179 protein-coding genes, 6 tRNA genes, 3 pseudogenes and 1 CRISPR repeat array are annotated in these 219,338 nt (G+C 72.7%); of the genes and pseudogenes, 101 read left to right on the top strand and 87 right to left on the bottom strand.

The window, feature by feature from the left end:
* Positions 1-1,134, bottom strand: a 1,134-nt coding sequence (locus IE286_RS10980; protein ID WP_189796449.1) for an ALF repeat-containing protein, incomplete at its 3' end; no start/stop codon positions are given.
* Positions 1,135-1,530: 396 nt separating this feature from the next.
* Between IE286_RS10980 and galE the strand changes: the two genes are divergently transcribed.
* The 6 genes from galE (at position 1,531) to IE286_RS10950 (ending at position 8,282) form a co-directional block, all read left to right on the top strand.
* Positions 1,531-2,502 (top strand): UDP-glucose 4-epimerase GalE, encoded by a 972-nt coding sequence (galE, locus tag IE286_RS10975; protein WP_189796448.1) that lies wholly within the window; start codon positions 1,531-1,533, stop codon positions 2,500-2,502.
* 562 nt (positions 2,503-3,064) lie between these two features.
* Positions 3,065-4,171: a glutamate 5-kinase gene (proB, locus tag IE286_RS10970; RefSeq protein ID WP_372462501.1), complete on the top strand. Its 1,107-nt coding sequence runs from the start codon at positions 3,065-3,067 to the stop codon at positions 4,169-4,171.
* 159 nt (positions 4,172-4,330) lie between these two features.
* On the top strand, positions 4,331-4,864 hold the full coding sequence (locus IE286_RS10965) for a DUF8830 family protein (protein ID WP_189796447.1): 534 nt from the start codon (positions 4,331-4,333) through the stop codon (positions 4,862-4,864).
* Between the two features lie 261 nt (positions 4,865-5,125).
* Positions 5,126-6,412 carry a glutamate-5-semialdehyde dehydrogenase gene (locus IE286_RS10960; RefSeq protein WP_189796446.1) on the top strand — a complete coding sequence of 429 codons (1,287 nt, stop codon included), beginning with the start codon at positions 5,126-5,128 and terminating at the stop codon, positions 6,410-6,412.
* A 111-nt stretch (positions 6,413-6,523) separates the two neighbouring features.
* Entirely contained in the window at positions 6,524-7,090 is a 567-nt protein-coding gene (locus IE286_RS10955) for an SCO2584 family spore wall biosynthesis protein (RefSeq protein ID WP_443743029.1), read from the top strand.
* A gap of 124 nt (positions 7,091-7,214) precedes the next feature.
* Positions 7,215-8,282, top strand: coding sequence for an SCO2583 family membrane protein (locus IE286_RS10950; RefSeq protein ID WP_189796444.1), 1,068 nt, complete (start codon positions 7,215-7,217; stop codon positions 8,280-8,282).
* A gap of 129 nt (positions 8,283-8,411) precedes the next feature.
* On the opposite strand, the gene IE286_RS10945 is transcribed toward IE286_RS10950, so the two are convergent.
* Complete coding sequence (locus IE286_RS10945; protein ID WP_189796443.1) at positions 8,412-9,545, bottom strand: M48 family metallopeptidase; 1,134 nt, start codon at positions 9,543-9,545, stop codon at positions 8,412-8,414.
* Between the two features lie 99 nt (positions 9,546-9,644).
* Here IE286_RS10945 and IE286_RS10940 point away from each other — a divergent pair, with 99 nt between their 5' ends.
* From IE286_RS10940 to holA, 16 genes are all read left to right on the top strand, one after another.
* Positions 9,645-9,809, top strand: coding sequence for a hypothetical protein (locus tag IE286_RS10940; protein WP_189796442.1), 165 nt, complete (start codon positions 9,645-9,647; stop codon positions 9,807-9,809).
* Between the two features lie 196 nt (positions 9,810-10,005).
* Positions 10,006-10,161 carry a hypothetical protein gene (locus IE286_RS10935; protein ID WP_189796441.1) on the top strand — a complete coding sequence of 52 codons (156 nt, stop codon included), beginning with the start codon at positions 10,006-10,008 and terminating at the stop codon, positions 10,159-10,161.
* 101 nt (positions 10,162-10,262) lie between these two features.
* Positions 10,263-10,943 carry a nicotinate-nucleotide adenylyltransferase gene (gene nadD / locus IE286_RS10930; RefSeq protein WP_189796440.1) on the top strand — a complete coding sequence of 227 codons (681 nt, stop codon included), beginning with the start codon at positions 10,263-10,265 and terminating at the stop codon, positions 10,941-10,943.
* Positions 10,944-10,959: 16 nt separating this feature from the next.
* Positions 10,960-12,735 carry an LCP family protein gene (locus tag IE286_RS10925; protein WP_189796439.1) on the top strand — a complete coding sequence of 592 codons (1,776 nt, stop codon included), beginning with the start codon at positions 10,960-10,962 and terminating at the stop codon, positions 12,733-12,735.
* 78 nt (positions 12,736-12,813) lie between these two features.
* Positions 12,814-13,260: a ribosome silencing factor gene (rsfS, locus tag IE286_RS10920; RefSeq protein ID WP_189796438.1), complete on the top strand. Its 447-nt coding sequence runs from the start codon at positions 12,814-12,816 to the stop codon at positions 13,258-13,260.
* Entirely contained in the window at positions 13,251-13,928 is a 678-nt protein-coding gene (locus IE286_RS10915; RefSeq protein WP_189796437.1) for a histidine phosphatase family protein, read from the top strand. The genes rsfS and IE286_RS10915 overlap by 10 nt, the downstream gene beginning before the upstream one ends.
* Before the next feature lie 142 nt (positions 13,929-14,070).
* A tRNA-Ala gene (locus IE286_RS10910) sits at positions 14,071-14,143 on the top strand.
* A 519-nt stretch (positions 14,144-14,662) separates the two neighbouring features.
* Complete coding sequence (locus IE286_RS10905; protein WP_125498379.1) at positions 14,663-14,896, top strand: hypothetical protein; 234 nt, start codon at positions 14,663-14,665, stop codon at positions 14,894-14,896.
* A gap of 179 nt (positions 14,897-15,075) precedes the next feature.
* Positions 15,076-15,148: transfer RNA gene (locus IE286_RS10900), tRNA-Ala, on the top strand.
* Positions 15,149-15,607: 459 nt separating this feature from the next.
* Entirely contained in the window at positions 15,608-18,490 is a 2,883-nt protein-coding gene (gene leuS, locus IE286_RS10895; RefSeq protein WP_189796436.1) for a leucine--tRNA ligase, read from the top strand.
* A gap of 145 nt (positions 18,491-18,635) precedes the next feature.
* Positions 18,636-19,394 carry a hypothetical protein gene (locus IE286_RS10890; protein ID WP_189796435.1) on the top strand — a complete coding sequence of 253 codons (759 nt, stop codon included), beginning with the start codon at positions 18,636-18,638 and terminating at the stop codon, positions 19,392-19,394.
* Between the two features lie 71 nt (positions 19,395-19,465).
* The gene (locus IE286_RS10885; RefSeq protein WP_189796434.1) at positions 19,466-20,311 is read left to right on the top strand and encodes a DegV family protein; all 846 of its coding nucleotides are present in this window, start codon (positions 19,466-19,468) and stop codon (positions 20,309-20,311) included.
* 319 nt (positions 20,312-20,630) lie between these two features.
* Positions 20,631-22,103 (top strand): ComEA family DNA-binding protein, encoded by a 1,473-nt coding sequence (locus IE286_RS27880; RefSeq protein ID WP_372462498.1) that lies wholly within the window; start codon positions 20,631-20,633, stop codon positions 22,101-22,103.
* A gap of 206 nt (positions 22,104-22,309) precedes the next feature.
* Positions 22,310-25,003 carry a ComEC/Rec2 family competence protein gene (locus IE286_RS10875; RefSeq protein ID WP_229862281.1) on the top strand — a complete coding sequence of 898 codons (2,694 nt, stop codon included), beginning with the start codon at positions 22,310-22,312 and terminating at the stop codon, positions 25,001-25,003.
* Between the two features lie 485 nt (positions 25,004-25,488).
* A complete protein-coding gene (locus IE286_RS10870; RefSeq protein WP_189796433.1) occupies positions 25,489-25,734 on the top strand; it encodes a hypothetical protein in 246 nt (81 codons plus the stop codon).
* A 54-nt stretch (positions 25,735-25,788) separates the two neighbouring features.
* Positions 25,789-26,778 (top strand): DNA polymerase III subunit delta, encoded by a 990-nt coding sequence (gene holA, locus IE286_RS10865; RefSeq protein ID WP_189796432.1) that lies wholly within the window; start codon positions 25,789-25,791, stop codon positions 26,776-26,778.
* Positions 26,779-27,254: 476 nt separating this feature from the next.
* Here the strand turns inward: holA and rpsT are convergent, their stop codons facing one another.
* The gene (rpsT, locus tag IE286_RS10860; RefSeq protein ID WP_189796431.1) at positions 27,255-27,521 is read right to left on the bottom strand and encodes a 30S ribosomal protein S20; all 267 of its coding nucleotides are present in this window, start codon (positions 27,519-27,521) and stop codon (positions 27,255-27,257) included.
* Between the two features lie 234 nt (positions 27,522-27,755).
* Between rpsT and lepA the strand changes: the two genes are divergently transcribed.
* The 4 genes from lepA to hemW all read left to right on the top strand — a co-directional run bounded on the left by lepA (position 27,756) and on the right by hemW (position 35,221).
* A complete protein-coding gene (lepA, locus tag IE286_RS10855) occupies positions 27,756-29,624 on the top strand; it encodes a translation elongation factor 4 (RefSeq protein ID WP_189796430.1) in 1,869 nt (622 codons plus the stop codon).
* Between the two features lie 332 nt (positions 29,625-29,956).
* Positions 29,957-31,831, top strand: a complete 1,875-nt coding sequence (locus tag IE286_RS10850; RefSeq protein WP_189796429.1) for an AMP-dependent synthetase/ligase — start codon at positions 29,957-29,959, stop codon at positions 31,829-31,831.
* A gap of 235 nt (positions 31,832-32,066) precedes the next feature.
* Positions 32,067-33,941: an ATP-binding SpoIIE family protein phosphatase gene (locus tag IE286_RS10845; protein WP_189796428.1), complete on the top strand. Its 1,875-nt coding sequence runs from the start codon at positions 32,067-32,069 to the stop codon at positions 33,939-33,941.
* 47 nt (positions 33,942-33,988) lie between these two features.
* Positions 33,989-35,221, top strand: coding sequence for a radical SAM family heme chaperone HemW (gene hemW, locus IE286_RS10840; RefSeq protein WP_189796427.1), 1,233 nt, complete (start codon positions 33,989-33,991; stop codon positions 35,219-35,221).
* A gap of 55 nt (positions 35,222-35,276) precedes the next feature.
* Here the strand turns inward: hemW and IE286_RS10835 are convergent, their stop codons facing one another.
* The gene (locus tag IE286_RS10835; protein WP_189796426.1) at positions 35,277-36,077 is read right to left on the bottom strand and encodes a DUF3097 domain-containing protein; all 801 of its coding nucleotides are present in this window, start codon (positions 36,075-36,077) and stop codon (positions 35,277-35,279) included.
* A 31-nt stretch (positions 36,078-36,108) separates the two neighbouring features.
* Positions 36,109-36,846 (bottom strand): MBL fold metallo-hydrolase, encoded by a 738-nt coding sequence (locus tag IE286_RS10830; protein ID WP_189796425.1) that lies wholly within the window; start codon positions 36,844-36,846, stop codon positions 36,109-36,111.
* Positions 36,847-36,988: 142 nt separating this feature from the next.
* Between IE286_RS10830 and hrcA the strand changes: the two genes are divergently transcribed.
* The 9 genes from hrcA to IE286_RS10785 all read left to right on the top strand — a co-directional run bounded on the left by hrcA (position 36,989) and on the right by IE286_RS10785 (position 47,624).
* On the top strand, positions 36,989-38,005 hold the full coding sequence (gene hrcA, locus IE286_RS10825; protein WP_125497943.1) for a heat-inducible transcriptional repressor HrcA: 1,017 nt from the start codon (positions 36,989-36,991) through the stop codon (positions 38,003-38,005).
* Positions 38,006-39,142, top strand: coding sequence for a molecular chaperone DnaJ (gene dnaJ / locus IE286_RS10820; RefSeq protein WP_125497944.1), 1,137 nt, complete (start codon positions 38,006-38,008; stop codon positions 39,140-39,142).
* Positions 39,143-39,267: 125 nt separating this feature from the next.
* Complete coding sequence (locus tag IE286_RS10815) at positions 39,268-40,359, top strand: nitronate monooxygenase (RefSeq protein WP_189796424.1); 1,092 nt, start codon at positions 39,268-39,270, stop codon at positions 40,357-40,359.
* Positions 40,356-41,096 (top strand): 16S rRNA (uracil(1498)-N(3))-methyltransferase, encoded by a 741-nt coding sequence (locus IE286_RS10810; protein ID WP_189796423.1) that lies wholly within the window; start codon positions 40,356-40,358, stop codon positions 41,094-41,096. The genes IE286_RS10815 and IE286_RS10810 overlap by 4 nt, the downstream gene beginning before the upstream one ends.
* A 207-nt stretch (positions 41,097-41,303) precedes the next feature.
* Positions 41,304-41,855: a hypothetical protein gene (locus IE286_RS10805; RefSeq protein WP_189796422.1), complete on the top strand. Its 552-nt coding sequence runs from the start codon at positions 41,304-41,306 to the stop codon at positions 41,853-41,855.
* A 125-nt stretch (positions 41,856-41,980) separates the two neighbouring features.
* Entirely contained in the window at positions 41,981-45,223 is a 3,243-nt protein-coding gene (locus tag IE286_RS10800) for a S41 family peptidase (protein WP_505014445.1), read from the top strand.
* A 106-nt stretch (positions 45,224-45,329) separates the two neighbouring features.
* Positions 45,330-45,683: a histidine triad nucleotide-binding protein gene (locus tag IE286_RS10795; RefSeq protein WP_189796421.1), complete on the top strand. Its 354-nt coding sequence runs from the start codon at positions 45,330-45,332 to the stop codon at positions 45,681-45,683.
* A 22-nt stretch (positions 45,684-45,705) separates the two neighbouring features.
* The gene (locus IE286_RS10790) at positions 45,706-46,611 is read left to right on the top strand and encodes a ribonuclease Z (protein ID WP_189796420.1); all 906 of its coding nucleotides are present in this window, start codon (positions 45,706-45,708) and stop codon (positions 46,609-46,611) included.
* A 20-nt stretch (positions 46,612-46,631) separates the two neighbouring features.
* Positions 46,632-47,624, top strand: a complete 993-nt coding sequence (locus IE286_RS10785) for an adenosine deaminase (protein WP_189796419.1) — start codon at positions 46,632-46,634, stop codon at positions 47,622-47,624.
* Positions 47,625-47,640: 16 nt separating this feature from the next.
* Here IE286_RS10785 and IE286_RS10780 read toward each other — a convergent pair whose 3' ends face one another.
* A complete protein-coding gene (locus tag IE286_RS10780; RefSeq protein ID WP_189796418.1) occupies positions 47,641-48,432 on the bottom strand; it encodes an IclR family transcriptional regulator in 792 nt (263 codons plus the stop codon).
* Positions 48,433-48,552: 120 nt separating this feature from the next.
* On the opposite strand from IE286_RS10780, the gene IE286_RS10775 reads away from it, so the two are divergent.
* From IE286_RS10775 to IE286_RS10765, 3 genes are all read left to right on the top strand, one after another.
* Positions 48,553-49,848 carry a glucarate dehydratase family protein gene (locus IE286_RS10775; protein ID WP_189796417.1) on the top strand — a complete coding sequence of 432 codons (1,296 nt, stop codon included), beginning with the start codon at positions 48,553-48,555 and terminating at the stop codon, positions 49,846-49,848.
* 124 nt (positions 49,849-49,972) lie between these two features.
* Positions 49,973-51,139, top strand: coding sequence for a carbohydrate kinase family protein (locus IE286_RS10770; protein ID WP_189796416.1), 1,167 nt, complete (start codon positions 49,973-49,975; stop codon positions 51,137-51,139).
* Between the two features lie 223 nt (positions 51,140-51,362).
* Complete coding sequence (locus IE286_RS10765) at positions 51,363-53,450, top strand: glycoside hydrolase family 31 protein (protein ID WP_505014444.1); 2,088 nt, start codon at positions 51,363-51,365, stop codon at positions 53,448-53,450.
* 72 nt (positions 53,451-53,522) lie between these two features.
* Here the strand turns inward: IE286_RS10765 and era are convergent, their stop codons facing one another.
* From era to IE286_RS10730, 7 genes are all read right to left on the bottom strand, one after another.
* The gene (era, locus tag IE286_RS10760) at positions 53,523-54,476 is read right to left on the bottom strand and encodes a GTPase Era (RefSeq protein ID WP_189796415.1); all 954 of its coding nucleotides are present in this window, start codon (positions 54,474-54,476) and stop codon (positions 53,523-53,525) included.
* A gap of 173 nt (positions 54,477-54,649) precedes the next feature.
* Positions 54,650-55,012 carry a cytidine deaminase-like protein gene (locus IE286_RS10755; protein ID WP_189796414.1) on the bottom strand — a complete coding sequence of 121 codons (363 nt, stop codon included), beginning with the start codon at positions 55,010-55,012 and terminating at the stop codon, positions 54,650-54,652.
* A gap of 87 nt (positions 55,013-55,099) precedes the next feature.
* Positions 55,100-55,459, bottom strand: coding sequence for an MmcQ/YjbR family DNA-binding protein (locus tag IE286_RS10750; protein ID WP_189796413.1), 360 nt, complete (start codon positions 55,457-55,459; stop codon positions 55,100-55,102).
* Positions 55,456-56,766 carry a hemolysin family protein gene (locus tag IE286_RS10745; RefSeq protein ID WP_189796412.1) on the bottom strand — a complete coding sequence of 437 codons (1,311 nt, stop codon included), beginning with the start codon at positions 56,764-56,766 and terminating at the stop codon, positions 55,456-55,458. The genes IE286_RS10750 and IE286_RS10745 overlap by 4 nt, the downstream gene beginning before the upstream one ends.
* 10 nt (positions 56,767-56,776) lie before the next feature.
* Entirely contained in the window at positions 56,777-57,274 is a 498-nt protein-coding gene (ybeY, locus tag IE286_RS10740) for an rRNA maturation RNase YbeY (protein ID WP_189796411.1), read from the bottom strand.
* 12 nt (positions 57,275-57,286) lie between these two features.
* On the bottom strand, positions 57,287-58,372 hold the full coding sequence (locus tag IE286_RS10735; protein ID WP_189796410.1) for a PhoH family protein: 1,086 nt from the start codon (positions 58,370-58,372) through the stop codon (positions 57,287-57,289).
* A gap of 282 nt (positions 58,373-58,654) precedes the next feature.
* Positions 58,655-59,512, bottom strand: coding sequence for a helix-turn-helix transcriptional regulator (locus IE286_RS10730; protein WP_189796409.1), 858 nt, complete (start codon positions 59,510-59,512; stop codon positions 58,655-58,657).
* A gap of 136 nt (positions 59,513-59,648) precedes the next feature.
* Here IE286_RS10730 and IE286_RS10725 point away from each other — a divergent pair, with 136 nt between their 5' ends.
* On the top strand, positions 59,649-60,503 hold the full coding sequence (locus IE286_RS10725; protein WP_189796408.1) for an NAD-dependent epimerase/dehydratase family protein: 855 nt from the start codon (positions 59,649-59,651) through the stop codon (positions 60,501-60,503).
* A 16-nt stretch (positions 60,504-60,519) separates the two neighbouring features.
* Here IE286_RS10725 and IE286_RS10720 read toward each other — a convergent pair whose 3' ends face one another.
* The 3 genes from IE286_RS10720 to IE286_RS10710 all read right to left on the bottom strand — a co-directional run bounded on the left by IE286_RS10720 (position 60,520) and on the right by IE286_RS10710 (position 63,345).
* Positions 60,520-61,863, bottom strand: coding sequence for a GH1 family beta-glucosidase (locus tag IE286_RS10720; RefSeq protein ID WP_189796407.1), 1,344 nt, complete (start codon positions 61,861-61,863; stop codon positions 60,520-60,522).
* A 58-nt stretch (positions 61,864-61,921) separates the two neighbouring features.
* Positions 61,922-62,188 carry a protealysin inhibitor emfourin gene (locus IE286_RS10715; protein WP_189796406.1) on the bottom strand — a complete coding sequence of 89 codons (267 nt, stop codon included), beginning with the start codon at positions 62,186-62,188 and terminating at the stop codon, positions 61,922-61,924.
* Positions 62,189-62,265: 77 nt separating this feature from the next.
* A complete protein-coding gene (locus IE286_RS10710) occupies positions 62,266-63,345 on the bottom strand; it encodes a M4 family metallopeptidase (RefSeq protein ID WP_189796405.1) in 1,080 nt (359 codons plus the stop codon).
* A 362-nt stretch (positions 63,346-63,707) separates the two neighbouring features.
* On the opposite strand from IE286_RS10710, the gene leuA reads away from it, so the two are divergent.
* Together leuA and IE286_RS10700 are read left to right on the top strand one after the other, a co-directional pair.
* The gene (leuA, locus tag IE286_RS10705; protein WP_189796404.1) at positions 63,708-65,429 is read left to right on the top strand and encodes a 2-isopropylmalate synthase; all 1,722 of its coding nucleotides are present in this window, start codon (positions 63,708-63,710) and stop codon (positions 65,427-65,429) included.
* A gap of 183 nt (positions 65,430-65,612) precedes the next feature.
* Complete coding sequence (locus IE286_RS10700) at positions 65,613-66,311, top strand: TerB family tellurite resistance protein (protein WP_189796403.1); 699 nt, start codon at positions 65,613-65,615, stop codon at positions 66,309-66,311.
* 180 nt (positions 66,312-66,491) lie between these two features.
* Here the strand turns inward: IE286_RS10700 and IE286_RS10695 are convergent, their stop codons facing one another.
* The gene (locus tag IE286_RS10695) at positions 66,492-67,061 is read right to left on the bottom strand and encodes a GNAT family N-acetyltransferase (protein ID WP_189796402.1); all 570 of its coding nucleotides are present in this window, start codon (positions 67,059-67,061) and stop codon (positions 66,492-66,494) included.
* A gap of 352 nt (positions 67,062-67,413) precedes the next feature.
* Between IE286_RS10695 and IE286_RS10690 the strand changes: the two genes are divergently transcribed.
* The 6 genes from IE286_RS10690 (at position 67,414) to IE286_RS10665 (ending at position 74,216) form a co-directional block, all read left to right on the top strand.
* The gene (locus tag IE286_RS10690; protein ID WP_189796401.1) at positions 67,414-68,166 is read left to right on the top strand and encodes an SCO2525 family SAM-dependent methyltransferase; all 753 of its coding nucleotides are present in this window, start codon (positions 67,414-67,416) and stop codon (positions 68,164-68,166) included.
* 93 nt (positions 68,167-68,259) lie between these two features.
* On the top strand, positions 68,260-70,101 hold the full coding sequence (locus IE286_RS10685; protein ID WP_189796400.1) for an SCO2524 family protein: 1,842 nt from the start codon (positions 68,260-68,262) through the stop codon (positions 70,099-70,101).
* Positions 70,102-70,104: 3 nt separating this feature from the next.
* The gene (locus tag IE286_RS10680; RefSeq protein ID WP_189796399.1) at positions 70,105-71,022 is read left to right on the top strand and encodes an SCO2523 family variant P-loop protein; all 918 of its coding nucleotides are present in this window, start codon (positions 70,105-70,107) and stop codon (positions 71,020-71,022) included.
* The gene (locus IE286_RS10675; protein WP_189796398.1) at positions 71,019-71,984 is read left to right on the top strand and encodes an SCO2522 family protein; all 966 of its coding nucleotides are present in this window, start codon (positions 71,019-71,021) and stop codon (positions 71,982-71,984) included. The genes IE286_RS10680 and IE286_RS10675 overlap by 4 nt, the downstream gene beginning before the upstream one ends.
* Position 71,985: 1 nt before the next feature.
* Positions 71,986-72,993: an SCO2521 family protein gene (locus IE286_RS10670; RefSeq protein WP_189796397.1), complete on the top strand. Its 1,008-nt coding sequence runs from the start codon at positions 71,986-71,988 to the stop codon at positions 72,991-72,993.
* A 56-nt stretch (positions 72,994-73,049) separates the two neighbouring features.
* On the top strand, positions 73,050-74,216 hold the full coding sequence (locus IE286_RS10665) for a hypothetical protein (RefSeq protein WP_189796396.1): 1,167 nt from the start codon (positions 73,050-73,052) through the stop codon (positions 74,214-74,216).
* 16 nt (positions 74,217-74,232) lie between these two features.
* On the opposite strand, the gene IE286_RS10660 is transcribed toward IE286_RS10665, so the two are convergent.
* A complete protein-coding gene (locus tag IE286_RS10660) occupies positions 74,233-75,153 on the bottom strand; it encodes a dihydrodipicolinate synthase family protein (protein WP_189796395.1) in 921 nt (306 codons plus the stop codon).
* A gap of 200 nt (positions 75,154-75,353) precedes the next feature.
* Here IE286_RS10660 and IE286_RS10655 point away from each other — a divergent pair, with 200 nt between their 5' ends.
* The 3 genes from IE286_RS10655 to IE286_RS10645 all read left to right on the top strand — a co-directional run bounded on the left by IE286_RS10655 (position 75,354) and on the right by IE286_RS10645 (position 77,351).
* Positions 75,354-75,569: a hypothetical protein gene (locus tag IE286_RS10655; RefSeq protein ID WP_189796394.1), complete on the top strand. Its 216-nt coding sequence runs from the start codon at positions 75,354-75,356 to the stop codon at positions 75,567-75,569.
* Positions 75,570-75,736: 167 nt separating this feature from the next.
* Complete coding sequence (gene recO, locus IE286_RS10650) at positions 75,737-76,483, top strand: DNA repair protein RecO (RefSeq protein WP_189796393.1); 747 nt, start codon at positions 75,737-75,739, stop codon at positions 76,481-76,483.
* Between the two features lie 28 nt (positions 76,484-76,511).
* On the top strand, positions 76,512-77,351 hold the full coding sequence (locus tag IE286_RS10645; RefSeq protein ID WP_189796392.1) for an isoprenyl transferase: 840 nt from the start codon (positions 76,512-76,514) through the stop codon (positions 77,349-77,351).
* Positions 77,352-77,430: 79 nt separating this feature from the next.
* Here the strand turns inward: IE286_RS10645 and IE286_RS10640 are convergent, their stop codons facing one another.
* The 4 genes from IE286_RS10640 to IE286_RS10625 form a co-directional block, all read right to left on the bottom strand.
* Positions 77,431-77,853 (bottom strand): Fur family transcriptional regulator, encoded by a 423-nt coding sequence (locus IE286_RS10640; protein ID WP_189796391.1) that lies wholly within the window; start codon positions 77,851-77,853, stop codon positions 77,431-77,433.
* A gap of 101 nt (positions 77,854-77,954) precedes the next feature.
* Positions 77,955-78,857 (bottom strand): metal ABC transporter permease, encoded by a 903-nt coding sequence (locus IE286_RS10635; protein ID WP_189796390.1) that lies wholly within the window; start codon positions 78,855-78,857, stop codon positions 77,955-77,957.
* A complete protein-coding gene (locus IE286_RS10630; RefSeq protein ID WP_189796389.1) occupies positions 78,857-79,615 on the bottom strand; it encodes a metal ABC transporter ATP-binding protein in 759 nt (252 codons plus the stop codon). Before IE286_RS10630 ends, IE286_RS10635 begins: the two co-directional genes overlap by 1 nt.
* A 29-nt stretch (positions 79,616-79,644) precedes the next feature.
* Positions 79,645-80,604: a metal ABC transporter substrate-binding protein gene (locus tag IE286_RS10625; protein ID WP_189796388.1), complete on the bottom strand. Its 960-nt coding sequence runs from the start codon at positions 80,602-80,604 to the stop codon at positions 79,645-79,647.
* A gap of 185 nt (positions 80,605-80,789) precedes the next feature.
* On the opposite strand from IE286_RS10625, the gene IE286_RS10620 reads away from it, so the two are divergent.
* On the top strand, positions 80,790-82,172 hold the full coding sequence (locus IE286_RS10620) for a glycine--tRNA ligase (protein WP_189796387.1): 1,383 nt from the start codon (positions 80,790-80,792) through the stop codon (positions 82,170-82,172).
* A 106-nt stretch (positions 82,173-82,278) separates the two neighbouring features.
* On the opposite strand, the gene IE286_RS10615 is transcribed toward IE286_RS10620, so the two are convergent.
* The gene (locus tag IE286_RS10615) at positions 82,279-83,340 is read right to left on the bottom strand and encodes a chitinase (protein WP_189796386.1); all 1,062 of its coding nucleotides are present in this window, start codon (positions 83,338-83,340) and stop codon (positions 82,279-82,281) included.
* Between the two features lie 155 nt (positions 83,341-83,495).
* Between IE286_RS10615 and IE286_RS10610 the strand changes: the two genes are divergently transcribed.
* The gene (locus tag IE286_RS10610; protein ID WP_189796385.1) at positions 83,496-84,506 is read left to right on the top strand and encodes an aldo/keto reductase; all 1,011 of its coding nucleotides are present in this window, start codon (positions 83,496-83,498) and stop codon (positions 84,504-84,506) included.
* Between the two features lie 37 nt (positions 84,507-84,543).
* The gene (locus tag IE286_RS10605; RefSeq protein WP_189796384.1) at positions 84,544-85,134 is read left to right on the top strand and encodes a TetR/AcrR family transcriptional regulator; all 591 of its coding nucleotides are present in this window, start codon (positions 84,544-84,546) and stop codon (positions 85,132-85,134) included.
* A 48-nt stretch (positions 85,135-85,182) separates the two neighbouring features.
* Here the strand turns inward: IE286_RS10605 and IE286_RS10600 are convergent, their stop codons facing one another.
* On the bottom strand, positions 85,183-86,628 hold the full coding sequence (locus IE286_RS10600; RefSeq protein WP_189796383.1) for an MFS transporter: 1,446 nt from the start codon (positions 86,626-86,628) through the stop codon (positions 85,183-85,185).
* A 78-nt stretch (positions 86,629-86,706) separates the two neighbouring features.
* Here IE286_RS10600 and dusB point away from each other — a divergent pair, with 78 nt between their 5' ends.
* The 5 genes from dusB to IE286_RS10575 all read left to right on the top strand — a co-directional run bounded on the left by dusB (position 86,707) and on the right by IE286_RS10575 (position 94,691).
* Positions 86,707-87,846 carry a tRNA dihydrouridine synthase DusB gene (dusB, locus tag IE286_RS10595; RefSeq protein ID WP_189796382.1) on the top strand — a complete coding sequence of 380 codons (1,140 nt, stop codon included), beginning with the start codon at positions 86,707-86,709 and terminating at the stop codon, positions 87,844-87,846.
* Between the two features lie 660 nt (positions 87,847-88,506).
* Positions 88,507-91,254: a pyruvate, phosphate dikinase gene (ppdK, locus tag IE286_RS10590; protein ID WP_372462497.1), complete on the top strand. Its 2,748-nt coding sequence runs from the start codon at positions 88,507-88,509 to the stop codon at positions 91,252-91,254.
* A gap of 374 nt (positions 91,255-91,628) precedes the next feature.
* Positions 91,629-92,891, top strand: a complete 1,263-nt coding sequence (locus IE286_RS10585; protein WP_189796381.1) for an ABC transporter substrate-binding protein — start codon at positions 91,629-91,631, stop codon at positions 92,889-92,891.
* A gap of 89 nt (positions 92,892-92,980) precedes the next feature.
* Positions 92,981-93,865: a carbohydrate ABC transporter permease gene (locus IE286_RS10580; protein WP_189796461.1), complete on the top strand. Its 885-nt coding sequence runs from the start codon at positions 92,981-92,983 to the stop codon at positions 93,863-93,865.
* Positions 93,858-94,691 carry a carbohydrate ABC transporter permease gene (locus IE286_RS10575; RefSeq protein WP_189796380.1) on the top strand — a complete coding sequence of 278 codons (834 nt, stop codon included), beginning with the start codon at positions 93,858-93,860 and terminating at the stop codon, positions 94,689-94,691. The genes IE286_RS10580 and IE286_RS10575 overlap by 8 nt, the downstream gene beginning before the upstream one ends.
* Positions 94,692-94,772: 81 nt before the next feature.
* Here IE286_RS10575 and nirD read toward each other — a convergent pair whose 3' ends face one another.
* The 5 genes from nirD to IE286_RS10550 all read right to left on the bottom strand — a co-directional run bounded on the left by nirD (position 94,773) and on the right by IE286_RS10550 (position 100,812).
* The gene (nirD, locus tag IE286_RS10570) at positions 94,773-95,123 is read right to left on the bottom strand and encodes a nitrite reductase small subunit NirD (protein ID WP_189796379.1); all 351 of its coding nucleotides are present in this window, start codon (positions 95,121-95,123) and stop codon (positions 94,773-94,775) included.
* Positions 95,120-97,738, bottom strand: coding sequence for a nitrite reductase large subunit NirB (nirB, locus tag IE286_RS10565; protein WP_189796378.1), 2,619 nt, complete (start codon positions 97,736-97,738; stop codon positions 95,120-95,122). The genes nirD and nirB overlap by 4 nt, the downstream gene beginning before the upstream one ends.
* Positions 97,739-99,103: an NAD(P)/FAD-dependent oxidoreductase gene (locus IE286_RS10560; protein WP_229862272.1), complete on the bottom strand. Its 1,365-nt coding sequence runs from the start codon at positions 99,101-99,103 to the stop codon at positions 97,739-97,741.
* 344 nt (positions 99,104-99,447) lie between these two features.
* Complete coding sequence (locus IE286_RS10555) at positions 99,448-100,074, bottom strand: class F sortase (RefSeq protein ID WP_189796377.1); 627 nt, start codon at positions 100,072-100,074, stop codon at positions 99,448-99,450.
* A gap of 153 nt (positions 100,075-100,227) precedes the next feature.
* Positions 100,228-100,812 carry a GVDTG sorting domain-containing protein gene (locus IE286_RS10550; protein WP_189796376.1) on the bottom strand — a complete coding sequence of 195 codons (585 nt, stop codon included), beginning with the start codon at positions 100,810-100,812 and terminating at the stop codon, positions 100,228-100,230.
* Between the two features lie 553 nt (positions 100,813-101,365).
* Here IE286_RS10550 and IE286_RS10545 point away from each other — a divergent pair.
* Positions 101,366-101,770 carry a gamma-glutamylcyclotransferase family protein gene (locus IE286_RS10545; RefSeq protein WP_189796459.1) on the top strand — a complete coding sequence of 135 codons (405 nt, stop codon included), beginning with the start codon at positions 101,366-101,368 and terminating at the stop codon, positions 101,768-101,770.
* A gap of 41 nt (positions 101,771-101,811) precedes the next feature.
* On the opposite strand, the gene IE286_RS10540 is transcribed toward IE286_RS10545, so the two are convergent.
* Both IE286_RS10540 and IE286_RS10535 read right to left on the bottom strand, forming a co-directional pair.
* Positions 101,812-102,642: an arylamine N-acetyltransferase family protein gene (locus IE286_RS10540; RefSeq protein WP_189796375.1), complete on the bottom strand. Its 831-nt coding sequence runs from the start codon at positions 102,640-102,642 to the stop codon at positions 101,812-101,814.
* Between the two features lie 94 nt (positions 102,643-102,736).
* Positions 102,737-104,890, bottom strand: a complete 2,154-nt coding sequence (locus IE286_RS10535) for a molybdopterin oxidoreductase family protein (protein ID WP_189796374.1) — start codon at positions 104,888-104,890, stop codon at positions 102,737-102,739.
* 290 nt (positions 104,891-105,180) lie between these two features.
* Positions 105,181-106,185: a CRISPR direct-repeat array (repeat unit 29 nt; unit sequence CTGCTCCCCGCGCACGCGGGGATGGACCC).
* Positions 106,186-106,280: 95 nt separating this feature from the next.
* On the opposite strand from IE286_RS10535, the gene IE286_RS10530 reads away from it, so the two are divergent.
* The 5 genes and pseudogenes from IE286_RS10530 (at position 106,281) to IE286_RS10510 (ending at position 113,722) form a co-directional block, all read left to right on the top strand.
* Entirely contained in the window at positions 106,281-107,114 is an 834-nt protein-coding gene (locus IE286_RS10530) for a sirohydrochlorin chelatase (protein WP_189796373.1), read from the top strand.
* A gap of 163 nt (positions 107,115-107,277) precedes the next feature.
* Positions 107,278-108,624, top strand: coding sequence for a deoxyguanosinetriphosphate triphosphohydrolase (locus tag IE286_RS10525; protein WP_189796372.1), 1,347 nt, complete (start codon positions 107,278-107,280; stop codon positions 108,622-108,624).
* Positions 108,625-108,890: 266 nt separating this feature from the next.
* Positions 108,891-110,156, top strand: coding sequence for an NAD(P)/FAD-dependent oxidoreductase (locus IE286_RS10520; protein WP_189796371.1), 1,266 nt, complete (start codon positions 108,891-108,893; stop codon positions 110,154-110,156).
* Between the two features lie 159 nt (positions 110,157-110,315).
* A complete protein-coding gene (dnaG, locus tag IE286_RS10515) occupies positions 110,316-112,238 on the top strand; it encodes a DNA primase (RefSeq protein WP_189796370.1) in 1,923 nt (640 codons plus the stop codon).
* A 145-nt stretch (positions 112,239-112,383) separates the two neighbouring features.
* Positions 112,384-113,722: pseudogene (locus IE286_RS10510) on the top strand (RNA polymerase sigma factor).
* Positions 113,723-113,788: 66 nt separating this feature from the next.
* Here the strand turns inward: IE286_RS10510 and IE286_RS10505 are convergent.
* The 4 genes from IE286_RS10505 to IE286_RS10490 all read right to left on the bottom strand — a co-directional run bounded on the left by IE286_RS10505 (position 113,789) and on the right by IE286_RS10490 (position 119,454).
* Positions 113,789-115,711: an ABC transporter ATP-binding protein gene (locus tag IE286_RS10505; protein WP_189796368.1), complete on the bottom strand. Its 1,923-nt coding sequence runs from the start codon at positions 115,709-115,711 to the stop codon at positions 113,789-113,791.
* The gene (locus IE286_RS10500; protein ID WP_189796367.1) at positions 115,711-117,444 is read right to left on the bottom strand and encodes an ABC transporter ATP-binding protein; all 1,734 of its coding nucleotides are present in this window, start codon (positions 117,442-117,444) and stop codon (positions 115,711-115,713) included. The genes IE286_RS10505 and IE286_RS10500 overlap by 1 nt, the downstream gene beginning before the upstream one ends.
* Positions 117,445-117,625: 181 nt before the next feature.
* Positions 117,626-119,080, bottom strand: coding sequence for an FGGY family carbohydrate kinase (locus IE286_RS10495; protein WP_189796366.1), 1,455 nt, complete (start codon positions 119,078-119,080; stop codon positions 117,626-117,628).
* 74 nt (positions 119,081-119,154) lie between these two features.
* A complete protein-coding gene (locus tag IE286_RS10490) occupies positions 119,155-119,454 on the bottom strand; it encodes a YtxH domain-containing protein (RefSeq protein ID WP_189796365.1) in 300 nt (99 codons plus the stop codon).
* 146 nt (positions 119,455-119,600) lie between these two features.
* Here IE286_RS10490 and IE286_RS10485 point away from each other — a divergent pair.
* The 5 genes from IE286_RS10485 (at position 119,601) to cutA (ending at position 120,872) form a co-directional block, all read left to right on the top strand.
* Positions 119,601-119,673, top strand: a tRNA-Asn gene (locus IE286_RS10485).
* Between the two features lie 6 nt (positions 119,674-119,679).
* Positions 119,680-119,752, top strand: a tRNA-Asn gene (locus IE286_RS10480).
* A 246-nt stretch (positions 119,753-119,998) separates the two neighbouring features.
* Positions 119,999-120,075, top strand: a tRNA-Ile gene (locus tag IE286_RS10475).
* 72 nt (positions 120,076-120,147) lie between these two features.
* On the top strand, positions 120,148-120,474 hold the full coding sequence (locus tag IE286_RS10470) for a hypothetical protein (protein WP_189796364.1): 327 nt from the start codon (positions 120,148-120,150) through the stop codon (positions 120,472-120,474).
* Between the two features lie 62 nt (positions 120,475-120,536).
* Positions 120,537-120,872 (top strand): divalent-cation tolerance protein CutA, encoded by a 336-nt coding sequence (cutA, locus tag IE286_RS10465; RefSeq protein WP_189796363.1) that lies wholly within the window; start codon positions 120,537-120,539, stop codon positions 120,870-120,872.
* On the opposite strand, the gene IE286_RS10460 is transcribed toward cutA, so the two are convergent.
* Positions 120,862-122,169, bottom strand: coding sequence for a helix-turn-helix domain-containing protein (locus IE286_RS10460; protein ID WP_189796362.1), 1,308 nt, complete (start codon positions 122,167-122,169; stop codon positions 120,862-120,864). The two genes, cutA and IE286_RS10460, sit on opposite strands and share 11 nt — an antisense overlap.
* Positions 122,170-122,611: 442 nt before the next feature.
* On the opposite strand from IE286_RS10460, the gene IE286_RS10455 reads away from it, so the two are divergent.
* Positions 122,612-123,097: a hypothetical protein gene (locus IE286_RS10455; RefSeq protein ID WP_189796361.1), complete on the top strand. Its 486-nt coding sequence runs from the start codon at positions 122,612-122,614 to the stop codon at positions 123,095-123,097.
* A 352-nt stretch (positions 123,098-123,449) separates the two neighbouring features.
* On the opposite strand, the gene IE286_RS10450 is transcribed toward IE286_RS10455, so the two are convergent.
* A complete protein-coding gene (locus tag IE286_RS10450) occupies positions 123,450-123,626 on the bottom strand; it encodes a hypothetical protein (protein WP_189796360.1) in 177 nt (58 codons plus the stop codon).
* Between the two features lie 184 nt (positions 123,627-123,810).
* Positions 123,811-124,743: an NADP-dependent oxidoreductase gene (locus tag IE286_RS10445; protein ID WP_189796458.1), complete on the bottom strand. Its 933-nt coding sequence runs from the start codon at positions 124,741-124,743 to the stop codon at positions 123,811-123,813.
* Between the two features lie 122 nt (positions 124,744-124,865).
* On the opposite strand from IE286_RS10445, the gene IE286_RS10440 reads away from it, so the two are divergent.
* Positions 124,866-125,441, top strand: a complete 576-nt coding sequence (locus IE286_RS10440; RefSeq protein WP_229862261.1) for a TetR/AcrR family transcriptional regulator — start codon at positions 124,866-124,868, stop codon at positions 125,439-125,441.
* Between the two features lie 3 nt (positions 125,442-125,444).
* On the opposite strand, the gene IE286_RS10435 is transcribed toward IE286_RS10440, so the two are convergent.
* The 5 genes from IE286_RS10435 to IE286_RS10415 form a co-directional block, all read right to left on the bottom strand.
* Positions 125,445-126,485: a rod shape-determining protein gene (locus tag IE286_RS10435; RefSeq protein WP_189796359.1), complete on the bottom strand. Its 1,041-nt coding sequence runs from the start codon at positions 126,483-126,485 to the stop codon at positions 125,445-125,447.
* Between the two features lie 199 nt (positions 126,486-126,684).
* Positions 126,685-130,515, bottom strand: a complete 3,831-nt coding sequence (locus IE286_RS10430) for an SAV_2336 N-terminal domain-related protein (RefSeq protein ID WP_189796358.1) — start codon at positions 130,513-130,515, stop codon at positions 126,685-126,687.
* A complete protein-coding gene (locus IE286_RS10425; RefSeq protein WP_189796357.1) occupies positions 130,493-131,521 on the bottom strand; it encodes an AAA family ATPase in 1,029 nt (342 codons plus the stop codon). The genes IE286_RS10430 and IE286_RS10425 overlap by 23 nt, the downstream gene beginning before the upstream one ends.
* A 30-nt stretch (positions 131,522-131,551) precedes the next feature.
* Entirely contained in the window at positions 131,552-133,288 is a 1,737-nt protein-coding gene (locus IE286_RS10420; protein ID WP_189796356.1) for a VMAP-C domain-containing protein, read from the bottom strand.
* Positions 133,285-133,638 (bottom strand): CU044_2847 family protein, encoded by a 354-nt coding sequence (locus IE286_RS10415; RefSeq protein ID WP_189796355.1) that lies wholly within the window; start codon positions 133,636-133,638, stop codon positions 133,285-133,287. Before IE286_RS10415 ends, IE286_RS10420 begins: the two co-directional genes overlap by 4 nt.
* 194 nt (positions 133,639-133,832) lie before the next feature.
* Between IE286_RS10415 and IE286_RS10410 the strand changes: the two genes are divergently transcribed.
* Positions 133,833-137,507 (top strand): S8 family serine peptidase, encoded by a 3,675-nt coding sequence (locus IE286_RS10410; RefSeq protein ID WP_189796354.1) that lies wholly within the window; start codon positions 133,833-133,835, stop codon positions 137,505-137,507.
* Between the two features lie 309 nt (positions 137,508-137,816).
* Here IE286_RS10410 and IE286_RS10405 read toward each other — a convergent pair whose 3' ends face one another.
* Complete coding sequence (locus IE286_RS10405) at positions 137,817-139,262, bottom strand: acyl-CoA synthetase (RefSeq protein WP_189796353.1); 1,446 nt, start codon at positions 139,260-139,262, stop codon at positions 137,817-137,819.
* Between the two features lie 109 nt (positions 139,263-139,371).
* Between IE286_RS10405 and IE286_RS10400 the strand changes: the two genes are divergently transcribed.
* The gene (locus tag IE286_RS10400; protein ID WP_189796352.1) at positions 139,372-140,274 is read left to right on the top strand and encodes an ATP-grasp domain-containing protein; all 903 of its coding nucleotides are present in this window, start codon (positions 139,372-139,374) and stop codon (positions 140,272-140,274) included.
* Here the strand turns inward: IE286_RS10400 and IE286_RS10395 are convergent.
* The gene (locus IE286_RS10395; protein ID WP_189796456.1) at positions 140,271-140,867 is read right to left on the bottom strand and encodes a hypothetical protein; all 597 of its coding nucleotides are present in this window, start codon (positions 140,865-140,867) and stop codon (positions 140,271-140,273) included. The two genes, IE286_RS10400 and IE286_RS10395, sit on opposite strands and share 4 nt — an antisense overlap.
* A 283-nt stretch (positions 140,868-141,150) precedes the next feature.
* On the opposite strand from IE286_RS10395, the gene IE286_RS10390 reads away from it, so the two are divergent.
* Positions 141,151-141,924 (top strand): IclR family transcriptional regulator, encoded by a 774-nt coding sequence (locus IE286_RS10390; protein WP_189796351.1) that lies wholly within the window; start codon positions 141,151-141,153, stop codon positions 141,922-141,924.
* Positions 141,921-142,781, top strand: coding sequence for an SMP-30/gluconolactonase/LRE family protein (locus IE286_RS10385; RefSeq protein ID WP_189796350.1), 861 nt, complete (start codon positions 141,921-141,923; stop codon positions 142,779-142,781). Before IE286_RS10390 ends, IE286_RS10385 begins: the two co-directional genes overlap by 4 nt.
* Before the next feature lie 63 nt (positions 142,782-142,844).
* On the opposite strand, the gene IE286_RS10380 is transcribed toward IE286_RS10385, so the two are convergent.
* From IE286_RS10380 to IE286_RS10365, 4 genes are all read right to left on the bottom strand, one after another.
* Positions 142,845-144,236: an NAD(P)/FAD-dependent oxidoreductase gene (locus IE286_RS10380; protein WP_189796349.1), complete on the bottom strand. Its 1,392-nt coding sequence runs from the start codon at positions 144,234-144,236 to the stop codon at positions 142,845-142,847.
* The gene (locus tag IE286_RS10375; RefSeq protein ID WP_189796348.1) at positions 144,229-145,503 is read right to left on the bottom strand and encodes an MAB_1171c family putative transporter; all 1,275 of its coding nucleotides are present in this window, start codon (positions 145,501-145,503) and stop codon (positions 144,229-144,231) included. Before IE286_RS10375 ends, IE286_RS10380 begins: the two co-directional genes overlap by 8 nt.
* Entirely contained in the window at positions 145,500-146,114 is a 615-nt protein-coding gene (locus IE286_RS10370; protein WP_189796347.1) for a toxin-antitoxin system, toxin component family protein, read from the bottom strand. Before IE286_RS10370 ends, IE286_RS10375 begins: the two co-directional genes overlap by 4 nt.
* A gap of 178 nt (positions 146,115-146,292) precedes the next feature.
* Positions 146,293-149,265 carry a glycoside hydrolase family 35 protein gene (locus tag IE286_RS10365; RefSeq protein ID WP_189796346.1) on the bottom strand — a complete coding sequence of 991 codons (2,973 nt, stop codon included), beginning with the start codon at positions 149,263-149,265 and terminating at the stop codon, positions 146,293-146,295.
* 114 nt (positions 149,266-149,379) lie between these two features.
* On the opposite strand from IE286_RS10365, the gene IE286_RS10360 reads away from it, so the two are divergent.
* The 3 genes and pseudogenes from IE286_RS10360 (at position 149,380) to IE286_RS27765 (ending at position 150,774) form a co-directional block, all read left to right on the top strand.
* The gene (locus IE286_RS10360; RefSeq protein ID WP_189796345.1) at positions 149,380-149,847 is read left to right on the top strand and encodes an RrF2 family transcriptional regulator; all 468 of its coding nucleotides are present in this window, start codon (positions 149,380-149,382) and stop codon (positions 149,845-149,847) included.
* A 266-nt stretch (positions 149,848-150,113) separates the two neighbouring features.
* A pseudogene (locus IE286_RS10355) lies at positions 150,114-150,398 on the top strand (hypothetical protein); the annotation flags it as partial.
* Positions 150,399-150,480: 82 nt separating this feature from the next.
* Positions 150,481-150,774 (top strand): barstar family protein, encoded by a 294-nt coding sequence (locus tag IE286_RS27765; protein WP_308115034.1) that lies wholly within the window; start codon positions 150,481-150,483, stop codon positions 150,772-150,774.
* A gap of 335 nt (positions 150,775-151,109) precedes the next feature.
* Here IE286_RS27765 and IE286_RS10345 read toward each other — a convergent pair whose 3' ends face one another.
* From IE286_RS10345 to IE286_RS10310, 8 genes are all read right to left on the bottom strand, one after another.
* The gene (locus IE286_RS10345; RefSeq protein WP_229862258.1) at positions 151,110-151,472 is read right to left on the bottom strand and encodes a transposase; all 363 of its coding nucleotides are present in this window, start codon (positions 151,470-151,472) and stop codon (positions 151,110-151,112) included.
* 288 nt (positions 151,473-151,760) lie between these two features.
* The gene (locus IE286_RS10340) at positions 151,761-152,921 is read right to left on the bottom strand and encodes an aldose epimerase family protein (protein ID WP_189796344.1); all 1,161 of its coding nucleotides are present in this window, start codon (positions 152,919-152,921) and stop codon (positions 151,761-151,763) included.
* A gap of 53 nt (positions 152,922-152,974) precedes the next feature.
* Complete coding sequence (gene mmsB, locus IE286_RS10335) at positions 152,975-154,213, bottom strand: multiple monosaccharide ABC transporter permease (RefSeq protein WP_189796343.1); 1,239 nt, start codon at positions 154,211-154,213, stop codon at positions 152,975-152,977.
* Positions 154,210-155,769: a multiple monosaccharide ABC transporter ATP-binding protein gene (gene mmsA, locus IE286_RS10330; RefSeq protein WP_189796342.1), complete on the bottom strand. Its 1,560-nt coding sequence runs from the start codon at positions 155,767-155,769 to the stop codon at positions 154,210-154,212. Before mmsA ends, mmsB begins: the two co-directional genes overlap by 4 nt.
* A 54-nt stretch (positions 155,770-155,823) precedes the next feature.
* Complete coding sequence (gene chvE, locus IE286_RS10325; RefSeq protein ID WP_189796341.1) at positions 155,824-156,933, bottom strand: multiple monosaccharide ABC transporter substrate-binding protein; 1,110 nt, start codon at positions 156,931-156,933, stop codon at positions 155,824-155,826.
* Positions 156,934-157,165: 232 nt separating this feature from the next.
* Positions 157,166-158,134: a hypothetical protein gene (locus IE286_RS10320; RefSeq protein ID WP_189796340.1), complete on the bottom strand. Its 969-nt coding sequence runs from the start codon at positions 158,132-158,134 to the stop codon at positions 157,166-157,168.
* A gap of 303 nt (positions 158,135-158,437) precedes the next feature.
* On the bottom strand, positions 158,438-159,442 hold the full coding sequence (locus IE286_RS10315) for a zinc-dependent alcohol dehydrogenase (protein ID WP_189796339.1): 1,005 nt from the start codon (positions 159,440-159,442) through the stop codon (positions 158,438-158,440).
* The gene (locus IE286_RS10310; protein ID WP_189796338.1) at positions 159,439-160,602 is read right to left on the bottom strand and encodes a mandelate racemase/muconate lactonizing enzyme family protein; all 1,164 of its coding nucleotides are present in this window, start codon (positions 160,600-160,602) and stop codon (positions 159,439-159,441) included. The genes IE286_RS10315 and IE286_RS10310 overlap by 4 nt, the downstream gene beginning before the upstream one ends.
* Before the next feature lie 233 nt (positions 160,603-160,835).
* Here IE286_RS10310 and IE286_RS10305 point away from each other — a divergent pair, with 233 nt between their 5' ends.
* Positions 160,836-161,699 carry an SCO2400 family protein gene (locus IE286_RS10305; protein WP_189796337.1) on the top strand — a complete coding sequence of 288 codons (864 nt, stop codon included), beginning with the start codon at positions 160,836-160,838 and terminating at the stop codon, positions 161,697-161,699.
* 80 nt (positions 161,700-161,779) lie between these two features.
* Here IE286_RS10305 and IE286_RS10300 read toward each other — a convergent pair whose 3' ends face one another.
* Positions 161,780-162,220 carry a MarR family winged helix-turn-helix transcriptional regulator gene (locus IE286_RS10300; protein ID WP_189796336.1) on the bottom strand — a complete coding sequence of 147 codons (441 nt, stop codon included), beginning with the start codon at positions 162,218-162,220 and terminating at the stop codon, positions 161,780-161,782.
* A 113-nt stretch (positions 162,221-162,333) separates the two neighbouring features.
* On the opposite strand from IE286_RS10300, the gene IE286_RS10295 reads away from it, so the two are divergent.
* Positions 162,334-163,356 carry an NADP-dependent oxidoreductase gene (locus IE286_RS10295; protein WP_189796335.1) on the top strand — a complete coding sequence of 341 codons (1,023 nt, stop codon included), beginning with the start codon at positions 162,334-162,336 and terminating at the stop codon, positions 163,354-163,356.
* A 72-nt stretch (positions 163,357-163,428) separates the two neighbouring features.
* Entirely contained in the window at positions 163,429-164,259 is an 831-nt protein-coding gene (locus tag IE286_RS10290; RefSeq protein WP_189796334.1) for an EI24 domain-containing protein, read from the top strand.
* Between the two features lie 171 nt (positions 164,260-164,430).
* On the opposite strand, the gene ctaD is transcribed toward IE286_RS10290, so the two are convergent.
* From ctaD to IE286_RS10275, 3 genes are all read right to left on the bottom strand, one after another.
* The gene (gene ctaD, locus IE286_RS10285) at positions 164,431-166,143 is read right to left on the bottom strand and encodes an aa3-type cytochrome oxidase subunit I (RefSeq protein WP_189796333.1); all 1,713 of its coding nucleotides are present in this window, start codon (positions 166,141-166,143) and stop codon (positions 164,431-164,433) included.
* Between the two features lie 366 nt (positions 166,144-166,509).
* A complete protein-coding gene (locus IE286_RS10280) occupies positions 166,510-167,499 on the bottom strand; it encodes an aldose epimerase family protein (protein WP_189796332.1) in 990 nt (329 codons plus the stop codon).
* Between the two features lie 15 nt (positions 167,500-167,514).
* The gene (locus tag IE286_RS10275; RefSeq protein ID WP_189796331.1) at positions 167,515-168,411 is read right to left on the bottom strand and encodes an SGNH/GDSL hydrolase family protein; all 897 of its coding nucleotides are present in this window, start codon (positions 168,409-168,411) and stop codon (positions 167,515-167,517) included.
* Between the two features lie 251 nt (positions 168,412-168,662).
* Here IE286_RS10275 and IE286_RS10270 point away from each other — a divergent pair, with 251 nt between their 5' ends.
* A complete protein-coding gene (locus tag IE286_RS10270; protein WP_125497583.1) occupies positions 168,663-169,157 on the top strand; it encodes a DUF3145 domain-containing protein in 495 nt (164 codons plus the stop codon).
* Positions 169,158-169,266: 109 nt separating this feature from the next.
* Here IE286_RS10270 and fabF read toward each other — a convergent pair whose 3' ends face one another.
* The 5 genes from fabF to fasR all read right to left on the bottom strand — a co-directional run bounded on the left by fabF (position 169,267) and on the right by fasR (position 174,338).
* Positions 169,267-170,538, bottom strand: a complete 1,272-nt coding sequence (gene fabF / locus IE286_RS10265; RefSeq protein WP_189796330.1) for a beta-ketoacyl-ACP synthase II — start codon at positions 170,536-170,538, stop codon at positions 169,267-169,269.
* A 189-nt stretch (positions 170,539-170,727) separates the two neighbouring features.
* Positions 170,728-170,976, bottom strand: a complete 249-nt coding sequence (locus tag IE286_RS10260; RefSeq protein ID WP_125497581.1) for an acyl carrier protein — start codon at positions 170,974-170,976, stop codon at positions 170,728-170,730.
* Positions 170,977-171,071: 95 nt separating this feature from the next.
* Positions 171,072-172,103, bottom strand: a complete 1,032-nt coding sequence (locus IE286_RS10255) for a ketoacyl-ACP synthase III (RefSeq protein WP_189796329.1) — start codon at positions 172,101-172,103, stop codon at positions 171,072-171,074.
* Between the two features lie 22 nt (positions 172,104-172,125).
* Positions 172,126-173,043: an ACP S-malonyltransferase gene (locus IE286_RS10250; protein WP_189796328.1), complete on the bottom strand. Its 918-nt coding sequence runs from the start codon at positions 173,041-173,043 to the stop codon at positions 172,126-172,128.
* 89 nt (positions 173,044-173,132) lie between these two features.
* Positions 173,133-174,338, bottom strand: coding sequence for a fatty acid biosynthesis transcriptional regulator FasR (fasR, locus tag IE286_RS10245; protein ID WP_189796327.1), 1,206 nt, complete (start codon positions 174,336-174,338; stop codon positions 173,133-173,135).
* Between the two features lie 90 nt (positions 174,339-174,428).
* Between fasR and IE286_RS10240 the strand changes: the two genes are divergently transcribed.
* Positions 174,429-175,103 (top strand): pirin family protein, encoded by a 675-nt coding sequence (locus IE286_RS10240; protein WP_189796454.1) that lies wholly within the window; start codon positions 174,429-174,431, stop codon positions 175,101-175,103.
* Positions 175,104-175,107: 4 nt separating this feature from the next.
* Here the strand turns inward: IE286_RS10240 and IE286_RS10235 are convergent, their stop codons facing one another.
* The 5 genes from IE286_RS10235 to IE286_RS10215 form a co-directional block, all read right to left on the bottom strand.
* Positions 175,108-175,932 carry a serine hydrolase domain-containing protein gene (locus IE286_RS10235; RefSeq protein ID WP_189796326.1) on the bottom strand — a complete coding sequence of 275 codons (825 nt, stop codon included), beginning with the start codon at positions 175,930-175,932 and terminating at the stop codon, positions 175,108-175,110.
* A 10-nt stretch (positions 175,933-175,942) separates the two neighbouring features.
* Positions 175,943-176,422 carry a GNAT family N-acetyltransferase gene (locus tag IE286_RS10230; RefSeq protein ID WP_189796325.1) on the bottom strand — a complete coding sequence of 160 codons (480 nt, stop codon included), beginning with the start codon at positions 176,420-176,422 and terminating at the stop codon, positions 175,943-175,945.
* 152 nt (positions 176,423-176,574) lie between these two features.
* Positions 176,575-177,441 carry a DUF4429 domain-containing protein gene (locus IE286_RS10225; RefSeq protein ID WP_229862253.1) on the bottom strand — a complete coding sequence of 289 codons (867 nt, stop codon included), beginning with the start codon at positions 177,439-177,441 and terminating at the stop codon, positions 176,575-176,577.
* Between the two features lie 66 nt (positions 177,442-177,507).
* A complete protein-coding gene (locus tag IE286_RS10220) occupies positions 177,508-178,728 on the bottom strand; it encodes an alpha/beta hydrolase (protein ID WP_189796324.1) in 1,221 nt (406 codons plus the stop codon).
* A 123-nt stretch (positions 178,729-178,851) separates the two neighbouring features.
* Positions 178,852-179,577 carry a TetR family transcriptional regulator gene (locus tag IE286_RS10215; protein WP_189796323.1) on the bottom strand — a complete coding sequence of 242 codons (726 nt, stop codon included), beginning with the start codon at positions 179,575-179,577 and terminating at the stop codon, positions 178,852-178,854.
* A 165-nt stretch (positions 179,578-179,742) separates the two neighbouring features.
* On the opposite strand from IE286_RS10215, the gene IE286_RS10210 reads away from it, so the two are divergent.
* Positions 179,743-181,359 carry an MFS transporter gene (locus IE286_RS10210; RefSeq protein ID WP_189796322.1) on the top strand — a complete coding sequence of 539 codons (1,617 nt, stop codon included), beginning with the start codon at positions 179,743-179,745 and terminating at the stop codon, positions 181,357-181,359.
* A gap of 252 nt (positions 181,360-181,611) precedes the next feature.
* On the opposite strand, the gene aceE is transcribed toward IE286_RS10210, so the two are convergent.
* The gene (gene aceE / locus IE286_RS10205) at positions 181,612-184,353 is read right to left on the bottom strand and encodes a pyruvate dehydrogenase (acetyl-transferring), homodimeric type (protein WP_189796321.1); all 2,742 of its coding nucleotides are present in this window, start codon (positions 184,351-184,353) and stop codon (positions 181,612-181,614) included.
* A gap of 434 nt (positions 184,354-184,787) precedes the next feature.
* On the opposite strand from aceE, the gene IE286_RS10200 reads away from it, so the two are divergent.
* From IE286_RS10200 to IE286_RS10175, 6 genes are all read left to right on the top strand, one after another.
* Complete coding sequence (locus IE286_RS10200; RefSeq protein ID WP_189796320.1) at positions 184,788-185,225, top strand: DUF3052 domain-containing protein; 438 nt, start codon at positions 184,788-184,790, stop codon at positions 185,223-185,225.
* A 317-nt stretch (positions 185,226-185,542) separates the two neighbouring features.
* The gene (locus IE286_RS10195; RefSeq protein WP_189796319.1) at positions 185,543-186,001 is read left to right on the top strand and encodes a peroxiredoxin; all 459 of its coding nucleotides are present in this window, start codon (positions 185,543-185,545) and stop codon (positions 185,999-186,001) included.
* 139 nt (positions 186,002-186,140) lie between these two features.
* Complete coding sequence (locus IE286_RS10190) at positions 186,141-186,716, top strand: TerD family protein (protein ID WP_189796318.1); 576 nt, start codon at positions 186,141-186,143, stop codon at positions 186,714-186,716.
* A gap of 129 nt (positions 186,717-186,845) precedes the next feature.
* Positions 186,846-187,424, top strand: a complete 579-nt coding sequence (locus IE286_RS10185) for a TerD family protein (protein WP_189796452.1) — start codon at positions 186,846-186,848, stop codon at positions 187,422-187,424.
* Positions 187,425-187,476: 52 nt separating this feature from the next.
* Positions 187,477-188,625: a DUF475 domain-containing protein gene (locus IE286_RS10180; RefSeq protein WP_189796317.1), complete on the top strand. Its 1,149-nt coding sequence runs from the start codon at positions 187,477-187,479 to the stop codon at positions 188,623-188,625.
* Between the two features lie 167 nt (positions 188,626-188,792).
* Entirely contained in the window at positions 188,793-189,524 is a 732-nt protein-coding gene (locus tag IE286_RS10175) for a TerD family protein (RefSeq protein ID WP_189796316.1), read from the top strand.
* 39 nt (positions 189,525-189,563) lie between these two features.
* Here IE286_RS10175 and IE286_RS10170 read toward each other — a convergent pair whose 3' ends face one another.
* Positions 189,564-190,460 (bottom strand): TerD family protein, encoded by an 897-nt coding sequence (locus IE286_RS10170; protein ID WP_189796315.1) that lies wholly within the window; start codon positions 190,458-190,460, stop codon positions 189,564-189,566.
* A 197-nt stretch (positions 190,461-190,657) separates the two neighbouring features.
* On the opposite strand from IE286_RS10170, the gene IE286_RS10165 reads away from it, so the two are divergent.
* From IE286_RS10165 to IE286_RS10155, 3 genes are all read left to right on the top strand, one after another.
* Positions 190,658-191,836 carry an HpcH/HpaI aldolase/citrate lyase family protein gene (locus tag IE286_RS10165; protein ID WP_189796314.1) on the top strand — a complete coding sequence of 393 codons (1,179 nt, stop codon included), beginning with the start codon at positions 190,658-190,660 and terminating at the stop codon, positions 191,834-191,836.
* 98 nt (positions 191,837-191,934) lie between these two features.
* Positions 191,935-194,409, top strand: coding sequence for a phosphoribosyltransferase (locus IE286_RS10160; RefSeq protein WP_189796313.1), 2,475 nt, complete (start codon positions 191,935-191,937; stop codon positions 194,407-194,409).
* A complete protein-coding gene (locus tag IE286_RS10155) occupies positions 194,409-195,239 on the top strand; it encodes an HAD family hydrolase (protein WP_189796312.1) in 831 nt (276 codons plus the stop codon). The genes IE286_RS10160 and IE286_RS10155 overlap by 1 nt, the downstream gene beginning before the upstream one ends.
* Before the next feature lie 48 nt (positions 195,240-195,287).
* On the opposite strand, the gene IE286_RS10150 is transcribed toward IE286_RS10155, so the two are convergent.
* Complete coding sequence (locus IE286_RS10150; protein WP_125497562.1) at positions 195,288-195,509, bottom strand: FmdB family zinc ribbon protein; 222 nt, start codon at positions 195,507-195,509, stop codon at positions 195,288-195,290.
* Between the two features lie 219 nt (positions 195,510-195,728).
* Between IE286_RS10150 and IE286_RS27135 the strand changes: the two genes are divergently transcribed.
* From IE286_RS27135 to IE286_RS10135, 4 genes and pseudogenes are all read left to right on the top strand, one after another.
* Complete coding sequence (locus IE286_RS27135) at positions 195,729-196,085, top strand: hypothetical protein (protein WP_229862244.1); 357 nt, start codon at positions 195,729-195,731, stop codon at positions 196,083-196,085.
* 11 nt (positions 196,086-196,096) lie between these two features.
* Positions 196,097-198,070, top strand: a pseudogene (locus tag IE286_RS10145) (transglycosylase domain-containing protein); the annotation flags it as partial.
* Between the two features lie 79 nt (positions 198,071-198,149).
* Positions 198,150-199,442, top strand: a complete 1,293-nt coding sequence (locus IE286_RS10140; protein WP_189796311.1) for a polysaccharide deacetylase family protein — start codon at positions 198,150-198,152, stop codon at positions 199,440-199,442.
* 174 nt (positions 199,443-199,616) lie between these two features.
* A complete protein-coding gene (locus IE286_RS10135) occupies positions 199,617-200,738 on the top strand; it encodes an amidase domain-containing protein (RefSeq protein ID WP_229862239.1) in 1,122 nt (373 codons plus the stop codon).
* Positions 200,739-200,819: 81 nt separating this feature from the next.
* Here the strand turns inward: IE286_RS10135 and IE286_RS10130 are convergent, their stop codons facing one another.
* The 7 genes from IE286_RS10130 to IE286_RS10095 all read right to left on the bottom strand — a co-directional run bounded on the left by IE286_RS10130 (position 200,820) and on the right by IE286_RS10095 (position 206,552).
* Positions 200,820-202,229 (bottom strand): hypothetical protein, encoded by a 1,410-nt coding sequence (locus IE286_RS10130; protein WP_189796309.1) that lies wholly within the window; start codon positions 202,227-202,229, stop codon positions 200,820-200,822.
* A gap of 79 nt (positions 202,230-202,308) precedes the next feature.
* Positions 202,309-203,076: a DUF4097 family beta strand repeat-containing protein gene (locus IE286_RS10125; protein ID WP_189796308.1), complete on the bottom strand. Its 768-nt coding sequence runs from the start codon at positions 203,074-203,076 to the stop codon at positions 202,309-202,311.
* A gap of 657 nt (positions 203,077-203,733) precedes the next feature.
* Positions 203,734-203,808, bottom strand: a tRNA-Val gene (locus IE286_RS10115).
* Positions 203,809-203,888: 80 nt separating this feature from the next.
* The gene (locus tag IE286_RS10110; RefSeq protein ID WP_189796307.1) at positions 203,889-204,242 is read right to left on the bottom strand and encodes a DUF8825 domain-containing protein; all 354 of its coding nucleotides are present in this window, start codon (positions 204,240-204,242) and stop codon (positions 203,889-203,891) included.
* A 154-nt stretch (positions 204,243-204,396) separates the two neighbouring features.
* Entirely contained in the window at positions 204,397-205,023 is a 627-nt protein-coding gene (locus IE286_RS10105) for a DedA family protein (RefSeq protein WP_189796306.1), read from the bottom strand.
* 171 nt (positions 205,024-205,194) lie between these two features.
* Entirely contained in the window at positions 205,195-205,674 is a 480-nt protein-coding gene (locus tag IE286_RS10100; protein ID WP_372462496.1) for a DoxX family protein, read from the bottom strand.
* Positions 205,675-205,907: 233 nt separating this feature from the next.
* On the bottom strand, positions 205,908-206,552 hold the full coding sequence (locus tag IE286_RS10095) for an HNH endonuclease family protein (protein ID WP_189796305.1): 645 nt from the start codon (positions 206,550-206,552) through the stop codon (positions 205,908-205,910).
* A 377-nt stretch (positions 206,553-206,929) separates the two neighbouring features.
* On the opposite strand from IE286_RS10095, the gene IE286_RS10090 reads away from it, so the two are divergent.
* From IE286_RS10090 to IE286_RS10080, 3 genes are all read left to right on the top strand, one after another.
* Complete coding sequence (locus IE286_RS10090) at positions 206,930-207,508, top strand: TMEM165/GDT1 family protein (protein ID WP_189796304.1); 579 nt, start codon at positions 206,930-206,932, stop codon at positions 207,506-207,508.
* Between the two features lie 188 nt (positions 207,509-207,696).
* Positions 207,697-208,359 (top strand): HAD-IA family hydrolase, encoded by a 663-nt coding sequence (locus IE286_RS10085; RefSeq protein ID WP_189796303.1) that lies wholly within the window; start codon positions 207,697-207,699, stop codon positions 208,357-208,359.
* Between the two features lie 198 nt (positions 208,360-208,557).
* A complete protein-coding gene (locus IE286_RS10080) occupies positions 208,558-210,690 on the top strand; it encodes an MDR family MFS transporter (protein ID WP_189796302.1) in 2,133 nt (710 codons plus the stop codon).
* 167 nt (positions 210,691-210,857) lie between these two features.
* On the opposite strand, the gene IE286_RS10075 is transcribed toward IE286_RS10080, so the two are convergent.
* From IE286_RS10075 to proP, 3 genes are all read right to left on the bottom strand, one after another.
* Entirely contained in the window at positions 210,858-211,274 is a 417-nt protein-coding gene (locus IE286_RS10075) for a DnaJ family domain-containing protein (RefSeq protein WP_189796301.1), read from the bottom strand.
* A gap of 257 nt (positions 211,275-211,531) precedes the next feature.
* Complete coding sequence (locus tag IE286_RS10070) at positions 211,532-212,203, bottom strand: O-methyltransferase (protein WP_189796300.1); 672 nt, start codon at positions 212,201-212,203, stop codon at positions 211,532-211,534.
* Positions 212,204-212,382: 179 nt separating this feature from the next.
* Positions 212,383-213,711 carry a glycine betaine/L-proline transporter ProP gene (gene proP / locus IE286_RS10065; RefSeq protein ID WP_229862236.1) on the bottom strand — a complete coding sequence of 443 codons (1,329 nt, stop codon included), beginning with the start codon at positions 213,709-213,711 and terminating at the stop codon, positions 212,383-212,385.
* Positions 213,712-214,186: 475 nt separating this feature from the next.
* Between proP and IE286_RS10060 the strand changes: the two genes are divergently transcribed.
* The gene (locus IE286_RS10060) at positions 214,187-216,223 is read left to right on the top strand and encodes a bifunctional glycosyltransferase 87/phosphatase PAP2 family protein (RefSeq protein ID WP_189796298.1); all 2,037 of its coding nucleotides are present in this window, start codon (positions 214,187-214,189) and stop codon (positions 216,221-216,223) included.
* Positions 216,224-216,427: 204 nt separating this feature from the next.
* Here the strand turns inward: IE286_RS10060 and IE286_RS10055 are convergent, their stop codons facing one another.
* The 3 genes from IE286_RS10055 to IE286_RS10045 form a co-directional block, all read right to left on the bottom strand.
* Positions 216,428-217,120 carry a YoaK family protein gene (locus IE286_RS10055; RefSeq protein WP_189796297.1) on the bottom strand — a complete coding sequence of 231 codons (693 nt, stop codon included), beginning with the start codon at positions 217,118-217,120 and terminating at the stop codon, positions 216,428-216,430.
* 411 nt (positions 217,121-217,531) lie between these two features.
* Entirely contained in the window at positions 217,532-218,467 is a 936-nt protein-coding gene (locus tag IE286_RS10050) for an ECF transporter S component (protein WP_189796296.1), read from the bottom strand.
* A partial coding sequence (locus tag IE286_RS10045) for an ATP-binding cassette domain-containing protein (protein WP_229862233.1) occupies positions 218,464-219,338 on the bottom strand: 875 nt, incomplete at its 5' end. The genes IE286_RS10050 and IE286_RS10045, both read right to left, overlap by 4 nt.

Raw genomic sequence — 219,338 nt, 5'->3', positions numbered from 1 at the left:
GGCCCGGGCGGCCTGGGCCTTGCCGGCGTCCTTGGCCACCGCGGCGGCCGCGGAGTCCGCTGCGGACGCGGCTCGGCCGGCAGTCGCGGCGGCCGGGGCGGCGCCGGTGGCGGCCAGGGCCGCGCGGCGAGCCGCGTTGTGTGCGGCGGAGGAGGCCTGGACGGCGGTCCGGGCGGCGGAGGCGGCCCCCTGGGCCGCGGAGGCCGCCTTGCGGGCCGCCGCACCGGACCTGGCGACGTCGTCGCGGGCCGCGTCGGCCTCGGCGGCGGCCTTCTCGGCTGCCTCCTTGGCCTTCTCGGCTGCCTCCTGCGCCTTCTCCGAGGCGACGATGGCACGGTCGGAGGTGAGCTGGGCGCGCTTGCCCTCGCGTTCCACGATCGCCACCAGCTGCTCGATGGTGGCGCTCTCCTGGTCCCGGGCCCGCGCGATGTACTGACCGGTGGTCAGGAACCAGCTGATCGCCGACGGGGAGCCGTCGTCCAGGGCGCGCTGGGCGTAGGTCTTCACCTCCGGAGAGGCGGTGGACAGGATGCGGAGGACCTCGACCCGCTCGTCCTCCTGGCGCGCGGTGATCTGAGTGTCGAGCAGGAACCTCGACAGGGCGTCGCTGGTGCCTTCGTCGAGTGCCTTCTGGCCCTCCCGCCGCACCGCCGTGCCGCCGCTGTTCATGACGGTCAGGGTGGTGGCGCGGAGGTCCTCGAGTTCGGCGGTCTTGTAGCCGCCGGCCAGGAAGGCGGCGATGGCCTCGTCGCCGCCGTCGAGCGCGGCGGAGGCGTCACGGGCCGCGCCCTTGCCGCTGGCGGGCAGCGCCTTGAGCAGGGTGACGCGATTGTCCTCGGCGGTGGCCTGCGCCAGCCCCTGCGACAGAAGGCTGCTGATGTCGGCGTCACTGCCGGTGAGGGCCGCGGCCGCCGTGCGCTTGACCGTGGGTCCACCGATCTTCCACGCGGTGACGGCCCTCGCCCGGTCGGTGGCGGGAAGTTCCGGGAGCGTCGGCAGATCGGTCGTGGAGGTGGACGCGGTGGCGGCGGCCAGAGCCCGGGAGGGCGCCGCGAGCGGAAGCGCGGTCGCCGCGGTGGCCGCCCCGATGGCCGTGAGGACGCGGCGTCTGCTCCAGTAGGTGGTGGTGTCCACGAAGTGTCCCCCTTGTCGAGTGTCCGGCGCCGGTACCGCCTGCCGTCACGCCGTCAGGCGTACCGGTCCGGTCAGGCGAACGTAGGGGCACCCGTCAGGAGTTGACTAGCTGTCAGACACTGGTGAATGTCATGAGAAAACACACACCTGTGTATGGGGTGCATTCGCCGCAATGCGACATTTCCTGTCGGTTGCGCACAGGGTGTGACCATGCTTTGATGGCGCGTTCACGACATTTTCACAGGCGGTGTGCGTCTTGTCCCGCGCCGGACGGCATGCGGGCCGTCGAGCCGCGCCGTACGCAGAATCACCTGAAATGCCCTCATGTGCCGGATTCGATTTCGTGCAGGCCATGGGCGAAGGTGGGTCCCAGCCGTACGCACGGAGGAGGCAGCGATGAACTGGTTGGTCACGGGCGGAGCCGGGTACATCGGTGCCCATGTGGTGCGCGCCATGACGGAGGCCGGCGAGCGTGTGGTCGTGTACGACGACCTGTCCACCGGTACGGCCGACCGCGTGCCCTCCGGAGTGCCGCTGGTCGTGGGCAGCGTGCTGGACCAGCAGCTCCTCGAGCGCACCTTCCGCGAGCACGACATCGCCGGTGTGGTGCACATCGCGGCCAAGAAGCAGGTGGGGGAGTCGGTCGAACGCCCCCTGTACTACTACCGGGAGAACGTCACCGGCCTGCAGACTCTCCTCGAGGCGATGACCGCCGCCGGTGTCGACCGGCTCGTCTTCTCCTCCTCCGCGGCCGTCTACGGCATGCCGGACGCGGACCTCGTCACCGAGGACACCCCGTGCGTGCCCATGAGCCCCTACGGCGAGACCAAGCTGATCGGCGAGTGGCTGATCGCCGCCGCGGCACGCGCCCACGGCCTGAAGGCCGCCGCGCTGCGCTACTTCAACGTCGCCGGGGCCGCCACCCCCGAACTGTCCGACACGGGCGTGTTCAATCTCATTCCCATGGTGTTCGAACGGCTGGAGGCCGGTGCGGCGCCCCGCATCTTCGGTGACGACTACGACACACCGGACGGCACCTGCGTGCGCGACTACATCCACGTCGAGGACATCGCCTCCGCCCACCTCGCGGCGGCGCGGCGCCTGGCCGAGGCACCTGCGGGCACCTCGTTGACCCTCAACATCGGCCGGGGCGAAGGCAGCTCCGTCCGGGAGATGGTCGACCGCATCCTCAAGACGACCGGCCACGAGGACGTCACCCCCGAAGTCACCGCACGTCGCCCCGGCGACCCCGCCCGGGTCGTCGCCTCCGCCGACCGCATCCGCGCGGAGCTGGGCTGGAGCGCCCGCCGTGACCTGGACGACATGATCCGCTCGGCCTGGCAGGGCTGGCGCCACCGGCACGGCTGAGGCGAGTTCCCGCACAAGGCGAAGGCCGCCGCCTTTTCCAGGCGGCGGCCTTCTGTGCGCCGGTGACGCACCTGCGTGCGCTGTTCCCGCATGCGCACGGGTAGTTCACATCTTGGCGATACCGTGCGTGAACTGCCCTGAGGTGACCGGGTATCTCTTGCCGTCGGCGAGGCGCTCGCCGATGACCCGCCTCACGGCTGCCATGGTGCTCACCGCACTCCGAGCCCCGTGGGTCGTGGCAGCGCGAACGGACCGGAGTGGTCACCCACGCGCCGGCATCAGGCGAGTGCGACGACCGGTGTCGCGAGACCCTCGGCCCGGCGGTCCCCGACGCGTCGCGGTCAGCGCGCTGTTCTTCCGCTCCCGGTGGTGCTCCCCTCGATGCGGCGTGCGCCATCGGATGCCGGGCGGACCGGCGGCGCACCCGCTGCACCCCGGTCCGCGTGCTGGGACGGTCGAGCGGGGACCGTCCCCCTTCGCGTAGATTCGGCGCGTGGACACCGGTGAGCAGCGGCAACGGCGTGAGGAGACGGACAGCAAGGTGGCAGGGACGCGGCAGGCCGTGCGCGAGGCCCGCAGAATCGTCGTCAAGGTGGGATCGTCGTCGCTGACCACCGCGGCCGGCGGACTGGACGCCGACCGCGTGGACGCCCTCGTCGACGTCCTCGCCAAGAGCCGCAACCACGGCGAGCGGGAGATCGTCCTGGTCTCCTCCGGCGCCATCGCCGCCGGGCTGGCCCCCCTCGGGCTGCGCCGCCGCCCGCGGGACCTGGCCCGCCAGCAGGCCGCCGCGAGCGTCGGCCAGGGCCTGCTCGTGGCCCGCTACACCGCCTCCTTCGCCCGCTACGGCATCCGCGTCGGCCAGATCCTGCTGACCGGCGACGACACCAGCCGCCGCGCCCACCACCGCAACGCCTCGCGCACCCTGGACAAGCTCCTGGCGATGGGTGCCCTGCCGGTGGTCAACGAGAACGACACCGTCGCCACCGACGAGATCCGCTTCGGCGACAACGACCGCCTCGCCGCGCTCGTCGCCCACCTCGTCCACGCCGACCTGCTGGTGCTGCTGTCCGACGTGGACGGCGTCTACGACGGCGACCCCAGCAGGCCCGGCACCTCGCGGATAACCGATGTGCGCTCCCCGGCCGACCTGGAGGGCGTCGAGATCGGCAGTGCCGGGAAGGCGGGCGTCGGCACCGGCGGCATGGTCACCAAGGTCGAGGCCGCCCGGATCGCGGCCGCCGCCGGCATCCCCGTGGTGCTCACCAGCGCCGTCCACGCCGCCGACGCCCTCGCGGGCAGGGACACCGGCACCTACTTCCACCCCACCGGCAAGCGTTCCGCCGACCGGCTGCTGTGGCTGAAGCACGCCTCCTCCCCGCAGGGCGCGCTCACCCTCGACGACGGAGCGGTCCGTGCCGTCGTCGAGCACCGCAAGTCGCTGCTCCCGGCGGGCATCGCCGCCGTCGAGGGCGACTTCAACGCCGGCGACCCGGTCGAGCTGCGCGACACGGCGGGCCGCGCGGTGGCCCGCGGCCTCGTCAACTTCGACGCCAAGGAGATCCCCCGGCTGATCGGCCGCTCCACCCGGGAGCTGGCCCGCGAACTGGGACCGGCGTACGAACGCGAGGTCGTACACAGGGACGACCTGGCGCTGCTGGAGCCGTAATGCGCCGAAACGTCCCCACGCCCTCGGTTCGAACGGCTGGGGACGTTCCGTGAAACCGCCCCGCGGAGCCGCGCGGCCTGGTGCACTGTGTCCCGGAGGCAGCAGCCCGTACGAGCACCCGGCGTGCGCCCGGGTGACCACTGGGAGAAGGAGGCCGTCGTGCAACGAGTACGCCCGGGGGCGGCGTCCCGCGGTGGTACCGGCGGGTCCCCGTCCCGTGCGGCCGGTGAGGGGCGCGTCCTGGTCGGCGTGACGGCCGGCGGACGCTTCGCCCGGGCCCACGCGGCCGGGCCGGCACGGCAGGCGGGCGAAGGACCCGTGACGTCCGAGGCCGTCGGCCGCCCCGCGGACCTGGCCAGGCTGTGGCACATCACCCTGCGGGTCTGCGGCACCCCGGCCCCGCCGGAGGAGGTGCGGCGCGGCCTGGAACAGCTCGCCCACGACCACCCCTTCCTGTTGACCAGCCGCTACGCCGGCGACCACGCGGAGATCCGCTACTGGGAGGAGGCCCGCGACCTGCACGACGCGGCCGCCGTCGCGCTGCGCCTGTGGGGCGAGCACCGGCGCAGCGCCCAGCTGCCGCCCTGGGAGATCGTCGGCCTGGAGGTCGTCGACCGCGACACCTACCATCAGCGGCTCGCCGAGGGCTACGGCCCGCCGCCGGCCACCCCGGTGGGTGTGCACCCGTTCTGACGGGCGGGCCGGCCCGCACCCGACCCGGGCCGGCCCACAGGAGCGTTCCCCGGCGCCCGTGCCGACACGGGGGCGGCTCCGGCGCGTGGTCCGGGGCTTGAGGCGCCGGTCACGCCGGTGCCCGCACGCCGGCGCCCGAGGCACCGGCGGGGCGGGCACCGGCAGGGTCCACGCCCGGCCGGGCGATTCGTCCCGGCTCGTGATGTCTCGCGGTGTGGAACATCCGCTGAAGCCGTCCGCGCCGCGCACTACGCTTCCCTCATGACCACGCTCTCGCCGTACGACTCGATGTCCCCGGTCACCCAGGCCGCCTACCGGGCCAAGGCCGCCGCTGCCGACCTGGCGCCGCTGCCGCGGGTGACGAAGGACGACGCGCTGCTGGCCATCGCGGACGCACTGGAGGTCCGTACCCGTGAGATCGTCGAGGCCAACGCGCGGGACGTCGCCAAGGCGCGCGCGGCCGGCACCGGCGACGCCCTCGTCGACCGGCTGACCCTCACCCCGGAGCGGGTGCGCGCCATCGCCGCCGACGTGCGTCATGTGGCGGCGCTGCCGGACCCGGTCGGTGAGGTGGTCCGCGGCTCCACGCTGCCCAACGGTCTGGACCTGCGCCAGGTCCGTGTGCCGCTCGGCGTGGTCGGCATCATCTACGAGGCCCGGCCCAACGTCACCGTGGACGCCGCCGCCCTGTGCCTGAAGTCCGGCAACGCGGTGCTGCTGCGCGGCTCCGCCTCCGCCTACGAGTCGAACACCGCCCTGGTCCGGGTCATCCGCGACGCGGTCGGCGGGGCGGGCCTGCCCGCGGACGCCGTGCAGCTGGTGCCCGGGGAGAGCCGGGAGAGCGTGCACGAGCTGATGCGCGCCCGCGGCCTGGTCGACGTGCTCATTCCGCGCGGCGGCGCCTCGCTGATCCGCACCGTCGTCACCGAGTCCACCGTCCCGGTGATCGAGACCGGCACCGGCAACTGCCACGTCTACGTCGACGCGGACGCCGACATCGACATGGCCGTGGACATCCTCGTCAACTCCAAGGCGCAGCGCCCGAGCGTCTGCAACGCCGCCGAGACCCTGCTCGTCCACCAGGACATCGCCGCCGACTTCCTGCCGCGCGCCCTGGACGCGCTTGCCGACGCCGGGGTCACCGTGCACGCCGACGACCGGGTCATGGCCTACGCCAAGGACTCCCGCGCCACGGTCGTGCCGGCCACCCAGGACGACTGGGACACCGAGTACCTGTCCTACGACATCGCCGCCGCCGTCGTCGACTCGCTGGACAAGGCGGTGGCGCACATCCGGCTGTGGTCCTCCGGGCACACGGAGGCGATCGTCACCTCCTCGCAGCAGGCCGCCCGCCGGTTCACCCAGCTGGTGGACTCCACCACCGTCGCCGTGAACGCCTCCACCCGCTTCACCGACGGCGGCCAGTTCGGGTTCGGCGCGGAGATCGGCATCTCCACGCAGAAACTGCACGCCCGCGGCCCGATGGGCCTGCCCGAGCTGACCAGCACCAAGTACATCGTCACCGGCGACGGACACATCCGGCGCTGACCGCGCCCCGGCCGGTGCGCCCGCCGTGCACCCGGCGCACCGGCGTCTCACCTTGCGGATGGATTTGCATACCGTCTGCCCAAATTGACCCCCCAGGTCTACTCTGGATGCGTGCCGGAGGACGTGGGGGGCACGCCGTTCCCTGACGGCTGGGAGCCCGACGACGACCACGACCGCGGACGGCCGGACGAAGAGTCCGCCTCCGTGGTCTTCGACGAGGCTTTCGTACGGGCGGCCACGATCCACGAGCCGAGCGCCGTCGAACGCCTCCTGGCGGCCGCCCAGGCCCGGGCCGAGGCCTCCGAGGCCGAGGCCCGCCGCGCACACGCGCGGGGCGAGCGCTACGACGACCGCTACGGCTCCGACGGGGCCGGCTTCGAGCACGACCTCGACGACCTGGTCCAGACGGGCCTGCCCCGCGGCCGCTTCCGCGGCACCGGACCCTTCGGCGGGCAGGTGCGCTGGCACCGCCCGGTGGCCTGGGTGCTCGCCCTGGTGATGGGCATCGGCATGGTCGCCCTCGCCTTCGCCGCGGTCTACCGCGGCGGCTCCTCCTCCGGCGGCCGCGACCAGGCGCCGCCGCCCGCCTCCACCGGTCTGGGACACGGCAGCGCCGAGCCCTCGGCCTCCGCCGACTCCTCCCCGCCGCTCGTCTCCGCAGTCCCGCGCACCCCCTGAGCGCCCCCGCCGAGCGCCCCGGCGCACACGGCGCGAGCCCGCACCCGTGATGCGGACCGGAAGCTTTCGGTCCTGGCCCGGACGTCCCCGTTCACCAGCGATCGGGGCGGCCTACCCTGAAGACATGGGCGGGCCTGGAGAACCGCCGGAGGGGACGCCCGAGGGCCCCTCAGGCGCGGAGGACGAATACCGATCCATCGTGTTCGACGAGTCGTTCGTCCGTGCTGCCCCGCTCCAGGAGTACTCCGCACGGGAGCGGATCACCGACCACACCCCGGCCGTGCGCCGCCGCCCCGGACTGCTCCGCGCACTGCCCCGGCAGGCGCTGCTGTTCGTCCTGCTCGTCGCCCTCGCCTTCGTCACCGCGGTCTATCTGGGGGTGCGCGGCCCGAACCCGGCCCTGCAGGCCCAGCGGCCCGCCGCGCCGCCGCGGACCACCGTCGTCCCGCTGGCCCCGCGGGGCACGGTGCCCGGAGCCGACGACCCCGCCCTGCTCTACGCGCACAGTCCGGCCAAGGGCTACCTCGCCGGAGCCGAGGGCATCGCGCTGCCCGCCCGCCGGGACGCCGCGCACTTCTCCGACGGCCAGGTCCTCGCCGCCCTGAGCTACGTCCGGGAGTATCTGGTCGCCTCCTCCCTGGACCCGGAGGTGGTCACCGCCGGCCGGTACGACGGCGTCCGGTCCCTGATCGACGAGGACCAGCGCGGCCAGTTCGACGAGAGCGTCGCGCACCCGGCCGCCGACGGCCGGCACGCCCTGACCGGCTGGCTCGTCCACTTCGCCCCGGACCGCGCCCGACTCGCCGACCCGCAGGTGCGCACCAAGGGCACCCTGCGGGTGCGGGAGGCCGACCCGGCGGTCCTGGAGGTGACCGCGGACGTCACCCTCGTCTACGCGGTGAAGCCGGCCGCGTCCTCCGGCAGGGCGCAGGTCTCGCTGTTCACCGTCCGGCGGGAGATGCAGTTCCGCCTCGACCGCGACGATCTGCGCGCCCACCAGGTCCAGCTCGCGCTCTCCGACGTCCGGGCCGGCCCGCTGTCCTGCGCCGAGGACTCCGCGGCCCGGTTCGCCCCGGTGCTCGCCGGCCGGACCGCCGAGGCCGGCGGCCCCTCGGGCACCGACCCCTACGCCCGGGACGGCGCCATGCCCGTGTGCGGCAGCCTGTCCCCGGCCGCCGAGCCCCAGGTGTGAGCCGCCCGCGCACCTAGGGTGTGAGCCACCGCCGGACGGGCGGCCGCCGCGACAGGCGCGGTCCGCCGGTCGCGCCCGCCGGCGCACGCGCCGGTCGGGCCCGCTCGCGCGCCGCGTCCGCGCGCCGCGTCAGTCGCCGGTGCGGGACGCGCCGTCCCCGGGCGGCTCGTCCGCCGGAGGCTCCTTCGGGCCGCCCTTCCCGGCGTCGCGGGGAAAGCCCGGGCCGGTGAAGCCGCCGAAACCGCGCCGCAAGCGCTCGCCGAGGTCGCCCGCACCGCCCGCCAGATCGCCGACCAGTTTCATCAGCGGGTCCTTGGAGTTCTTCACCTGGCTCGCGTAGTGCGCCGCGGACTCGCGGAAGGAGCCGCCGACCGAGGCGTCCTTGTCCTCGCCGCGCCGCGGGTAGTGCCCGTCCAGAATGCGCTGGTAGTCGCGGGAGCCGGCCCACCTCTTCAGCTCCGCCGCCCGCACCGTGGTGAACGGGTGGCTGCGCGGCAGCACGTTGAGGATCTTCAGCACGGAATCCCGCAGGTCACCGGCCTCCTCGTACTCCTCGGCCTGCCGCAGGAACGCGTCGATGTTCATCTCGTGCAGATGGTGACCGCCCGCCAGCTTCATCAGGCCCCGCAGCGACGCCTGCAGGTCCTGCCCGACCAGCAGCCCCGCCCGGTCGGCCGACAGCTCCGACTTGCGGAACCACTCGCGCAGCGCCGTGACGATCGCCATGACCGCCATGTTGCCCAGCGGGATCCACGCCACCCGCACGGCCAGGCTGGTCAAAAACAGCAGGATCGTGCGGTACACCGAGTGGCCGGACAGGGCGTGCCCGACCTCGTGCCCGACGACCGCCCGCATCTCCTCCTCGTCGAGCAGCTCCAGCAGGCCCGTGGTGATCACGATCACCGGCTCGTCCAGGCCGACGCACATCGCGTTCGGCTGCGGGTCCTGGGTGACGTACATCGGGGGGACCTTCTCCAGGTCCAGGATGTAGCAGGCGTCCCGCAGCATGTCGTTGAGGTGCGGGAACTGCTCGTCGCACACGCGCACGGAGTCGGACAGGAACAGCAGCCGCAGGCTGCGCTCGGGCACCAGGCCGCTGAGGGTCCTGAACACCGTGTCGAAGCCGCTGAGACGGCGCAGGGCGACCAGCGCGGACCGGTCGGCCGGATGCTCCCAGGCGCGCGAGGAGATGTCCGGGAAGCGTGAACGCCCCCGGCCGGGTGTCTGCCCCTGCCCGCCGTGCCGCCCGCCGTCGTCCGCCATGATTCCCCCTCGATGTCTGAGGTGCCCGATGTGCCCCCGAAGCCGGTGCCAGCCTATGCGGAGATACCGTGGACGGGCAGCACAGCGAAGGAGAAAGCCATGGAGCACCGTCCCGCACTCGACCGGCTCACCGAGGCCGCCGGGGCCGCCGCCCAGCAGCAGGGATCGGGTGATCTCCTCCGGATCGTCCTGATCGTGATGATCCTCGGCTGCGTCCTGGTCGGCTGGCTGCTGCTGCGCGGCTACCGGCGCGACGACGACTGACCGCCGCGGCGGCCCTCGGGCGCCCTCCGGCGGCCGTCCCGCACCCCGCCGAGGCCGTCGCCCGCGCCCGGCCGCGCAGGTCGGAGCACCGGCGTGCGGTCCGCAACGGTGGAGTCGGCGTGAGGCGTCCGACGGCGGGCGCTTACGATGAGCCGACGTCTTTGTCCCGCCCACACCCGGATAGGTTCTGCCGAAGATGAGCTTCCACAGCACCGCTGCCCAGTTGGTCAACCTCGCCGAGGCCGAGGGCGGCCGCCACGAGAGTCTGAACCCGGCTGTGACGGGTGGCGCCGCGCTCGTCGTCCTGCTGCTCCTGCTGTGGATCACCACGCGGTTCAACCGCGACCGCTGACCCGTCGCACCCCGCCCCCGGACACCGCCCGGGGCCCCGGGGACCGTGCCCGGCCATCTCGCCGCCGAAGCGCGCAGGCCGGGCCGGTAGGGTCTGCACGCATGGGAGAGCAGGACATGCCTACCGGTCCGGCGAGTGACACGGTGGACCACATCACGCACGGACCGTGCAGTTGCAGCGGCCCGGGGCCGACGGGCAGACGCCGCCTGGGTGTCATGGGCGGAACGTTCGACCCGATCCACCACGGGCACCTGGTGGCCGCCAGCGAGGTCGCCGCCCAGTTCCACCTGGACGAGGTGGTGTTCGTCCCCACCGGCCAGCCGTGGCAGAAGAGCCACCGCCGTGTCTCCCCGGCCGAGGACCGCTATCTGATGACGGTCATCGCCACCGCCGAGAACCCGCAGTTCTCCGTCAGCCGCATCGACATCGACCGCGGCGGCCCCACCTACACCGTGGACACCCTGCGCGAACTGCGGGCACTGAACCCCGGCACCGATCTGTTCTTCATCACCGGAGCCGACGCGCTCGCCCAGATCCTCACCTGGCGCGACACGGAGGAACTGTTCTCCCTGGCCCACTTCATCGGCGTCACCCGCCCCGGCCACCACCTCGACGACCCCGGACTGCCCGAAGGCGGCGTCTCCCTGGTCGAGGTCCCCGCCCTCGCCATCTCCTCCACGGACTGCCGTGCGCGAGTCGCCAAGGGGGACCCCATCTGGTATCTGGTGCCCGACGGGGTCGTGCGCTACATCGACAAACGCGAGCTGTACCGCGGCGAGTGAGCCGAGAGGGGCACCGGTGAACGACGGATACGACACTGGGTACGGGGGCGGGGGCTACGAGCTCGTCGGCTACGACGACTACGGCCGCCCGGTGTACCGCCAGGTCCCCGCCCAGCACGGCTCGCAGCAGACGTATGACCCGTACGGCGGGCAGGAGCCGCAGGCGGCCCCGGGCCGGCAGGACGCGCAGGGCTACGGCTACGACCCCTACGCCGCCGGCGCGGGGCAGCAGCACCAGCCGTACGACGCGTACCAGCAGCCCTACCAGACCCACGACACCCCCGGCGGCTACGGCGGCACCTACGACCCCTACGGGACCCAGGCTGCCCCCGGCGCCGCCGCGCACACCTCCTACGACCAGACGTCCTACGACACCTACGGGCAGCCGGCGCCCGCCGGGCAGCAGCCGCAGGCCGCCGGGCAGACCGCGTACGTCCCGCGGCAGCCCGGTCCCGAGCAGCAGGCGTCCGCGCCCCGCTCGGGCACCGAGCAGGACACGGAGCGCACGGAGGAGCCGGAGTACCGCACCGAGCAGTTCGCCTTCGTGGAGGAGCCGGACGACGACTCCGAGGACGTCATCGACTGGCTGAAGTTCACCGAGAACCGCACCGAGCGGCGCGAGGAGGCCCGGCGCCGCGCCCGCAACCGTCTCATCGCCCTGGCCGTGGTGCTGGCCCTGGCGGTGATCGGCGGCGTCGGCTACCTCGCCTACGCCGGGAAGCTGCCCGGCCTGTCGTCCTCCGGCGGCCAGGGCGGCTCCGTCGCCGCGGGCGCCCAGAAACGCGACGTGATCGTCGTCCACCTGCACGACACGGCCAACGGCGGCACCATGACGGCACTGCTGGTGGACAACACCACCACCAAGCAGGGTGCGACCGTGCTGCTGCCCAACTCCCTGGCGCTGACCGCCGACGACGGCACCACGACCACCCTCGCCAAGTCCGTGCAGGACGACGGTTCCACCGGCACCCGCGAGCAGCTCGACACCGTCCTGGGCACCAGCATCCAGGGCACCTGGCGCCTGGACACCCCCTACCTGCAGAACCTGGTCGACCTGGTCGGCGGCATCGAGGCCGACACCGACACCGACGTACCCGATCCGGACGCCGGCACGAAGGACACCTCCCCCCTCGTCCACCAGGGCAAGGACCAGAGCCTGAGCGGCAAGATGGCCGTCGCCTACGCCACCTACCGGGCCCCCGGCGAATCCTCCGACGCCGAGCTGAAGCGGTTCGGACAGGTGATGCAGGGCGTGCTGCGCAAGATGTCCTCCGACCCGGACTCCGCGACCGTCACCGTGCAGACCCTGGCGCAGATCCTCGACCCGTCGCTGACCGACAAGGACCTCGGCACCTTCCTCGCCGGACTCTCCGACCTCGCCAAGGGCGGCGACTACCGCACCACGCTGCTGCCCGTGCAGTCCGACGGCACGCTCAGCGCGCAGACCAGCGAGAGCGTCGTCAAGCCGATCCTGGGCGGCACGGCGAAGAGCCCGGAGCAGGGGGCGGCCGTGCGGGTTACGGTGCGCAACGCCACCGGCAGCAAGGACAGCACGGAACAGGCCCGCGTCACCCTCCTCAACGGCGGCTTCACCGTCCTGGAGGGCGGCACCGCCGACGCGCGTGCCGCCTCCCAGGTGATCTACGCGGACGCCGCCGCCAAGGAGAACGCCACCGAGGTCGCCAAGACCCTGGGCCTGCCCGACGGCTCCGTGACGAAGGGCACGACCGGCTCCGGCGCGGACGTCCTGGTCGTCCTCGGCCAGGACTACAAGCCCGCGTCGGACGGGTGAGACCGCCGTGCGGCGAGGCGCCGCCGGCGGTCCGTGAGACCCTGGAAGGCAAGTGACCTTTCGACGGAAAGCCCTGTAGTGACCGCGACCGACCGTTCTTTGCAGCTCATCAAGACCGCAGCCCAGGCGGCGGCCGACAAGCTCGCCCACGACGTCATCGCCTACGACGTCAGCGACGTGCTGTCGATCACGGACGCCTTCCTGCTGGCCTCCGCGCCCAACGACCGCCAGGTCAAGTCGATCGTCGACGAGATCGAGGAGCGGCTGCTGAAGGAACTCGGCGCCAAGCCGGTGCGCCGCGAGGGCGACCGCGAGGCCCGCTGGGTGCTGCTCGACTACGTGGACATCGTCGTCCACGTGCAGCACAACGAGGAGCGGGTCTTCTACGCCCTGGAGCGGCTGTGGAAGGACTGCCCCGAGATCGAACTGCCCGCCGACGCACAGGCCACCCGTGGCAAGGCCGAGGAGTACGCCCGGACGCAGGCCGCCGGGGGCCCGGCCGAGCCGGAGGGTGAGTGGCGGTGAGCGGCGACGCCGAGCGGACGGCCCGGACCCCGGGCCGGGGCCGCCGCATCATCCTGTGGCGCCACGGCCAGACCTCCTGGAACGTCGAACGGCGCTTCCAGGGCTCCACGGACGTCGAACTCACCGACACCGGCATCCGGCAGGCCCGCCGCGCGGCCCGGCTGCTGGCCTCCCTCGAGCCCGACGCGATCGTCTCCTCGGACCTGAAGCGGGCCGTGCGCACGGCCGCCGAGCTGGCCGCGCTCACCGGCCTCGACGTCGCCCTGGACGAGGGCCTGCGCGAGACCTACGCGGGCGTGTGGCAGGGCCTGACCCACGAGGAGATCCTCGCCCGCTACGGCGAGGAGTACGCCGCGTGGAAGCGCGGCGAGCCGGTGCGCCGCGGCGGCGGCGAACTGGAGACCGAGGTCGCCGACCGCGCCGCCCCGGTGGTACTGCGGCACGTGGAGAAACTGCCCGAGGACGGCACGCTCGTGGTCGTCAGCCACGGCGGCACCATCCGCACCACCATCGGCCGTCTGCTCGGTCTTCAGGCCCGTCACTGGGAGAGCCTGGGCGGGCTGTCCAACTGCTGCTGGTCGGTCCTCGGCCAGCAACCCTCTGGCTGGCGGCTGCTGGAGCACAACGCCGGCACCCTGCCGGAGCCGGTCCTCGGCGACGACGACTGAGGCCGTCCGGGGCCGCGCGCACCGGCCGTGCGGCACCGCGCCGGACCCGGATTTCACTTTCCGGCAGGGCGCAGGCTAAAGTTCTTCTTGTTCGCCCCGCCGAGCGGGAAGAACAAGACACGCGGTTCGCCGCGTGACACCAGGGGCTATAGCTCAGTTGGTAGAGCGCCTGCATGGCATGCAGGAGGTCAGGAGTTCAATTCTCCTTAGCTCCACGGACGAATCCCGTCCCCTCCGAGGGGGCGGGATTTCTCGTTTCTCCGCGCGTGTGCCCGCGTCTCCGTGCCCGTGCCTGTGCCCCCGGCCCCGTCCCTGCCGGGGCGCGGCCACGTCCGCACGTGCCCCGCGCCGCGCCGTACACCGGCCGCCGGCCCGCTCCGCACCGCCGTGGAGGCCGGGCGGCCGTCGGAGGGTGCGCTTCCGTCGCGGGCGCCGGCCGTCCGCGCGGGGCCGCCGTCGTAGCCGGACCGGTACCGAAGCGTCGCTGACCGTGAGGGGGCCGCCGTGGCAGAATCAAACGGCCGGAAGGGACCGCGGCCCGGCGGGAGGGAGTAGCGATGCCTGCCTGCATCCACGGGGAGGCCGCCGGCCTCCTCGCAACGGCGCCGGCACACGGCACCACCACGCGTCTCGCCCGCCGCTCCCGCGGCTTACCGCACGTGGCTCAAGTCCTCGGAGACGACGGAGGGATTTCGTACGTGTGCACGGCCTGCGGCCACAGCTGGAGCTGATCGATGGGTGCCCACAGGCGGAAGTGCGACTGGTGCGGCAGCGGCACGCCGATCGTGCGTGACATGGACCCGGTCAACCCTGAGTACCAGTACTGGTGCGAGGAGTGTGCGCGGGCGCTGATCATCACGGGCGACCCGATCGAGACGTACCGGGAGCTGGAGGGTGAGCCGATCTACGGGCGGCTGCTGGAGGAGTACTGCACGTTGAAGCGGTTCTACTCGTTCGTCATGGTGTGACCGACCGCGGGCCGGGGACCCGAGGCCCCCGGCCGGATGGTAAATACCAGTCATTCCGGACAGACCGGAAACGGATTTGGTGTTGGAGCCCCTGGACCGTGTAATGTTGTCGACGTCGCCGGGGGAACCCGGGGAAAACGAAGACCGCACGGTCCGCCGGGCGGGAATCGTAAGAGCAAGGGGCTATAGCTCAGTTGGTAGAGCGCCTGCATGGCATGCAGGAGGTCAGGAGTTCAATTCTCCTTAGCTCCACCGTAATAGAAGGCGGGTCATCCGATCGGGTGGCCTGCCTTCCGGTTTTCCGTTGCATTTCCGCCCCGCAGGGACGTGGGGCCGGCGCCGTGCCCGGCGGTTCGCCCTCGGTACGGCATCTCACCCGGCGGGCAGATGTTCGCCACGGGAGATTGGGACCGCCTCCCGGGCCGGGCGCGACACCCGCCGTGCCCGGCGCCTCGCCCGCGCGCCCCGGCAGGCGTCCGGCGGATCCGGCACCGGGTCCGGGCCAGGTGCGTCGCGGTGCGCTCGGCGGCTGCGGTACCCTGACGCCATGCGTGCCGTACGCCTTCTGCTTAGCGAGCCGCGCTGAAGAGTGCCGACCGCCGGAGAGCGGGTGGTCGGAATCGGCGCGGCGTCCCCTCCTGTGCGAGGGGATTTTTCATTTCTTGAAACTCGCAGCGGCCGGCAGAGACGATCGATGGAGCTTTGAGGATCATGAGCGAGACGAACTCCGCTGTCACCGCCGACATGCCGGCGCAGACGGCGCCGCACCGCTACACGGCCGCCCTGGCGGCCGAGATCGAGGCACGCTGGCAGGACTTCTGGGACGCCGAGGGCACCTACGAGGCGCCGAACCCCCAGGGCGACCTGGCCGGCGACCCCGAGGTGGTGGCCCGCCCCAAGAAGTTCATCATGGACATGTTCCCGTACCCGTCGGGTGCGGGCCTGCACGTCGGCCACCCGCTGGGCTACATCGCCACCGACGTCTACGCCCGGTTCCAGCGCATGACCGGCCACAACGTGCTGCACACCCTGGGCTTCGACGCCTTCGGCCTGCCCGCCGAGCAGTACGCCGTGCAGACCGGCACGCACCCGCGGGTGTCCACCGAGGCCAACATCGAGAACATGAAGACCCAGCTGCGCCGGCTGGGCCTGGGCCACGACAAGCGCCGGTCGTTCGCCACGATCGACCCGCAGTACTACAAGTGGACCCAGTGGATCTTCCTGCAGATCTTCAACTCCTGGTACGACGACAAGGCCCGCAAGGCCCGCCCGATCTCCGAGCTGGTCGCCCAGTTCGAGTCCGGTGAGCGTCCCGTCCCCGGGCACACCCGGCCCTGGAAGGAGCTGAGCCGCGTCGAGCAGGCCGACGTGCTCAGCCGGTTCCGCCTGGCCTACGCCTCCGACGCCCCGGTGAACTGGTGTCCCGGCCTCGGCACCGTCCTGGCCAACGAGGAGGTCACCGCCGAGGGCCGCTCCGAGCGCGGCAACTTCCCGGTGTTCAAGGCCAAGCTGCGCCAGTGGAACATGCGCATCACCGCCTACGCCGACCGGCTGCTGGAGGACCTGGACGCGCTGGACTGGCCCGAGGCCATCAAGCTGCAGCAGCGCAACTGGATCGGCCGCAGCGAGGGCGCCCGCCTGGACTTCCCGATCGACGGCGAGAAGATCACCGTCTTCACCACCCGCCCCGACACCCTGTTCGGCGCCACCTACATGGTGCTGGCGCCCGAGCACCCGCTGGTGGAGAAGTTCACCCCGGGCGCGTGGCCGGAGGGCACCCGCGAGGCCTGGACCGGCGGCCACGCCACGCCCGCCGAGGCCGTCGCCGCCTACCGCGCCCAGGCCGCGGCCAAGTCCGACGTGGAGCGGCAGTCCGAGGCCAAGGACAAGACCGGTGTCTTCATCGGCGCATACGCCACCAACCCGGTCAACGGCGAGAAGATCCCCGTCTTCATCGCCGACTACGTGCTGATGGGCTACGGCACCGGCGCCATCATGGCCGTCCCGGCGCACGACAGCCGTGACTTCGCCTTCGCGCGCGCTTTCGAGCTGCCGATGCGCTGCGTCGTCGAGCCCAACGACGGCCGCGGCACCGACCCGTCCACCTGGGACGACGCGTTCGTCGCGCACGACGCGGCCATCGTCAACTCCAGCGGCGAGGGCGTCACGCTGGACGGCCTGGGCGTCGCCGAGGCCAAGTCCCGCATCATCGCCTGGCTCGAAGAGCGCGGCATCGGCGAAGGCACCGTCAACTACCGCCTGCGCGACTGGCTGTTCAGCCGCCAGCGCTACTGGGGCGAGCCCTTCCCGATCGTCTACGACGAGGACGGCGTCGCCCACGCCCTGCCCGAGTCGATGCTGCCGCTGCAGCTGCCCGAGGTCGAGGACTACAGCCCGCGCACCTTCGACCCGGACGACGCCGACACCCAGCCCGAGACCCCGCTGTCCCGCAACGAGGAGTGGGTCGACGTCACCCTCGACCTGGGCGACGGGCCGAAGAAGTACCGCCGCGAGACCAACACCATGCCCAACTGGGCGGGCTCCTGCTGGTACGAGCTGCGCTACCTGGACCCGCACAACGACGAGCGGCTGGTCGACCCGGAGATCGAGCGCTACTGGATGGGCCCGGGCGAGGGCCGTCCGCACGGTGGCGTCGACCTGTACGTCGGCGGCGCGGAGCACGCGGTGCTGCACCTGCTCTACGCCCGCTTCTGGTCGAAGGTCCTGTACGACCTGGGCCACGTGTCCTCGTCCGAGCCGTTCCACAAGCTGTTCAACCAGGGCATGATCCAGGCCTACGTCTACCGGGACCGGCGCGGCATCGCGGTGCCGGCCGCCGAGGTGGAGGAGCGCGACGGCGCGTACTACTACCAGGGCGAGCAGGTCACCCGCCTGCTGGGCAAGATGGGCAAGTCCCTGAAGAACGCGGTCACGCCGGACGAGATCTGCGCCGAGTACGGCGCCGACACGCTGCGCCTGTACGAGATGGCCATGGGCCCGCTGGACGTCTCCCGGCCGTGGGACACCCGCGCGGTCGTCGGCCAGTTCCGCCTGCTGCAGCGGCTGTGGCGCAACATCGTCGACGAGAACACCGGCGAGGTGACCGTCACCGACGCCGCACCCGACGAGGAGACCCTGCGGGCGCTGCACAAGGCCATCGACGGTGTGCGCGGCGACCTGGAGAACATGCGGTTCAACACCGCCATCGCCAAGATCACCGAGCTGAACAACCACCTGACCAAGACCGGCGGCCCGGTGCCGCGCTCGGTCGCCGAGCCGCTGGTGCTCATGGTCGCCCCGCTGGCCCCGCACATCGCCGAGGAGCTGTGGCACAAGCTGGGCCACACCGGCTCGGTGGTCCACCAGGACTTCCCGGTGGCCGACCCGCAGTACGTCGTGGACGAGACCGTGACCTGCGTCGTGCAGATCAAGGGCAAGGTCCGGGCCCGTCTGGAGGTGTCGCCGGCCATCTCCGAGGAGGAGCTGGAGAAGGCGGCGCTGGCCGACGAGAAGGTCGTCGCGGCCCTGGGCGGCGCCGGCATCCGCAAGGTGATCGTGCGCGCGCCGAAGCTGGTGAACATCGTCCCGGCGTGACGCCGCCGGGACGGCCGGCACGCACGGCGTCCGGCTTAGTCCCTTACGGGCGGGTTCGGGGTTCTTCGGGAACCTCGGGCCTGCCCATTGCGTTTACCGTGGAGGAGCGTCGCGGCCGTGCCGTCACCAGCCGAGGAGAAGCGCCGTGGAAGCAGTCGTCACCGTCTTCGCCGTGCTCTTTCTGCTCTGCCTGCTGCTCGGCGCCTACGCCACCGTCAAGGCCGTCACCGCCGCCAAGCGCGGCGTGGACCGCACCATCGGGCAGGCCAGGCGCGCGGTGGAGGACCACACCCTGCGGGCCAGGACCCTTCTCCAGCCCGGTGTCGCGGGCGAACTGGCCGAGCTGCGGCTCACGCTGCGCACCTCGCTGCGCGCCACCGAGGACGCACTGCGCACGGGCGTGACCGAGGACGCCTCACTGCGCGAGTCCGTCGCCCTCTTCCAGCGTCTCAAGGCCCACGGGCAGGAACTGGACGCCGAGCTGAAGAGCCTGGAGAACGAGCCGGACCAGGCCACGCTGGCCCAGCGGCTGCCCGCGCTGCGCGAGCGGACCCGGCGGATCACCCACTCCGCCGACGCGCTGCGCTGGGCCGCCCGCGACCGCGCCCGCCACTTCGCCGAGGACGACCTGGACGCGCTGAGCACCCAGATCGACGTCGAGTCCGAGGCCCTGCGCCACTGGACCGGGACCGGCCCGCAGCGACCGACGGCACCTCCGGCCGCCGACCCCGCACCCTCGGCCGCTGCGCAGCCGTCGGCGCCGAGCGGGCCGGCGTCCGCGCCCACGGGTCCGGCACCCGCCCCAGCCACCGGCCCGGACCCGTCCCGGCCCTCCCTGACCGCACCACGCCGCCGCCTCATCCCCTCCTGGATGAAGAACGCCCGCCCCGAGAGCACCACATGACCCGCCGGCGGCCCACCCGGTCAGAGGGGCTGGGCTGCCGCCCCGGCACTACGGCAGGTAACCTCCAGCTCATGTCCCGCCATGTCGCGATCGTCACCGATTCCACGGCCTACCTGCCGCACCGGATGATGGAGCGCCATGGCATCACCACGGTCCCGCTGACCGTGGTCCTCGGCGACAGAGCACTCGAAGAGGGCACCGAGATCTCGACCCGCTCCCTGGCCCAGGCCCTTCAGAAGCGGCGCCCCGTCACCACCTCACGCCCCAGCCCGGAACTGTTCGCCGAGACCTACCGCAAGGTCGCCCGCTCCGGCGCCGAGGGCATCGTCTCCCTCCACCTGTCCGCCGAGCTGTCGGGCACCTACGACGCCGCGGTGCTGGCCGCACGCGAGGCCCCTGTGCCGGTACGGGTGGTGGACACCGGTATGGTCGCGATGGCCCTCGGCTTCTGCGCCCTGACCGCCGCCGAGACGGCCGAGCAGGGCGGCACGGTGGACGAGGCGGTCGCCGCCGCGGAGAAACGCGCCGGGAACACCTCCGCCTACTTCTACGTCGACACGCTCGACTATCTGCGGCGCGGCGGCCGCATCGGCGCCGCGCAGGCCCTCCTCGGTTCCGCGCTCGCCGTCAAACCGCTGCTGCAGCTGCAGGACGGCCGCATCGAACTGCTGGAGAAGGTCCGCACGGCATCCCGGGCGATCGCCCGCCTGGAGGAGATCGCGGCCCAGCACGCCAGCGGTCCGGGCGTCGACATCGCCGTGCACCATCTCGCCGCTCCAGAACGGGCCCTGGCTCTCGCGGACCGGCTGCGTGCCCGGCTGCCCGGACTGGCCGAGCTGCATGTGAGCGAGGTCGGCGCGGTCATCGGTGCGCACACGGGCCCCGGACTGCTGGGGGTCGTGGTCTCGCCCCGGTGAGGATCGTGATGTCACCTTGGTGAGACACGGTCTCGCCTGTTGACACACAGTCGACACAAGGTGTCGCTCGTCGGCACACGGCTTCGCCCGTTGACACACGGCGCTCGTCGACATACGGCGCTCGTCGACATACGGCTTCACCCGTTGAGTCACAGGGCCGGCCTGGGTGCGGACATACTGCCGGGCCGGGTACGGGCAATGCCCCGCCCCGTACGGGCATTCCCTCGTACGGGTGGCGGAGTTGTCCACAACTGTGCCGTCATCCACGGAAATCCATCAAGATCAACGCCGTGGTGCGGTTCTGCCCGATGCTCCTGCCATGGCACGTCGATCTCACACACGGACGGCAACCGCCACCAGCGGCCCAGGCCGCCGCCCAGGTTCCGACAGCCGTACCCGCCACCGCCGTCCGGCGGGCCGCACCGGCCTCGGACACCGGCAGGCTCGCGCCGACGAACTGCGCCGCCGGGCCGAGGCGCTGTTCACCGAGCACCTCAACGGCATGGGCGAGCCGGCCCCCGGATCACCGCCGGTGCCCGCAACGGACTTCTCCGCTCCACGCTCCCCGGCCGGGGAAGGCTCCCGGCTGCCGCTGATCCCGGAGGACCCCGGGCAGACGGCCGCCCGCCAGGGCGGGGCGCCCACGACGACCGCCCCGGGCATGCTCCCGGCCGAGGGCCGACGGCCCTCGCCGTCCTGGGCACGCGCCGACATCGTCCCGTCCGGTGCATTCACCCCGGATCAGGAGCGAACCGCCGAGGTCTGGGTCACCGGGTCCGGGGTCACCGAGTCCGGGGTCACCGAGTCCGGGATGGTCCAGCCGCGGGCCGGGGGCGGGCTGGGGCACGGGACCGCGTACCTCAGCAAGAGTGCCCTTGCAGCGCCGCCCGGCCGGGACAGGACCGGCCGTGATGAAACCGGCCGCGACCTGCCCGGTCGGGACAGGCCCGGCCGGGCCCGTCGCGGCCGCGAGGAACCCGGTCGTGACGGAATGCGGCATGGCGGGACGCGTGCCGGGACCGGCCTGGAGGACGAGAAGACAGGACCGGACGCCTCGGCTTCGGTTCTCGACGAGGCGCCGGGGCGCGTGGAGCGCGCCGGGCTGGCGCTCAGGGAGCGGTTGCCGCTGTGGATGCAGACCCGGTGTGGACTCGAACGGCGTCATGTGGCCGCGCTCGCGGTGGTGTTCGCCGTGGCCGTGGTCGTCGCCGTGCAGCACTTCTGGTCCGGCCGCACGCAGGACGTCCGGGTACCCGAGGTCGTCCGTGCCGCCGCCCCCGCCGCGGCGCACGGGGAGCGCGGCCACGCATCGCCCGCTGTCCCGGCATCGCCCGGCGCACCGGGCACTTCTCCCGGGCCGGGGATCGTCGTGGACGTCAGCGGCAAGGTGCGGCATCCCGGAGTCCACCACCTCCCGGCGGGTGCCCGGGTCGCCGACGCGCTGCGCGCAGCCGGCGGAGTGCGCCCCGGCACCGACCTGAGCGGCATCAACCGGGCCCGCTTCCTCGTGGACGGGGAACAGGTGGTCGTCGGCGGCCCGGCCCCGGCGCCCGGTGCGGCAGCAGCCGCGACGGCGGCCGGCGCGGCAGGGGCGCCCACGGCCCCGGTGTCCCTGAACACCGCGACCGCCGAGCAGTTGGAGACCCTGCCGGGAGTCGGCCCCGTCCTGGCCCGGCACATCATCGATTACCGCACCCAGCACGGCGGCTTCCGCTCGGTGGAGGAACTGCGGCAGGTCACCGGCATCGGCGACCGCCGCTACGCCGATCTGCGCGACCTGGTGACGCCATGACCCGCCGCCCTCCCACGCCCAGCCGCCCCGAGCCACCGGCCGCACCCGTCATGCCCGCCGAACCTCCGGTGCCCGCCGAACCTACCGGGCCCGGCGGCCCTGCTCCGACCGGCGTGCTTGCCCGCGGTGGCGCTCCCGCGCAGCCCGGACATCCGTCACCGGCCGTCCCGGAGAGCACGGCGTCCGCCGCGCGCACCCGCTCCCCGGTGCACGCGGCCTCCGGCCACCGGCTGGGCGCCGCCCATCCTCGCCAGGAGGGCCCGGCCGACCTGCGCATGGTCCCGCCCGCGCTGGCCGCGTGGGGCACGGCCGCAGTGGCCGTCGATGCTCCCGCTTCCGGGCTGACCGCCTTCGTGCTCCTGTGCCTGGCCACCGCCGGCGTGCTCCTGCTCGGCCGGCACGATGCCCAAAGCCGCCTCACCCGACGCGGCAGCCTCCACCGGCCGCCCCGACCCCTGACACCCACCGCAGCCCCGCCGCGCCCGCAGACACAGACCGGGACACCCATCCGGGACGGCACACCCACCGGGAGCGCAACTCACTCCCGGACCGGGACACCCACTCGTGCACGGCGTCGGACGGCCTCCCGGCCCCGCGTCTGGGCACGCGTGACGGTGGCGACCGCGCTGCTCGGCGCCGCCGCGTCCGCCGCCTCGGCAGGGTTGCACGCTGCAGACCTGTGGCGGGGCCCTGTACCGGAGCTGGCCCGGCAGTACGCCACGGTGACCGCGGAGGTCCGGCTGACCTCCGACCCCCGGGTGAGCCGGCCCCGGGTCAGCGGCGACCACCTGACCCGGACCATCGTGCTGATCGAAGCCGACGTACGGCGCGTGGCACGCACGGGAGCCGCCCGCGCCACGGCGACCCGGACCCCGGTGCTGATGCTCGTCGACACCGGAACGCCGGGGCAGGCCGGCCGCGGCGCGCGCGACGGGCGCGCCGGAGGGAGCCGCGACGAAGCGGCGCGGCGTTCGCCCTGGCTGGAGCTGCTGCCGTCCACACGACTCCGGGTGACCGGCCGACTGGAGCCCCCGCGCACCGACGGCGACGACATCGCGGCGGTGCTGAGGATCCGCGGGCAGGCGGCTCCTGTGACGACCGGGGAGCCGTCCGGAGTGCAGCGGCTGGCGGGCCGGCTGCGCGCCGGACTGCGCGCGGCCACGGACCACCTGCCCGGGGACGCGCGGGCCCTGCTGCCGGCCCTGGTGGTCGGCGACACCTCACGGATCACGCCCGAGCTGGACGAGGCGTTCAAGGAGACGGACCTCGCGCACACCCTGGCCGTCTCCGGGAGCAACCTGACCATCCTCCTCGCTCTGCTCATCGGCCCGCCCGGCCTGGCGCAGCGCGCCGAGCGCCGAGGACTGGCCCCGCGGCTGGGGTTGACGCTGCGGACCACCGCGCTGTGCGGCGGGGTGCTCACCACCGGGTTCGTCATCGTGTGCCGGCCCGACCCGAGTGTGCTGAGAGCGGCGGCCTGCGGTGCCGTGTCCCTGCTCGCACTGGCGACCGGGCGTCGCAGATCGCTGTTGCCGGCCCTGGCGGCGGCCGTGCTGCTGCTGGTCCTCTACGACCCGTGGCTGGCCCGCAGCTATGGCTTCCTGCTCTCGGTGCTGGCCACCGGGGCCCTGCTCACGCTGGCCCCGCGCCTCAGTGCCGCGCTGCGCCGGCGCCGGGTGCCCGCCCGTCTGGCCGAGGCGATCGCCGCGGCAGCCGCGGCGCAGGCGGTGTGCGCTCCGGTCGTCGCCGTGCTGTCGGCGCGGGTCAGCCTGGTCGCGGTGCCGTGCAATCTGCTCGCCGAGGCCGCGGTCGCGCCCGCCACCGTGCTCGGCTTCGCGGCCCTGGCGGCCGCACCGCTCGCGATGCCGGTGGCCGAGGCGCTCGCCTGGTGCGCGAGCTGGCCTGCCGGATGGCTCGCGGGTGTGGCCCGCACCGGGGCGGCGCTGCCCGGTGCCGGAGTGGACTGGCCGGGCAGCTGGGCCGGTGCGCTGCTGCTGGCCCTGGCGGTCGCGGTGGCCGTGCCGGTCGCCAGGAGGCTGCTCACGCGTCCCTGGCTGTGCGCGGCCTGCGCGGTGCTGCTGGTGCTGGTGGTGGTGCGGCCGCCACCGCTGACCCGGGTGGTCACCGGCTGGCCGCCGCCGGGCTGGCGGTACGCCATGTGCGACGTGGGCCAGGGGGACGCGACGGTGCTCGCGGCCGGAGCGGGTACCGGGATCGTGGTGGACGCGGGACCGGACCCGAAGCTCGTGGACCGCTGTCTGCACACCCTCGGCATCGACCGGATCCCGCTGCTGGTGCTGACCCACTTCCACGCCGACCATGTCGCCGGCCTGCCGGGCGTCCTGCGCGGGCGTTCCGTCGGCGCGATCGAGACGACCGGGTACGCCGAGCCCGAGGACCAGGCGGCCTTCGTCCGCCGGGAGGCGGCCCGCCACGGTGTCCCGGTCACCGTGGCGGCGGCCGGGGAGGAGCGCCGCATCGGTGATCTGGCCTGGCAGGTGCTGTGGCCGCCGCCGCGCCCGGCCCCCGCCCCGGACGGTCCCAACGACGCCAGCGTCACCCTGCTCGTCCGCTCCGGTGCCCTGCGTCTGCTGTTGCTCGGCGACCTGGAACCGGCGACCCAGCAGGAGGTGCTGCGGTCCGCGGGGTCCCGCCTCGCGGGCGTGGACGTGCTGAAGGTCGCGCATCACGGCTCGGCGTACCAGAGCTGGGACCTGCTGCGGCTGGCGGCCCCGCGCCTGGCCCTGGTCTCCTGCGGGGCTGACAACCCGTACGGGCATCCGGCGCCCGGCACGATCGCGGCACTGCGGGCGCAGGGCACGGCGGTGCTGCGGACCGACCGGGACGGAGCCCTGGCGGTCACGGGCGCGGGCCGGGAACTGCGGGTGGCCCGCGACTGACATCGCTCCCGCGCCCGGGCCCCGCGCCAGGCCCGCAGCCCGGCAGCGCCGCCGCCTTGTCCCCCGGACCGTGGGGCGCAGGGCAGCGGGGGGAGGGTAGGGAGGGGTGGAGGGGTGGGGGAGGGGGCCCGCCCCACAGGTTCGCAGGGCCCGGCCGGCCGACGCGACGCCGCCCCAGGCCGGAGTCAGTCGAGAACAGCGCGACCCCAGACCGGAGCAACCAGCACCACTCCTGACCAGCATCACTCCAGACCCGCACCACTCCTGACCCGCACCACTCCAGGCCCACAGCACTCCAGATCAGCACCACCCCTGGCCACGCGCCGCCCCTGGGGCCTCCCCGCGCCCCCGGGGAGCACACCGGGAGTGTCCTTCGGGCTACGCACCTGAGCGTTTCCCGGGGCACGCCCCCGGGTGGCCCTGGGGCGGTCCGCACCCGGGGGTGCCGGCCCGCCGGTCTGCGCGGGTGCCGGACAATGGCGGGCGTGAGTGACGTGAGGCATGTGCTGGTGCTGCCGGACCGCGACGCCGCCGAGGAGGCGGCCGCCGCCCTCGGGGAGCGGTTCGGCCTCGACGAGGAGCCGCAGCCCCTCCGGGAGGCGCTGGCGGGGGAGGACGACGCCGAGGACGCCCAGTGGCTGCTGGTCCTGCGGGACGAGGAGGAACGGCTGGATCCCGAGGAGCTGGACGAGTTCGCGGCGCAGTGGGACGGCTGGCGCGAGGAGCCGTAGCCGGCGCCCCTGCGGCTGGCGATGTTGTCGGTGGCCCGTGGGATGCTTGACGCGATGCCCAGGAAGACCGCGAACGACGATCCCCTCGCCCCGGTGACACTGGCCGTGGGCCAGGAGGAACTGCTGCTCGACCGTGCCGTGCAGGAGGTGGTGGCCGCCGCCAAGGCCGCCGATGCCGGCACCGACGTACGGGACCTGACCCCGGACCAGCTGCGGCCCGGCACGCTCGCCGAGCTGACCAGCCCTTCGCTGTTCGCCGAGCGCAAGGTCGTGGTCGTGCGCAACGCGCAGGACCTGCCGGCCGACACGGTCAAGGACGTCAAGGCGTACCTGGCGGCACCGGCCGAGGAGATCACGCTGGTGCTGCTGCACGCGGGCGGTGCCAAGGGCAAGGGTCTGCTGGACGCCGCCCGCAAGGCGGGGGCGCGAGAGGTGGCCTGCCCGAAGATGACCAAGCCGGCCGACCGGCTGGCGTTCGTCCGGGGCGAGTTCCGCGGCCTGGGACGGTCGGCCACGTCCGAGGCGTGCCAGGCGCTGCTCGACGCCATCGGCAGTGACCTGCGGGAGCTGGCCTCCGCGGTGGCCCAGCTCGTCGCCGACGTCGACGGCACGATCGACGAGGCCGTCGTGGGCCGCTACTACACCGGACGGGCCGAGGCCTCCAGCTTCACCGTCGCCGACCGGGCCGTGGAGGGGAAGGCGGCGGAGGCCCTGGAGGCGCTGCGATGGTCGCTCGCCACGGGCGTGGCACCCGTGATGATCACCAGTGCGCTGGCGCAGGGCGTGCGGGGGATCGGCAAGCTGATGTCCGCGCGTGGCGGCCGGCCCGCCGACCTGGCGCGGGAGCTGGGCATGCCGCCGTGGAAGATCGACCGGGTCCGGCAGCAGATGCGCGGCTGGTCCCCGGACGGGGTGGCCGTGGCCCTGCGCGCGATCGCCGAGGCGGACGCGGGGGTGAAGGGCGGCGGCGACGACCCGGAGTACGCACTGGAACAAGCCGTCGTGACGATCGCCCGGGCAGCCCGTTCCCGGGGCCGGGGCTGAACGGCGCCGGATGCCCGGAGCCCACGAGGCACCCCCGGAGCCGAGGAGACACCCCCGGAGCCGAGGAGACACCCCCGGAGCCGAGGAGACACCCCTGGAGCCGACGAGACGCCCCCGGGAGGAGAAGAGGCCGGCTCCGGGGCCGAAGAGCCCGGCCCGGGACGAAGCCCGGGCCGGCCGGACGGTCGCGGCCGGCCGGCGGGACGATCACACGGCCCCCCAGGAAACGATCACACGCCCCCAGAAAGATCAAAGGGCCCGGAAACACCAAAGGACAAAAGGCCCAGAAAGACCAAAGGCCCCGGCAGGCCTCCCCCTGGGGACAGGGGAGACCTCCGGAGCCCAAGGTCTGCAAGGGTGAGCCCGTACCCGCGTGGCGAACGCAGGCCGCGTACGGGCTCGGGATGGTGGTGCCGGTCGGGGGCGGATGAGAGAGGGCCCGCCCGGGTCCTTCCGGCGGTCAGATCGAAGGAACCTCAGCCCTTGAGGGCCGCGACCTGCCGAGCCAGGGCCGACTTCTTGTTGGCGGCCTGGTTCTTGTGGATGACGCCCTTCGAGACGGCCTTGTCCAGCTGGCGCGCGGCAGCACGCTGCAGCGCGGTGGCCTTCTCGACGTCACCCGCGGCAGCGGCCTCGCGAGCCTTGCGGATCGCGGTCTTCAGGGAGGACTTGACGGCCTTGTTGCGCAGCCGGGCCTTCTCGTTGGTCTTGATCCGCTTGATCTGAGACTTGATGTTCGCCACGAAAGAGCCTTTTCAAGTTCTGGCCCGGGCCCGTGCGGGTCCCGTGCCGGTGTTTTCTGTGAATCGCGCCTCGCGACCGAGCGGGCATGCCGAACGAGCATGAGGCACAGCCAGTCAGACTAGCAGCGGCGCTTGTCGTGGCCCAAACCCGCTCCCGCCGTCCGTCGTGGGACCATGGAGACTACGTAACGATCCGACCCGAGGCATAAGGCGCCTCAAGAGACAGGACCCTGCGTGCCCGCGACCACTGACAATGTGCCCGAGCCGAGCCGTACGGACCCGGCACTGATCCGCAACTTCTGCATCATCGCGCACATCGACCACGGCAAGTCCACGCTCGCCGACCGGATGCTCCAGCTGACCGGGGTGGTCGAGCAGCGGCAGATGCGCGCTCAGTACCTCGACCGCATGGACATCGAGCGCGAGCGCGGCATCACGATCAAGTCCCAGGCGGTGCGTCTGCCGTGGGCTCCCACCCACGACCCCGGCAACACGCACATCCTCAACATGATCGACACCCCGGGGCACGTCGACTTCACCTACGAGGTCTCGCGGTCGCTCGCCGCCTGCGAGGGGACCATTCTTCTGGTCGACGCCGCCCAGGGCATCGAGGCGCAGACCCTCGCCAACCTCTACCTGGCGATGGAGAACGACCTCACGATCATCCCGGTGCTCAACAAGATCGACCTGCCGGCCGCGCAGCCGGAGAAGTTCGCCGAGGAGCTGGCGAACCTGGTCGGCTGCGAGCCGGACGACGTGCTGAAGGTCTCCGCCAAGACGGGTGTGGGCGTGGAGGCGCTGCTGGACAAGGTGGTCGAGCAGATCCCGGCCCCGGTCGGTGTCGCCGACGCCCCCGCCCGCGCGATGATCTTCGACTCGGTCTACGACCCCTACCGGGGTGTGGTGACCTACGTCCGTGTCGTGGACGGGCAGCTCAGCAAGCGTGAGCGCATCGAGATGATGTCCACCGGTGCCACGCACGAGCTGCTGGAGATCGGCGTCAACTCCCCGGAGATGCTGCCGGCCGACGGCCTGGGCGTCGGCGAGGTGGGCTACCTGATCACCGGTGTGAAGGACGTCCGCCAGTCCAAGGTCGGTGACACGATCACCAGCCAGAACAAGGGGGCCGAGGAGCCGCTGGGCGGCTACAAGGACCCCAAGCCGATGGTGTTCTCCGGGCTGTATCCGCTGGACGGCTCCGACTACCCGGAGCTGCGCGACGCGCTGGACAAGCTGCAGCTGAACGACGCCGCGCTGGTCTACGAGCCGGAAACCTCCGCCGCGCTCGGCTTCGGTTTCCGTGTCGGCTTCCTCGGCCTGCTGCACCTGGACGTGATCCGGGAACGGCTCGAGCGCGAGTTCGGCCTGGACCTGATCGCCACCGCGCCCAACGTGGTGTACCGGGTGGTGATGGAGGACGGCACCGAGCACACCGTCACCAACCCCAGCGAGTTCCCCGAGGGCAAGATCCGTGAGGTGTTCGAGCCGGTGGTGCGGGCCACCATCCTGGCGCCCACCGAGTTCATCGGCGCGATCATGGAGCTGTGCCAGAACCGGCGCGGCACCCTGCTCGGCATGGACTACCTGTCCGAGGACCGCGTCGAGATCCGCTACACCCTCCCGCTCGCGGAGATCGTGTTCGACTTCTTCGACCAGCTGAAGTCCAAGACCCGCGGGTATGCGTCCCTGGACTACGAGCCCACCGGCGAGCAGAGCAGCTCCCTGGTGAAGGTCGACATCCTGCTGCACGGCGACAAGGTGGACGCCTTTTCGGTGATCACCCACAAGGACCAGGCGTACCAGTACGGTGTGCGGCTCGTCGCCAAGCTCAAGGAGTTGATCCCGCGGCAGAACTTCGAGGTGCCGGTGCAGGCCGCGATCGGGTCCCGGGTGATCGCCCGCGAGACCATCCGCGCCATCCGCAAGGACGTCCTCGCCAAGTGCTACGGCGGTGACATCTCCCGCAAGCGCAAGCTGCTGGAGAAGCAGAAGGAGGGCAAGAAGCGCATGAAGATGGTGGGTTCCGTGGAGGTTCCGCAGGAGGCCTTCATCGCGGTGCTCTCCAGCGATGACAGCGCGGGATCAAGCAAGGGCAAGAAGTAACCGCCGGTAGCCCGTGGCGTCCGGCCGGCGGACCGGCGAAGCGGGTGAAATGGGGCCCGTCGTACGAAAGTGCGGCGGGCCCCTGTGCGTCGGGGTGCCCCCGGTGTGTACGAAGTGACAGGCCGCAGCCCCTTACGTACCGGGCGGTCGGCCCTTACTCTGTCCCTGCCCGATAGTTACTCGCGAGTTAAACAACGCCCGGCCGGGGCGAGGGCACACCCTGTCGCCCTGTCGTCGACCCAACCCCTTCAATCGAACACCTGCCCGAATCATTCGAGTCAACCCAGCCGTACGTTGAGCCAGCCGCACTGTCGCGGGCCCCGGAGGATGTCGTGAGCGACGCACAGACCCTGATCGAGAACCGTCCGCCGTCCGTGGCGGCCCTCTTCCTGGAGCGCGTGGCCGCCACCCCGGACGCGGAGGCCTACCGCTACCCGGTGCCGCCGGCCTCGGGGCAGGGCCCGGACGACTGGAAGTCGCTGACCTGGGCGCAGGCCGCCGAACGGGTCTACGCCATCGCCGCCGGTCTCATCGAACTGGGCGTACAGCCCGAGGAGCGGGTGGCGCTGGCCTCCACCACCCGCGTGGAATGGCTGCTGGCCGACCTCGGCATCATGTGCGCCGGCGCGGCCACCACCACGATCTACCCGCAGACCAACGCCGACGAGTCGGTGTTCATCCTCTCCGACTCCGAGAGCAAGGTCCTCGTCGCGGAGAACGCCGAGCAGCTCGCCAAGGCCCTCGGCCACCGCGCCGAACTGCCCGACCTGCACCACGTCGTCGTCATCGACGCCGAGGGCGTGGACACCGACGACTTCGTGCTCACCCTGGCCGAGCTGGAGCGCCGCGGGGCGGCCCATCTGCGGCAGCACCCCGAGCTGATCAAGGAGCGGGTCGGCGCACTCACCAAGGACCAGCTCGCCACCCTCATCTACACCTCGGGCACCACAGGCCGGCCCAAGGGTGTGCGGCTGCCGCACGACAACTGGTCCTACATGGCCAAGGCGATCGCCGCCACCGGCCTGATCGGCCCCGACGACGTGCAGTACCTGTGGCTGCCGCTCGCCCACGTCTTCGGCAAGGTCCTCACCTCCGGGCAGATCGAGGTCGGGCACGTCACCGCCGTCGACGGCCGCGTCGACAAGATCATCGAGAATCTGCCGGTCGTCCAGCCCACCTACATGGCCGCCGTGCCGCGCATCTTCGAGAAGGTCTACAACGGCGTGGCCGCCAAGGCCCGCGAGGGCGGCGCGGCCAAGTACAAGATCTTCCAGTGGGCCGCCGGGGTCGCCCGGGAGTACGCCAAGGTCACCCAGGACAACTTCCAGCGCACCGGGGTGCGCTCCGCGCCCGCCGGGCTGACCGCCAAGCACAAGATCGCCGACGCGCTCGTCTACTCCAAGATCCGCGAGGCGTTCGGCGGGCGGCTGCGCGCCTGCGTCTCCGGCAGCGCCGCCCTCGCCCCGGAGATCGGCTACTTCTTCGCCGGCGCCGGCATCCACATCCTGGAGGGCTACGGCCTGACCGAGTCCTCCGCCGCCTCCTTCGTCAACCCCGGCGAGGCCTACCGCACCGGCACCGTGGGCAAGCCGCTGCCCGGCACCGAGGTCCGCATCGCGGAGGACGGCGAGATCCTGCTGCGCGGCCCCGGCATCATGCAGGGCTACCACAAGCTGCCGGACAAGACCGCGGAGGTGCTGGAGCCCGACGGCTGGTTCCACACCGGCGACATCGGCGAGCTGTCCCCGGACGGCTATCTGCGCATCACCGACCGCAAGAAGGACCTCATCAAAACCTCCGGCGGCAAGTACATCGCGCCGGCCGAGGTCGAGGGCCAGTTCAAGGCGGTGTGCCCGTACGTGTCGAACATCCTCGTCCACGGCGCCGACCGGAACTACTGCACCGCCCTGATCGCCCTGGAGGAGGAGGCGATCCTGGAGTGGGCCAAGGACAACGGCCTGGCCGGCAAGTCGTACGCCGAGGTCGTCGCCGCCCCGCAGACCGTCGAGCTGATCGACGGCTACGTCCAGAAGCTCAACCAGGGCCTGCAGCGCTGGCAGACGATCAAGAAGTTCCGTCTGCTGCCGCGCGACCTCGACGTCGAGCACGGTGAGATCACCCCGAGCCTGAAGCTGAAGCGGCCGGTGGTCGAGCGGACGTACAAGCACCTGATCGACGAGATGTACGCGGGCACGCGGGAGGCGTGAGCACCGGCACCGGGCCCCTGTCCCGCGCCCGTGACGGAGTGCGGGACAGGGGCCGGTCCTTTCGTTCCGTTCCTTCCTCTGTGCGATAACGACTGAACCTGGCCACTTCTGACCAACTCCCTGGGGCGGTTCGCGTCTTCGTTCGGCCACTTCGGTAACTCGGCGCTTATGGGCGCAGTCGTTCTGTCACCCTGTCCCCGACAGTCCGATGGTGTGCGCACCCCGGGAGCCGCAGATGGGGGTCATTCCGACACAGCGCGAGACCGGGTCCCCCGCCCCCGGGGGGCCCGCGTGCCCGCACGGGGAGGACGACGGCACCCAGGCGCGGGCCACGTTCCCCGGCGGGCCCCTCGCCCCGGGCAACGCCCGCGGGCTGACCCGCGCGGCGCTCGCCGGATGGCGCGAGCGCGGCCTGACCGTGCCCGACCGCCTCGCCGACGAGGTCGTGGTGGTGGTCAGCGAACTGGTCACCAACGCCGTCGTGCACGCCGGCACCGACGTCGGCCTGGTCTGCCGGCTGGAGCCGGACTCCGGCAGCTGCGTCGTCGAGGTGTCCGACCGCCACCCCTCGCGCGCCCCCGCCCGGCACGCCGGGGAGACGGACGGAGAACCCCCGGAGTACGGCCGGGGCCTGCGCCTGGTCACCGCGCTCGCCGAGGAATGGGGCGTCACCTACCGCACCGGCGCCAAGACCGTCTGGGCCCGGCTGCCCGTCCACCGCGCCCCCGGCAGCGAGCCGTACGCCGACGAGCCCGCCCTCGGCGTCGCCGAGCGGCTCGCGCCTCAGCCGCAGCGCGCCGGACGCGACCACGAGTGGCTGGGCCGCGGCGCGCTGTCCTTCCTCGCCGAGGCCTCCGACCTGCTCGCCGGACAGCTCGACGAGGACCTGGTCGCCGCCCTGACCGGACAGCTCCTCGTCCCCCGGCTCGCCGACTGGTGCGCGGTGTGGCTCGAGGACGAGGCCGCGCTCCGCAGCGGCTGGGGCCAGGGCACACAGGGCCCCGGCCCGCGTCTGGCCCGGGTCTGGCACGGCAGCGAGAACCGCATCGAGGAACTGCGCCGCGCCCTGGAGAAGGACCCGCCGCGCCCCCCGGAGGATCCGGCCGCGGGCCCCGAGCCCTACCCCTGGCCCGGCGACGCGCTCGGCCCGCACGAGGCGCACGGCGCGGCGCTCGCCTACCGGCTGGTCGCCGGCGGCCGCCCGCTCGGCACCCTCGTCATCGGCCGGGCCGGTCTGCTGCGGTTCCCCGACGAGATCACCGGACTGGTGGAGGACCTCAGCCGCCGGGTCGCGCTCGGCATCGGCGCGGCCCGGCAGTACGCCCGCCAGGCCACCATCAGCGCCGTGCTCCAGCGCGGCCTGCTGCCCGGCGCGGTCGCCGAGATCCCCGGCCTGCGCAGCGCCCTCGTCCACGAGCCCTGCGACCAGGGCGGCCCCAGCGGCGACTTCTACGACCTGTTCCCGGCCGGCCGCAGCCGCTGGTGCTTCGCCGTGGGCGACGTGCAGGGCAAGGGTCCCGAGGCCGCCGTCGTCATCGGCCTCGCCCGGCCCTGGCTCAGGCTGCTGGCCCGCGAGGGCTACGGCGTCGCCGACGTCCTGGACCGCCTCAACCAGCTCCTGCTGGACGACGCCATCGAGGCCGCCGACGCCGCCGCCCGCGCCCTGGCCGGCCCGGTCGCCGGCGAGGGCCCGCAGACCCGCTTCCTGTCCCTGCTCTACGGCGAACTCGTCCCCCTCCGCGGCGGCGGGGTGCGCTGCACCCTGGCCAGCGCCGGGCATCCGCTGCCGCTGGTCCTCACCCGCTCCGGCGACGTCCGCACGGTCGCCCGGCCCCAGACCCTGCTCGGGGTGATCGAGGACGAGACCTACACCTGCGACACGTTCGAGCTGCACTCCGGCGACACGCTGCTGTGCGTCACCGACGGGGTGACCGAGCGGCGGTGCGGCTCCCGCCAGTTCGACGACGGCGACGGCCTTGCCGCCGCCCTCGCGGGCTGCTCCGGGCTGGACGCGGACGCCGTCGCCGAGCGCATCCGCCGCCTCGTGCACGACTTCGGCGAACGGCCGCCCGAGGACGACCTGGCCCTGCTGGTGCTCCAGGCCGAGTGACGGCGCGGCCCCTGAGGACCGCCCGGCGGTGCGGGACAATGGACCCCATGCCTTCCGCACTCCCCGACGGCGAGCCCGTCCCCGCCGACGGCGCCCTGCCCGCGTCCGCGCTCGCCGGGGCCGCCGACCGTCCCCTCGGCTTCTACCTGCACGTCCCCTACTGCGCCACCCGCTGCGGCTACTGCGACTTCAACACCTACACCGCCACCGAGCTGCGCGGCACCGGCGGCGTGCTCGCCTCCCGCGACAACTACGCGGAGATGCTGATCGAGGAGATCCGCCTCGCCCGCAAGGTCCTCGGCGACGATCCGCGCCAGGTCAGCACGGTCTTCGTCGGCGGCGGCACGCCCACGCTGCTCGCGGCCGGCGACCTGGTGCGGATGCTGGACGCCGTCCGCGACACCTTCGGCCTCGCCCCGGACGCCGAGGTCACCACGGAGGCCAACCCGGAGTCTGTCGACCCCGCCTGCCTGGCCACGCTCCGGGAGGGCGGCTTCACCCGGGTCTCGTTCGGCATGCAGAGCGCCCGGCAGCACGTGCTGCGGATCCTCGACCGCACCCACACCCCCGGCCGCCCCGAGGCCTGCGTGGCCGAGGCCCGCGCCGCCGGGTTCGAGCACGTCAACCTCGACCTCATCTACGGCACCCCCGGCGAGTCGGACGACGACTGGCGAGCCTCCCTGGACGCCGCCATCGGCGCGGGCCCGGACCACATCAGCGCCTACGCGCTCATCGTGGAGGAGGGCACCCGGCTGGCCCGGCGCATCCGCCGCGGCGAGATCCCCATGACCGACGACGACGAGCACGCCGACCGTTACCTCGTCGCGGAGGACGTGCTCACCGCGGCCGGCTACACCTGGTACGAGGTGTCCAACTGGGCCGCCTCGCCGGACGCCCGCTGCCGGCACAACGAGCTGTACTGGCGCGGCGCCGACTGGTGGGGCGCCGGACCGGGCGCCCACAGCCACGTCGGCGGCGTGCGCTGGTGGAACGTCAAGCATCCCGGGGCGTACGCCGCGGCGCTGGCGCAGGGCCGCTCTCCGGGCGCCGGGCGCGAGGTGCTCACGGACGAGGACCGCCGGGTGGAACGCATTTTGCTGGAGCTGCGGCTGCGGGACGGGGTGCCGCTGTCCCTGTTGCGGTCCGAGGGGCTGGCCGCCTCCCGGCGCGCCCTCGCCGACGGCCTGCTGGAGCCGGACCCCTACCAGGAGGGCCGCGCCGTGCTGACCCTGCGGGGCCGGCTGCTCGCGGACGCGGTGGTGCGCGACCTGGTGGACTGACCGACCCCCTCGCGGCAGCGGGCCGCCCGCCTTCGGACCGGCGGCCGTGCGCCGGTCAGGGCGCGGTCACATGGTCGATGAGACGCTCGACCGACCCCAGCAGCTCCGGCTGGAGATCCTTGTAGGACCGCACCCGCCCGAGGATCTTCTGCCAGGCCGCGCCCGTGTTCTCCGGCCAGCCCAGAGCCCGGCACACCCCCGTCTTCCAGTCCTGCCCGCGCGGGATGTCGGGCCACGCCCCGATCCCGAGCGACGACGGCTTCACCGCCTGCCAGATGTCGATGTAGGGGTGGCCCACCACCAGCGTGTGCTCGTCGCTCACCGCCCGCGCGATGCGCCACTCCTTCGAGCCCGGCACCAGATGGTCCACCAGCACCCCGAGCCGCGCCTGCGGGCCCGGGGCGAAGGACTCCACGATCGCCGGCAGCTCGTCCACGCCCTCCAGGTACTCCACGACCACGCCCTCGACGCGCAGGTCGTCGCCCCACACCTTCTCCACCAGCTCGGCGTCGTGCCGGCCCTCGACGTAGATGCGCCCGGCGCGGGCGACGCGGGCGCGGGCGCCGTGGACCGCGACCGAGCCGGAGGCCGTGCGAGCCGGGCGCACCGGGCCTGCGGCCGGCTTCACCAGCGTCACCACGCGCCCCTCCAGCAGGAACCCCCGCGGCTGCAGCGGGAACACCCGGTGCCGGCCGAAGCGGTCCTCCAGCGTCACGGTGCCTGCCTCGCAGCCGATCACCGCCCCGCAGAAGCCGGAGCCGGGCTCCTCCACCACCAGGCCCGGCTCGGCCGGCACCTCCGGCACGGGCCGGGGCTTCTTCCACGGAGGGGTCAGGTCGGGGGAGTACTGCCGCATTCGAGTGACGATAGGCAAAACATCGTGCCGATCACTGCGACACGCCGAAGCGGGCGGCCAGCGCGTCCCGCTGGGCCCGGACGAAGGCCGCGTCCACCACCGCTCCGTGACCGGGCACGTACAACGCGTCCTCGCCGCCCAGGCCGAGCAGCCGGTCCAGGGCGGCGGGCCAGCCGGACGGCACGGCGTCCGGGCCCGCCTGCGGCTCGCCGGACTCCTCCACCAGGTCCCCGCAGAACACCACGGCGGGATCCCCCGGCACGAGCACCGCCAGGTCGTGCCCGGTGTGCCCCGGGCCCACGTCCGCCAGCACCACCTCACGGCCGCCCAGCGGGAGCACCAGCTGCCCCGACACCTCGTGGCCGGGGGCCACCAGCGCCGCCGCGGCCTCCTCGGCCGCGGCCCGGTCCAGCCCGTTGCCCACCGCGTCCTCGACCAGCTCCGCGCGCCCGCGCTCGTCGTCGTACACCCCGCGGCCGCATCCCTCGCCCCGGGCCGCGTAGATCTCCGCGCCCTCGACGGCCGCCGCCCCGAAGACATGGTCGAAGTGCGGATGGGTCAGCGCGAGAAACCTCACGGCGCCGCCGGCGAGCGCCCGAGCCGCCGCACACACCCGCGCGCCCTCCGCCAGGCTCGACCCGGCGTCCACCAGCAGGGCCGCATCCGGCCCCACGACCAGCCCCGCCGTGCAGTCCCACACCGGCAGCCGGACCCGGCCCACCCCCGGCGCCAGCCGCTCCCAGCCCGCCTCTTCCCACGTCACCGTCACGCCGAGAGGCTAGCCTTCGTGCGACCAGCCTTGCCGCCGGTGCACCCGGCAGCCGTACACTGGGCCGGGGAATGCTGGCACTCGTATGCGCCGAGTGCCAGGACGGGCGGAGAGCCGAGGAACGACACTGGAGGTGTGCGCGATGCTCAGCGAGCGGCGGCTTCAGGTACTCCGCGCCATCGTCCAGGACTACGTCGGCACGGAGGAGCCGGTCGGCTCCAAGGCGCTCACCGAGCGGCACAACCTCGGCGTCTCCCCGGCCACGGTCCGCAACGACATGGCGGCCCTGGAGGAGGAGGGCTACATCGCTCAGCCGCACACCAGCGCGGGCCGTATCCCCACCGACAAGGGCTACCGTCTGTTCGTCGACAAGCTGGCGGGGGTCAAGCCCATGTCGGCGCCCGAGCGGCGCGCCATCCAGAACTTCCTCGACGGCGCCGTCGACCTCGACGACGTGGTGGCCCGCACGGTGCGGCTGCTGGCGCAGCTGACCCGGCAGGTCGCCGTCGTCCAGTACCCGTCGCTGACCCGTTCGACCGTGCGGCACGTGGAGCTGCTGTCCCTCGCGCCCGCGCGGGTGATGCTGGTGCTGATCACGGACACCGGCCGGGTCGAGCAGCGGGTGATCGACTGCCCCGCCCCGTTCGGGGAGACCTCGCTCGCGGACCTGCGGGCACGGCTGAACAGCCGGGTCGCCGGCCGTCGTTTCCGGGACGTGCCGCAGCTGGTGGAGGACCTGCCGGACAGCTTCGACGTCGAGGACCGGGGCACGGTCTCGGCGGTGCTGTCCACGCTCCTGGAGACGCTCGTCGAGGAGAACGAGGAGCGGTTGATGATCGGCGGCACCGCCAATCTCACCCGCTTCGCCCACGACTTCCCCCTCACCATCCGGCCGGTTCTGGAGGCACTGGAGGAGCAGGTCGTCCTGCTGAAGCTGCTCGGTGAGACACAGGATCCGGGCATGACCGTGCGCATCGGTCACGAGAACGCCCACGAAGGACTCAACTCCACGTCCATCGTGTCGGTGGGCTACGGTTCGGGCGGCGAGGCAGTCGCCAAGCTCGGCGTGGTCGGACCGACCCGCATGGACTACCCGGGAACGATGGGAGCGGTACGCGCAGTGGCACGGTACGTCGGACAGATCCTGGCGGAGTCGTAAGTGGCCACGGACTACTACGCCGTTCTCGGCGTGCGCCGCGACGCGTCGCAGGAAGAGATCAAGAAGGCCTTCCGGCGGCTGGCGCGCGAGCTGCACCCCGACGTCAACCCCGATCCGAAGACGCAGGAGCGGTTCAAGGAGATCAACGCCGCCTACGAGGTGCTCTCCGACCCGCAGAAGAAGCAGGTCTACGACCTCGGCGGGGACCCTCTGTCGCAGTCCGGCGGGGGCGGTGCGAGCGGCTTCGGGGCCGGCGCCTTCGGCAACTTCTCCGACATCATGGACGCCTTCTTCGGCACGGCGTCGCAGCGCGGCCCGCGCTCGCGCACCCGCCGGGGCCAGGACGCCATGATCCGGCTGGAGGTGGAGCTGGACGAGGCCGCCTTCGGCACCACCAAGGACATCCAGGTCGACACCGCCGTCGTCTGCACCACCTGCAACGGCGAGGGCGCGGCACCCGGCACCAGCGCCCAGACGTGCGACATGTGCCGGGGCCGCGGTGAGGTCTCGCAGGTCACGCGGTCCTTCCTGGGCCAGGTCATGACCTCCCGCCCCTGCCCGCAGTGCCAGGGCTTCGGCACCATCGTGCCGAACCCGTGCCCGGAGTGCGCCGGCGACGGCCGGATCCGCGCCCGCCGCACCCTGACGGTGAAGATCCCGGCCGGTGTGGACAACGGCACCCGCATCCAGCTCGCGGGCGAGGGCGAGGTCGGACCGGGCGGCGGCCCGGCCGGCGACCTGTACGTGGAGATCCACGAGCTGCCGCACCCGGTCTTCCAGCGGCGCGGCGACGATCTGCACTGCACGGTCACCATCCCGATGACCGCGGCCGCCCTGGGCACCAAGGTGCCGCTGGAGACGCTGGACGGCATGGAGGAGGTCGACATCCGCCCGGGCACCCAGTCCGGCCAGTCGATCCCGCTGCACAACCGCGGCGTCACCCACCTGCGCGGCGGCGGACGCGGCGACCTCGTCGTCCACGTCGAGGTGCAGACCCCGACCAAGCTGGACCCCGAGCAGGAGCGTCTGCTGCGCGAGCTGGCCAAGCTGCGCGGCGAGGAGCGCCCGCAGGGGCAGTTCCAGCCCGGCCAGCAGGGCCTGTTCTCGCGCCTGAAGGACGCGTTCAACGGCCGCTGAGGCCGCACACCCGCAGAGCCTTGCCCGACGGGCGGTCACGCACGCACCTGCCGTGGCCGCCCGTCGCCGTGCGCCGGGGCACCGGCCGATTGGGAGCCGTCGGGCGGACGTGACACCATGCCGTCATGTCCTCCGCGCTGACCGATCTCTTCCCGCACCCGATCGTGCAGGCTCCCATGGCGGGCGGCCCCTCCGGGCCGCAGCTCGCCGCGGCCGTGTGCGAAGCCGGCGGGCTGGGATTCCTCGCCGCCGGACACAAGACCGCCGACGGCATGTACCAGGAGATCAAGCAGCTGCGGGGGCTGACCCGACGCCCCTTCGGGGTGAACGTGTTCATGCCGCAGCCGCAGCTGGCGGAGTCCGGTGCGGTCGAGCTGTACGCGCAGCAGCTGGCCGGCGAGGCCGCCTGGTACGAGACCGAGCTGGGCGAACCGCAGTGCGGCGGCCGGGACGACGGCTTCGACGCCAAGCTCGCCGTGCTCCTGGACGACCCCGTCCCGGTGGTCTCCTTCCACTTCGGCGTCCCCGGCCGCGAGGTCGTCGACGCCCTGCACCGCGCGGGCAGCTACGTCCTGGTCACCGCGACCACCGTGGAGGAGGCGCGGGCCGTGCAGCAGGCCGGCGCGGACGCGGTCGTCGCCCAGGGCGTGGAGGCCGGCGGCCACCAGGGCACCCACCGCGACCTGCCGGAGAACGACGGGACCGGCCTGGGGGTGCTCTCCCTCGTCGCGCAGCTGCGCGAGGCGGTGCGGCTGCCGGTCGTCGCGGCCGGCGGCATCATGCGCGGCAGCCAGATCGCCGCCGTCCTCGCGGCCGGGGCGAGCGCCGCCCAGCTGGGCACCGCGTTCCTCGCCACCCCCGAGTCCGGCGCCCACGACCTGCACAAACGGGCCCTGACCGACCCGCTCCACCCGCACACCGAACTCACCCGCGCCTTCACCGGCCGGCCCGCCCGCGGCCTGGTCAACCGCTTCATCCGCGAGCACGGACGCTTCGCGCCCGCCGCCTACCCGGACGTCCACCACCTCACCGCGCCGCTGCGCAGGGCCGCCGCCGCGGTGGGGGACACCCAGGGCATGGCACTGTGGGCGGGCCAGGGGCACCGCATGGCCCGCGCCCTGCCCGCCGGGGAGCTGGTTCAGGTGCTGGCCGCCGAGCTGGCTCAGGCCGAGGCCGCCCTGCCGGGGCGGCGCCGTGCGGGAGGTGGCGCGCGATGACGGCACCGGTGTTCGTGGTCGACGAACTGACCGCCGGCGCCTCGGAGTTCGTCCTGGACGGCCCCGAGGGACGGCACGCGGTGTCCGTGAAGCGGCTGCGGCCCGGTGAGGACGTGGTGCTCACGGACGGGCGCGGCCGCTGGGCGGCGGGCGTCGTCGAGGCCACCGAGGGCAAGGACCGGCTGATCGTCGGCGGTCTGGACGGCGTGCACGAGGAGCCCGCCCCCGCCCCGCGGATCACGGTCGTGCAGGCCCTGCCCAAGGGCGACCGCCAAGAGCTGGCCGTGGAGACCATGACCGAGGTCGGCGTGGACGCGATCGTGCCGTGGTCCGCCTCCCGCTGCATCACCCAGTGGAAGGGCGAGCGCGGTCTGAAGGCGCTCGGCAAGTGGCGGGCGACGGCCCGCGAGGCCGGCAAGCAGTCCCGCCGGGTGCGGTTCCCCGAGGTCGCGGACGCGGCGACGACCCAGCAGGTGGCGGCCCTGCTGGCCGAGGCGGACTTCGCCGCCGTGCTGCACGAGACCGGCGAGCAGCCGCTGGCCACCGCCGACCTGCCCGCCGAGGGCGAGATCGTGCTGGTCGTCGGCCCCGAGGGCGGCGTCTCCCCCGAGGAGCTGGAACTGTTCGCCGAGGCGGGCGCGAAGCCGTACGTCCTCGGGCCCACCGTGCTGCGCACCTCGACCGCGGGCGTCGCGGCCGCCGCCCTGCTGCTGGGCCGCACCGGCCGCTGGGGCTGAGTCACCGGCTCCGGCGCGCGCGTGCGCCCGCGCACCCCGTGCCGCCTGCCGGCACCCGGGGCACACGGGGCAAGCACCCGGGTGCCCCGGCACCCGCCCGCCCGGCGCACGGGCGGGCGGGCAGCCGCTCGCACGCCGGTGTGCGCGGCTCGCGGCCCGCGACACGCGCCCTACCGTCCGTGACCACACGGTGGCAGGCTGTGGTCCATGGGGGAGAGGGGACGGAGCGTCCGCACCGTGCGCGGCCGGCGGGCGGCGGCGGTGGCGGGGCTCGCCGCGGTCGCCGCCTGCGGGGTCGCCGCCTGCGATCCCGCAGGCCTGAACTCCGCGGCGGTGGCGTACACCACCGACGAGACCGCGACCGCCGAACTGAACCGGCAGCACACGCCCGTGCGCTGGCTGGCCTGCACCGCCCACGACGGCGCCACCGGCACGGGCGAGGCCGCCGCGCCGTCCTCGCACGCCACGATCGCCTCCGTCGACTGCCGGGGCCGCACCCGCGACGGCCGGGAGATCACGGTCACCGGGGAGGTCACCCGGGCGGTCGGCGGCGCCTGTGTGCGCGGCGACCTGACCGCGACGGTGGGCGGCGCGGTGCTGTTCCACGCCGACGGGCTCGGGGACTGCGACACCGGCGCCGCGCCCGCGTACCGGCCGCCCGGCGACGGCACCGGCCGGCTGCCCGTGCCGGCGGTCACCGTCACCCGCACCGTCCGGTGCCCGGGCGACCCCGTCTGCCGGACCGCCGACAGCACATGAGCCCGGCGCTTCCTGAGGGAACGTCAGGCCCGCGGACGGCCGGGGCGAGCGAGCGGCCGCGAGGCCGGCCGGGCAAGTGGTCCGGCCCCCTGTCCGTGACGGCCGCCGCTGCATAGGGTGATCAGGTGACTCAGTCCGCAACCTCCGTATCGACCGCGCCGGCCGGGCCCTCCGCGCCGGCCGGTTCTTCCGGGTATCTCCGATTCCCGCATCTGCACGGCGAGTTGGTCGCCTTCACCGCCGAGGACGACGTGTGGCTCGCACCCCTGGACGGCGGTCGGGCCTGGCGGGTCAGCGCCGACAACGTGCCGGTGAACCACCCGCGCATCTCACCCGACGGCACCATGGTCGCCTGGACCTCCACCCGCGACGGCGCACCCGAGGTGCACGTCGCGCCGGTCGCCGGCGGTCCCTCCCGGCGCCTGACCTACTGGGGCAGCTGGCGCACCCAGGTGCGCGGCTGGACGCCCGACGGCCGCGTCCTCGCCCTGTCCACGCAGGGCCAGGCCAGCCTGCGCCGCAGCTGGGCGCGGGCCGTCCCGCTGGACGGCGGGCCGGCCGACACGCTGCCCTACGGCCCGGTCGGTGACGTCGCCCACGGGCCGCACACCGTGCTGCTCTCCGCGACGATGGGCCGCGAGGCGGCCTGGTGGAAGCGGTACCGGGGCGGCACGGCGGGCAAGCTGTGGATCGACGCCGGGGACGACGGCGAGTTCGTACGGCTGCACGCGGACCTCGACGGCAACATCGAGTACCCGATATGGGTGGGGGACAGGATCGCGTTCCTCTCCGACCACGAGGGCACCGGCGCGCTGTACTCCTCCCTCGCCGACGGCTCCGACCTGCGCCGGCACACCCCCCTGGACGGCTTCTACGCCCGGCACGCCGCCACCGACGGCACCCGCGTCGTCTACTCCAGCGCCGGCGAGCTGTGGATCCTGGACGACCTGGAGGGCGCCGAGCCGCGCCGCCTGGACATCCGGCTCGGCGGCCCCCGGGTCGACCTGCAGCCCTTCCCGCTGGACGCCGCCCGCTGGTTCGGCTCCGCCGCGCCCGACCACACCGCGCGCGGCAGCGCGGTCGCCGTGCGCGGCGCCGTCCACTGGGTCACCCACCGCTCCGGCCCGGCCCGCGCACTGGCCGCCGAGCCGGGCGTGCGGGCCCGGCTGCCGCGCACCTTCCGCCTGGAGGGCGAGGAATGGGTGGTGTGGGTGACGGACGCCGAGGGCGAGGACGCGCTGGAGTTCGCGCCCGCCACCGGCCTGGCACCGTCGGCCACCCCGCGCCGGATCGCCGCCGGCCGGCTCGGCCGGGTCCTGGAGCTGGCCATGGCGCCCGACGGCAGCCGTGCCGCCGTCGCCTCGCACGACGGGCGGCTGCTGCTCGTCGAACGCGCCACCGGCGAGGTCCGCGAGGTCGACCGCAGCGAGCACGGCGACGTCTCCGGGCTCGCCTTCTCCCCGGACTCCGCCTGGCTGGCCTGGTCCCACCCCGGCCCGCGCCCGCTGAGCCAGCTGCGGCTGGCGAGCACCACCGACCTGACGGTCACCGAGGCGACCCCGCTGCGCTTCCACGACTACGCGCCCGCCTTCACCCTGGACGGCAAGCACCTCGCCTTCCTCTCCCACCGCTCCTTCGACCCGGTCTACGACGAGCACGTCTTCGACCTGGCGTTCGTGGAGAGCTCCCGGCCGTATCTGATCACCCTGGCGGCGACCACGCCGTCCCCGTTCGGCCCGCAGCGCCACGGCCGCCCCTTCGAGGTGTCCGAGAAGGAGGAGACCCCGGACAGCGAGGGCACCCCGGCGACCCGGATCGACCTCGACGGGCTGGCCGACCGCATCGTGCCGTTCCCGGTCGAGGCCGGCCGCTACTCCAACCTGCGCGCCGCCCGCGACGGCGTGCTGTGGCTGCGCCACCCGGTCACCGGCGTGCTCGGCGACTCCCGGGCCACACCCGACGACCCGGACCCGGAGAGCCACCTGGAGCGCTACGACCTCGCCCAGCAGCGCATCGAGCACCTGGCCGCCGACGCCGACCACTTCGAGGTCTCCGGCGACGGCAAGCGCATCCTGCTGTGGAGCGACGGCAAGCTGAAGGTCGTCCCCAGCGACCGGCGTGCGTCCGCCGAGGACGACGGCGACTCGCACATCACCGTCGACCTCGGCCGGATCCGGCAGACGGTCGACCCGGCCGCCGAATGGCGGCAGATGTACGAGGAGACCGGCCGCATCATGCGGGACAACTTCTGGCGGGCCGACATGGGCGGCGTCGACTGGGACGGCGTCCTCGACCGCTACCGGCCCGTCCTGGACCGCCTGGCCACCCACGACGACCTGGTCGACCTGCTGTGGGAGGTGCACGGCGAACTGGGCACCTCGCACGCCTACGTCATACCGTACGGCGCCTGGGGCGACGGCCCCCGGCAAGGCCTGCTCGGCGCGGACGTCTCCCGGCACGAGGACGGCAGCTGGCGCATCGACCGGATCCTGCCCTCGGAGACCTCCGACCCGCGGGCCCGCAGCCCGCTGGCCGCACCCGGGGTCGCCGTCCGCCCCGGCGACGCGATCGTCGCGGTCGGCGGCCGGCCCGTGGACCCGGTGACCGGCCCGGCCCCGCTGCTGGTCGGCACCGCGGGCAGACCGGTGGAGCTGACGATCGCCCCGGCCGGCGGCGGGGAGCACCGGCACACGGTCGTGGTGCCCCTGGACGACGAGGAACCGCTGCGCTACCACGCCTGGGTCGCCGACCGCCGCGCCTACGTCCACGCGCGGTCCGGGGGCCGGCTCGGCTATCTGCACGTGCCGGACATGCAGGCGCCCGGCTGGGCGCAGATTCACCGCGACCTCCGGGTGGAGGTGGCCCGCGAGGGCCTCGTCGTGGACGTGCGGGAGAACCGCGGCGGCCACACCTCCCAGCTGGTGGTGGAGAAGCTGGCCCGGCGGATCGTCGGCTGGGACATGCCGCGCGGCATGCGCCCGGAGAGCTACCCGCTGGACGCCCCGCGCGGGCCGGTCGTCGCCGTCGCCAACGAGTTCTCCGGCTCCGACGGCGACATCGTCAACGCGGCGATCAAGGCCCTCGGCATCGGACCGGTCGTCGGCACCCGCACCTGGGGCGGCGTCATCGGCATCGACAGCCGCTACCGGCTGGTCGACGGCACCCTGATCACCCAGCCCAAGTACGCCTTCTGGCTCGAAGGCCAGGGCTGGGGGGTCGAGAACCACGGCGTCGACCCGGACGTGGAGGTGGTCCAGCGTCCCCAGGACCACGCCGCGGACCGCGACGTCCAGCTGGACGAGGCGATCCGCATCGCCCTGGAGGCCCTTGACGCCACCCCGGCGAAGACGCCGCCGGGCCTGCCGTAGCCGCGACCGGGGGCCGGGCCGGGAGCGCCCCGGCACCGGCCCGGGCCCGGCCCGGCCCCCGGCTCGCTACGATGCAGCACGAGACGATCACCGCATGAGGAGAACCATGGCAGGGGAACCGCAGGACGACTGCCTGTTCTGCAAGATCGTCGCGGGTCACGTCCCCGCGACGGTGGTCCGCGAGACCGACACCACGCTCGCCTTCCGCGACATCAACCCCCAGGCGCCCACCCACGTCCTGGTGATCCCCAAGGCGCACTACAAGGACGCCGCCGCCCTCGCCGCCGGCGCCCCGCAGCTCGCCGCGGACGTGCTGCGCGAGACCCAGGCCGTCGCCGACGAGGAGAAGCTGGAGAGCTACCGCGTCGTCTTCAACACCGGCTCCGGCGCCGGCCAGACGGTCTGGCACGCGCACGCCCACCTCCTGGGCGGCCGCGGCCTGCAGTGGCCTCCGGGCTAGACCGGTCGGGAGCTTCAGCGACGTGTCCGTCCGTGAACTGGTCGTCCTGGGCACCGCGAGCCAGGTCCCGACCCGGCACCGCAACCACAACGGCTATCTGCTGCGCTGGGACGGCGAGGGCTTCCTGTTCGACCCCGGCGAGGGCACGCAGCGGCAGATGCTGCGCGCCGGGGTCGCCGCCCACGACATCCACCGGATCTGCGTCACCCACTTCCACGGCGACCACAGCCTGGGCCTGGCCGGGGTGATCCAGCGGATCAACCTGGACCGGGTGCCGCACGAGATCACCGCGCACTACCCGCGTTCCGGGAAACGGTTCTTCGACCGCCTGCGCTACGCCACGGCCTACCGCGAGACGGTCGCCCTGACCGAGGCTCCGGTCGACGCCGACGGCGTCCTCGCCACCACCCCGGCGTACACGCTGTCGGCCCGCCGCCTGTCCCACCCGGTGGAGTCCTACGGCTACCGGCTCGTCGAGCCCGACGGGCGCCGCATGCTGCCCGACCGGCTCGCCGCGCACGGCATCACCGGCCCGGACGTGGGCCGCCTGCAGCGGGAGGGGTCGCTGCGCGGGGTGCCGCTGGAGGCGGTCAGCGAGGTCCGGCGCGGGCAGCGGTTCGCGTTCGTCATGGACACCCGGCTGTGCGACGGCGTGTCCGCCCTCGCCGAGGGCTGCGACCTGCTGGTGATCGAGTCGACCTTCCTCGACGCCGACGCCGCGCTCGCCGAGGAGTTCGGTCACCTCACCGCCGGGCAGGCGGGGCGGGTGGCCCGGGACGCCGGAGTGCGGCACCTCGTCCTCACCCACTTCAGCCAGCGTTACACCGACCCCGGCGAGTTCGAACGGCAGGCGCGGGCGGCCGGGTTCGACGGCGAGCTGACCGTGGCCCGGGACCTGCAGCGGGTGGCGGTGCCCAAACGCCGCTGACCGGGCCGTACGATGCTGCGATGCCCCTGCCCAAAGCCGAACTGCACCTGCACATCGAAGGCACCCTGGAGCCGGAGACGGCGTTCGCGCTGGCCGCGCGCAACGGTGTGACCCTGCCGTACGCGGACACCGACGCGCTGCGCGAGGCCTACCGCTTCACCGATCTGCGGTCCTTCCTGGACCTGTACTACGCGCTCATGGACGTCCTGCGCACCGAGCAGGACTTCACGGACCTGGCCGACGCCTACCTCGCGCGGGCCGCGGCCCAGGGCGTGCGGCACGCGGAGATCTTCTTCGACCCGCAGGCCCACCTCAAGCGCGGCGTGGACCTGGGCACGGTCGTGGAGGGGCTGTGGCGGGCGCTGAGCCGCAGCGAGCAGAACCACGGCATCTCCACGCAGCTCATCCTGTGCTTCCTGCGGGACGAGTCCGCCGCCTCGGCCCTTGAGACCCTCCGCGCGGCCGAGCCCTACCTCGACCGGATCACCGGTGTCGGCCTGGACTCGGCCGAGGTCGGGCATCCGCCGGCGAAGTTCCGTGAGGTGTTCCGGGCGGCCGCCGGCCTCGGCCTGCGCCGGGTGGCGCACGCCGGGGAGGAGGGGCCGCCGCAGTACATCACCGAGGCCCTCGACGTGCTCGGCGTCGAACGCATCGACCACGGCCTGCGCTGCATGGAGGATCCCGCCCTGGTCGACCGGCTGGTGCGGGAGCGCATCCCGCTGACCGTGTGCCCGCTGTCCAACGTCCGGCTGCGCACCGTCGCGAGTCTCGCCGGGCATCCGCTGCCCGCCATGCTCGACGCCGGGCTGGTGTGCACGGTCAACTCCGACGACCCGGCCTACTTCGGCGGCTACGCCGGCGACAACTTCGACGCGGTGCGGGACACCCTCGGCCTGACCGAGGAGCAGCTGCGCGAGCTGGCCCGCAACTCCTTCCGCGCCGCCTTCCTGGAGCACGACGAGGAGCGGCGGCAGCGCTGCCTGGCCGAGGTCGAGGCGTACACGTTCCCGTGAGGCGGGGGACAAAGGCTCACCGCCAGCGCGGGCCGCTGCCCGCGCCCGGCGCGGCCGCCTCGATACGCGCCCGGATCTCCTCCATGACCGCGACGATCCGCTTCTCGTGCTCGGGGGTCAGCCGGGACACCGGCACCGAGCAGCTGATCGCGTCCTGTGCCGGGGTGTCGTAGCGCAGCGCGAAACCGAAGCCGACGATGCCGAGGACGCCCTCCTCGCGGTCGACGGCCCAGCCGCGCTCGCGCACGGCGGCGAGATCGGCGGCCAGCGCCTCGCGGGTGGTGTGCGAGTTCGGGGTGAGCGCCTCGTAGGGGCCGGCGGGCAGGTCCTCGTCGGGGCGCTCGGCCAGCAGCGCCTTGCCGAGCGCGCCCACATGGGCCGGCAGCCGCCGCCCCACCCGGCTGATCGTCCGCAGGTACTCGTGCGACTCCCGCGTCGCCAGATAGGCCACGTCCCGCCCGTCCAGCCGGCCCAGGTGGATCGTCTCGCCCAGCCGCTCCGACGCCTGGTCCAGAAAGGGCCGCACCAGGCGCACCCGCGGGTCGGAGTCCAGGTAACTCGTGCCGGTGAGCAGGGCGTGGATGCCGATGCCGTAGAGCGAGCCGGTGACGTCCGTGCGCACCCAGCCGCGCGAGATCAGCGTCTGCAGCAGCGCGTACATCGAGCTGCGCGGCACGCCGAGGGTCTCGGCCAGCTCCTGCAGTCGCGCCGGACGGTCGCCGCGCGCGGCGAGCAGCTCCAGCAGTTCCACCGTCCGCGCCGCGGACTTCACCTCGCGCACGCCCTCGCTCTGCGCTGACCTCGGCATGCCCCTGATCGTAGTGGCCGGCGCCGGCCCGCGGCGGCGCTCGCCCCATTGACGCTCTCTGTTCACCTCCCTAACCTCTGTCTGCATACGTAGATGGCATCTACATGGGGAGATGATCCCGTGAGCCGTGACCTGACCATCACCGACGTACGGCTGACGCCCATCCTGGTGGCCGACCCGCCGCTGCTGAACACCCAGGGCGTCCACCAGCCGTACACGCCCCGCCTGATCGTGGAGGTGGTCACGGCCGACGGGATCACGGGCGTCGGCGAGACCTACGGCGACACCAAGTACCTGGACCTGGCCCGCCCGCTGGCCCAAAAGCTGAAAGGACATCAGCTCACGTCCCTGGGCGGGCTGTTCACCCTCGCCGACCAGGTCGCCGTGGACGCCTCCCAGGTGTCCGACGCGGTCGACGTGGGCGGGCTGCGCGGTGTGCAGACCGCGGACAAACTGCGCCTGTCCGTCGTCTCCGGCTTCGAGGTCGCCTGCCTGGACGCCCTCGGCAAGGCACTCGGCCTGCCGGTGCACGCCCTGCTCGGCGGCAAGCTCCGCGACGCCGTGGAGTACAGCGCCTACCTGTTCTACAAGTGGGAGTCCCACCCGAAGGGCGTGGCCTGCGAGCCCGACGACTGGGGCGCCGCCCTCGACCCGGAGGGCGTCGTCGCCCAGGCCCGCCGGTTCACCGAACGCCACGGCTTCACCTCCTTCAAGCTCAAGGGCGGGGTGTTCCCGCCCGAGGAGGAGATCGCCGCCGTCCGGGCGCTGGCCGAGGCGTTCCCGGGACACCCGCTGCGGCTCGACCCCAACGGCGCCTGGTCGGTTCCGACCTCGCTGAGGGTGGCGGAGGAACTCGGGGACCTGCTGGAGTACCTGGAGGACCCCACGCTCGGCACGCCTGCCATGGCCGAGGTCGCCGCCCGCGCCGGGGTGCCGCTCGCCACCAACATGTGCGTGACGACCTTCGCCGAGATCGAGGAGGCCTTCACCCGGGGCGCCGTGCAGGTCGTGCTCTCCGACCACCACTACTGGGGCGGCCTGCGCAACACCCAGCACCTCGCCGCGGTCTGCCGCACCTTCGGCGTCGGCGTGTCCATGCACTCCAACACCCACCTGGGCATCAGCCTGGCCGCGATGACCCACGTCGCCGCGACCGTCCCGGGCCTGCACCACGCCTGCGACACCCACTACCCCTGGCAGTCGGAGGACGTGCTGACCGAACGCGTCGCCTTCACCGGCGGCCGGGTCGCCGTCTGTGACGCGCCCGGACTCGGCGTCGAACTCGACCGCGACAAGCTGGCGTTCCTGCACCGCCGGTGGCTGGACGACGACGGTGCGCTGCGCGACCGCGACGACGCGGCGGCGATGCGCGTCGCCGACCCGGACTGGGTCACTCCGGCCGTGCCGCGCTGGTGAGCACCCCGCGCCAGGCGTGACCGCCGGCGGTGAAGCCCGCAGCGGTGCTTCCGGCGTGATCGCCTCCCCCGGGCCGCTCCGGTGGTGCACACTGGCCTGATCCGCACCATGTCAGGAGCGCACCGTGACCGCGTCGCACCCGCCCGCCGGAGAGGATCCGCTGCACCCGCAGGACAGGGAGTACACCGTCGGAGCCCCGCACGCCCCGGCCGGCCCGCAGATCGATCCGCTGGCCGGGACCCGGTCGGCGGACGACCCGCCCTGGGACGTGTATCTGACCGGCACGGTCTTCCTCGACATCATCTTCACCGGGCTCGACTCCGCCCCGGTGCGCGGGACGGAGTCCTGGGCCCGCGGCATGGGCTCCAGCCCGGGCGGCGTGGCCAACATGGCGACCGCGCTGGCCCGGCTGGGCCTGCGCACCTGCCTGGCCGCGGCCTTCGGCGACGACCACTACGGCGAGTACTGCTGGGACGTGCTGGAACAGGGCGAGGGCATCGACCTGACCCCGTCCCGCACCGTGCCCGGCTGGCACTCGCCGGTCACCGTCTCCATGGCCTACGAGGGCGAGCGCACCATGGTCTCCCACGGCCACGAGCCGCCTCTGGAGGAACCCGCCCCCACGTGCCCGCCCCGGGCACGGGCCGCCGTGGCCTCCCTGACACCCGGTCAGCACGCCCCCTGGATCGCGCAGAGCGCACGCCAGGGCACCCGTGTCTTCGCGGACGTCGGCTGGGACGACACCGGCGCCTGGGACCTGACGGCCCTGGCCGACCTGACGTACTGCGAGGCGTTCCTGCCCAACGCCGAGGAGGCGATGCGCTACACGCGCACCGACTGCCCCCGCACCGCCGCCCACGCGCTCACCGAGTACGTGCCGGTCGCGGTGGTCACCCTCGGCTCCGAGGGCGCCTACGCGGTGGACCGGCGCACCGGGGAGGCTGCCGAGGTGCCCGCCATCGCGGTGGACGCACTGGACCCGACGGGGGCGGGCGACGTGTTCGTGGCCGGCTTCGTCACCGGCTCCCTGGCCGGCTGGCCGCTGGCCGACCGGCTGGCCTTCGCGGGGCTGGTCGCCGCCCTGTCCGTGCAGGAGTTCGGCGGTTCGCTCTCGGCGCCCGACTGGTCGGAGATCGCCGCCTGGTGGCGCCGGGTGCAGTGCGTGGACGGGCAGGACCCGGAGGCACTGCGCCGGTACGCCTTCCTCGACCGGCTGGTCTCCCAGACGTGCCCACAGCCGTGGCCGCGGCGCAGAGCCGTCCCCACCATCGGGTTCCGCCGCTCGGCCTGACACGGACCGCTCAGCACCCGGGGGCCCGGTCCGCCCGGCGAGAGCCCGGCCGTTGACAGGTGTCGTTTCCTGCTCGACCATCGGCGGAATCAAGCACGATGACGCACCGCCGCCGCACCCGGACGGCGGTGCACGGGCTCCGGCACCTGTGAAGCACCACCTGACCCATGACTGCCTGTGACGAAGGACATGCGTCGTGCGAAGACCACCGCACAGCCCCCGAGTGCTCCTGACCACCCTCGCTCTCGCCCTGGCCGCTGCTCTCCCGACCGCGCTGACCGCACCCGAGCCGGCCCAGGCCCGCCCCCAGTCCCCGCCCCGGGCCCCGACGGATACGACCGCCCGGCTCACCCGCACCGCCGACGACCTCACCCTGACCGTCCCGCCGAGCCACGCCGCCCCCGGGTACCGGCTGCAGGTGACGACCGGACAGCTCTCCTTCACCACCCGCCGGTCGGGCAGCACCGTCCTGGCCACCGCCTCCGGCGACACCGGCGCCCTGCGCTTCCGCACCGCCGGAACCTGGCACCACGCCACCCGGGTCACCGGCTACGCCTGGAAGGACGGCACCCTCACTCTCACCGCCGACACCACCGCACCGGGCGCCACGGTCGAGGCCCGCGTGACCCCCTCGGCCGACCGCTACCAGCTGACGTGGCAGGTCACCGGCGCCACCCCCGAACGGCTCGGCCTGGCCTGCGATCTGTCGTCCGCCGGCCACTGGTACGGCCACGGAGAGACCCAGACCCCCGACGGCGGCCCCGCCACCGACCAGCCCTGGCCGCTCGACAGCGGCGAGGTCGTGCACCCCGCCTTCGGCCCGGCCTCCTACTACATGATCGACCCGTTCTGGTACACCTCCCGCGCCACCGGACTGCACGTGGACACCGGCCAGGTCATGGACGTGTCCCTCAACCAGGACCAGGACGGCCTCGGCCGCTTCGACATCGAGTCCGCCGAGCCGTACCGGGCGACCGTCTTCGTGGAGTCCACGCCCCTGCAGGTCTACCGCGACTACGTGGACCTCGTCGGCCGGCCCGCCAAGTCCGACGCGACCTACCGCCAGTACGCCGAACCCGTGTGGAACTCCTGGGCCCAGTTCTACACCCACGTCGACCAGGCGAAACTCCTCGACTACGCCCAGGACCTGCACGACCACGGCATCACCGGGCACGCCCTGCAGCTGGACGACAAGTGGGAGTCGGACTACGGGAACATGACCTTCGACCCCAAGGCCTACCCGGACCCGAAGGCCATGTCCGACACGATCCACGGCCTCGGCTTCGACTTCGGCCTGTGGGTCACCCTGTGGATCAACCTGGACTCCGACCAGTACCGCTACGCCGCCGACCACGGCTATCTGCTCAAGGACGCCGCCGACCCCGCCAAGCCCTGCACGGTCACCTGGTGGAACGGCACCGCCGGCATCGTCGACCTGGGCAACCCCGAGGCGCGATCCTGGTACGAGGGCCGGCTGCACACCCTCATGGACACCTACGGCGTCGACGGCCTGAAGTTCGACACCCGCTTCTTCGACGAGCGGTGCGCCCCGCACGAGGGCTACCGGCCCACCGACTACCAGCGGCTGGGCGCCGAACTCGCCGACGGGTACGACCTGCAGGGCGTGGGCATCCGCGTCCACTGGGACACCGCCGCCCACCGGGCCGGGTTCGTCACCCGCCAGCTCGACAAGGGCACCGGCTGGAACTCCCTGCGGGCCTCCGTCACCCAGAACCTCGCCATCTCCACGATCGGCTACCCCTTCGTCACCACCGACATGATCGGCGGCTCCAGCAGCCAGCCGGCACCGGCGAAGGAGGTCCTGGTCCGCTGGGCGCAGTCGGCCGCCCTGATGCCGCTGATGTACTCCTCCACGTCCCCGGTCGACACCATCGACCCCACCACCGGCCGGCCGGTCGTCTACGACGAGGAGACCGTCGCCCTGTACCGTGAGGCCATCGCCCGGCACCAGCGCCTCGCCCCGTACATCTGGGACCAGGTCCAGCACAGCCTGAGGACCGGCGACCCGATCATGCGCCCGCTGTTCTTCGACTTCCCCGAGGACCGGGACACCTACACGATCGGCGACGAGTGGATGCTCGGCCCGGCCGTCCTGGCCGCCCCCCAGCTCGCCGACGCCCCCTCCCGCCCCGTCCACCTGCCCCCGGGCGCCTGGTACGACGTGACGCACCACAGGATCGTCGCGGGCGGCCGGACCCTCGCGTCCTACGCCACCCCGCTGGGCACGACTCCCGTCTTCGTGAAACTCGGCGCCCAGGGCGCCGGGAAAGCCCTGCGCGCCCTGCGCTGACGTACGTGTTCGCACGTACGTGTCCGCACCGGCCGGGTTCACGGCCGGTGCGGACACGGGCCGCCGTTGTGCTCAGAAGCCGAGCTTGCGCAGCTGCTTCGGGTCGCGCTGCCAGTCCTTGGCCACCTTCACATGCAGGTCGAGGTAGACCGGGGTGCCCAGCAGGGCCTCGATCTGGCGGCGGGACTTGATGCCGACCTCCTTCAGCCGCTTGCCGCGCGGGCCGATGATGATGCCCTTCTGGCTGGGCCGCTCGATGTAGACGTTCGCGTGGATGTCGAGCAGCGGCTTGTCCGCGGGACGGTCCGGGCGGGGCAGCATCTCCTCCACGACCACGGCGATGGAGTGCGGCAGCTCGTCCCGCACCCCCTCCAGCGCGGCCTCGCGGATCAGCTCCGCCACCATCACCTGCTCGGGCTCGTCGGTCAGATCGCCCTCGGGGTACAGGGCGGGCCCCTGAGGCAGCAGCGGGATCAGCAGGTCGGCGAGCAGGTCCACCTGCTTCCCGGCGGTCGCCGACACCGGCACGATCTCTTTCCAGTCGATGCCCAGCTCCTTGCCGAGCCGGTCGACCGCGATCAGCTGTTCGGCCAGGGCCTTGGAGTCCACCAGATCCGTCTTGGTGACGACCGCGACCTTCGGGGTCCGCTTGATCCCGGCCAGTTCCTTGGCGATGAAACGGTCACCGGGGCCGATCTTCTGGTCGGCGGGCAGGCAGAAGCCGATCACGTCGACCTCCGCCCACGTGGTGCGCACCACGTCGTTCAGCCGCTCGCCCAGCAGGGTGCGCGGCTTGTGCAGGCCCGGGGTGTCCACCAGGATCAGCTGCGCGTCGGGCCGGTGCACGATGCCCCGCACGGTGTGCCGGGTCGTCTGCGGCCGGTTCGAGGTGATCGCCACCTTCTGCCCGACCAGAGCGTTCGTCAGGGTGGACTTGCCCGCGTTGGGCCGGCCCACGAAACAGGCGAAGCCGGCCCGGTGGACAGCCTCGGTGGACTGCTCGGATGACTGGGTGCGAACGCTCATGGCGCCCATTCTCCCTGATCGACGACGCCCGGGCGCACCCCGCGTCCCCGCGGGATGCGGCCGGGGGCGCCGTGGACGTGTCCGCGCGTGGCCGGTCCGCTCACCGGAAGGCGCCGGGGTGTGACCGGATACGCACGCGCGAGCGGGCCGTGAGCCGGGGGAGCCCGGCGGGGTTACTCGGCCGCGCCCGCCGGCTGGGTGAGCCGTACCGTGCCGTCCGGGCCGGCCAGCAGCACCGGCGTCTCGGGACCGCCCAGGTCCCCGACCGCGGCCCGGTCCTCAGGGGCGATGCCCTCCGCCTCGCTCACCACGGCCGCCGCCTCCAGCGAGGTGGCCCCGGACGCCACGGCCATCGCCACGGCCGTCTGCAGGGCACTCAGCTTCAGCGAGGGCAGACGCACCGACCCGGCGGCGTAGGTGCGTCCGGTCTCGTCCCGCACGGCCGCGCCCTCGGGCACACCGTTGCGGGCCCGCACCGAACGGGCCAGGGTGACGATCTTGCGGTCCTCGGGGTCGAGCCCGTTGCTGTCAGTCATGATCCGAGCATACGGAGCCGCACCGGCCGCGACGCGGCCGAGGGCGCCCCGCGGCGGACGGGAGCCGCGGCGGTGGAGGGCCGACCGTCAGGGGCGGTCGAGACGCAGCCGTTCGGCACGCGGCAGCCCGGCCACCACCAGGTCGTAGGAGTCCTCCACCAGCTCGCGGACGAGCCGGTCGGGCAGCGAGCCGTCGACCGTGACCGTGTTCCAGTGCCGCTTGTTCATGTGCCAGCCCGGAACGATCAGCCCTGGGTGCGCGGCGCGCAGCCGGACCGCGTCCTCCGGATCGCACTTGAGGTTCACCGTCAGCGGCCGCACATCCAGCGCCGACAGGGCGAACATCTTGCCGAGCACCTTGAAGACGGACATCTCAGGGCCGAACGGGAACTCCTCCACGGCCGCGTTGAACGACAGGCACAGATCACGCAGTGTCTTCGCCGTCACTCCGGCTTGTCCTCGTCCCCCGGGAGCGCGGCCGGCACGGGCACCGGCTCCACCAGCACCGTCACGATCTTGTTGCGTCGGCCGGCGGCGGCCTCCGCGGTCAGCCGCAGCTTCCGCCCGTCCGGCAGGGCGACCACCGAGGAGGCACCGGCGATCGGCACCCGGCCCAGGGCCTTGGCGAGCAGGCCGCCGACCGTCTCCACGTCCTCGTCGTCGTACTCTTCCAGGCCGTACAGCTCGCCCAGGTCACCGATGCCGAGGCGGGCGGTGACCCGGTGGCGGCCGTCGCCCAGGTCCTGCACCGGCGGCAGCTCCCGGTCGTACTCGTCGGTGATCTCACCGACGATCTCCTCCAGGATGTCCTCGATGGTCACGATGCCGGCCGTGCCGCCGTACTCGTCGATGACCACGGCGACGTGATTGCGTTCCTTCTGCATCTCGCGCAGCAGGTCACCGGCGTTCTTGGTGTCCGGCACGAACACCGCCGGGCGCATCACGGTGGACACCAGCTCGCCCTCCGCCTCCCGGCTGATGTGGGTGCGGCGGGCCAGGTCCTTCAGGTAGACGATGCCGACGATGTCGTCCTCGCTGTCCCCGGTGACCGGGATGCGCGAGAAACCCGAGCGCAGCGCCAGGGTGAGGGCCTGGCGGACGGTCTTGAACCGTTCGATGACCACGAGGTCGGTGCGCGGCACCATCACCTCGCGCACCAGCGTGTCGCCCAGCTCGAAGACCGAGTGCACCATGCGGCGCTCCTCGTCCTCGATCAGCGACTGCTTCTCGGCCAGGTCCACCAGCGCGCGCAGCTCCGCCTCCGAGGCGAAGGGGCCGTGACGGAAGCCCTTGCCCGGGGTGAGCGCGTTGCCGAGGAGGATGAGCAGCGACGGCACCGGGCCCATGATCCGCGCCAGCGGCACCAGGACGTACGCCGCGACGGTCGCCGTGGTCAGCGGATGCTGGCGGCCGATGGTGCGCGGGGACACACCGACGGCCACGTACGACACCAGCACCATGACCGCGATCGCGATCACCAGCGCCTGCGCCGTGCCGGGAAACGCCTCCAGGCAGGCGTAGGTCACCAGTGCCGCCGCGGCCATCTCGCAGGCCACGCGCACCAGCAGCGCGACGTTCAGATAGCGGGTCGGGTCGGCGGCGACCTTGGCCAGCCGGGCACTGCCGCGGCGGCCGGACTTCACCGCCTCCTCGGCGCGGAAGCTGGACACGCGGGCCAGGCCGGCCTCCGCGCAGGCGGCGAGCCAGGCGACGACGACCAGCGCGACCGCGCCGATCACGATCTGCGGGTTCATCGCCGGGCGCCTACGAGACGGTGGGCGCCGGGGACGGGCCGGTCAGGCCGCGCTCGGCCCGCCATCCGTCGACGATGGCGGCCTGCAGGCCGAACATCTCGGCCCGCTCGTCCGGCTCCTCGTGGTCGTAGCCGAGCAGATGCAGCACACCGTGCACGGTGAGCAGCTGCAGCTCCTCGTCCATGGAGTGCCGCGTCGGCGCCTCGGCGCCCTGTTTGGCGGCCACCTCGGGGCACAGCACGATGTCGCCGAGCAGGCCCTGCGGGGGCTCGTCGTCGTCCTTCGACGGCGGACGCAGCTCGTCCATCGGGAAGGACATGACATCGGTGGGCCCCGGCAGGTCCATCCACTGCACGTGCAGCTGCTCCATGGCGTCGGCGTCCACGACGATCACCGACAGCTCCGACAGCGGGTGGATGCGCATCCGCGCGAGGGCGTAACGGGCGATGTCGAGGATCGCCTGTTCGTCGACCTCGATGCCGGACTCGTTGTTGACGTCGATCGACATGGTCGTGCTGGTCTACTTCCCCTTGTGCCCGTGCCCCTGCGCGGCCCTGCCGCGGCCCGTGGGCTTCGGCGCGCCGTTCTCGGTGCCGTGCTTGCTGTCGTACCTCTCGTACGCGTCGACGATACGGCCCACGAGCTTGTGCCGTACGACGTCGTGCGACGACAGCCGGGCGAAGTGGACGTCCTCGACGCCCTCCAGGATCTCCTGCACCTGGCGCAGGCCGCTCTTGGTGCCGTTGGGCAGGTCGACCTGCGTCACATCACCGGTGATCACGATCTTGGAGTCGAAGCCGAGCCGGGTGAGGAACATCTTCATCTGCTCGGGCGAGGTGTTCTGCGCCTCGTCGAGGATGATGAAGGCGTCGTTGAGCGTGCGGCCGCGCATGTAGGCCAGCGGAGCGACCTCGATCGTCCCCGCGGCCATCAGCCGGGGGATCGAGTCCGGGTCGATCATGTCGTGCAGCGCGTCGTACAGCGGACGCAGATAGGGGTCGATCTTCTCGTAGAGCGTGCCGGGCAGGAAGCCCAGGCGCTCGCCGGCCTCGACCGCGGGCCGGGTCAGGATGATGCGGTTGACCTGCTTGGACTGCAGGGCCTGCACCGCCTTGGCCATGGCGAGGTAGGTCTTGCCAGTACCGGCGGGGCCGATGCCGAAGACGATCGTGTGCTTGTCGATGGCGTCGACGTAGCGCTTCTGGTTCAGCGTCTTGGGGCGGATCGTGCGGCCGCGTGAGGACAGGATGTTCTGGGTGAGCACCTCGGCCGGGGTCTCGTGACCGTCGCTCTCGCCGTTCTCGCTTGCCCTGAGCATGGCGATCGAGCGTTCCACCGCGTCCTCCGTCATCGGCTGCCCGGTGCGCAGCACCAGCATCATCTCGTCGAACACACGCGAGATGAGGGCGACGTCGGCCGGATCGCCCGTCGCGCTGATCTCGTTGCCCCGGACATGGATGTCGGCCGCCGGGAAGGCCTTCTCGATCACGCGCAGAAGGGAGTCGCCGGAACCCAGCACGGTCACCATGGGGTGCTGAGCGGGGACGGTGAACTGTGCTCTCGCCTGCCCCTGCGCGGGGGTGTTTGCTGCGGGTGTCTGAGTCATGGGCCGGCGCTTAAGGCCTGCGATTCCTCCTCGTCACGGCCGCATTGCTGAGGGCGGCCTCGCGCTTCCCAGGGTACGACGGGGTACTGACGTCGTCGTAGGCATTTCCGCCCGGTGCTCGACGGCACGCATGGTGACGAATCGGTCACCGCGGCGGCGGATCCGCCGCCCGGCAGGGCGGGATCCGGCCGTCGTGCGGTCCTCCGGGATGTCTCGTCGCCGGTGCGCACCACCGGGACCGAGGCCGGCGTGACCGGCTGCGAGCAGCGCGGCCCGGAGCAGCTACGGCGTCCGGGCTTCCGGCGCCGTCAGGTCCTGCAGGTCCACCACCCGCAGCAGCCGCAGTTTCTCGTAGGCGTCGGTGCCCGGGCGGGCGGTGTGCACGACCAGCTGCTGGTGGTGTTCGCAGTGGGCCAGGACCTCGCAGTCCAGCTCCAGCACGCCGACCAGCGGATGCCGGAAGCGTTTGACCGAGGCGCGCCGGACGGCGACCTCGTGCTCGTCCCACAGCCGCGCGAACTCCTCGCTCTCGGCCCGCAGTTCGGCGACCAGGGCGGCGGGCTCCGGGTCCTCGGGGCGGGCCGCGGTCACCGCCCGCAGGCTCGCCACCTGCTCGCGGGCCCGCTGCGGGCGGTCCTCGGCCGGGAAGGTCTCCTGCGCCCGAGGGTCCAGGAAGAACCGGCGGGTCAGATTGCGCTCGCCGGGCGGCAGGGCCATGAGGTCGCCGCTGAGCACGCGGGACATCGCGTTCTGCGCCAGCACCTCGCCGCAGTCGGTGGTCACCATCGCCGGAGCGTCGTGCAGCCGGTCCAGGACCAGCAGCAGGCCGGGGCGCACGTGCCGGCTCGTCGCCTCCCGGCGCGGCGGCTGCTCCCCGGTCAGGTGGAAGAGGTGGTCGCGCTCGTCCTCCGTCAGGCGCAGCGCGCGGGCCAGCGCGCTCAGCATCTGCCGCGAGGGGCGCGGGCCGCGGGACTGCTCCAGGCGCGTGTAGTAGTCCACGGACATCCCGGCCAGCTGGGCCACCTCCTCGCGGCGCAGGCCCGGCGTGCGGCGGCGGGCGCCGGCGGCGAGACCCACGTCCAAGGGGCCCAGGCGGGCTCGGCTGCGGCGCAGGAAGTCGGCGAGTTCGGCTCGGTTCACCCCTTCAGGATGTGCCCGCCCGCCGGGCGCGACCAGGGATCGCGAGTCCCCGGATGAGGAGGTCTCTCCCGCCTGCCGCCCGCGCCGCCGACCGTGGAGGTGCGAGAGCAGGACGGTCCTGCGAGAGGAGCACATCATGCTGACCCTGGTGACCGGTACGACGGGACAGGTGGGACGGCGGTTCGTGCCCAGGCTGCTGGCGCGGCGGCAGCCGGGCGAAGAGGTGCGGGTGCTGGTGCGGGACGAGGCCCGTGGCGCGCGCTTCGCCGGGCTGGGCGCGCAGGTCGCCGTGGGGGACCTGCGCGACGAGGAGACCCTCGGCAAGGCGCTGGCCGGGGTGGACGCGGTCGTGAACGTCGCGGCCGCATTCCGGGGGGTGCCCGAGGAGGAGATGTGGGCGGTCAACCGGGACGCCGCGGTGGCGCTCGGCCGGGCCGCGCGGACGGCCGGGGTGGAGCGGTTCGTGCAGGTCAGCACGAACAACGTGTACGGCACCGGTCGTGGGCGCCCGCTGGTCGAGGAGGACGAGTGCAGGCCCGGCGGGCACATGTGGGGCGCCTACCCGGCCTCCAAGATCGAGGCGGAGCGGGCGCTGCTGGCGATTCAGGGCCTGGACGTGCGCATCGCCCGGCTCCCGTTCGTCTACGGCGAGGGCGACCCGCACCTGAAGGACGCCATGGCCTGGGCGCCGCGCTGGGCCCCGCAGCAGCGGCTGCACATGGCCCACCACGCGGATGTCGCGCAGGCCCTGATGCGGCTGCTGTACGCGCCCGGGATCGCGGGCCGGATCTACAACGTCGGCGACGACGCGCCCGTCACCACCGTCGAGCTGTACCAGCTCAACGGCATGGAGGTGCCCGCCGAGCTGTACGACAACACCGACCCCGACCCCTGGCACAACATCGTGGACACCCGGCGCATCCGCCGCGAGCTCGGCTTCCGGCCCGTCTACCCGAGCGTGTACACCGCCCGGGAGGCCGGGGCGCTGTGACGCGGGCCGGGGCCGGTCAGCCGGTCGGGCCGGCCGGCTGCCGCTGGGCCCGCAGCAGGTCGCGGTACCAGCGGTAGGAGGCCTTCGGGGTGCGCCGCTGGGTGGCGAAGTCGACGTGCACCAGGCCGAAGCGGCGCGCGTAGCCCTCCGCCCACTCGAAGTTGTCCAGCAGGGACCACACGAAGTAGCCGCGCACGTCCACGCCCGCCCGAAGCGCCCGGTGCAGGGCGCGGATGTGGGCGTCCAGGTAGGCGATGCGCTCGCGGTCGTCGAGGCCGTCGCCGGAGCAGCCGTTCTCGGTGACGACGACGGGCGGGAGGCGGTCGCCGTAGCGGTCGCGGAAGGCGGTCAGCAGCTCGGTGAGGCCCTCGGGGACCACCGGCCAGCCGGAGTCCGTCACCGGTACGTCCTCGATCTGCCGCACGGTGAACGGCAGTCCGGCCGGGAGCGTCACCCCGCCGAACTCGCTGTCCGCGCCCCGCGGGGCGCCCACCCGGGTCGGCGCGTAGTAGTTCACGCCGTACCAGTCGACGGGCTCGGCGATCACCTTCAGGTCGGCCTCCACGTCGCCCGGCATCGACTCCCCGAGGCCCTCGGGGTACCGCCCCAGCAGGACGGGGTCGGCGAAGAGGCGGTTGAGCAGCAGGTCGTAGAGGCCGGCCGCCTCGGTGTCGGCCTGCTCGGGCGAGGCGGGCCAGGCCGGGCCGTGCGAGTTGGCGATGCCGATGTCCGCGGCGCCGGCCGCGCGCAGCGCCCGGACCGCGAGGCCGTGGGCGAGCAGCTGATGGTGGGCGACGGGCAGCGCGTCGAACATCAGCTGCCGGCCGGGCGCGTGCACGCCCAGCGCGTGACCGAGCAGGGTGTGCTCGGCGGGCTCGTTGAGGGTGATCCACGAGCGGACGCGGTCGCCGAGCCGCTCGACGACCACCGACACGTGCCGCGCGAACCGCTCGGCCGTCTCCCGCTCGAGCCAGTCCAGGCCGAGGGGCAGGTCCCAGTGGAAGAGGGTGACGACGGGGCGGATCCCCGCCGCGCACAGCTCGTCCACGAGGCGGTCGTAGAAGTCCAGCCCGCCGGGGGAGTTCACCCGCGGCCAGGAGACGGAGAAGCGGTACGCGTCCACGCCCAGGCCGGCCAGCAGGGCCACGTCCTCCCGGTAGCGGTGGTAGTGGTCGCAGGCCACGGCCGCCGTCGAACCGTCCCTGATCCGTCCCGGTTCGGCGCTGAAGCGGTCCCACACGGACGGCTCCCGCTCCTCGGCCGCTCCCTCGATCTGGTGCGCGGAGGTGGACACCCCCCACAGGAAACCGGGCGGGAACGCGGGCAGCCGCGGTGTCCGGGGCACCGGGTCCGTCGCCATGCGCGGATCATCCGCACCGTGGTGAGGAATGTCAACGCCTCCGGCGCCGGCCCGGACCTCAGGCTCCCTCGCGCAGCACCCGGGTGATCAGCCGGCGCTGCTCGTCGGAGAGATGCGGATCGGCGACATGCACCGTCCGCCCGTCCACGGTGATCTCGTAGTGGAAGCCGTCCGGGACACCGGGCGGCGGCGCGCCCCGTCCGGCGGCCAGGGCCTGCTCGGCCAGGGCGTGCCACTCGGCGGCGTCCGGGCGGCCCGCGGTGTCCACCTCGCCGCGCCGCTCGATGCCCGCGAAACCGCCCGTCCGTCTCACGTGAATCCGCATGGTTGCCTGTCTACCCCGTCGCGCGGAGATCCGAAGCCGTGCGCAGGGCCCGGACCGGGCCGGGCCCAGAAGCGCACCTACGAGGCCGGTACCTTGACCTCCTCCCAGGCCTTCTTCACCGCCTGCAGCTCGTCGCCCGCGCCGTACCGCTCCCGGGCCGCCTTGACGGTGAGCGCCGCGAAGTCCGCGAACTGGGCGTCCTGTTTCAGCTCGCCTCCGGTCAGCACGTCGTACCAGATCTGCCCGGCCCGCTCCCAGGCGTGTCCGCCGAGCGCGGTGGCGACCAGGTAGAAGGCGTGGTTGGGGATGCCGGAGTTGATGTGCACGCCGCCGTTGTCGCTGCCGGTGTGGACGTAGCCGTCCATGGTGGCCGGCTGCGGGTCCTTGCCGAGCACGTCGTCGTCGTAGGCCGTGCCCGGCGCCTTCATGGAGCGCAGGGCGGTGCCGGTCACGCGCGGGGCGAGCAGGCCCGCGCCGATCAGCCAGTCGGCCTCGGCGGCGGTCTGCCCGAGGGTGTACTGCTTGATCAGCGAGCCGAACACGTCGGAGACCGACTCGTTCAGCGCCCCCGACTGGCCGAAGTAGGCGAGGTTCGCGGTGTGCTGGGTGACGCCGTGGGTCAGCTCGTGGCCGATGACGTCGACGGGGATGGTGAAGTCGAGGAAGATCTCGCCGTCACCGTCGCCGAACACCATCTGCTCGCCGTTCCAGAAGGCGTTGTCGTACTGCTCGTCGTAGTGCACGGTCGCCCGCAGCGGCAGTCCGCGGCCGTCGATGGAGTCGCGTTGGTACGCCGACCAGAACAGCTCGAAGGTCGCGCCGAGGCCGGAGTAGGCGCGGTTGACCGAGGCGTCAGAGCCGGGCTGCTGGCCCTCGCCGCGGACCTTGGTGCCCGGCAGGTCGGTGCCGTGGTGGGCGTCGTAGATCGTGCGGTCGGGCTGTCCGGCCCGGGCGGCGACGGGCGCGGCGGGCGCGGCGGCGGTGCGCGCGCCGACGACGGTGGTCAGCCGGCGACGGGTGCGTTCCAGGGCGTCGCGCTCCAGGCTGCGGCGGGCCGGGCCGGACAGCGCGGGGTCGTCGTGGCGCGCCAGGCGGTCGAGCACGTGGGGCGGCACGATCGTGCAGAAGACGGGCTCAAGGCCCCCGTGAGTGGTCATGCCTCGCACGATTGCACCCTGTCACCGTCTTGTCACTACCCGCAACCGGGATGGGGGAAATATCGGGGAACGGAAGCGGTGAGGGAAGGCGGGTGAGAGCGGAAAACGACCGCACTGCGTGAGGTCCCGCACTTTTTACCCGATTTATCCCTCCGGTTTCGCATACTGGAACGCACCCTCGCGGCCGGACGCGGCTGAGCTAGGCTGCGCAGCACCATGAGTCACGGGCTGCTTCTCCTTAGCTGCCGCGGCGAGGGTCTGCAGTCGTAAGGCCGACCCCCTCCCCGCGGAGCTTCGTGTTGCGCCGTCGGCCGTCCATCCGGCACCGCTTGTCAGCGGAACTCACGAGGAGCCCACGCCCCATGGCGAACCGCCAGCAGCCCAGTTCCATGCCGATCCACAAGTACGGCCGCTACGAGCAGGTCGACATCCCTGACCGCACCTGGCCCGACCAGCGGATCACCAAGGCGCCCCGCTGGCTGTCCACCGACCTGCGGGACGGCAACCAGGCCCTGATCGACCCGATGTCGCCCGCCCGCAAGCGCGCGATGTTCGACATGCTCGTCGCGATGGGCTACAAGGAGATCGAGGTCGGCTTCCCCGCCTCCGGCCAGACCGACTACGACTTCGTGCGCTCCATCATCGAGGAAGAGGGCGCGATCCCGGACGACGTCACCATCTCCGTGCTGACCCAGGCCCGCGAGGACCTGATCGAGCGGACGGTGGAGTCCCTCAAGGGCGCCCGGCGTGCCACGGTCCACCTGTACAACGCCACCGCTCCGGTCTTCCGCCGGGTCGTCTTCCGCGGCTCCAAGGACGACATCAAGCAGATCGCCGTCGACGGCACCCGCCTGGTGATGGAGTACGCCGAGAAGCTGCTGGGCGAGGAGACCGAGTTCGGCTACCAGTACTCGCCGGAGATCTTCACCGACACCGAGCTGGACTTCGCCCTGGAGGTCTGCGAGGCGGTCATGGACGTCTGGCAGCCCGGCCCGGACCGCGAGATCATCCTCAACCTGCCCGCGACCGTGGAGCGTTCCACGCCCTCCACCTACGCGGACCGGTTCGAGTGGATGCACCGCCACCTGTCCCGCCGCGAGTACATCTGCCTGTCCGCCCACCCGCACAACGACCGCGGCACCGCCGTGGCCGCGGCCGAGCTGTCGGTCATGGCCGGCGCGGACCGCGTCGAGGGCTGCCTGTTCGGGCAGGGCGAGCGCACCGGCAACGTCGACCTGGTCACGCTGGGGATGAACCTGTTCTCGCAGGGAGTCGACCCGCAGATCGACTTCTCCGACATCGACGAGATCCGTCGTACGTGGGAGTACTGCAACCAGATGGAGGTCCACCCGCGCCACCCGTACGTGGGCGACCTTGTCTACACGTCCTTCTCCGGCTCCCACCAGGACGCCATCAAGAAGGGCTTCGACGCCATGGAGGCCGAGGCGAAGGCCAAGGGCGTCAGCGTCGACGACCTGCAGTGGGAGGTGCCGTACCTGCCCATCGACCCCAAGGACGTCGGCCGCTCCTACGAGGCCGTCATCCGCGTCAACTCCCAGTCCGGCAAGGGCGGCATCTCCTACGTCCTGAAGAACGACCACAAGCTGGACCTGCCGCGCCGGATGCAGATCGAGTTCTCGAAGATCATCCAGGCGAAGACGGACGCCGAGGGCGGCGAGATCACGCCGCAGGAGATCTGGGCGGTCTTCCGGGACGAGTACCTGCCCAACCCGGACAACCCCTGGGGCCGCATCCAGCTCAAGGAGGGCCAGTCCACCACCGGCGCCGACGGTGTGGACACGCTCACGGTGGAGGCCACGGTCGACGGCGAGGACGTCGTCCTGACCGGCTCCGGCAACGGCCCGATCTCCGCCTTCTTCGACGCGCTGCAGTCCATCGGCGTCGACGTACGGCTGCTGGACTACCAGGAGCACACGATGAGCGAGGGCGCCTCGGCGCAGGCCGCCTCCTACATCGAGTGCGCGATCGGCGACAAGGTCCTGTGGGGCATCGGCATCGATGCGAACACGACACGTGCGTCGCTGAAGGCGGTCGTCTCGGCCGTCAACCGCGCGTCGCGCTGACCGCTCCCACCGGCGGTTTCGGGGCCCCGTTCCGCGCCTCGCGGCGTCCGGGGCCCCTCGCGCACGCACGTCGGATACCGGCCAGGTCACGGAAAGGTCTCGTCCGGGGTGCTGACGGGGTCTGCCGATGTGGCTAACATCACGCCCACGCGGCGATGGTGCCGTGGGTTACGGAGGTGCGACGTGCTGCCAGTACGGGGACGAAACGGCCGTGCCACCCGGTTTGCCCGCCTCATGGGCACCCGCATCGCGTGGACCTGCGTCGGCGACGGCGAGTTCTTCTGCCCCGCTTGCGGGGGCGACCGCAACTACCAGCGGCTGAGCGGACGACGCCGCTTCACCGTGCTCGGGATGCCGTTGCTGCCGCGCGGCACCACCGGGCCGGTCGTGGAGTGCGCCGCCTGCGGCGGCCACTTCGGGCCCGACACCCTGGACCACCCGACCACCTCCCGCTTCTCCGCGATGCTGCGCGACGCCGTGCACACCATCGCCCTGGCGATGCTCTGCGCCGGCGGCACCTCCTCGCGCACCGCCCTGGAGACCGCCGCGTCCGCCGCCCGCGCGGCCGGCGTCGCCGACTGCACCGAGGAGCAGCTGGCCGCGCTGGTCGAGGCGCTGGCCGCCGACACCGGCCGCGCCTACGAGAGCCGGCCCTGCGCGGCGGGGCTGACCATAGAGCTGCACGAGGCCCTGGACCCGCTGGCCCCGCACCTGGCGCCGGCCGGCCGGGAGTCCCTCCTGCTCCAGGCCGCCCGTATCGCCCTGGCCGACGGCCCCTACACCCCCGCCGAGCACGACGCCCTCACCACCATCGGCGCCGCCCTGACCCTGCCGTCCGGCGACGTGACCCGGCTGCTGGCGGCGGCCCGCACCCCGTCCTGACACGCGCCCGCACGCCCGTCCCGACGGCGGCCCCGCCCTGCTGCTGACGCAGGCCCGCACGCCGGTCCCGACGGCGCCCCACCGTGCTTCCTGACGGGGGCCCACGCCCCGTTCCCAGTTGGCGCACCGCCGCCACGGCCCGCTCACCGCCGCAGCGCCCCGCCCGGCACGGCGGTGTGCTCACCCCTGCGGGGCGGCGGCCCGCGCGGCCAGGTCCAGGTGCAGGATCTGGCGGTCCATGCCGGGGCCGAAGTAGTCGCGGCGCAGGCCCCCGTCGGGCCCCTCGGGGCGGAAGCCCAGCGAACGGTAGAGCAGGACGGCGGCGCGGTTGCCGGGCTCCACGGTGAGCCGGACCTCCTTGATGCCGCTGCGCCGCAGTCGGCCGAGGATCGCCACCATCAGCTCGCGGCCCAGCCCGTGACGGCGGCGGTCGTGGGCCACGCCCAGGCCCAGGATCCAGCTGTCCGCACGCAGGGCCGAGGTCCCCGCCAGCACGTAGCCGCGCAGACGGCCGGTGCCGTCGTCGAGCACCAGGAAGTGCTCGGCGTACATGTCGTACAGCTGGCGCAGCAGGAAAGCGGGGTAGGCGACCTCCCCGAAGACCTCCTGGTCCAGCCGTCGCAGCTCGGGCAGGTCGGACTCGCGCGCGGTCCGCAGGACGAGGGGGGCCGTGTCCGGGTCCGCAGGCGCTCCGGGACGCGCGAGCGGTCCGTCGTGCGTGGAAAAGCGTTTCAGCGGCTCTGTGGCCATGCCACCCACCCCCAGTGAGGACGTGCGGAACATGCGGACGTCAACTCGAAGGGCGCCTGCCCGATACACCCGAAGGGAGGAGAGAACCGTGGCGGCGTCGGCGGCACCTGCCGACCAGCGTGAGCGCCCAACTGCCTGCTCGCAAGGGTGGCGTGCGCCCCGCCGCCGTGCGCCGAGGCGCTCCGCGGCGCTTCCGGTGCGCCGGGAACGACGCATTCCCGGCTGTCTGTTCGTGCCCTCGCGGCCTACCGTGCAGGGTGAGGCGGTGTTCCGTCCCGGGCCGCCGACACCCCACGGGGGTTCCCGCAGGCCTGCCCGCGCAACTCCCGAGACGAACGGACGCGGCAGGGTGATGATGGACCGCAACGCTGACGCACCGTGGTCGGAGTTCGACCCCGAGGTGTACGTCGACAACAACTACCGCACCCCACTGGAAGTGGACCTGAAGATCGTGCGGCTGCTGCGCGACCACTTCAGCCGCTGCTTCGCCGCCGCGGTCTCGCGCTCGGCCAGAGGAGTCGACGTCGGCGCCGGTGCCAACCTGTACCCCGCGCTGTCCATGCTGCCCTGGTGCGAGAAGATCCTGCTGCTGGAGTACGCGCCGCCGAACGTCGCCTACCTGGAGCGCCAGACCGCTCCCGGAGGGCTCGACGCGACCTGGGACGCGTTCTGGGACGAGCTGCGCCAGGCCCCCGCCTACCGCGGCATCGACCCGCACACCGAGGTCGGCCAGATCGTCCGGGTGGAGCGGGGCAACCTCTTCGACCTGAACGGACAACGGCGCTGGGACGTCGGGACGATGTTCTTCGTCGCCGACTCGATGTCCGAGGACGCCGAGGAGTTCCAGCGGGGCGTGCGCTGCTTCATGAACGCCCTGGACGCATCGGCGCCCTTCGCCGTCGCCTTCATGAAACAGTCGCAGGGATACCAGGTGGGCGAACACCGCTATCCGGCCTACCCGGTGGACGCACAGCGGGCCCGGCGGAGCCTGGAGCCGTACGCCGCGGAACTGGAGATCCACGATCTGCAGCACACGGTGCGCCCGGGACACGAGGGAATCCTGCTGGCCCTGGGACGACGGAACACGGCGGGCGGTTCCGCCTAGGAGCTGTTCCTCCGGCACGAGCGATTGCCGCGGCCCGGGAGCGGGGACGATGACTGGACACAGCGCAACGAGATCTGTGCGAGGGGTTCGGGGATGCAGATCAAGCCGCGTCAGCATCTGCTGGATATCTGGCGGGCCGTGGCCCGCCACTCGTTCGACGACGGCAAGTTCCTCTGGAGGGACGGCGACGGGCTGAGCAGCGTCGCCGACGCCGAGCGCCTGCTGTGCCTGCTCTACCCCGCGACCGAGGTCCCCGCATTCAGGCTCGACCAGCCCGACACCACCGAACGGGACATGCTGCGCGCCCTGGAGGGCGTCGGCACCCGCCTGGAGATCCCCCCGAACCTGATCTCCGCGCTCACCCAGTTCATGCGCACCCACACCGGCCCGGACGACAGCCCCACCTTCGCCGGCGGCCACTACTTCAAGACCGCCGACCCGTCCGTGCCGCTGACCCATGAGCAGGCCCAGCTGGGCGTCGTGGACTCCTACTCGATGTCCGTCACGCTGTGCCTGGCCACCCTCGGCTTCCTCAAGGTCTACGAGACCACCACCCGCCGCCCCGAGGTGCACCGGGCGATCACCGAGCTGCGCGAGGCCACCAGTACCCGGCTGACCGCGGCGATGATCAGCCTGCTGCGCTCCTTCACCGTCAACGTCTTCGACGCCGAGTCCGAACAGGGCCGGCGCCTGATCGACCTCCTCGGACAGCGCAGACAGTCCGACCGGGCCGTGCTTCAGCAGTTCTCCCGCGGCTTCCGCCAGCTGCGCGCCACCATCATCGAGAGCCTCACCCGCGGCATCGAGGTGGACGAGTCCATCCGCGACGAGAGGCAGCTCTTCGAGTGCGGCTGGGCCTGGAGCATCGTGCGCGACGCGCCGAAGGTCACCGACCTCGACACCCAGGTCCCCGGGCAGCCCGACGGCATCGCCGACCGGGTGCCCTACGTGTACTTCACCGTTGTCGCCCTGGACGGCATCCAGGACCTGTTCTCCGAGCGCACCCTCACCCTGGGCCTGCTCGACGCCGACCAGCAACGACTCGCCGAGGCGCTGCGGCTGCGCTGGGAGCTCAGCCAGCAGTACTGGTCCACCGTCGCCCGGTTCGGCGCCGAACGGTGGCCCCTGGAGGACCTGCCCTGGCAGACCACCGGCCTCAGGCTGGAGTCCGAGTACTTCTCGCTGACCGTCGCCGCCATCCTCGTGCACGACCTGCTCCGCCGCAGGGCGACCGACGACGACCTCACCCGCACCGTCGCCATCATGGAACGCCTCGCCGACCGCGGCCGGATCACCAGCCGTATGACGTTCCGGGACCCGGCCGTCGGCCTGCACCTTCCCGGCGTGCTGATGCCGCTGGCCGGCTCCGAGCGCTCCGGCGGCCCGCTGCAGTGGCGGATGACGGACTACTCCGCGCAGCTGCTCAAACGGACCGTCCAGCTGGCCGCGCTGTCGAGGAACATCGAAGCCCAGGACAGGCTGCTGCGGCTGGCCGAGCAGATCTTCGAACACCTGTGGAAGCGGCGGATCGAGGACGGCGAGGGCACCGGCCTGTGGGACGACATGAGCATCGTCTATCCCGACGTGCGCAACGGCCCACGGCTGTCCTGGAGCATCACCGAACGCGTCATCGAATGCCTGGTGGCCGCCCGCACCCTGTACGAGCAGCAGCCGATCCGCAGCCAGGACCTGGCCCAGCTGGCCCGGGAGATGCTCAACGAGGCCACCCACCTGTTCGGCAAGGAGCAGCTCCAGGCCGCCGTCGGCACCGACGGCAGCCGCAGCCGCGCCATGCGCAGCATCGAGAGCCGCCTGGACCACGCCCGCAGCCTCCTCGACGAGCGGCCCGCCACCGCCTTCGCCCTGGCCCTGCCGGTGCTGCAAGAACTCGACACCCTGACCCAGGCCAGAAGCGCCGCCGCACAGGAGGTGTGAGCCGTGCTCGTCTTCGCCGCCTCCGACAAGGGAGGCACGGGCCGCTCGGTGACCAGCGCCAACCTGGCCTACCAGCGGGCCCTGGCCGGCGACCACGTGGCGTACGTGGACTTCGACTTCGGCTCGCCGACGGCCGCCGCCGTGTTCGACGTGCCCGGCGCGATGCGCGGCATCGAGGACCGCGGCCTGCACAGCTACCTGGAGGGCGAGGTCGCCGAACCCGTCCGTATCGACGTGTGGCGGCAGACCGAGCACCCGCTGCTGCGCACCCGGCCCAACCAGTCCGGCCGCCTGGTCCTGCTGCCCGGCGACGCCGGCGGCGGCGAGTTCGCCACCGGCGAGGGCGCCCTGGAACGCTGCATCGACCTGCTGCTCAGGCTGAACAGCGAGTTCGACGTGATCCTGGTGGACCTCAGCGCCGGCCGCAGCTACGCGGTGGACATGGTGCTGGCCGCCACCGCCCACCCGCGGATGCGCTCCGTCCCGTTCCGCTGGCTGGTCTTCCACCGCTGGACCCGCCAGCACGTCATAGCGGCCGCCGGGCTGGTCCACAAGAAGCACGGCATCATCGCCGGCGGCGTCGAGCGCGGACACGACGAGCACGCCCTCAGGGCCGCGATCCGCTTCGTGCGGGCCGCCGTGCCGGACCCGGAGTCCCCGCTGTGGTCCAACGGCACGCCCGCCCAGGCCGCCTGGATGCAGGCCTGCGACGAGGCGCTGCGCCGGCTCGCCGCCGAACAGGGCGTCGGCGACAGCGTCGTCCTCGGCGTCGTCCCGCTGGAGCCCATCCTGCAGTGGCGCGAACAGCTGATCACCGAGGAGGACGTGCTCGCCACACAGATCGCGAACAAGGAGACGCTGGAGGCACTGGAGCAGATCGCCCTGCGGCTGACCGACGACTCCTACTGGGGGCGGCCATGACCGAGGCGGTGTTCCGCGAGACGGCCGCCGACCCGCGCACCCAGGCCGTGCCGCTGTCCCACCTCTCGCTGGAGGTGGGCCACCTGTACATGGAGGACTTCGAGGCCGGACCGGCGCGTCTGCGGGAGCACTTCGCCCAGGTCCGGCCGTGGGCGGCGGCCGCGCGCGCCGCGGCTGAGGCCCGCAGCGGCGGCCGGCGCCCCCGCATCAGCACCTGCTTCCTCGTCGACGACTACTTCACCCGCTTCTCCACCCCGGCCGAACTCGTCCCGCAGCTGCTCGAGGAGGCCGAGAGGGCCGGCCTCGTCATCGACTACCTGGCCCGCGAGTCCGGCTGCGCGGTCAGCGGCACGGTGCCGGTCGCCGAGGCCGTGGCCGGTCGCATCGTCGAGTCGCCGCCGCCCGGCTCCTACGGCAACCGCCCGCCGGCCGCGCAGACCGGCTGGCTGGCCAACGGCGAACGCAGCCCCGCGCCCCGCACCCCGCAGGCCATGAAGACCGCCGCCGCCTGGCAGCCGCCCAGGGAGACCGCGGCCCGCCGCCACTCCGTCTTTCTGGACGCGGAGCTGTGGAGCGACGACGCCCAGGGAAACCGCACCTGGTCCTGCCCGTTCCTCGCCGCCGTGTGGCAGCTGGGCCGCCTCGGGCTGCTGCGCCACCGGGGCGCGCCCGTCTTCACCCCCCGCCCGCACGACACGGACCGCTTCCCCGACGACTGGGACGAGCTGCCTCCCCTGATCCGGCTCAACCCCCGCGCCGACCCGTTCGCCGCCTACCGGACCTGCTCGGTGCTGCCCAACCGGTTCCTGCCGGTCGAACACGCCGTGCGCGTCGTCCTGGACCAGACGGAAGTGGACCGCACGGCCCTGCGCCAGGTCGCCGAACGCTCGGCGCGCGAGCACCTGGACGTCCCGGACTCGGTCGCCGACCGTGTCTCCTACGTCTTCTATGCGGGGTCCTGACATGGCGAAGGCCAGGCAGCCGGACACCACGCCGCACACCGTGCTCGCCTGCGGCGAGGTCCGCACCTGCCTGCTGCCCGCCCGCCAGGCCCTCGACAGCCGCTCCGCCGCCGCGCTGCTCGCCCTGCGCGCCGACGAACACGTCCTGCTCTCCGAACGTCCCAACCTCTACGCGCGTTCTCCCGAGGTGCTCACCGGCGTGGACTGCCCGCTGCCCAGCGCCGACGGCGCCCGCGTCCGCGCCGTCGGCACGGTCGCCGCGCGCGCCGCGCTCACCGAGGGCCGCGTCCTGCAGACCTCCGCGTACGCGCGGCTGCCCGCCGCCGGGCCGGGCGCGCGGCAGCCCTGGGGCCACTACCTGGTGAGACCCGGCATGGTGGAGCCGCTGGGGAAACTGCCCCACGAGGCCGTCGCGCAGGGCGTGCTGGACGGCGGGCGCCCCGGCGACCTGGACGTCGGCCTGATCGCCGACGGCCTGCTCACCCGGCTGCTGCGCCACCCCCTGCTCGACCACGATCCGCCGCTGCGCTCCCGGCCCACCCGGCTGCGCTGGGTCGCCCTGCCCGCCGAGGGCGACGACGGCCCCTCGATCGAACGGTTCACGCTGGCCGAGGACGAGCTGCGCACCGTACGGCTGCGGATCCCCGAGGGAACGTCCCCGGCCGACGTCGCCGGGCTCTGCGACGACCTCGCCCTGCACGACTGGCTGCTCACCACCGTCGTCCGGATGCTGGACGGCATCGCCCTGGGCGGGCCGCCCGCCCGCCGCGGGCCGGGGGCGGCACCGCACCGGCCCGTCGTGGCCGCGCTGCGGCCCGCCGTCGACCACCTGCTGCACCTGTGGATGCCACGGGCCCGGGTGGCGAGGCAGCTGGCCCCGCTGTGGGAGGCGCTGGAGGACAGCCCCGGCTTCACCCGCCAGTGGCAGACGCTCGTCCAGCGCATCCGCGACCAGCTGGCCCTGCACGCGATCGCCTCGGTGCAGCGGGAGGTGGAGCCCGCCGGCTGACCGGACACACTGTCATGTCCCGACCGACGCGCGAAGGAAACGGGGGGAGAAGCGAGATGAGCACCGCACCGTCACCCCGGCCCGGCAGCCCCGCCGGCACGCCCGGTGCCACCGATCCGCCCGACGTGACCGGGCGGTCGCCCACGCCCGCCGCCGGCCTGCCCCCCGGCAGGGACCGGTGGCTGCGCCGCGGAGCGGCCGGGGTGGTCCTCGGCGCCCTCGTCTGGGGCGTCGCCGCGCTGCTCGCCCCGCACGGCAGCTGGCCGCGGCAGTTCCTGGCGGCGCTGCTGTGCGCGGCCGGCGCCGTCGTGATCCAGCACGTGCTGGCCCTGGACCTGCGGCTGGAGGAGCACGCCCGGCAGACGCTGCGGCAGACCCGGAAACTGGAGAAGCAGGTGCAGCGGGCGGAGCACGCGCCCGTCGAGACCGCGGCCGCCATGCGCGAGGTCCTCACCCGGCACACGAAGGACATCCAGGACCTGAGGCAGCTGATCGAGGCCCGGATCGACCAGCAGCGGCAGGAGGCCGAGTCCCGCGACCCCCACGCACTGGTCAGCACCGACGGCAGCGTGCCCGACCTGGCCGACCGGTTCGCCGAGATCGTCTCGCCCGGCCCGTCCATCCTGGACACGTTCGTCCGCCTGGAGATGCGGCGGGTCGTCGGGCACCTGACGGACCTCACCTCGCTGAGCACCGAGTGCCCCGGCGAGAACCACGACTGGATGCTCTCCCTGACCCACGCGGCCGAGCAGTCCATCTGCGCCATCAGCACCTCCGTGGACCGGGAGTTCTGGAACAGCGAACCGGCCAGCCGCTATCTGCAGGCCCAGCAGGAGGCGATCGCGGACCGCGGAGTGCCGGTGCGCCGGGTGTTCCTGGTGGAGAGCGCGCAGAACCTGGGCGACCGGCTGCTGACGCTGTGCGAGGAGCAGGCGTCGATGGGCATCGGGGTGCGCGTGTCGGTGCTGTCCGAGCTGCCGCCGACCCTGCAGCGGGGCACCACCAACGACTGCATCGTCTACGACGAGGCGGTCTCCTTCGAGATCGACCAGGACCTGCGCGACGTCAATGTGCGCACCCGGCTCATCGCCCGGCCGCACCATGTCCAGGACCGGATCAAGCGGTTCCAGGAACTGTGGGAGGCCGGCATGACCCTCGCCGAGCTGGAGGCCCGCGTGGACGACGAGGAGGACGGCACCTGGATGGTGGACAGCGGCGACTGACCGCCCGCCGCGGCCCTCACACCAGCCCGGCCGCGGACAGGAGCGCCCGCACCCGCTCCACCTCCTCCGGCGCCGGCGGCAGCTGCGGTTCCGCCGTGGCGGGGCAGTCGATGACGCCCCGCAGGTGCAGCGCCGCCTTGTACGCACCCCACGCGGACGGCCCCGTGCCGGCGGAGCCGGTCATGCCGGACAGCTCGCACAGCCGCTCCTGCTCGGCCCGGGCGCCGTCCCAGTCGCCCGCCCGGGCCCGCCGGTACAGACGCACATAGCCGTGCGGGTCCACGTTGGCCAGTCCTGGAACGGCACCGTCCGCGCCCAGCGCGAGGGCCGCGTCGACCAGCCGCTCGGACCCGGTCAGCACGCTGAACCCGGCCGGGCCCGCCCCGGCCCGCACCCCGGCCAGGATCTCCCGGAACCCGGCCAGGTCACCGCTGGAGTCCTTCAGGCCGGCCAGCACGCCCTCCTCGGCCAGCTGCAGCACCAGATCCACCGGCAGCCCGGTGTGCACACAGGGCGGGATGTCGTAGGCCAGCACGGGCACCGGGCTGCGCTCCGCGACGCGGCGGAAGTGGCGGGCGATCTCCGCCGGACGGGGGAGGACGTAGAACGGCGCGGTGACGACGACGCCGTCGGCGCCCGCCGCGGTGACGGACGCCACCTGGTCGAGCGCGCGGGCGGTGCTCATGTCGATCGCCCCGGCCAGCACCGGCAGCCGCCCGTCCAGGTGGGCGGCCACCGCCTCCACCACCTGCCGGCGCTGCCGGTCCGTCAGGAACGCCGCCTCCGAGGCGGTGCCGAGCACGAACACCCCGTGGACCCCGCCCTCCACCAGGTGGTCCACCAGCCGCAGCAGCGAGGGCACGTCCACCTCGCGGTCGGGCGTCAGCGGGGTGCACACGGGAGGGACGATGCCGGTCAGCGGCGCGGGCAGGGCCATGGGACCTCCTAGGACGGCGGTGGCGGGCAGCGGCCGGTTTCCATGGTGGCCGCGCGGCGCCCGTTCGCACCCGGACGCACGGCGTCCGTCCCGGCCGTCATCAGCCCTTCCGCATCCCGCATCCGCCCCCATGTAGTTACAGACCGTCGCATGGGTATGCACAGCGTGAAGTGAACCGTGTGGAAGAAGGGGAGCGCGTGATGGCAGCACGGCAGTCGGGTGGTGTGGCGTTTCGTGTGCGGCAGGCGGAGGAGACGCTCACGGAGTTGCGCACCGCACTGGAGAAGGCCGGGATCGTCCTGCCGTCGCTGCGGCTCGATCCCGTCGCGCTCGCCCGGGAGGCGCCGAGTCCGCTCATCGAGCTGGGACGCTGCTCGGTGGAGACGGCCGCACGGCTGGCCGAGGCACTGCGGTGAGCGCCCGGTGAGGGCGGGGGCGCGGGCCGCGGGCACGGGCCGGGGGAGGGGAACCGGCCGGGCGCGGCGACGGCGGTGCACCGCGGGGCCGCTGCCGCGGCGGGAGGGCGTGCCCCACGGCCTCCCCCGGGCCCGGCGGGGCACCGCCGTGGGGGAGAATGGAGCCCATGAGTCTGTTCCGCGACGACGGCATCGTGCTGCGCACCCAGAAGCTGGGCGAAGCGGACAGGATCATCACTCTGCTCACCCGGGGGCACGGGCGGGTGCGGGCCGTGGCCCGCGGCGTGCGGCGCACCAAGTCGAAGTTCGGGGCGCGCCTGGAGCCCTTCTCCCACGTGGACGTGCAGTTCTTCGCACGGGGCAGCGAGCTGGTGGGCCGGAGCCTGCCGCTGTGCACGCAGAGCGAGACCATCGCCCCGTACGGCAGCGGGATCGTGACGGACTACGCCCGCTACACCGCCGGGACGGCCATGCTGGAGACGGCCGAGCGGTTCACCGACCACGAGGGCGAGCCGGCCGTGCAGCAGTACCTGCTGCTGGTGGGGGCGCTGCGGACGCTGGCCCGGGGCGAGCACGCCCCGCATCTGGTGCTCGACGCGTTCCTGCTGCGCTCGCTGGCCGTCAACGGCTACGCGCCCAGTTTCGGCGACTGCGCCCAGTGCGGGATGCCCGGCCCGAACCGGTTCTTCTCGGTCTCGTCGGGCGGTTCGGTCTGCGCGGACTGCCGGGTGCCCGGCAGTGTCGTACCCTCGCCGCAGACGCTCACGCTCCTCGGTGCGTTGCTCACCGGGGACTGGGCGACCGCGGACGCGTGCGAGCCCCGCCATGTGCGCGAAGGCAGCGGGCTGGTGTCCGCGTATCTGCACTGGCACCTCGAGCGCGGACTGCGCTCACTGAGGTACGTCGAGAAGTAACACCCCACAGCGAGGGAGACGAGAGCACATGGCCGTACGCGGGATCCTGGGGAGCCGGCGGCGCGAGTACCAGGCACCGCAGCCGCACCCGTCGGGCGCCCGGGCGCCCAAGCTCCCCGGTGAGCTGGTCCCGGAGCACGTGGCCATCGTCATGGACGGCAACGGCCGGTGGGCCAAGCAGCGCGGGCTGCCGCGCACCGAGGGCCACAAGGTCGGCGCCGAGCGGGTGCTGGACGTGCTGCAGGGCGCCATCGAGATGGGCATCGCCAACGTCTCCCTGTACGCCTTCTCCACCGAGAACTGGAAGCGCTCGCCGGAGGAGGTGCGCTTCCTGATGAACTTCAACCGGGACTTCATCCGCGCCTCCCGCGACCAGCTGGACGCGCTCGGCGTCCGGGTGCGCTGGGTGGGCCGGATGCCCCGGCTGTGGAAGTCGGTGGCCAAGGAGCTGCAGATCGCGCAGGAGCAGACCAAGGACAACGACCGGCTCACGCTGTACTTCTGCATGAACTACGGCGGCCGGGCGGAACTGGCGGACGCCGCCAAGGCGATCGCGGAGGACGTGAAGGCGGGCCGGCTGGATCCGTCCAAGGTCAACGAGAAGACCATCCAGAAGTACCTGTACTACCCGGACATGCCGGACGTGGACCTGTTCCTGCGGCCCAGCGGTGAACAGCGCACCTCCAACTATCTGCTGTGGCAGAGCGCGTACGCCGAGCTGGTGTTCCAGGACGTGCTGTGGCCGGACTTCGACCGGCGTGATCTGTGGCGGGCCTGCGTGGAGTTCGCCTCCCGCGACCGCCGCTTCGGCGGGGCCGTGCCCAACGAGGTGCTGCTGGCCGCCGAGGGCCGCGGCGAGGGCAAGTGACAGCAGGGCGCCGCACCTTCGCATGGTGCGGCGCCCTGGACGTTCTCGGCTCGCGCGGTGCGGCAGTCCTCGTGCGGACTCAGGAGTCCTTCGGTCCCGCGGAGCACTCCGCGCAGGTGCCGAAGATCTCCACCGTGTGGGCGACGTTGACGAAGCCGTGTTCCGCCGCGACGGTCTCCGCCCACTGCTCCACGGCCGGGCCCTCGACTTCGACGGCCTTGCCGCAGGCGCGGCAGACCAGATGGTGGTGGTGCCCGCCGGAGGAGCAGCGGCGGTAGACGGACTCGCCGTCGGAGGTGCGCAGGACGTCCACCTCGCCGGCGTCGGCGAGGGACTGCAGGGTGCGGTAGACCGTGGTGAGGCCGACCGAGTCGCCCTTGTGCTTGAGCATGTCGTGGAGCTCCTGCGCGCTGCGGAACTCGTCGACCTCGTCGAGGGCCGCCGCGACGGCGGCGCGCTGCCGGGTGGCGCGGCCCTTCACGGGCGGTCCTGCGGTCGTCACCGGTTGCCTCCTGAAACGTCTGGATCCGAGACGTCCTGAACCGTCTCGTGCAACGTCTCGCGTCTGCCCTGGGTCATTGTGCCAGCCCGAGGCTCCCGTGGTCAGACGCCGACCTCGTCGGCGGACGTCCGGCCGGCCGGAATCGCACGCTCGGCGGGGTCCGCGGCGGGCCGTTGCGCCGAGGCCGCCCGGGCGCGGCGCCGGGCCAGCGGGGTGGCCAGGGCGGTGAGGACGATGAACGCCGCGATGGTCAGCAGCACGATCGTCGCCCCGGGCGGCACGTCCTGGTAGTACGAGGTGACGGTGCCGCCGAGGGTGACGGTCACCCCGATGGCCACGGCGATCGCGAAGGTGGCCGCGAAGCTGCGGGCCAGCTGCTGGGCGGCGGCCACCGGCACCACCATCAGCGCGCTGACCAGCAGCAGCCCGACCACGCGCATCGCCACGGTCACGGTCACCGCGGCGGTGACGGCGGTCAGCAGGTTCAGCGCGCGCACCGGCAGACCGGTGACCCGGGCGAACTCCTCGTCCTGGCTGACGGCGAACATCTGCCGGCGCAGGCCCAGGGTGACCAGGACGACGAAGGCCGCCAGCAGGCAGATCGCCACCACGTCCGACGACGAGACCGTGGACAGGGAGCCGAACAGGTACGAGGTCAGATTGGCGTTGGAACCTCCGGGGGCGAGGTTGATGAACATGACGCCGCCGGCCATGCCGCCGTAGAACAGCATCGCCAGGGCGATGTCGCCGCGGGTGCGGCCGTACCAGCGGATCAGCTCCATCAGGATCGCGCCGAGCACGGAGACCGCCGTCGCCATCCACACCGGTGAGGTGGACAGCAGGAAGCCGAGGCCGACGCCGGTCATGGCCACATGGCCGATGCCGTCGCCCATCAGGGCCTGGCGGCGCTGGACCAGGTACAGGCCGATGGCGGGCGCGGTGATGCCGACCAGGACGGCGGCCAGCAGCGCCCGCTGCATGAAGGGGTAGGTCAAGAAGTCCATCACAGCGGCAGTCCCGTGCGGATCGAGTCGGAGGCCTGGTGCGGGGCGTGGGGGTGGACGTGGTCGTGGCCGGACGCGGCGGCCCCCTCGGGAGGGCCGTCGTGCACGACACGGCCGTCGCGCAGCACGACCGCCCGGTCGATGAGCGGCTTCAGCGGGCCGAGTTCGTGCAGCACCAGCAGCACCGTCGCACCGCCCGCCACCTGCTCCCGCAGGGTGCCGGCCAGGACCTCCTGGCTGGCCAGGTCCACGCCCGCCATCGGCTCGTCCATGATCAGCAGTTCGGGCCGGGCGGCCAGCGCCCGGGCGATCAGCACCCGCTGGTGCTGGCCGCCGGACAGGGCGTTGACCGAGTCCTTCGCCCGGTCGGCGAGGCCGACCAGTTCCAGGGCGTGGTGCACGGCCTCGCGGTCGGCCTTGCGGAACAGGCCGAAACGGGTGCGGGACAGGCGGCCCGCGGAGACGACCTCGGTGACGGTGGCCGGGACGCCGCCCGCGGCCGTGGTGCGCTGCGGCACGTAGCCGACGCGCGCCCAGTCGCCGAAGGCGCGCCGCGGCGTGCCGAACAGTTCGATCTCGCCGCCGGTCACCGGGACCTGGCCGATGACGGTGCGCACGGTGGTGGACTTGCCGGAGCCGTTGGCTCCGAGCAGCGCGACCACCTCGCCGCGGCGCACGGTCAGGTCGATGCCGTGCAGCACCCGGCGGGCGCCCAGCTCGGCGGTCACCTGGCGCAGTGTGACGACGGAATCACCCATGTTCGCCTCCTCGGCGTCGGCGGTGCCGGTCACCGGGCGCCCAGGGCCTGCTGGAGGGCCTTGAGGTTGGCCCGCTGGACCGAGAAGTAGTCGGTGCCCCGGGACTTGTCCGTGATCCCCTCGATCGGGTCGAGGACGTCGGTCTTCAGGTGCGCGTCCCGCGCGATGGTCTTCGCGGTCTTGTCGCTGACCAGCGTTTCGTAGAACACCGTGGTCACGCCGTCGGCCCGCGCCATCTTCTCCAGGTCCTTGACCCGGGCGGCGCTGGGCTCGGACTCCGGGTCCAGGCCGTTGACGGCCTCCTCGGTCAGGCCGTAGCGCTCGGCGAGGTAGCCGAAGGCGGCGTGCGTGGTGATGAAGACCTTGGTCTTCGTGTGCGCGAGGCCCTGCCGGAACTCGGCGTCCAGCTGGTCGAGCTGCTCGACCAGCGCGGCGGTGTTCTTGCGGTAGTCGGCCGCGTGCTCCGGGTCGCCCTTCTCGAACGCCTTGCCGACGCCCTCGGCGACCTGGGCGTAGCGCACCGGGTCGAGCCAGATGTGCGGGTCCCGGGCGCCGGCCTCCTCGCCGGGGTGGGTGTCGTGGACGGCGGCGTGACCGCCGACCTCGCTGCCGTGTTTCTCCAGAGAGGTCAGGGAGGCGGCGTCGATCTCGGTCTTCACCCCGGACTGTGCGACGGCCTCGTCGACGGAGGGCTGCAGGCCCTTGAGGTAGAGCACCGCGTCGGACTTCTGCAGCTGCGCGGTCTGCCGGGCGCTGATCTCCAGGTCGTGCGGCTCCTGGCCCGGCTGCGTGAGGCTGGTGACGTGGACGTGGTCCCCGCCGATGCGTTCGGCGAGGAAGGCCATCGGATAGAACGACGCGACGACGTCGTACCTGCCGTCCTCGCCGGCCGCCTGGCTGGATGAGCAGGCCGCCAGGGTGCCCAGCGCGAGAGTCGTGGCGGCCGCTGCCGCGAGGCCGGATATGAGAGGCTGTCGTCGAGCGTTCATGACAGTCATTTTCAACAAAAATGGAAACCGTTGTCAATAGGCGCCGTTCGAGTGCCCGTGAGAGGGCCGAGCGGCCCTGTGTCCGCCACCGATTTGATTGAGGGGGATCCCCCGCCGGTACGCTGAAGCATTCGCTGAGAAGCGTTTCTCGCTTCGTCGCCCGTCGTCGTACTGAAGAGAGCACCGTGGCCGCCGACAAGATCGACACCATCGTCAGCCTGAGCAAGCGCCGTGGCTTCGTTTTCCCCTGCAGTGAGATCTACGGCGGTCAGCGGGCCGCCTGGGACTACGGTCCCCTGGGTGTCGAGCTGAAGGAGAACATCAAGCGCCAGTGGTGGCGCTCCATGGTGACGTCGCGCGAGGACGTCGTCGGTATCGACTCCTCCGTGATCCTCGCCCCCGAGGTGTGGGTCGCCTCCGGCCACGTCGCCACCTTCACCGACCCGCTGACCGAGTGCACCTCCTGCCACAAGCGGTTCCGCGCCGACCACCTGGAGGAGGCCTACGAGGAGAAGAAGGGCCGCGCCCCGGAGAACGGCCTCGCGGACATCAACTGCCCCAACTGCGGCACCAAGGGCCAGTTCACCGAGCCCAAGCAGTTCTCGGGCCTGCTGTCCACCCACCTCGGCCCGACCCAGGACTCCGGCTCCATCGCCTACCTGCGTCCGGAGACCGCCCAGGGCATCTTCACCAACTTCACCCAGGTGCAGACCACCTCGCGCCGCAAGCCGCCGTTCGGCATCGCCCAGATGGGCAAGTCGTTCCGCAACGAGATCACGCCGGGCAACTTCATCTTCCGCACCCGCGAGTTCGAGCAGATGGAGATGGAGTTCTTCGTCAAGCCCGGCGAGGACGAGAAGTGGCACGAGTACTGGATGGAGCAGCGCTGGAACTGGTACACCGGCCTGGGTCTCCGTGAGGAGAACATGCGCTGGTACGAGCACCCCAAGGAGAAGCTCTCCCACTACTCCAAGCGCACCGCCGACATCGAGTACCGCTTCCAGTTCGGCGGCAGCGAGTGGGGCGAGCTGGAGGGTGTCGCCAACCGCACCGACTACGACCTGAGCTCCCACGCCAAGGCCTCCGGCCAGGACCTGTCGTACTTCGACCAGGAGGCCGGCGAGCGCTGGACGCCGTACGTCATCGAGCCCGCGGCCGGTGTCGGCCGCACGATGCTCGCCTTCCTGCTCGACGCCTACGTCGAGGACGAGGCCCCGAACGCCAAGGGCAAGATGGAAAAGCGCACCGTGCTGCGTCTGGACCACCGTCTGGCCCCGGTGAAGGTCGCGGTGCTGCCGCTGTCCCGCAACCCGGAGCTGTCCCCGAAGGCCAAGGGCCTGGCCCAGAGCCTGCGCCAGCACTGGAACATCGAATTCGACGACGCGGGCGCCATCGGCCGCCGCTACCGCCGCCAGGACGAGATCGGCACGCCGTACTGCGTGACCGTCGACTTCGACACCCTGGAGGACAACGCGGTCACCGTCCGCGAGCGCGACTCGATGAAGCAGGAGCGCGTGTCCCTGGACCAGATCGAGAGCTACCTGGCCGCCCGCCTGGTGGGCTGCTGATCCGGATCCACGATCGGACGAACGCCGTGCGGCCGGCCCGGTACACCCGGTGGCCGCACGGCGTTCGTGCGTTCCGCGGCCCGTGAGCGGGCCGGGCGCGGGCCGGTCAGCGGCCCTGCAGCGCCCTGACGTTGTCGCCGAAGGTCCAGTCCCGTGCGCCGTCCCAGTTGACGGACCAGGTCATCAGGCCCTTGAGCGAGGAGCCGTAGTGCTGCCAGGCCTGGGCGACGAGCGAGGGATCCATGTATCCGCCGCCCGCGCCCTGCTGGGCCGGCAGGCCGGGGACCTGCTTGTCGTAGGGCACCCTGATCGTCGTGCCCTGCACCACCAGCCCCTTGTCCAGGCAGTCCGTCTGGGCGATGAATCCCTCCACGGTGCCGGCCGCGTGGCTGTCGCCGGAGCAGCCGTACATGCTGCCGTTGTAGTACTGCATGTTCAGCCACCACAGCCGGCCGTTGTCGGCGTACTTCTTGATGATCGGCAGATAGGCGCCCCAGATCGAGCCGTAGGTGACGCTGCCGCCGGTGACATAGGCGGTCTCGGGGGCCATCGTCAGGCCGAACCCGGGCGGCATACGGTCGAGGATCCCGTCGATGATGCGGATCAGATTGGCCTGGGACACCGACAGCCGGCCGATGTCCCCGCTGCCGGTCAGGCCGGTCTCGATGTCGATGTCGATGCCGTCGAAGTTGTACTTCTGCAGGATCGGGACGATGGTCTCGACGAACCGGTCGGCGACCGCGGTGGAGGTCAGGTCGATGCCGGCCGTCGCGCCCCCGATGGACAGCAGGATCGTCTGCCCGGCCGCCTTGGCCGCGCACATCTCCGCGGGCGTTGGAACCTTCACGTTCGTGTCCATGCCGTCCTCCCACAGCGCGGTGCCGTCGGAGCGGATCACGGGGAACGCGGCGTTGATCACGTTGTAGCCGTGCTCGCCGATGCGCGCGTCGGTGATCGGGGTCCAGCCGAAGGGCGGGTGGACGCCGTTGGCGGCGCCGTCCCAGTTCTCCCAGTAGCCCTGCAGCACCTTGCCCTCGGGTTTCGGCTTCACGGCACAGGTGTCCTCGGCGGGCGCGGCCGAGGCGGCGGGGGCGAGGACGAGGGCGAGCGGCGCCAGACAGGCGGTCGCCACGGCGGCGGTGAACGCGCGCAGGGTTCTGCGGAGCATGCGGTCTCCCGAAGGGGGTGCGGGTCCGGCGGTGTGTCGTAGGCATGACAGTGCTCTGGTCCAGACCTTTCGTCAAGAGGTCTGGACCAGCGGCGACATGCAGAAACAAATGACAGAGTTTGAAATCTGTCATCTGTCATGCGAGGGTGGAGGGCATGACGATGCACACCCGATCTCTCGGCACCACCGGCCCCCAGGTCTCCGCTCTCGGACTCGGCTGCATGGGCATGTCCGCGCTGTACGGGGAGGCGGACCGGAGCGAGTCGATCGCCACCGTCCACGCCGCCCTGGAGGCGGGCGTGACCCTGCTGGACACCGGCGACTTCTACGCCATGGGCCACAACGAGATGCTCATCGGCGAGGCCCTGCGCACCGCTCCCGCCGCCCGCCGCGAACAGGCCCTGCTCAGTGTGAAGTTCGGCGCCCTGCGCGACCCGGACGGCGGCTGGTCCGGTTACGACGGCCGCCCGGCCGCCGTGAAGAACTTCGCCGCCTACTCCCTGCAGCGCCTCGGCGTGGACCACATCGACGTCTACCGGATCTCCCGGGTCGATCCCGAGGTGCCCATCGAGGAGACGGTCGGCGCGATCGCCGAGCTGGTCGAGAAGGGCTACGTGCGGCACATCGGCCTCAGCGAGGTCGGCGCCGACACCATCCGGCGGGCCGCGGCCACCGCGCCCATCAGCGACCTGCAGATCGAGTACTCGCTGCTCTCCCGCGGCATCGAGGAGCGGATCCTGCCCACCACCCGCGAGCTGGGCATCGCCGTCACCGCCTACGGCGTGCTGTCCCGCGGCCTGATCTCCGGGCACTTCAGCGCCGACCGGACGCTGTCGCCCACCGACTTCCGTGCCCACTCGCCCCGCTTCCAGGGCGAGAACCTCCGGCACAACCTGGCGCTGGTCGAGGCGCTGCGCAAGGTCGCCGACGGCAAGGGGGTGAGCGTCGCGCAGATCGCCATCGCCTGGGTGCTCTCGCGCGGCGAGGACATCGTGCCGCTGGTCGGCGCCCGCACCCGGGAGCGGCTGGCGGAGGCACTCGGCGCGCTGGAGGTGACGCTGGACGAGGCCGACCTCGCCGCGATCGAGGAGGCCGTCCCGCCGGGCGCGGCCGCCGGCGAGCGCTACCCGGCGGCGCAGATGGCCCACCTCGACAGCGAACGCTGAGCCCGGCACCCGGCGGGCGCCGGGTACGGTCTATGCCATGTCACCCACCACCGAAACCCTGACGGCCGAGCGCATCCTGGAGGCGACCGAGGAGGTGCTGCGCCGGCACGGGCCGACGAAGGCCACGGTGGTCGACGTGGCCCGGGCGCTGGGCGTCAGCCACGGCAGCGTCTACCGGCACTTCCGCACCAAGGCGGAGCTGCGCGAAGCGGTGACCAAGCGGTGGCTGGACCGCGCCTCCGGGGCCCTGGCCGCGATCGCCGACGACGGGGACCGCGACCCCGCCCAGCGGTTGCGCGACTGGTTCCAGGGGCTGTTCGACGCCAAGCGCCGCAAGGCGGGCGACGACCCCGAGCTGTTCGCCACGTACTCCGTCCTTGTCGACGAGAACGGCGAGGTGGTCGGCGAGCACATAGCCGAGCTGGTCGCCCAGCTGACCCGGATCGTCGAGGCGGGCATGGCGTCCGGCGTCTTCGCTCCCGGCGACCCGGCGTCCGTGGCCCGCGCGCTCTTCCACGCCACCGACCGCTTCCACGACCCGTGCCATGCGCGGGAGTGGACGCGGCCGGAGATCCAGGACGAGCTGGAGGCGATCCTTCAGCTGCTGCTGCGCGGCCTGGCCGCCTGACCGGCCGGGACCGTCCGGTCCGAGGGAGCGGGCCGGCCGCCGCAGGGGTCAGGCACCGACCCCGGCGGCCTCGCGCACCTCGTGCTCCTGCAGGCGCTCGGCCGTGGCCTGGGCCGTCCTGCGGGCCCAGCGGCCGGAGGTGACCGCGCCCAACACCAGCACCAGCACACCGCAGGCCACCAGCACCCACCAGCCCGGCTGCGCGGCCGAGACGAACACGTCCCGGTAGGAGGACGAGCCGACGCCGGAGGCGAGGAGGGCGCCGACCACCGCGACGCCGAGCGTCGACCCGAGCTGCCGGCTGGTGGAGGCGACGGCCGCGGCCACACCGGCCTGGGAGCGCGGCATGCCGGAGACGGCGCTGTTGGTGATGGGCGCGTTGACGAAGCCGAAGCCGATGCCGAACAGCAGGTATCCGAGGGTGAGCGTCACATTGGACGTCTCGGCCTGGAACGCGGCGAACAGCACCGTGCTCACGGTGATCGCGCACCCGGCGATCAGCAGCGGAAGCCGCGGCCCCCGGCTGCCGACGAGCCGTCCGGACAGCGGGGCGCACAGCAGGGTCGGCACCGCCATCGGCAGCATCCGCAGACCGGCGTGCAGCGCGTCCAGGCCGCGCACGTTCTGCAGGTAGAGCGTGGACAGGAACAGAAACCCGCCCAGGGCGGCGAAGCCGCACACCGCTATCACGGTGGCCCCGCTGAACGGCGCCGAACGGAAGAACCGCAGATCGATCAGCGGCTCGGTGCGCCGCGGCTCGTACCAGGCCAGGCCCAGCAGGGCGACGAGCGCGACCGCGGCGAACGGCAGCACCGTGCCCGGGCTCGCGTGCGGCGCCTCGATGATCGCGTACGTCAGGGAGCCGAACAGGGCGACGACGAGCACCTGGCCGACCGGGTCGAAGCGGCGGGCCTTCGGCGCCCGGGACTCGGGCACGAAGCGCAGGGTGAGCAGGATCGCGACAAGAGCGACGGGCAGGTTGATCCAGAAGATCGAGCGCCAGCCGACCGACTCCACCAGCAGCCCGCCGACCAGCGGTCCGGCCGCCATCGAGATGCCGACCACGGCGCCCCACACGCCGATCGCCCGGGCGCGCTCGCGCGGGTCGGTGAAGGTGTTGGTGATGATCGACATGGCGACCGGGTTGAGCATCGAGCCGCCCACGGCCTGCACCATGCGGAAGACGACCAGCAGCTCCAGGCTCGGGGCCAGCGAGCACAGCAGCGAGCCCAGACCGAAGACCACCAGGCCCGTCAGGAAGACCCGTTTGCGGCCGATGCGGTCGGCCGTGGAGCCGGCGAGCATCAGCAGGGCGGCCAGCACCAGCGTGTAGGCGTCGATCGTCCACTGCAGACCTGACGTGCTCGCGTGCAGATCGCGCTGCAGGGAGGGCAGAGCGACGTTCAGAACGGTGTTGTCCAGGCTCACGATCAACAGGCTCATGCAGCAGATCGCGAGGACCAGCAGACGCCGTCGGTGACTCAGGTCGGGCATGGTCGCCAGTGTAGCCGACATTAGTGCGGTTAACTAATGACCAGTCCGGCTGCGGTGCGGGTGCGCGACAATGACTGCATGCCCACGCCCGCATCCCCCCTGCAGATCGGCCCGCACACCGTCCAGCCGCCCGTCGTCCTGGCGCCGATGGCCGGTATCACCAACGCGCCTTTCCGCAGGCTGTGCCGGGAGTTCTCGGGCGGCAAGGGGCTGTTCGTCAGCGAGATGATCACCACCCGGGCCCTGGTCGAGCGCAACGACAAGACCATGCAGCTGATCACGTTCCACGCCAGCGAGCAGCCGCGCTCGATCCAGCTGTACGGCGTCGACCCGGCGACCGTCGGTAAGGCCGTCCGCATGATCGCGGAGGAGGGTCTCGCCGACCACATCGACCTGAACTTCGGCTGCCCGGTGCCCAAGGTCACCCGCAAGGGCGGGGGCTCCGCCCTGCCCTACAAGCGGAACCTGCTGCGCGCCATCCTGCGCGAGGCGGTCGCCGGTGCGGGCGGCCTGCCGGTCACCATGAAGATGCGCAAGGGCATCGACGACGACCATCTCACCTACCTCGACGCGGGCCGGATCGCCGTGGAGGAGGGCGTCACGGCCATCGCCCTGCACGGCCGCACCACCGCCCAGCACTACGGCGGCACCGCCGACTGGGACGCCATCGCCCGGCTGAAGGAGCACGTCCCGGAGATCCCGGTGCTCGGCAACGGCGACATCTGGTCCGCCGAGGACGCGCTGCGCATGGTGCGCGCGACCGGCTGCGACGGCGTGGTCGTCGGCCGCGGCTGCCTGGGCCGCCCGTGGCTGTTCGCCGACCTGGTGGCCGCCTTCGAGGGCCGGACGGAGCGGGTGCGGCCCACGCTGCGCGAGGTCGCCGACGTCATGGTCCGGCACGCCACGCTGCTCGGCGAGTGGATCGGCGACGAGTCCCGCGGCGTCGTCGACTTCCGCAAGCATGTCGCCTGGTACCTGAAGGGCTTCTCGGTCGGCTCCGAGATGCGCAGGCGGCTGGCGGTCACCTCCTCCCTTCAGGAGCTGCGGGCGGGGCTGGACGAGCTGGACCTGGACCAGCCGTGGCCGGCCGGCGCCGACGGCCCCCGCGGCCGCACCTCCGGCACCAACCGCGTCGTCCTGCCGGACGGCTGGCTGAACGACCCCTACGACTGTGCGGGCGTCGGCGAGGACGCGGAACTGGACACCTCCGGCGGCTGAGCACGTCGCACCGGAGCCGCCGGGCTCCGGCTCCTTTGTGCGCTCTGTGACGTGGCGGCCTTGAGGAAAGGCCGCCACTGTCGCTGTGCGGCCCAGGGAGCGCGCGTGGTCGCCGTGCCCGGCCGCGGGCGTTCGGCGACCGATGGCCGCCGTGCGGCGGACCGCGTTCCGCGGGCGAACCGTCTCCCGTGCCGCCGGTGGCCGCAGCCGTGCGGCCGGACCCGTCCGAGGGGTGCCGCCGGGCCGGCCCGTGAGGCCACCGGAAGCCGTCGGGAGCCGTCCGCATGGTGAAATCCGGCGGGCTGTGGCAGCGTGATTCTCGCCACCCTTGATAGGAGGAGTGCTCAGATGAGCGAATCATGTCCGGCTGCACTTCTCCAATGGGTGGCACTGAGTGTCACGCTCTGATCGTTCATCGATCGAATACCAATCGTGCCGGGAGGTGCTCAAATGAGCATAGGAGTTGTCGTGGGGCAGGCGAGTACGTTCGAGAAGTGAAGACGCTGCGTCTCGGTGGCGCATCGCGCCAAGACTTTCGATCCGCTGGCGGACGAGTGGTTACGGCCTCCAGACCTCCTTGTGAGCCTCCCCAGACGCCTTCGATCTGGGTATGTTCCTCGCCGTCAGGGCAGCCACCGCGTCCTCGAGGAGTCGAGACCCGTGTCGGAAAACAAAGATCTCCACGGCACCGCGCCGGGCCGTCGTGTTGAGGACGTGAAGTTCGTCTACGACTTCACGGAGGGCAACAAGGACCTCAAGGACCTTCTCGGCGGAAAAGGCGCGAACCTCGCCGAAATGACCCGGCTGGGTCTCCCGGTCCCGCCCGGGTTCACCATCACCACCGAGGCCTGCAAGGTCTACCTGGCCACCGGCGAGGAGCCGGCGGCACTGCGTGACGAGGTGAGTGCGCACCTCGCCGCCCTCGAGGAGACGATGGGCAAGAAGCTGGGCCAGCCCGACAACCCCCTGCTGGTGTCGGTGCGGTCCGGGGCCAAGTTCTCCATGCCGGGCATGATGGACACCGTCCTCAACATCGGCCTGTCCGACGCGTCGGTGGAGGGCCTGGCCCGGCAGGCCGGCGACGAGCGGTTCGCCTGGGACTCCTACCGCCGGCTCATCCAGATGTTCGGCAAGACCGTCCTCGGCGTCGACGGCGACCTGTTCGAGGAGGCCCTCGACGCCGCCAAGGCCGCCAAGAAGGTCACGGTCGACACCGACCTGGACGCCGAGGACCTGAAGAAGCTGGTCACCGCCTTCAAGACGATCGTCGAGAAGGAGACCGGCCGGGCCTTCCCGCAGGACCCGCGCGAGCAGATGGACCTCGCGATCAGGGCGGTCTTCGAGTCCTGGAACGGCGAGCGCGCCAAGCTCTACCGCCGCCAGGAACGCATCCCGCACGACCTGGGCACCGCCGTCAACGTCTGCTCCATGGTCTTCGGCAACCTCGGCCCGGACTCCGGCACCGGCGTCGCCTTCACCCGTGACCCCGCCTCCGGCCAGCAGGGCGTCTACGGCGACTACCTGCAGAACGCGCAGGGCGAGGACGTCGTCGCCGGCATCCGCAACACCGTGCCGCTCGCCGAGCTGGAGCGCATCGACAAGGCGTCGTACGACCAGCTCCTGCGGATCATGGAGATCCTGGAGAACCACTACAAGGATCTGTGCGACATCGAGTTCACCATCGAGCGCGGCAAGCTGTGGATGCTGCAGACCCGCGTCGGCAAGCGCACCGCCGGGGCCGCCTTCCGCATCGCCACCCAGCTGGTCGACCAGGGCCTGATCGACGAGGCCGAGGCCCTGCAGCGGGTCACCGGCGCCCAGCTCGCCCAGCTGATGTTCCCGCGCTTCGACGAGAAGGCGAAGGTCCGGCAGGTCGCCCGGGGCATCGCCGCCTCGCCGGGCGCGGCGGTCGGCAAGGCGGTCTTCGACTCCTACACCGCCGTCAAGTGGTCCCGGTCCGGGGAGAAGGTCATCCTGGTGCGCCGCGAGACCAACCCCGACGACCTGGACGGCATGATCGCCGCCGAGGGCATCCTGACCAGCCGCGGCGGCAAGACCTCCCACGCGGCCGTGGTCGCCCGCGGCATGGGCAAGACCTGTGTGTGCGGCGCGGAGGAGCTGGAGGTCGACACCAAGCGGCGCCGCATGACCGTGCCCGGAGGGCAGGTCGTCGAGGAGGGCGACGTCATCTCCATCGACGGCTCCACCGGCAAGGTCTACCTGGGCGAGGTCCCGGTGGTGCCCTCCCCGGTCGTGGAGTACTTCGAGGGGCGGATGCACCCCGGTGCCGACGACGCCGACGAGCTGGTCGAGGCCGTGCACCGGATGATGTCCTTCGCCGACCGCAAGCGCCGGCTGCGGGTGCGGGCCAACGCCGACAACGCCGAGGACGCGCTGCGCGCCCGCCGGTTCGGCGCCCAGGGCATCGGCCTGTGCCGCACCGAGCACATGTTCCTCGGCGACCGGCGCGAGCTGGTGGAGCGGCTGATCCTGGCCGACACCGAGGAGGAGCGGGACGCGTCCCTGAAGGCCCTGCTGCCGCTGCAGAAGCAGGACTTCGTGGAGCTCTTCGAGGCGATGGACGGCCTGCCGGTGACGATCCGTCTGCTGGACCCGCCGCTGCACGAGTTCCTGCCCGACATCACCGAGCTGTCGGTGCGGGTGGCGCTCGCCGAGGCCCGGCAGGAGCCGCACGAGAACGAGCTGCGGCTGCTGCAGGCCGTGCACCGGCTGCACGAGCAGAACCCGATGCTGGGCCTGCGCGGCGTACGGCTCGGCCTGGTGGTGCCCGGCCTGTTCTCCATGCAGGTCCGGGCCATCGCCGAGGCCGCCGCGGAACGCAAGGCCGCCCAGGGCGACCCGCGCGCGGAGATCATGATCCCGCTGGTGGGCACCGTCCAGGAGCTGGAGATCGTCCGCGAGGAGGCCGACCGGGTCGTCGCCGAGGTGGAGGCCGCCACCGGCACGAAGCTCAGCCTGCCGATCGGCACCATGATCGAGCTGCCGCGGGCCGCGCTCACCGCCGGGCAGATCGCGGAGGCCGCGGAGTTCTTCTCCTTCGGCACCAACGACCTGACCCAGACGGTGTGGGGCTTCAGCCGCGACGACGTGGAGGCCAGCTTCTTCACCGCCTACCTGGAGAAGGGCATCTTCGGCGTCTCCCCGTTCGAGACGATCGACAAGGACGGCGTCGGCTCCCTGGTGAAGGCCGCCGTCGAGGCCGGCCGCGCCACCCGCCCCGACCTCAAGCTCGGCGTGTGCGGCGAGCACGGCGGCGACCCGGAGTCCGTCCACTTCTTCCACGAGGCGGGCCTGGACTACGTCTCCTGCTCCCCGTTCCGCATCCCCGTGGCCCGGCTGGAGGCCGGCCGCGCGGCCTGCCAGGCGGAGGGCAGCGACCACCGGTAGAAGGGCAGCGGCCACCGGCAGAGGCCGGGGCGGCGGCCGACACCGGCACAACCCCGGGATCCGCGGCGCGGTCCCCGACCCTCAGAACCGATTGCGGCGAGGATCCCGGCACCCAGGAAAGAGGGGGCGGCACCCTGTGCGGGGGTGCCGCCCCCGCCCCGTGCCGGGTCCCCGGCCACGGCACGCGGGCCGGCGCTCCCGGGGCACGCGGACTGGCGCGAAGCGCCCTTCGACCGCTACACACTGCCGCAACGTGGCTGTCGTCATCCCGGTGCATGCTCGATCGTCGGGCCGTGCACCGCGGGTGCACGACGCGGCACGCACAACGACGTGCCGGCACGTGTGGAGACGAGGACGACGTCAGGGGGCGCACCATGACCATCAGCCGCAGAGCACTGCTCGCCGCCGCGGCGGCCGCGGGCGGAGGCCTGCTCGCCGCCTGCGGCAGCAACACCGGCCGCGGGGACAGCGGCGGCGGATCGGGTCCGGCGCTGTCGCACTGGTACCACCAGTACGGCGAGGCGGGCACCGAACAGGCGGTGAAGCGGTACGCCGCCGCGTACAAGAAGGCACGCGTCACCGTCCAGTGGCGGCCGGGCAATTACGACCAGCAGACCGCCGCCGCCCTGCTCACCGACTCCGGTCCCGACGTCTTCGAGGTCAACGGCCCCAGCCTGGACCAGATCCAGGGCGGCCAGGTCGTCGACCTCACCGGCCTGCTGGACGGGGTGGAGGACGACTACAACCCCGTGGTGCTCACCCCGAAGCAGCACGACGGCAAGACCTGGGCGATCCCGCAGGTCATCGACATGCAGATGCTCTACTACCGCAAGAGCCTGCTGCGCGACGCCGGTGTGGAGCCGCCCACCACCCTCGACGCGCTCGTCGACGCCGCGCTGAAGCTCACCACCCGCAAGGTCAAGGGCCTGTTCCTGGGCAACGACGGCGGCGCCGGCGTCCTCGGCGGCACCCCGCTGTACGCCGCCGGGCTCCGGCTCGTCACCGAGGACGGCACGGTCGGCTTCGACGACCCCGCCGCCGCCCGCACCCTCGGCAAGCTCCGCCGGCTCTACGCCGGCAAGTCCCTGCTGCTCGGCGCCCCCGCCGACTGGTCGGACCCCTCCGCGTTCGTCCAGGGCCTGACCGCTATGCAGTGGACCGGGCTGTGGGCGCTGCCCCAGGTGCAACAGGAACTCGGCGACGACTTCGGCGTCCTGCCCTTCCCCGCCGACGGATCCGCCGGCCGGCCCGCCGTGCCCGTCGGCGCCTACGGGGCCGCCGTCAGCGCCCGCAGCCGGCACGTCGACGCAGCCAAGGAGTACGTGAAGTGGCTGTGGGTGGACCGCACCGACTACCAGGAGGACTTCGCGCTCTCCTACGGCTTCCACATTCCGGCCCGGCTGTCGCTGGCGAAGAAGGCCGCCAAGCTGCGGACCGAAGCCGCCGCCGACGCGGTGCGCTTCACCACCGACCACGGCTGGGCCCAGCCCCTGCTGTGGACACCGGCCGCCCAGACCGCCTACCAGGACGCGCTCAGCCGGATCATCAAGGACGGCGCCGACCCGGAGCGCGAGCTGAGGACCGTGGTGCGGAAGGTGTCGGACGAACTGCGGCGGGTGCAGAGGAAGACGACGTGAGCGCTCGCACCGTCGAAGCACCGAGCACGGCCGCACCGGCCGCGGCGAAGCCGGGCCCGGGCGAACGCGCGGTCCACCGGCGCCGCGCCCTGTGGTTCTGGGTGTTCGTCGGGCCGTTCGCGGCCGGGCTCGCGCTGTTCACCTATGTGCCGCTGCTGTGGAGCGTGTGGCTCAGCTTCTTCGACGCCCACAACACCGTCACCCCGACGCACTTCGTCGGCCTGGACAACTACACGGCGATGCTGTCGGACGCCGCCTTCCGCGACAGCCTGCTCACCTTCGCGCTGTTCACGGCGTTCATCGTCCCGGCCACCTATGTGCTGTCCCTGGCGCTCGCCCTGATGGTCAACCGGGTGCGCCGGCTGCGGGCGTTCTTCCGGTCGGTGTTCTTCCTGCCCGCCGCGTGCAGCTATGTCGTCGCCGCCCTGATCTGGAAGATGTCGATCTTCAACGGGGTCCGGTTCGGCCTGGCCAACACCGTCCTGGACCTCTTCGGCGCCGAACCGGTCGCCTGGCTGTCCACCACCGACCCGCCCTGGTACTGGCTGGTCGTGGTCACCGTGCGGCTGTGGCTCCAGGCCGGCTTCTACATGATCCTGTTCCTGGCGGGGCTGCAGCGGATCGACCCGGTGCTGTACGAGGCCGCCGCCGTGGACGGCGCCCGCCCCGGCTGGCAGGTGCTGCGCCACATCACCCTGCCGCAGCTGCGGGCCACCTCGGTGGCGGTGGTGCTGCTGCTCGTCATCAACGCCTTCCAGGCCTTCGACGAGTTCTACAACCTGCTCTCCGACGCGCGCGGCTACCCGCCGTACGCCCGCCCGCCGCTGGTGTACCTGTACTACACCGCGCTCGGCCAGGGGCAGAACCTCGGCCTGGGCAGTGCCGGCGCGGTCATCCTCGCGCTGATCATCGGTGTCGTCACGGTCGGCCAGGCCCGCTGGTTCGGGCTGGGAAGGAGGAACGCGGATGGATGACGCCCTGGTGCGGGCCGGGCGCGCGCTGCGGCTCGTCGTGCTGATCGTGCTCGCCGTGCTGTTCCTGATCCCGTTCTATCTGCTGGTGCGCAACGGCCTGTCCTCCGAGCAGGACATCACCTCGCCCGAGTGGACGCTCTTCCCCTCCGAACTGCACTGGGACAACGTCCGGGAGCTGTTCGAGGACCCCTCCGTGCCCTTCGCCCGCTCCCTGCTCGACTCGGCGCTGATCGCCGTCGCCACCACCGCCGGCACCGTGCTGCTGGCCTCGCTCGCGGGCTACGGGCTCGCCCGCATCCCCTACCGCCACGCCGACACGGTGTTCTACGCCGTCCTCGGCACCCTGATGGTGCCCGCCGCCGTCACCTTCGTGCCCAGCTTCGTGCTGGTGTCCACGCTGGGCTGGATCTCCACCCTGCGCGGACTGATCGTGCCCACCCTGTTCTCGGCGTTCGCCTGTTTCGTCTTCCGCCAGTACTTCCTGGGCTTCCCGCGGGAGCTGGAGGACGCGGCGCAGGTGGACGGGCTCGGCCCGTGGCGGACGTACTGGCGGATCGTCGTGCCCAACGCCCGCCCGGTGTTCGCGGCCGTCGGCACGATCGTGTTCATCGGCGCCTGGAACGCCTTCCTGTGGCCGCTGGTCATCGGGCAGGACCAGAGCGCCTGGACGGTGCAGGTCGCCCTGTCGTCGTTCACCACCGCCCAGGTGGTCCGCCTGCACGAGCTGTTCCTGGCGGCCGCCGTGTCGATCCTGCCGCTGCTGCTGGTCTTCCTGTGCTTCCAGCGGTGGATCGTGGCGGGGGTGGAACGCTCGGGCATCGACTGAGCACCCCGTGCGGCCGTCCCACCGCCGTCCGCCACGGCCGGGCCGGCACCGGAACCCCTCGGCGCCGGCCCGGCGGGGTGGTCACGCCACCCGGACCTGATACGCCGTCACCCGCACGGTCTGGTCGTCCAGGCACTGGCCCGAGATCAGGTCGAACCGCTGCTTGAGCAGGGGCGAGGCGACGAACGGGCGGCCCCGGTGGGTGCCGGTCAGACCGCGGGAGAGGACGGCGGCGCCGGTGAAGGGGTCACGGTTGTCGAGGGCGTACAGGCGGCCCGCACGGTCACGGAAGACGGCCGCCTGCCGGCCGTCCGGCAGCAGCGCCGCCACACCGCGGCCGGGCAGCAGGCTGCCCAGCCCGCACACCGTGAACCACTCGTCGCCGAGCCGGAGCTGCACCGTCGCCTGGGTGGTCTCGACTGCCAGGGTCATCGCTGAGCGCTTCCTTCCAGAACGTCGTCCTCACTACGCCGCAGGCCGATCGACAGCAGCGGCAGGTCGGGCTTCATCTGGTCCCGTTCGGGCACGAAGCCGACGACCGGGTCGGGGGTGCCGGGGGCGTTCACGAACGACACGAACCGGGCCAGTTTCTCCGGGTCCTTCAGGGTCTGAGCCCACTCGTCGCGGTAGTGGGAGACATGCGCGGCCATCAACGACTCCAGCTCGTCGCAGATGCCGAGCGAGTCGTGCACCACCACGTCCCGCACATGGTCCAGGCCGCCCGGGATCCGCTCCAGCCACGCACTGGTGCGCTCCAGACGGTCGGCGGTACGCAGGTAGAACATCAGGAACCGGTCGATCAGGCGCACCAGCTCCGCGTCCGACAGATCCTGCGCCAGCAGGTCGGCGTGGCGCGGCGTGGCGCCGCCGTTGCCGCCGGCGTACAGGTTCCAGCCGCTCGCGGTGGCGATCACCCCGAAGTCCTTCGACCGGGCCTCCGCGCACTCCCGGGCGCAGCCGGAGACGGCCGCCTTCAGCTTGTGCGGGGAGCGCAGCCCCCGGTAGCGCAGCTCCAGGTCGATCGCCATGCGCACCGAGTCCTGCACGCCGTACCGGCACCAGGCGGAGCCGACGCAGGACTTCACCGTGCGCAGCGACTTGCCGTAGGCGTGCCCCGACTCGAACCCGGCGTCCACCAGCCGCGCCCAGATCAGCGGCAGCTGCTCGACCCGGGCGCCGAACATGTCGATGCGCTGACCGCCGGTGATCTTCGTGTAGAGGCCGAAGTCCCGGGCGATCTCCCCGAGGACGATCAGTTTCTCCGGCGCGATCTCACCGCCCGGGATGCGCGGCACCACGGAGTACGAGCCGTTCTTCTGCAGGTTGGCCAGGAAGTGGTCGTTGGTGTCCTGCAGCGCGGCCTGCTCGTCGTCCAGCACGTACCCGCTCGCGCCGATCACCGGGGCCAGCGAGGCGATGATCGAGGCCACCGCCGGCTTGCACACCTCGCAGCCGTCGCCGCCGCGCGCCTCCTCGCGGCCGTAGCGGTCCAGCAGCTCCTGGTACGACGTCAGCCGCAGCGCCAGCACGATCTCGTACAGCTCCTGCCGGGTCTGCGGGAAGCAGCCGCACAGCCCCGTGTCGGCCTCGACACCGCTCGCCGCCAGCTCGGCGTCGACCAGCTGGGTGAGGGCCCTCACGCAGGAGCCGCAGCCGGTGCCGGCCCGGGTGCACTTCTTCACCTCGGGCACCGAGGTGCACCGGTGCTCGGTGACCGCGCCGCGGATCGTGCCCTTGGTGACGTTGTGGCAGGAGCAGATCACCGCGTCGTCGGGCAGGGCCGCCGGGCCGAGCTGCGCCGGGGCGCCCGCACCGGCGGGCAGCACCAGCGACTCGGGGGCGACGGGCGGCACCGTGCCGATCAGCGCCCGCAGCGTGCCGTACGCCTCCGCGTCCCCGACCAGGATGCCGCCGCGCAGCGTGCCGTCCCGGCCGACGACCAGCTTCTTGTACAGGCCCGCCCGCGAGTCGGAGCAGACCACCTCCAGGCAGTCCTCGCCGGTGCCGTGCGCGTCGCCGAAGGAGGCCACGTCCACGCCGAGCAGTTTCAGCTTGGTGGACAGATCGGCGCCGGTGAACGCCGCCGCCGCGTCCCCGGCGAGGGCGGCCGCCGCGGTCTCCGCCTGCTCGTAACCGGGCGCCACCAGCCCGTACACCCGGCCGTCCACCGCCAGCGCGCACTCGCCGATCGCGAACACCCGCGGGTCGGTGACCGTGCGGCACCGCGCGTCGACGGCGATGCCGCCGCGCTCGCCGACCTGGAGGCCGCAGGCCCGGGCCAGCTGGTCGCGCGGGCGGACACCGGCGGAGAAGACCACCATGTCGGTGGCGATCTCCGAGCCGTCCGACAGCCTCATCCCCCGCACCGCGCCGTCGGCGCCGGTGAGGATCTCCTGGGTGCCCGCGCCGGTGTGCACGGCCAGCCCCATGCCCTCGACGGTGCGCAGCAGCGCCGCCCCGCCGCCCTCGTCGACCTGCGCCGGCATCAGCCGCGGCGCGAACTCCACGATGTGCGTCCGCAGCCCGAGCCCCTTCAGGGCCCCGGCCGCCTCCAGCCCCAGCAGGCCGCCGCCGACCACGGCACCCGTGCCGGCCCTGGTCCGCGCGTACTCCTCGATGGCGAGCAGATCGTCGACGGTGCGGTAGACGAAGCAGCCGGTGGCGTCCTTGCCCGGCACCGGCGGCACGAAGGGCACCGAACCGGTGGCCAGCACCAGCGTGTCGTAGCCGACGACCCGCCCGGAGCGGGTGGTGACGGTGCGCCGCTCCCGGTCGATCGTCTCGGCCGGGTCGCCGAGGTGCAGCTCGATCCCGTGGTCGGCGAGGAACCGCGGGTCGGTCAGGGACAGCTCCTCGGGCGTCCGGCCGGAGAAGTACGAGGTGAGCTGGACCCGGTCGTAGGCGGGGCGCGACTCCTCGCCCAGCACGACCACGCGGTGCGTCGCGGTCAGGCCGCGCTCGGCGAGCGCCTCCAGGAAGCGCTGGCCGACCATGCCGTGGCCGACGAGGACGATCGTCGGGGTGTCCGCGCGGGTGTCCGTGGACATTCAGGAGCCTCCAACGGTGGTGAGCAGATGAAGCAGCCCGCCGCCCTCCGCCGGGAGCGGCTCCGCCGACTCCCAGGCCCCAGCGAGCGTGCCGACGGTGCCGAGTTCGCCGACCAGCACCCCGCCCACCAGGCGGTCACCGCGGACGACGACCTTCCGGTAGGTGCCGCGGGTGGCATCGGCGAGCCGCACCACGTCGTCACCGGGCAGCGGGACCGTCTCGCCGAAGGCGGCGACGTCCAGGGCGGCGGGGGAGGGGGCAGCGGTGCCGGTGGGGGTGGGTGCGGGCTCGGTGGCGGTGGCCGGTTCGGTGGTGGCGGCCGGGGTGCCGGGTGCGGTGACGGTGGCGGTGGCCGGTTCGGTGACGGCGGCCGGTCCGCCGGGTGCGGGTGCGGGCGTGGATGCGGTCAGGGTGAGGCGGGTGAGGGAGCGGGTGCCGGTGTAGCCGGTGGTGCGGGTGCCGGAGAGCAGCTGGGCGAGGACACCGGCCTGGTCGAGGGCGGGCACGGCGAGGCCGTAGACGGTGCCGTCGTGCTCGGCGCAGTCCCCGACGGCGTGGATGTGCGGGTCGCCGGTGCGCAGCTCGTCGTCGACGACGATTCCCTGCCGGACGGCGAGCCCGGCCTTCTCGGCGAGCCGGGTGCGCGGGCGCACTCCGCAGGCCAGGACGACCAGATCGGCGTCGAGCGCATAGCCGTCGGCCAGCCGGACCGACCGGACCGCGCCGCCCGGACAGTGCACGTCCCGCACCCGGCACTCGGTGTGCACCTCGACGCCCAGCTCGGTCAGATGCCGCTCGACCAGCGCGGACGCGTCCGGGTCGAGCTGGCGCTCCATGAGCCGTCCGGCCTGCTGGGTGAGGAGCACCTGGGCGCCGCGCACGGCCAGGGCGCGGGCCGCGGACACGCCGAGCAGCCCGCCGCCGACGACCACCGCCCGCACCCCCGGCCGGACGGCCGCGGACATGCGCAGGCAGTCGTCCAGGGTGCGGAAGGCGTGGACGCCCTCGGGTAGCCGGTGGCCGGGGGCGAACAGGCCCGGCAGCGCGGGCAGCACCGGGTTGGAGCCGGTGGCCAGCACGAGCGTGCCGTAGCCGATCGAGGTGCCGTCGGCGCAGTGCACGGTGCGGGCGGCCCGGTCGATCCCGGTGACCCGGCCCCGGACCAGTTCCGCCGGCGCCGGCAGCGCGATCACCTCGGGGCCGTACCGGCCGGCCAGCACCTCGGCGAGCAGCACCCGGTTGTACGGAGGGTGCTCCTCCTCGCCGACGACCAGCGCCTGTGTGCCCAGCTCGGCGAGCCGCCGGGCCAGGGTCACCCCCGCCAGGCCGGCGCCGATCACCACCACGCGCGCGTTCGAGGTCATGCACGGCAGCGTGCGGCGTGGACGTTACCCGGCCGCATCACCTCTGTTTCCCGCGCGGAACGCTGCGCTCAGCGGGACGGGCGCGGGGATGTGAGGGGGCTCGGACCGCGCGGGCGGCCGCTGTGAGGGGCGGCGTGAGGCGTGGCAAGACGAGGGGCGGCGTAAGGCGTGGCGTGACGAGGGACGGTGTGCGGGGCGCGGTGGACGACAGGGACGGTGTGCGGGGCGGTGTGACGAAGGGACGGTGTGCGGGGCGGTGTGACGACAGGGACGGTGTGCGGGGCGGTGTGACGACAGGGACGGTGTGCGGGGCGGTGTGACGACAGGGACGGTGTGACGGGGTGCTACAGCGGCCGGTGGCCGGTCAGGTGGGCGAAGACGACCACGTTGCCCTGGTAGCCGGTGGCCTTGGAGTAGCCGCCGCCGCAGGTGATCACCCGCAGCTCGGGGCGGCTCGCCGCGCCGTACACCTTCTGGTCGGGGAAGTTCTTCGCCTGGTACACCTCCACCGCGTCCACGGTGAAGACGGCGACGCTGCCGTCGCGGCGGTCCACTTCGATGGTGTGGCCCTTCTTCAGGGCGCCGAGGTGGTAGAAGACGGCGGGTCCTTCGGTGTTGTCGACGTGCCCGGCGATGATCGCGGTGCCCGTCTCGCCGGGGGTGGTGCCGCGTTCGTACCAGCCCGCGAGGTTCTTGTCGGCCGCGGGCGGGACGTCGAGGCTGCCGGAGGGGGTGAGGCCGAGGCCCATCAGCGGGGCGTCCACCCGTATCACCGGTATGCGTATCCGGGTGGGCGGGGACGGCGGCAGGGCGGGCGCGGAGAGCTGGTGCCCGCTCGCATCGGGCAGGCCCTCGGCGGCGGTCGGCTGAGGCGGGGCGTGGGTGACGCCGGCGCCGTGCAGCAACCAGGCACCGGCACCGAGGGCGACCGTGCTGACGGCCGCTATCGCCACGTTGTTGACCTTGCGCATGCCAACGCCTCCGCACGACTTCTCGGCACGACGCCCCCTCGCCCGGCCGCGAGGCCGGGGTCCTGCTGTCCCGTCCCCCCTCCGGGCGGTGAGGGGCGTCGCGCCCGGAGGGGAGGGGACCCGCGGTACCGGTGACGGGCCACGGGGCGCCCGTCAGATCCCGTCGCCTCTCGCCCGGCGATGCAGGAGCCAGGTACCGCCCGCGGCGGCGACGGCGAGAGCCGCCACGCCGGCCGCGGTCCGCACGGGGTCGGTGCCCAAGGCGCCACCGACCCCCGTCTTCACACTTCCGTGGGGCTGCACCCGGTCGTGCTGGGCGGCGGTCAGCGTGACCACCAGGTCGCCCTTGGCCCGCCGCCCGCCCTCGGCGCACTGCGCGACGATCTCGTACGTGCCGGGCTGGGCGCTCTCCGGCACCCGGAATTGCCCGATCGCCTCGCCCTCGTGCGCGCTGGGCGCCAGCGGGAACTGCCCCGCGCCGACGGCGCTCGCGTCCCCGGCCGCGACCCCCTTCTCGCCGCACGCCTTGGTGTTCACGCTGACCTGCCCGCCCGGCACCACCGAGGACGGGTAGACGTCCAGCGTGCCCGTGACGGCACCGGCCTCGGCGCGCGGCAGACGGACGGCGGCCGGCCCACCGTCCGCGCCGTGCGCGGGTGCGGCGAGGCCGACGGCGGCGGCGACGGCGAGCGCGGCGCCGGTCACGGCCCCGGCCGTCGGACAGACGGTACGTCGCATCGCTGCTCCTCCGGTCGGTGCTCGCGCGAGCTGTGCGGTGAGGGCACGGACCTGCCGCGGCTGGCGCTCGTGCCGCCGCCGTTCGCGTCCCTGCCCTTCCGAGGTAAGTGGCGTGCGACGGGACCCGCTTGCTGAGGCTGTGTCAGAAATACGGAGAACGGGTGTCGTCCGCGGCCCGCCCCGACCTGTCGCGTCTCGCGTTCGCCCAGGTCAGAGCGGGTGCGCTGGGAGCGTGTCGGGAACCACCCGGAGGGGGCGGGCCGCAGGGGTGACGGAGCGGGGCCGGGGCGAGTGTGCCGGGGCGGCCTGTCGGGGCGGCATGCCTGGGGCCGGCGGTGAGCGCGGGCCTGCGTACGGCCGTGAGGTCGTCGCCGTGGGGTCTTCTGGGTGGGCGGGGAGCAGGGCCCGGGGCGGGCCGGAATCCGGGGTGTGCAGGGACCGGAATCCGGGGTGTGCAGGGAGCGGGAACGGATCCAGAATCGTCCCCGTGACCGGACCCGTCATCCCCGACCCGACCGCCCCCGGCCCGGCCGTCCCCGAACCGTCCGCCGTCCTGCCGTTCTTCGTCTACGGCACCCTCCGCCCGGGCCAGTTCCGCCATGACCTCTTCCTGCGCGGCCGCACCCTGAGCGAGGAACCCGCCCGCCTGCACGGCGCGGTCCTCTACGAGGGCCCCGGCTACCCCTACGCCGTCGAGGAGCCCCAGGGAGTGGTCACCGGCTGCCTGGTCACCGCACGGCCGGAGGCGTACGCGACGCTGCTCGCCGAACTCGACCGGCTGGAGGGATACGCGCCGGGCGACCCGGGCAACCTCTACGAACGGCTGGCCCGCGACATCGAACGCGTATCCGGCGGCACGGTCCGCGCCTGGGTGTACGTGGCCGCCCCGCGCGTCACCGCCCGGCTGCGCGCCCACGGCACACGCATCGCGAGCGGGGACTGGGCGGAGCGCTGTTGACCGGCGTCGTTGACCGGTGCCGCTGACCGGGTCGTCGTTGATCAGCCCAGCAGGGTGAACCCCTCGGGCACGGCGATGCCGAACTCCTCCACCGCCAGGCGCCGGGCCTCCGCCTCGTCGGTGATCTCCCGCTCGGTGACGGTGCCGTCGGCACGGGTCTGCGTGAACCGGGAGCCGTCCAGCGCGAGATGCCGGCCGGGCGTGGTGCGCTGCAGATAGGGACGGTGACTGAAGGGCGAGCGCGGGTTGGTGGCGACGTGCCAGTTGAACACCTCGTAGTCCGGCGCGGTGAACGGCTCCAGCGTGAAGGCGTACTGGCCGGTCCAGTCCGCGGTCCGGTGGTCGTGGGCCTCCAGCACCCACAGCTCCAGCGGCCCGTCGTGCGGCAGCCGCGTCAGCCGGTGCCGCCGCCCGCCGCCCTCGCTCTCCGCGCCGACGGTCAGCGGCATCGGCGTCAGCAGCGCGCCGACCGCACCGAACCCGACGTCCGCCAGATACGGCCGGGGCTCGCCCGGCACCTCCACCCGCAGCATCATGTGCGTCCGGGGCCGGCTCACCGGCGACTCGGCGCCCAGCACCACCCGCCCCGCCAGCCCCGACACCGTGAAGCCCAGTGCCTCCAACGCCAGCCACAGCAGGGTGTTCTGCTCGTAGCAGTACCCGCCGCGAAGGCCGTGGACCAGCTTGGCCATCAGATCCCAGGGAGCCAGCGAGGGCGCCGTGCCGGACACCGCGTCCAGGTTCTCGAAGGGGAAGGCCAGGGCGTGGGCGAGGTGCACTCCGCGCAGCGTCGCGAGATCGGCCCCCCGGCCGCCCTCCCATCCGATACGCCGCAGATAGGCACCGAGGTCGAATGCATCCTGGTCGGACATGCCTCGAACCTACGCCGGAAGGCCGCCCCGGACGTCCCCGGCCCGCCCCGGACGGCTCCCGGCCCGCCCGGCCCGCTCCCGGCCGTACGACGGCTCAGGCGTGGACCCCTCCCCCTGGCCGCTCCCCATCCACCGGCTCCACCCGCACCGCGCACACCTTGAACTCCGGCATCCGCGAGGCCGGGTCGAGGGCCGGGTTGGTCAGGGTGTTCGCGCGGCCCGCGCCGGGCCAGTGGAACGGCATGAACACCGTGTCCGGGCGGATGCCCGCCGAGACTCTGGCCGGGGCCGTCGCCCGCCCGCGCCGCGACACCACCGTCACCGGGTCGCCGTCGGCCGCGCCCAGCCGTGCCGCGAGCCGGGGATGCAGCTCGACGAACGGGCCGGGCGCCGCCGCGTTCAGCTCGTCCACCCGCCGGGTCTGGGCGCCCGACTGGTACTGGGCGAGCACCCGCCCCGTGGTCAGCAGCAGCGGATACTCCTCGTCCGGTTCCTCGGCGCTCGGCCGGTGCGTCACCGGGACGAAACGGGCCCGGCCGTCCTCGGTGGCGAACCGGTCCCGGAACAGCCGCGGGGTGCCCGGATGGACCTCCGCCCGGACATCTGCCGCGGACCCGGTGTCGCCCGTGCCGCCTGGGCGCGCCGGAGCGGGACACGGCCAGAACACCCCGTTCTCCTCCGCCAGCCTGCGGTAGGTGATCCCCGAGTAGTCGGCGGGGCCGCCCGCGCTGGCCCGGCGCAGCTCCTCGAACACCTCCTCCGGATCCGTTGGGAAGCCTTTCTCCACACCGAGCCTGGCCGCCAGCTCGTGCAGCACCTCCAGATCGCTGCGGACGCCCTCGGGCGGGGCCACGGCCCGCCGGCGCAGCAGCACCCTGCCCTCCAGGTTCGTCGTCGTCCCCGTCTCCTCCGCCCACTGCGTCACCGGCAGGACGACGTCCGCCAGTTCCGCCGTCTCCGACAGCACCACGTCGCAGACGGTCAGGAAGTCCAGCGACCGCAGTCGCTCCTCCACCTGTGCGGCGCGCGGCGCCGACACCACCGGGTTGGAGCCCATCACCAGCAGCGTGCGGATGTCCGTGCCGAGGGCGTCCAGCAGTTCGTACGCGCTGCGGCCCGGCCCCGGCAGACTGTCCGGGTCCACGCCCCACACCTCGGCCACGTGCCGGCGCGCCGCCGGGTCGGCCAGCTTGCGGTAGCCGGGCAACTGGTCGGCCTTCTGGCCGTGTTCGCGGCCGCCCTGCCCGTTGCCCTGCCCGGTCAGGCACCCGTACCCGGACAGCGGGCGGCCCGCCCGGCCGGTCGCCAGGCACAGGTTGATCCACGCGCCCACCGTGTCGGTGCCCTTGGCCTGCTGCTCGGGGCCGCGCGCGGTGAGCACCATCGCCGACTCGGGCGCGCAGAACAGCCGCACCGCCTCCCGCAGTTGCGGCACGGGCACCCCGGTGACCCGTTCGACGTACTCCGGCCAGTGCGCCATGGCCGCCGCCCGCGCCTCCTCCCAGCCGGTGGTCCGCTGCCGGATGTACGCCTCGTCGGTGCGCCCCTCGGCGACGACCAGGTGCAGCAGGCCCAGGGCCAGGGCGAGATCGGTGCCGGGCCGGGGCGCCAGATGCAGGTCGGCCTGCTCGGCGGTCCTGGTGCGGCGCGGGTCGACGACGATCAGTGTGCCGCCGTTCTCCCGCAGCTCGGTGAAGTACCGCAGCGCCGGCGGCATCGTCTCCGCCGGGTTGGAACCGACAAGGATCACGCACCCGGTGCGGGCGATGTCCTCCAGCGGGAACGGCAGCCCCCGGTCCAGGCCGAACGCCGTGGTGCCCGCAGCGGCGGCCGACGACATGCAGAACCGCCCGTTGTAGTCGATCTGCGAGGTGCCCAGCACCACCCGCGCGAACTTGCCCAGCGCGTACGCCTTCTCGTTGGTCAGCCCGCCCCCGCCGAACACCGCGCAGGCGTCCGGCCCGTGCTCGCGGCGGGCGCCGTCCAGCGCCCCGGCGATCCGGTCCAGCGCCTCGTCCCAGCCGGCGGGCTCCAGCCGGCCTCCTTTCCGCACCAGTGGCGAGGTCAGCCGCAGCCGGGAGGACAGCAGAGCCGGCGCCGTCCGGCCCTTGGCGCACAGCGCACCACGGTTGACCGGGAAGTCCGCGCGCTCGGCCACCTCCACCCCCGCGTCCGGGCCGGCGGTCAGATTTATCCCGCATTGCAGGGCACAGTACGGGCAGTGCGTGGGCGTAGCGGAAGTCGGCATGCCGCCCAGCCTGCGCGTCGTGTGTTACGTGACCGGACGGCCCCTGTTACACGTCCGGCACGGTGAGCTCTTCGGGGGTGGGGGGTTGTGGTGAGGTGTGCAGCCGACACTCTCGCCCCCTCAGGTTCGGCGACCAGAGCAAACGGCAGACGCCGGTGTGAGGACGACCCTAAGATCGGGGCTCGGATAGGCCTCCATGACGACAATCAGGCGGTGTGTACCTTTTGCCGGACTCGGTGAAACTCATGAAAAACACGGCTCGCGCCTCGTGAACCCGCAGGTCGCGCACTCTGCTCCCCGCGCACGCGGGGATGGACCCGAGGTCTACGACGAGGCGCACCGGCTGTGGGACTGCTCCCCGCGCACGCGGGGATGGACCCGGTGGCTCGTCGAGCACCAATAGCTGAACACGCTGCTCCCCGCGCACGCGGGGATGGACCCGGGACCCCGCAGTACAGGGTAGTGTCGCTTTTCTGCTCCCCGCGCACGCGGGGATGGACCCCCTAGGGCCAAGTCGCCGGTCAGCGGGTGAATCTGCTCCCCGCGCACGCGGGGATGGACCCATGACCCGGATCACCAGCCCGGCAGAGTTCGCCTGCTCCCCGCGCACGCGGGGATGGACCCAGCCCGCGGTCATCGACGAACTCGCCGCCGACCTGCTCCCCGCGCACGCGGGGATGGACCCCGCGCCGAGCGCCCGCGTCACCGCCGCCGTCGCTGCTCCCCGCGCACGCGGGGATGGACCCGGCGAGAATGCGGGACACAGAAGACGAAGACACTGCTCCCCGCGCACGCGGGGATGGACCCCGTACTGGTGGCTATGACTCTGGTGGCTGGCTCTGCTCCCCGCGCACGCGGGGATGGACCCTGCATATCTTCCGCAATCACGTCGCCGTTGTACTGCTCCCCGCGCACGCGGGGATGGACCCTAGATAAATCGTAAATCGTGACAGGAATAAGACTGCTCCCCGCGCACGCGGGGATGGACCCGGTGTCCTCAGCGCGCACGAGCTGAGGCTTCACTGCTCCCCGCGCACGCGGGGATGGACCCGCGTCGACGCTCCCCGTGACGTGGGTCAAGGCCTGCTCCCCGCGCACGCGGGGATGGACCCTCACCGACGCACACCGCGCCGGCTACATGCTCCTGCTCCCCGCGCACGCGGGGATGGACCCGCGAAGTCGAGGCCGCGGGTGTCGAACGTTGCCTGCTCCCCGCGCACGCGGGGATGGACCCCATCCGGCCATCTGGTCAGTGCGTGTGGTCAGCTGCTCCCCGCGCACGCGGGGATGGACCCTCTCACACCCCCCACGCCCCACCCCGTGACCCCCCGGAAAACCCTCGTCACGTCCCCGCAATCACCACGCAACGTCCCGCCGGGAGGATCCCGGTATGACGGTGTCGATCCCTCCGCGCGACGGACACCTGCCCGCCCTGGTCCTGGTGGCGCACGGCAGTCGCGACCCGCGTGCCGTGGTCACCGTGCGGGCGCTGCTGGACCGTGTCCGTGAGCTGCGCCCCGGCCTGCCCGTGCACCTGGGCCACATCGAGCTGAACGAGCCGTTGCTGCCCGACACGCTCGCGCGGCTGGCGGGCACCGATGTCGTCCTGGTGCCGTTGCTGTTCGGCTCCGGTCACCACGTCAAGCGGGACATCCCGCGGATGGCCGCCGCCGCACGGGCCCACGCCCGGGTGGCCGCCCCGCTCGGCCCGCACCCGCTGCTCGTGGAGGCGCTGCACGACCGGCTGACCGAGGCCGGATGGCGGCCGCCGCACGATGCGGACGAGCGCCGCACGAACGCGGTGGTCCTGGCGGCGGCGGGTTCGCGCGATCCGGAGTCGGCGGCCGGCACCCGCCGTACCGCCCGGCTGCTGTCCGCCCGGCTCGGTGCGCCCGTGGTCGCCGCCTACGCCTCCGCCGCCGCGCCGACCGTCCCGGAGGCGGTGCGCGCGCTGACCGCCCGCGGCCGTCACCGCATCGCCGTCGCCTCCTGCTTCGCCGCCCCGGGCCGTTTCGCCGTGCAGTGCGCCGCGGCCGCCCCCGGTGTCGCCGCCGCCCCGCTCGGGGACCACCCGGCCCTGGCCCGTCTGGTCCTGCTCCGCTACGACCAGGTGCTGGCGGCGTCCGAGGGGCACGAGGCGTATGACACGTCCCCGGCCTTCGAGACCTCCGAGGCGTTCGAGCCGGTCGGTGCTCTCTCGCACCCGCCCCTCGCCGTCCCGTGACGCCCACGGCCCGCCTCCAGAGGGCCACCGCCCATGTCCCCGGCGTACACCGGACGCCCCGACCGACACCCCCACCGGAGCCTCACGCAAGGCACCCCCACCGGTGGACACCCCCGCCCCACAACCAAGCGCCCCACCGCCCCGCACCTCGTACTGTCGATGCATGGACGGGATCGCCTCCGCGGCAGCAGCGTCGTCCCACGATCACCTCCCGCCCGCCGGGTACGAGGCGCCGGCGGTGGAGCGGTGGGCGGCCGAACCGGACAAGCGGCCGGGGCGCACGGCCTTCCAGCGTGACCGTGCCCGGGTGCTGCACTCCGCGGCGCTCAGACGGCTGGCGGGCAAGACCCAGGTGGTCACCCCGGGCGAGCCCAGCCAGGCCTGGGATCCGAGCCCGCGCACCCGGCTCACCCACTCCCTGGAGTGCGCCCAGGTCGGCCGGGAACTGGGGGCCGCCCTCGGCTGCGACCCGGACCTGGTGGAGACCGCCTGCCTCTCCCACGACCTGGGGCATCCGCCGTTCGGGCACAACGGCGAGCAGGCGCTGAACGAGTTCGCCGGCGACTGCGGCGGTTTCGAGGGCAACGCCCAGTCGCTGCGGCTGCTCACCCGGCTCGAACCCAAGCGGTTCGTCACCGACCCGGAGTCCGGGGAGCTGGTCAGCGTCGGGCTCAACCTGACGCGGGCCGCGCTGGACGCCGCGACCAAGTACCCGTGGCCGCGCGGTGCCCGCCCCGGCGACCCGCACTCGGCGAAGTTCGGCGTGTACGAGGACGACCGGCCCGTCTTCGACTGGGTGCGCGCCGGGGCGCCCGGCACCCGGACCTGCTTCGAGGCGCAGGTCATGGACTGGTCCGACGACGTGGCGTATTCGGTGCACGACCTGGAGGACGGGCTGCACGCCGGGCACATCGAGCCCGCCTGCCTGCAGGCCGACCTGGAGCGGCAGGAGATCTTCGCGGTGGCCGTCGGGCGGTACGTCCCGGCCGGCACCGACCCCGAGGAGCTGGCCGAGGCACTGGACCGGCTGCTCGCCCAGGAGTGGTGGCCCCACGGCTACGACGGCTCCGCGGTCGCCCAGGCCCGGCTGAAGGACGCCACCAGCCAGCTCATCGGCCGGTTCTGTCTGGCCGCCGAGCACGCCACCCGGGAGGCGTACGGGGGCGGCCGGCTCACCCGGTACGCGGCCGAGCTGGTGGTGCCGCGCGGCATCCGGATGGAGTGCGCCGTCCTCAAGGCCGTCGCCGACCTGTACGTGATGCAGCGCGACGAGCAGGAACGGCTGCGCGCCCGGCAGCGGGTCGTCGTCCTGGAGCTGGCCGACGCGCTGACCGCACGCGCGCCGGAGGGGCTGGACCCGCAGTTCCGCGCCCTGTTCCGGCAGGCCGGCGACGACCGGGCGCGCAAGCGTGTCGTCGTCGACCAGATCGCCTCCCTCACCGACGCCTCGGCCCGCCGGCTGCACGCACGGCTCACCGGCCGGCCGGGCGGGCGGCCAGGGCGTCCTTGAAGGCGTCCTTGACAGCGTCCATGACAGCGTCCCTGACGGCGTCCATGAAACCGCCACCGAAACCGTCCCGGACACTGACAGCGCGCTTATCCGCAGCCGTGATACCCGTGAAGGGCGCCGTGATCGGTGCGCCGGACGCGCCCCGGAAGCGTGATCGACGGGTCCTTGTGTGACCCTCTGTGGCCTGATCGGGCCACTCCCTCTTCCCGCATCACGCTCCGTGCGGGACGCTCGCATGGGGCGGCACCCTGACGAGGAGGCAACACGTGGTCGACGCGGATCAGACATTCGTCATCGTCGGAGGTGGTCTGGCCGGCGCCAAGGCGGCCGAGACCCTTCGCGCGGAGGGCTTCAGCGGCCGCGTCATCCTCATCTGCGACGAGCGGGACCATCCCTACGAGCGTCCGCCGCTGTCCAAAGGGTTCCTCCTCGGCAAGGAGACACGCGACAAGGCCCTCGTCCACGAGCCCGCCTGGTACGCGCAGAACGACATCGAACTGCACCTCGGGCAGACCGTCGACGCCATCGACCGCGCCGCGAAGACCGTCCACTACGGCGACGACGGCACGTACATCCGCTACGACAAACTGCTGCTGGCCACCGGCGCCGAACCGCGCCGCCTGGACGTCCCCGGCACCGGCCTGGCCGGCGTGCACCACCTGCGCCGCCTCGCCCACGCCGAACGCCTGCGCAACGTCCTGACCCACCTCGGGCGGGACAACGGGCACCTGGTGATCGCGGGCGCCGGCTGGATCGGCCTGGAGGTCGCCGCCGCGGCCCGCTCCTACGGCGCCGAGGTCACCGTGGTCGAGCAGGCCCCCACCCCGCTGTACGGGGTGCTCGGGCCCGAGCTGGGGCAGCTGTTCACCGAGCTGCACCGCGAGCGGGGCGTCCGGTTCCACTTCGGGGCCCGCATCACCGAGATCGTCGGCCAGGACGGGATGGTGCTGGCCGCCCGCACCGACGACGGCGAGGAGCACCCCTGCCACGACGTGCTGGCCGCGATCGGCGCCGCACCGCGGGTCGCGCTCGCCGAGGCGGCCGGGCTGGAACTGGCGGACGCGGCCCACGGCGGCGGCATCGCCGTGGACGAGCGGCTGCGCACCTGTGACCCCGACATCTACGCCGCCGGTGACGTGGCCTGCTTCCCGCACGCCCTGTTCGGCACCCGGCTGCGCGTGGAGCACTGGGCCAACGCCCTCAACGGCGGCCCGGCCGCGGCCCGCGCGATGCTCGGCCGGGACGTCGTCCACGACCGCCTGCCCTACTTCTTCTCCGACCAGTACGACCTGGGCATGGAGTACAGCGGATGGGCGCCGCCGGGCTCCTACGACCAGGTGGTGATCCGCGGGGACGCCGGGAAGCGCGAGTTTCTCGCGTTCTGGGTGAAGGAGGGCCGGGTGCTGGCCGGGATGAACGTGAACGTGTGGGACGTCACGGACCCCGTCCAGCGGCTGATCCGCAGCCGGGCCCAGGTCGACACCGAGGCCCTGGCGGACCCGCACGTGCCGCTGGACAGCCTTCTGCCCTGAAGCCTTCTCTGGAGCCCTCTCCCCGAAGGGCGTGCCGGTGAAGGCCCTGGTCCCCGGGGGTGACCGGACGCTGACCGGGCACTGACCGGGCGGCGTCCGCGTCCCGGCCGGGGCCCCGCGCGCACCGGGGCCCTCACCGCACCCCCGTAGAATTCACGCGTGGCAGGACGGATCAAGGACGAGGACGTGAAGGCGGTTCGGGACGCCATCCCGATCGACGCCGTGGTGTCCGAGTACCTCCAGCTGCGCAACGCGGGCGGGGGCAACCTGAAGGGCCTGTGCCCGTTCCACGACGAGAAGACGCCGTCCTTCCAGGTCAGCCCCAGCAAGGGGCTGTTCCACTGCTTCGGCTGCCAGGAGGGCGGCGACACCATCACGTTCGTGATGAAGATCGACCACCTCTCCTTCTCCGAGGCGGTCGAGCGGCTGGCCGCCCAGGCCGGCATCACGCTGCGCTACGAGGAGGGCGGGTACAACCCGGCCCAGCAGCGCGGCGAACGGATCCGCCTGATCGAGGCGCACAAACTGGCCGCCGAGTGGTACGCCGAGCAGCTGGCGACCTCCCCGGAGGCCGAGGCCGGCCGGGTCTTCCTCGCCGAGCGCGGCTTCGACCAGGCCGCAGCCGTCCACTTCGGCGTCGGCTACAGCCCGCAGGGCTGGGACCACCTCACCCGCTTCCTGCGCGGCAAGGGCTTCAGCGACAAGGAACTGATCGTCTCCGGCCTGGCCCAGGAGGGCCGCCGCGGCCCCATCGACCGCTTCCGCGGCCGCCTGATGTGGCCGATCCGCGACATCGGCGGCGAGGTCGTCGGTTTCGGCGCGCGCAAACTGTACGAGGCCGACACCGGCCCGAAGTACCTGAACACGCCGGAGACGCCGATCTACCGCAAGTCCCAGGTGCTGTACGGCATCGACCTGGCGAAGAAGGAGATCGCCAAGACCAGCCGGGCCGTCGTCGTCGAGGGCTACACCGACGTCATGGCCTGCCACCTGGCCGGGGTGCGCACCGCGATCGCCACCTGCGGCACCGCCTTCGGCGGCGAGCACATCAAGATCCTGCGCCGGCTGCTGATGGACAACGGCTCGGCCCGGGTGATCTTCACCTTCGACGGGGACGCGGCCGGGCAGAAGGCGGCCCTGCGGGCCTTCGAGGACGACCAGAAGTTCGCCGCCGAGACCTACATCGCCATCGCGCCCGACGGCATGGACCCGTGCGAGCTGCGCCTGGCCAAGGGCGACGAGGCCGTCGTCGACCTGGTCGAGCCGCGCACCCCGCTGTTCGAGTTCGCGCTGCGCCAGATCGTCTCCCGCTACGACCTGGACACCCCGGCCGGCCGGGCCGCCGCCCTGGACGAGGCCGCGCCGGTCGTCGCCCGGATCAAGAACAGCGGCGCCCAGCACGAGGTCGCCGTCCAGCTCGCCGGTCTGCTCGGCATCCTCGACACCCAGTTCGTGGTCCGGCGGGTGGCGCAGCTGGCCCGCTGGGCCCGCGAGCGCGGCGGCCGCCTGCCCGCGCCGGAGAGACGGCCCGCCGCTCCGCGGCCCGCCTGGGCCGGACAGGCCCGGCCCGTGCCGCGCGGCCCGGCGCTGCACCTGCGCAACCCCGTCCACGCCACCGAGCGTGAGCTGCTGAAACTCGCGCTGCAACGCCCCGAGCTGGTCTCCCCGGCCTTCGACGCCTACGGGGTGGACGAGTTCACCGCCGCCCCGTACGCGGCCGTCCGCCAGGCCATCGCCGACGCCGGCGGCGCCGAGGACGGTGTGGCCGACCCGCAGGACTATCTGATCCGGGTCCGCGAGGCGGCCCCCGACGACCAGGTGCGGGCCATGGTGACCGAGCTGGCCGTCGAACCGCTCAAGATGCACCGGGGCGCGAGGGAGGTGGACGAGATCTACGCCGGCGACCAGTTGGTCACCGTCCGCCGCCGCGCCGTCGAACGCCGCGTCCGCGACCTGCAGAGCGCGGTGGCCCGCCTGTCCCACGGCGGCGACCCGGCCCAGCTCGCTGCCGTGCAGAACGAACTGTGGGTGCTGCAGCAGTACGACCAGGCACTGCGGGAGCGGGGAGCACAGGCCCTGTAGCGCCCCGGCGTCCGGGCGCCGCCCGGCCCTGTGCCGGCCGGGGCCGTTCCGCGCCGCCCTCGCGACCGCCCGGTGACCGGCCGGGCGCAAAAAGTCACCGCAGGCCCCTCGTGGCGGAGTTGTGTCGTACCCCACACTGGGTCCGGTGCCCGAGTCCCCGGACCCCGGCCGGTCCTTGTCTCCCCGCTCGTCCCGCACCACCGCGGCCCGCCCGTCGTGCACGGGCCGGACCGCGGCGAGGCCGCCGGATGCGTCCCCGAGTACCGCTGCCGCACTGGTCGACAGCGACGATCCTGGAGGTCGCCCGCGTGCAGACCCAGACCCTCACCCAGACCGACGCCGCCCCCCGCCTCGTCGTCGCGGCCGTACCGCCGCAGGACCAGGCCGTACGCCACCCGGAGACCGGGGTCCGGGCGCGGCCGGAGACGGCGCCGCCGCCCGGGCCGCGAGACGGGGCCGCGGGGGACGCGGACGCGGCAGAGCCCGGGCCGCCGGAGGACGCCGGGCCGCCGGAGGACGCCGGGCCGGCGGAGGACGCCGAGCCGTCCGTCACGGTCCGGGCCGAGACCGGCGGCTCCTCCGCGGACCTGTTCCGGCAGTACCTGCGGGAGATCGGCCGGATACCGCTGCTGACCGCCGCCGAGGAAGTGGAACTGGCCCGGCGGGTGGAGGCCGGGCTGTTCGCCGAGGAGAAGCTGAACACCACGCCCGGCCTGGACAGCCGGCTCGCCGCGGACCTGCACCGGCTCGTCGTCATGGGCCGCGTGGCCAAACGGCGGCTCATCGAGGCCAACCTGCGGCTGGTGGTGTCCGTCGCCAAACGGTACGTCGGCCGCGGGCTGACCATGCTCGACCTGGTGCAGGAGGGCAACCTGGGGCTGATCCGGGCGGTGGAGAAGTTCGACTACGCCCGCGGCTACAAGTTCTCCACCTACGCCACCTGGTGGATCCGGCAGGCCATGTCCCGGGCGCTGGCCGACCAGGCCCGCACCATCCGGGTGCCCGTGCACGTCGTGGAGCTGATCAACCGGGTGGTGCGGGTGCAGCGGCGCATGCTGCAGGAACGCGGGTCCGAGCCGACCGTGGAGGAGGTCGCCGCCCGCCTGGAGCTGCCGCCCGAGCGGGTCGACGAGGTGCTGCGGCTCGCCCAGGAACCGGTGTCCCTGCACGCCCCGGTCGGCGAGGAGGAGGACATCGCCCTCGGCGACCTCATCGAGGACGGCGACGCGGCCTCCCCGGTGGAGTCGGCGGCGTTCCTGCTGCTGCGCGAGCATCTGCAGGCCGTGCTGTCCACGCTGGGGGAGCGGGAACGCAAGGTCGTCCAGCTGCGTTACGGGCTCCTGGACGGCCGGCCGCACACCCTGGAGGAGATCGGACGGCTGTTCGGAGTGACCCGGGAACGCATCCGGCAGATCGAGTCCAAGACCCTCACCAAGCTGCGCGACCACACCTTCGCCGACCAGTTGCGCGGCTACCTGGACTGAGCGGACCGGTGAAGAGGGGGCCGCCCGGGCAGGCGGCCCCCTCTCACAGCCCGGTCGGCCCGGGCCTCAGTCGACCTCCGCAACCGCCTGCGCGAACTGCGCCTTGTACAGCCGTGCGTAGGCCCCGTCGGCCGCCAGCAGCTCGTCGTGCGAGCCCTGCTCGACGATCGAGCCGTTCTCCATGACCAGGATGGTGTCCGCGTCCCGGATCGTGGAGAGACGGTGGGCGATGACGAAGGACGTCCTGCCGTGCTGCAGTTTGGCCATGGCCTTCTGGATCAGCACCTCGGTGCGGGTGTCCACCGAGCTGGTCGCCTCGTCCAGGACCAGGATCGCCGGGTCCGACAGGAACGCCCGCGCGATGGTGATGAGCTGCTTCTCACCGGCGCTGACCCCGGAGCCCTCGTCGTCGATGACGGTGTCGTAGCCGTCGGGCAGGGTGCGGATGAACCGGTCGGCGTGCGCGGCCCGCGCCGCCTCCTCGATCTCGCCGCGGGTCACCTCGCGGGAGGCGCCGTAGGCGATGTTCTCCGCGATGGTGCCGCCGAACAGCCAGGTGTCCTGCAGCACCATGCCGATGCCGGAGCGCAGCTCGTCCCGGGACATGCGGGCGATGTCCACCCCGTCCAGGGTGATGCGTCCGCCGGTGACCTCGTAGAACCGCATCAGCAGATTGACCAGGGTGGTCTTGCCCGCGCCGGTCGGGCCGACGATGGCGACCGTGTGCCCCGGCTCCACCGTCAGCGACAGGTCCTCGATCAGCGGCTTGTCCGGGTCGTAGCGGAAGGAGACATGCTCCAGCTCGACCCGGCCGCGCAGCCGCTCCGGCCGCAGGCCCGGCACCGGGTCCGGGGTCTGCTCCTCGGCGTCGAGAAGTTCGAAGACACGCTCGGCGGAGGCCACACCGGACTGCACCAGGTTCGCCATCGAGGCGATCTGGGTCAGCGGCATGGAGAACTGCCGCGAGTACTGGATGAAGGCCTGCACATCGCCGATGGACAGCGCACCCGAGGCCACCCGCAGGCCGCCGACCACGGCCACCAGCACGTAGTTCAGGTTCGACACGAACATCATCAGCGGCTGCATGATGCCGCTGTTGAACTGCGCCTTGAACGAGGCCTCGTACAGCGCCTCGTTGTGCTCGGCGAACTGCTGGGCCGACTCCTGCTGCCGGCCGAACACCTTCACCAGGGTGTGCCCGGTGTACATCTCCTCGATGTGCGCGTTCAGCTTTCCGGTGCTGCGCCACTGCTGCACGAACTGCGGCTGGCTGCGCTTGCCCACCGTGGCCGCCACGACGAACGACAGCGGCACCGTCACCAGCGCGACCAGCGCCAGGATCCAGGAGACGTAGAACATCATGACGAGCACGCCGATGACGGTCAGCAGCGAGTTGATGAGCTGACCCATCGTCTGGTTCAGCGTCTGCCCGATGTTGTCGATGTCGTTGGTGGCCCGGGAGAGCACCTCGCCGCGCTGACGCCGGTCGAAGTACGACAGCGGCAGCCGCGACAGCTTCGCCTGCACGTCCTCGCGCAGCCGGTACACGGTCCGGTTCACCGTGCGGTTCACCAGCCGTGTCGCCACCGCCATCAGCAGGCCCGCCGCCAGGAACGTGCACAGCGCCAGCAGCAGGACCGTGCCGACCGCGCCGAAGTCGATGCCCTTGCCGGGAGTGAAGTCGGTGCTGCGCAGCATGTCGGCGATGGCACCCTGGCCGTGCTGCCGCATGCTCTCGAGCACCTGTTCCTTGGTGGCCCCGGCGGGCATCTGCCGTCCGATGATCCCGGCGAACACCAGGTCGGTGGCCTTGCCGAGGATCTTCGGCCCGATCACGCTGAGCACGACGCTCACCACCACGCACAGCACCAGCGTGACGATCGTCACCCGCTCGGGCCGGAACCGGGCGACGAGCCGGCGGCTCGACTTCCTGAAGTCGAGCGAGCGGTTCTCGGGGTTGGCCGTCATCCGGCCCATGGGCCCGGCCATCAGGCAGCCTCCGCTTCCGTCAGCTGGGAGAGCACGATCTCCCGGTAGGTGTCGTTGTCCGCCATCAGCTCGTGGTGGCGGCCGCTGCCCACCACCCGGCCCTCGTCCAGGACGATGATCCGGTCCGCGTCCCGGATGGTCGCCACCCGCTGGGCGACGATGACGACGGTCGCCTCGGCGGTCTCCCGGGCCAGGGCGGCCCTGAGCGCCGCGTCGGTGGCGTAGTCCAGGGCGGAGAAGGAGTCGTCGAACAGGTAGATCTCCGGGCGCTGCACCAGCGTGCGGGCGATGGCCAGACGCTGGCGCTGACCGCCGGAGACATTGGTGCCGCCCTGCGCGACGGGCGCCTCCAGGCCGCCCTCCAGCTTGCTGACGAAGTCCTTGGCCTGCGCCACCTCCAGCGCGTGCCACAGCTCCTCGTCGGTGGCGTCCGGGTTGCCGTAGCGCAGGTTGGACGCGATGGTGCCGGCGAACAGATACGGCTTCTGCGGGACGATGCCCACCGTCTTCGCCAGCAGCGCCGGGTCGATGTCGCGGACGTCCACGCCGCCCACCAGCACCTCGCCCTCGGTGGCGTCGAACAGCCGGGGCACCAGCCCCAGCAGCGTGGACTTGCCGCTGCCGGTGGACCCGATCACGGCGGTCACCTCACCCGGACGGGCCACCAGGTCCACCGCCTTGAGCACCGGCTCCTCCGCACCCGGGTAGCGGAAACCGGCCTGACGCAGCTCCAGATGCCCGTGGCTGCGCAGCCGGGCCACCGGCGCGAGCGGCGGCACCACGCTGGACTCGGTCCGCAGCACCTCCTGGATGCGCTCGGCGCACACCTCCGCGCGCGGCACCATCATGAACATGAAGGTGGCCATCATGACCGACATCACGATCTGCATCAGATAGGCCAGGAACGCGGTCAGGTCGCCGATCTGCATGCCGCCGCTGTCGATGCGGTGCGCGCCGAACCACACCACCGCGATGGACGACAGGTTCACCACCGTCATCACCATCGGGAACATCAGCGCCAGCAGCCGACCGGTGGCCAGCGCCATGTCCGTCAGGTCGCTGTTCGCCTCGCGGAAGCGCTCCTTCTCGTACTCGTCGCGGACGAAGGCGCGGATGACGCGGTTGCCGGTGATCTGCTCGCGCAGCACCCGGTTCACCGTGTCCAGGCGCCGCTGCATGGACCGGAACAGCGGGCGCAGGCGGCGCACGATCAGCGTCACGCAGATCCCCAGCACCGGTACCACACCGACCAGGACACCCGACAGAGGGACGTCCAGTCCGAGGGCCAGGACGATGCCGCCCACGCACATGATGGGCGCCGACACCATCAGGGTGAACGTCATCAGGGCCAGCATCTGGACCTGCTGGACGTCGTTCGTCGTACGGGTGATGAGCGAGGGCGCGCCGAAGTGGCCGACCTCACGCGCGGAGAAGGACTGCACCCGGTCGAAGACCGAGGCACGGATGTCCCGGCCGAGTGCGGAGGCGGTGCGGGCGCCGTAGTAGACGGCACCGATGTTGCACACGATCTGCGCCAGCGAGACGCCGATCATCACGGCACCGAAGGTGAGGATGTAGCCGGTGTCTCCCTTCACGACACCGTTGTCGATGATGTGCGCGTTGAGGGTGGGCAGATAGAGAGTGGCGCAGGTCTGCAGGAACTGCAGCAGCACCAGGACGGTGAGGTGTCTTCTGTAGGGCCTGAGGAAGGTCCGCAGGAGTCGTATGAGCACGGAAATCTCTCGGAGTCGGCGGTTCAGGGGATCGGTCGGTATCCCCTGGCCCCTATCGTCGGACACGCGGCCCGTGTTACCTCAACTGATTAACCCGCACGAGGAGCCGCCTCCGGCGCACCGTCGGCCGGGCAATCCCCCCGTACGAGTGCAATCGGGACTTACCGGACCTTACGGGACGTCACGGCTGGAACGCCCCGGGGTGCGTCTGCTCGCGCACCGCCGCGTACTGCTGGCGCACCGCCTGGCCCACCGCCAGTTCCTCGCCCGCCTCCAGGATCTGGGCCACCGCGCCCTGCCAGGTCGGCGGGGTGTGCGGGTCCAGGGTGCCCTGACAGACGCCGAGCGCCCACGCCGCCTGCCGGGCGGCCCCGATCGCGGCGTAGTCGGCCGGCTGCGGCACCACGACCTGCGCACCGAACAGCGACGGCGCCACCGCCTGCACGGCGGGCAGTTCCGCGGCCGCCCCGATGAGGAACACCCGCCGCGCCTGAACGCCCCGTCCGCGCAACACGTCCAGGGCGTCCGCGAGCCCGCACAGCATGCCCTCGACGGCCGCCCGCGCCAGATGCTCCGGCTTCATCGACTCCCGCCGCAGACCGGCCAGCGTCCCGGCGGTGTGCGGCAGGTTCGGGGTCCGCTCGCCCTCCAGATACGGCAGCAGCACCAGCCCGTGCGCCCCCGGAGTCGACTTCAGTGCCAGCTCGGACAGGCTCTCCAGGTCCGGCAGGCCCAGCAGCTCGGCGGTGCCGCGCAGCGCCCGCACGGCGTTCAGCGTGGTGACGACCGGCAGGTGCATACCGGTGGCGTCGGCCAGCGAGGTGATCATCCCGGACTGGTCCACGAGTGCCTCGGGGTGCACGGCCATCACCGAGCCGGAGGCGCCCAGCGACACCACCACGTCCCCGGGTCCCAGCCCGAGTCCGAACGCCGCCGCCATGGGCTCTCCGGTGCCCGCCGAGATCAGCAGGCCCTCGGGCGTCGTGCCGGCCGCCTCGGCCGGGCCGATCACCTCGGGCAGCGTCACCCGGTGGCCGAGCGCCAGCTCCACCAGGTCCGGCCGCCAGGTGCCGGTGGCCGCCGACCAGTAGCCGGTGCCGGAGGCGCCGCCCCGGTCGGTGGTGCGCCGCACCGGCCGGCCCAGCAACTGCCACACCAGCCAGTCGTGCGCCTGCAGCACCGAGGCGACACGCCCGGCGTTCTCCGGTTCGTTCTGCGCCAGCCAGCGCAACTTGGTGACCGGATGGGCGGCTTGGGGCACACACCCCACGGCCTGCGCCCAGGCCTCCCGCCCGCCGAGCGCGTCGGTCAGGTCGGCCGCGGCCGCCTGCGCCCGGCGGTCGCCGCCCACCAGCGCGGGCCGCACCGTGCCGCCCTGGGCGTCCATCGGGATCAGCGCGTTCTGCTGCGCCGACACGCCGATGGCCTGAACACCCTCCAGAAGCCCGCCGTCCGCGGCCTGCCCCAGGGACAGCAGCCACGCCTGCGGGTCGACGTCGGCGGGGCGGGTTCTGCCGTCGGGAGCCTCCACCGGATGCGGGGCGTAACCCTGCCGGAGCACGGCCCCGGTGTCCGTGTCGCAGACCACGATGCGCGTGAAGTCAGGTGAGCTGTCCAACCCGGCGACTATCCCCATGGCGGAAATTGTGCCGTACCAGGGTGCGTGGCCGTGCGGACGCATGCCCTCGGCAGGGTCCGGTGCGGGCGCGTTCAGACGTTCCCGGTGCCCCAGTCGCCGCCCGCGCCGGCACCGCGCCCGCTCAGGGAGCGCATGCGCCGGGCCACCGGCTCCGGCATCCGGTCCCCGACCTTCTCGCTCACCGTGTGACACGCCCGGCCCGCGAACCGGCGTCCCTGCTGCGCCGCCGTCTCCGCGGTGTTGCGCACCGCCGGGTTCTCCGCGACCCGGCGCGCGGCCGTCACCAGCTGGTCGTAACGCTCTCGTCCCGCCTTCGTCCCCAGTACGTACCCCACAGCCAGCCCTGCGATGAACACGAGCCGGTAGCGCATGGTGGCCACCCTTCCTTGCCTCGACGTCGACAGCCGGGGAGGACCGATTGGCGGAGCACCCCCCTGCTTGCGCTAATGTATGTGTCGCAGCGAGCGCACGCCCACCGAGCACCACCCGGGCAGGCGCGTTCGAGGCACCGAGGCATTCCTCCGTAGCTCAATTGGCAGAGCAGCCGGCTGTTAACCGGCAGGTTACTGGTTCGAGTCCAGTCGGGGGAGCTTCGATCCTCCGTAGCTCAATTGGCAGAGCAGCCGGCTGTTAACCGGCAGGTTACTGGTTCGAGTCCAGTCGGGGGAGCATGCTGAACGAGGACCCTTCGGGGTCCTTTTTCATGTCCGGCCCGTGTTCTTCCTGCCCAGCGCGGGTGTCGCGGCACGTCGCATCCGATCCGGCGGCACGGGAACCGCCGACCGCCGTGGCGCAGTCTTGAAGGTCATGACGGGTCGCGGCAGGCCGCTGAAGCCGACCATGGCGAAGCAGGAGATCTTATGAGCGGCTATGCTGCGGCAGACGGCGCGTACAAGTGTGCGCGACACGCCGTACGGGGCGGTAGCTCAGCCGGTTAGAGCAGCGGACTCATAATCCGTCGGCCGTGGGTTCGAGTCCCACCCGCCCCACCATCACGGTTCACCACAGGCAGCGTCTCACCTGCGGCGGAGCCGGAAAGGTTGACACGCCGAGCCGTCCCCCGCGTGAACCAAGATCGTTCGCTCGCTCGATGCCCGCCCGAAGCGCAGATGACGCCCTCAGCGGTGCTGTGCCTGGTCGAGAGGCTGATCGGCCGCGGGGAAGTCCATCCGGAGGGGTATCGCGGCTTCACGATCACCCAGCGAGGTGGCAGTCCTGGCGCCGTTCCCTTCTGTTCGGAGGGCGGCGTTCCCTTGGCCGCCGAGAACAGAACCATGATGAGCGACGTGACCATCTCCCCGCCGCCGGTGACGGACCCCGACCCGTCGGTGATGGAGGCACCCGGCCTGGTCGGCCCGTGTGCCAGTTGTCAGCGGCCCACGCACAAGTGAGGCAGGGGCGGGTGCCCCGACGTCACGCTCACGGAACACCGCCCGGTCGCTAGGCTCCCGGCATGACTGTGACTGAGCACGTGCAGGTGTCGACCGCAACGCCAGAGCGTGAGCAGGCCGTGGAACTCGCCAAGGGCGCTGTCCAGGGACGTCTGGCGGCTGGCTCTCAGATCATCGGCCCCGTGACGTCGGTGTTCTGGCACCTCGGAGAGTTCGGGCAGGGCGAGGAGTGGCGGCTGCTGCTCACGACCACCAGGGAGCGCTACCCGAAGCTGGAGAAGTACATCCTGGAGAACCATCCGTGGGACAACCCGGAGGTCATCGCCGTGCCGATCGGCGGCGCGCCGCGCTGCCTGCGGTGGATCTCCGACAACGTGGCCCCGGCGGCTACGGATTGATCTTTGCCAGGACGTCCTGCACTGCGCTCAGCTCCGCGTGCTGACGGAGCTGGCGCAGCAGGGGAGCGAGCCGCTGCCGGGGCCGCACGGACGCGACCCCGGCAGCCAGGTCCAGAGCACGGCCTGTCACCGCGGCCGCCGCCTCGACCTCCCCCGCAGTGAGGTAGGAGTCGGCCAGCCAGGACAGATAGAGGGCTTTGTCCCGTGCGTGATGGTCGGCGTACTGGTCCAGCGCCCGGGTGAGGACAGGAACCGCGCGCAGGGGGCGACGGAGTTCCGTCCAGCAGCGCCCGGTCATGATGTCGAGTTCGGTCTGGTCCACCCACGATGCCCAGTCCGGTTGCGGCTCGTCAGCCGGCTGCGTGTCGAGAGCGGTGCGCGCGGTGTCGAGAGCGCGCTCGGTGGCGGCGGGCTGGCCTGCGACGGCGCACGCCCATGCGAGTCGTTCGTGGAGCAGGGCCCGGACGCCGGCCGGCGTTCCCGGGGTGATGGTGGCGCAGCTGCTCGCGGCGATCTCCACGGCGGCGTCCCGGTCGGCGGTCTGGTAGGCAAGGAATGCGTAGGCGTTGCCCAGGAGGTCACTGTCACCGGCCTCCTCGGCCGCGGTTCTGCTCTCCGTGTACAGGCTCTCTGCCTCGGTCTGGCGTCCGCCGTCGAATGCTGCCCATCCGGCCTGTTGGGCCTGCTCGGCGAGCAGCGCGACCAGGTGCTGGCGCGCGTCAGGGGTGAAGGCGCTGTCTCGCAGCATGGCCTTGGTGGCCTGGTACTCGCCCAGGTAGACGCGGTAGGTGTCACCGCCGCCGAGGATGTCATCCAGGCGCCGTAGGCGGGCGGTGCGCTCCTTGAGGCGGCGGACGTCCTGGATGGTCACGCGCTTGGGCGCTGGCGGTCTGTGGAGGGCGGGAAGTGCGGCGGCTAGGCCCGCTGTGGACGCGACCTGGAGAATCGAGCGGCGGCGCACGCTGGTGGGTCCGTTCTCTGCGGCGTACTGGTCGGTAGGAACGTCGCCTGCCTCCCAGGGGCGGGGCGCCAACCCCACCATGTGCCCAGGGATACGGAGCGCGTCAGCGATCTCCGCGATCTTGCTGAAGGTCGTGATCCGACCCCGGCCGCGGGCGAGCGTGCCGACCCGTTCCGGCTTGATGTCGCAGGCCGCGGCGATCCGGGAGTAACTGATCCCCGCATGCCGGCGTGCGAGTCGGAACACGGTGCCGAAGTCGTGCCCGGCAAGCGCTCGTTGCATCCCCTCCAGGCTGAGGAGGTGATGGGGCAGGGCGGTGGGTGGCTGGTAGGTCATGCGGCACTTCCTGCTCGCCCGAGTCTGGGGTGACTCACTGGGGGTCTACCCATCATGGGGATACCCGGCGCTGGGATGTAGGCGGTTCGACGCAACTCCACCCTGTACGTGAAGGAGCCCCGGGGGCCGTGTGCGTTTCGGCTGCCCGGGGCATGGACGACTATCGAGGAGTCGCCATGCCGGAGCGTACCCAACTCGCAACGGGAGTAAGGGCGGTATCGCAGTTCGCGCGTGCCACCCGCCACGGAGCCGGCGCGGCACCGGGGCCGATCCTGCCGTCGCCGATCAATCCGCCGCGCATCGCTGGATGGACCCCGCGGCCGTCGGCGCCCCAGTGCCGGGGCGTTCACGTGGAGGCGGGGGCCGCTCAGTGACCGGGCTCGTGCAGCCGCACCAGACATCGGGAGAGGACCGTCTGGCCCGGTGGAAGCGGGAGTCGGCGGTGGCTGAATGGCTCCTGGCCGCCGCAGAGGACCCGCGCAGCGCGCGCGCCCAGTGGGCGGCCCAGGACGTGGCGCTGCTGGTGTGCGGCCGGCAATTCACGGCGGTCCGGCTCCCTGGGGAATTGGTGCGTGCCGCGGCCGGCGGTGAGGACCAGGACGAGAACGACTTGAACGCGTTCCTGGGCCGGGCGCTGGAGGGCGGCCCCGTCACCCGGGACCGCAGCGCGGATCACTACTTCGCCCTGGTGCCGGTGACCACCGAGTGGCCTGAGAGCAACCCGGTCTTTCCGGCTGTGGAGCACCTGCACCGGGGGTGGTATCTGGGCGTGCCGGCGGTGGACCGTACGAAGCCGTACGGGCGGGCGTACTGGTCCGTTCCCATGCGAACCCCCGGCTGCTTGTGTGACCCGCTGCTGGTGCGGTCGCTGGTGCGGCGCGGTGAGGCCCATCACCAGGCGCTGGAGTCCCCGGGAGCTGGCCGATGACCTCCCTGAGCATGACAGCGGCGCCCGCGCTCCGGGCCCGCGGACCGCGCCCGTGGAGGAGCTGACGGCCGCCGTGGTCGGGCCTCCCGTTCGAGTGGCTGCCTACCGGGCGCCTGGCGGTTTCTCCGCCATGGGCGCCTGACTGCCCCGCCGTGACGCCGGTCTTCCGCCACCACGTCCAAGGCGGCTGCGTCGACGCCCGGTGGCGGGACGGGGCACGTCCCGGGGCGATCGTGGCGTCCTTACGGGCTCGCCGGCTTCTGCCTCGGTGCCACGTCGACCTGACGCTGCCGCGCGGGATGGGGGAGTCCGGGGAGTCCGGGAAAAGCGGCACGCGAGGACCGCCCGGCGTTCAGGGCCGGGCGGTGCCGTCGGTGTCCGTGCCGGCGGCGTCGTACGTCTCCGGGAGATCGTCGCGATCGCCCTCGGCCTGGGACGGGGTCGGATACGGGGTGTCGGGGTGCTCGGCGGCGCGGCGGACGTCGTCGTCGCGTTCGCCCTCGGCCTGGGACGGGGTGCGCTCTCTCATGGTCGTGGCTCCCGGCGGACGGGGACGGTCCTGCTGCGGTGCCGGGTACCCCGGGAAGCCATGTGACGCACGTCACCGGGCGTGCCAGGTGCGCGGGCGCGCCTCGGGCGTCGTGCGCCCCGCCTCGCGAGGCCGGTCGCCGCCGCGCGTGGCGTACGACGGCCGCGCGCCGGTCGGCGGTGCCTCAGGGCAGCAGGAGGAGCTTTCCGTGTGCCTGGTTGCTGCGGCTGATCGTGTAGGCGGTCTCCCATTCCTCGACAGGGAAGGTGCCCGCGACCGGGATGTCGAAGCGGCCCTCGGCCGCGAGCCGGGCGAACTCGGGAAGCGCGTCGGCCGCATGGCCGCTCCGGTCCTCGGTGAAGGAGGTGCGGACTCCCAGCTCCGCGGCCTCCGACACACCCGAGACGCCGCAGGTGAGCACGCGCTTCGGGTCGCCGCCGGCGATCCGGACGAGATCCGGCAGGGCGCCGCCGACCGGCGCCGTGTCGAGGATGAGGTCGACCGGGCCGCCGCTGAGGGCTTCGACCCGCTCGGCCATGCCGGCCCCGTAGCCGGTGACCTCGGCGCCGAACGCGCGCAGCCGCTCGGCATAGGTCTCCCCGGCGGTGGCGATCACCCGCATGCCGCGCAGGAGGGCGATCTGCACGGCGGCGTAGCCGATCGTGGTGCCCGCGCCGTGGATCAGGATCGTCCTGCCCGGCTCCATGCCGAGCAGCGACAGATGCAGGTGGGCGGTGTCGACCGCCATCGGCAGCGCGGCCGCCCGCACGAGGTCGAGGCCCTCGGGCACCGGAGTCCAGCGGTCCATGATCGCGTGCTGTGACGCGCCGGCGGTCGGGGTCCCGCGCCAGTCGGCGGTGCCGAGCACGACGTCGCCGACGCTGATATCGGTGACGCCGTCCCCGACGGCCTCGACCGTGCCGGACACGTCGATCCCGATGCCGCGGGGCAGCTCACCCTTGTGCAGGCCGCGGCACAGCGCCCAGTCGGCCGGGGCGAGGCCGCACGCGTGGACGGTCACGCGGATACGGCCGGGCCCCGGCCGGGGGACCGGCACGGTCTCCAGGCGCAGCACCTCGTCGGGTTCGCCGTAGGTGTGAAAGCGCAGCGCGCGCATGGTCATCGGTGCGGAGCCGGTCATCGGCGCCTCCTCGTCGGACAGGGTTCGCGGAGCGCGGATAAAATGGAGCGTGTTCCGATTACCCGAGCGACCGTACCACAAATGGAGCGTGATCCGTTTTGAGTCGTGCCGATGCGGCCGAGCTGCGGGCCGACGCCGCGCGCAACCGGGAGGCCCTGCTGCAGGCGGCCACCCGGACGTTCGCCGCGTCCGCCACGGAACCGTCCATGCGGGCCGTCGCGCGCGAGGCCGGCGTGGGGATCGCCACGCTCTACCGGCATTTCCCCACCCGGGAGGCGCTGGTCGCGGCCGTCTACCAGAACCAGGTGGAGCGGCTCACCCGGCAGGCCGGGGAGCTGCTGCGCCGGCTTGCGCCGAGCGAGGCGCTGCGCGCGTGGATGGACCTGTTCGGCGAGTGGATCATGACCAAGCACGGCATGGTCGACACCCTGCGCAGCATGATCAACTCCGGGGAGATCGCGCACACCGAGACACGCGACGAGCTGCTGGCCGCGGTCACCGGCATCCTCGACGCCGGGCGCGCCGCGGGCGACCTGCGCTCCGACGTCGCCGCCGACGACATCGCGGCCGCCCTGATCGGCATCTTCACCGTCACCGCGGGGCAGAGCGAGCGGACCGGGCGGCTCCTGGACCTCCTGGTGGACGGGCTGCGCCCGCGAAACCTGGAGGGATGAGGGTCAGGCGCCGAGCGGGTCCAGGACCAGCGGTTCCACCCGGCCTTCGAGCATCTCGCCCAGGCCCAGCACCGCGCACACGTCGGGGCGGTCCGCGATGTGCACCGGCATGCCGGTAGCCTCACGGAGCATCTGGTCCAGGCCCGGCAGCAGCGCGGAGCCGCCGACCATCATGATCCCGCGGTCGGCGAGGTCGGCCACCAGTTCCGGCGGGCACTCCCGCAGCACCTTGTAGATGCCGTCCAGCACGAAGGTCAGCGGGGTCTGGATGGCCTCGCGGACCGCCGCGGCGTCGATCACCACCGAGCGGGCCAGGCCGGTGGCCACGTCCCGGCCGTGGATCTCGGTCGCCGACGAGCCGTCGGCGGTCAGGCCGTTGCCGTGCAGGGCGATCTGCAGCGGGCGCACCGACTGGCTGGGCAGCATCAGCGCGTGCTCGTGCCGCAGATGCTGCACGATCGCCCGGTCGACCGCCTCGCCGCCGACCGGGATGCGTTCGGCGGTGACGATCGAGCCCAGCGACAGCACGGCCACCTGCGTCGCGGCCGCCCCGCACACCAGGATCATGCTGGCCTCGGCGCGTTCCACGGGCAGGCCGCAGCCGACGGCCGCGGCGATCAGCGTGTCGACCAGTTCCACCCGGCGGGCGCCGAGCCCGACCAGCGTCTCGATCGTGGCCCGCTGGGCCAGCGGGTCGGCGTCGTACGGGGTGCAGGCCGCCGCCCGCAGCCGGGGCGCCTTGCGGCGCAGCGCGCGGCGCATCCGGTCCCCGATCAGATGCCGCAGCATCCGCTGGGCCATCTCGACGTCGACGACCGTGCCGCCGGAGACCGGGCGGACGACACGGATGTAGTGCGGGGTGCGGCCCGTCATCCGTTCCGCCAGCTCGCCGACGGCGATCAGCGCACCGGTGCGGGTGTTCACCGCGGCGACCGAGGGCTGGTCGACGACGAGTCCCTCGCCCTTGACGTACACACGGGTCCGGGCCGCCCCCAGGTCGACGGCGATATGGCAGCGGCGCAGCTGCTCCAGGCTGGCGGTCATGGCACATCCTCCCGAGAGCGCGGACCGGGACGGCCGCAGGACGGCGGCCTCTTTGGCATCCTGCGGGGGCCGAGCGGGTGGCGCCCGTCGGGAGGGGCCGGCCGGGGTGCGGCCGAACGGGCGTATCTTCCGCCCCCCCGTCCGGCGTGTCGCAGCGACCGGAGGGCGACGGCCCGTCAGGACACCAGGACCGAGGACCTCAGGCGGGGGCCAGCAGCACCGAGTGGGTCACCGCCAGCCCCGGCACCGGCCACTCCCGCAGCGCGGCGTCCACCGCCTGCGCCGCCGCGCGCGCCCGGTAGGACGGGTGACGGCGGGTCACCGCGGCCGCCTCCTTGGCGACGTGCTCGAACAGGACCTCGGCGACGTCGCGCACCCGCCCGTGCACGAACGCCACGGGATCCTCGACGTGCCAGGACAGCTCCACCGCGGCGGTGAACCGGCCGCCGCCCGAGGCGGGCAGGGTCAGCACGTCACCGGCCCGGTGCACGGTCAGGTCCACCTCGTAGTACGTCGCGGGACGCGCCCGGCGTGCGGCGCGCGCCCCGGCGGGACCGAGGACGGCCGCCGAGCCGTCGGGCCGGGTGTGCACGATCGCCGTCCGGCCGGGCTCGCCGGTGCCGAGCGCGGTCAGGTCGGCGGTGGTGAACGGGCCGCGCACCAGGTCCCGGGCCGCCGCGGCCGAGGTGCGCGGCAGCCGGCAGTACCAGGCCAGCAGCTCCGCGCCCGGCGCGGCCCGCAGCGGCTGGAACCGTTGCGGGCCCAGCGCCGCCGAGCTGTGCAGATACTCGGCGTACAGCGGCGGGGAGACCACGACCACCAGGTCCGCGCCGGCCCGGTCCAGCACCTTGTGCACCTGCTCGGGCCCGGCACCGTCCGCCCGCGCGTCCCACGGCTCGTGCCAGAACGTCACCCGCAGCCGCGGCACGTCCGCCAGTTCCGCGACCGCCCCCGGCAGCCCGCGCACGGCGGCCACCAGGACCGGCAGCACATAGGCGCCGGGCTCGACCCGCACCACGCACCCGTCGGGGCGCGGCAGCACCCGGTACGCGTCGGGCGCCAGGTTGCCGCGGGACATCAGCGTGTCCACCACCCGGGCCAGACCGTCGTGGCGGCCGCCGAGGCCGTCGGCCGCGAAGGCCACCACCGGCCCGGCACCACGCGGCCCGGACACCGCCGTGCCGGGGGCGACGGAGCCGGTCAGGGCCCGTTCGATCCGGGTGCGCAGCGCCCGCAGCCGGGAGCGTTCCCGGGCGGCGAACGGGCCGGGGATGCCGTGGAGCGGATCGCCGCGGAAGAGGTCCAGGGCCTCGCGCAGCATCCGGCGCCGGGCGGCGTCGTCCCGGTCCGCGGCGCGCACGGCCAGCGTCTCGCAGCGCACGGCGTCGACGACGGCGTCGGGCAGATGCAGCGCGTAGCCGTCGGCGAGCGTCGCGACCGTGCCGGGGCCGAGCAGCCGGTGCAGCTCCTGGACCAGGCGCAGCACGCGCACGCCGGCCGCCCCCTGGGACAGCGGCTGCTCCCACAGGCCCTCGGCCAGCTCCCGCAGGGTGACACGCCGTCCGGCCCGGCGCAGCAGCAGGCACAGCAGACCCTGCGCCTCGGGCGACAGCCGGTCCGGCACCTCCCGCCCGGACAGGGTGATGCCCAGCGGGCCGAGCAGGCCGAACGCCCAGCGGGGGCGGTCCCGCAGCGCCGGGCCGCGCGCGTACCGGGCCGCCCCGTCCAGGTCGCCGGCGTCGATCAGGTCGACGAGCCGCTGGTGCTCCGGGGGGACGTCCGCCTCCGCGGCGATCCGGCGCAGCTGCCGGGCGAAGCGGGTCACGTCCCACTCGGCGTCCTTGCCCAGCGACTCCTCGCCCAGCGCGAACCGGCAGAGGACGGCGGTGCCGTCCGGGCGCAGCAGCAGCCCCGCCGGCTCCCGCTGGCCGCGCACCAGCTGCCGGGCGTGCAGCGCCCGCAGCCCGGCCACACCGCCGGCGACGACCCGCGCGAACACCGCGCAGGGCAGCCGCGCCTCGCTGGTGGCCAGCAGCTCGCTCAGGGTGACGCCGTCGGTGAACTCCGCGACCAGAAACGGCGTGGTGCCGTCCACGCCGAAGTCCAGCACCGGCGTCACGTGCGGGCTGCGCACCCCGGCCAGCCGCTGTGCCTCCCGCAGGAACCGTGCCGCGCCGTCCTCCTGCGGCGGATACAGGTGCACCACGACCTGCCGGCCGCCGTCCTGTTCGTCCACCGCCTCCCACAGATGCCGCCCCAGTCCCCGCTGCCGCACCAGCCGGTACCGGCCGCCGACCAGGTCGCGCGGCGCGCGCCCGCCGAGCCGTCGCACACTGTCCGGGTCCACCTCGGCGATCGGGTCGCCGAGAGCCCCGGCGTCACCGGTGTCGTCCGGGGCGACGACACGGAAGTCGCCCGCCGCGACCCCGGCCCGGTTGTCGATCACCTGCCCGGCCCGGGCGAGCAGTCCGGCGGTGCGGGAGCGGGCCGTGTGCGGAAGGGTGCCCAGCAGCACCTCGCGTACGCCGGGCCGGAAGGCGTACGAGCCGGGCGGCCCGGGGACGGTGGTCAGCATCCCGCTGAGGATGACCTCGGCCAGATGCTGGGGGCGCGGGTCGGGTTCGACGGCCGCCTGCACCAGCCGCATCACCGGCAGCTGCGGTTCGCCGACGGCCAGATGACCGGCCAGGCGGAACGCCTCCGGGGAGGCGATCGAACGGAACCGCAGGACCAGCTCCTCCGCATCGAGGCGGTCCACGTCGCCGCGGCCCTCCTCGTCCACGTCGGCGGGCGGCGGCTCGGGGGCGAGCAGGCCCACCGAGCCGGTCAGCACGGTCCGCGCCGGGGACGTCACCAGCCGCGTCCAGGTCTCGAACCAGGGCGCCGAGGCCTCCATCAGCGGCAGCGGCAGGGTGCCCGGCGGCAGGTCGTGCGCGCAGTGACAGTCCACCGTGTACGCGGAGTTGGGCACGGCGCGGCCCGGCGCGGACAGCCGTGCGGTGTCGGCCGGCAGCGCGGTGGTGCGCCACAGGCGTTCCGGCAGCGGCTGTATCACGGCGACCGGCATGGTCCGGGCCCAGCGGCGCAGCGTGCGGTACCAGCGGGCGCCGGCCGCTCCGGCCCGCCACTGCGGTCCCATGCAGTCGCTGATCAGCAGGACGACGCTGCGGCCGTCGCCGTGGGGCGCGGCCGGGCCGCCCGGCCCCATGGTGCCGTCGGCGGCCAGCCGGTGCACCTCCACGGTGCGGAACACCCCGGACTGGGCGAGCGCCGCCCGCAGCTCACGGACCAGCGGCCGCCACACCGGCATGGTCGGGCCGGTGTCGTGCACCAGGTGCAGGGTGAGCCAGCGTTCGGTGGCGGGCCGCAGCACGGGCAGCCACCAGCGCGGGTCGGCGCCGAGCCGGGCGATGCGGTGGGCGGTGGCCTCCTCGTCGAGTTCGTGACCGGTCGGTGCGGGAACGCGGCGCTTGAGCGGACGCAGGGCACGCTGCACGGCCAGCGGCCCAGACAGCATCGGCGGCGTCGGGGCGAGCAGCACGCGGTGCGTGCCGTGCCCGCCGGTGCGCGGGCCGGGCAGGCTCAGCGGGACCCGGGGGGCCTGGGGCCGGGGCGGCGGCGGGGCGGACGGCACCGGCGGTGTGCCGCCGGACGGGGCGGGCCGGCCGCCGGGGTGCCGCCGGGCGGGTGCGGAGGCGGTGGTGCCGCCGCCGGCCGCCGTGTCCGGGCCGCCGGGGCCCGCGGCCCGGCTCGCCAGCCACAGCACCTCGGCCAGCTCCAGCGACGTGGGCCACCGGCCTCCCGCGGCGCCCGCCAGCACCTCGGCCAGCCGCGCCACACCCGAGCGGCCCGCCGGTCCCTCGCCCGCCGGGCCACCGTCCCCGGGCCGTGCGGTGCCGCCGTCCCCGGGCCGTGCGGTGCCGTCGGGGCCGGGGCCGAGGAAGCCGTCGTCCCGGGCACCGTCCGGCCGGGCACCGCCGGGCCCGCCCTCGGGGAATCGGCCGTGCTCAGAATGCGACCGGTTCGTCATCCGCCCACCCCCCTGCCCGGCTCAGATACGGCATGACCCGCTCGGCCAGCTCGTCCCGCGAGGCGCCCTCCAGACCCGCCGCACCGGTCAGATAGATGGCATTCAGCAGCTGGTCGGTGGCCAGTTCGCCCTCCGCGCCGCGGTGGAGGAACCGGTCGATGAGCGTGCGGGCGTAGTCGTCGATCTCGCCCAGGTGCGCCCGGACGATCTCCTCCAGGTGCGCGTCGCGCGGCTGGCGCAGCTCCAGCCGGACACAGCGGCGCAGGAACGCCGGCGGGAACTCCCGCTCGCCGTTGCTGGTGAGCACCACGAAGGGGAACGCCCGGCAGCGCACCCGGCCCCGCGAGATCGGCACCCGGTCGTCCGTGCCGTCGACCATCACCTGCGCGGTCGGGGTGTGCCGGGCGGCGCGGACCAGTTCGGGAATCTCGTACTGGCCCTCCTCCAGGACGTTCAGCAGGTCGTTGGGCAGGTCCAGGTCGCTCTTGTCGATCTCGTCGACGAGCAGGGCGCGCGGCCGGGCGTAGGGCAGCAGCGCGGTGCCGAGCGGACCGAGCCGCAGATGGTCCTCCAGGTCGCCGTCCGGAGGCAGCTCCCGGGCGGTGGCCCGGCCGGCGGCGTACAGCCGGGAGAGCGGGTCGTACTGGTACAGGCCGTCGCGGAGCGTGGTGCGGCTGGTGATGTTCCAGCGCAGCACCGGTCCCAGTTTCAGCTCCCGGGCCACCGCGTACGCCAGGGACGACTTGCCGCTGCCGGGCGGGCCGGTCACCAGCAGCGGACGGCGCAGATACAGGGCCGCGTTGACCAGCTGGACCGTCTCCTCGCCGGGACGGTAGGCGCGGGCACGGTGGCTGCGGTCCGGGGAGGAGGCCGACCGGTCGTCGGTCTCCGCCGGGGTGGTCAGGACGGGGCCGCCGTCGAAGGCGCGCCAGGGCGGCGGGGCGGGCAGCCGGTCGATGCCGTCATGGGGCTCGCTCGTGCCGGTGTACACGGGCCACAGGGGCATGGGCGCGTTCTCCTCCAGGGTCGTGCTCGCTCATCCGACGGGCGAGTGCTGGTAGGCGACGGGGTCGGGCAGGCACCGGGGGTCCTCCCACAGCAGTGCCAGATCGTCCGCCCAGTGCGGTCCGGGTCCCTCGCAGGCGTACGCCTCCTGCCGTAACCCGTGGACGAACGAGGGGAGGTCACCGGGCGGCAGATCCGCCAGGTGCTCGGTGAGACGGTCCAGGAACTCCTGGCCCCGGCAGCCGGAGTGCGACGGCTCGCCCCGGCAGCCGGAGCGCGGCCACAGCAGCACCGGCACAGGGGCGTTCAGGCACGCGGCGAACAGCCGGCGAGCGGCCTCGGTGCGCGGCGGGACGCCGAGGCAGACGATGTCGGCGCCGCCGCTGCGCAGCGCGACGGTGAGCCTGGTCGGGTCCTGGCCGAGGGCGTCGCAGCCGACCCGGTGCAGCCGCGCCGAGCCGCGGGTGTCCAGCAGCCGCCACTTCTGCGTCAGCTTGCGCTGCAGCATGCCGCTGCGCCGCCGGTCCAGGTCCAGCACGACGACCGGCGCGAACGACCCCAGCGGGCTGTCGTCGTCGGCGCTGCGCGCCCAGCCCGCCACGTCCGTGTTCAGCCAGCGCCGCGGCAGCACGAAGGCAATCAACTCGCGGGCGTCCGGGTCGAGTTCGTAGAAGGCCTCGTCGATGCGTTCCAGCGCCCATGGGCGCACCCGGCCGGCCGGCAGGGTCCGCGAGCCCACCAGACGGCGGTGGCGGCCGGTGTAGACGGACACCTCGACCAGGAACCGGTCGTCGCCGGACCCGCTCGGCGCGATCTCCACCAGCACCGGCGCCCAAGCGGAGCGTTCGGCGGCGCGCACCGCCGGGCGGGCGGCCGGGGCGTGCTGCGGCCAGGACCTGAGCCCGTACCGGGTGGCCGCGGAGTCGGCGAAGTCGGCCAGCCGGGTGGTGAACCGCTGCACGGCCGCCGGATCGGGCACCTCGGACAGCAGATACCAGGCGGCGTCCCACAGCGAGCGGAAGCCGTGCGCGGGCGGCGGCGGGCCGAGCGGCCCCACCGCGTCCCGGTACAGCTGCTCGGGACGGCACTCCAGAACCTCCTGCCGGGCGACCGCCTCCACCAGGGTCCGCAGCCGCTCCTTGTCCTGCCGCCCGTAACGCGGGGTGGGGATCAGCTCGCCCAGCGGCGGCCAGTAGCGGGCCATGACATGGGCGGGCAGCATCCGCCCGTTGCGTACGTCGGGGTGGCGTGCCGCGGAGGAGACCATGCCGACGACCTGCCCGGTGTCGGCGAGCGTCACCGCGGCCCCGCTGAACCCGGGTGCGAGCGGCTGCCCGTGCCCGGCCCACGCCTCCAGCTGCACCCACTCCCCGGCGATCAACTGGTCGGCGGTGGCCCGGTACTCGGCGAGCGTGCCCTCGTCGTAGTGGCGCGGGAAGCCGTAGGCGATCAGGCGGCGCGGCGGGTCGCCGTAGGCGTCGGACGGCGCCGCGAACTCGGCGGGTTTCAGTTCCACGGCACGGTCCAGCTCCAGTACCGCCAGGTCGCCGGGGTCGGTGTCGTGGCCCGCCCAGCCGCCGTGCCCGACCACACGGGCCGTCACTTCCCGCTCTTCGCGCCGCCCGTGGGCGAACGTCACGCCGACCGGGGTCTCCTGCGCGCCGTGCACGACATGAGCGCAGGTCAGCACATGGCGTTCGGTGACCAGGAAGCCGGACCCGGTGCGCGGCCCGCAGCGGATCCTGACGTGCCAGGCCGCGCTCGTCATGACGCCGGCGACGTCTCCGCGGTGCCGCCGGAGTGCCCGGGCGACCAGGACAGCTTCACCGTCAGGTGGCCCTCGCCGGAACTCTTCGCGATCAGAGCGCCCGCCTCGCCGGACAGCTTCACCCCGAACTCGATCTCCACCGCGTCCGGCCTGAGCGTGCCGTCCCGGAAGACCCGCAGCGCGGACTCGGCCGCCGCGCGCACCCCGTCGAGCGCGCCCTCGAAGGTGCGGGTCGCGCGCACCACGCCGTCGTCCGCGCGCGCCACCAGGTGCGAGCCGCCTTCCTCCGACGCCGCCTCGACAGCGATCACCGCACCGTCACGGGTCTTGAACTCGACGATGTCTTCCATCCCGCTCCCGTCGCGCTGTGGCTGAGCGGACCCATGGTACGGACGGGGCGAGGCCGGTGTCCCGCAGCCGATGCTCCGCCCCCCGGGCGACCGGCGGGAACACGCCATGGCAGCCATTCGCCACGCTCCGTCAACTCCCTTGTCACACAAGGCCGGTGACACTGCTCACAGCACCGCTGTGAAGAGAGGCACGCATGAGCGCAGGACCAGTCGGACGCGGGACGACGCTGCTGGCGGGCACACTCGTGCTCGCCCTGCTCCCGGCGGGCACCGGCCGGGCGGCCGCCGAGGCCACGACGGCGGCCGCCGAAGCCGTACGGGCCACGGCACCGGCGCGGGCGGGACAGGCACCGGGGGCCGCCCGCACCGTCACCCTCGTCACCGGGGACAAGGTCACCGTCACCGGCCTCGGCGGCGGGAAGACGACGGTCACCGTGCGGCGGCCCCGGGGAGCGGCCGGCGCCGTGCGCACCCGGACGGTGAACGGCGACATCTCCGTCGTGCCGGACGAGGCGCTGCCGTATCTGCGGGCGGGCACCCTGGACCGGCGGCTGTTCGACGTCAGCGCGCTGATCCGGCAGGGCCTCACCGACGAGGAGACCGGTGAACTCCCGCTGATCGTCACCTACAAGGACGGCCGGGGCGTCACGGCGGCCCCCGCGCCGCCCGGCACCCGGCGGGTGCGGTCCCTGCCCAGCGTGCGCGGCGCCGCCGTCACCGCCGGCAAGGGCCGCGCCGTATGGCAGGCCCTCACCGCCGGCACGGACGTCGACGCGGTGTGGCTGGACGCACGGGTGCACGCCGGCCTCGCGCGGAGCAACGCGCAGATCGGCACCCCCACGGCCTGGCAGTCCGGCCTCACGGGCAAGGGCGTCACCATCGCCGTCCTGGACACCGGCGTCGACGCCACCCATCCGGACCTCGAGGGACGGATCGCCGCCGCCCGCAGCTTCGTCGACGGCGAGGACGTCGCCGACCGCAACGGCCACGGCACCCATGTCACCTCCATCGTGGGCGGCAGCGGCGCCGCCTCCGGGGGCACCGAGCGGGGCGTCGCCCCCGAGGCCACGCTCGCCGTCGGCAAGGTCCTCGACGATCAGGGCAACGGCAGCGAGTCGCAGATCATCGCCGGGATGGAGTGGGCCGCCCGCGAGGTGGGGGCGCGGATCGTGTCGATGAGCCTGAGCACCACCGAACCCAGTGACGGCACCGACCCGATGGCCCGCGCCGTGGACACCCTCACCCGGGAGACCGGCACCCTGTTCGTGGCCGCGGCCGGCAACACCGGAGCACCGTCGTCCATCGGCTCGCCCGGCGCCGCCGACGCCGCGCTCACCGTCGGCGCCGTCGACTCCGCCGACCGGGCCGCCTCCTTCACCAGCGCCGGACCCCGCGCCGGCGACAACGCCCTCAAACCCGACCTCGCCGCGCCCGGCACGGACGTGCTCGCCGCCCGCTCCCAGCTGACCGAGGGCAGCGGCTACTACACCACGATGAGCGGCACCTCCATGGCCGCACCCCAGGTCGCCGGCGTCGCCGCGCTGCTCGCCCAGCAGCACCCCGGCTGGAGCGGCGCCCGCCTCAAGGACGCCCTGATGTCGACCTCGAAGCAGCTGGACGACTCCGCCTACCGGCTGGGCGCCGGCCGGGTCAGCGTGCCCGGCGCCGTGAACGCCCGCATCACCGCGACCGGCAGCGCCGACCTCGGCTTTTACTCCTGGCCGCCCGAGGCGGACACCCCGGTGACCCGCACCCTGACCTACACCAACTCCTCCGGCGAGGACGTCCGGCTGCACCTGACGGTGACCGGCATGCCCGACGGCGTCGTCACCCTCGCCGACACCGCCCTCACCGTCCCCGCGCACGGCTCCGCCTCCACCACGGTCACCGGCGACGCCGCCCGGGCCCCCGCCGGCACCAGCAGCGGGCAGATCGTCGCCGCCGACGCGAGCGGCACCCCCGTCGCGCACACCGTGGTCGGCCTGGTCAGGGAGGACGAGCGGTACACGCTGACCGTGCACGTCACTGGCCGCGACGGCACCGCCGTGCCCGCCGATGTGACCGTGCAGCGGCTCGCCGAGGGCGCCGACCCGGTCACCGCCCACGCCGGCGACGACGGCACCCTGCACCTGCGCCTGGAACCCGGCACCTACAGCCTGGCCTGCTTCCTCCCCGTGCACGGCAGCCACGGCGCCGACTCCCTCGGCCTCGGTTTCCTCGCCGCCCCCGAGGTCGTCGTCGACCGCGACCGCGGGATCACCCTCGACGGGCGGCGGCTGCGCGAGATACGCGCCGACGTCCACCGCCGCACCGAGACCCGGCAGCTGCTCATGGAGTACGACCGCACGGCCGGCGGCGTGGACGTCTCCGAGGCCGTGCAGGTGCCGCAGCTGTACGACAGCGTCTTCGCCGCGCCGACCGGCACGGTGACGCAGGGCGGCTTCGAGTACCGCACCGTGTGGCGGCTGGGCGAGCCCCTGCTGCAGGTCGAAGGGATCGGGGAGGCCGTCGTGCAGGCGGGCGGCACCCTGCCCGAGGGCCGCAGCACCCTGCCGCTGGTGGACGTCGGCACCGGTGACCTCACCGGCCGGGACGTGCGCGGCGCGGCGGTCCTGGCCCGCCTCGCCGACGGCACCGAGCCGTCCGCGCTCGCCCAGGCGGTGCAGGACGCGGGCGCGAAGGCGCTGTTCGTCACCGACGACACCCCCGGCCGGCTCACCGCGTGGTGGGGCACCGCCGACGGGGACCGGCCCCTGCCGATCGCCTCGGTGAACGCCACCGACGCCGCCCGGCTGCGCGCCGCACACCGCGTCGTGATGACCGGCACCCCCACCACGCCGTACGTCTACGACCTGGCGCACAGCCATCGCGGCGGCGTCCCCGACCGCGACCTCACCTATGCGCCGGGCACCCGCGAACTCGCCCGGATCCAGGTGACGTTCCACGCCCGTACACCGGTGGAGTGCGGCGAGTTCCGGTACTCGGTCACCGGCACCTTCCCGGTCGGCATCGGCTTCCAGGAGAGCCTGCCCTGCCCCGCCGAGCGCACCGACTACGTCTCCACCGGCCCCGGACAGCTCTGGCACGAGTCCGTCACGGCCGGCGCCGGCACCTGGGAGCAGCGCGGCGGCCTGGTCCGCTACACCGGCGGCAGCCGCCCCGCGCTGCACTGGTTCCGGCCCGTCTGGCACCCGTGGCTGGGCACCGCCCTGAACACCGGACCGCAGCGCTTCGGGAACGACCTGCGCTTCGAGGTGCCCGGCTGGGGCGACTCCGGCCCCGACCACACCGGCTACGGCGACACCTTCAGCCCGGACAGCGGCATGACCCAGGCCACGGCTCTGGACCTGGACGGCGAGCCGGTGTACCAGGGCAGTGGTCCCTACGTGTACGTCACCGGCGCGCCCGCCGACGAGCACACCTGGCGGCTCGTCACCGACACCGCGCTGGACGCCGCCCGCTGGGGCATCGCCACCCTGGGGCACACCGAGTGGACGTTCCGCTCGGCCGCCGCCCCCGCCGACGCCCCGGCCACGCTGCCCCTGATCAACCTCGCCTACGGCCTGCCCACCGACCTCGCCGGCGACGTACGGGCGGGCCGGCGGATCCCCGTCACCCTGGACGCGCGGTACGTCGCCGGGGCGACGGACACCGGGACCATCGGGCACGGCGCGCTGGAGGTGTCCTACGACGACGGCGCCACCTGGCGGGCGGTCCGGCTCACCGGGGAGCGCGGCCACTGGAGCGGCACGCTGACCGTGCCGCAGGGCGCCGCCGCCGTGTCGCTGCGGGCCGTGGCACGCGACGACCGGGGCGGCTCGGTGCGGCAGGAGATCGTGCGGGCCGCGGGGGTGCGGCAGGGGCCGTAGGCCGCAGGTCGAACAGTCGAACACGGGAGCAGATGTTCGCTTGAACAGGTGATCGTCGCAGAAGTGATCGCACGGGGCGCGCGGGGCGCTCGATACTGACGGTGCGCAAGCGACGGGCTGCAGACCGTAGTTGGCGTAGGTCCCACACGTAAGCACTGCAAGGAGACAGCACGATCATGAACGTCCTCACGCACGTCCTCGCCGGCCTGATCCACCTCGTCGGCTGGCTGGTCTGACGCCCGGGGAACACACGGCGGCGCCGCCTCCCCGTCCCAGGGAGGCGGCGCCGTCCGCGTCCGCGCCGGGCCGTCAGGCGGAGCCCAGCGCCCGCTTCATGATCTTGCCCATGTCGTTGCGGGGCATCACGTCCAGGATCCGCACCGCGCGGGGCCGCTTGTGCGGGGCGAGCCGCCGCGCCACATGGTCCGCCAGCTCCTGAAGACCGGGCGGGGACTGCGGGTCGGCCGGGACGATCCAGGCCACGATCCGCTCGCCCAGGTCCGCGTCCGGCTCCCCGGTGACCGCGGCCTCCCGCACCGCCGGGTGCTCCAGCAGCGCGTTCTCGATCTCCCCGGCGCCGATCTTGTACCCGCCGCTCTTGATCAGGTCGGTGGCCTTGCGGCCGACGATGCGCACAGAGCCGTCGGGGTCGCGCACCGCCATGTCCCCGGTGCGGAAGAACCCGTCCGCGGTGAACGCGGCGGCCGTCGCGTCGGGCCGGTTCAGGTACTCGGTGAACAGGTTCGGCCCGCGCACCTGGATCTCGCCGACCGTCTCCCCGTCCAGCGCGGTGATCGGCGTGCCGTCCTCCTCCACCAGCCGCAGCTCCACGCCCGGCAGCGGCACCCCGACCGTGCCGGAGCGGGCCTCGCCGTCGGCCCGCACGCTGGTGTTCATCAGCGTCTCGGTCATGCCGTACCGCTCGACGACCCGCCGCCCGGTGGCCGCCGCGATCCGCTCGTGGTCGTGCACGGGCAGCGCCGCGGATCCCGACACCAGCAGCCGGGCCTCCGCCAGCGCCTTGACCAGTGCCGGGTCGCCGGGCAGCGCCTCGGCGATCCGGTGGTACATGGTGGGCACCCCGAACAGCATCGTCGCGCCGTCGCTCAGCTCCCGCGCCACCCCCTCGGTGCTGAACCGGCCCAGGTGGCGGACGCTGCCGCCGCGCCGCAGCGGGCCGAGGGTGCCGAGCACCAGGCCGTGCACATGGAACAGCGGCAGCCCGTGCACCAGCACGTCCCGCTCCGTCCACTGCCAGGCGTCGGTGAGCGCGTCCAGGGTGGCGGCCACGGCCCGGCGCGGGATGACGGCACCCTTGGGCGGGCCGGTGGTCCCGGAGGTGTAGACGATCAGGGCCGGATCGCCCTCGTCCGCGTTCTCCACGGGCACGGGCCCGTCCGCGTCCGCGTCGACGTCGATCCGCTCCAGCCCGGCCAGTGCGGCGGGCAGTTCGACGCCGGGCGCGGCCAGCACCACCGACGGGTCGCTGTCGCCGACGATGTGGCCGAGTTCCTTCTCGCCCGCCTTGGGGTTCAGCGGCACGGCGGCCACCCCGGCCAGCAGCGTGCCCACCACCGCGACGGCCGTCTCCAGCGTGGGCGTCGCCCACACCGCGACCCGCTGTCGCCCCCGCACCCGGGCACCGACGGCACCGGCCGCCGCCGCGAGCCGCCGGTAGGTCAGCGACCGGTCACCGAACCGCAGGGCCTCCTGCGCGACGGGATCGTCTGTCAGGGACGGAAAGAGACGAGACACGCGGCGCACTCCTCACAGGTCGGCTTCGGCGGACGACACCCCTCGTTCCTACACCAGTGTTAGCGTGCGAGGCGCTCCGCCCCGGCCGCCGTCGAAGAGGGAGACCGCCGTGCCTCGTGTCGCACTCGCCACCTACGACCCCCAGGGCGCCCCGAACCGGGACCGCGACCTGCCCACCCTGGCGGAGGCGCTCACGGGCGCCGGGGCCGAGACACACGTCCTGCCCTGGGACGCGCCGGACACCGACTGGGCGGCGTTCGACCTCGTCGTCATACGCTCCACCTGGGACTACACCTGGCGCACCGAGGAGTTCCTGGCGTGGGCCGAGCGGTGCGCGAAACTGACCCGGCTCGCCAACCCGCTGGACGTCGTGCGCTGGAACACCGACAAGCGCTACCTCGGCGACCTGGCCGCCGCCGGTGTGCCCGTGGTCCCCACCCGGTATCTCGACCCCGGCGACACCCCGGCCGCCGGTGACCTGCCCGGCGGTCACGAGTTCGTCGTCAAGCCGGTCCACGGGGCCGGAGCCCGCTACGCCGCCCGGTACACGCCCGGCGAACGGGACCGGGCCGCCGCCCAGATCGCCCGCATGCACGCCGAGGGCCTGGCCGCGATGGTGCAGCCGTACCTCACCCGGATCGACACCGCCGGCGAGCGGGCGCTGCAGTTCTGCGGCGGCCGGCTGGTGCACGCCAGCCGCAAACGGGCCGTGCTGAGCCCCGGCACCCCCTACGACGCGGACAAGGTGGCCCACCCGGACCTGCGGCCGTGGACGCCCACGCCCGCCGAACGCGCCGTCGCCGAACGGGCCCTGGCCGCCGTGCCCGGCGGTGCCGAGCTGCTGTACGCCCGTGTGGACCTGGTGGACGGCGACGACGGCGAACCGAAGGTGATGGAGCTGGAGCTGGTCGAGCCGAACCTGTTCCTGTGGCTGCACCCGCAGTCCGTGGCGCCGGTGGCGCAGGCGATCTGTCAGGCCGCGCTCGCACCCGGCGGTCGGCAGGACTCCTAGTCCACCCGCGTCCGTTGCAGCAGCCCCCAGGTGAACTCCGCGACGACCCGCCGCGGTACGCCCTCGGTGTCCGGTGCGGTGAAGGCCAGGCCCCAGCGGGTGGGCGCGGTGCCCTCCAGGGGGCGGGCCGGGGCGAAGGCGCGGGCAGCCTCGTCGACGGTGCAGGACCACGGGGTGAGGTCCGCCAGGGTGCGCAGCCGCGGTGCCGGCGCCGACGGGGCGCGCACCAGCCACGCGTTCCACACTTGGCCCCGCGGCCCGGCCAGCACCTCGAAGCGCAGATCCGGCCAGAGGGGGAGCGGCCACTGCCGGGCCTCGCAGTCCAGGTCGCCGATGCGGCGCGCGGTGACCGACTCCGGGGCACCGAGGACCGAGCGGTAGCGGGCCGCCGCCGAGCGGCCCCCGGGCGCGCGGACCATCGCCTGCCACCGTCTGTTGGCCTCCCGCATCCCGGCGCGCGAGACCCCCAGGGTGCGGCGGGCGTCCTCCACCAGGTCCGGGTTGTGGTCGGCCATGCGGCGCAGCAGCACCAGCTGGAAGTCGAGCACGGTGAAGGGGCGGGCGGGGCGCGGCGCGTCGGGCATGGGCACCATCGTGGTCCACGGCGGCCCGCCGCGCGCCCGCACCACGGGGACGGCACGTCCCCGGTCACGCGGGCGGTGCTTGCCGCGCGCCCGCGTCACGAGCGGCACGCGTCGCCCGCCGTGCGGCCGTTCCCCGTCCTGCGGCCGCAACCCGGTACCGCCCGGCGGGGAACGACGGCCCCACCCGTCGCGGCCATTGCCCGTGTCCCGTGCGCTGGCTAGCCTGTGTTCGTCATGCCGATCGCCTGTTGATATCTCGAACACAGGCCTGCCGCAAGGGAGGGAGCCGGCCGTGGGACGCCTCGTGCCCGCCGTGACCCGGGCTCTCGACATCCTCGAACTGTTCCTCGACGGGGACGGCACGCTCTCCGCCCCGGACATCGTGCGCAAGCTGCAGCTGCCGCGCACCACGGTGCACGAGCTGGTCACCACGCTCGCCGCCCGCAAGTACCTGGTCCCGGTCCCCGACCAGCCCGGACGGTACCGCCTCGGAGTGCGTCCCTACCAGCTGGGCAGCCGCTACGCCGAGCAGCTGGACCTCGCCGCCGAGGGCCAGCAGGTCGCCCGCTCGGTCGCCGAGACCTGCGACGAGACGGTGCATGTGGCGATCCTGGAGGACACCGACGTCATCTACATCGCCAAGGTGGACTCCACGCACGCGGTGCGCATGGTCTCCGCGGTCGGTCGCCGCCTGCCGGCGCACTGCACCGCGGTCGGCAAGATGCTGCTGGCCTGCCTGCCCGAGCAGGAGCTGGCCGCCCGCCTCCCGGACGACGCCGAGCTGGTCGCGATGACCCCGCACAGCGTCACCGACCCGGCGGCCCTGCGCGAGGCCCTGGCCGGCATCCGCCGGCGCGGCCTGGCCGTGGAGATGCGGGAGTCCAACCCGGACGTCGGCTGCGTGGCCGCCCCGGTGCGCGACCGCACCGGCCAGGTCGTCGCCGCGCTGTCCATCTCCGTCCCCATGATCCGCTGGAGCGAGGAGCGCCGCGCCGAGCTGGAGCGGCTCGCCGCCCAGGGCGCCACGGACCTGTCGGAACGGCTCGGCCACCGGAGGGCGGCATGACGGCACACATCACGACGGCGTACGAGGTCGCGGTACGGGCCCAGGCCGAGCTGGGCGAGGGCCCCACCTGGGACCCGGCCGCCGGACACCTCGTCTGGGTGGACATCCTCGCCTCACGGGTGCACACCTTCGACCCGGCCACCGGCCGCCGCACGGTCCGCACCACCGAACAGCACGTGGGCGCTGCCGCACCGCGCGCCGGCGGCGGCCTGGTGCTGAACCTGCGGGACGGCGTCGGCCTCACCGACCCCGACGGCACCTTCCGCTGGCTGCACCGCGACCCGGTTCCCGGCCGTCGCGGCAACGACGCCGCCGTCGCCCCCGACGGCGCCCTGTGGGCCGGCACCATGCGCTACGACGAGTCCCCGGGCGGCGGCACCCTGACCCGCCTGACCGGCGACGGCACGGCGCAGCTCGTCCTGGACGACGTGACGGTGAGCAACGGCACCGGCTGGAGCCCCGACGGCCGGCTGATGTACTACATCGACACGCCCACCCGCCGGATCGACGTCTTCGACGTCGACGGCCCCCAAGTGCGCAACCGGCGGCCGCTGGCCCGGGTGGAGGACGGCGCCGGCTATCCCGACGGCCTCACGGTCGACGCCGACGGCTGTGTCTGGGTGGCCCTGTGGGACGGCGGCGCGGTGCGCCGCTACACGCCCGACGGACGGCTGGACCGGGTGATCGAGCTGCCCGTGCCGCGCACCACGGCCTGCGCCTTCGGCGGCCCGGACCTGACCGACCTGTACATCACCACCGCCCGCGCCGGTCTGACGGCACCGCACCCGCTGGCCGGCGCGCTGCTGGTGGTGCCGGGCGCCGGCAGCGGGCTGCCGCAGCCGGCCTTCGCCGGCTGATCCTCGTCCCCCTGTCACCGGTGCCGGGACGGCATCACGGGACAGGGGCCCCGTGGCCGCCGGTCACGCCGAGCCCGCCGCCCTGCGCTCCCGCCGCGTCAGCGGCGGGCCCGCCAGCTGCGGCTTCAGCGGTCCCACCGCCGCCGCGAGCAGCACGCTCGGGGCGAGCAGCGACGCCACGCCCCGCTCCAGCGACGTCACGGACGTCACCCGCCGGGCGATCCGCCCGTTGCCGGTCGCCGTGTACATCAGCCGCCCCACATACGCCTGCGTCGCCCGCTCGCGCAGCGTCGGACCGGTCTCGGTGGCCTGCGGGTAGAACACGTCCGAGCCGACCGCCAGATCCCAGGCGGTGCGCACCGTGCGCCCCACCGTCCGCTGGATCCGCCGGGCCAGCCCCGCCGTGCCGAATCCCCGGCGGCGGACCAGGTCCCGCACCGCCAGCGCGGTCTGCGCGGCCACGGTCATGCCGTGCCCGTACACCGGGTTCAGCGCGCACACCGCGTCCCCGACCACCACGAAGTTCTCCGGCCAGGCGGGCATCCGCTCGTAGTACCAGCGCCGGTTGGCGGTGCTGCGGGTGAACGCCACCTCGCTCAGCGGCTCGGCACCGGCCAGCAGCTCCCCGATGACGGGATGGCGCAGCTCCTCACGGGCGTAGCGCACGAAGTCGTCCGCGTCCGGCGTGGGTTCGCCGCCCCGGCTGCCGAACACGGTGACCAGCCACCGGCCGTCCTCCACGGGCATCAGCACCCCGCCGCGCCCCGGCCGGCCGCCCCGCGGATCGGGCTGGACGTTGACGACGGGGAAGTCGTCCCCGGCACCCTCCGGCGCCCGGAACAGCCGGCTCGCGTACACCACTCCCGAGCTGACCTCCCGCCGCCGCGCCGAGGGCAGCCCGAACGCGGCCAGCCACCGTGGCGCCCGCGAGCCCCGCCCGGTGGCGTCCACCACCAGGCCGGCCCGCAGCGTCCGCTCCGCCCCGTCCGCACCGCGCAGCCGCACGCCGGTCACCGCGGCCCGGGTGCCGGTGAGCCCCAGCACCTCGGTGCGGTCCACCGCCGTCACCCGCCCGTCGGCGAGCACCTCCCGCCGTATCACCGACTCCAACAGGTCGCGGCTGCTGCGCAGCATGAACGCCGACTCCGACCAGCGCCGGAACCAGCCGTACGGGGACAGCGCCACCATGTCGGTGGGCACCGGCATCCGGGTCCCGCCGGCCGCCAGCAGCCGCCCGGTGACCCCGGGCAGCAGCTGCTCCAGCGCCAGCGCACCCCCCGACCACAGCTGGTGCACATGCCGCGCCTGCGGCACACCCCTGCGGGGCTCGGGACCCTCGGGCAGCGCGTCCCGTTCGATCAGCAGGACCCGGCCGGCGAAGGGCGCCAGGGCGCGGGCGGCGAGCAGACCGGCCAGGGAGCCGCCGAGGACGACGGCGGTGGAGCGGTCACTCATGGGGGTCGGGCCGGTGTGCGGACGGCTCGTGGACGGCAGGCTCATGGACCAGAACGCTCTCTGCTTCGGCGGCCGCACGGGCGCGGACCGCCTCGATCTCGTCGGGACGGCGGAGGGCTCGCGAGACGGCCCCGATCTCCTTCAGCAGGGTCGTGGGGTCGGGCGAGTGATCGGTGTCGGGCGGCTCGGGCCGGCTGCCCCGGGTCGCGACGGCGTCCGTGATGGCCACCGCGGCGGCGATCGCCCGCGCCTCGTCGGGAGTGTGACCGCGGGCGAGCGCCGCCCGGCGGGCGCGGTCGGCCAGGCCCGCGTCGAGGTGCCGGGCCAGCGGCAGCAGCACGTCCCGGATGAACGTCTCCCGCCGGATCAGCCGCAGCTCCGGCGTGGCCCGCAGCACGAACGGCACCCCGCCGCCGCTCGCGGTGCGCATCAGCTCGTACAGCGGACGCAGCTCGCGGTGGGCGAGATGCACCCGCCAGCGGTCGTCCAGGTACTGGCCGGCGTGCGGCAGGATGAAGCCGACGGCGATCAGGATCGCGGACAGCGCGGCCACCGGCGGTGCCAGGTTGGTGCTCAGCCAGTCCAGGTCCCGCCCGCACCAGCGGGCGGCGACCGCCGTCAGCTTGCAGGCGTCGAAGATCAGGTTGAGCACGTAGCCGGCGCCCAGCAGCTTCAGCCCGCCGCGCAGCCACGCGTCCAGGCCGTCGGCGCGCACCCAGTTCCAGATCAGCCGTGAGGTGATCAGGCAGGCCACGCAGTGCGCGGTGAGGTACAGCAGGATCTCCTCGCGCATGAACGGGGTGCGCGCGTAGTACGTGTCCAGGTCCCGTACCCGCTCCACGGGCACGTCGGCCAGCGCGAACAGGACCCACAGCGCGGCGATCACACCCAGGTAGACGGTCACCACCCAGCGCACCGCGCGCCGCGTGGCGGGCAGCCCCTCGGTCAGGCCGCTGCGCCAGGTGATGATCAGCACCAGACAGGAACCGCAGAACGCGGTCAGCAGCGAATAGCACCACGGCGCCGAGATGTTCGGCACGCCCGTGAGCCGGTTGACCCAGGCGATCGTCGCCGGCGTGCAGAACACGAACACCGCGCAGGCCAGCAGCAGCAGTCCGGCCACCGCGCGCAGCAGCGGATCCCGCCACAGCCGCACGATCGTGGGCAGCTTGATGACCAGGGCGGCGGCCAGCACCACCGTCGGTATCCAGAACGGGACGTACACGGCGTCGAGCAGCGCCGCCGGGTCGAAGGCCAGCGTCGTCACCGGGCCGCTCCGGGGCGCCGCAGACAGCCCAGCGTGCGCTGGACCCGGTCGGGGACGCGGGCGCCGACGGGGGCGGCCGGACCGAGGCAGGACCTGACGGCGGCGGCCAGACGGTGCCCGAAGTCGTCGGCCACGGCCTCGTCGGCCTCGCGGGAGCCGTCACGCGCCGCCATCGTCAACGCCCGGTCCCGCCAGCCCGGTTGCCCGGCCAGTACATGCTCGGCCGCCGCGCCGGGCACCCGGTGATGCCGGTGACCGGCCTGCAGATGCCACAACTCGTGCCCCAGGATGACCAGTTGCTGCAACTCCTCGGCCCGCTCCTCGACGATCACCAGGTCGAAGTCCTGGAACTCCACGCACAGGCCGGTCACTTCGAGCTCGTCGGGGAACCGCTCGAAACGCAGCCGCACCGGGCGTCCGCCGCGCCGTGCGCTCATCTCCTCGCACAGCGCCCCGCACACCTCCCGCACACCGGCCGGAGGGCCGAGCCGGGCACCGACGGCCGCGGCGAGGGAGGCGGCCAGCGCGCGCCGCGCCGCACCCTGCCGGGCCCGGCGCAGCACGGCGGGGACCAGCCGTGAGGCCCGTCGCCCCGCGCCCGCGAAGTCCATCCTTCACCCCTTCCGGCCCGCCGGGTCAGCCCGGCGGGGCACGCGGCACCGAGCCTACGCGGCAGGAAGTGCCCGCGTCATGCGATCCGGGGACCGCCGGCCGTCCGGCAACGACCGTTGCCTGCCCGTTTCCTGACCGCCGGCCGCACCGCCGGCGAGGCTCCCGCCCGGGGAGCCGTCACCGGCCGGGGGACGCCACCGGTGCCACCGGCACCCCGCCGGCCGCGCTGCCCAGCAGGGTCAGCCACACCCGGTCCGGCCCGGCGGGCGCGGTGCCGCCGGAGAGGACGGCCAGCGCGAGGGTGTTGCTGCCACGGGTGCGCAGAATGCCGCTGGGCAGCACGAACGTGTGCTGCGGGCCCACGCCGTTGATGTACTGGCCCATGTTCCAGCCGTTGAGAAAGACCTGCGCCCGCCAGTCCCCCTCCCCGTCGTCGTCCAGGGTCAGCCCGACCGAGGCGTCAACACCCGGGTCGACGTCCAGCCGGAACGTGGTGCGGTACCAGGTCACCCCCTGCCGGGGCGCACCGCGCCCGAAGTCCGCCTTCTCCCAGTCGCCGTCCGCGAATCCGGGCAGATGCCAGCCGTGCCGCTCCCCGTACAGGCCGCCGTTGTTCAACGGCCCCCGCACCGGGTCGGTCTCGCCGGCCCCCTGGATCCGCCACCGCACCCGGGGGGAGGCGCCGCCGAAGGCGACCGAGGTCAGGCCGCGTGCCGCCTTGTGCGTGTCGCGCACCCCGCCGTCCTGGTCGTGGCCCATCGGCCGGATGAGCACGGACAGCACATGCGGGCCGCCCGCGGCCACGTGCCGGGCGGTCACCGGGAACGTCGCCGTCGCCCGCCACGTCCCCTTGCCGAGCGTGTGCTGGTCCGGCACGGGCATCCGGTGGGTGCCCAGCGGCACCCCGTCCAGCCACGCCATCAGCATCCCCTGCGTGCCCGCGCTGTAGGACAGCGACACGGACCGCAGGCCGGCCGCGTCGGCGAAGGTGCCCCGGTACCACACGTCGCCGTAGTGGAAGCCGTAGTCGTCGGCGAACAGCACCGGCTGCCCCTTCGGCACCGGCGTCGTACTGAACGACGTCGTCCGGTCCGCCACCCGCCAGGAGGAGTCGTCGAAGCCGGGCGCGGACTCCGGGTTCTCCGCGCGCATCCGCCAGCCGCCCAGCGCGGGCAGCCGCACCTCGGGCACCGCCGGCAGCGAAGCGGTCGCCCGCAGACTGCCCGAGCCGGTCACCCGGGTGGGCACCGCCCGGCCGTTCCACGTCAGCTGCTCCACCCCGCGCGGGGCCCACACCTCCAGATCGGCGGACTCCACCGTGTCCCCGGTCAGATGCAGCGTGGAGCCGCGCACCACGGCGCCGCGCAGCAGCTCCGGCCCGTACACCAGCACCGGGCCCGCCGGGGTGTCGTGCGGCCACAGGCGCAGCGAGGTGGCGTCGTCGGCCAGCAGGAGCAGCAGCGGCCGGCCGGTGCTGCCGCCCTCCACCCGGACCCCGATGAGCCCGCCCGCACCCAGCGGCGCGGTCACCCGCAACAGCCCCTGGTCCCAGAGGTACGCGGCCTGCCGGCTCAGCCGCATCACCTGCGGTTCCTCGTCGCTCTCCAGCACCACCCGGGCCATCGCGCCGGGCCGCCCGCAGAACACCGCGATGTCCTGCCGTCCGGCGGACAGCACCGCCATCGGCTGCGCGGTCGCATACCGCAGCCGGCGCCGCCCCAGGTCGAGCCCGCTGACCATCAGACACGCGTCCCGTGCCGGAACGGTCACCGGCACCCGGTCACCGGCGACCCGCACCGTCGCGGCCACCTGTTCGCCGCCGTCGTTGCGCAGCACCCGCACCTGCAGACCCGTGTCCGGGTTCGTCAGCCGCCGCACGACGAGGCGGTCGTCCACGCGTTCCTCGCCGGCCGGCTCCAGCTTCACCATCCCGGGCACCCGCTGGAGCATGTGGCCGATCTGGTGCAGCGGCGCCAGTTTCCCGGTGGCCTGCCGCCCCTCGTCGAACGCCGCCCCGTAGTCGTAGGACGTGTAGACCTGCGGTGCCGGCAGCCAGCCCCACGAGGTGCCGCCGAACGCCATGTACACGTTGCTCAGGGTGACGCCGTCGGCCAGGTTGGTCAGATGGAACCGGCGCTCGAACGCCGCGTCACGGGTGTGCCGCACCTCGGCGTACCCCTGGCCGTCGAACCCGGCGCCGCCCCAGGCGTCACGCCAGCCGCCGCCCGCCTCCGCCATGAACACCGGCATGCGCACATCGCCGCCGCGGCCGCTGCGGCCGAGCCGCCCCCAGTCCCGCGGCACCCGGCCGGGCGCCGGATAGGCGCCGAACGCGTACAGCCAACGCCCGTCGTAGCCACCGGTGTCGAACGACCCCGGCATCCACGAGCCGTTCCTGAACTTGTCGTTGTGGAACAGGGGCACGTCGATGCCGTCCGCCCGTACCTTCGCGTACAGCCAGGACAGATAGGCGCGCCGCGCGGAGGCGTCCGCGTCGCCCCCGCCCTGCGCGTCATAACCGTTCTCGATCTGGTACAGCAGCACCGTCCCGGTGCCCCGGGTGAGCAGATACCGGGACACGATGGCGTTCACCCGGGTCAGCCAGTCCTCCGCATGCCGCAGAAAGGCCGGGTCGGCGGTCCGCGCGGTGCCCGCGGTGGCGGTGAGCCAGCCCGGCAGACCGCCGGCGTCCACATCGGCACCGATGTAGGGGCCGGGACGCAGCACCACGTACAGCCCGCACTCGGCCGCCGTCTCAAGGAACAGCCCCAGGTCCCGCACGCCCGTGAAGTCGTACCGTCCCGGCGCGGGGGAGTGGTAGTTCCACGCCACGTGCACGCCGACCGCGTTGAATCCGTGGGCGCGCATCTTCTGCAGCATGTCCCGCCACAACGAGGGGCTGGGCAGCCGGAACGGATGCAGTTCCCCCGACCACAGCGGCAGCCGGCGGCCGTCCACCAGCAGCGAGTAGCGGTCGAACCCCACGGTGTGCCGCTGCCCGTCCGCGGAGGGCACCGGCGGCGGGAGGGACCCGGACGTCTCCCGCGCGGCGTACGCCGACGTCGCTCCCGAGGCAGCACTGCCGCCCAGGGCGAGTCCGAGCGCGGCGGTGCCGGCCAGGGCGCTGAAGGTCCGTCTGCTGAGCGCCAAAACTGTTCCTCCCGGGCGGATCCTGAGGGGCGCGGGGCTGCCATTCTCCACCGGCGCGGACCCTGCTCCTCCCCCAGGCCCCGCGCACCCCAACAGACCCCGGAGAATGGACCCATGAGGATCTCGGCGCGGGCGGAGTACGCGGTACGGGCGGTGCTGGAACTGGCCGTACGGCAGGGCCACGACCCGGCGGCCCCGGTCACGGCCGAGACCGTCGCCGCGCAGCAGAACATCCCGCACAAGTTCCTCGAAGGCATCCTCGGCGACCTGCGCCGCGCCGGACTCGTCACCAGCCGCCGCGGCGGAGGCGGCGGCTACACCCTGGCCCGGCAGCCGTCACAGATCACCGTCGCCGACGTCATCCGCGCCGTGGACGGCCCGATCGTCTCGGTACGCGGAGAACGCCCCACCGACCTGACCTACACCGGCTCGGCCGCCCCTCTGCTGCCCCTGTGGATCGCCCTGCGCGCCAACGTCCGCCGCATCCTGGAGGGGGTCACGGTGGCGGACCTCGCCGCCGGTCGACTTCCGCGATTCGTGCGCAACTTGGCGGAGGAGCCGGCGGCTTGGGTGAATCCGTAGGGGCGGCGGCTCGGGGCGGGATTGCGTGACCTGGGCATCGTGGGCGTCGCGGGCTCGTTGCCGGGGTGCGGGCCGGGCTGGCGATTCAAGGTCGTCGACGCTCACGGCACAACGGCTACGCGAAACGCTGCGGGGCGGATTCAGGAGCCTACGCTTCCATGCAAGAGGCGGCGGAAACAGTGCAATAGAGAAGATCAAGGTCGGGGATGAGGTAGTCGCCACTGACCCGGAAACTGGGCGGACCATCTCCCGCAAGGTGATCGACGTCAGCGCTGTACGCAGATGTCCTGCCCGGCGTCGACTTGAAGCTGAACGCAACCGTGGAGAGTTTTCAACCCGTTCTCGTGGTGAAAACGCCACAGGCGGCGGCGAGCGACGAGCTGAAGAAGCTCACCTTCAGCTTTAAGGCCAAAGGTCTTGAGGTGCGTGAGGGTGCGGCCGGGAACCTGGCCGCGCTCGACGCGAACGGCCATACGGTCTTCAAGGCGCCACCGGCACGTATGTGGGACTCGGCTGGAGACACGGGGACGCAGGCGCGATCGGCAGCGGACGCATCCGTGACGCGTTCCATCTCGATTCTTTGGTAATCGCTGCGAGTATCCCGGTGCTGCAAAAATCTGGAGACGCTGGGCATTGGACGTCGCATTGGAGAAGGGGGAATGGCTGCAATGGCCGGCGAGTCATCACAGCGCCTGGCTCCATGTCGTCCAGAACGCTTGGTTTGCCTCGAATCACAGAGCCGCCCGCTATGGAGTCAATGATGTTGCGCATTTGGATGGCGCCCGAATCTCGACGAAGTCGGGTTTCTTCTGCGCATTGGGTGAGGCGGTCAATGGCCCTGGCGGGTACTTTGGGTCACATCTTGACGCTCTGGTGGACTGTATTTCTTCGAGTTTCGGAGAGGGTCCTCCGGTGAAGATTGTTTGATCAAATTTCCGAGTGTCCCAGGAGTCGCTGGATCGCACTTTCATGGATATGTTCATGGAGATCATGCGTGCATTTCACGTGGTTGTCACCGTTTGCTGAATTCCGTTTGTCGTGAATATGTGCAAGCAAATATGACCTCGATTCGTCAGTGGCCGTGATTGCCTGACCGGGCTGCAGGTTCGCCCTGTTCGTCCCGCGTGATCGCGGGCGGGGCCGTCGCGTGTCGCTGCGGCTGCGCCGGGGTTCCACGGCACCCGGGGGTCGTGCGGGACCTGCTCCTTTCCTTGTCTTGTCGGGGCTGTGGGCCGGTCGTCAGGTGACGGCGGGCAGGGCGGTCAGGCGTTGCCAGCAGGTGATGAACGCCCTCGCCCAGGGCCAGGTCGTTCGATCCGCAGCCAGCGGTGGCGGGCGTGGTCGGCGAGGCGGGCGGGCAGGTGGTAGAGGCGGAAGCGGATGGTGTCCGGCTCGGCGTCGGCCAGGTCGTCGACGTCGTGCAGGACCAGCAGCCGCACCCAGGCATCGAGATCGGCGGCATGGTTGGCGGTGAGCATCCAGCCGCGGTTGACTTCCTGCGACTGCGAGGGCAGGTTGTCCAGCCCCATCGCCTTGTTCGTGCGGACCCGGTCCTCCACACCGGCATGTGAGCGGTGCAGCACGTCCAGGAACTGGGCGTGGCCCGAGCCGGGGATGTCCCTCATTGCCACGCGCTGACGGACGGGTGGGAAGCCGCCCTGGTCACTGATGGCGTGGGGTGATCTGTGCGGTCTGTGCGCCGGACATGGCGAGATCTGGTGCAACGGGTGTTACGGCTTCGGCGGTTGCCGGTTGTGCGGGTGGACCGAGAAGCGTGCGTGCCCCGTGTGCGCCGGTGGCGACGCGGAACCGATCAGGTGGTGCTCCTTGGGTTGCGCACTCGCAGGCGGGCCTCGTCGGGTGGCCCCGGCGGGGGCCACCCCCCAGGGCGGCCCCCGCCGGAACGGCACGGCTCACACGTCGAACGAGTGAATGGTGGTCGTCCGGTAGGTCCGGCCCGGGCGGAGCACGGTGGACGGGAAGGACGGCTGGTTGGGGGAGTCCGGGAAGTGCTGGGTCTCCAGGGCCAGGCCGTCGCCCTGGCGGTAGGTGCGGCCGGAGGTGCCGGTCAGGGTGCCGTCGAGGAAGTTGCCGGAGTAGAACTGCACGCCCGGCTGGTCGGTGGCGATCTTCAGGGTGCGGCCGGAGTGGGGGTCGCGCAGGGTGACGGCGTGCTGGGGGCGGGCGGTGACGCCCTTGTCCAGGACGAAGTTGTGGTCGTAGCCCTTGGCGGTGATCAGCTGGGGGTGGCCGGTGCGGATGTCGCGGCCGATCGGCTTGGCGCGGGTGAAGTCGAAGGGGGTGCCCGCGACCTTCGCCAGCTCGCCGGTGGGGATCAGGCCCGCGTCGGTGGGGGTGTAGCGGCGGGCGGCCAGCCACAGTTCGTGGTCGTAGATGCTGCCGCTGCCCTCGCCCGCGAGGTTGAAGTAGGTGTGGTTGGTGAGGTTGACGACGGTGGCCTTGTCGGTGGTGGCCTCGTAGTCGATGCGCCAGTCGCCGTGCCGGGTGAGGGTGTAGGTCACCTTCACGCGCAGGGTGCCGGGGAAGCCCATCTCGCCGTCCGGGCTGGTGCAGTACAGGTGCAGGCCGACGTCCGGGCCGGAGGTGAAGGGTTCGACGTCCCACACCTTGGTGTTGAAGCCCTCGGGGCCGCCGTGCAGGCTGTTCTCGCCGTCGTTGACGGGGACCTGGTAGGTCGTGCCGTCCAGGGTGAAGCGCCCCTTGGCGATGCGGTTGCCGTAGCGGCCGATCAGGGCGCCGAAGTAGGTGGTGCCGGTGAGGTACGGCTCCAGGGTGTCGTAGCCGAGGGAGACGTTGGCGTAGCGGCCGTGGCGGTCGGGTAGCTCGAGCGACTGCACGATGCCGCCGTAGGACAGCACCTTCAGGCGGGTGCCGCCGTTGGCCAGGGACCAGCGGTGGACCTTGGTGCCGTCGGGGAGCGTGCCGAAGAGTTCCTTCACCGGGCGGCCGCCTTCCGGGTGCCGGCCGGCCGCCTGGGCGGTGCCGCCCAGCGCGGTGGCGGCGAGGCCGGCCGCGGCGGCGCCCGCGATGACCGTTCTTCTGTTCAGTTCCATGTGCAGCTCCTCGTCAGGAAGCGGGTCCCGCGAGGCGGCGGGACCCGGACGGCTCACGAACCGGACCTGCGCTTGTTCCACACGTCGAAGCCGACGGCGGCCAGCAGCGCCAGACCCTTGATCACCTGCTGCCAGTCGGTGCCGACGCTCAGCAGGTTCATGCCGTTGTTCAGCACACCGAGGACGAGACCGCCGATGATCGCGCCGAGCACGGTGCCGACACCGCCGCTCATGGACGCGCCGCCGATGAACGACGAGGCGATCGCCTCCAGTTCGTAGTTGACGCCCGCCTTCGGGGACGCCGCGTTGAGGCGGGCCGCGACGACCAGGCCCGCCAGGGCCGCGAGCACCCCCATGTTCAGGAACACCTGGAAAGTGACCCGCTGGTCCTTCACACCGGACAGCTTCGCGGCCGGCAGGTTGCCGCCGATGGCGTAGATGTGGCGGCCGAAGACGGTGTTGCGCATGACGTAGCCGTAGCCGACGACCAGCACGCCCAGCAGGATCAGGACGATCGGTGCGCCCTTGTAGCTGGCGAGCAGCAGGGTGACGGCGAGGACGGCGGCGACCAGGGCGACCAGCTTGAGCGCGAACAGCCGGGCGGGCAGCACGTCCAGGGAGAACTCCTGCTGCCTGCGCCGGTCGCGGACCTCCTGCCACACCACCGAGGCGATGATGACGAGGCCCAGGAGCAGGGTGATGTTGTGGTAGTTGGTGGTGGGGCCGACCTCGGGCAGGAAGCCGTTGCCGGCCTTCTGCAGGCCGTCCGGGAACGGGCCGAGGGTCTGTCCCTTGAGCAGGATCTCGGTCAGGCCGCGGAACAGCAGCATGCCGGCGAGGGTGACGATGAACGACGGTATGCCGCAGTAGGCGATCAGACAGCCCTGCACGGCGCCGGCCGCGGCGCCGACCAGCAGGCACAGCAGCACCGCCAGCTGCCAGGCCATGTGGTGGTCGACCGTGAGGACGGCGGCGGTCGCGCCGACGAAGGCCGTCAGGGACCCCACGGACAGGTCGATGTGGCCCGCGATGATCACCAGCATCATGCCGATCGCGAGGATCAGGATGTAGCTGTTCTGCAGGACCAGGTTGGAGACGTTGCGCGGCAGCAGCAGATCGCCGCCGGTCCACACCTCGAACAGGACGACGATCAGGCCCAGCGCGATCAGCATGCCGTACTGGCGCATGTTGCGGCGCAGCCCGTTCAGCATCACCTGGAGCATGCCGGTGCCGGTCTTCTCGCCGCCCGGTGGCGCGGGGGCCTGGCTCGTGGTGGTCACATCCGTGCTCATCGCGTCACCTCGTTGTCCTGCGTGTCCTTGGTCATATGGCGCATCAGCACTTCCTGGGTGGCCTCGGCCCGCGGCACCTCACCGGTCAGCCGTCCGGCGGCCATCGTGTAGATGCGGTCGCACATGCCGAGCAGTTCGGGCAGCTCGGAGGAGATGAAGATCACCGCCTTGCCCTGCGCGGCGAGCCGGTCGATGACCGTGTAGATCTCGTACTTGGCGCCCACGTCGATGCCGCGCGTGGGTTCGTCCAGGATCAGCACGTCGGGGCCCGCGAAGATCCACTTGCTGAGGACGACCTTCTGCTGGTTGCCGCCCGACAGCTTGCCGACCGGTTCGAAGACGGTGGGCGCCTTGATGTTCATGTCGGTGCGGAACCGCTCGGCGACCTGCCGTTCCTCGTGCTCGTCCACCACGCCGTGCCGGGCGACCTTCTGCAGCGCGGTCAGCGAGATGTTGCGGTTGACGGTGTCGATGAGGTTCAGGCCGTAGTGCTTGCGGTCCTCGGTGACGTACGCGATGCCGTGCCCGACCGCCTCGGCGACGGTCCTGGTGCGGATCTCCCGGCCGTCCTTGAGGACCGTGCCGCCCGCCCAGCGGCCGTAGGTGCGCCCGAAGACGCTCATCGCCAGCTCCGTGCGCCCGGCGCCCATCAGGCCGGCGATGCCGACGATCTCCCCGCGCCGCACCGTCAGCGAGACGTCGTCGACGACCTTGCGCTGCCGGTCGATCGGGTGGAACACGGTCCAGTTGCGGATCTCCAGCGCCGGTTCTTCCCCCTCCTTCGGCCGGTGCCAGGTGCGTTCGGGGAAGCGGTGGTCCAGGTCGCGGCCCACCATGCCGGCGATGATCCGTTCCTCGGTGGTCTCCGGCGCCTTGACGTCGAGGGTCTCGATGGTGCGCCCGTCGCGCAGGATGGTCACCGAGTCGGCGACCTTGCGGATCTCGTTGAGCTTGTGGGAGATGATGATCGAGGTGATGCCCTGGTTCTTCAGCTCCAGGATCAGGTGGAGGAGTTTGGCGCTGTCCTCGTCGTTCAGCGCGGCCGTCGGCTCGTCCAGGATGAGCAGCTTCACCGACTTCGACAGCGCCTTGGCGATCTCCACCAGCTGCTGCTTGCCGACGCCGATGTCGGCGACCCGGGTCTCCGGGTGCTCGTCGAGCCCGACCCGGCGCAGCAGCTCGGTGGCGTGCCGGAGGGTCTCCCGCCAGTCGATGAACCCGCGCCGGGCGTGTTCGTTGCCGAGGAAGATGTTCTCCGCGATGGACAAGAACGGCACCAGGGCCAGCTCCTGGTGGATGATGACGATGCCGCGTTGCTCGCTGGCCCGGATGTCCTTGAAGCGGCAGACCTCCCCCTCGAAGAGGATCTCGCCCTCGTAGGTGCCGTGCGGATGGACGCCGGAGAGCACCTTCATCAAGGTGGACTTGCCGGCGCCGTTCTCCCCGCAGATGGCGTGGACCTCGCCCTGACGGACGGTCAGGTTGACGTCCGACAGTGCCGTGACACCGGGAAAGGTCTTGACGATCGAGCGCATCTGAAGGACGGGTCCCGCCATGGTCGTGCCTTCCGGTTCGGTGGGATCGGACGGATGCGGCGCGTGCCCGCGGCGTCAGCCCTTCAGCTGGGCCTCGGTGTAGTAGCCGCCCTTGACCAGGACCTCTTCGTAGTTGGTCTTGTCGACGCTGACCGGCTGCAGCAGGTAGGAGGGGACGACCTTGGCGCCGTTGTCGTAGCTCTTGGTGTCGTTGACCTCGGGCTTCTTGCCGTGGAGCAGGTCGTCCACCATGGTCGCGGCCACCTGGGCGAGCTTGCGGGTGTCCTTGTAGACGGTCTGGGTCTGCTCGCCGGCGATGATCGACTTCACCGAGGCCAGCTCGGCGTCCTGCCCGGTGATCACCGGCAGCGGTTTGGCGGACGTGCCGTAGCCGTCCGACTTCAGCGCGGACAGCACACCGATGGAGATGCCGTCGTAGGGGGACAGGACGGCGTCGACCCGGGTGTTCTTGTAGGTCGAGGTGAGGATGTCGTCCATGCGCCGCTGGGCGGTGGCGCCGTCCCAGCGCAGGGTGGTGACCTGGTTGAGCTGGGTCTGCCCGGAGCGGACCACCAGCTTCTTGCTGTCCAGGTACGGCTTGAGGACGCTCATCGCGCCGTTGAAGAAGTACCGGGTGTTGTTGTCGTCGTTGGAGCCGGCGAACAGCTCGATGTTGAAGGGGCCCTTGCCCTGCTTCAGGCCCAGCTTGTCGACGATGTAGGAGGCCTGGAGCCGGCCGACCTTCTCGTTGTCGAAGGAGGCGTAGTAGTCGATGTTCTTGGTGCCCAGGATCAGCCGGTCGTAGGAGATGACCGGGATGTTCGCGTCCTTGGCCTCCTGGAGCACATTGTTCAGCGACTTGTTGTCGATGGCCGCGATGATCAGTCCCTTGACGCCCTGGGTGATCAGGTTCTCGATCTGCGACACCTGGGTGTCCGGGTCGTCCTCGCCGTAGACCAGCTTGGTCTTGTAGCCCTTGGCCTGGAGGTTCTTGACGACGTTGTCGCCGTCGGCGATCCACCGCTCGGAGGACTTGGTGGGCATCGCGATGCCGATGGTGGCGCCCTTGACGTCGTCCGTCTTCTCCTTGCTGCCGCCCTCGCTGTTCTGACCGCAGGCGGACAGGGACAGGGCGAGGCAGGCGGCCGAGGCCATCGCGGCGAGTGCGGCTCTGCGGTTGCGCATGGTCATCATCCTCGGTGTGGGTGCGTTCGGTCCTGCGGTGCCGGTGAGCGCCTGGCGGGGGGAGCCGCTGGGGGCGCGGAAGGTGCCGGTGGTGCTGGGTGGTACGCGGTGATGCCGGGTGGTGAGCAGTGGTGCACGGACGGTGCGGGAAACGGCCGGAGACGGGCCCGACCGGTTGTGTGGGATTGTGCGCGGTCGTGTGTCGTTCTGTGAAGCCTCAGTTTCCGGAACGTTATGCCGGCGTGGTGAACCGCCGCAGGGTGCCCGGCAGCCGGGAGCCGAGCGGCGCCATGTCCCCTGCGGCGCCGTGCCGTTCGAGCAGATCCAGCACGAGCCGGCCGCGCCGCACCCGCTCCCGGGCCGTGGCCAGGGTGACCTCGCGCAGGTGGTGGCCGTAGGGGTAGATGCCGGGCGCCTTGGACAGGCCGAACTTCAGATACAGCGGCGCCCCGCGCCGGATCAGCTCCGCCACCTCGTACATGCGTACATACCCGCCCAGGTCGTCCGGTGCCTCGATGTACATGTCCAGCGGGGCGGCCGACACCCGCCGGATCTCGGTCAGGTGAGCGAGCGTCAGGTCGCTGGGCACGTTGATGGAGTCGGCGCCCAGCTGCTCGACGACGGCGAAGGAGGCCGGGTTCACCGGGCCGATCAGCGCGGACACCTTGAGCGTGGTGTCGGCCGGGATCAGGCCCGCCGTGCGTGCCCGGTGCAGCGTCCACAGCACGCCCTCGTCGGCGACGAGCAGGCATTTCACGCCCAGTTCGGTGGCCCGCACCGCGTCCTCCACGCACCCGGCGACCGCGTCGTGGCCCCGGGCACGCAGCCCCGCGCCGTGCGAGTCTGTGCGCACCGAGGCGCCGGTGTCCCAGGTGCCACGCGGCCCGGTGAACAGGCACAGCTCGATGTTCCGTTCGGCGGTCGCCTGGACCATGTCGGTGATCTCGGCGTCGGTCAGCATCCACACGCCGCTGCCCTGGCTGATCCGGTGGACGGGGACGTCGAGCCGTGCGGACTCCTCCAGCACCACCGCCAGTGCCTCCGGCCCCTCGCAGGAGGGGATCTCGGTGCGCCAGCGGCCACCGCCGGGGAAACGGTGCGGGGAGGCGTCGGCGGGGTCGGGTGCGGGGGCACCCAGTCCGAGCGCGGTGAGCACCTGCTCACCGGGCCTGCGGGGTGCCGTGGCGGATGCGTCGGTCACGGGCTGTCCTTCGGGTCGGCGAGCCGCGCGGCGACCCGGTCCGGGCGTTCGGTATGCCGGACATGGTTCGCGGCTCGCGGTGCGGAAAACGACGGACGGTCGGGGAGACGGGGGACGGTACGGGGTCGGGCGGACGGACGGTCGGTACGAGGTGGCGGTACGGGGTGGCGGTACGGGGACGGACGGGCGGTACGGGGAGCCGCAGGCCGTACGCGCCGAGGCGGACGGGGCGGACGGCGGCGGACGGGGCGGACGGCGGCGGGCGGCGCGCGGTGGTGCGCGGGCCACCTTCCGGCCGCAGGCTCAGGGGCGGAGCAGCACCTTGCCCACCCCCGGATCCTGGGACCCCACCAGGCCGATGGCCCGCGCGAAGCCGGCGAGCGGCAGCTGATGGGTGACGAGCGGCAGCGGGTCGAGCAGTCCGGCGGCGAACGTCCGCACCGCGTGCGCCCAGGCGTTGGGGGGCGCGCCGAACACGGTGTGCACCTGGAGCTGCCGGACGACCAGGTCCGTGGGGTCCAGTCCGTCGGCGCCGGGCGCTGGGATGCCCGTCAGGACCAGGCGTCCGCCGCGCCGCAGCAGCCCGGCGGCCATGCGCGCGGCACAGGCGGAGCCGGCGGCCTCGATCACCACGTCGAGGTCGTCGGGCAGCCGCTCGCCGGCGGTGCGGAAGCCGGTGGCGCCGAAGCGCCGGGACAGCTCCTCGCGGCCCCGGTGGGTGCCGATCACCAGCAGCTCGGCCGGACTGACGGCGGCGAGGAACTGCACCGCGAGCATCCCGAGGGTGCCGGTGCCCACCACCGCCGCCCGCTCACCGGGCCGGGCCCCGGCCTTCAGGGCGGCGGCCGCGACACAGGCGGCCGGCTCCAGCAGGGCGGCGGCGGTGAGATCCGCGTCGTCCGGCAGCACGTGCAGCAGCCGGGCGGGAAGGGTGAGGGTGGGTGCCATGGCGCCGGGCTGGGTGAACCCGGTCTCCTCGTACCCGGCGGAGCACAGCGTGGTCTCGCCGGCGTGGCAGCGGTCGCACACCTGGCAGTTGCGGAAACCCTCACCGACCACCTTGCGGCCCACCAGCGTCTCCGGCACCCCGGCGCCCACCTGCCGGACGGTCCCGGACCACTCGTGACCCGGCGTCAGCGGGTAGCGCACATAGCCCTCCGGGCGGGTGCCGTGCCACACCTCGCGGTCGCTGCCGCAGATCCCGACGGCGTGCACGGCCACCTGGGCTTCGCCGGGGCCGGGGGTGCGCGGGACGTGCGGTGCGAGCCGGTGCCGGCCGGGCGCGTCGACGACGACGGCCTCGCTCACCGCTCGCCCCCGGGGTTGCGCTTCTCCCAGCCCTCCGCCCACAGGTCGAAGTGGGCCCGCTGCTGCGGGAACTCGGCCGCCGCGTCCACGTCCAGCTCCACGCCCAGGCCCGGCGCGTCGGAGCGGTGGAAGCAGCCGTCCTCGGGGTCCACCTGCGGGGCGCCCTTGACGACCTTCTTGATCTCCGCGTCCGCGAAGTCGTTGAAGTGCTCGAGAATCTTGAAGTTGGGGGTGGTGAAGCCGAGCTGGAGGGAGGCCGCGGTCAGCACGGAGCCGCCGACGTTGTGCGGGGCGACGAGCAGGTAGTGGCTCTCGGCGGTGGCGGCCAGCTTCCGGGTCTCCCAGATGCCGCCGAGGTGGCCGACGTCCGGCTGGACGATGTCCGCGGCCTGGTTCTCGAACAGCTCCCGGAACTCGATCCGGTCGTGGATGCGTTCGCCGGTGGCCACCGGCAGATCCACCTTCTCCGCGACCTTCTTCAGCGCCTTGAGGTTCTCCGGCGGGCACGGCTCCTCCAGCCAGGCCGGCCGGTAGGGCGCCATCTCCTTGGCCAGCCGTACCGCGGTGGCGGGGGAGAAACGGCCGTGCATCTCCAGCATCAGCTCGGCGTCCGGGCCGATGGCGTCGCGCACCGCCTCGATGAGCGAGACCGCGTACAGGGTCTCCTGATGGTCGAGTTCGTAGTGCCCGGTGCCGAACGGGTCGATCTTCAGCGCCCGGTAGCCGCGTTCCATGACCCGCCGCGCGGCCTTGTGGTAGGCCTCCGGAGTCCGCTCGGTGGTGTACCAGCCGTTGGCGTACGCCTTGACCTTGTCCGTCACCGCGCCGCCGAGCAGTTGCCACACCGGTACGCCCAGGGCCTTGCCCTTGATGTCCCAGCAGGCCGTCTCGACGACCGCGATGCCGGACATGACGATCTCTCCGGCGCGGCCGTAGTCGCCGTACTTCATGCGCCGGACGAGGTCCTCGACGGCGAACGGGTCCGAGCCGCGGATGTGGGTCTGCTCCGCCTCCTTGAGATAGCCGAGGAGGGCGTCGGTGTGCCCGAGCATCCGGGTCTCGCCGACTCCTGTGATCCCCTCGTCGGTGTGCACCTGGACATAGGTCAGGTTGCGCCACGGCGTCCCGACGACGTGCGTGCTGATGTGGGTGATGCGCACGGTCGTTGCCCCTCAGCTCTGCGGATGGCCGGTCTGGGTCGTTCGATATGTCGTCACGCGTTCGAAATGTTGGCGTGACAGTAAGGACGGGGTACGCGGAGTGTCAATGGGGCAGACAGGTATCGGTTCCGGCGCGGCACGCGCGGCGTTTTCCGTGTCTCCCGGGGTTCTTCGAAAAATCCTCACATCCGGGTCTAGGAACGCCGCGTGGCTGAATTTAGTCTTCCCGCGTCATGGACGACTACTGCGACCTGTGCCGACGGCACCTCAACGGCGCTCTCGCCTGCCCCGGTTGCGGAACTCCGGCCGACGCGCTCGCTGACCGCCCCGGGCAGGACGAATCCTTCGCCGCCGAGGACTCGGGGCCGTACGGGAGTGAGCCGTACGGGGGCGGGAGCGGCGCGCCGGCGCCGCCCGGCCGGGCCGAGCTGCGCCGCCGGGCGCGCGGCAGGAGGCAGGAGCGTCCGAGCACGGACCGGCGCGCACGAAGGGGCGCGGCGAGCGAGGGGCGGCCGGGCGAGACGGCCATGAGCCGTCGTGACCGCAAGGCCGCGGCCTCGCACCGCAGGCGCCGGCGCCGCGCGCTGCTCATCGGCGCGGGGTTCGTGCTGGCGGCGGGCGGCCTGAGCCTGGCCGAGCTGGGCACCGACACGCCCGGTCTGCCGTCCTTCACCGGCCCCGGCTCGGTCGCGGCCGAGGGCACCGGCGACGCCACAGGGGCCGCCCCGGAGGCCTCGGGCACCTCCGAGACGGACCGGGCGGCCGGGCAGACCCAGGAGGGCACCCCCACGGCACCCGGCGGCACCGCCTCCGGCTCCGCGTCCGCCTCCCCGGGCAGCGGCACCCCGCGTCCGGGACAGAGCGGGGCCGGCGCCTCGTCACCGGCGGTGCCGGCGCCCTCGGCGAGCGCCTCGGCGCCGGATGCCGGACAAGGCGGCGATCCGGGCACGGGCACCGGAAGCGGCGGCGGGGACACGCCCCCCGACACCACCCCGCGGGCCCCGGAGGACCCCACCACCGGCCCCGACTCCCCGGAGCCGGAGCCCAGCCCGACCAAGAGCCAGGGCTGCCACCGCTTCCTGTGGTGGTGCACCTGATCGTGGTGTGGTGCGCCTGACCCTGGAAGTGCATTTGATCCTGGAGGTGCGCCTGACCGTCCCCGCGGCGGTGCACCCGCTCACCCGGCGGCGAGCATCCGCCGGAGCAGATCGCGCAGCACCAGCCGCTCGTCCTCGCTGAGCCCGGCCAGCGGCTCCCGGGCGAACCGCAGCCCCTCGCGCAGCTCCCGCGCGACCCGGCGCCCCTCCTCGGTCGCCGCCGCCAGCTTCACCCGCCGGTCGGCCGGATCGGCCCGCCGTTCGACCAGGCCGCGCACCTCCAGCCGGTCCACGATCCCCGTCACGTTCGACGGCTCGCACTTCAGCTTCTGCGCGAGTTTGCGCATCGGCAACGGCTCCAGCGCCAGCAGGCTCAGCAGCCGTGCCTGCGCCCCGGTCAGCGCATGCTGCCCGGCGGCGTCCTCGTAGTCCTCGTAGAAACGGGCCACCACATCGCCGATCAGCTCGACGACCTCCAGGGTCAGAGCGTCGGGGCGAGGGGGGAGCGAAGGTGTGGCCATGGCGACCAGCGTACCGGTTTGCTTGACATATTGAAATATTCAGGGGCATGGTTGTTTCAGGTACTGAAGCTTTCCGGGGTCTCCCCCCACCCCCACCGAGGAAAGGCGCCACCATGTCCGACACCCCCGCCCTCCCCGCCGTCAGCCGCGCCTGGCACCTGGTCAGCCGGCCGGTCGGCTGGCCCGAGCCGGACAACTTCGCCCTGGTCGAGGCCCCGCTCCCGGAGCCCGCCGAGGGCCAGGTCCTCGTCCGCAACGAGTACCTCTCGGTGGACCCGTACATGCGCGGCCGGATGAGCGCCGCCAAGTCGTACGCGGCGCCGTACGAGCTGGACAAGCCGATGCAGGGCGGCGCGGTCGGTGAGGTCGTCGTCTCCCGCGCCGAGGGCATCGCCGTCGGCGACCATGTGCTGCACTACGGCGGCTGGCGCGAGTACGCGGCCGTCGACGCCCGGCAGGCGGTCAAGGCCGACCCCGAGGCCGCACCCCTGTCGGCCTACCTCGGCGTGCTGGGCATGCCCGGCCTGACCGCCTACGCGGGCCTGCTGCGCGTCGCCTCCCTGAAGGAGGGCGACGCCGTCTTCGTATCGGGCGCGGCCGGCGCGGTCGGCAGCCAGGTCGGACAGCTCGCCAGGCTCAAGGGCGCCTCCCGGGTCATCGGATCGGCCGGCTCCGACGAGAAGGTCGAACTGCTGCTGCGGGAGTACGGCTTCGACGCCGCCTTCAACTACAAGAAGGGCCCCGTGAAGGAGCAGCTGCGCGCCGCGGCCCCCGACGGCATCGACATCTACTTCGACAACGTCGGCGGCGAGCACCTGGAGGCTGCGATCGGCTCCCTCAACCTCGGCGGGCGCATCGCGATCTGCGGCATGATCTCCACCTACAACGACACCGAGCCGGCCCCCGGCCCGCGCAACCTCGTCCGCCTCATCCAGACCCGCGGCCGCATCGAGGGCTTCCTCGTCGGCGACCACTACGACCTGCAGCCGCGGTTCGTGGAGGAGGTCGGCCGGTGGGTGCGCTCCGGCGAGCTGAAGTACCGGGAGACCGTCGTCGAGGGCATCGAGAACACCGTGGAGGCCTTCCTCGGGGTGCTCCGCGGCGACAACACCGGCAAGATGGTCGTCAAGCTCTGAGCCGATCTCCGCCCGCGCGAGGCGCACCCGCCCCGCCGCCGGCTCACGGCGGCCGGTGGATACAGTGAGCGCATGCGTGATCTGGGGGTGGGTGTCCGCTGTCTGCTGGCGGGCCAGCGCTGGGTGGCCCGCAACGGCCGGGCGTACGGGTTCGGGCTGCTGCCCGGACTGATCACTCTGGTGCTCTATGCCGCGGTACTCGTCGTCCTCGCCCTGTGGGGCGAGGACTTCGTCGCATGGGCCACGCCGTTCGCCGACGGCTGGCGAAGCCCGTGGCTCGGACTCTTCCGCGGCTTCCTCACCGCCGTGCTGTTCGCCCTCGGACTGCTGCTGACGGTGGTCAGCTTCACCGCCGTCACCCTGCTGATCGGCCAGCCGTTCTACGAGAAGCTCTCCGAGCGGGTCGACCGGTCCGTCTCCCCGGACGGCACGGCACCGGAGACCTCGCGTCCGCTCTGGCGCGACCTGTGGGTCTCCGCCCGCGACGGGCTGCGGATCGTCGCACGGTCCGCGGTGTGGAGCGTGCTGCTGTTCGCCCTGGGCTTCCTGCCGGTCGTCGGCCAGACGGTGATCCCGGTCATCGGTTTCTTCGTCACCGGGTTCTTCCTCACCGAGGAGCTGACCGCCGTCGCCCTCGAACGCCGGGGCGTCGAACTGCGCGAGCGCCTCGCCCTGCTGCGCAGCCGCAAGATGCTGGCCTGGGGTTTCGGCACCCCGCTGGGCCTGGCCTTCCTGGTGCCGTTCGTGGCGGTGTTCCTCATGCCCGGCGCGGTCGCGGGGGCCACCCTTCTCGCCCGCGAGCTGCTGGGCGAGGAGACCGCGGGGAAGGACGGCGCCTCGCGGGAGACGGCCGCGGCCCCTGACGGGCCGGCGCCGGGGGCAGAGGTTGCGTACAGGCCGTGAAGGGTTTGTACGAATGCGCCGCGCGGCGCCCTGGTCCGGCGGTCCGCCCGCCGCGCCGGTCTACCGTCGGTGGCGGGCCGAGTGCCCCATGAAACAGCCCCGGCCCGGGACCTGACCCTGGACCGGGGCTTGTGACGTCCCGGCCGCCGGCCGGGTTCCCGCCACGGGATCTCAGCCGCGGTCGCCCTCGTGTCCCGCGGCGTCGATCACGTCGCGCCGTCCCGTGTTCTCCTTCTGGTCCAGCTGGGCCAGCGCCGGATGACGCAGGTCGAAGGCGGGCGACTCGGAGCGGATCCGTGGCAGGGTGACGAAGTTGTGCCGGGGCGGCGGGCAGGAGGTGGCCCACTCCAGGGACCGTCCCCACCCCCACGGGTCGTCGACCTCGATCTTCCTGCCGGTCTGGGCCGTCTTCCACACGTTGTACAGGAACGGCAGGGTCGACAGACCCAGCAGGAACGCCCCGATCGAGGAGACCATGTTCAGGCCCGTGAAACCGTCGGCGGCCAGATAGTCGGCGTACCGCCGGGGCATGCCCTTGGCGCCGAGCCAGTGCTGGATCAGGAACGTGGTGTGGAAGCCCACGAACAGCGTCCAGAAGTGGACCTTCTCCAGCCGGTGGTCGAGCATGGCGCCGGTCATCTTCGGCCACCAGAAGCTGAAGCCGCCGAACATCGCGAAGACGATGGTGCCGAACAGGACGTAGTGGAAGTGGGCGACCACGAAGTAGCTGTCGGTGACGTGCCAGTCCAGGGGCGGGGAGCCGAGGATGACGCCGGTCAGCCCGCCGAAGAGGAAGGTGACCAGGAAGCCGGCCGCCCACAGCATGGGCGGCTCGAAGGACAGCGAGCCCTTCCACATGGTGCCGATCCAGTTGAAGAACTTCACCCCGGTCGGCACCGCGATCAGGAAGGTCATGAAGGAGAAGAACGGCAGCAGGACCGCGCCGGTGGCGAACATGTGGTGGGCCCACACCGTGGCGGACAGTCCCGTGATGGCGATGGTCGCGCCGACCAGGCCCATGTAGCCGAAGATCGGGGTGCGGGAGAACACCGGGATGATCTCGGTGATCACGCCGAAGAACGGCAGCGCCAGGATGTACACCTCCGGGTGGCCGAAGAACCAGAACAGGTGCTGCCACAGCACCGCCCCGCCGTTGGCGGCGTCGAAGACATGGGCGCCGAACTTGCGGTCCGCCTCCAGCACCAGCAGGGCCGCCGCCAGGACGGGGAAGGCCAGCAGGATCAGCACCGAGGTCAGCAGCACGTTCCAGGTGAAGATCGGCATCCGGAACATCGTCATGCCCGGTGCGCGCATGCAGACGATCGTGGTGATGAAGTTGACCGCGCCGAGGATGGTGCCGAAGCCGCTCAGCGCCAGCCCCATGATCCACATATCGGCACCGGTGTACTCGCTGCGGGCCGGTCCGCTGAGCGGTGTGTAGGCGGTCCACCCGAAGTCGGCGGCACCCTGCGGGGTGAGGAAACTGCCCAGCACGATCAGGCCGCCCAGCGCGAACAGCCAGTACGACAGCATGTTCAGCCGGGGGAAGGCCACGTCCGGGGAGCCGATCTGCAGAGGCATGATCGCGTTGGCGAAGCCGGCGAACGTGGGAGTGGCGAACAGCAGCAGCATGATCGTGCCGTGCATCGTGAACGCCTGGTTGTACTGCTCGTTGGACAGGAACTGCAGCCCTGGGCGAGCCAGCTCCAGGCGGATCGCCATGGCCAGGAGACCGGCGATCAGGAAGAAGCAGAACGATGTGATCAGGTACAGATGCCCGATCTTCTTGTGGTCCGTCGTCGTCAGCCAGGACAGGATCACCCGGCCCGGACGGCGCCGGCCTCCCACCGGCACGAGCGTGGTCGGCTCGGTCTCTACAGTCATCGGTGTCCCCATCGTCGGGATGGCAGCCGTTGCGAATCCTTCGGTAGCCAACGTCCCGTAACAGGGCGAAAGGTGCACGTACAACCGGCCGATGCAGGGTCAGGTGTCGCGGGCGCACCCGGTGCGGGGCCGGCCGGGGGGCGAGGTCGGCCCCGCACCGGCACCCCGGCCCCTCGTCCGGACGGCCGCCTCGCGCGGGGCGGGACCGCCCCGACGGGTGCGTCCGCATGAGTGATCCGTCCCGCGGCCGCCGTCGGGCGGGCCTGCCCGGACGGGTCGAGTGGACTGGCCCCGCATGTGCTCGTCGCCGGGTGCGGAGCGGAAGGTCACGTCCGGCCGCCCGGCCGGGCGGCCCGGAACGGCCTCTCAGGCGCCGTCGGAGGATGGCCGCACGGAGAACCCGTACACCGTCTCCGAGCGGTACACCTGACCCGGCCTCAGCTCGGTCGCCGGGAACTCGGGCCGGTTCGGGGAGTCGGGGAAGTGCTGGGTCTCCAGCGCGATCCCGGCCCCGGCACGGAAGGGCGCGGTGAGGTGGTCGCCGGTGTACAGCTGCAGGCCCGGCTCCGTCGTCGCCACCGTCAGCACCCGCCCCGAGCCGGGGTCGTACAGCTCGGCGACCCGCTCGGCGGTGCCGGTGACGCCCTTGTCCAGCATGAAGTTGTGGTCGTAGCCCGCGCCGACCGGACGGGACGCGCGGAAGTCGAACCGGGTGCCGTCGACCTCGGCCGGCTCGCCGGTGGGAATCAGGCCCTCGTCGACGGGCGTGTACCGGCCCGCGGCCAGGCGCAGCTCGTGCCCGCCGGCCTCGCCTTCACCGGCCAGGTTCCAGTAGCTGTGGTTGGTCAGGTTCACCACCGTCGGCGCGTCGGTGACGGCCTCGTAGACGATGCGCAGGGCGCCGGTCTCCTCCAGGGTGTAGACCACCGTGACCTGCAGGCGGCCCGGGAAGCCCTCCTCGCCGTCCGGGCTGACCCGGCTCAGGCGCAGCCCGTGCGGCACCGGCTCGACGTCCCACACCCGCTTGTCGAAACCGCGCTCGCCGCCGTGCAGCGCGTTCGGGCCGTCGCTGCACGGGACCGTGTACGTCCGCCCGTCCAGCTCGAACCGGCCGCCGGCGATCCGGTTGGCGTACCGGCCGATCAGGGCACCGAGGTACGGCTCCGGGTGGGCGAGGTAGCCGTCCAGGCCGTCGAAGCCGAGCACCACGTTCGCCGGGCGCCCGTCGCGGCCGGGGGTCTCCACGGACTGCACGATCCCGCCGTACGACAGCACCCGTACCCGCACCCCGGCCCGCTCCAGCGTCCAGCGGTGGACCGGGGTGCCGTCGGCCAGCGTGCCGAAAAGTTCACTCATGCGGCACACAGTAGGTCAGGGGCGTTCCGCCGTGACCACGCGGTAGGCGATCTCCGCCAGCCTGGCCTGGCCGTCGCGGCTGGGGTGGAACCAGTCCCAGCGGCTGAGCTGCGCGGTGCCGAACCGGTAGTCGTAGACGGCGTTGTCGTCGAACCGGCAGCGGGCGTCCTCGGCGCAGACCTCCTTCAGCACCGCGTTGTAGGCCACCACCCGGTCCTGCACCGTCTTGCGCCGCTGGGCGGCGGCCGCGCCCAGCGCGTCGGCGTCGCCCAGCATCGACGGGCACAGGCCGAGCCGCCAGATCTGCTTGCCCAGCGGGTTGGTCCGCCCCTCGGACCACAGCCGCATCAGGTTCGGCACGCTGGCGACGTACACCTGAGCCGTCGGCAGCTCGGCGCGCAGGGTGTGCATGGCGTCCTGGAACTGGCTGCGGAAGTCGGCCACGGAGGTCATCTGCGCCACCGTGTCCCGGCAGGCGTCGTTGGCCCCGATCATCACCGCGACCAGCTGCGGCTTGTGCACGGCCGCCTTGACGATCTGGCTCTTCAGATCGCTCATCCGGGCGCCGGTCACCGCGTGGTTCCAGCTGCGCCGGGTCACCTCGGACGCCCCCAGCAGCCGCCTGGCCAGGCTGTTGACCGCGGGATCGGTGCCGGTCGCCCAGGATGACTGCGGACAGTCCGACAGCACCGTGCAGGTGTCGAAGCCACGGGTGATGGAGTCGCCGACCGCGGCCACGGAGTCCGGGCTGGTGTCCCAGGCAGGGGCGGTGGCGGACGGCTGCCCGGAGCCCGACCCGGAGTCCTGCCGGCCGGAGGCGGTGTGACCGGCGGCGCCGCAGCCGGCGGACGCCAGCACGGCCGCCGCGACGGCGGCCCGGGCGAGGCGCAGACGGTGCCTTCGCTTCCGCATCTCGATCCCCTCGGTCGTCGGCGGGGGGTGACCCCTTCCCTCCATGAGAACGCCTGGGGGTTCCCGCTCCCACCCGAGGTGAGGGCAGGGGCGCGGACAAGCGTCCCCCTGGGTGAATCGACGGGGATTTCCCGGTACCGGGACCGACGGTACGTCACACTCCGCGGCACCTTGCGCGGTAGCCTCGCCCTCAGCAGAGCCCCCGCATCTCTGCCGCCCGCCCGTCCTGCCCCGCTTGCCCGGAGGTCCCGGTGACGACACGTGGAGTTCTGTACGTGCACTCCGCGCCGCGCGCGCTGTGCCCGCACGTCGAGTGGGCCGTCGCCGGCGTGCTGGGCACCCGCGTCAGCCTGGACTGGATCAGGCAGCCCGCCGCGCCGGGCACCTGGCGGTCGGAATTCTCCTGGCAGGGCGAGGCCGGCACCGCCTCCAAGCTCGCCTCCGCGCTGCGCGGCTGGCATCTGCTGCGGTTCGAGGTGACCGCCGAGCCGTGCGCGACCGCCGAGGGCGAGCGCTACAGCTGCACCCCCCAGCTCGGCATCTTCCACGCCGTCACCGGCATCCACGGCGACATCCTCATCCCCGAGGACCGGCTGCGGGCCGCGCTGGTGCGCTCCCAGCGCGGCGAGAGCGACCTGGAGGCGGAACTCGCCCAGCTGCTGGGCAAGCCCTGGGACGACGAACTCGAGCCGTTCCGCTATGCGGGTGAGGGCGCCCCGGTGCGCTGGCTGCACCAGGTGGTCTGACACACCCGCCCGCGGACACACGGGCGGACGCGCGAGCCGACACGCCAAGGGCCCCTTACCGAGCGGTGAGGGGCCCCTGCGGCCGTCAGGGGTGCGGCGCGCGCCGTTCTCAGACGGTGCGGAACGCCAGCACCACGTTGTGCCCGCCGAACCCGAACGAGTTGTTCAGGGCGGCGATACGGCCCTCGGCGGGCAGCTTGCGCGCCTCGTTGCGGACGATGTCGGCGTTCGCCTCGGCCTCGGGGTCGAGGTTCTCGACGTTGATGGTCGGCGGGGCGATCCGGTGGTGGACCGCCAGCACGGTCGCCACCGACTCCACGCCGCCCGCTCCGCCGAGCAGGTGACCGGTCATCGACTTGGTGGCGGAGACCGCGATGTGGTCGGCGTCGTCGCCGAAGACCTTGCGCAGGCCCTTCAGCTCCGCGATGTCACCGGCCGGCGTCGAGGTGGCGTGCGCGTTGACGTGCACCACCTCGGACGGGGCCAGGTCGGTGGTGTCCAGCAGGTTCTGCAGGGCGTGCGCGATGCCGCGGCCCTCCGGCTCCGGCTGCACGATGTCGTGGCTGTCGGAGGAGATGCCCTGGCCGACCGCCTCCGCGTAGACACGGGCGCCGCGCTTGGCGGCGTGCTCGGCGGACTCCAGGACGAGCACGCCGGCGCCCTCGCCGAGGACGAAGCCGTCCCGGGCGACGTCGAAGGGACGCGAGGCGCCCTGCGGGTCGTCGTTGTTCTTGGACATCGCCATCATGTTGCCGAACGCGGCGATCGGCAGCGGGTGGATCGCCGCCTCCGTGCCGCCGGCGACGACCACGTCGGCCCGGCCGGTGCGGATCATCTCGATGGCGTAGCCGATGGCCTCGGCGCCCGAGGCGCAGGCGGACACCGGGGTGTGCACACCCGCCCGGGCGTTCACCATCAGGCCCACGTTGGCGGACGGGCTGTTCGGCATGAGCATGGGCACCGTGTGCGGGGAGACACGGCGGACGCCCTTCTCCTTCAGCACGTCGTACTGCGCCAGCAGGGTGGTCACGCCGCCGATGCCGGACGCGATCACCGTGCCGAGCCGGTCCGGGTCGATCTCGCCGCTCTCGCCGGCCTTGCCGGTGAACCCGGCGTCCTTCCAGGCCTCCTGCGCGGCGATCAGCGCGAACTGGGCCGAGCGGTCCAGCCGGCGCGCCTGCGGCCGCGGGATGATCTCGGACGGCTCCACGGCGATCGGGGCCGCGATCCGGACGGCCTGCTCGGCAGCCCATTCCTCTTCGAGGGGCCTGACACCGGACCTTCCGGCGACCAGACCCTCCCAGGTGGAGGCTGCGTCGCCACCCAGCGGTGTGGTTGCGCCGATACCGGTGACGACCACGGTGCGATTGGTCGAGCTCACGGGAATTCTTTCTCCAACAGTACGAGGAGGACGATCCCCGCCGGGGGCGGGGAACGGCGCCACCGCCGGGTGGCGGGGCAGTCAGCCCTAGGCCGCGTCCGTGACGTCCCGTCTGCCGCCCGACGCTCGGCCCGCCCTTCGGGGGGACGACGCGACGTCACGGACACGACCTAAGAGTTGATCGGTGGATCAGCTCTGGTGCTTGAGGATGTACTCGGCCGCGTCACCGACCGTCTTGAGGTTCTTGACGTCGTCGTCCGGGATCTTGACGTCGAAGCGCTCCTCGGCGGCGACGACGACCTCGACCATGGACAGCGAGTCGACGTCCAGGTCGTCGGTGAAGGACTTGTCCAGCTGGACGTCCTCGACGGGGATCCCGGCGATCTCGTTCACGATCTCGGCGAGACCGGCGACGATCTCTTCCTGAGTGGCGGCCATGTCGGCGCTCCTTCGTTGTGTTTCAGGGTGTGACTACCGCCGCGTCCGCGGCAGGGGAGTGGTCCGCTCCGGATGCATGATCCGGCACGGAGTGCCTAGGGGAGGGTAACGACCGTCGCGGCGTAGACGAGACCCGCCCCGAAGCCGATGATGAGCGCGGTGTCGCCGCTCTTGGCCTCGCCGGTCGCCAGGAGCCGCTCCATGGCGAGCGGGATCGAGGCGGCCGAGGTGTTGCCGGTGGTGCGGATGTCCCGGGCGACCGTGACATTCTCCGGCAGTTTCAGCGTCTTCACCATCGAGTCGATGATCCGCACATTGGCCTGGTGCGGAATGAAGACGTCCAGCTCCTCCGGGCTGACGCCGGCCGCGTCCAGCGCCTGCTGGGCGACCTTCGCCATCTCGAACACGGCCCAGCGGAAGACCGCCTGGCCCTCCTGCGTGATCGCGGGGAACTTGATGTTGCCCTGGCTGTCCAGGGGCAGCTGGGAGATGTCACCCACCCGGAAGCGGTCCCAGGGGACCGTCTGCTTGATCGTCCCGGCCTTGTCGCCCTCCGAGCCCCACACGGTCGGGCCGATCGCCGGCTCCTCGGAGGGGCCGACCACGACCGCGCCGGCGCCGTCGCCGAACAGGAAGGCCGTGGCCCGGTCGTCCAGGTCGGTCAGGTCGCTCAGCCGCTCCACGCCGATGACGAGCACGTACTCGGCGGAACCTTCCACCACCATGCCCTTGGCGAGGGTGAGGCCGTAGCCGAAGCCGGCGCAGCCCGCGGAGATGTCGAAGGCGGCCGCCTTGTCGGTGCCCAGCTTGTCGGCGATCTCGGTGGCCACGGCCGGGGTCTGGCTGAAGTGCGAGACGGTCGAGACGATCACGGCGCCGATCTGCGCGGCGTCGACCCCGGCGTCCGCGATGGCCTTGCCGGAGGCCTCGACGGCCATCGCCGCGACGGTCTCCTCCGGGCCCGCCCAGTGCCGGGTCTCGATGCCCGAACGCGAACGGATCCACTCGTCGGACGAGTCGATCCTCTCCAGGATCACCTCGTTGGGGACCACGCGGGTGGGCCGGTAGCCGCCCACGCCGAGGATGCGCGCGTACGGGGCGCCCTTGGCGGGCTTGATCTTCGCCATGTGCGATCGGCTCCTTGATGCGTCAGGCGTTCGCGTGCTCGGCGATGAGAGCACGGGCCGCGTCGAGGTCGTCGGGGGTCTTCAGAGCCAGCGTCTTCACACCGGGCAGCGCGCGCTTGGCCAGGCCGGTCAGCGTGCCGCCGGGGCACACCTCGATCAGCGCGGTCGCACCGAGTTCCTGGAAGGTCCGCATGCACAGGTCCCAGCGGACCGGGTTGGCGACCTGGCCCACCAGCCGCTCCAGGACCTCGCGGCCGCTGGTGACGGCCTGGCCGTCCTTGTTGGAGACGTAGGCGACCTTGGGGTCGGCCGGCTCCAGCGCCTTGGCGGCCTCGGCGAGCTTGTCCACGGCGGGAGCCATGTGGTGGGTGTGGAAGGCACCGGCCACCTTCAGCGGCACCACCTTGCGCACGCCCTCGGGCTTGTTCTCGTTCAGCTCGGCCAGCTGCTCCAGGGTGCCGGCGGCCACGATCTGGCCGGCACCGTTGACGTTCGCCGGGGTCAGGCCGAGCTTCTTCAGGTGCTCGGCGGACACCTCCGGGTCGCCGCCGAGCAGCGCCGACATGCCCGTCGCGGTGATCGCGGCGGCCTCGGCCATCGCCTGGCCGCGCTTGCGGACCAGCGACAGCGCGGCGGTGTCGGACAGCACGCCCGCGAAGGCGGCCGCGGTGATCTCACCGACGCTGTGGCCGGCGACGGCATCGGGTGCCACCTCGCCGAGCGCCGACGCCGACAGGATGCCGGCGGCCACCAGCAGCGGCTGCGCCACGGCGGTGTCGCGGATCGCGTCCGCGTCGGCCTGCGTGCCGTAGTGGACGAGGTCCAGTCCGATGGCGTCGGACCAGGCGGCCACGCGGTCGGCGGCGCCGGGCAGTTCGAGCCAGGGAGTCAGGAAGCCGGGCGTCTGGGCGCCCTGGCCGGGAGCGACGAGTACGAGCACTCTCACACTCTCTCTTGGGGACGGCCGCAGCCGCCCGTGGGGACAGGGACGAAGAACACGAAGGGGTTTTGTGGGCCCCCGACAAAAGCCTAGGCCTGGGCATCTCCGTCGAGGAGACGCCCCAGGATCAGTGCAATCCTCAGTGTGAACGCGGATCGTACATCCGAGGGTGACCAGCCGGTGACGTCCGTCACACGTCGGAGCCGGTAGCGGACGGTGTTCGGGTGAACGAAGAGCATCCTCGCCGCGCCTTCGAGACTGCTGGCCTGTTCCAGATAGACGCTGAGGGTTTCCAGCAGCGCGGACCCGGCCTCCTCCAGCGGTCTGTAGATCTCCTCTACCAGCTGCTGCCGGGCGCTGGGATCACCGGCGATGGCGCGCTCCGGCAGCAGGTCGTCCGCCAGCACCGGGCGCGGCGCGTCCTGCCAGGCGGAGCAGGCCTTCAGGCCGGCCGCCGCGGCCTGCGCGGACCGGGTCGCGGCCAGCAGGTCCGGCACGACCGGCCCGGCCACCACCGGCCCGGGGGCGAACGGGCCGATCAGCGACTTGGCCACGGCCAGCGGGTTGTCGCTCCCGCCGGCGATGACGACCAGCCGGTCCCCGAGCACTCCGGTGAGGACCTGGAGCTTGGCGTGCCGGGCGGCCCGCCGTATCGCCTCCACGGTCAGCTCCGAGTCGCCGTCCGGCGCGGTGCCGAGCACCACGCACACGTGCTCGGGGGAGTTCCAGCCGAGCGCGGAGGCCCGGGACACGGCGCCCTCGTCGGCCTCCCCGCTGAGCACCGCGTTGACCACCAGCGACTCCAGCCGCGCGTCCCAGGCACCGCGTGCCTCCGCGGCCTGGGCGTACACCTGGGCGGTGGCGAACGCGATCTCGCGGGCGTAGACCAGCAGCGCCTCGCGCAGCACGGCCTCGTCCCCCGGTGCCGCCACCTCGTCGATGGCGGACTCCATCACCTCGATGGTGGTGCGCACCATCTCCACGGTCTGGCGCAGGGTGATCGCGCGGGTCAGCTCGCGCGGCGCCGTGCCGAACACGTCGGTGGAGATGGCCTGGGGCGCGTCCGGACGCCGGAACCACTCGGTGAAGGCGGCGATACCGGCCTGGGCCACCAGCCCGATCCACGAACGGTTCTCCGGGGGCATGGCCCGGTACCACGGCAGCGTCTCGTCCATCCGTGCGATGGCCTGTGCGGCCAGTGATCCGGAGGACTTCTCCAGTCGTTTCAGGGTCGCGGCGTGCGGATGGAGGCCGTGCGCTGAGGGGTCGGGGATACGGGATTCGGGTTCGGGCACGGGGACAAGACTGCCTTATCCGGACTCCCGCGCGTGCCGCCGGGTCAGTGCTGGGCGTCCCGAGCAGGCATTACGGTGGTCGGCGTGACGATCGACGTACGACGCGCCACGGAGCGCTACCAGGGCGGCGACCAGGCCGCGGGAATCACCACCCGGCACGCCTTCTCCTTCGGCCCCCACTACGACCCGGACAACGTCCGCTTCGGCGCGCTGATCGCCTGCAACGAGGAGCACCTGGCCGCCGGCGCCGGCTTCGACGAGCACCCGCACAGCCACACCGAGATCGTCACCTGGGTCGTCGAGGGCGAACTGACCCACCGTGACTCCGCCGGGCACGAGACGGTGCTCCGCCCCGGAGACCTCCAGCACCTCAGCGCGGCGGCCGGTGTCCGGCACGTCGAACGCAACGACGGGGCCGGGCCGCTGACCTTCGTCCAGATGTGGCTGACCCCGCGGGAGGCCGGCTGTGAGCCGTCCTACGAGGTGGTCCGTGCCCTGCCGGACGCCGCCCGGTACGCCGTGGAGCGGGCCGGCGCGGTGCTCCAGGTGCGGCGGCTCGCGCCGGACGAGCGCGCCGTGCTGCCGTCCGCTCCGTACGTGTACGTCCACGTGGTGCGCGGCCGGGTCCTGCTGGACACCACGTACCTGGACCCGGGCGACGCGGCCCGGATCACCGGCGCGGACGGGCACCTCAAGGCCGTGGCGGCGACAAAGGCGGAGCTGCTGGTGTGGCAGATGGAGGCGGAGCCGGCGGCCGCCGGCTGACCGCTCAGGCGCCGCGCAGCTCGGCCAGGACCGCGTCGGTGAAGGGCGGCCACGCCTCGATGGCCCAGGGCCCGAAGGCGCGGTCGGTCAGGGCCACGCAGGCCGCGCCCGCCTCCGGGTCGACCCACAGGAACGTGCCGGACTGGCCGAAGTGGCCGACGGTCCGCGGCGAGGAGGAGGCACCCGTCCAGTGCGGCGACTTGGTGCCCCGGATCTCGAACCCGAGACCCCAGTCGTTGGGGTTCTGGTGACCGTAGCCGGGCAGCACGCCCTTGGTCCCCGGGTACTGGACCGTCATCGCCTCGGCCACCGTGCGCGGGTCGAGCAGGCGGGGCGCCTGCAGCTCGGCCGCGAAGCGCAGCAGGTCGTCCACCGTGGAGACGCCGTCCTTGGCGGGGGAGCCCTCCAGGGTGGTCCGCGTCATGCCCAGCGGTTCCAGCACGGCCTGGCGCAGATACTCGGCGAAGGGGATGTCGGTCGCCTTCGCCACGTGGTCGCCGAGCTGCTCGAACCCGGCGTTGGAGTACAGGCGCCGCTCACCGGGCGGGGCCATGACCCGGTGCTCGTCGAACGCCAGGCCCGCGGTGTGGGCGAGGAGATGACGGACCGTGGCGCCGGGCGGGCCGGCCGGCTCGTCCAACTCGATCGCGCCCTCCTCGAAGGCCACGAGCACCGCGTAGGCCGCCAGCGGCTTGGTGACCGAGGCCAGCGGGAACCGCCGCCCGGCCGGGCCGTGGGTGCCGGCGATGGTGCCGTCCGCGCGGACCACGCCCGCGGCGGCCGTGGGGACCGGCCAGTTCTCGATCGACGCCAGGCTGTTCAACGACATGGGGCCGAGCCTATGCGCCGGGGAACGTCAGCCGCATGGAGGGGGCCGTCTTGCGCACGAAACCCAGCGAGGCGTACAGCGGCTCGGCCTCGGCGGACGCGCTGAGGTCGACCTGCGGCACGTCCCGGCCGCGGAACCAGTCCAGCAGCGCCTCCACGCAGGCGCGGGCGTACCCGCGGCGCCGGGCGTCCGGGTCGGTCGCCACGCTGAAGACGTGGCCGACCCGCCCGTGCGGGTTCTCCGCCCGCCCGATGCGGTACTCGATCGTCCCGGCCGCCAAGGAGGCCAGCGCCCCGGGCCGGCCGGGGTGGTCCACGACGAACGCCGCGAAGTCGCCGTCCGGTTCGGCGAGCCGGCCCTTGAGCGTCGGCAGCGAGAGGGTGTGCCAGTCGGTGGAGGGGTCGGTGCCGTGCACCGAGTCGATCATCACCTGGCGCAGCCGCAGGACTTCCTCCGCGTCCGCCACGCCGGCACGTCGTACGAGAGTCATGCCGGGACGCTAGCCGTCCCGGCGCGCCCGCGTCAGGTGATTTCCCGGCCGCGCCGGTCACCGGACGCCCGGCCCGCGGCGGGTGTGCGGACCCGTGCGCCCGCCACCCGGGGCGCGCGCGGACGAGTGAGCCGAGGACAGCGGGTCCCGGCTCACAGCTCGGCGAGCAGTTCCGCCTTCTTCGTGGAGAACTCCTCGTCCGTGACCAGGCCCGCCTGGTGCAGTTCGCCCAGGTGGCGGATGCGGTCGGCGATGTCGGCCGGGTCGCGGCGCGGGGCGGTCACGGGCGCCGGTGCCGCCGGGCCCGCCTGCTGCACCGCGGCCAGCACCGCCGCCGCGAACGGCAGCGACTCGTGCACCGGCCCGTACCCGAGCCCGAAGACGACCGCGGCCGGGTCCTGGTCCGGCTGCGGCGGCTGCCCGGCGTCCTGCTGCGGTCCGGCCGTCTTCCGGCGCAGCAGCCGCAGATGCCCCTCGAACAGCTCCGGCGAGCGCCACTCCACCCCGGTCAGGTCCGACACGGCGAAACACTGGTCGCCGGCTTTCCATTTCTCCGTGGACGCTCCCGTCCACGACCAGCGGAACCGCACGACGCGGCCGTCGAACGAGGCCTTGCCGTCGTACGCCTTGAACTGCAGCGGCGGCTGCGGCGCGGCCACCAGGTAACGCTCGGCGGGGCCGGTGCCGGTGATGCGGGCGCGCAGCTCGTCGGAGTAGTACTCGGCCAGGGTCTCCCGTTCCGCGGGCAGCACCAGCCGGTACGGGTCGCTGCTCTCCTTGAGCTGTCCGTCGGCCGCGTCCATCAGCGGATCGGCGCCCGGCCGGACCTCGGCGCGCAGCACCACGGTCCCGCGCCGGCCCGGGGTGAGCGTCACCCGCGCGAGCGCGGCCAGCGGCACCCGGCGCTCGCCGAGCGCATGGAACAGTTTCGGTGCCCGTATCCCCCGCTCGTAACGGATGAGCACGGAATCGGCCTCGAACTCCCAGGCAGCGTGAAATCCGGCCAGTACGTCACCCATGCGGCTCATCGTAGGCGGCATGAGCATTTCCGTCCCTCCCCGCGCAGACCGCACTTCCTGCTGTCTCTACGCGCGTCCAGCCGTCGTCGTGCCGGACAGACCCGCCCGGCACCCGTCGTTGTCATGGGCGCACCGCACCGAGGCATATGCGCCGACGCCGATCTCGGCGAAGTTGGCCAGGCTGTCGGTGCCCGGCTCGAAGTAGCCGGCGTGCCCCTTGGCCTTCCGGGCCGCCAGCACCCGCGCCCCGAACCCCGGGGAGACCGGGTCGGCGCCGTGGCCCAGGCCGCCCAGCTCCAGGTAGGGCACGTCACGGATCCAGTCGGTGGCGTCCCGCATCGCCCAGACATGCGCACCGGTGTGCAGCTGGGAGGCGTTGCTCACCCGCATGCCGGGGCTCGCGGCGACCGCCAGGTCGGTCACCCGGTGCGGCAGGCCCGGGGCCGCCACCCCGCAGACGACCGAGCCGTAGCTGTGGCAGAACAGCGCCACGGACGCCCGCCCGGGCAGGGCCCGCAGCAGCTTGTTCAGGCGTACGGCACCTTCCTCCGCGCGCATCGCCGTGGCCGCGTCCACGCCGAGTCCGCTGGGCGCGGTGTAGTCGGCCCAGGCGATCACCGCCGTCCGGGTGCGGGGGGCCGCCCGGCGCTCGGCCCGGTACAGAGAGCGGGCCATGCCGTACAGCGCGGTGTAGGGCCGGGAGCTCTTGCGGAACGTGAACAGGTCGGTGTCCACGCCGGGCACCACGACCGAGATCCGGCGGGCCGTGGTGAGGTCGCCGAAGACCTCCGCGACGCGTCCGGAGCCGGCGGGGTCGAAGGCCAGGATGTGGCGGTCCGGCGCCATCAGCTCGCCGAAGCGCCGCATGCGGCGGGCGGCGTCCTGCTGGCCCGCGGCGGTGAGCCGCTGGTCGTGGGTGCGTTTGCGCTCGGCCGCGCGCGCCTGGGCCAGGGCGATGCGGTTGGCCTGGTAGCGCAGGGCGACGGGGGCGCCGTTCATGTTGCCGACCGCCAGGGCGTAGCGGCGGGCGAGCAGGGCGCGGTCGCGGGCGCCGAGCGAGTCGAAGAACCGGGCCAGCCGGGCCGGCGCGGCGTCCGGGTCCGGCAGCCGGTGCCCGTGCAGCGACCCGTGCTTCCATGCGGACACGGAAGCCTGCAGGGCCGTGGTCCCGCCGCCGTGGCCGCGCACGGCGGTCCAGCCGGTGGTCGCCAGCAGCACGAGGACGACGGCCAGCGCGAGCAGCGCGCGCCAGACGCTGACGTGCGGGGAGGTGTCGAAGGAAGTCACTGGGAGGACACACTAGGAGAACGGGACGGTCTCGCGTCAACCAAGTGACAGGGATCACGTTTGCCGGTGCGACGCGCACGCGGGGCCGGGGTGTCTCCGCCCGGGGTGTTTCCGCGGGCCGCCTCAGGCGTCCGCACGGCCGGCGGGGGCGCCGGCCCGGTCCGGGGGGTCCGGGGTGCGCCAGCTGCCGGCCAGGGCCGTGCCCACCTGGTCGAGGTAGCGCACGGTCAGGGCTCTCAGGCCCTCCAGGGTGAGGTCCTCGCCGGTGCTCCACAGCCGCCCGGTCACCCGGAGCACCCCGCCGAAGGCGGCCACCACGAGCCGCGGCCGGGGATCGGCGTCCACGTCGAGGCCCTCGCGTTCGGCGAGCACGGCCGCGATGTGCTCCTCCTTCTCCATCGAGCGGCGCAGATGCGTGGCGAGCAGGACGGGCGTGGACTCGATGGTCCGGAACATCCGCAGATACAGCTCCAGCGGAGCGATGGAGGCGACGGCCTCGCGGACGGAGTCCCAGCAGTCCAGCACGGCCCGGCGCAGTGCCTCCAGCGGGGGCTCGTCCGCGGGGCGGGCGCGCAGCGACGTCATGAAATGCGCCTCCACCATGTCCTGCATGGCGAAGGCGACCTCCTCCTTGCCGGGGAAGTAGCGGAAGAAGGTGCGCTGGGACACGCCGACGGCCCGGGCGATGTCGTCCACGGTCGTCTGCTCGTACCCGCGGGTGATGAACAGTTCGAGCGCGGCCCGCAGCAGTGCGTCCCGGGTGCGTTGCTTCTTCCGCTCGCGCAGTCCCGGGCGTGGCGCGGGCGCGGGCGCCTGCTGCGGTGCCGCCGCGGCGGTCGCCGTCTTCATGTGTCTGCGTCTCTCCGTGCCGGGGCGGGACCTCGCCGACGGATCTCCCGTGGTCCGCCCTCCCGCGAACCGTTCCCCTGTTCAGCCTATAGGAGCACGACGTGTCAGTTACCGACAGGTGAATTGGATTGTCTCATGTCAGCGACTGACATTAGCCTCGAACGTATGACTAGTCAGACCACCATCGACACGACAGGGCCCGGGGACGGCGCAGCAGCCCTGCCGGAAGCGGCGCCGGCCAAGGGGCTGCGCGGGCACCCCTGGATCACCCTGTTCGCCGTCGCCGTAGGGGTCATGGTGGTGGCCCTGGACGGCACCATCGTCGCCATCGCCAACCCGGCCATCGGGCAGGACCTGCACGCCAGCCTCGCCCAGCTGCAATGGATCACCAACGCCTACTTCCTCGCCCTCGCGGTCTCCCTGATCACCGCGGGCAAGCTCGGTGACCGGTTCGGACACCGGCAGACCTTCCTCATCGGCGTCACGGGCTTTGCCGCCGCCTCGGGCGCCATCGGCCTGTCGGACAGCATCGGCATGGTCATCACCTTCCGTGTCTTCCAGGGCCTGTTCGGCGCGCTGCTGATGCCGGCCGCGCTCGGCCTGCTGCGGGCCACCTTCTCGGCCGAGAGGCTGAACCTGGCCCTCGGCATCTGGGGCATGGTCATCGGCGCCTCCACCGCGGGCGGCCCGATCCTCGGCGGTGTCCTCGTCGAGCACGTCAGCTGGCAGTCGGTGTTCTTCATCAACGTGCCCGTCGGCGCCCTCGCCCTGATCCTGGGCCTGCTCTTCCTGCTCGACCACCGTGCCGAGAAGGCGCCGCGCTCCTTCGACGTCCTCGGCATCGTGCTGCTGTCCGCCGCGATGTTCTGCCTGGTGTGGGCCCTGATCAAGGCTCCCGAGTGGGGCTGGGGCGACGGGCTGACCTGGACCTTCATCGCCGCCTCCGTCGCGGGCTTCGCCGTGTTCTCCTTCTGGGAGACCAAGGTGCGCGAGCCGCTGATCCCGCTGGCGCTGTTCCGGTCGGTGCCGCTGTCCGCGGGCGTGGTGCTGATGATCCTGATGGCCATCGCGTTCATGGGCGGCCTGTTCTTCGTCACCTTCTACCTGCAGAACGTCCACGGGATGAGCCCGGTCGACGCGGGCATGCATCTGCTGCCGCTGACCGGCGTGATGATCGTCGCCTCGCCGCTGGCCGGTGTCCTGATCACGAAGCTGGGGCCGCGCATCCCGCTGGCCTGCGGCATGGCCGCCACCGCGGTCGCCATGTACGGCATCTCCACGCTCCAGGCGGACACGGGCGGCGGCACCATGGCGATCTGGTTCGTGGTGCTCGGTCTGGGCCTCGCGCCCGTCATGGTCGGTGCCACCGAGGTCATCGTCGGCAACGCGCCGCTGGAGCTGTCCGGTGTGGCCGGCGGTCTGCAGCAGTCGGCCATGCAGGTCGGCGGCAGCCTGGGGACGGCCGTACTGGGCGCCGTGATGGCCTCCAGGGTGGACCACGAGCTGGCCGGCAACTGGAAGGACGCCGGACTGCCGCCGCTCACCTCCGAACAGGCCCACCAGGCCTCCGAGGCCGTCCAGGTCGGCGCCGCACCGGTGCCCGAGGGCGTGCCCGCGGCGATCGCCGCGAAGATCACCACCGTCGCCCACGACACCTTCATCTCCGGGATGAGCCTCGCCTCGCTGGTCGCCGCCGGAGTGGCGGCCGTGGCCGTGCTGGTCGCCCTGCTGACCAAGCGGGGGGAGAACGCCGAGGCGGGCGCGGGCGTCGGCCACATCTGAATCATCTGAGGCCGCGCGCCGCGCGCACGGTCCCGGGCGTGTTCGCCTATCAGGGTGACGGCGCCCGGGACCGCTCACCTTTCCCGTACGTCACAGGTCACAGTGAGTCAGGCCCTGCGCAGGGGCGGGGCCCGACGCTGCGGCGCGCCGCGGGAGGGGAGCGGCGCGCCGCAGCCGTCTCGCGCCGGGGCGTGCGAGGCGCGCGGACCGCGCGCTTGGAGCCGTCCCGCGTGAGCACCGCCGGCCCGGCGGTCACGCCGTCGGGCGCACGGCCGTCACGTCGAGCAGCCGGTAGCGGTCGACGGCCTGCTTGAGCACCGACCGGTCGACCTTGCCCAGGCGGGCCAGCTCCGTCAGCACCGCCACCACGATCGACTCCGCGTCGATGTGGAAGTACCGCCGCGCCGCCGCCCGGGTGTCGGCGAAGCCGAAGCCGTCGGCCCCCAGCGACTGATACGGGCCCGGCACCCAGCGGGCGATCTGGTCCGGCACCGAACGCATCCAGTCGGACACGGCCACGAACGGACCCTCGGCACCGCTCAGCTTCCGCGTCACCCACGGCACCCGCTGCTCCTCCTCCGGGTGCAGCAGATTGTGCTCCTCGCAGGCCACCGCCTCGCGACGCAGCTCGTTCCACGAGGTCGCCGACCACACGTCCGCCCGGACGTCCCACTCCTCGGCGAGGATCCGCTGCGCGTCCAGCGCCCACGGCACCGCCACGCCCGAGGCCAGGATCTGCGCCGGGAGCTGTCCGGCGGTGCCCGCGCTGATGCGGTGCAGGCCCTTGAGGATGCCCTCGACGTCGACGTCGGCCGGCTCGGCGGGCTGCCGGATCGGCTCGTTGTAGACGGTGAGGTAGTAGAAGACGTCCTCCCCGTGCGGGTGGCCCGGGTTCACGTCCTCGCCGCCGTACATCCGGCGCAGGCCGTCCTGCACGATGTGCGCGATCTCGTAGGCGTACGCCGGGTCGTACGCCACGCACGCCGGGTTGGTGGAGGCGAGCAGCTGGGAGTGGCCGTCGGCGTGCTGCAGCCCCTCTCCGGTCAGGGTCGTACGGCCCGCGGTCGCACCAAGGACGAATCCGCGCGCCAGCTGGTCGGCCATCTGCCAGAACTGATCGCCGGTGCGCTGGAAACCGAACATCGAGTAGAAGACGTACACCGGGATCAGCGGCTCGCCGTGCGTGGCGTACGCCGAGCCCGCCGCGATCGTGGAGGCCATGCAGCCCGCCTCGGAGATGCCGTCGTGCAGCATCTGGCCGGTCGGCGACTCCTTGTAGGCGAGCAGCAGATCGCGGTCCACCGACTCGTACTGCTGGCCCAGCGGGTTGTAGATCTTCGCGCTCGGGAAGAAGGAGTCCATGCCGAACGTGCGGTACTCGTCCGGCGCGATCAGCACGAACCGCCGCCCGATCTCCTTGTCCCGCATGAGGTCCTTCAGCAGCCTGACGAAGGCCATGGTGGTGGCGACGGCCTGCTGGCCCGAGCCCTTCTTCACGGTCGCGTAGGCCGCCTCGTCCGGCAGGGCGAGCGGCTTGGCGCGCACGATCCGGGTCGGCACATAGCCGCCCAGCTGCTTGCGGCGGTCGTGCATGTACTGGATCTCGTCGCTGTCCCGGCCCGGGTGGTAGTACGGCGGCGGGCCGGATTCCAGCGCCCGGTCGGAGATCGGCAGGTGCAGCCGGTCCCGGAAGTGCTTGAGGTCGTCGACCGTCAGCTTCTTCATCTGGTGGGTGGCGTTGCGGCCCTCGAAGTTCGGGCCCAGCGTCCAGCCCTTGACCGTCTTGGCCAGGATGACCGTCGGCTGCCCCTTGTGCTCCAGGGCCGCCTTGTAGGCCGCGTAGATCTTCCGGTGGTCGTGACCGCCGCGGCCCAGGTGCAGGATCTGCTGGTCGGTCATGTGCTCGACCATCTTGCGCAGCCGGTGGTCGTCGCCGAAGAAGTGCTCGCGGATGTAGGCGCCGGACTCCGTGGCGTAGGTCTGGAAGGCGCCGTCCGGGGTGGTGTTCATCTTGTTGACCAGCACCCCGTCGCGGTCCTGGGCGAGCAGCGGGTCCCAGGTGCGGTCCCAGATCAGCTTGATCACGTTCCAGCCGGCGCCGCGGAAGACCGACTCCAGCTCCTGGATGATCTTGCCGTTGCCGCGCACCGGGCCGTCCAGGCGCTGCAGATTGCAGTTGACCACGAAGGTGAGGTTGTCCAGGCCCTCGCGGGCCGCGAGGGTCAGCTGGCCCAGCGCCTCCGGCTCGTCCATCTCGCCGTCGCCGAGGAAGGCCCACACGTGCGAGCCGGAGGTGTCGGCGATGCCGCGCGCGTGCATGTACCGGTTCATCCGGGCCTGGTAGATCGCCGCGATCGGGCCGAGGCCCATGGAGACCGTGGGGAACTCCCAGAAGTCCGGCATCGAGCGCGGGTGCGGATAGCTGGACAGCCCGAAGGGCGCCTTGGACTTCTCCTGGCGGAAGCCGTCCAGGTGCTGCTCGGTGAGCCGGTCCAGCAGATAGGCGCGCGCGTAGATGCCCGGCGAGGCGTGCCCCTGGAAGAAGACCTGGTCGCCGCCGCGGCCGTCGTCTTTGCCGCGGAAGAAGTGGTTGAAGCCGACGTCGTAGAGGGAGGCGGAGGAGGCGAAGGTGGCGATGTGGCCGCCGACGCCGATGCCCGGGCGCTGGGCGCGGGAGACCATCACCGCGGCGTTCCAGCGGGTGGCGTTGAGGATCTTGCGCTCGATCTCCTCGTTGCCCGGGAAGAACGGCTCGTTCGCGGTCGGGATCGTGTTGACGTAGTCGGTGCTGCGCATCTCCGGCACGGCCACGCGCCGCTCGCGGGCGCGTTCGATCAGCCGGAGCATGAGGTAGCGGGCCCGCTCCCGGCCTCGCTCGTCGACGGCGGCGTCGAGCGAGGCGAGCCACTCCTGGGTCTCCTCGGGGTCGAAGTCAGGAACCTGACTCGGCAGGCCGCCAATGATGATCGGGTTTCGATCGGATCCGGAAGCCACGCTGATCCTCACCTGTCAGAAGGGCTGACATATATGCGGCGTTTATGGGCTCTTTCGGGCTCTTTTCGCGGTGATCCCGCGTGTTCCATGGGGTTCGGCCGGTTCGCCGGACTGTGTCCGTGTCGTTCCCCATCGTGTACCTGTGTCGTGGAGAACGTCATCTGTACCCGGGAGTAGTGGGGTGAATCGTCCCCGATGTCTGCCCGCTGCAGGGGGTCGAACACACAAAACCGGGCAAAAGAGTGTGGTGTGCATCACGGCTGATCGGGATACCGTGTCAGGAGTTGCGGCGGCACTGCCGGGAACGTCACCGTTTCGGCGGCCCGGACCGCCGGGTACTTGCGCGATCCGGCCCGCCCGTGTGGACTACGGCCAATGCTTCGCGCACGCGCGTGGCTGAAGACTCATATCGCAACACCATCAGGAGGCAACCCGTGAGCGCGACCGCGGACCACGCGGAGGAGCGGACGAACCCGGCCGCCAGGCTGGGGTTCCGGCCCGGGCAGGTGGTCCAGGAGATCGGCTACGACGACGACGTCGACCAGGAGCTCCGCGAGGCCATCGAGGACGCGATCGGCGGCGAGCTGGTCGACGAGGACTACGACGACGTGGCCGACGCCGTGGTGCTGTGGTTCCGCGACGAGGACGGCGACCTGACGGACGCGCTGGTCGACGCCACCACCTACGTCGATGAGGGTGGCGCCATCCTGCTCCTCACCCCGAAGACGGGCCGCGAGGGATACGTGGAGCCGAGCGACATCTCCGAAGCCGCGACGACGGCGGGCCTGACGGCCAGCAAGAGCTTCAGCGTCGGCAAGGACTGGACCGCGAGCCGGCTGGCGACCCCCAAGGCGGCCAAGTCCAAGAAGTAGGCCGGGCCGGCCCGGACACCGGCCTTCGCGCCCGGCGGCCCTCCGCGGCCCCGGTGCGCCCGCGGCTTCGATGCGCCCGCGGCCCCGGTGCGCCCGCGGCCCGTCCGGGCACGGGGTGCGTCCCCGTGCCCGGGCAGGGCGCTCGCCTGCCACGGGGCCGCTCGCGTTCCCTCACCGGGCCGCGCCGCTCGTGCGGCGGGCCGCCCTCTCCGCACGCTGCGTGAGCCGGCCGGGGACGGGGCGTGCGCGGGGGCCCGCCGGCGGCTGCGTAGGGTGGATCTCACCCGAACAGTCCCGCAGAAGGGAAGATCAGGACGATGGCGATCCAGGCCGGCGACAAGGCCCCCGACTTCGAGCTCAAGGACAACCACGGCCGCACAGTGAAGCTGTCCGACTTCCGCGGCGAGAAGAACGTGGTGCTGCTCTTCTACCCGTTCGCCTTCACCGGCGTGTGCACCGGTGAGCTGTGCGCCCTGCGCGACAACCTGCCGACGTTCGTCAACGACGACACCCAGCTGCTCGCCGTCTCCAACGACTCCATCCACACCCTGCGCGTCTTCGCCGAGCAGGAGAACCTGGAGTACCCGCTGCTGAGCGATTTCTGGCCGCACGGCAACGTCTCGCGCGCCTACGGCGTCTTCGACGAGGACAAGGGTTGCGCCGTGCGCGGGACCTTCATCATCGACAAGGAGGGCGTCGTGCGCTGGACGGTGGTCAACGACCTGCCGGACGCGCGGGACCTGAACGACTACGTCAAGGCGCTCGAAACCCTCTGAGCCGGTGCGCCGACACCTTCGACGTGTCGGCTCGCGAGGCCTGCCGGGGGCGGGAACCCGTCACTAGGATCGACACGTTGATCCCATATCCGATGCACGACGACGGGGCTCCCCGCCCCCGGACACAGATGGAGGACTCGTGGGAGTCAGCCTCAGCAAGGGCGGCAATGTATCACTGACGAAGGAGGCACCCGGCCTCACCGCCATCGTCGTCGGTCTGGGGTGGGACGTCCGCACCACGACCGGCACCGACTTCGACCTCGACGCCAGCGCGCTGCTGCTCAACAACTCCGGCAAGGTCGTCAGCGACCAGCACTTCGTCTTCTTCAACAACCTCAAGAGCCCCGACGGCTCGGTGGAGCACACCGGCGACAACCTCACCGGTGAGGGCGAGGGCGACGACGAGCAGATCAAGGTGAACCTCGCCGCCGTCCCGGCCGAGGTCGACAAGATCGTCTTCCCTGTGTCCATCTACGACGCCGAGAACCGCCAGCAGTCCTTCGGCCAGGTCCGCAACGCGTTCATCCGCGTGGTCAACCAGGCCAACGGGCAGGAGATCGCCCGCTACGACCTCAGCGAGGACGCCTCCACCGAGACCGCCATGGTCTTCGGCGAGGTGTACCGCCACGGTGCGGAGTGGAAGTTCCGCGCCATCGGCCAGGGCTACGCCTCCGGCCTGCGTGGCATCGCGCAGGACTTCGGCGTCAACGTCTGAGCCCGTGCACCCGCACCCTCGCGCCTCACCACCGTCCGGCGCCGCGTGTCCGTCCGCGCGGCGCCGGACGGTGCACCGCTGGGGGAGCGCACGACCACGACCGGCACCATCCCGGGGAGGGACCAGAACATGGGCGTCACGCTCGCCAAGGGAGGCAATGTCTCCCTGTCCAAGGCCGCACCCGATCTGACCAATGTGATGGTCGGACTCGGCTGGGACGCGCGCTCCACCACCGGCGCACCCTTCGACCTGGACGCCAGCGCACTGCTGTGCTCGGCGGACAACCGGGTCCTGGGCGACGAGTGGTTCGTCTTCTACAACCAGCTCAAGAGTCCCGACGGCTCGGTGGAGCACACCGGCGACAACCTCACCGGTGAGGGCGAGGGCGACGACGAATCGATCCTGGTGGACCTCACCAAGGTGCCGCCGCGCTGCGAAAAGATCGTCTTCACGGTCTCGATCCACATGGCCGACGAGCGCGGCCAGACCTTCGGGCAGGTCGCCAACGCCTTCATCCGTGTCGTCAACCAGGCCGACGGCCAGGAGCTCGCCCGCTACGACCTCAGCGAGGACGCCTCCACCGAAACCGCGATGATCTTCGGTGAGCTGTATCGCTATCACGGAGAGTGGAAGTTCCGGGCCGTGGGACAGGGGTACGCCTCCGGTCTGCGCGGTATCGCTCTAGACTTCGGAGTCAATGTTTCGTAAAGCCGGGTACGGCGACGGGGGAGCCCCCGTGCGGATACGGATTGGGTAGCCAGTGCTTCTGAAAACCTTCGGTTGGTCGTTCGTGATCACCGCACTCGGCCTGGTCGCGGCAGCCTTCTACGGGGGGTGGACCGCCTTCGGCGTGGTGGCGATCCTCGCCGTTCTGGAGATCTCCCTGTCGTTCGACAACGCGGTGGTCAACGCCGGGATCCTGAAGAAGATGAATGCCTTCTGGCAGAAGATCTTCCTCACCGTCGGTGTGCTGATCGCCGTCTTCGGGATGCGCCTGGTCTTTCCCGTCGTCATCGTCGCCATCAGCGCCAAGATGGGGCCCGTCGAGGCCGTCGACCTGGCGATCAACAACAAGGACCGCTATCAGGAGCTGGTGACCGACGCCCATCCGGCGATCGCGGCGTTCGGCGGCATGTTCCTGCTGATGATCTTCCTGGACTTCATCTTCGAGGAACGGGACATCCAGTGGCTGCGCTGGATCGAGCGGCCGCTGGCCAAGCTCGGCAAGGTCGACATGCTGTCGGTCTGCATCTCGCTGATCGTCCTGCTGATCGCCTCCTTCACCGTCGCCACCCACGCCCACCAGCACGGCGGCGCGCACGTCGACAAGGCGCAGACGGTGCTCATCGCCGGCATCGCGGGCCTGATCACCTACATGGTCGTCGGCGGCCTGTCCGGCTACTTCGAGGACCGGCTGGAGGAAGAGGAGGAACGCGAGCACGAGGAGGAGGAAGCCGCCGCCCGCAGCGGCAAGCCGCGCTCGGCGGTGAAGCTGGCCGGCCAGGCCGCCTTCTTCATGTTCCTCTACCTGGAGGTCCTGGACGCCTCCTTCTCCTTCGACGGTGTCATCGGCGCCTTCGCCATCACCAACGACATCGTGCTCATGGCCCTCGGCCTCGGCATCGGCGCGATGTACGTCCGCTCCCTGACGGTCTACCTGGTCCGCCAGGGCACCCTGGACGACTACGTCTACCTGGAGCACGGCGCCCACTACGCCATCGGCGCCCTGGCGGTGATCCTAATGGTCACCATCCAGTACCAGATCAACGAGGTGATCACCGGCCTGGTCGGCGTGATCCTGATCGCCTGGTCCTTCCTCTCCTCCGTCCGCCGCAACCGCGCCCTGGCCGCCGCCGAGGCGCGAGCGGCCGGCTCCGGGGAGAAGGCCGAGGTCTCCGCGCCGCTGTAGGCCCTTCGCCGACGTGGCCGGTGGCACACGGGCGGGGTGCCCGCGCGGGGTGTGACCGGCCACGGGGCGAGGAACGCTTACCCACGGGCGGCCGGCCCCCGACCTGGGCCGGCCGCCCGGTCCGGTACGTCGGCGGACGGCGAGAGCGGTGAAGGCAGGGGCGGGACATGGGACTCTTCGACGGTCTTCTGGGCGGGCGCGCCGCCGCGTTCGACTCGGGCAACGCCGCGTCCAGCGCCATCGAGCTGACCAAACGGCACCGTCAGGTGTCGCTGACCAAGCAGGGCGCGGCCTCCGGGCATCTGCGCATCAACCTCACCTGGCAGATGCGCTCCTCCGACATCGGCGGCCCCGCGCGGGAGAGCCTGCTGCGGCACCCTCTCAAGGCGCTGAAACCGCCGGAGGTCATCGGGCACAGCCAGTCCATGGTCAACGTCGACCTCGACCTCGGCTGCCTGTACGAGCTGGCCGACGGCACCAAGGGCGTCGTCCAGCCGCTCGGCGGCTTCCTCGGTGACGTCAACGCGCCGCCGTACGTCAAGCTCAGCGGAGACGACCGGTTCGGTTCGGGCTCCGGTGAGACGATGCACATCAACCTCGACCACCGCGACGACTTCAAGCGGCTGCTGGTCTTCGTCTACATCTACGACCAGACGCCCGCCTTCGACCGCACCCACGCGGTCGTCACGCTCTACCCGAGCGCCGGCCCGCGCATCAAGATCGGCCTCGACGAGCGCCAGCCCCAGGCGCGCTCCTGCGCGGTGGTCCTGATCGAGAACGTCAAGGGCGAGATCATCATCCGCCGCGAGGTGAAGTTCGTCTACGGCTTCCAGGCCGAACTGGACCGCCTGTACGGGTGGGGCCTGCAGTGGGGGCGGGGCTACAAGACGAAGGCGTAGGCGTCCTGCGGCCCCCGGCGGTCGCGGCCCGTGCCGGGCTCAGCGCCCGATGAACTGCGGCCCCATCGGCGGCAGCCTGAACCCGGGGTCCGGGGGACCCGCCACAGGCTGGGGATAGCCGTACCCCGTCCCCGCGGCGGCCGCCGCGGGCTGCGGCTGCGGATAGGCCTGCGCCGGATGCGGATACCCGTAGGCAGGCTGCGTCACCGGAGTCGCCGGAACCGGCTGCTCGGGCGGCAGTGCCTGGTCCGGGGCCGGCTGCTCGGGCGGCAGCGACTGGTCCGGAGCCGGTACCGGCTGCTCCGGAGGCAGCGGCTGCGCCACCGTCGGTGCCGTGGCGGAGACGGCGGGCACGCCGGAGGATCCGCCGTCGGTGTCGGCGGTGCCCTCCTCGGTCTCGTCCACCGAGATCCCGTAGTCCGCCGCCAGGCCCTTGAGCCCGTCGGAGTAGCCCTCGCCCAGCGCCCGGAACTTCCAGCCCTCGCCGCGCCGGTACAGCTCGCCGCAGATCAGCGCCGTCTCCTGGCCGGTCTCGGGCTTGACGTCGAAGGACGCCAGCGGCTCGGCATCGGCGAGCGATGCGTCGTACAGCTCGATGCGCAGGTCGGTGACGCGGTCGAAGGCGACGTCGTCCGTGGAGGCGACCAGCAGGATCCGTCCGACGTCCGGCTCGACGCCGGCGAGATCCGCCTGGATCGTGTCGGTCAGGCCCTCGGCGCCCTGCCGCTTGCCGAGCCGCCACACCTTCCCGGAGGGATGCCGCGGCTGGTTGTAGAAGACGAAGTCCTGGTCGGAGCGCACCCGGCCGTCGGGGCCGAGCAGCAGGGCCGAGGCGTCGACGTCCGGCACTCCCGTGTGCGGCGTCCAGCGCACGACGGCCCGCACCGTGGCGGCCTCCAGCGGGACGTTCGACCCCTTCAGCATCGCGTGCGTCATGCGATCATCCTGCCTGCTCGGGCCTGATCACGACAACGCTGGGGCGCCGTGGCGCCCGGCCCCGTCCGATGTGTACCGGTCACCCGCACTTCATGCCCCGTGGGAACCGCGGACACCGGCTCCTACGTACTATTACCGGCCACCTTTCTCCTCGCCGGCACCGGCGCCAGGCCGAGGCATCACCACGGGGGAGTCCCATGCGTCACTTCGGCCACCTCAGCCCTGAGGTGCGGAAGCGTCTGTTCCACCAGGAGCCGGCGGAGTTCACCGCCGACTCCCCGGCCAGGCTGCTCTCCGCGGTCCTGGGGGCCACCCTCTACAGCCCGGCCACCCGGCCGCGCCTGGCCGACGACATCCTCAGACAGGCCGCGCGGGGCGTGGTGTCGATGGTGCTGTGCCTGGAGGACTCCATCGACGACGCGGACGTGCCCCGGGCCGAGGAGAACCTCGTCACGCAGCTCACGGACCTCACCGCCCGCAGCGAGGCCGGGGCCGCGGCACCGGTGCCGCTGCTGTTCGTACGGGTGCGCGCCCCGGAGCAGATCACCGGCCTGGTGCGGCGTCTGGGACCGGCGGTGCGGCTGCTGTCCGGTTTCGTGCTGCCGAAGTTCACCGAGGAACGCGGCCTGCCGTTCCTGGAGGCGGTGCAGGAGGCCGAGACGGGAAGCGGGCGGAGGCTGTTCGCCATGCCGGTCCTGGAGTCGCCCGAACTGCTCTACCGGGAGACCCGGGTGGAGACCCTGGAGGGCATCTACCGCGCCGTCGACAAGTACCGGGACCGGGTGCTGGCGCTGCGCCTGGGCGTGACCGACTTCTGCTCCTCCTACGGGCTGCGCAGATCCCCGGACATGACGGCCTACGACATACAGGTCGTCGCCTCCGTGATCGCCGACGTGGTCAACATGCTGGGCCGGACCGACGGCACCGGCTTCACCGTCACCGGGCCGGTGTGGGAGTACTTCGGCAGGCGCACCCGCATGTTCAAACCCCAGCTGCGGCAGTCCCCGTTCGTCGAGGTGCAGGCGGCCGAGCTGCGCGACCGGCTGATCGAGCGGGCCATGGACGGGCTGCTGCGGGAGATCTCCCTGGACCAGGCCAACGGGCTGCTCGGCAAGACCTGCATCCACCCCACCCACGTCCTGCCGGTCCACGCGCTGTCGGTGGTCAGCCACGAGGAGTTCAGCGACGCCGTGGACATCCTGCGGCCGGAGCACGGCGGCGGGGGCGTGCTGCGGTCGGCGTACACGAACAAGATGAACGAGGTGAAGCCGCACCGCGCCTGGGCTGAAAGGATCCTGCTGCGCGCCGAGGCCTTCGGTGTCGCCCGGGAGGACGTCGGCTTCGTGGACCTGCTCGCCGCGGGCACACCCGAGTGACCCGCCGCCCGCCCGATGACGACGGCCGACGACCGGCACCCCGCACCGGCGCCGCCCGGCAGCCCTTCACCCGCACGCCCACTCATCACAGGGAACGCATGAACGACGACGTCAACGACCACGTCTGGTCCGGCAGCTGGGTCGCCGAGCGGCTCGGCGTGGAGCTGACCGGCGACGCGGAACTGAAGCGGCTGCTGGGGCTGGCCCTGCGCCGCAACCCCCGGCGGGCGCATCTGCTGGTGTCGAACGTGCTGGGCAAGCATGTCCCGCAGTCGCCGTCCGTGGTCCACGACCACGGGGTGGCGCTGGGCCGCCGGGTGCGCGACCTGCTGAGCGCCGAGGAGGTGGCCGCGGCGGTGGTCCTGGGGTACGCCGAGACGGCGACCGGCCTGGGCCACTCGGTCGCCGACGGCCTGGGCCCCGTGCCGTATCTGCACTCCACGCGCCGTGCCGTCCCCGGCGTCGCCCCGGCCGGCGGCTTCGAGGAGTCCCACTCGCACGCCACCTCCCATCTGCTGCTGCCGGAGGATCCCGCGCTGCTGGCCGGCGACGGCCCGCTGGTGCTGGTGGACGACGAGTTCTCCACCGGGAACACGGTGCTGAACACCATCCGCGCGCTGCACGAGCGCCATCCGCGCCGGCGCTATGTGGTGGTCGCCCTGGCCGACACCCGCTCCGCGGACGACGCCGCCCGCCTGGAGGACTTCGCCCGGGAGACCGGCGCCCGCGTCGACCTGGTCGCGACCGCCTCGGGCACGGTCCGCCTGCCCGAGGACGTGCTGGCCCGCGGCCGGGACCTGCTCGCCCGGTACGACCGCGAGAGCGCGGCCGTGGCCCGGGCGACGGCTCCCGGCGGCCCCGCGACGCCGGTCCGTGTCGACCTGGGCTGGCCGCAGGGGCTCCCGGACGGCGGGCGGCACGGGTTCCGGCCGGAACACCGCGAGCGGCTGGAGCGGGCGCTGCCCGCGATGGCCGCCCGGGTGGCCGGGGCGCTGCCCGCACACTCCCGGCGGGTGCTGGTGCTGGGCTTCGAGGAACTGATGTACGCGCCGCTGCGGCTCGCCCGGGAGCTGGAGCGGACCCTGGACGCCGAGGTGCGCTACTCGACCACCACGCGCTCGCCCGTCCTCGCGGTCGACGACCCCGGGTACGCCATCCGCACCCGCCTGGCCTTCCCCGCGCACGACGACCCGTCCGACGGGCCAGGGGAACGCTACGCCTACAACGTGGCCGGCGCCGGCTTCGACGCCGTCGTCGCGGTGGTCGACTCGGTCGCCGACACCCCGCACCTGCACGCCCCCGACGGGCTGCTCGCCCGGCTGGCCGCGCACATCCCGCACGTGCTGCTGGCCGTGGTGCCCTCCTACGTCCCCGCCGCCGCACAGCGCCCCCGCGCCTCCCGGAAGGACGCCGCCTCGCTGCCCGATCCCCTGCGCGGCCCCGCGTTCTCCTCCTACGCACCCGAGGAGGTCGGCTGGCTGCTGCAGGACCTGTCCGAGGTGACGCTGGAGGCCCCGACCGAGGAGCGCGAGGAGGCGATCCAGAACGGCGGTGCGCACTACGCCGAGTCGCTGCCGGTGGAGTACCAGCCCACCGAGGAGTACCAGCGGCTGTTCCACAGCGCCCTGGCCGCCTGCGCGGACCGGCTCGCCCTGGCGGTCGGCACGGTCACCGAGACCGTCCTCGCCGAGCGCTCCCCGCGGCCCGTGCTGGTGTCGCTGGCCCGGGCCGGCGTCCCGGTCGGGATCCTGATGCGCCGCTGGGCCCGCTTCCGGCACGGCCTGGACCTGCCGCACTACGCGGTGTCGATCGTGCGCGGCCGCGGCATCGACGCCAACGCGCTGCGCTGGCTGGCCGCCCACCACGACCCGGCCGACGTCGTCTTCGTGGACGGCTGGACCGGCAAGGGCGCCATCACCCGCGAACTCGTCCAGGCGCTGCGGGACTTCGAACGCGAGACGGGCATCACCGGCTTCGACCCCCAGATCGCGGTGCTCGCCGACCCGGGCTCGTGCGTGCGCGCCTACGGCACCCGGGACGACTTCCTCATCCCCTCCGCCTGCCTCAACTCCACCGTCTCCGGGCTGGTCTCGCGCACCGTGCTGCGCGCGGACCTGGTCGGACCGCACGACTTCCACGGCGCCAAGTTCTACCGGGATCTGGCGGACGCCGACGTCTCGAACCTCTTCCTGGACACCGTCGCGGACCGCTTCGCCGAGGTCGCGGACGCCGCCGGGGCGGCCGCCAAGGAGCTGCTGTCCTCCGACCGCACCCCCACCTGGGCGGGCTGGGCCGCGGTGGAGCGGATCAGCGAGGAGTACGGCATCCACGACGTCAACCTCGTCAAGCCGGGCGTGGGCGAGACCACCCGGGTGCTGCTGCGCCGGGTGCCGTGGCAGATCCTGGCCCGCACGGGCGCCGGCCGGGAACTGGACCACATCCGGCTGCTGGCCGAGCAGCGCGGGGTCCCGGTGCGGGAGGTCGACGGCCTGCCGTACTCCTGTGTCGGGCTGATCCACCCCCGCTACACGCGCGGGGCGACCGGTGCCGACGGCCGGGCGGTGACCCGCTGATGCCGGCGCTGGTGGCGAGCGATCTGGACCGGACGCTCATCTACTCGGCCGCGGCCCTCCAGCTGCCCGGGCCGGACGCGCCCGCCGGTGAGGCACCCCCGGCGCCCCGGCTGCTGTGCGTGGAGCTGTACGAGGGCAAGCCGCTGTCGTACCTGACCGAGACCGCCGCGCGGCTGCTGCGGGAGCTGGCCGGCACGGCGGTGTTCGTGCCGACGACGACCCGCACACGCGCCCAGTACCGGCGGATCCTTCTGCCGGGCCCGGCGCCGCGGTACGCGGTGTGCGCCAACGGCGGCCATCTGCTGGTGGACGGGGAGTCCGACCCCGGCTGGCACCGGCAGGTGCGCGAGCTGCTGGCCGCCCGGTGCGCGCCGCTCGCCGAGGTCCGCGAGCATCTGCTGCGCACCGCCGGCCCGGAGTGGGTGCGCGCCCACCGGGTGGCCGAGGATCTGTTCGTCTATCTGGTCGTCGACCGGGAACGGGTGCCCGAGACCTGGGTGAAGGACCTCGGCGTGTGGGCGGAGGAGCGCGGCTGGACGGTCTCGCTGCAGGGCCGCAAGGTCTACGCCGTGCCGCAGCCGCTCACCAAGAGCGCCGCCGTCCGCGAGGTGGCCCGCCGCACCGGCGCCGGGCCGGTGCTCGGCGCGGGCGACTCGCTGCTGGACGCCGATCTGCTGCTGGCCGCGGACCGCGCCTGGCGTCCCGGCCACGGCGAACTGGCCGGCACCGGCTGGACGGCACCGGGCGTCACCGCGCTGCCCGAGCGCGGGGTGCTGGCCGGGGAGCGGATCGTGCGGGAGTTCCTGTGGGCCGCCCGGGCGCACCGGTAGGGCGCGCGGCCGGTGCCGTCCGGGCGCACCGGCGGCTGTGACGGCCGGTCAGCCGCCGCAGCAGCCACCGCCGCAGCAGCCGCCCCCGCCGCCCCGGGACGAGGGCGCGGAGGCCGGGGAGGCGGTGCCGCCGACCGCGACCGTGGACAGCAGCTTCACCGTGTCGTCGTGCCCGGCGGGGCAGGTCGCCGGAGCGCCGGACTCGGCCATGGGGCGGCTCAGTTCGAACGTGTCACCGCAACTGCGGCACCGGTACTCGTAGCGAGGCATGAGGCCAGATTAACGGCCGTGACCGGGCCCACAGCCCGATGCGCACCTCGAGTGTTCGGTTCTGTCCCGTTCTCCTGCGGAGAAAGTGAAAAGACGGCTGATAATTTTGTGTAGCCGCGAGGGCCGGGAAGCGGCTGGGAGCAGGGGGGCTGGCGGCCGCGTCCGCGGCGGCTGTGTCGACCCGCGCGAGCAACACGGAGTGCGGAGGGAGACGCGGTCGTGACCGAACCAAGGCAGGAGGAGAGCCTTCCGGGAGAGGATCTCCGGGCCGGCGAACACGACGGCATACCGGGTCGCGGGTCCCCCGGGCTGCCGGCGGACGAGACGATGCGGCTGAACGTCGCCGCCCTGCGCAAGCCCGGCGGTTCCGGCCCGGCGGCCGGGCCCGACGCGGCGGCACCGGAGGAATCGGGCGCCCCGCGCCCCGACGAGACCATGCAGCTGCGTGCCCTCCGCCCGTCCGGCGCCTCCTCGGTCCGCGGCCGGCCTGCGGGCTCGGCCCGGCGCGGAAAGCGCCGCCGTGCCGCCGCGCAGCCCACCGCCCCCGCCCGGCCGGCCGGCCCGGCCGGGCGCTGACCCCGCTGGCGCGGCGCCTGGCCCCGCTCGCCGCCGTGCTCGCGCCGTACGCCCGCAAGCTGAAACCCGCCTACCCGCGGCCGGGCCGCACCGGCTGGCGCCGCTGGCTGCCCTCGTGGCGGCAGTGGCTGGGCGGAGTCCTCGGCGCCATAGGTCTCACCGGCCTGTTCGTGGTCATCGCCTACGCCGCCACGGACATCCCGAAGAACCTCAACAGCTACGCCACCCAGCAGGACAACGTCTACTTCTGGTCGGACGGCACGCCGATGGCCCGCACCGGCTGGGTGCAGCGCCAGGCCATGCCGCTGAAGGACATCCCGCCGAACGTGCGCTGGGCGGTCCTCGCCGCGGAGAACGAGACCTTCTACACCGACCCCGGCATCTCCTTCAAAGGCATCACCCGCGCCCTGTGGCGCACCCTCGGCCGGGGCGACACCGAGGGCGGCTCCACCATCACCCAGCAGTACGTCAAGAACGTCTACCTGAACCAGAACCGCACCCTCACCCGCAAGTTCACCGAGGCGATGATCGCCCTGAAGCTCGACAACGCGATGAGCAAGGACGAGATCCTGGAGGGCTATCTGAACACCAGCTGGTTCGGCCGCGGCACCTACGGCATCCAGCGCGCCGCGCAGGCCTACTACGGCAAGGACGTCGGTGAACTCACCACCAGCGAGGCGGCGTTCCTCGCCTCGCTGCTCAAGGGCGCCGGGCTGTACGACCCGACGCTGAGCAAGGCCAACCACCAGCGCGCCGTGGAGCGGTGGAACTGGATCCTCGACCGCATGGTCGCGATAGGCAAGCTCTCCCCGCAGGAACGCGCGACGTACACCACGTTCCCCGAGCCGCTGAAGAGCAACCCGCTGTACGACACCGGCCAGCAGAGCGACTACCTGGTCGAACTCGCCGCGCAGTACGCCAAGAAGGCCGCGCACCTGTCCGACAAGGACTTCGACCTGGGCGGCTACCAGATCTACACGACCTTCGACCGGACCCGGGAGGACACCCTCACCAAGGCCGTCACCGCCGCCCGCAAGAAGGCACAGGCCGACGAGCCCGGCCTGGCGAAGACCGCTCACTACGGTGCCGCTTCCGTGGCCGCCGACGGCCGCATCCTCGCCGTCTACGGCGGCCCCGACCACCGCAAGCAGGGCTTCAACGAGTCCAACGCCACCACCGTGCCATCCGGTTCGGCCTTCCAGCCGTTCGTGTACGCCGCCGGCCTGCAGCACGGCGTCGTCAAGAAACGGGACGTGCCCCGCTCGCAGGTCGGCCCGGACACCGTCTACGACGGCGACGACGGCGTGCCCGTCACCACCCCCGAGGGCCCCTACTGGGACCGCAGCGGCCGCAAGGTCGCCGCCCACAACGACGACGGGAAGGACTGGGGGAAGATCACCCTGCGAGAGGCGCTCGCGCACTCGGTGAACACCCCGTTCATGCAGCTGGGCATGGACACCGGCCTGGACAAGGTCAAGCAGACCGCCGTGGCCTGCGGACTGCTCGCCTCCAGCATGGGCCCGCAGGTGCCCGCGCTGTCCACGGGCAGCTCCACCCCCAGCGCCATCCGCATGGCCAGCGGCTACGCCACCTTCGCCGCCGACGGCACGCACACCGAGCCGTACTCGGTGCGCCGGATCACCCGCAACGGCTCCGCGGTGCGGCTGGACGCCCCGGCGTCGCGCCGCGCCGTGGACGCGCGGGTGGCCCGGCAGGTCACCGACGCGCTCGCCGACTCCTTCGCCCTCGCCCACCCCGGCGCCGCACCCCAGGGCACCCGGGTGGCCGGCAAGCCGGGCACCACCGACGACGACACCGCCGCCTGGTACGCGGGCACCGCCGGATCGGTGTCCACGGCGGTCGTCGTCTACCGCATGGATCTGGCCGAGTCGCTGGAGCCGCTGCCGCTGAAGGGCCTGGCCGGCACGCCCGCCCACAGCGTGCCCTACACCATCTGGTCCGGCGCCATGGCACCGCTCGGCTGACCCCCGGGCGACGGCGCCACCGCCGTCGTCCCCGCACCCGCACCCAAGCCCGCCGTCCCCTCCCAGATACGAGCCGCCCATGACCACATCGCACCGCCACCGGGCCCGTCGCCGTCGCCGCTCCCTGCGCCGCCCCGGCCGCAACGTCCTCGCTCTCGCAACCCTGCTCGTCGTCGCGTCCGTCGTGGCCGGCTTCCTCGCGCTGACCCGGCCCGACTCCACCACCCCCACCGCGTCCGCCGGGGACAAGGGCGCCGAGAACGCCGGTGCCTCGCCCGGACCGGGCAAGCAGCCCGAGTGGGACGGCAAGCCCCGCGTCCTCGGCGACGGCTCGACCTCCTACACCGGCCCCCAGAAGGGCACACTGAAACCGCAGCCGCTCAAGCCCGGTGAGAAACCGCCGCAGTTCGTGGTGTTCTCCTGGGACGGCGCCCTGGAGGGCAGCGACCACCTGTTCTCGCACTACCGGGAGCTGGCCAAGGAGTACAACGCCCACATGACCTTCTTCCTCACGGGCATCTACCTGCTGCCCAAGAGCAAGAAGGCCATGTACCACGGGCCGATGCACTCCCCGGGGGACGCCGCGATCGACTACCCCACCGACGAGCACATCCGCACCACCCTGGAGCAGCTGCGCCTCGCCTACGAAGAGGGCAACGACATCGGCACCCACTTCAACGGCCACTTCTGCGGCGACAAGGGCGGCGGCGACTGGAGCGTGCAGGAGTGGAAGAGCGAGATCGACCAGTTCTTCGACTTCGTGGAGCACTGGAAGACCAACACCGGCTTCACCGACATCCCGCCGCTGCCCTTCGACTTCAAGCAGGTCGTCACCGGCGGCCGCGCGCCCTGCCTGGAGGGCCAGCCCAACCTGCTGAAGGCCATCAAGAGCTACGGCTGGCGCTACGACGCCTCCTCGCCCGGCGACTTCCAGATATGGCCGGCGAAGAAGGACGGCATCTGGGACTTCCCGCTGCAGATGCTGCCCTACGAGGACGGCAAGTTCCAGGGCCTGTCGATGGACTTCAACTTCCTCTACAACCAGTCGGGCGGCGAGACCGACGGGGATCCGGCGAAGTACCCCGAGTGGGAGAAGACGACCGTCGACTCGTACATGGCCGGTTTCAACCGGGTCTACTACGGCAGCCGGGCGCCGCTGTTCATCGGCAACCACTTCGAGGACTGGAACGGCGGCATCTACATGAAGGCCATCGACCAGGTCGTGAAGAACGTGTGCACCAAACCCGAGGTGAAGTGCGTGTCGTTCAAGGAGCTGGCGGACTGGCTGGACGCGCAGAAACCCGCTAACCTGCAGCGGCTGCGCGCTCTGGACCCGGCGCAGTCCCCGGACTGGTCGACCGTGATCAAGTGACCGTCTCCGTAGGACTGTTGACCTGTCCTCACCCTCTTCACACCCGCTGCACGGGCCGTGCGAAGATGCGGTCGCCCGGTAGGTGTACCGGCACAGAGGGGAACATCATTGAAATCAAGAAAACTGAGCCGTAAGCGGCGCCGCGCCACCATAGTCGGGGCGTCGGCAGCCGCGGTGGTCGCCGGCGTCGCCCTGGTGCCCAACTGGAGCGCGGGCGCGGCGGTCACCGACGACCCGACCGTGGACGCGCAGACCAAGGCCACGTTCCAGAAGCTGGCCGACGCGGTCTTCACCGACCGCACCCAGGCCCTGGTGGACGCCGGCAAGAGCGGCCGGCCCGGCACGCACGACCGGCTGTCCGCCCGCTTCCACGGCAAGGTCCGCCTGTCCGGCACGCAGTCGCACGCGGAGGACTCCGCGCTGTCCGAGCTGCGCGGCCGCAAGGACCGCCTGGCGAAGCTCGGTGAGCGCTACAGCTCCGGCACCACCAGCGTGAAGCTGAACGCCACCCAGGTGAAGGGCCGTCACGCCAAGGTCGCGGTCACCGAGACCACCACGCTGACCTACGAGAAGGTGCGCGGCAACGAGCCGAAGACGACCGGCTTCCAGGCGCACCACGAGCTGTCGTTCGAGGCCGACAAGAACGGCAACTGGCAGCTGACCGGCATCGAGGACACCGACGACGGTGTGGCCGTCAACCAGCCGACCACGCCGGCCGTGACCGAGCCGTCGACCGGTGACGAGGACAACCCGCCGGAGGCGCCCCGTGCCTCCACGGCGAGCAACGCACCGGCCGACCCGAAGAACCTCACCGGCGGCGCGTACGACTACCAGGCCATGGCCGCGTACGCGAAGAAGTACTGGAACGACTACAACCCGGACTACCCGGACTTCAGCGGTGAGGGCGCCGGCGGCGACTGCACCAACTTCGTCAGCCAGGCCCTGAAGGCGGGCGGCTGGAAGCACGAGCCCGGCTACACGTACGACTGGCACAAGTGGTTCGGCAACGCCGACATCCAGTCGGACTCGTTCGTCGGCGTCAACGAGTGGTCGTGGTTCGCGCTGTCCTCGAAGCGGGTCACCAGCCTGCCGTACGTCTACCAGCTGGACGTCGGTGACGTGCTGCAGATGGACTTCAACCGGGACGGGTCGAAGGACCACACCATGATCGTCACGTACCGCAGCCCGCAGGGCGTGCCGTACGTGTCGTACCACTCCACCAACACCTACAACCGGTCGGTGGCGAGCCTGATCGCGTCGTACCCGAACGCGTACTACTACGCCTACCGCACCTGAGCGAGGACGGCAGGGCACCGCGGCGGTGTCCTGCCGTCGAGCGGAGCCGGCCGCCGGCGGGCCGGGGCGCTGTGCCCCGCCTCAGCGGCCGGCTCCGCGTTCTTCCCGGATCTGCGCCACGACCCGCGCGACGGTCTGCCGGACCGCCTCGGCCTCGGTCAGGAAGTGCCAGTAGTCGGGGTGGGGGCCTGCCTCCAGGCCCGTCACCGCCCGCTCCAGCCGGGCCACGCAGTCGTCCAGCGGGCGGGCGTGGCGCGGATCGGGCGTCGTCCGGCCCGTCATCGCCAGCCGCTGCGCGTCACGGATCGCGAACCGGGTCCGCTCGATCTCCGCCTGCGGGTCCTTCTGCACCGCGTTGAGGCGCTTCAGCCGGTCGCCGGCGGCCGAGACCGCCTCGTCGGTGGCGTTCAGCAGCGCCCGCACCGTCGACAGCAGCGCGGTGGCGTCCGGCCAGCGCTGCTCCTCGCGCGCCCGCCGCGCCTCGAGAAGCTTCTCCTCCGCCCGGCGCACGTTCTGCGCGGCCTGCTCCGGCACGTGCTGCAGGTCCTGCCAGCAGGCGGCGGTGAACCGGCGCCGCAGTTCGCTGAGCACCGGCTCCACCTGCCCGGTGCGCGTGGTCAGCGCCTGCGCCCGGGTGCGCAGCGACACCAGCCGTCGGTCGATCTCCTCGGCCTGCTCCGGCAGCCGCCGGGCCGCCGCGGCGATCGCCTCCGCCTCGCGCGCCACCCGCTCGGCCCGCTGCACCGTGGGCCGCACGCCGTGCCGGCCCGCGCCCTCGTTCAGCTTCGTCAACTCCGGTGCCAGCGCGGCCAGTCGGGCGGCCAGATCGTCGGCGCGGAACCCGCTGCCGCGCACCGCGTCCAGTGCCTCACCGGCGCTCCGCAGCGCCTGCCGGGCACGCTCCACGGCGGGAGCCACCCGGGCCAGCTCGGACTCGGCCCGGTTGAGCAGCGGCCCGAGACCGGCGGCGAAACGGTCCAGGTCCCGCCGCACGTTCAGCAGGTCGTCCTTGGCGGCGATCAGGGCGGTGCGCGCCCGGGCCGCGGCGGACGCCTCCAGGTCGTCGCGGTCCAGGTCGGTGGCGTCCACGGCCTCGATGTACCGCCGGCTCGCCTCGTCGACGCGCCGTCCCAGCGTCTCGAACTCCGCGACCGCTTGCCGGGCCGCGGGGGAGTCGTCGACGGCCGTGATCGTCTCCACGGAGATCTTCAGGTCGCGCTGGGCGGTGTCCAGTTCGTAGAACGCGGCGGCGGCCTCGTCCTTCGCCTCCTGCGCCTGCGCCCGCTGGCTCTCGGCCCGCCCGCCGAACCAGCGCCGCGTCCCCCCGCCGGCGAACGCGGCGGGCAGCGCCAGCACGGCCAGCAGCGGCAGACCCGCCAGGGTCAGCACGTCCCGGGCGGCCGAGGCGGCCGGACGGGCGGCGCGCCGGGGCCGCGTGGACGGCGGGTGCGGCGCGTGCTGGTGCCCGGGTGTCGCCGGTGTGGCCGTCACGTCCTTCTCACTCCCGTGCTGTCTCCGCCCTGCGTGGTGTTCATTCTCCCACCCGCCCCGGGCGAACACACGCACGCGGTCAGTCGGCCGTCGTGACCCTGATCGATCCGTTGGTGGTGCGCGCGGTGACGACCTTGCGGCCGGCGTCGTCGCGGGGCACCGACACGTGGGTGGAGCCGGTGTGTGTGGCCGTGGTGACCCGGTAGCCGGCCCGGGGCAGGGTGATGCCGAGGGACCCGTTGACGGAGCGGGCGTCCACGAGGTCCGGCACCTGGGCCAGTTCGAGATGCACCGAGCCGTTGCGGGTGGTGGCCCGCACTCGGCGCGAGGAGACCTCGGCGCGCACCGCGCCGTTGCCCGAGGCCAGCTGGAGCGGGCCGCTGCTGTCGGTCACGCCGACCGTCCCGTTGACGCTGCGGATGTCCAGGGCGTCCTTGAATCCGTGCGCGCGTACGGTGCCGTCGCGGTCCTCCACCTTCACCGTCACTCCGCGCGGCACCTCGACGCGGTGCCGGGCGGAGCAGCCGGCGACGAGGCCCGCGCACTCCAGCCGCAGCACCAGCCGGTCGTCCTTCATGGACCACGTCGCATGCGGGTCGGTGCCGATGAGCACCGAGCCGGTGAACCAGCGGGTGACGCCGACGGTGCCGGCCTTCACCGCGTCACAGGCCACGACCTCCAGCGCGGAGTCGTCGCTGTCCACGGTCAGCTGCCGCCCGTGCAGGGCGAAACTGCGGTGCTCGGGATGCTTGTCGTCCCCGGCGTCGCCGCCGCAGGCGGTGGCCGTGACGATGAGGGCCACGGCGACGCAGGCCAGCGCGGAGCGGGCACGAGCGGAGCGGGTCATGGCGGTCTTCCCCCTGGTCGGACGGCGGTCGGCGGATGCTCTCGACCGCTTGCGATGCGGTCACCGCAAGCGTAGGAAGAGCCGCCCGGGCGGATGATGCGGCGCACTGCCGGATGCCGGGTGGGGGAAACCCCCGGATGCCGCGGGGGCGGTCCGGGGGAGGGGACGGCGGGCAGGTGCCCTCTCAGCCGGGAGCCTGCAGTCGCTCCCCTCGGCACTCGGCAACGTCCACCACGGCACGACAGGACTGTCCGAGGAAGAACGGTGCCCTGATCAACTCGGCCTTGGTCACCTTCTCGTCCTCTGCCAGGGCCCGGGCACGTTCGGCGGATGAGATCTTGCGCAGGATCCGGGAGGGTGAGTACCCGCCCGGATCCAAGGTGCCGTCCGTCGTCCAGGTGGCAACGGAGTTCGGCGTCGCCGACTCGACTGCCAGCGGGCCATGGACGCCGTCAGGGCAGAGGGGCTGACGAGGTCCGAGAAAGGCATCGGCACTTGTGTGCTGTAGGCGCTCGTCGGGCATCGCCGCTGCCGAGCGGCGCACGCAGCGTGTCACGACTCCGGAATGCCGAAAGCCGCACCTGACCGTGTCCGGCCGGTGCGGCGTGCTGCCTTCTGTCCCTGGCCTGGGCTGCCCGCCCAGGCCAGGCCTGCGTGTGGTGGGCGCGGACGGTTTCGAACCGCCGACATCCTGCTTGTAAGGCAGGCGCTCTACCCCTGAGCTACGCACCCGCGACGAGTGGACAGACTACCTTGTCGGGGGCGCTGCCCCGCAAACCCGTGGGGTGCGACGCCGGAGGCCGGGCGGCCGCTCACGCGTCCGTGGCCTCCTTGCCCTCGGGTGCCTCATGGGCGTGCTTCAGGGCACGGCGGGCGTCGACGCCCTCCGGGCCGCTGAACTGGTCCCAGAACCGGTGGGTGGTGATGAACACCGCCAGCTCGTGCTCTCGGCGGCGGAGCTTTTCCACCTCGGCCTGTTCGTCGGCGGTCCAGCCGGGGGAGGCGGGGCGTTCGACCTTGCGCCAGCCGCCGTCGTCGCTGAACCCCTCCAGCGGCTCCACCGACCACGGGAGCCGTTTGAGCAGGGCCGACAGCTCGGCCCTGACCTGATGCAACTCCTCCTGAGCGGCGAGGAGATCACTCGGGAACTCATAGGGCGTAGCCACGAGGCAATGCTACGCCTGTTCGAATTGGTGGGGTGAGATACCGGGCGCGGGTTCATCTGTTCGAGGGATCCGCGCGGATCTGAGGGACCTGTCGTCTCGTCCGGCCGGCCCCGAGGCGCGGGCCGGGGAGTACGGCGGGCGGCGGACCGAGGCCTCAGGCCTCGGGAGCGGTCCTGCGCATCAGATACGCCGCACCCGCGCCCGCCGCGAACAGCGCTGCCACCGACACCCCCGTGGCCAGCCAGGCGGCGCCCAGCCAGCGGGTGCCGAGATATCCGAGGACCACGCTGTAGGCGGCCCAGGCCAGACCGGCCAGCGCCGACCAGGGCAGGAATTCGCGGACGCGACGGCAGGCCGCGCCGGCGCCGAAGGAGACGACCGAGCGGCCGGCCGGGGCGAACCGTGCGACGACGACCAGGGCGCCGCCGCCCCGGGACAGTGCGGCGCCGAGCCGTTCCTGGGCCGTGCGCAGGCGGCGGGAGCGGGCGAAGGCGCGGTCCATCCGTGCCCCGCCGCGCCGGGCCAGCCGGAAGGCGACCAGGTCGCCGAGGACCGACGCGGTCGCCGCGCACAGGGTCAGGCCGAGAAGGCCGGGTATGCCGTGCGGGACGAGTCCGGTCGCGGCGCCCGAGCCGGCGGCGGCCGCCGTGGCCGCGGTGACGACGAGGACACCGCTGGGCAGGACGGGCAGAAAGACGTCGAGCAGCACCGACAGGGTGACGACGGCGTACATCCACGGAGTGCCGGTGAGCGACCCCAGTCTCGCGACGCTCTCCAGCACCCGAACTCCCTGAACTCCCCCGTAGACCGGGACCGTGCCGCGATGTCGCGGGGGAGCGGCAGGGGCGGCCTGTGAACAGCCACTCAGGGTACGCCGTGAGTGTGACGCACGAGGCGGCGGGGGCTCTTGTGTGCGTCATGGCCCCTCGCCGCCGCGCGAGCGCCGGCCGCCTCAGACCGCGGCCGGGGACCGTTCGGCGGACGCGGACCGCTCCGCCGGCTGCCGCCCGGCAGCCGAGCGCCGGGCCAGGAGTCTGTCCAGTGCGAACGCCCCGGAGCCGGTGAACACCAGCAGCAGGAAGGCCCAGCAGAACAGCACCGGCAGCTCGCCGCCGTTCTCGATCGGCCACAGCGCCGTCGGCTGGTGCACGTCGAAGTAGGCGAACGCCATGGAGCCGGAGGCAAGGAAGGCGGCGGCGCGCGTGGCCAGGCCCAGCAGCACCAGGGCGCCGCAGACCAGCTGGATCACGGCCGCGTACCAGGTGGGCCAGGTCCCGGCGGGGACCGTGCCGCCCTGCGTGCCCGGGGCGCCGCCGAGCACGCCGAACAGCGAGGCGGCCCCGTGACAGGTGAACACCAGGCCGACGACGGCGCGGAACAGGCCGAGGACGTACGGCTGGGCAGTGGTCAGGTGTTCGGTCAGGCGGGTCATGTGGGGGGTCTCCTTCGGTGGGGCCGGCCGGCCGCGGGAGCCGGACGGATACGGGTCCGAACGGGTGACATAGGTTAGGGGTGCCTAACTAATGCTTGCAAGTTCAAGAATCAGTCGTTCGCGGCGGAGCCGGGGGCGCGATCCCAACGGCAGGGGCCCGCACGGCGCCCCGCCCCGGCCGGTGGCGCGGGACGGGTGCCGTGCGGGCCCCCAGTGCTGCGATGTGTGGTGCGTCAGCAGGCGGAGAGGTAGTTCTGCAGTGCGCTCTTCTCCGCGGAGTCGACCGAGAGGTCGTAGTAGTACTTCACCTGTACCCAGGCCCGGACGTACGTGCACACGTACGCGGACCGGGACGGCACCCAAGTGGCCGGATCCTGGTCGCCCTTGGCCTGGTTGACGTTGTCGGTGACGGCGATGAGCTGCGGGCGGGTCAGGTCGTTGGCGAAGGCCTGGCGCTGGGCCGTGGTCCACTTGCTCGCCCCGGAGTCCCAGGCCTCGGCGAGCGGCACCACGTGGTCGATGTCCAGGTCGGAGGCGGCGGTCCAGGTGGCGCCGTCGTAGGGCGAGTACCAGCTGCCGCTGGTGGCGGCGCAGGAGGAGTCGGTGACGACATCGCTGCCGTCGCGCTTGAGGACGGTCTCGCGGGTGTTGCAGGTGCCGCTGATGGTGATCCAGTGCGGGAAGAGATCGCGGTCGTAGCCGGTGCGGTCCTCGGCGGCGACCGTGAGCTGGGACAGGTAGCCGCGGGCGGTGGCGGCGCTGACCGGCGTGGGCAGGGCGGCGGAGGCGGCCGGCGGGTTGAGAAGTGTCACACAGGCGAACAGGGCGGTCAGCGCGGCGAGTATGCCGGCGTGTCGACGCGCGTAGCGCATGGGCATGCGAGAACTCCCTTGAACGGGTCGGGTGTTGGGGGTGCGAGCGGGCAGATGCTCGCGGCGTCGCATGTCCGGCCGGTGTGCGTGCGGTGAGACGGTAATGGCGCGTTCATGACATGACAAGAACGGGTCCGGACTCCGGTCCCGTACGATGGGGGGCGCGGAAGGGGAGTAGCTCTTCGCCGGAGTCGTCGACACACTGCTCAGCCCGTCTGAGCCGGCGCCCGGAGGCGGACCGCCGCGCGGTCGGCCAGCGAGACCTTCGGCAAGCAGTGCATGCCCGTGCCCTGGGGTGCGGGTGATCCGTGCGCTGCCCTGCCGAGGATCTGGACCCCAGCGCACAGCACTCTCGGCCGGGCGGCCCGACCGATTGAGGAACAGTGATCAGTCTCAGCGTCCTGGCGCTCGTCTTCGGTGTCGTCTTCCTCGCCGAGCTGCCGGACAAGACGGCGCTCGCCGGCCTCGTCCTCGGCACGCGCTACCGCGCCTCGTACGTCTTCGCGGGTGTCGCCGCCGCCTTTCTGCTGCACGTCGCCCTCGCGGTGGCGGCGGGCAGCGCGCTGACCCTGCTGCCGCAGCGGATCGTGCACGTGGTGACCGGCGTGCTCTTCCTCGGCGGCGCGGTGGTGCTGCTGCGGAACAAGGGCGAGGACGAGGAGGAGATCCGCCGGCCCGGCGACCAGTCCTTCTGGAAGGTCGCCGGGACCGGCTTCATGCTCATCCTCGTCGCCGAGTTCGGCGACCTCACCCAGATCATGACCGCGAACCTCGCCGCCCGTTACGACGACCCCGTCTCGGTGGGCATCGGTGCCGTGCTGGCCCTGTGGGCGGTGGCCGGCCTCGGCATCGTGGGCGGCAAGGCGCTGATGCGGCGGGTGCCGCTCGGCCTGATCACAAAGATCGCGGCCGCGCTGATGCTGGCGCTCGGCGTGTGGAGCCTGTGGGAGGCGGTGGCCTGAGAGGCCGGCCGGGGGCGGGTGGCAGGACGCCGGGGGCGTTTTGTATCGTGGAGGAACAAAGTGGCCTCCGCCCGCTTTCCCTGACCGGCGGGCGGGGCCGCCTTGTTCTCCGCGCTCCCCGGGCGGGCGTCGGGGGAGTCCTCCCGCGGCCCGTCCGTACACCCACTCACCCCGTTACGGAGTTGCCGATGACGGCCACCACCGCCGTGTTCACCGCCCGCGCCCTCCTGCTGGACATGGACGGCACCCTCGTCAACTCCGACGCCGTCGTCGAACGTATCTGGCGGCGCTGGGCCGCCCGGCACGGACTCGACGGCGACGAGGTGATGAAGGTCGTCCACGGCCGCCAGGGCCACGCCTCGATGGCGCTGCTGCTGCCCGGCCGGTCCCACGAGGAGAACCTCGCCGAGAACGCCCGCATGCTCGCCGAGGAGACCGCGGACACCGACGGGGTGATCCCGGTCCCGGGCGCGCCCGGGTTCCTGGCCTCGCTGCGCGGGCTGCCGCACGCCCTGGTGACCTCCGCCGACACCGCCCTGGCCACGGCCCGGATGACCGCCGCGGGGCTGCCGCTGCCGGACGTGCGGGTCACCGCCGAGAGCGTCGGTGCGAGCAAGCCGGACCCCGAGGGCTTCCTCAAGGGCGCCGCCAGCCTGGGCGTCGCCCCCGCCGACTGCATCGTCTTCGAGGACTCCGGCGCGGGCATCGCGGCCGGCAGGGCCGCCGGGATGCGGGTGATCGGCGTGGGCCCGCGGGCCGCCGCTCACGCCCCCGACGCCGTGGTCCGCGACCTCACCCAGGTGCGCGTCGAGGCGCTCGAGGACGGAAGCCTGCGCCTGACCGTCGGCTGAGGTCACCGGCCCCCTCTCCGGCTACCCCGGTCCGGCTCCGCCGCTTCGGAGCGCCCCGGAGTCCCTCGAAGACCCCCAAGCTCCCGGAACGGCCGCGAACGAACCCCCGGAATGGCCGTATACCAAGAGGACCTTTCTGGTCATATCGGTCCACACTGGGTGCGGTGGACAAGGTGACATGAGCGCCGGGAGGTCTCGATGGCCGCGGACGGGCACGGGCACGCCAGGGCCGGGACGACAGGCGCGGCGGGCTCCGGGAACGGCGGTGACCTGCCCGGCGGCGCACCGGCCATAACCGGACCCCCGCCCGGCCAGGCACCGGCGGAACCCGAGCACGTGCCCGGCAACGTCCTCGTCTCGATCGGCGCGCTGCTGCTCGGCCTGCTGCTGGCAGCGCTCGACCAGACCATCGTGTCCACCGCGCTGCCCACCATCGTCAGCGACCTCGGCGGCCTGGAGCATCTGTCCTGGGTGGTCACCGCCTACCTGCTGGCCTCCACCGCCGCGACCCCGCTGTGGGGCAAGCTCGGCGACCAGTACGGCCGCAAGAAGCTCTTCCAGACCGCGATCGTCCTTTTCCTGATCGGCTCGGCGCTGTGCGGCATGGCGCAGGACATGCCCCAGCTGATCGCGTTCCGCGCGGTGCAGGGCCTGGGCGGCGGCGGGCTGTTGGTGCTGTCCATGGCGATCGTCGGGGACGTCGTCCCGCCCCGGGAACGCGGACGCTACCAGGGACTGTTCGGCGCGGTCTTCGGCACCACCAGCGTGCTCGGCCCGCTGCTCGGCGGCCTGTTCACCCAGCACCTGAGCTGGCGCTGGGTGTTCTACGTCAACCTGCCCGTCGGCATCGTGGCCCTCGCCGTGATCGCCGCCGCCCTGCAGCTCCCGCGCACCCCCCGGCGCCACGTCATCGACTACTCGGGCACGCTGCTGATCGCCTCGGTCGCCGTCTGCCTGGTCCTGGTCGCCTCGCTCGGCGGTACCACCTGGCCGTGGGCCTCCCCGCAGATCATCGGGCCGGCGGTGGCGGGCGTCGTGCTCGCCGCGGTGTTCGTGGCCGTGGAGCGCCGGGCCGCCGAACCGGTGCTGCCGCTGAGGCTGTTCCGCTTCCGCACCTTCACCCTGTCCGCCGTCATCAGCTTCGTCATCGGCTTCGCGATGTTCGGGGCGCTCACCTACCTGCCGACGTTCCTGCAGGTCGTGCACGACATCTCGCCGACGCTGTCCGGTGTGCACATGCTGCCGATGGTCCTCGGCATGCTGCTGGCGTCCACCGGCTCCGGGCAGCTCGTCACCCGCACCGGCCGCTGGAAGGTGTTCCCCGTCGTGGGCACCGCCGTCACCACCGTCGGACTGCTCCTGCTGCACCAGCTCGACGAACACAGCTCCACCGCCGAGATCAGCGGCTGCTTCTTCGTCTTCGGCCTGGGCCTCGGCCTGGTCATGCAGGTGCTCGTGCTCATCGTGCAGAACACCGTCGGCTACGAGGATTTGGGCGTGGCCACCTCCGGCGCGACCTTCTTCCGCTCCATCGGCGCCTCCTTCGGCGTCGCGGTCTTCGGCGCGCTGTTCGCGAGCCGCCTGAGCGAGATGCTGGGCGCCGCCTTCCGGGGCGTCGCGCTGCCGCCCGGCGTGTCCACCGGCACCCTGAAGTCCGACCCGCGCGGCATCGACCTCCTGCCGCCCGCCCTGCGCCCCGCGGCGCTGCACGCCTACGCCACCGCCATCACCGACGTCTTCCTGTACGCCGCCCCGGTCGCCCTGCTCGCGTTCCTGCTGTCGTGGCTGCTGAAGGAGGAGCCGCTGCGCGGCTCGGTGACCGCGCCCGACGGCACCCAGACGCTCGCCACCAACCCGGTCCAGCGGTCGTCCTACGACGAGGTGTGCCGGGCGCTGTCCGTGCTGGGGACCCGGGCGGGCCGGCGCGAGATCTACCGGACGATCACCCGGCGTGCCGGCTGCGACCTGCTGCCCGCGGCGAGCTGGCTGCTGCTGCGGATCAGGAAGTACGGCCGGGTGGAGCCGGCGCTGCTGGCCCAGCGGGTGCCGGTGCCGCTCCCCGTCGTCCTGGAGGCCGCCCGGCAGGTGGAGGAGCGGCATCTGGCCGTGCGCCGCGGGCTCGACCTGGTGCTGACCGGGCAGGGCCGCGAGGTGGCCGAGCGTCTGGCACGCGCCCGGCAGGAGTCGCTCGCCGAGCTGCTCGGCGACTGGTGGAGCCCCGGCCGGCCGACCGACCTGGACCAGCTGGTCGAGGAGCTGACCGCGGAGCTGTGCGGCTCGGACGCGGAACACCCGCAGGGCCCGTGGGCGGTGACACGGGACGTGACCTGATCCGGCAGCCGACCCGGTCCGGCGGCGGGCCGGCCGAGGGTCTCGCCGGACCGGTGCCCGGCGTACCGGGCGTCTCGTGCGCTGCGGTTTCGCGGCGGCCACGGGGGAGCCGCACGGTTCCGGGGCGACGGTTCAGGGCGTGGCGGGCGAGGAGCCGGGCCGGGTGCTCACCGCCCGGCCTCCGTCCGCCGGGCGCGGCGCCTGCGCCACTCCTGGACGACCTCGTCGACGTCGTACCGCTTCAGACCGAGCGGCGGGCCGGGCGGCGGCTTGAGCATCATGTCGAGGATCTTGGTGTTGACCGCGCCGATGATCCGGCGCACCTCCTGCTCCGAGGGGGCGGCGTAGGCCGCCGCGAGTGCGTCCTCGGCCTCCTTGCGCAGTGCGAGCGTGGGCGGCAGCAGGGACACGCCCTCGCGGGCCAGCTTCTTCTTGACCCACCACAGCTCGTCGTAGGCCGTGTCGTCCGGCAGCGGTTTGCCCGCCCCCGGCAGCCGGTCGAACTCGCCCCGTCGCTGAGCCTCGCGGATCTCCTTCTCGACGAAGGACTCGAACGGCACACCGGGTGGCTTTCGCTCGGTCATGAGCTCATTGTGCCCGCAATGCCCGGCCCGGGCGATGCCGTCGCACCGCCGGGGCCGGGATCCGGCGGGGGGCCGAGGAGCGGAGGGCACGAGGACGAGGACACTTCCGGGCGCCCCGGGCGCACCGGCGGTGCGAGGCCGGTGCGGGCGCCCGGGACGGTCACTCGCACCGGTGCCGGAGGCGGTCGCCGGTCCGGCGTCCGGGACGGTCACTCGCACCGGCGCCGGAGACGGTCACCAGGCCACCGCCCGGGGTGTCAGCCCAGCACGCGGGCCAGGGCGAAGCCGTCGTGGCCCTTGGAGCCCACCGTCTGGATCGCCGTGCCCTCCAGCCGCGGATGCTCGGCGATCAGTTCGAGCGCGGCACGGGTGCCCCGCACCGAGGGGTCGGTGCTGGCCGCGTCGGTCACCTGGCCGTGTCGCACCACGTTGTCCAGGACGATCAGCGAGCCGGCCCGGGTCAGGCGCAGCGCCCACTCCAGGTAGGGGCGGTTGTTGGCCTTGTCGGCGTCGATGAAGACCAGGTCGAAGGGGGGCGGGTTCTCGTCGGCGAGCTTGGGCAGCGACTCCAGGGCCGGTCCGACGCGCACCTCGGCGATCCGGTCGAGTCCGGCGCGGGCGAGGTTGCGGCGTGCCACGTCCGCGTGGTGGGCGTCGTACTCCAGGGTGATCAGGCGGCCGTCCTCGGGCAGGGCGCGGGCGAGCCAGATGGTGCTGTACCCGCCGAGGGTGCCGATCTCCAGGACGGTGCGGGCGCCCTGGAGGCGGGCCAGGAGCTGGAGCAGCTTGCCCTGGTTCGCGGTGACGTTGATCTGCGGCAGGCCCTCGGCGTCGCTCTCGCGCCGTGCGGCACGGAGGGCCTCGTCCTCCGGGGAGAGCAGGGTGGTGAAGTAGGCGTCGATGTCGTCCCAGAGCTGCGCGTCGCTCATGCACCAGGCCTTTCGTATGCCTAGTTAGGGGTTCTAACTAGTTGTGCTAATGAATATAGCCAGGCGCAAGGGAGCTGTCAGGGAATTTCAGTCGATCGAGGGAGACGCGGCACGCACGCGGGCGGTCGGCGGCATCCGAGGTGCCGCCGGCCCCCCGCCGTCGTGGGGTGCGGGAGCGACTAGGACTCCACCGCCGGGGCCGACCCCGGCAGCGGGCGTCCCGCGGACTCCGCCATGAACCACACCGCCGCACCGCCGATGACCGAGGCGGCCATCATGTAGTAGGCGGGCATCATCGTGTTCCCGGTCGCGCCGATCAGCGCGGTGACCACCAGCGGGGTGGTGCCGCCGAACAGCGAGACGGAGACGTTGAAGCCGATGGACAGCGAGCCGTAGCGGACCCGGGTGGGGAACAGGGCCGGCAGCGCGGACGGCATCGCGGCCGTGAAGCACACCAGCAGCAGACCCAGCGCGGCCATGCCCAGGGCCACCGCCACCAGGCTGCCCTGGCGGATCAGCAGCAGCGCCGGAACCGACAGCAGCAGGAAGCCGGCGCACCCGGCGGCGATCACCGGGCGGCGGCCGACGCGGTCGGTCAGCAGGCCGGCGAACGGCTGGACGATCATCATCAGGACCATCACGGCCAGCACGACCAGCAGGCCGTGGGTCTCGTCGTACTTCAGCTCACTGGTCAGGTAGCTGGGCATGTACGACAGCAGCATGTAGTCGGTGACGTTGAAGACCAGCACCAGCCCCACGCACAGCAGCATCGCCTTCCACTGGCCGGTGACCATCTCGCGCAGCGGCACCTTCGGGCGCCGGGACTCGGCCCGCTCCGCCTCGGCGGCGAACACCGGGGTCTCCTCCAGGCGCATGCGCAGGTACAGGCCGATGATGCCCATCGGACCGGCGATCAGGAACGGGATGCGCCAGCCCCAGCCTGTCAGCTCGGACGAGGGCAGCAGGGCCGTCATCAGGGTGACCATGCCGGCGCCGCCGATGTAGCCGGCCAGGGTGCCGAACTCCAGCCAGCTGCCGAGGAAGCCGCGCCGCTTGTCCGGGGCGTACTCGGCGATGAAGGTCGAGGCTCCGGCGTACTCGCCGCCGGTGGAGAAGCCCTGCACCAGCCGGGCGGCCAGCAGCAGGATCGGGGCGCCCACGCCGAGTGTCGCGTACGACGGGATCAGGCCGATCGCGAAGGTGCCGACGGCCATCATGATCACGGTGAGGGCCAGCACCTTCTGGCGGCCGATGCGGTCGCCGAGCGGGCCGAAGACCATGCCGCCCAGCGGGCGGACCAGGAAGGCCGCCGCGAAGGCGCCGAAGGCCGACAGCAGCTGTGCCGTGGGGTTGCCGGACGGGAAGAAGACCTTGCCCAGGGTCACCGCGATGTAGCTGTAGACACCGAAGTCGAACCACTCCATCGCGTTGCCCAGCGCGGCGGCCTTCACGGCGCGCCGCACGAGTGCGGGGTCGGTGACGGTGGCGGGTGACGTGGTGAGTGACACGGAGGACACGGGACGGGGAGCGGTGACTGTGGGGGCCGTCAAGGCTTCGCTCGCCTACCTCTCGTCGGGAACAGGGACGCGACCCACGCGACGGCGCTGACGAGCGGGCCGAACCGGACCGGCGCAAGGCTGGCCGAAAATCGACCATACGACCGGTTGCACCCTTTACGTGACGTGCGCAGGTGGCTGCATAGTGCAGCTGAAGGGCGGATACGCAGGGACGTCTGCCCGCCTACGGCCACCTTCCACAGAAGTCCGCTGTGATCCTTGTCGCGCCCCACGACCGCAACCGGGGTGATCGCGCACTATCGTCATCCGGACAAAAGGCGAGCGGACGACAGGTGACGCCGGGGCTGTCCGCGTCCCTGCAGGCGCGCGGGCCTCGAATCGAGGAGGTCGCCGCGCGGCCGTACGGGAGACAAGGTCGACACGATCCGCGCAGGGGTCGTAGGACGGGGCGGGAGGCCGACGAGGCGTGGCGAATGCGCAACACAGCCGTCAACCGGCGGGAGCGTTCCCGGCGGCGACTGCGACACCCGGCGAGGCGGCCAGGGCCCGCCTGCAGGCGGCCCGCCTGGGGCTGTGGCTGATCACGGCGCTCCTTGCGATACGCCAGGTGACCGTCGTCCTCACCACCCCGCCCGCCCGGCGGCTGACCGACCTGGAGACCTGGGTCGGACCCCACGGCGTCCTGCACGTCAAGGGCTCCCTGTACGACTCCACCCGGTTCACCGGCACCCCCTTCGGCGGCCTCGTCCTCAAACCGCTCACCAGGGCCGCCGAGGACGCCCTCGGCTGGGGCTGGACCTTCGGCACGCTGCTGCTGGTGGCCGCCCTCGGACTGGTCGCCGCCCGCGCCCTGCCCCAGCCGGTGAGCCGCCGCACCTCGCTGCTGGCCGCCCCCGTCGCGATCAGCCTGCTGATGCTGTCGCTGCCGGTGCGCAACGCGCTGTGGCTCGGGCAGACCAGCATCATCCCGGTGCTGCTCGTCCTGCTCGGCTGTTTCGTGGTGCGCGGACAGCGCACCGGCGGCGCCCTGATCGGACTGGCCGCCGCACTGCAGCCGACCGTGCTGCTGTTCGCCGTGCTGCTGTGGTGCACCGGCCGGCGCCGGGCCGCCGCCTCCACCGGTGTGACGTTCCTCGCGTGCACCGCGCTCGCCTGGGCGGCGATGCCGCACGACTCCGTCACCTACTGGATCCACCACGTGGCCGGCGCCGGCCTCGGCGGCCCCTCCGACGCTCTCGCCAACCAGTCCCTGCACGGCGCCCTGCTGCGCCTGGGCCTGACCGGCCCGCTGGAGGTCGCCCTCTACGTGGTGCTCGCCGCCGCCGTCGCCGTGCTCGGTGTGCGCCGGGCCGTGCGCTACGCCCGCGACGGGCAGCTGCTGCTCGCCGTGGCCGTCACCGGGTGCGCCGCGATCGCCGCGGCCCCCACGGCCTGGCAGCACCAGCTGCTGTGGGTGCTGCTCGCCGTCGTCGGCCGGGCCGGCCGCCGCGCCTCCGACCGCTACGTCTGGCCGGTGGCCGTGGTGCTGGTGATGACCCTGCCGCCGACGATGATGCTGCCGAACATGGCGGCCCTGCACCCGCTGCGCGACAACCTGGTGCTGCTGGCCGCGCTGGCCGCCGCGACCGCCGTCCCGTTCCTGTCCCGCACGGCGGAGCACTACCGCACACCCGTCCCCACCGAGTACGCCGCCCCCGTCCCGGCCCGCCGGCGGTACGTCCCGCTCGTGCCGTTCCTGCGGCGCGTGCTGACCCGCCCCAACCTGCTGCTGGAACTGCTGCTCATCCGCGTCACCTACGCGGCCTACTCGCAGGTGCGGCTGGCCGCGCGCGGCGACCGCGCCACCGCCGAACGGCACGGCCACCAGATCCACTCCGCCGAGCAGTTCCTGCACATCGGCATCGAGCACTGGTTCAACCACACGGTGGTCGGCCTGCCCTGGCTGAACCGATTCCTCAGCTTCTACTACGAGACCTTCCACTTCGTGGTGCCGCTGACCATCCTGGGCGTGCTCTACGTCCGGCGCCCCGTCGACTACCGCTGGGCCCGCACCGCCCTCGGCTTCGCCACCTGCCTCGGCCTGCTCGGCTTCTGGCTGTACCCGCTGGCCCCGCCCCGCCTGATGCCGGGCCTCGGCTTCGTCGACACCGTGCACGGCGTCCAGGACTTCGCCAAGCCCGACTACGGCGCGATGACCGCCGTCACCAACCAGTACGCGGCGATGCCCTCGCTGCACTTCGGCTGGTCGCTGTGGTGCGGCCTGGTCATCGCCCTGCTGGCGCCACGGTGGTGGATGAAGGCCCTCGGTCTGCTGCACCCGCTGTTCACCGTCTGCGCCATCATCGGCACCGCCAACCACTGGGTGCTCGACGCGGTCGGCGGCGCCACCGTCGTCGGCGCCGGCTTCGCGCTGACCTGTCTGCTCTCCGGCCCCCGGGGCTCGGCCAGGCCCCGTGCGACGGCGAAACAGCCGGAGCCCGGTCCGCGGGCGGCCGTGCACTGACGCGGCACCGGCCGGCGGCGCCCGCCCGCCGCGCCCGGTGCGGTGACACGGCCGCCGGCCTTTCCCCGGGGTGAGCAGTGTCATGGGCGGGACGACGCGAGGGGGAGGCCAGGGGACGTGGACTTCACCGGACCCATGGCCGGCTGACGGACGGTCCGGGGGAAGCGGACGGGACGGCGCGAGCGGCACCGGAAGCCGCCGGCGTCACTCCCGCCCCGAGGTCACCGCCGCCAGCACACCCGTGATCACCGCCGCGACCAGCAGCGCCGTGCCCAGGTCGCGCCGGATCACCAGAGCGGCGCCGAGCGTGGCACCGGCCAGCATGGCGAGCACCGAGGCCGCCCGGCGCGGGGAGTGCTCGCCCGGCCCGCCGCCCGCCCGGGAGTCGGCGATCAGACCGGTCAGGGTCCGGGTGAGCACGGTGGTCGTCAGACCGGACACGCGCAGTTCCAGCACCGTCGCGTTGCGCAGGCCCATCGCGAAGGCGGTCAGCGCGATCAGGGCGTACGGGGTCGCGGCCGCGCCCGGAGCGGCGAAGGCCACCGCCGACGCCGTCCCCACGAGCACCGCCTCGACGGCCAGCGCCACCCGAGCCCAGCGGCGGCGCGTGCAGGAGGCGAGACGGTGGGCGAGGCGGCCGCCGGCCAGCGCGCCCGCCATGAAGCACACCAGGGAGGTGGCGGTGTGCGGCACCGAGAAGCCCGGGGCACCGGCGGCGGCGAAACCGAGGACCACGATGTTGCCGGTCATGTTCGCGGTGAACACGTGCCGCAGGGCCAGAAAACTCACCGCGTCGATGATCCCGCTGGTCACCGTCAGCCCCAGCAGCACGGGCACCAGAGGCAGGCCGCGTGCCTCCGGGTCGTCCTGAGGCCGTGCGGCCGGGTGCGCTGTCATGGCACCAGGGAAGCAAAAACCGCCCGCGCGACGCGGGCGGACACGGCGAAGGCGGCGGCCCAGGGGATCGGGGGCCGCCGCCTCCATGACTGCCGTGAGGTGGCTCGGACCCGGGGCACCGGTGCCGGTGGCCCGACGAGGGGCGCGCAGCCGGAACCCGGGCCGGCGACGGCCGGGGAGGCAGGGGCCGCACGGCCGGCGCGTCCCGCAGAGGCGGCGGCGCCCGGCGACACCGTCCAGACGAACAGCGCGTGCCGGGCACCCGCGCACAGCTCTGCGCCTAGGCGTCCTCGCATCCGCCGCGCCGCCCGCGCGAAGACGCGGGCCCGCATCCGGGCAGGCCGCGGCCCGCAACGGAGCGGACCGGCACCGCCCGGCCGGGCTACGGTCCCGCGTCGTACGTGACCTGGCTCATGTGGGCCGCTTCACCCCGGACGGCACCGTGCCCTCCGTGCGGGTCACGGAGGGTTCGCGGCCGCCCGCGCCGGGGCCGGCCTCGAAGGCGACCGGGGCCTCGAAGGCCGCGCGGCGGGTGGCGCGGCGCAGCGCGCGCAGCACGGCCGGCCCGACCACCAGCGTGAGCACGACCGTCAGGGCGGCCCGGCCCAGGTCCCAGCCGAGCGAGGTGGCCAGGCAGTACGCGACGAACCGGGCCAGGTTCGCGGTGACCGGCGCCTGCGGGTCGAAGGCGATCGAGGAGGCGAGGGTGCCCATGAACGGCCAGCCGGCGAGATTCATCACCGTGCCGTAGGCGAGGGCGGCCACGGCGCCGTAGCCGGCCAGCATCACCAGCTCCGCCCGGCCGCGCAGCTTGTCCGGGCCGGGCAGCAGGCCCGCGCCCATGGTGAACCAGCCCATGGCCAGCATCTGGAACGGCAGCCACGGGCCCACACCGCCGGTGAGCAGCGCGGAGGCGAACATCGTCACCGACCCGAGCACATACCCGAAGCCCGGCCCCAGCACCCGCCCGGACAGCACCATCAGGAAGAACATCGGTTCCAGACCGGCCGTGCCGGCGCCGATCGGGCGCAGCGCGGCGCCCGCCGCGGCCAGCACGCCGAGCATCGCCACCGCCTTCGGCCCCATCCCGGACTCGGCGATGGTCGCCGCGACCACGGCGACCAGCAGCACCAGCAGGCCCGCGAACAGCCACGGCGCGTCCTGGGCGTGGGCGCTGAGCTGTGAGGCGGGCGGGGCGAGGAAGGGCCAGGTGAAGGCGGCCAGACCGACGGCGCCGACCAGGACGAGCGCGGCCACGGAGCGGGGCCCGACCCGCACCGCCCGCGCCTGCGCGTCCGCCGCCCCGCCGGGCGCGCGGCCGGAGCTGCCCGCACCGCGGCCCGTCACGGCCTGTCCCCTTCCGCCGGCCCGTCCGCCTCGGCCGCCGGGGTTTCTGACGCGGGCACAAGGGCCTCGCGGACCTGGGCGACCGTGAGCCACCGCTGCGGCGCGAGGATCTTGGTGACCTGGGGTGCGTAGGAAGGGGAGGAGACCACCACCTCGGCGGTGGGACCGTCGGCGATCACCTCGCCCTCCGCGAGCAGGACCACCCGGTCGGCGATCTCGGCCGCCAGTTCCACGTCGTGTGTGGCCAGCACCAGCGCGTGTCCCTCGGCCGCCAGCTCGCGCAGCACGGCGACCAGCCGGGCCTTGGCTCCGTAGTCCAGGCCGCGGGTCGGCTCGTCCAGGAGCAGCAGCGGCGGACGCGCGGTCAGCACCACCGCCAGCGCCAGCGCCAGCCGCTGCCCCTCGGACAGGTCCCGGGGATGGGCGGTGTCGGCGACACCGGGCAGCAGCCGCGTCACCAGGGCGCGGCAGGTGCCGGGCGCCGCCTGAGCGTCCCGGTCGGCGGCCGCGCACTCGGCGGCCACCGTGTCCGCGTACAGCAGGTCGCGCGGCTCCTGCGGCACCAGGCCGGCCCGGCGCACCAGCTCGCGCGGCGGAGTGCGGTGCGGGACCGCGCCGCCGACCCGGACCTGTCCCGCGGAGGGCTCCACCAGGCCCACCAGGGAGCCGAGCAGCGTGGACTTCCCGGCGCCGTTGCGGCCCATGAGGGCGATCGTCTCCCCGGGCGCGACGGTCAGGTCGACATGGCGCAGCGCCTGCACCGCCCCGCGCCGGACGGCCAGGGCACGCACCTCGGCGACCGGCTCCGGTCCCGCGGCCCGCTCGGCGCTGCGCCGGCGCATCCGCAGCCGGGGAGCCGGGCGGCGCGGCG

The sequence above is a fragment of the Streptomyces thermodiastaticus genome (assembly GCF_014656135.1).
Classification (GTDB): domain Bacteria; phylum Actinomycetota; class Actinomycetes; order Streptomycetales; family Streptomycetaceae; genus Streptomyces; species Streptomyces thermodiastaticus.
Note: the sequence above shows the minus strand (reverse complement) of the source record. Positions and strands in the feature narration are given on the sequence as shown.

Coding starts and splice junctions, on each gene's coding strand:
- galE (WP_189796448.1), top strand. CDS start 1,531: ATGAACTGGTTGGTCACGGGCGGAGCCGGGTACATCGGTGCCCATGTG.
- IE286_RS10960 (WP_189796446.1), top strand. CDS start 5,126: ATGACCACGCTCTCGCCGTACGACTCGATGTCCCCGGTCACCCAGGCC.
- IE286_RS10950 (WP_189796444.1), top strand. CDS start 7,215: ATGGGCGGGCCTGGAGAACCGCCGGAGGGGACGCCCGAGGGCCCCTCA.
- IE286_RS10945 (WP_189796443.1), bottom strand. CDS start 9,545: ATGGCGGACGACGGCGGGCGGCACGGCGGGCAGGGGCAGACACCCGGC.
- IE286_RS10940 (WP_189796442.1), top strand. CDS start 9,645: ATGGAGCACCGTCCCGCACTCGACCGGCTCACCGAGGCCGCCGGGGCC.
- IE286_RS10935 (WP_189796441.1), top strand. CDS start 10,006: ATGAGCTTCCACAGCACCGCTGCCCAGTTGGTCAACCTCGCCGAGGCC.
- nadD (WP_189796440.1), top strand. CDS start 10,263: ATGGGAGAGCAGGACATGCCTACCGGTCCGGCGAGTGACACGGTGGAC.
- IE286_RS10905 (WP_125498379.1), top strand. CDS start 14,663: ATGGGTGCCCACAGGCGGAAGTGCGACTGGTGCGGCAGCGGCACGCCG.
- leuS (WP_189796436.1), top strand. CDS start 15,608: ATGAGCGAGACGAACTCCGCTGTCACCGCCGACATGCCGGCGCAGACG.
- IE286_RS10885 (WP_189796434.1), top strand. CDS start 19,466: ATGTCCCGCCATGTCGCGATCGTCACCGATTCCACGGCCTACCTGCCG.
- IE286_RS27880 (WP_372462498.1), top strand. CDS start 20,631: ATGGCACGTCGATCTCACACACGGACGGCAACCGCCACCAGCGGCCCA.
- holA (WP_189796432.1), top strand. CDS start 25,789: ATGCCCAGGAAGACCGCGAACGACGATCCCCTCGCCCCGGTGACACTG.
- IE286_RS10845 (WP_189796428.1), top strand. CDS start 32,067: ATGGGGGTCATTCCGACACAGCGCGAGACCGGGTCCCCCGCCCCCGGG.
- hemW (WP_189796427.1), top strand. CDS start 33,989: ATGCCTTCCGCACTCCCCGACGGCGAGCCCGTCCCCGCCGACGGCGCC.
- IE286_RS10835 (WP_189796426.1), bottom strand. CDS start 36,077: ATGCGGCAGTACTCCCCCGACCTGACCCCTCCGTGGAAGAAGCCCCGG.
- hrcA (WP_125497943.1), top strand. CDS start 36,989: ATGCTCAGCGAGCGGCGGCTTCAGGTACTCCGCGCCATCGTCCAGGAC.
- IE286_RS10815 (WP_189796424.1), top strand. CDS start 39,268: ATGTCCTCCGCGCTGACCGATCTCTTCCCGCACCCGATCGTGCAGGCT.
- IE286_RS10810 (WP_189796423.1), top strand. CDS start 40,356: ATGACGGCACCGGTGTTCGTGGTCGACGAACTGACCGCCGGCGCCTCG.
- IE286_RS10805 (WP_189796422.1), top strand. CDS start 41,304: ATGGGGGAGAGGGGACGGAGCGTCCGCACCGTGCGCGGCCGGCGGGCG.
- IE286_RS10795 (WP_189796421.1), top strand. CDS start 45,330: ATGGCAGGGGAACCGCAGGACGACTGCCTGTTCTGCAAGATCGTCGCG.
- IE286_RS10785 (WP_189796419.1), top strand. CDS start 46,632: ATGCCCCTGCCCAAAGCCGAACTGCACCTGCACATCGAAGGCACCCTG.
- IE286_RS10780 (WP_189796418.1), bottom strand. CDS start 48,432: ATGCCGAGGTCAGCGCAGAGCGAGGGCGTGCGCGAGGTGAAGTCCGCG.
- era (WP_189796415.1), bottom strand. CDS start 54,476: ATGAGCGTTCGCACCCAGTCATCCGAGCAGTCCACCGAGGCTGTCCAC.
- IE286_RS10755 (WP_189796414.1), bottom strand. CDS start 55,012: ATGACTGACAGCAACGGGCTCGACCCCGAGGACCGCAAGATCGTCACC.
- IE286_RS10745 (WP_189796412.1), bottom strand. CDS start 56,766: ATGAACCCGCAGATCGTGATCGGCGCGGTCGCGCTGGTCGTCGTCGCC.
- ybeY (WP_189796411.1), bottom strand. CDS start 57,274: ATGTCGATCGACGTCAACAACGAGTCCGGCATCGAGGTCGACGAACAG.
- IE286_RS10735 (WP_189796410.1), bottom strand. CDS start 58,372: ATGACTCAGACACCCGCAGCAAACACCCCCGCGCAGGGGCAGGCGAGA.
- IE286_RS10725 (WP_189796408.1), top strand. CDS start 59,649: ATGCTGACCCTGGTGACCGGTACGACGGGACAGGTGGGACGGCGGTTC.
- IE286_RS10720 (WP_189796407.1), bottom strand. CDS start 61,863: ATGGCGACGGACCCGGTGCCCCGGACACCGCGGCTGCCCGCGTTCCCG.
- IE286_RS10715 (WP_189796406.1), bottom strand. CDS start 62,188: ATGCGGATTCACGTGAGACGGACGGGCGGTTTCGCGGGCATCGAGCGG.
- IE286_RS10710 (WP_189796405.1), bottom strand. CDS start 63,345: ATGACCACTCACGGGGGCCTTGAGCCCGTCTTCTGCACGATCGTGCCG.
- leuA (WP_189796404.1), top strand. CDS start 63,708: ATGGCGAACCGCCAGCAGCCCAGTTCCATGCCGATCCACAAGTACGGC.
- IE286_RS10695 (WP_189796402.1), bottom strand. CDS start 67,061: ATGGCCACAGAGCCGCTGAAACGCTTTTCCACGCACGACGGACCGCTC.
- IE286_RS10690 (WP_189796401.1), top strand. CDS start 67,414: ATGATGGACCGCAACGCTGACGCACCGTGGTCGGAGTTCGACCCCGAG.
- IE286_RS10685 (WP_189796400.1), top strand. CDS start 68,260: ATGCAGATCAAGCCGCGTCAGCATCTGCTGGATATCTGGCGGGCCGTG.
- IE286_RS10675 (WP_189796398.1), top strand. CDS start 71,019: ATGACCGAGGCGGTGTTCCGCGAGACGGCCGCCGACCCGCGCACCCAG.
- IE286_RS10670 (WP_189796397.1), top strand. CDS start 71,986: ATGGCGAAGGCCAGGCAGCCGGACACCACGCCGCACACCGTGCTCGCC.
- IE286_RS10665 (WP_189796396.1), top strand. CDS start 73,050: ATGAGCACCGCACCGTCACCCCGGCCCGGCAGCCCCGCCGGCACGCCC.
- IE286_RS10660 (WP_189796395.1), bottom strand. CDS start 75,153: ATGGCCCTGCCCGCGCCGCTGACCGGCATCGTCCCTCCCGTGTGCACC.
- IE286_RS10655 (WP_189796394.1), top strand. CDS start 75,354: ATGGCAGCACGGCAGTCGGGTGGTGTGGCGTTTCGTGTGCGGCAGGCG.
- recO (WP_189796393.1), top strand. CDS start 75,737: ATGAGTCTGTTCCGCGACGACGGCATCGTGCTGCGCACCCAGAAGCTG.
- IE286_RS10645 (WP_189796392.1), top strand. CDS start 76,512: ATGGCCGTACGCGGGATCCTGGGGAGCCGGCGGCGCGAGTACCAGGCA.
- IE286_RS10635 (WP_189796390.1), bottom strand. CDS start 78,857: ATGGACTTCTTGACCTACCCCTTCATGCAGCGGGCGCTGCTGGCCGCC.
- IE286_RS10630 (WP_189796389.1), bottom strand. CDS start 79,615: ATGGGTGATTCCGTCGTCACACTGCGCCAGGTGACCGCCGAGCTGGGC.
- IE286_RS10625 (WP_189796388.1), bottom strand. CDS start 80,604: ATGAACGCTCGACGACAGCCTCTCATATCCGGCCTCGCGGCAGCGGCC.
- IE286_RS10615 (WP_189796386.1), bottom strand. CDS start 83,340: ATGCTCCGCAGAACCCTGCGCGCGTTCACCGCCGCCGTGGCGACCGCC.
- IE286_RS10610 (WP_189796385.1), top strand. CDS start 83,496: ATGACGATGCACACCCGATCTCTCGGCACCACCGGCCCCCAGGTCTCC.
- IE286_RS10605 (WP_189796384.1), top strand. CDS start 84,544: ATGTCACCCACCACCGAAACCCTGACGGCCGAGCGCATCCTGGAGGCG.
- IE286_RS10600 (WP_189796383.1), bottom strand. CDS start 86,628: ATGCCCGACCTGAGTCACCGACGGCGTCTGCTGGTCCTCGCGATCTGC.
- dusB (WP_189796382.1), top strand. CDS start 86,707: ATGCCCACGCCCGCATCCCCCCTGCAGATCGGCCCGCACACCGTCCAG.
- IE286_RS10585 (WP_189796381.1), top strand. CDS start 91,629: ATGACCATCAGCCGCAGAGCACTGCTCGCCGCCGCGGCGGCCGCGGGC.
- IE286_RS10575 (WP_189796380.1), top strand. CDS start 93,858: ATGGATGACGCCCTGGTGCGGGCCGGGCGCGCGCTGCGGCTCGTCGTG.
- nirD (WP_189796379.1), bottom strand. CDS start 95,123: ATGACCCTGGCAGTCGAGACCACCCAGGCGACGGTGCAGCTCCGGCTC.
- nirB (WP_189796378.1), bottom strand. CDS start 97,738: ATGTCCACGGACACCCGCGCGGACACCCCGACGATCGTCCTCGTCGGC.
- IE286_RS10560 (WP_229862272.1), bottom strand. CDS start 99,103: ATGACCTCGAACGCGCGCGTGGTGGTGATCGGCGCCGGCCTGGCGGGG.
- IE286_RS10555 (WP_189796377.1), bottom strand. CDS start 100,074: ATGCGCAAGGTCAACAACGTGGCGATAGCGGCCGTCAGCACGGTCGCC.
- IE286_RS10550 (WP_189796376.1), bottom strand. CDS start 100,812: ATGCGACGTACCGTCTGTCCGACGGCCGGGGCCGTGACCGGCGCCGCG.
- IE286_RS10540 (WP_189796375.1), bottom strand. CDS start 102,642: ATGTCCGACCAGGATGCATTCGACCTCGGTGCCTATCTGCGGCGTATC.
- IE286_RS10535 (WP_189796374.1), bottom strand. CDS start 104,890: ATGCCGACTTCCGCTACGCCCACGCACTGCCCGTACTGTGCCCTGCAA.
- IE286_RS10530 (WP_189796373.1), top strand. CDS start 106,281: ATGACGGTGTCGATCCCTCCGCGCGACGGACACCTGCCCGCCCTGGTC.
- IE286_RS10525 (WP_189796372.1), top strand. CDS start 107,278: ATGGACGGGATCGCCTCCGCGGCAGCAGCGTCGTCCCACGATCACCTC.
- IE286_RS10505 (WP_189796368.1), bottom strand. CDS start 115,711: ATGGCCGGGCCCATGGGCCGGATGACGGCCAACCCCGAGAACCGCTCG.
- IE286_RS10495 (WP_189796366.1), bottom strand. CDS start 119,080: ATGGGGATAGTCGCCGGGTTGGACAGCTCACCTGACTTCACGCGCATC.
- IE286_RS10490 (WP_189796365.1), bottom strand. CDS start 119,454: ATGCGCTACCGGCTCGTGTTCATCGCAGGGCTGGCTGTGGGGTACGTA.
- cutA (WP_189796363.1), top strand. CDS start 120,537: ATGACTGTGACTGAGCACGTGCAGGTGTCGACCGCAACGCCAGAGCGT.
- IE286_RS10460 (WP_189796362.1), bottom strand. CDS start 122,169: ATGACCTACCAGCCACCCACCGCCCTGCCCCATCACCTCCTCAGCCTG.
- IE286_RS10450 (WP_189796360.1), bottom strand. CDS start 123,626: ATGAGAGAGCGCACCCCGTCCCAGGCCGAGGGCGAACGCGACGACGAC.
- IE286_RS10445 (WP_189796458.1), bottom strand. CDS start 124,743: ATGCGCGCGCTGCGCTTTCACACCTACGGCGAACCCGACGAGGTGCTG.
- IE286_RS10435 (WP_189796359.1), bottom strand. CDS start 126,485: ATGACCGCCAGCCTGGAGCAGCTGCGCCGCTGCCATATCGCCGTCGAC.
- IE286_RS10430 (WP_189796358.1), bottom strand. CDS start 130,515: ATGACGAACCGGTCGCATTCTGAGCACGGCCGATTCCCCGAGGGCGGG.
- IE286_RS10425 (WP_189796357.1), bottom strand. CDS start 131,521: ATGCCCCTGTGGCCCGTGTACACCGGCACGAGCGAGCCCCATGACGGC.
- IE286_RS10420 (WP_189796356.1), bottom strand. CDS start 133,288: ATGACGAGCGCGGCCTGGCACGTCAGGATCCGCTGCGGGCCGCGCACC.
- IE286_RS10415 (WP_189796355.1), bottom strand. CDS start 133,638: ATGGAAGACATCGTCGAGTTCAAGACCCGTGACGGTGCGGTGATCGCT.
- IE286_RS10410 (WP_189796354.1), top strand. CDS start 133,833: ATGAGCGCAGGACCAGTCGGACGCGGGACGACGCTGCTGGCGGGCACA.
- IE286_RS10395 (WP_189796456.1), bottom strand. CDS start 140,867: ATGGTGCCCATGCCCGACGCGCCGCGCCCCGCCCGCCCCTTCACCGTG.
- IE286_RS10385 (WP_189796350.1), top strand. CDS start 141,921: ATGACGGCACACATCACGACGGCGTACGAGGTCGCGGTACGGGCCCAG.
- IE286_RS10380 (WP_189796349.1), bottom strand. CDS start 144,236: ATGAGTGACCGCTCCACCGCCGTCGTCCTCGGCGGCTCCCTGGCCGGT.
- IE286_RS10370 (WP_189796347.1), bottom strand. CDS start 146,114: ATGGACTTCGCGGGCGCGGGGCGACGGGCCTCACGGCTGGTCCCCGCC.
- IE286_RS10360 (WP_189796345.1), top strand. CDS start 149,380: ATGAGGATCTCGGCGCGGGCGGAGTACGCGGTACGGGCGGTGCTGGAA.
- IE286_RS10345 (WP_229862258.1), bottom strand. CDS start 151,472: ATGAGGGACATCCCCGGCTCGGGCCACGCCCAGTTCCTGGACGTGCTG.
- IE286_RS10340 (WP_189796344.1), bottom strand. CDS start 152,921: ATGGAACTGAACAGAAGAACGGTCATCGCGGGCGCCGCCGCGGCCGGC.
- mmsB (WP_189796343.1), bottom strand. CDS start 154,213: ATGAGCACGGATGTGACCACCACGAGCCAGGCCCCCGCGCCACCGGGC.
- mmsA (WP_189796342.1), bottom strand. CDS start 155,769: ATGGCGGGACCCGTCCTTCAGATGCGCTCGATCGTCAAGACCTTTCCC.
- chvE (WP_189796341.1), bottom strand. CDS start 156,933: ATGCGCAACCGCAGAGCCGCACTCGCCGCGATGGCCTCGGCCGCCTGC.
- IE286_RS10305 (WP_189796337.1), top strand. CDS start 160,836: ATGGACGACTACTGCGACCTGTGCCGACGGCACCTCAACGGCGCTCTC.
- IE286_RS10300 (WP_189796336.1), bottom strand. CDS start 162,220: ATGGCCACACCTTCGCTCCCCCCTCGCCCCGACGCTCTGACCCTGGAG.
- IE286_RS10295 (WP_189796335.1), top strand. CDS start 162,334: ATGTCCGACACCCCCGCCCTCCCCGCCGTCAGCCGCGCCTGGCACCTG.
- IE286_RS10290 (WP_189796334.1), top strand. CDS start 163,429: ATGCGTGATCTGGGGGTGGGTGTCCGCTGTCTGCTGGCGGGCCAGCGC.
- ctaD (WP_189796333.1), bottom strand. CDS start 166,143: ATGACTGTAGAGACCGAGCCGACCACGCTCGTGCCGGTGGGAGGCCGG.
- IE286_RS10280 (WP_189796332.1), bottom strand. CDS start 167,499: ATGAGTGAACTTTTCGGCACGCTGGCCGACGGCACCCCGGTCCACCGC.
- IE286_RS10275 (WP_189796331.1), bottom strand. CDS start 168,411: ATGCGGAAGCGAAGGCACCGTCTGCGCCTCGCCCGGGCCGCCGTCGCG.
- IE286_RS10260 (WP_125497581.1), bottom strand. CDS start 170,976: ATGGCCGCCACTCAGGAAGAGATCGTCGCCGGTCTCGCCGAGATCGTG.
- IE286_RS10255 (WP_189796329.1), bottom strand. CDS start 172,103: ATGGCGAAGATCAAGCCCGCCAAGGGCGCCCCGTACGCGCGCATCCTC.
- IE286_RS10235 (WP_189796326.1), bottom strand. CDS start 175,932: ATGTCGTTGAACAGCCTGGCGTCGATCGAGAACTGGCCGGTCCCCACG.
- IE286_RS10230 (WP_189796325.1), bottom strand. CDS start 176,422: ATGACTCTCGTACGACGTGCCGGCGTGGCGGACGCGGAGGAAGTCCTG.
- IE286_RS10225 (WP_229862253.1), bottom strand. CDS start 177,441: ATGGGTGACGTACTGGCCGGATTTCACGCTGCCTGGGAGTTCGAGGCC.
- IE286_RS10215 (WP_189796323.1), bottom strand. CDS start 179,577: ATGAAGACGGCGACCGCCGCGGCGGCACCGCAGCAGGCGCCCGCGCCC.
- IE286_RS10210 (WP_189796322.1), top strand. CDS start 179,743: ATGACTAGTCAGACCACCATCGACACGACAGGGCCCGGGGACGGCGCA.
- IE286_RS10195 (WP_189796319.1), top strand. CDS start 185,543: ATGGCGATCCAGGCCGGCGACAAGGCCCCCGACTTCGAGCTCAAGGAC.
- IE286_RS10185 (WP_189796452.1), top strand. CDS start 186,846: ATGGGCGTCACGCTCGCCAAGGGAGGCAATGTCTCCCTGTCCAAGGCC.
- IE286_RS10175 (WP_189796316.1), top strand. CDS start 188,793: ATGGGACTCTTCGACGGTCTTCTGGGCGGGCGCGCCGCCGCGTTCGAC.
- IE286_RS10170 (WP_189796315.1), bottom strand. CDS start 190,460: ATGACGCACGCGATGCTGAAGGGGTCGAACGTCCCGCTGGAGGCCGCC.
- IE286_RS10165 (WP_189796314.1), top strand. CDS start 190,658: ATGCGTCACTTCGGCCACCTCAGCCCTGAGGTGCGGAAGCGTCTGTTC.
- IE286_RS10160 (WP_189796313.1), top strand. CDS start 191,935: ATGAACGACGACGTCAACGACCACGTCTGGTCCGGCAGCTGGGTCGCC.
- IE286_RS10155 (WP_189796312.1), top strand. CDS start 194,409: ATGCCGGCGCTGGTGGCGAGCGATCTGGACCGGACGCTCATCTACTCG.
- IE286_RS10150 (WP_125497562.1), bottom strand. CDS start 195,509: ATGCCTCGCTACGAGTACCGGTGCCGCAGTTGCGGTGACACGTTCGAA.
- IE286_RS10140 (WP_189796311.1), top strand. CDS start 198,150: ATGACCACATCGCACCGCCACCGGGCCCGTCGCCGTCGCCGCTCCCTG.
- IE286_RS10125 (WP_189796308.1), bottom strand. CDS start 203,076: ATGACCCGCTCCGCTCGTGCCCGCTCCGCGCTGGCCTGCGTCGCCGTG.
- IE286_RS10100 (WP_372462496.1), bottom strand. CDS start 205,674: ATGACCCGCCTGACCGAACACCTGACCACTGCCCAGCCGTACGTCCTC.
- IE286_RS10095 (WP_189796305.1), bottom strand. CDS start 206,552: ATGCCCATGCGCTACGCGCGTCGACACGCCGGCATACTCGCCGCGCTG.
- IE286_RS10085 (WP_189796303.1), top strand. CDS start 207,697: ATGACGGCCACCACCGCCGTGTTCACCGCCCGCGCCCTCCTGCTGGAC.
- IE286_RS10080 (WP_189796302.1), top strand. CDS start 208,558: ATGGCCGCGGACGGGCACGGGCACGCCAGGGCCGGGACGACAGGCGCG.
- IE286_RS10075 (WP_189796301.1), bottom strand. CDS start 211,274: ATGACCGAGCGAAAGCCACCCGGTGTGCCGTTCGAGTCCTTCGTCGAG.
- IE286_RS10070 (WP_189796300.1), bottom strand. CDS start 212,203: ATGAGCGACGCGCAGCTCTGGGACGACATCGACGCCTACTTCACCACC.
- IE286_RS10055 (WP_189796297.1), bottom strand. CDS start 217,120: ATGACAGCGCACCCGGCCGCACGGCCTCAGGACGACCCGGAGGCACGC.